Origin of the sequence: Collinsella sp. CLA-ER-H11 (assembly GCF_040092445.1) — a bacterium.
In the GTDB taxonomy this organism is placed as follows: Bacteria; Actinomycetota; Coriobacteriia; order Coriobacteriales; family Coriobacteriaceae; genus Collinsella.
This window is the reverse complement of record NZ_JBBNLN010000003.1, coordinates 1-230686: the sequence shown is the minus strand read 5'-3', so window position 1 is coordinate 230686 and position 230686 is coordinate 1. Positions and strand designations below refer to the sequence as shown.

Here is a 230686-nt window from a genome sequence, read left to right as displayed (position 1 = left end):
TATCGACGTGATGCTGGCCGGCGTCTCGGACGATGATGAGGTCCGTGCCCGCGACATTCGTGTTGATGACGAGGGCCGTCCGGTCTTTACGCTCGATTTTGGCCAGGGCGAGACGATCGATACCATGCTTGCCATCCCCGGCGTGCAGTCCGTCCCAAATGCCGTTAAGGCCGCCGCGGTTGCCTATCGCCTGGGCCTGACGCCCGAGCAGATCGATGCTGCCTTTAGGGGCCTCACGATCACCGGTCACCGCCAGGAGATCAAGCGCGCCAAGAGCGGTGCCCGCGTCATCGACGATTCCTATAACGCCAGTGCCGAATCCATGGCTGCTGGCCTCGATCTACTGTGCTCGCTTTCGTGCACGGGGTCTCGCATGGCGATCCTGGGCGAGATGGGCGAGATGGGCGATGAGGCTCCTCGCATGCATGAGCTCGTGGGCGCCTATGCCGCCGCCAAGAAGCTCGACATGCTGGCGTGCGTGGGTGGTGAGCTGGCCCAGCTTATGGCCGATGCCGCGCGCATGATGGGCATGGACGAGGACCGCATCCAGGTGTTCTCCGATTATCAGCAGGTGCTCGACCGCATGGGCGGCGCGCTTGAAAAACATGATGTTGTACTGGTCAAGGGTTCCCGCTTTGTTGAGCTCGACCGCTTTGTGGAAGGTGTGTGCTAGCCCATGTTCGGCAATCCCTCGTATCCAACGTATCAGGCTTTTTTGGGGCTTGGCATCGCCGCTGCCATTGCGCTGCTGCTCATGCCGTGGTGGATCAAGCTGCTCAAGGTCGAGGGTATCGGCCAGCAGGTTCGTGCCGACGGCCCCAAGCGTCATTTGGTTAAGCAGGGAACGCCCACCATGGGTGGCGTTGTCATTCTCGTCGCGATTTCGCTGACCTGCCTGCTGATGGGCAAGCTCACCACCGAGCTCGTGCTCGTGCTGCTCGCCACGCTGGCGACCGGCGTGCTGGGCCTGATCGACGACCTGACCTCCGTTACGCATGGGCGCTCGCTCGGTCTGACGCCTCATGCCAAGATGATCGGCCTAACCATTATCTGTGTCACCTTTACGGTACTTGCCGTTAACTGGTGCGGCGTCGCCCCCGAGATTCGTTTTCCCGGCGGCCTGACGATTGACCTTGGCGTGCTTTCGACCACCATCTGCGGCCTTTCGTTCCCGTGGTTCTACATTGTTTTTTGCTGGCTGATGATCGCCGGTCTTTCTAATGCCGTGAACCTGACCGATGGCCTTGACGGTCTTGCCGGCGGCACCTCCATGATTGCCATGCTCGCCATGGCTGCCATGGCGTTTTTGCACGGAGACGTGAACCTGTCCATCTTCTGCACCGCGTGTGCCGGTGCCTGCTTGGGCTTTCTGTGGTTCAACTGCTATCCGGCGAGCATCTTTATGGGCGATACCGGCTCGCTTGCCCTGGGCGCCGCGTTTGCCTGCACGTCCATCATGACCAACACCGAGGTCGTCTCCCTCATCATCGGCGGCCTGTTTATCGTTGAGACCCTGTCGGTCATGATTCAGGTTGTCTACTTCCACTTTACGCACAAGCGCGTCTTCCTTATGGCGCCCATCCATCATCATTTCGAAAAGAAGGGCTGGGCCGAGACCAAGGTCGTCATCCGTTTTTGGATTATCGCTGCGGCCTTTGGTGCCGTTGGCCTTGCCCTGTTCTTCCAGTTGGGATAGTGGTCTTTCATGTCTCTTGCTGATGTCTTTAGCCTGCTCGTTTTGGGTCAGGGCAAATCCGGTCTCGATGTCGCCCGCTGGGCGCTGGCACATCCCGAGCGCGTAAGTGCCGTTACCGTGTATGGCGGTGGCACCTCTGAGCCCAATGACGCCACGCGTGCGCTCGAGGCTGCTGGTGCGTCGTTTGTCTATGGGACCGAACAGGTCGAGGGCGCCTATGACGTATGCGTGACGTGCCCGGGCATCTCGGAGTTCTCGGGCTTCTTTAAGGCTGGGCGCGAGCATGCCGCCCAGATTATGGGTGAGCCCGAGTTTGCCTATCGCCTGTCGCCCGATAACTGGATTGCCATCACGGGCACCAACGGCAAGACGACCACCACGTCGCTGACTGATTTTCTGCTTAAGGCTGCCGGCGAGGCCAGCGTTGCTGTCGGCAACATCGGCGAGCCGCCGGTCAACGAGATTGACGGCCGAGCCCACAACGAGTGGTTTGTGGCTGAGCTCTCGAGCTATCAGATTGCTACGACAACCGAGCTCCACCCCCGCGTGGCGGTGCTGCTCAACATCACTCCCGACCACTTGGGCTGGCATAAGAGCCATAAGAACTATGCGCTTGCCAAGATCAAACTGTTTGACAATATGGTCGATGACGATCTGGTGGTTGTCGACGTCGAAGACGCCGGCATTCACGAGTTCGATGAGTACATCTACACGCCGGGTCGTCGCATCTGCAAGGTTGCCTTTGACGAGCCTGAGGGCGAGGATGCCGCCTTTGTGCGCGATGGCAAGATGATCGTGCGTCTGAAGGGTGTCGAGACCCCGCTCATCGCTACATCCGAGCTCAAGATCTCGGGCCATCACAATGTTATCAATGCCCTGTGCGCTGCCACGGCTGCCTTGGCAGTCGGTGCCGATGTCGATGGTGTCTGCCGCGGTCTTGCCTCGTTCCAGCCGCTCGAGCACCGCGTGGAGCCGTGTGGCGAGATTGACGGCGTGCGCTACGTCAACGATTCCAAGGCGACCAACACCGATGCGGTCGAGAAGGCACTGACGGCATTTCCCGATGCCGACGTGATCTTGCTGCTCGGCGGCCACGATAAGGGCACGCCGCTCACGGACTTCGCGCGCGTCGTTATGGACAACGTGCGCTCGGTCGTCTGCTTTGGCGATGCGCGCGAGCGCTTCACCGCCGCTATGGACGAGGCCGATGTCGATGGCGATGTGGATATCGCCCAGGCGGATGACCTGCGCGACGCCGTGGACGTTGCCCGTTCGCTTTCGAGCCGTGGTGACGTGATCTTACTTTCTCCTGCCTGCTCTTCGTTCGATGAGTTCTCGGGCTATGAGGAGCGCGGCCGCGTGTTTAAGGACTACGTGGCTCAGCTTGCCGCTACAGCGAAATCACAAATGGAATAGGGGTTGCGGTGAGAGAGGAGAGCCCCCGACAAGGTATGAGGAGGCCCGACTCGGACCGTGCTTCCTCACGTCGCACCACACCGCGTTCCAGCCGCGGCGGGCAGTCGTTTAGCGAACGCTATATTGCCGGCGTTCCCGCCCGTATCATGCGCCCCCGTTTGATATTCATGGCCTGCTTGTTTACCTTGGTATGCTTTGGCCTGCTGATGGTGTACTCGGCGTCTTCGGTCGAGGCGCTGCACGAGAATGGCTCGGCGACGTTTTTTCTGGGTCGACAGGCCGCGTTTGCCGTGGTCGGTGTTCTGGCGCTGATTGCCATCGTGCGCGTTTTGCCGGACAGCTGGTTTGGGGAGGATGTGCTCAGGATCTTCCTTATCGGCATGATAGGGCTACTGCTTCTGGTGTTCTTGGTGGGCAGCGGCAGCCGCGGCGCCACGCGCTGGCTCAACATCGCCGGTATTCAGTTCCAGCCTTCCGAGTTTTTAAAGCCATTTGCCATTGCGTATTCGGCCATCATGCTTGATCGCTTCTTTTCGCCCGGTGGCAACATCAACGAATTCCTTCGCAAGATGGGCATCTACCTGGGCATTTCGCTCTTTCTGATTTTTATCCAGCCCGATTTCGGTACTGTCCTGATCATCCTGTTGACCCTCATGTGCATGGCGTTGTTTGCGGGTCTCGACCCCAGATTTATCATCGGCGTGCTAATCTTCGGCATTCTCGTGATCGTGATTGCGCTTGTCGCAGAGCCGTACCGTATGGTGCGTATTCAGGTTGCCTTGAACCCTTGGGCCGACGAGTATGGTGACGGCTATCAGGCCACGCTTGCCATCATGGCCTTTGCCTCGGGCGGTCTGTTCGGCCGTGGCATCGGCAACTCAACCATGAAGTACTCGTATCTGCCCGAGGCACACAACGACTACATCTTGGCCATCATTGGCGAGGAAGTCGGTTTTGTCGGAACCGTGCTGTTCTTCTTGGTGTTTGCGATGCTGATCTACTCGGCGTTTCGCATTGCCGAGCAGGCGACCGATCGTCGGGGCGCGCTCATGGCGTCTGGCTCCGCGGTCATTCTCGCGGTGCAGTTTTTGATTAACGCGCTGGGCATCCTCAACGTGTTTCCCATGACGGGCAAACCGTTGCCGTTTATTAGCTACGGCGGTTCGTCGATTATTGTGTCGCTCATGCTTGCCGGGTTGATCCTGCGCGTTTCGTACGAGAGCGCCCGCCGCGATGAGTATGACCGCCGCCGTGAGAGCTTTGCCGTTATGGATGAGAGTACCGCCGGCTTGCCCCACGTGCGCGGCGAGCGATCTTCGCGTAACGGTTTTACCGTCCTGGATGGCTCTGCGACCGAGCCGGCAGCCCGCCCGCGTCAGCGAACGGTGCCGCAAGGTCGTCCTCAGCGCCCCACTCCTCGCAATGCGGGCGGCGGATATAATCGAATCGATTTGAACTCGGACCCGTCGGCGCGTCTGCGTACCGACGACCAGGGACCGCGTGTACGAAGGGACTACCATGACCGATAAAATGACCGTTGCTATTGCAGCCGGCGGCACGGCAGGACACATCAACCCCGCGCTCGCCTTGGCCGAAGAGCTGCGTGACCGTGGCCACCACGTTGTGTTCGTGGGCCAGTCGCGCAAGCTCGAGGGTCGTCTGGTCCCCGAGGCTGGGTTTGATTTTGTGCCCATTACGGTCACGGGCTTCGACCGCTCCCGTCCTTGGACGGCGCTGACCTCGCTGTGGCGTGTCAACAAGGCCAAGCGTGCGCTCGCCAGTCATTTCTCAAAGGTCGGCAAGCCCGATGCCGCCATCGGTTTTGGTGCCTATGTCGAGGTTCCACTGCTGGGGTGGTGCAAGGGCGCAGGCGTCCCGTATCTGCTGCATGAGCAGAACTCTGTTCCGGGCCTGGCCAACAAGATGATGAACTCCCACGCCGCCCGCGTGTGCATCTCGGTGCCGGCAGCGCGTTCGGTCTTTGAGCGCGAAGGTGACCCTGGCCACGTGCTCATGACCGGCAACCCCGTACGTCGCTCGGTAATCGAGGGCGATCGCGCTCGCGGCCGCAAGGCACTTGGCGTTCCCGAGGACGCTACGCTGCTGCTCGTCTTTGGCGGTTCACTTGGCGCCCAGCACCTCAACGAGCGCGTGGCTTCGCTCAAAAACGAGCTGCTTTCGCGCAAGAACCTCTATGTGTTGCATTCGACGGGTGCCGACGGCTTTGAGGAGACCGAGCGCGCTTTGGCGCTGACGCCCGAGGAGGCGAAGCGTTACCGCGTCCAGCCTTACATCGACAACATGGGCGATATGCTGGCTGCTGCCGATTTGGTGCTCTCGCGTTCGGGCGCATCGAGCGTGGCCGAGATCGCTGCACTCGCCGTGCCTTCGGTGCTCGTGCCGTACCCGCACGCCACGGCCGATCACCAAACCACCAATGCCCGTTATCTGGTCGACGCCGGGGCCGGCGTGCTCTGCGCCGATGCCGATATCGACGGTTCTGCCTTTGCCGATGAGCTGCTGCACCTGGTCGATGACGCGGCGGCGCGCGACGCCATGCGTCAGGCGGCGCGTGGTCTGGCTCAGGATAGGGCCGCCGCTCTTCTGGCGGATGCGGTAGAGGGTTTGCGTTAGTTAGACGGGATATCGTCGGTCGCCCTCGCGCTGATGCGGTTGGTGCGGTACAGTTAACGGGTTACAGGCAGTGTTTACGCAAGGAGTACACGAGCACATGGCTGATTCCCAGACTGCAACCTCCGCGCCCGAGTTTAAGAGCGCCCACTTTATCGGTATCGGCGGCGCCGGCATGAGCGGCATCGCCCTCGTTCTGCACGAGCGCGGTTATGCCGTTACCGGCTCCGACCTTAAGACGTCACGTTATATCCGCCAGCTTACCCGCGCTGGTGTGAAGGTGCATGTGGGCCATGAGGCCGCCACGATCGACGAGGTCAAGCCCGACGTGGTTGTTGTCTCTACCGCTATTCCGGAGTCCAACCCTGAACTCGTGCGCGCTCGCGAGCTTGGTATTCCCGTGTGGCCCCGTGCCAAGATGCTCTCTGCTTTGGGCCACGGCTACACCACCGTCGCTGTTGCCGGCACGCATGGCAAGACCACCACGTCTTCGATGTGCGCCACCATGCTCGACCGCATGGGCCTGGATCCGGGCTTCTTGATCGGCGGCATTGTCGAGGGCTATGACACGAACGGCAAGAACGGCTCGGGCGACTACTTTGTCGCCGAGGCCGACGAGTCCGACAGCTCCTTCCTGTTCCTGAACCCCAACGTGGTCATTGTGACCAACGTCGAGGCCGACCACCTCGATCACTACTCGGGTATCGAGGAGATCGAGGCAACTTTCGCCAAATTCATGAGCCTGGTGGGCGAGGACGGCACCGTCATCGTCTGCGGTGAGGACCCGCATCTGGTCGAGCTCGCCAAGTCGACGGGCCGTCACGTGCTTTCCTACGGCTTTGCCGAGAGCAACGACATCGTCTGCATGCACCCGGATGTCAAGGGCATCCAGAGTGACTTTATCGTTCGCTTTGAGGACGGCACTGAGCATGCTGTGGAGATCAAGAGCAATCCCGGTCGCCACAACATGCTCAACGCCACGGCGGTGCTCACCGTCGCCCATGTCCTGGGCCTTGACATCGACTCCGCCGCCAAGGCGCTCTCGAGCTTTGAGGGCGTCCGCCGTCGCTTTACCCACGTGGGCGATATCGATGGCATCACCGTGGTCGATGATTACGGCCATCACCCCACCGAGATCAAGGCGACGCTTGCTGCCGCTTCGTCGCTGGGCTACAAGCATGTCGACGTCGTGTTCCAGCCGCACCGCTATTCGCGCCTGCAGGCCCTGTGCGACGACTTTGCCGATGCATTTGCCAATGCCGATAAACTGCTGCTGATTGATGTGTTCTCGGCTGGCGAGATGCCCATTCCGGGTGTTACCTCTAAGATGCTCGCCGATACCGTGCGCGCCAAGCATCCTGGCAAGGAGGTCGTGTACTGCTCCAGCCGTCTTGAGCTCAATCAGGAGCTCGAGCAGATGGTGGGCGAGGGCGACTTGCTGCTCACTATGGGTGCCGGTGACGTTACGACCGTCGGCCCCGAGTTTATCGAGTATTTGACTGCCAAGAAAGACGCTTAAGTCTAATGGGTCTGTTTAACGCCGTCATGGCGCTCTCGGGCATGATCGACACGGATGTGATCGAGGACGAGCGCCTTGCGCGTCATACGAGCTATCGTATCGGCGGCAAGGCCGACCTCTTTGTGACGTGCCATAGCTATCATGCCCTCCGCCGCGCCGTGGCGGTGCTCGATCGCGAGCAGGTGCCGTGGGTCATCATCGGCAAGGGCTCCAATCTGCTGGTTGCCGATGGCGGTTATCGCGGCGCCGTCATTTCGCTCGGACGTGAGTTTCAGCGCACGGTTGTTGCCGATGACGGTTGTACGCTGACGGTCGGTGCGGGCGTGATGTTTGCGCGCCTGGTCAACGATGCCCTGTCGCGTAGCCTCTCGGGCCTTGAGTTTGCCGTTGGCATCCCTGGCTCGGTTGGCGGTGCGATATCTATGAATGCCGGCACACGGACCGAGTGGATTGGCTCGCTGGTTGAGGATGTCGTAACGTTTGACCCGGCATCCGGTATCAAGCATTATGCGGGGTCCGAGATCACTTGGGGCTACCGCGAATGTAGCCTTCCCCGCAATGAGATTATCCTCGAGTGCGTGCTCAAGCTTAAACCGGCGCCCAAGGCCGACATTCGCGAGCGCATGGAGCGGTACCTGACGAGGCGCAAGCGTACGCAGCCCATGGGTCGCGCATCCTGCGGGTCGGTCTTTCGCAACCCGCCCGATGCGAGTGTGGGCAAGCTTATCGAGGATTGTGGATTAAAGGGTTTTTCGATTGGCGGCGCGGAAGTTTCGCCCGTTCACGCTAATTTTATCGTTAATAACGGAACTGCCTCGGCCGATGACGTTGCCGCGGTTATCAGACATGTGCACGGAAAGGTGAGGGAGGCGTATGGCATCGAGCTCAGACCGGAAGTTAAATTCCTCGGCTTCTAGAGCATCGAAACCCACCTTCCGCCGCGCCGGAGGGCGTTCCGGCGCGCCTGCCAAACCTCAACGCAATACCGTCGCGCACTCTAAGTCTGTCGGGCATGCTCGACAGACCAGTCGTCCGGTTGTCGGCTTGCAGCTCGGTAATCGTCCGGCCGCAAAAAAGTCCTCGCGTCCCTCGGTGACGTCAAAGCCTGTTATGGGCGCCAAGCCCGCCCGTCCCATGGCAACTCCTAAGCCCTCGACGGGAACTAAAGCGCCGCGTCCAGGTCGCACGCTGGGCGCATCGAAACCGCGCTCGCTGACATCGGTGCCGGCTACCGCCAAGAAGCCTTCGGGTAAAAAAGGAGTCAACCCGTTGTCTTCACTTGGGGCGATGGTAAATAAAACATCAGACGCCGCTTCTGTCGTTGCAGGCAAAGGCAAAATCGTGGGCGGCGTTCTGGCCGCCTTGGCCGTGCTCGTCGTCGTTGCCATCGTGGTGATCAACTCTGGATTGTTTACCGCCACTGATATTCAGATTCAAGGCAGCGAGCATGTGACGAAGCACGATGCTATCCAGCTGATCGATTTGCCCGAGGGAACGTCGCTTTTTAACGTCGATCCCGACCAGATTACCGAGGACCTCAAGCAGAATCCGTGGGTCTCGGGCGTGGATGTCCAGCGTCAGTTCCCGCATACGCTCATCATTACGCCGATGGAGCGCAAGGTCATCGCAATTGCCTATATCAGTTCCGATGACCTTGCCTGGGCCATCGGGGATGATGACACCTGGATCGCCCCACTGTCGACGTCGGTCGAAGTGGACGACCAAGACAACGTCATCACGACAGGGCAGGGCTCAAATACCTTGACCGGAATCGATGCCGCGCTGGCGCTCGCTAAGCACTATGGCGCGGTGTTGTTGACTGATGTCTCGGCGGATGTCGCTCCGGTTTCCGGCCAGGCAGTGAGCTCCAAGGCCGTTAAGGCTGGCTTGGATTATGTGCGTGGTTTTTCGAGCGAGTTCTTGGGACAAGTCAAGGATATTTCCACGCCTTCGGTCGAAGCCATCTCGGCAAACCTCAATAACGGCATTGAGGTGTCGCTGGGCGATTCGAACGATATCGTCAAGAAGGAGCGCGTAGTCACCAAGCTGCTTTCGCAGGTAGAGGGCGTAACGTATATCAATGTGCGCTCTCCGGGTAACTATACATTTAGGAACGCTCCGACCTCGTAGTGCTGGTTGATGCTTTGTTGAGGGGCCATACCACGCCGTTTATCTGGTTTGTTTGGTTTTCACGGTCAATTATTTGACTGATACGTTCATAATGTGCAAACATAATACGGTTTACCTTTGCATTTACTTTCAACCTGAAGGTTAATGTGCGCAGGGGTCGACCCATGCTATGGCTATAACCTTTGTTCGGAGGACCGACATGCACGAGACAGAGATCAACAACTACCTTGCCGTCATTAAGGTGGTCGGCGTCGGCGGCGGCGGTACCAACGCGGTCAATCGAATGATCGAAGAGGGCATCCGCGGCGTCGAGTTTGTTGCCATCAACACCGATGCTCAGGCACTCGCGATCTCTGATGCCGATATCAAGGTGCACATCGGCACCGACCTTACCCGCGGCCTGGGCGCCGGCGCCAACCCCGAGGTTGGCCGCAAGGCTGCCGATGAGTCCCGCGACGACATTGCCGAGGCGCTCGCTGGCGCCGACATGGTGTTCATCACCTGCGGCGAGGGCGGTGGCACCGGTACCGGCGCTGCTCCCATCGTTGCCGATATCGCGATGAACGAGGTCGGTGCGCTGACCGTCGCCGTCGTGACCAAGCCCTTCACCTTCGAGGGCCGCAAGCGCAAGAAGAGCGCCGAGGAGGGCATTAAGACCCTCTCCGATTGCGTCGACACCATGATCGTCATCCCTAACGATAAGCTGCTCGACATCGCCGAGAAGAAGACCACCATGCTCGAGGCCTTCGCGATTGCCGATGGCGTCCTTTCCCAGGGCACCCAGGGCATCACCGACCTCATCACCGTCCCCGGTATCATCAACCTGGACTTCGCCGATGTTAAGACCATCATGAAGCAGGCCGGTACCGCCATGATGGGTATCGGTACCTCTTCTGGGGACACCCGTGCCGTCGACGCTGCCCAGCAGGCCATCTCCAGCCCGCTGCTCGAGAGCTCCATCGATGGCGCCACGCGCGTGCTGCTCTCCATCGCCGGTTCCAAGGACCTGGGCATCCAGGAGATCAGCGACGCCGCCGACGTTGTCGCCAACGCCGTCGACCCCGAGGCCAACATCATCTTCGGTACCGTTGTCGACGAGTCCCTGGGCGATCAGGTGCGTATCACCGTCATCGCTACGGGCTTCTCCGACTCCAACGTCAACCGTCAGGACGAGCTCTTTGCTGCTCAGCAGTCTCAGAGCAAGGCCGCTGCCTCCGCTGAGCCGCAGCGCACCGCTCCTGCCACGAGCCCGGCTCAGGCCGCTCCGACCCGCAACGTCGGTGGCACCGAGCTTCCTAACTTCGGCAACGATCAGTTCGAGCTTCCCGACTTCCTGAAGCGCGGTAGCTTCTAAGTCGTTCTTTGCATTGTTGTGCACAGGGGCGTGTCCGTATGGACGCGCCCTTTTTATTTCGACTTTGTAAACTAGAACCTCCAATCTCTTTACGTTCCCTTTACGATTGCCTCCAGCGCAGCAGGTATCCTTTTAGAGAAGTATGACAGCCGTATAAACGCGGGCTGTAGCGGCGATGCCGCGGTACTTGTGTTATTAGGAGGCTTTAGTATGGCAGCACGTGCGGACAAAGTTTCGCGTGTCGACCATGATGGAGTTACGTTGGTGGAGGGCGCGACATCCGATGTTCGCTTTGCCTTCACCGAGCGCGCCGGTGGCGTTTCCGAAGATGCGTACTCCTCACTCAACTTGGGCTCGCATGTTGGCGATGACCCCTTTGCTGTTCAAGAAAATCGTCGTCGTGCGCTCGAGGCTATGGGTGCCGCCGAGTGCGAGCACAACCTGCTCGTTCCCAATCAGGTCCATGGTGATCATATCGTTGCGGTGACCTCGAACGGCGCCGATGACCTTGAGGACGTTCGCCAGCAGATTGCCGAGGGCTGTGATGCCATCGTCTGCACGGCGCATAACGTGCCCGTGCTGCTCTGCTTTGCCGACTGTGTTCCCGTGGTGCTGGTGGCCCCCGGCGGATTTGCCGTGGTGCACTCCGGTTGGAAGGGCACGATTGCACGTATTTCCGCCAAGGCGTGCCAGGCGCTTTGCGATGCTGCCGGTTGCGATGCGAGCGACGTTTCCGCCTATATCGGCCCCCATATCTTGGGTGACGAATATGAGGTATCCCAGGAACTCATGGATCGCTTTGCCGCCGAGTTCTCTTGCATCGATGCGAATACCTCTCGCATGCTTGATCTTTCCGCTGCCATTCGCGAGGCGCTGGTAGATGTCGGTGTCGACGCGGATAATATCGTGGATACCCAGCTTTCGACCGTGCGTCAGAACGACCGCTTTTATTCCTACCGTAACGAGGACGGCACCTGTGGGCGCCATGCTGCGATCGGCATGATGCTATGAGAAAGATCGTATCGGTCCTGAGCGCCGCTGTGTTTACGCTTACGCTGTGCGCCTGTTCTTCGGGATCTTCTACCTCTTCCATTACCGTGGCCGGCTCCACGACCTGCCTTCCTATCGCCGAGATTGCGGCCGAGGGCTTTAAGGAGGAGACCGGCATCGACGTGCTCGTTTCCGGTTTGGGTTCTTCCGCTGGGATCGAGGCCGTCAGCGCCGGCACGGCCGATATCGCCAGCTCCTCCCGTGGACTCAATGCCGACGAACAGGATCTGGGCCTGACTCCCATCGTCATTGCCCACGACGGTATTGCGGTCATCGTGAACGACGACAACCCCGTCGATAACCTCTCGACCGAGCAGCTCCGCGATATCTACGCCGGCAAGATTACCAATTGGAAAGAGGTCGGTGGCGAGGACCTGAGGATTCAGGTCATCAACCGAGACGAGGCGTCCGGTACGCGCGAGGCCTTCCGTACCATCGTGATGGATGGCACGCCGTTCGATCGCCGCTCGGCTGTTCTTTCGGGTACGGGCCAGGTGCGCGACGTGGTATCTCGTTCGCGTGGGGCCATCGGCTACATTTCGCTGGGCTTCGTCGATAGCCTCAACGCCAAGACCTCGGTCAAGGCCGTCTCGGTCAATCATGTTGAGGCGTCCGAGAAGACGGTCGCGAGTGGCGGCTATCCCATCTCGCGCGACCTTTACTTCTTTGTGAAGGGTGCGCCTTCGCAGCAGGCGCAGGATTACATTGACTATGTGACGTCCGAAAAGATGGACAAGCAGATTCGCGAGGCGGGCTTTATTCCCGTCACCAACGACGAGAAGGGGAGTGAGTAGCATGGAAGCACAGGAAAACTCCCAGACTGAGCAGAATGTTCAGACGCCCAAGAAGCGCGAGCTGGCGCTCGTATCGCGCAGCACCTATATCAAGGAGAAGGCGCTGCAGTGGATCTTCTTTGCCTGCGCGTTCTTGGCGGTCGTTACCGTCATCCTGATTTTTGTCTTTACCACGTACTCGGCGCTGCCCGTCTTTACTGACATCGGTCTGGCGGACTTCTTTAGCTTTACGTGGGCGCCTTCCGAGGGCCACTACGGAATCTTGTCGCTGCTTGCCGGCTCGGGTCTGGTGACCGTCGGTGCGCTCGCCATGGGCGTGCCGCTAGGTGTGGGCACGGCCGTGTACCTGGTCGAGATTGCCAGCAAGCGCGTGCGCAAGCTCATCAGCCCTGCCGTCGACCTGCTGGCCGGCATCCCTTCTATCATCTACGGCTTTTTCGGCATGATCATCATCCGCCCGTTTATCGCACAACTGACCGGCGGCCTTGGTTTTGGTGCGCTGACGGCGTGGTTTGTGCTCGCCATCATGATCGTCCCTACCATCACCACGCTCACCATCGATGCTCTCAATTCCATTCCCATGGGCATCCGCGAGGCATCGTATGCCATGGGCGCCACCAAGTGGCAGACCATCTATAAGGTCGTGCTACCTGCCGCGAAGCTGGGTATCGTTGATGCCATCGTGCTGGGTATGGGCCGTGCCATCGGCGAGACCATGGCCGTGCTCATGGTCGTGGGTAACGCCCCGGTTATTCCCGACAGCATTGCGAGCCCCATCTCGACGCTCACGAGCCAGATTGCGCTCGACATGAGCTATTCCTCGGGTCTGCACCGCTCGGCGCTGTTCGGCATGGGCGTGGTCCTGTTTATCATCTCCGCCACGCTGGTGGGCATCGTCCGTCTGATTTCCAAGAAGAAGAGGGGGTAGGCTATGTCCGATTCCGTTGACACGACGGTCGATACGACCTCGTCGCGCGAGCGCATCAAGCGTGCCCTTTCCCACGGCAAGAAGGGCCGCATCAACAAGGACCTGTCCAACAAGATCATGCTTGGCGTGTTTCGTGCCGCTGCCTACATCACCACGCTGGTGCTGGTCGCTATCATCGCCTACGTGGTCATCAACGGCCTGCCACACATCTCGCTCGACTTTATCTTCGGTTGGCCCCAGGGCGTCAACGCCGAGGGCGGAATTTGGCCCACGATCGTCTCGACCGTCTACGTGACGGCGCTCGCCATGCTTATCTGCACGCCGATCGCTGTGCTGGCAGCCGTCTATCTGGCCGAGTACGCCAAGCAGGGCAAGGTCGTCGAGCTCATTCGCTACGCTGCTGACGCTTTGGCCTCGGTGCCCTCCATCGTTATGGGCCTGTTTGGCTACGCCTTGTTTGTCGAGGCCATGGGCCTGGGCCTTTCGATGGTCTCGGCCGCCCTGGCACTCGCGCTCTTGATGCTTCCCATCGTCATGCGTACCACCGAAGAGGCCATTCGCGCCGTTCCGCGCTATATCCGCTGGGGCGCATATGGCCTGGGCGCCACCAAGTGGCAGGTTGTCTCCAAGATCGTGCTTCCTTCTGCCTTTGGCCGTATTGCCACGGGCATCGTTCTCGCCATCGGCCGTGCCATTGGCGAGACCGCAGTGGTGCTCTATACCATGGGGCAGGCCATCAATCTACCTATTTCGCCGCTCGATTCCGGCCGCCCCATGACGGTTCACCTGTATCTGCTTGCCAACGACGGCATCAACATGAACGCAGCCTACGGCACCGCGCTCTTGCTGATGGTGATCATTCTGGCCTTCAACCTGTTTGCGCGCTTCCTGTCGCGCAAGCGTCGCTAGTTAAGGAGTCCCATGTCCGTTTATCAGTCCGCTCCCACGTTGGAGCAAGCGGCCATTACGGCCAAGGATTTCAACTTTTGGTACGGTGACTTTCATGCGCTGACGGGGCTTGACCTCAACATCGCCAAAAACGCCATCACCTCCTTCATTGGCCCTTCGGGCTGCGGCAAGTCGACGTTTTTGCGCTGCATCAACCGCATGAATGACCTGATCGAGGGCACGCGCGTCGAGGGCACCATGACGCTCGACGGCAACGATATCTATGCCGAGGGTGTCGACCCGGTCGATCTCCGTCGTCGCGTGGGCATGATCTTTCAGCAGCCCAACCCGTTTCCTAAATCCATCTACGAGAATGTCGCCTTTGGCCCTCGTCTGCAGGGCGTGACTAGCAAAAGTGACCTCGATGACATCGTGGAAGAATCGCTCAAGCGCGCCAACCTCTGGAAAGAGGTATCCAATCAGCTCAACAAGGATGGTTTGGCGCTCTCGGGCGGTCAGCAGCAGCGTCTGTGCATCGCGCGCGTGCTTGCGGTGCAACCCGATGTCCTTCTGATGGACGAGCCCTGCTCCGCCATCGACCCCACGTCCGTCTCTAAGGTCGAGGATCTGATGGCCGAGCTGGCGCCCGAGATGACGATCATCATCGTCACGCATTCAATGCAGCAGGCAGCTCGCATTAGCGACTACACCGCATTCTTCTTGCAGGAAGTTGCCGGCGAGCCCGCTACGCTCATCGAGTATGGTCAAACCGACGCGATCTTCACCAGCCCGGTGGACTCGCGGACGGAAGACTATATCACCGGCCGCTTTGGCTGATCGGTGCGACTAGTCCCAAGCCGATCGGATCTGGTCCGGTGCGTATTCACTGTGCGGGCGGCATGACCGCACCCAACTGATTGGAGTGAACCATGCGCAAACTGTTTTCCCGTCAGCTCATCGAGGCCCGTCACGAGATGCTGAGCATCTACGAGGCCGTCGATCTGGCCCTCCACGATGCCGTGAAGGCCTATGTGACCGACGACCGCAAGCTCGCCACCAAGACCAAGAAGCGCACGCTTTCGATTGACGCACGCTGCGCCAACCTGGAGGCCGTCTGCTACAACCTGATTGCCACGCAGTCACCGGTCGCCTCCGACTTCCGCTTGCTGCAGACGATCATCTACGTCGACTTTAACCTGCAGCGCATGACCGATAAGGTTCGCCAGATTTGCCGCGCCACGCGTCATATGATCAAGGCCGACATCTCGCTGCCCAAGGAGCTTGTCGGCACGGTCGAGGCCGAGGCTGAGGCCGTCTACCAGGTGCTGGGCTCTTCGCTTTCTGCGCTCGTCACCAACGACATGTCCATCATCTGCAACTTGGCCGTCGAGGACGAGCCAGTGCACGCCGCCTACGAGAAGTTCTTCCGCACCTTTAACCGCATGGACACGGGCGATTTTATGGACGACGACAGCAACTATGACGACCTGCGCCGCGCCATCATGGTATCGCGCTATCTCGATCGCATCGCCTCGATTTCCATCGATGCCGCCTGCCGTCTGACCTTCCTGTTGACCGGACAGCGTATGACTGCCGGTGATATCGCCTGCACTGATGAGGATGAGCTCGAGAGCATGCGCGTGCCTTCGGGCGAGGGTGTTATCATGAGGCCCGCCGTCGATGCACGCTACGTTGCCAAGGTGCCCGTTAACGAGGTCAGCGAGGGTCTTCGCTACCTGCTCGATCATCTTGAGGATGAGGACGATGGCGAGGACGACGAGGAGTAAGTAACCCCGTTCGTCGAAAGATTGTAAATACCTAAGTGAGCGCGGCCTTGCACATGCGGGGCCGCGCTCTTGCGTTAGCATGGGACTACTTGTTTGGCTGTCAGCGGAGGCGATTGGCAATGGATAACTATTTGGACTTGATGCGCGCTCGCCGCGAGCAGATTCTGGAACGTTTTTATGCGGCGCTCGATCGCGCGGGCCGTCCCCACGACGCCGCGAGCCTCATTGCCGTGTCCAAGACCGTTGGTGTCGATGAGACCGTTGCCGCCATCCAGGCGGGGTATCGCCATTTTGCCGAGAACCGCCCGCAGGAGCTGGTTCGCAAGCTCACGGGTCTGGCGGAGCATCCGGAGCTGCCCGAGGTGCGCTTCGATATGATCGGCAACCTGCAGACCAATAAGATCAATGCGGTGCTGGGCTCAGCCGAGCTGATTCACTCGGTGGGTTCGCTGCATCTGGCGCAGGCGATCTCGAGCCGTGCTGTTCGCAAGATTGAGGCAGGCGAGCTCGTCGGCCCCCAGCGTGTGCTCATTGAGGTCAATGTGAGTGGTGAGGAGTCGAAGGGAGGCTTTTCACCCGATGAGATTCGCGCCGCCGCGGGTGAGCTTGCAGAACTTGAGGGAATTTGCGTACAGGGGCTTATGACTATGGCGCCCCGGGGGAATAAGGATGTGGCACGCCGCACCTTTGCGGGGCTTCGTGAGCTGAGGGATGAGCTGGAGGCGGCGCATCCCGATTTGAACCTGCCTGAGCTTTCCTGCGGTATGAGCGAGGACTTTGAGTCTGCCCTTGAGGAGGGCTCTACGCTCGTTCGCCTGGGCAGGGTAGTATTTAGCCCGGAGTTTGCAGTAAAATAAGGCTCTGAAGTGCGCACTGATTATCGGGGCGCCTGCACTAAACCGCGAGAGGACACAACCATGGGCTTCCTTGACGAGATTAAAAATAAGATGCACCTGGGCGGCCAGCAGGGTTACGACCAGGGTTATGGCCAGGACGACGACTACGGCTACGATGACGGCTACGACGATGGCTATCAGAACAACGGCTACAGTGGTGCTTCGGGCGAGGGCTTCTACACCCAAGACGAGCCGAGCAACGGCCTGCTTGGCCAGACGCGCCGCGGTGAAGCTGAGTCGGTTGCCGTGTATACGCGCTCCGGTCAGCTGGTCGGCGATGACTCCCGCCATGCCACGACGTATAACCCGCCTTCGCGCTCGCAGGACAGTGTTGCGAGCGGTTATCGTCCTGGTGCCTATGACACGCCGTCGAGCTACGCCGAGAATACCCGCGCCCGTGCCGCCGCTGCACCCGCGCCTGCACCGAGCGATGCCTCGGCCTATGCGAGCAATATCATCAACGCCACGCCGCAGCTGCCGGCCTATGTCCTGCGCCCCGAGAGCTATGACGACGTGGAGACCGTGGTGCGCCGCGTTCGCACCAAGCAGCCTGTCGCACTGATTTTTGTGGGCGTACGCACCGAAGTTGCCAAGCGCGTCTTGGACTTCTCTTACGGCTTTGCCTGCGGTCTGGGTGCCACGGTCAAGGAGGTGGGCGACCGCGTGTTCATGGTGCTGCCCGCCGGTTGCGAGGTCAAAGATTCCGATCTCAAGAAGCTTCGTGCCGACGGCTACCTTAAGTAAAGACAAGACGAGGAGATTCCCATCAACATCTACACTATCGTCCAGCTGGTCAACACGCTGTTCAACTTCTATTCCACGCTCATTGTCGTCTACTGCTTTATGACGTGGATTCCCATGAAGCAGGGTGGTTTGCTTCAGGATATTGCCGCGGTGCTTGATAGCGTGTGCGGTCCGTGGCTCAACCTGTTCCGTCGTTTCATCCCGCCGATGGGCGGTATCGATTTTTCGCCGGTCGTTGCGATTATTGCGTTGCAGTTGGTGCAGAGGCTGGTTCTGCAGCTTCTTATAGGTATACTCGTGTAGAACTGACTTAGTAACTTACGTCGGGCGTGTAGCGCCGAGGCGATGAAAAAGGAGACTTGTTATGGCTATTACCCCTGCAGACATCCAGGCTCAGACTTTCTCTGAGGCCAAGCGTGGCTACGATCCTGCTGAGGTCGACGTCTTCTTGGAGACGCTGTCCTCCGAGGTTGACGCTATGCTCGCTAAGATCGTCGACCTTAAGGGTCGTCTGACTGCTACCGAGCAGCAGCTTGCCGATGCGCAGGCTCGGCTTGCCCAAGCTCAGGATGCCACCGCCCAGGCCGTTCCTGCCGCCCCCGTGGCTGCTCCCGCCCCTGACTTCTCCGCTCAGGAGCGCCAGATTTCCGCTGCCCTGATCGCTGCCCAGCAGACCGCTGAGACCATCGTCAACGATGCCAACGAGAACGCTGAGCGTATCCGCAACGAGGCTGACGCCAAGGCCCGCGAGGTTATCCGCCAGGCTCTGACCGAGAAGCAGGCCGAGCTCGAGGAGATCGATCGTCTCAAGGCTTCCCGTGAGGAGTTCAAGGCAGAGTATCTCAAGCTCATCCAGCACTTCATGGACGATGCCCAGAATTCCTTCCCGGCCGATCTGATGGCCTCCACGCCGGTCGGTTCTGCCGCTTCTCCTGCAGTGACTGTTCCCGCCGAGCCGCTGCCCGTCGCTGACCCGGTTGTCCCCGTGGCCGATCCCTTCGCCCCGATCGACAACTTTGCTGCCGACGACCTGGACTAACATTCGGCCTACAATTTAGTGCCTAGAAAGGACCCGCAGCTTGCGGGTCCTTTTTTATGACTGTGCAGGGGCGCGCAACATAAAAAACCGAGCCCTGCACATTGTGGCGCAGAACTCGGCGAATGGGTGAGCGGTAAAAGGTAGGTTTTAGGGCATGTGCCAAAAAACTACTTGAGGAGGAAGTTGGGGAGGGGAATGGTACGGGCCTCGCGATGCTCGGGGTCGGCGATGTGGTCGGCAGGATAGCCACAGACAAGCATGTGATAGGGATAAACGCCCTTGGGCAGATTGAACTGCTCCTGTGCCACCTCTGGCTTAAAATGGCATACCCAGCACGTTCCCAGGCCCTGCTCGGTGGCCTCCATCATCATCTGATCGCAAACGATGGATGTATCGATTTCGCTGGAATTCATCTGATCATACGGGCGCACCCAAGCATCATCGGTAACGCTGCAAATAAGGAAGATAAGCGGAGCGCCAAAGATAGACCCATCACGAGCAAACCGAGGCTGACAAGCAGCAGCCTTCTCCAGAAGCTCAGGCGTATCCAACACCATCACACGGGTTGGATGGTTATTACAAGCAGAAGGAGCAATACGCCCAGCCTCAACAATGGCATCCACCACAGCTTGCTCAACAGAACGATCCTCAAACTCACGACAAGAATACCGACCCCGAGCCAGATCCAAATACCCCATAACCAAACCCTCCAAAGTCAGCGAATCAATCCAAAGTAAAACAAAGGGTACCCAAAGCACCACCCAGCCAAACGTTTAAGGCGGTCCCAAAGTTCCCAATCGGACTCAAAGGCCCTGCCAACAAAAGCCTCATCGCTTTCAAAGTATCAGCCAAAGTTCCCAATGGTGGTACGTAAGGCGAAGGGCCGGCCACGGTTTACTTTCGAACGACTCTGCAAAGCAGCCGGAGTGAGAAAGCAAACCGTGGCCGGCCCTTCGCCGCCGGGACACGTACCCCCAATTAACTGTTCTTCATGACAATCGAATCCACGACATCGGCCACATTCTCACAGCAGTCGGCGCAGTACTCCAGGAAGGCGTACACGTCACGCCAGGCGATGACCTCGAGCGGGTCCTTGCCGTTAACGTGCAGGTTGCGCATGGCGTTGATATAGAGCTCGTCGGCTTCGGACTCGATGGTGTTGATCTGGATGACGAGTTCGCGCAGGGTCTTGGACTTGCGGTAGTTGGGCAGCTCGACCATCAGGTCTTTCATGGCGCGGCAGGCGTCAGTCACCTTGTGAGCGATGACGATGGCGTCGGGATGGATGCTCTGGATGTTGGTGAAGTAGACGCGCTGCACGACGCCCTCGATACGGTCGAGCACGGTGTCGAGTGAGCAGCTCATCAGGTCCAGGTCCTCGCGCTCAAGCGGAGTGATAAAGGCCGTGAGCAGGGCGTCTTCAAGCTCATGGTGCTTCTTGTCGGCCGCATGCTCGATTGAGTGCATCTTGTCGAGCATATCGTGAATCTTCGCGGGATCGAAGTTCTCGAAAATCTTGGTGAGCAGCTCGGCAGCCTGAACGGCGAGGTCGGCGCAGGCAACGTAGTTGTCAAAATAGAACGAATCGGGTTTCTTTGCCATGAGTGGGTCCTTTCGAGGCGAAGACGGGTGTGCGAAGTATTACGGTCCGGATGGACGCTCGGTTTGACTAGATGAACATCATGAACAGCTTGGCCATGACAAAGCTGATGAGTCCGCAGGCGGGGAAGGTGAAGAACCAGGTGAACATCATGTCCTTGACCACGCCGAAGTTGATGGCCGAAAGGCGCTTGACGGCGCCGACGCCCATGATGGCGCAGGTCTTGATGTGGGTGGAGGACACCGGGATACCGGTAAGGGTGGCAAGCAGCAGATTCGCGGCGCCTGCGAGGTCGGCGGAGAAGCCCTGATACTTCTCAAGCTTGACCATGCTCTGGCCGACGGACTTGATGATGCGCTCGCCACCCACGCTGGTGCCGACGCCCATGGTGGCCGAGCACAGCAGCATAATCCAGATGGGGATGCCGGCATCGCCGACGCTCGTCTGACCGTTGGCGAAGGCCACGCCTAAAAAGAGCACGCCGATGAACTTCTGTCCATCCTGCGCGCCATGCATAAAGCTCATGGCCGCGGCACTCGCGATCTGAGCGTATTTAAAGAAGACATTGGCACGTCGCCTGTTGGCGGCGGCGAAAAGAATCGAGACGAGCTTGCACAGAACCCAGCCCATGACAAAGCCCAGGCCGATGGAGAGCGCCAGGCCGTAGATGACCTTCATCCACTCGTGGACGTTGACGCTGCTCGCGCCGCCGAGGGCGATAGCGGCACCGGTCAGGCCGGCGATAAGGCTGTGGCTTTGCGAGGTGGGGATGCCAAAACGCGACGCTGTGGCGCCGTAGACGACGATGGAGAACAGGGCCGCGCACAGGCAGGCGAGCGCCATGGTGCTGTTTCCGCCAAAGTCGACGATATGCGAGATGGTATTGGCGACGCTCGCATTAAAGTGCGTCATGATGAGCACACCGAGGAAGTTGAATGCGGCGCTCATGAGAATGGCGGCGCGGGCGGGCATGCAACGCGTAGTGACGCAGGTCGCGATGGCGTTGGGCGCGTCGGTCCATCCATTGACGAAGATGGCGCCGAGCGCGAGGATCACGGTGACGGCAAGGACTGGGTTCGACACAATTTGGCCGAGGAAAGTTGAGAACGTTACGTCCATATATGGGCTTTCTCGAAGTTTGCAGACACGTTACAAAAACATGATAAATCGTATCACCTCCTGCGGGTTTCTTTGCCGAGTTCTGATGGGAGAAGTAATTTTTTGGCACTAAAATTGAATATTAGCCCTGTTGACCGTGGGTGTTCTTTTTGCTATCACGCCATGCGGACACGCGCGTTCGCTCCGACATTCCAAAACCACAGTCTGTTCGCTTTACAATATGCAAACATGCGTTCGATAATGGGAAGTATGGAATATCGACAGACAGATGGCAAAACTCGGCGCGTGCACAAGCAGTATGTGGACGTCGTGGCTCGCATCCTCGCGGGCGGACAAGTCGTGCCGGTTACCGTCTGCTGGGTCGACGGTCGCTGCTTTACGATTGACGAGATCGTCTCGTCCACTGGTTTTGGCCTGACGGTCCACGGCGTTCGTACGGCAACCTATAAGGTGCGTTTTGGCGGGCACGCGACCGAGTTGTATCTGGAGGACCAGGCGTGCGGACGGCCGGACGGCTCGCAGGCCCACGTGATGCGTTGGTGGGTCTGGGCGTTTGATCGTACGCTTGAGGGCGAGCGCCGTAGGTAAGGACGCACGGCGTTCGGGTACAATGGCAGGAATCTTGTCATCTGCTGCGCCGTCTTTCACGGCGCTTTGTGAAAGGACGAAGTATGAACGATATCCAGGGCTATCAGAACGGCCCCATCGAGACCGGTGCAAGCCGTGCCAAGGAGATGTCGCCGCGCGCGTACAACCTTGTCATGTCTGCCCTGATTTTCTTGGGCTTTTGCGCCATGGGCGCCGGCGCCTACTTTACGAGCACCATGTCGTTTGCGCGCATGATGATGAGCGGCGCAGCCTTGCCGCTGGTCTTTGGCTCGTTTATTTTGACCATCGTCGGCATGGTCATGATGTCGGCCGCCGCCAGCAAGCAGTCCGTGGGCCTGTCCCTTGTGGGCTACGTAATCTTTGCGAGTACCTTTGGCCTGACCGCGTCGTTTGGCCTTGCCAACTACGACCTGCCCACCATCAACACCGCTTTTATCGCCACGGCCGCCATCACCTTTGTCTTTGGCGCGCTGGGCGTGACCTTCCCCAAGTTTTTCCAGCGCGTATATGGCATCGGTTTTGGCATTCTGCTCGCCACTGTTCTGGTTGAGATCGTGCTGATGTTCATGGGCGTCTCGCAGTCCATCACCGACCTGATCGTGATCGTGGTGTTCGCCGGCTTTATTGGCTACGACACCTATGTTGCCACGACGGTGCCGCCTACGCTGCCCAACGCCGTGCTCATGGCGTCCAATCTGTTCGTTGACATTATCAACGTGTTCCTGCGCATCCTGAACATCCTTGGCCGTCGCGACTAGTGGCGAATTGCGGCGGTGCTTGCCGTGCGGGCAAATCGATGCGAAAGGCGGTCCTTCGGGGCCGTCTTTTTTGTACGCGGCGGGGTATCATGGATGGGAAAAGCCGATAGCGGCAGCGACAGGAAAGGTGGCCACGTATGGCAGACGTCGACAACAGGAACCGTAACCGCAGGTCCAACCGAGCGGGTCAGCCCAATCCCAAGCGCGAGGCCCGTGCCAAGGCCGCCGAGCGTCACGTGTCAACTGTGTCCGAAGCGTGCGCCAAGGATATCGAGCGTTCGCTTGCCGGTGTTCGCGAGTTTGACGGTATGCCTGCCGGCTTTGTCGCGGCGATGAAGGCCAAGGTTCAGACTGCTGTGGCCGCTGAAGAACAGGTTGCCGAGGACGTCGAGGGCGCGGAGGCTGCCGAGACCGAGGCGGCACCCGAGAGCGAGGCAGCGCCCGAGACCGAGGCAGCTCCTGAGCCCGTCGAGGAGCCTGCCGAGGAAATCGCCGAAGCTGAGTCCGCGCCTGCTGAGGAGCCTGCTGCGTCCCTGCCTGAGGTCACCGTGCTCGATGCCTCCGCCACGCAGGCCATCTTGGACAACGGTCGTGGCTATGCGCAGTTCTGCGACATGGCCGTGCTCGCCTTTGCCTCGTTCACCAATCCGGGCGGTGGCTATATTCAGGGTTATCTGGGCCAGGAGGCCACGCTGTGCGCCGATTCGTATCTGTACAACGTTCTCGATAAGCAGCGCAAATGGTACGGCGAGAACCGTCGCCGCAACATCAACTGCGAGCTTTACCGAAACCGTGCGCTGGTGGTGCCTGCGGTGCGCTTCGACCGCAACCACGTGCATGCATACGCCGACGTGATCGTGGCCGCCGCGCCCAACGTTAAGCGCGCCCGCCAGGAGTATCGCGTGAGCGACGATGCTCTGCTGGATGCCCTGCGCGACCGCATTCGCTTTGTGCTTGCCATCTGCGACGAGCTAGGTCGCGAGAAGCTCGTGCTGGGCGCTTGGGGCTGCGACAACAACGGCTTTGACGCAGAGGCCGTGGCCGAGCTCTTACGCAAGGAGCTCGCGTCGGGCGACTTTAAGGTCAAGCAAGTCTTCTTTGCCGTGCCTTCTACGCGCTGGGATGAGGATTTTGCCAAGTTCGAGCACGTGCTGGCAAACTTCCCCGAGCGCAACGAGGAGTCCTATGCCCAGGTTGCCGCTCGCGCTGCGGCAGCTCGCGCCGCCGAGCAGACCCAGGCTGCTACCGAGGATGATGAGGACGAGGACGATTGGCGCAAGTACCTGTAATCGGTACGTGCTGACGGATATGTCGAGCCGGCGGGAGAGGCTGCTCCCGCCGGCTTTTTACTAAAAGGAGGGGCTTACGATGAAAAACGTTCTATGCTTTGGCGACAGCAACACCTATGGTTACGATCCGGCGGGCATGCGCGACGGCACCGCGGTGCGCTATGCGCAGGATGTGCGCTGGTGCGGCGTGGCCCAACGTGACTTAGGCGAGGGCTGGCATGTAATTGAAGAAGGCCTCAACGGCCGCACGACGGTACGCGACGACATGTGCCATCTGGACACCAATCTTAACGGCATCCGCGCACTTCCGATGCTGCTCGAGGCCCATAAGCCGCTGGACGCCATTGTGATCATGCTGGGCACCAACGACTGTAAGACGGTCTTTAACGTGACAGCTTCCGATATCGCCCGTGGCGCCATAGCGCTGATTCGCGCCGTCCGCGCGTTTCCGTGGACCGACGCTGCGCCTTGTCCGCGCATTCTGCTGATGGCGCCTATCAAGATTAAGCCGCAGATCGCCGACGTATATATGACCGATTTTGACGAGCATTCCGTAGAAGCCTCGGAACATTTTGGTGAGTACTACGCGCATGTGGCTGAGCAGTTTGGCTGCGACTTTTTGAATGCCGCCGACTTTGCCGAGCCGGGCGATATCGACTATCTGCATATGATGCCCGAAAGCCATGAGAGCCTGGGTCACGCCGTGGCAGCCAAGCTCCAAGAGATGCTCGGAGAGTAGCGCGACCCCAAACCACCGCAAAGGGGGCGGGCGCCTTTGCGGTGGCTTGGGCTGCGAATCTTAATACTGCCACATGTGGTTGACAGGGCCGGAGCCTTTGCCCATGTTCAGGCCGGCGGCTAGAGCGCCTGTCAGGTATGCCTTGCCGGCGTTGACGGCGTCGGCAAGATCCATGCCCTGGGCCAGCGCGCAGGCGATGGCGGACGAGAGCGTGCAGCCGGTGCCGTGCGTGTTGTCGGTCTCAATACGCTTGTGGCGGAACCACGTGGTGAGCGGATCGCCTAGGTGGTTGCCCTCATCATCGAGTGGTGCGGGTTCGGCCAGTACATCGTTGGCCTCGTTGACAAGATGCCCGCCCTTAACGAGGGATGCGCAACCAAAGCGGCGGGTAAGGAGCATGGCAGCATTTTGCTGCGTGCGCTCGGAATCGACCTCGTAATCGAGCAGCGCCATGGCCTCGGGAATATTGGGCGTGATAACCGTCGCTAGCGGGAACAGGCGGCGGGTGAGCGCCTCGGCGGCATCTTCGGCAATCAGCCGTGCGCCCGAGGTGGCTACCATGACGGGGTCGACGACCACGTTTGTTGCGTTCCAGGCGCTCAAGCGGTCGGCGATGACTTCGATAATCTCGACAGAAGAAACCATGCCGATCTTGACGGCGCTCGGGCGGATATCGTCAAAAACGGCGTCAATTTGCGCGGCTACGATATCTGGCGAGATATCCTGTACGGCGGTGACACCCAGAGTGTTTTGCGCTGTGATGGCGGTGATGGCCGTCTGGGCATACAGACGGTGCGCCGTGATGGTCTTGATGTCGGCCTGAATGCCGGCGCCGCCGCTGGAATCGGATCCCGCGATGGACAGGACGGCAGGTACCTTACTACGATCCATGTTCGCTCCCTTGTTCGGTCGGAATCAAATGGGTCTTTAAGCCAGCATTATAAAGATGCCCGGGCCGGCGATATGCCGAACCCGGGCGCGAGATGTAATTTTTACGCAAATGTAAGCAAATGTTCACACGTCAACAATTGGCGGGCGCCGACTCGATGATAAAAGGCGATTGCGGCGAAGAGACTAGTCCTCCATACCGAGGTCGATCGTCGTGCCCTCAAACACTTTGTTGACGGTGCGGACGGCGCACATCTTGCCACACATGGTGCAAGTACCCTCGGTGGCGGCGGGGGATTCCTCGTAGCGCTTCTTACCGGTGACCGGGTCGAGAGCGCACTTCCACATGGCGTCCCAGTCGAGCTTGCGGCGTGCCTGGCCCATCTTGTCGTCCATGTCGCGGGCGTGCGGCACCTTCTTGGCGATGTCGGCGGCGTGTGCGGCAATCTTGGTGGCCATGAGGCCGTCGAGCACATCCTGGGCGTTAGGCAGGCATAGGTGCTCGGCCGGCGTCACGTAGCACAGGAAGTCGGCGCCGGAGCTGGCGGAGATAGCGCCGCCGATGGCTGCGGTGATGTGGTCGTAGCCCACGCCGATATCGGTCACCAGCGGCCCGAGCACATAGAACGGGGCGTTGTGGCACAGGCGCTTCTGCAGTTTCATGTTGGCGGCGATCTCGTCGAGCGCCATGTGACCCGGGCCCTCGACCATGACCTGGACGCCGGCGGCCCAGGCGCGCTTGCACAACTTGCCGAGCTCAATCATCTCGGCGGTCTCGGTGGCGTCGTTGGAGTCGTAGAGGCAGCCCGGGCGGCAGGAGTCGCCGAGCGAAATCGTCACGTCGTACTCATGGCAGATTTCGAGCAGCTCGTCGTAGAACTCATAGAAGGGGTTCTCGTTGCCGGTGACCTCCATCCAGCCAAACAGCAGCGAGCCGCCGCGGCTCACGATGTTCATGAGACGGCCGGTCTCCTTAAAGGTCTTGGTGACCGACTTGTTAATGCCGCAGTGGATGGTCATAAAGTCCACGCCGTCCTCGGCGTGCGCGCGCACGACTTCGAACAGGTCGTCCTTGGTGAGCTTGACCAGCGGCTTTTCCATGTAGCCGATGGCGTCGTACATGGGGACGGTGCCTACCATGAGCGGCGTCTCGTCGATGAGCTGCTGGCGGAACTGGCGCGTCTTGCCCGAGTTGGAGAGGTCCATGATGGCGTCGGCGCCAAAGTCCTCAGCGATCTTGACCTTCTTCCATTCCTCGGCGGCATCGGCCTTGTCGCCCGAGATGCCCAGGTTGACGTTGACCTTGGTGGACAGGCCCTCGCCGACGCCAAAGGCGCGCATGCCCTTTTTGATGTGCACGATGTTGGCGGGAATGGCGATGCGGCCGTCTGCCACGCGCTCACGGATGTACTCGGGGTCGCGATGCTCGCGCTCGGCGACCTCCTTCATCTGCGGTGTGATCTGTCCGGCGCGGGCAAAGTCGATTTGCGTGACGAGCTTGGGCTCTGTCTGTGTGCTCATTGGCACGGCTCCCTTCGTTGGCATTACCCATATCAGGTTTGCGGGTCAGGGCGGGCGCGCCCAGTCTCAGCCTGCCGTCTTGTCCTGCAAGCTCCCCGTTATGTCATGGGCTCAAGTATAGCCTGAATGGGTACGATTGGCCTAACAAGCGTGCCCGTGGGGAGGCGTACATGGAAGACAAGCATCTATATCGAGAGACACAATGGGACGTATCGGCCGAGGAGGGCCGTGCACACCATGGGTTGGTCGCGATTGGCTTTGCGGTGCTTGCCGTGCTGGTGATTGCCTTTTGTATTTGGACGTTTGGCGGTCGCGGCGGCGCCGCCTGGGAGTTTGAGGCCGACGAGGGCCTGCCGATTATGACGGTGAGGAGTACTGGCGGTAATGCCAATACGCTCGCCGTTCCGGGCGATTATTGGTACCCGTGCGATGAGTTTGTGCAGTTGCAGCTGAGTGGTGGGTCTATTCCTGGTGAGGAAATCGAACGCGTGACGTATGATGCGACGTTCAAAACGTTGACGGTGAAGCTCAAAGATCAAGGGGATGTGCCCACGACGATGGATATCGCGCTGACGGAATGGCGCCTGGAGCCCCCGTCGGGTGTTGCGGTGTCCGAGGTCGAGCACGTCAAGATTGTCTATCAGGACGGTTCGACAAACGGGATTGCAAAGGCCGACGGTCTAGCTGAATAGGTGTCGAGCCTAGCAGCCAATTCATAAAAGTTGCGGTGGAATAGTTCCTGATTGTGCGAAAAAGGCTCAAATAGGAATTATTCCACCGCAAGTTATATAGAGAAGGCTGAGCGGGTCAGTGTTGGGTGCCGGCTCTAGAGCATCTGTTCGTTGATGAACACGAGGGTGCCTAGGTATGAGAGCTCGGGGACGTGGCGATAGCCGATGTTGAATGCGGTAAGTTCGCTTGCATCCTCGAGCTTGTTTTCTGCCATCCACCGCACCATGGAGCCGCGCGCCTTTTTGCTGGCGGTCGACCGTTGGATGGGCTTCCCGTTGCGGATACCCTCGCCAAAGAGGCACGTGACGGCTGTGGCGTCGCCCGCGAGGTGGGGCAGAACGGCTTTGGCATACTCTACGCTGGCGAGGTTGACGATCGTGGTGTTTGAACCTGCCGGGGCGATAACCCGCGCGAGCTTGTCGCTCCAAAACGCGTAGAGGTCTCGGGCATCGTCAACGGCGAGCTTCGCACCCATCTCCAGCCGATACGGTTCGACGGCATGAAAGGGGCGTACGCATCCGTAAAGGCCCGAGAGGATCCACAGATGGTCTTGCAGCCATGCGAGCTGCGCGGCATCCATCACCTCGGGTGCCATGCTCTGGTATTGAATGCCGTGATAGGACATGACGGCGGGGGAGGTATTGCGGGCGATATCGGGATTGTCGAGGTCGCCGTTTTCCAAGATGGGCTCGAACTCATGCAGGGTGTTGAGGCAAGGCCCCAGCAGTTTGTCACTCACGTTCCATAGCGCCTGCAGGCCGCCGCTGCCTTCATTTCGCTCAATATCTAGCAACGCGCGATGCAGTCGAGCCGTCTCGCGCGCAAAGGGCGGAATGCCCAGGACTTCAAAAGCATCTTGGGCCGAGCGCATCTGCTTGGCGGGCGAAATGATGACCTGCAGCATGGACTCTCCTCTGTCAAAAAGGAAGTTGCGGTGGAATACGGTCTGTTTTGGCCGTTTATAGGCCAGTTTAGTCCGTATTTCACCGCAAGTTATGAAGGGCTGGTTAGGCACGCTCGAGGAAGGCCTTGTAGCCGCGGTAGGCCTCGTAGATGTCGGCCTTGTTGGCGACCTCCCACAGGGCGTGCATGGACAGGACGGCAACACCGGAGTCGATGACATTCATGCCGTACTTGGCCATGATGTAGGCGATGGTGCCGCCGCCGCCTGCGTTGACGCGACCGAGCTCACAGGTCTGGAAGTCCACGCCGGCCTCGTCCATGATGTCGCGGACGAGGGCCACGTACTCGGCATCGGCGTCGTTGGAACCGCCCTTGCCGCGGCTGCCCGTGTACTTGTTAAAGCACAGGCCGCGACCCATAAAGGCCGCGTTCTTGGTCTCGAACTTGCCGGCATAGCCCGGGTCGAAGCCGGCGGACACGTCAGAGGAGAGCATACGGCTGCGGGCGAGCGCGCGGCGCAGGGCCAGCGGGCTATTCTCGCCGGCGAGCGTCATGATCTCGGCGACAGTGTTCTCGAAGAAGCGGCTCGTCATGCCGGTGGCGCCTACGGAGCCAATCTCCTCTTTGTCGACGATGAGCGTAATGCTCGTGCGCTCGACATTGGCCACATTGATCTGGGCGAGCATGGAGGGGTAAGCGCAGACGCGGTCGTCGTGGCCATAGCCCAAAATCATGGAGCGGTCGAGGCCCATGTCGCGGGCGGGGCCGGCGGGCACGACCTCGATCTCGGCGGAGAGGAAGTCCTCCTCCTCGACGTCGTACTGCTCCTTGAGGATGTCCAGGAACATCTGCTTGACGGGCTCCTTGGGGGCGTCCTTGTCGTCCTCATCGAACTTGACGGGACGGCCGCCCACGATTACGTCGAGGATCTCGGCGTCGACGGCGTCCTTGGCGGGCTTGGACATCTGCTCGCTCGAGAGGTGGATCAGCAGGTCGGAGATGGTAAAGACCGGATCGTCCGCCTTGTCGCCGATGTTGATGTCGACGGTGGTGCCGTCCTTTTTGCAGATGACGCCAACGAGTGCAAGCGGGGAGGCCACCCAGTGGTAGCTCTTGACGCCGCCGTAGTAGTGCGTGTCGAGGTAGGCCATGTCGCCGGCCTCGAAGGCGGGATTCTGCTTAAGGTCCAGGCGCGGCGAGTCCACGTGGGCGCCCAGGATGTTAAAGCCCTGCTCGAGCGGGGCGGTGCCCAGGTTGACGAGCATAAGGTCCTTGCCGTGGTTGGCGGCGTACACCTTGTCGCCTGCCTTGAGCTCGCGGCCCTCGGCGATCACGGTCTCCAAGTCGACGTATCCCGCCTCCTCGGCCATCTTGATGCCGGTCTTGACGCACAGGCGCTCGGTCTTGTTCTCGCTCAAAAACTGCTTATAGCCGCGGCAAAGCTCCTCGAGCTCCTCGACTTGCTGTGGCGTGTACTTTTTCCATGCGCAGGGACGCTCCATGACGCAGGCTCCTTTCGGATCGATCGTGCTGGTTGATGTACCGTGAGCCATCGTATCACGCGCGGGCTCGCGGTGGCGGGGGAGCTTGATGTGCGGTGGCCGCGGGGCGGGGAGCGTGTAAACTGGAGTAAGCAAACCGTGCCCAGCCCAAAGCGAGGTATTTAATATGTCTGACAAGCGCCGCACTTTTGCCGTTATCGACGGCAACTCGCTCATGCACCGCGCCTTCCACGCCGTGCCGCCGACCATGAACGCGCCGGACGGTCGCCCCACCAACGCGATCTTTGGCTTTCTGAACATGTTTCTTAAGATGATCGATGCCTTTAACCCCGACGGTGTGGTCGTGGCGTTTGACAAGGGCAAACCGCGCGTGCGCATGGAGATGCTGCCGCAGTATAAGGCGCAACGCCCGCCCATGGACCCCGATCTGCATGCGCAGTTCCCTATGATTAAGGAGCTGCTCACCGCGCTCAACGTGCCGATTCTGCAGTCTGAGGGCTGGGAAGGCGACGATATCCTGGGAACCATGGCGCGCCTGGGTGAGGAGGCCGGCTGCGACATGCTACTGGTGACCGGCGACCGCGACATGTATCAACTCGTGACCGAGCACGTCAACGTGGTCTCGACCCGCAAGGGCCTGTCCGACGTGGCGATCATGACGCCCGAGAGCGTGGACGACCTGTATCACGGCATTACGCCGGCGCTCGTGCCCGATTTTTACGGTCTAAAGGGCGATACGTCGGACAACATTCCCGGCGTACCGGGCATCGGCCCCAAAAAGGCGAGCGCGCTCATCGCACAGTACGGCAGCTTGGACGAGGTCATCGCGCATGCCGACGAGGTCAAGGGCAAGATGGGCGAGAACCTGCGTGCGCACATCGACGATGCGCTGCTGAGCCGCAAGGTCGCAACCATTCGCACCGATGCGCCCGTCGAGCTCGACTTTGACGAAACGTCCTTCCCGGCGTTTTCTGCCGACGAAGTGTCCGCGGCGCTGGGCACACTTGGTATCACCGCCATGCAGAACCGTTTCTTGGCGCTGATCGGCGGCGAGGGCGGGGCTGCTGCTGCCTCCAGTGTGTTTGAGATACCTGCTATGGTTCGCGCAGTCGCCGGCGATGCCGACGCGCTTGGTGCCGTTGCGGCTGAGGTCTCCCGCGCGATTGATGCCGGCGAGTGGGTCGCCGCCGTGGTGGACGACGACAAGGAAGAGGGCGCGCTCTTTGGTCTGACGCGCACGCTGTGGTTGGCGACGTCCAAGGGCCTGTTCGCGCTCGAGGAGGGCGACAGCGCCTCCACTGCCGTAGTCGATGGCTTCAACTTCGCTCACGGTGTGATCGCCGGCGTGCTTGCGCGCCTGTTTATGGAGGGCCGCGTGGCGAGCCCGGATACGAAGGCGCTGCTGCACGAGCTTTCGCCCATCGATTCTTCTGAGCCCGAGCTCATGGATCCGCTGGCAGTCGATTCCACGTGCATCTTCGACACCGTGGTCGCCGCTTACCTGTTGGATTCCGACCGCTCCGAGTTTGACGAGGCATATCTGGCCGATACGTATCTGCAGATGGCGCTGCCTGCGGCGCGCGGCGCAGAGGGTGCTGGTGAGGACGCTCCGGCGCCTGCCGCCCGTACTGCGGCTCTGACGCTGGCGCTCGTGACACCGTTGCGCGAGTGCATGGCCCGTGAGAATGCCGCCAACGTGTTCGACGGCATCGAGATGCCGCTCGTGCCGGTGCTTGCCAAGATGGAGCGCGCGGGCATGCTCGTAGACCCCGACTGTCTGCACAGTCTGTCCGAGGGTCTGGCGACCCAGATTACCGAGGTCGAGCGAAGCATTCGCGATCTGGCGGGTGATGAGACCTTTAATATTGGCAGTCCCATGCAGTTGTCGCATGTGCTCTTTGATGTGATGGGGCTTCCGACCAAGGGCCTCAAGAAGACTAAGCGCGGATATTATTCGACCAACGCCAAGGTGCTGAGTGACCTTGCCCGCGACCACGAGATCGTGCGCCTGATTTTGGACTGGCGTGAGAAGTCCAAGATCAAGTCCACCTATCTGGACACGCTGGGCCCGCTACGCCGTGGTGACGGTCGCGTGCACACTACGTACAACCAGACCATCACGGCAACGGGGCGTCTGTCCTCGAGCGACCCGAACCTGCAAAACATCCCGACGCGCTCGGAGCTGGGTCGTACCGTCAAGACGGCGTTTTCGGCAGGCGAGGGAAGCGTCTTTTTGGCGGTGGACTACTCGCAGATCGAGCTGCGTCTGCTGGCGCATCTCTCGGGTGACGAGCATCTGGTGCGCGCCTTCAACGAAGGCGAGGACTTCCATGCCGAGACGGCCGCGCGCGTATTTGGCGTGCCAGTGTCCGAGGTGACACCCGACCTGCGCAGTCGCGCCAAGGCCGTGAACTTTGGCATCGTGTACGGCCAGCAGGCCTACGGTCTGTCGCAGTCGCTGCATATCTCGATGGCCGAGGCGCGCGATATGATCGATCGCTACTACGAGGCCTACCCGGGCGTGCGCACGTTCCTCGACAACGTGGTGGCGCGCGCCAAGCAGACGGGCTACGCCGAGACCATGTACGGCCGCCGTCGTCATATTCCGGAGCTCAAGGCCAAAAACCCGCAACTCCGCGGCTTTGGCGAGCGCACGGCCATGAACCATCCCATGCAGGGAACCGCCGCTGACATCATCAAGATCGCCATGGCCCGCGTAAGCCGTCGCCTGGAAGAAGAAGGCTTTGCCGCCCACATGATCCTGCAAGTGCACGACGAACTGGACTTTGAGTGCCCCATCGACGAAGTCGAGCGCCTAACCACCATGGTCCGCGACGTCATGGAACACGTCGTAGACCTCCGCGTCCCCCTAATCGCCGAAGCCAGCACCGGCATAACCTGGGCCGACGCTAAATAGGGAAGCAACCACAGTTCCAAAGTAACCAAAAACAGAAGGACGCCCCTTATCAACAAGGAGCGTCCTTCGTTCAATTAAATTCAGTCAAAGTACCTAGGCGTCAAGACGTCACCCAGACGGCGAGCAAGTCACCCAAGGACCTGGCCGGGCGAGGCGGGTAAGTTTTTCGTAGATTCCGCACGAGCCGGAAAGCACTTAATGTGCTTTCCGAGCGAGCCCAGGACCTGACCGAGCGAAAAACTTACCCGCCTCGCCCGGCCAGGTCCGACGAGCCACGTTAACGAGCCGCCAAGATGGCGTCGATGAGCGTCAGTACGCCCCCGTCGTTGTTGCTCGGAATGCGCCACTTGGCGTGCACGTTCATGTGCTCTTCGGCATTGTCCACGATAAAGCTGTGACCGACGCGCTCCAGCATGGGGATGTCGTTGTACGTATCGCCCACGGCGGCAGCATCGGCAATATCGATGCCCAGGTGCTCGCACAGGTGCGCGACGCCGGCGCCCTTGTCGACGCCCAGGTTCATAAAGTCGATCCACTCGCGCCCGGCGTTGGTGACATAGAGTTTGTCCGAGAACTCGGGGCTATAGGTCTCGCGGAAAGCGGGCTCGGCGTCGTAGCCGGGGAAGAAGACCGAAATCTTGTTGGACTCGAAATCAATGCCCTCAAAGCTGTCGACGTAGTTGATTGTGTTGTAGTAGACGCTGATCTCGTCGTGGTATTGATGGTCGCGGGCAAGCACGTAGAACTCGTCGAAGCAGCAAAGGACGGGGACAGCGCGCGGATCCTCCGAGGCACGGCTCAAGACCTGCTGATACAGCTCCACGTCAATAGTGCTCTTATAGATATAGCTGCCGCGATAGATCACGCACGCTCCGTTGTCGGGACAAAAGGCGAGGCGGTTCTTGACGCCCTCGAACATCTCCTCGAGCTTGGGGGCGGGACGTCCGCTGGCGGGGCAGAATACGATGTCGGCGTCGGCGAGCTTGTCCAGGCGCTCATCAAGACCCTGGGGCAGCACGCGCTCGTCGGTCAGCAGCGTCTTGTCCATGTCGACGGCGAGAATCTTAATGTTTCCGATATTGGCGTCCGATTCGTAAGTTTGCATAAAAGCGAGCCTTTCGTTTCGAGATTGTTTCAGACGTTATAACCATCAATTCGTAGTCGGGCGTATTTTCGCAGGAACGGAGCGTATTTGCACCACGCTTCACAAAGTAATGAAAAAACTTTTCAGAAATTTGAATTTGTCGCTTGTGCTGCGGGCACTTTAGCGTAATATAGCGACCATCGAAAACGGAGACGGAAAAACAACCGCTTACCGAGGAAAAGGTACCGTTTACGATATTAGAATTGCGCCCGGCGATAGGTGAAAGGAGAGGCAGATGCAGTTCGTAACGATCATCACCACTGCAGACAATGCCATCCGACGCCAGCGCGCAATTTCCCGACGACGATAACAATCGTCTCTGTCCGCATGGGGCGAATTGCCTCAACAGAGTCATTTTGAGGTCGTTGGGTTTTAGCACGACATTGCTGCATGTTTCTAGGGCATGTATGTGCTGATTTTTGCTATTTAAACTGATATTGCACGGTATATGACCTTGAAATGACTTGCAACTGACCGATGTTCTAACTAGCTACCAAGGGCGAAAGGAAACAGCCATGAGCAAGGAAAAAGTCGTTCTCGCATATTCCGGTGGTCTTGATACATCCGTATGTGTCAAGTGGCTCCAGGACGAGAAGAATCTCGATGTCGTTTGCGTCTGCGGCAACGTGGGCCAGGAAGAGACCGGACTGGATGCCAAGAAGCAGAAGGCGCTCGACCTGGGCGTTCTCGATTGCCAGGTACTCGACCTGCGCGACGAGTTCTCCGATGAGTTCCTGACTAAGGCCATCGCCGCAAACTCCATGTACGAGAACAAGTATCCGCTGCTCTCCGCCCTGTCTCGCCCGCTGCTTGCCAAGAAGCTTGTTGAGGTCGCCCACGAGTTTGGCGCGACCTACGTCGCCCACGGCTGCACCGGCAAGGGTAACGACCAGGTCCGTTTTGAGGCCGCCGTCAAGGCCCTCGACCCCGAGCTCAAGGTTATCGCCCCGGTGCGCGAGTGGGATCTGAAGTGCCGTCCCGACGAGGTCGCCTATGCCCACGCTCACAACGTGCCGGTTCCCGAGGGTGCCAACGACAACCCCTACTCCATCGACGACAACCTGTGGGGTCGTGCCATTGAGTGCGGTCACCTGGAGGATCCCTGGAACGAGCCGCTCGACGACGCTTGGGTTATGACCAAGAACCCCGAGGACACGCCTGACACCCCGACCTATACCGAGATCGAGTTTGAGGCCGGCAAGCCTGTCGCCGTCGACGGCAAGAAGATGAAGCTCTCCGAGATCGTCATCGCCCTCAACAAGATTTCGGGCGACAACGGCTTTGGCCGTCTTGACCTGGTCGAGGATCGTCTGGTGGGCCTCAAGAGCCGCGAGTGCTATGAGGTTCCCGGCGCCCTGACGCTCATCACCGCCCACAAGGCGCTCGAGGACATCTGCGTCGAGGGCGACCTGCTCAAGACCAAGATCAAGCTCGAGCAGGATTGGGCCACCGCCGTGTACAACGGCCAGTGGTACAGCCCGCTCAAGAACGCGCTCGACGCCTTTATGGCCGATACCCAGAAGTTCGTGACCGGCACTGTCCGTCTGAAGTTCTTTAAGGGCAACTGCCATGTCGTCGGCCGCAAGAGTCCCTTCAGCCTCTACGACTACGGCCTGGCTACCTACGACCGCGACACCACGTTTGACGAGAAGGCCAGCGCCGGCTTTATCGAGATCGATACGCTGTCGCTCAAGACGTGGGCAAAGGTCCAGGGCCCCAGCTCTGCTGCCGCCCAGGCCTAGCGCCTCCTTCCCTTGGTATCCGCGCGGCCCATCCGCGTGATACATAACGGGCGCACGGGGTCCCTACCTTTCGTTATGCTTGCTGACACTTCTTAACATCGGTGGCCCCTACGTTCCGCCCGCATATATGATGCCGCGACTGTGGCTGAGTCCGAGCCCCGCCGGGGTTGTCCGGCGGGGCTCCTTCTATCAATTTGGCGGCTCTGCGCCTATATATGAGGAGTATCCATTATGTTCAATGCTATCGCGCATGCTTTACTTGCCCTCGCGCCCGAGTTCGATGCTGCAAGGGTCGAGGACGTCCCTATGAGCCTGAAGGCCTGGATCGATGGTTCGCAGGGCAACATCCGGAGGGAGACGTTGGGCGCCAAGTGCATGGCGCGTCACTTCTTTGCAAATTAGCTACATGGCACCGCACACGGTGGGGAATGTGTAAAACTAGCGGTTGAAAAATCGCTTTAGCGACATGGCGCATTGCTTTGGGCGCTTGTTTTGGTATTTGATGAAAGGGGACGGTTCCATGGCTCTTTGGGGCGGTCGTTTTGAGGCGGGCGTGGCCGAGGTCACGCAGGAGTTTGGTGCGTCGCTGCCGGTCGACAAGCATCTCTATAAGCAGGATATCGCCGGTTCTAAGGCACATGCCAAGATGCTGGCGGCCCAGGGCATCATCAGTGCCGAGGACGAGCAGGCGATTGCCGAGGGTCTGACCGGAATCGAACAGGATATCGATGCCGGCAACTTTACCTTCGATATCAACGATGAGGACATTCATATGTCCATTGAGAGCGAGTTGACGCGCCGCATCGGCGAGGCTGGCAAGCGCTTGCATACCGGACGTTCGCGCAACGACCAGGTGGCGACCGATACGCGACTGGGCGTTAAGGCGCTGGCCAAGGAGCTCATGGAGGCCAATCTTGAGCTGCGCCATGTGCTGGTGGATGCGGCCAAGAAGTACGACAAGGTAATTCTGCCGGGCTACACGCACATGCAGCATGCTCAGCCCGTGCTGCTGTCGCATCATCTGCTGGCGTATTCCTGGATGTTCGCGCGCGACTTTACACGCCTGAAGGCCGCCTTTGATGCCGCCGACAACTGCCCGCTGGGCGCTGCCGCGCTTGCCGGTACGAGCTATCCGCTCGATCGTCAGATGACGGCTGCCGAACTTGGCTTTGCGGGTGTGATTCCCAACTCGCTCGATGCGGTTTCCGACCGTGATTTTCTGCTCGATCTGCATTACGCCGGATCCGTCATGGCGATGCACCTGTCGCGTCTTTCCGAGGAGATCGTACTGTGGTCGAGCTCCGAATTTGGCTTTATCACGCTTTCCGACTCGTACTCCACTGGCTCGTCCATCATGCCGCAGAAGAAGAATCCCGACTTTGCCGAGCTTATCCGCGGCAAGAGCGGCCGTGTGTATGGCAACCTGGTGCAGCTGCTCGTGACCATGAAGGGCCTGCCGCTTGCTTATAACAAGGACTTGCAGGAGGACAAGGAGGGCGCGCTCGATACCGCCCATACGCTCATGCAGTGCCTGTCGGTTATGGCCGGTATGATTTCGACTTGGACCGTCAACGAGGATGCCATGGCGCGCGAGTGCGGCGTGGGTCACCTTGCTGCCACCGATGTTGCCGATTACCTGGCTAAGCGTGGTCTGCCGTTCCGCGAGGCACATGCCGTGGTGGGCCATCTGGTCCTGATGTGCGAGAAGCGCGGCTGCAATCTTGAGGACCTGCCGTTTGAGGTGTTCCAGGAGGCAAGCACGCTCTTTGAGCGCGACATTACCGAGGCGCTCGACATCCCGTCGATTGTCGCTGCGCGCACGACCGAGGGCGGTACCGCCCCTGCCGCCGTTGCCGTGCAGCTGCAGCGTGCCGTGGCACAGCTCGTGGCCGACGAAGGCGTGTTTGGATCGCTGACCAAGGTCGTCGAGATGGGCCACGGGGCAAAGTAGGGATTTGACTGAAGCGGCTTTGGCCATTTATCGATAAATCGTTTTTGCTTTTACGGGTATCTGCTGATGCGGACGCCCGTATTTTGTTGCTATGGGGGAGGGGCTTGTCGAGAACTTCTGTAGGACCTTTGGGCAGGTTGTGAAGGGGGTACGTTCGCGGGCGGCAACCGACCGCCTGCTCTGTTCGCTGCGGTTGATGGGCGGTCGGATGGTACTCTAATCGGGCTTCGAAACAGAAGTGACACATATGGAACGCTTCAATAAATTGCAACGTTTCAATAAACAGCTTTTTGTTTAACTGCAGCTAAAACTCTGTTACGATGCAGTCCAGGCGGGTGCCGGAATGGGACTTGGGCACGCGCGAACCTACTTGAAAGGCTACCTTATGGCTATCGAGAAGACCTTCATCATGATTAAGCCCGACGCCGTGCGCGACCGCAAGATCGGCGAGATTGTTGCTCGCATTGAGCGCAGCGGCCTTGTCATCGAGCGCATGGAGATGACCACGCTCGAGCGCGCTACCGTCGAGGAGCACTACGCCCATCTGGCCGACAAGCCCTTCTTTGGCGGTCTCTGTGACTTTATGACGAGCGGTCCGGTCGTCAAGATGGTCGTTTCCGGTCTCTCCGCTGTTGCTAAGATGCGCACCCTCATGGGCGCTACTAATCCGCTTGACGCTGCTCCCGGCACAATTCGCGGCGATTTCGCTGTCGATGTCAACGCCAACGTGATCCACGGCTCCGACTGCTTGGAGAACGCCGAGATTGAGATCAAGCGCTTCTTTGGCTAAACCAGCTTTGACACCTTAAAGCTGTTAGCGTGTGGCTTGGGCGCCGCGGAACTCCATCCGCGGCGCTCTTTTATACCAAAACCTGTGAAGGGGCCCGCTCGGATATGAGTTCCGAGCGGGCCCCTGCTGTTAGCTTGTGGCACTGAGTAGTTTAGGCCTCGTCGACGACCTTGAGGCCGCGCGTGTGGTCGATCTCGTTGAGGAGGTTAACGCGACGCTCGTGACGACCGCCCTCAAACTCGGCGTCGAGCCACTCGTCGACAATCATCTTAGCGAGCTCGGAGCCCACGACGCGGGCGCCAAAGGCGAGCACGTTGGTGTTGTTGTGCATACGGGAGAGCTTGGCGCTGAAGGGCTCGGAGCACACGACGGCGCGCACGCCCTCGACCTTGTTAGCAGCCAGGCTAATCCCGACGCCGGTGCCGCAGATCAGGATGCCCAGGTCGACGTCGCCGTTGGCAACGGCCTTACCCACCTTGTAGCCGGCGATGGGGTAGTCAAAGCTCTCGGAGGTGTCGGTGCCAAAGTTCACGACCTCGCAGCCGCGCTCCTTCAGGTGCTCGGAGATGATGTTCTTGAGCTCGACGGCGGCGTGGTCGTTACCGATACCGATCTTCATGGATGGTTCCTCTCTGGTCTGTGCGGCGCAAATGCTAAAGGTGTTTACCGCGTTCGACTGCATGATAGCGCGACTTTTGCGTAAACGCTCGGGCGTTTTTTGGTCAAACGCTTTAGCATGCAACAAGACCGGCTTCTCATGAATGAATGCTGTCAGTTTGTGCTTGAGCGCCGTCCGCCGGAACCATGGTTGCGGTTTTTGATGCATTGTTATCAAATAAAGGAGCTAACTTTTTTGAGAGTCCAGCCCGTTATGCAAGCAGGAGATACCTATGCCTACCGATTCCATCCGTGATGCCGCGTTTTGCGATGTTCTGAACCGCGAACTTGTCTGTGCACTCGGCTGCACCGAGCCCATTGCCGTTGCCTATGCAGCGGCGCTGGCGAGCCAGACGCTCGGTTGCGAACCCGATCATATGGATGTTGCCTGCTCGGGCAACATCATCAAGAACGTTAAGAGCGTGACCGTGCCCAACTCGGGCGGTATGCACGGTATTGAAGCCGCGGCCGTGCTGGGTGCCGTGGGCGGCGACGCCAAGAGCGCGCTCGAGGTGCTCGAGAGCGTTGACGATAAAGACCGTGCGCGCGTGGCTGAGCTCCTCGCTGACGCCGGCTACTGCGATGTGTCGCTTGTCGAGGGTGTGCCCAACCTCTACATCAAGGTGACTGCCACGGCCGGGGGCCATACCGCGGTCGTCGAGATTACCGACCACCACACCAATGTCACGTGCCATACGCTCGACGGTATTCCGGTGTGCGGCAAGTCGGCGGGGGAGTGTGCCGCCTGCGCCGAGCGCGTCGTGGCCGAGCGGGCGGCGGATAAGGCCGATGCCCCTATGAGCATTGAGTCCATCATCGACTTTATCGAGGACGGTGACATTGAGGACGCCCGCGCTGCCGTTGAGCGTCAGATTGAGCTGAATGGCGCAATCAGTGCCGAGGGCCTTGCGCACGCTTGGGGCGCCGAGGTGGGTCGTACGCTGCTGGGTGCTCGTGCCGATGACGTCGCCTGCCGTGCCCGTGCCCGTGCGGCCGCCGGGTCCGACGCCCGCATGAACGGCTGCGCGCTGCCGGTCGCCATTGTGTGCGGCTCGGGCAATCAGGGCATTACCTGCGCATTGCCCGTCATGGAGTATGTCGAGTACCTGCGTTGCGACCACGAGCGCCTGGTGCGCGCCGTGATGCTGTCCGATCTTATCGCCGTGCATATCAAGAGCTATATTGGTGCGCTCTCGGCGTTTTGCGGTGCTATTTGCGCCGCGTGCGGCGCCGGCGCTGCGATTACCTGGCTGTGCGGTGGCACGCGCGAGCAGATTGGCGCGACGGTCTCGAATACGCTCGGTAACGTGGGCGGCATCGTGTGCGATGGCGCCAAGGCGAGTTGCGCGGCTAAGATTTCCGCTGCCGTTGATGCTGCGATTCTGGGCCACGATATGGCCATGCAGGGCCGTGGCTTCCGCGCCGGCGAGGGTCTCATTCAGGATACCGTCGAGCAGACGATTGCCAGCATGGGCTACGTGGGCCGCGTGGGCATGAAGGACACCGACATCGAGATCCTCAACATCATGATCGGTAAAACCCAAGTCTGCTAGATATTAAGTTGCGGTGAGATAGTTCCTAAAATTACCCGGATGAGGGGCAAACAGGAACTATCTCACCGCAACTGCGCTAGATGTTCTGGCGCCTACGATAGTTCGTCGGCTATTTGGTGCTCGTAGAAGGCCTCGATTACGGCGTTAAAGTCGCGGGCGAAGTCTTCCATGGTTCCGCGCCAGGTGGCTCGGCTGGGCTTGCCCTGGCCCACAAAGGCGGTTTGGATGCCGCAATCGGGGGACGGGAAGTCGCGTTTGGGATCGTTGCCAACCATAAGGACCTCGTGCGGCTCGAGCCCCATCACCTGAAGCTGCTCTAGATAGTAGGTGGCATCGGGCTTGCAGCGGGTGGTGTTTCCCATGTGCGTGACGAGCTCAAAGGGAGCGTCGGCCAGGTCGCCCCAACCCATGCGGCACTCGATGGCCCCCTGGGGAAAGCTGGGGTTGGTAAAGAGCGCGCAACGCAGTCCAGCGTCCTGTACGGCCTGGAGCGCGGCGTGCGCGCCCGGCATAGCGTGGGCGTTAATGACCTCGTCGTTCTTGTACGGAAGAATTTCGCGGTCATAGTAGGTAAACGCCTCGTAGATGAGGGGATCGGAGAGGCAGATCCCGCATCGGCGCTCGACCTCTTCTTGGTAAAACTCAAGATTGGTGCGGTTGTCCGTGCCGCTGCGGCGATTGGCGTTGAGGTCGACCAGGATGGTGCCGAGGCGCGCCATCGTGCCACCGCGGCTGCGGCGCCCGATATCCGCGAGCATCGAAGAGACATCCTTAAAATAGCGAAGGATGAACGCGTTGAGGTTGATGCTAAGAAGCGTTTCGTCCATATCGAAAACGACTGCTTTGAGCACGCGGGCACCTTTCTCGAAAAATCGATCTAGAATCGTTGGCTCCGGATACTTTACCCCAAAGCCGAATGCCTGGCTGGTTATCGTCAAGTTGCGGAGACGTGTGTTCATAAGATTACGAAAAAGTCTCCACACGAGTAAAAAATCGCAGTTCACGCTTGAAATCGAACTCATTTCCCCGTAACCTATACGAACGTGATTGCATAAGCGTCACATTAGTATCTGTCGGCTCCCGAGTGTTCCTAAACGTTGTGTGCTTGTCGCACCCTTCTGTAGGTCCTAGCAATCGGGGCCCCGTAGTTCGAAAGGGGTCCACCTTTGAGTGAGATTCAGAACTCGTCCATTTTCTCTCTTGACGATGTCAACGAGGAGGAGATGAACAACCTCATCGACGGTACGATTACCGACTTTGATGAGGGCGATCTCGTTAACGGCACTGTCGTTAAGATCGAGCATGACGAGGTGCTCGTTGACATCGGATTCAAGTCCGAGGGCGTTATCCCGGTCCGCGAGCTGTCCATCCGCAAGGACGCTAACCCTGCAGACATCGTTGCACTCGGTGATCCCATCGAGGCTCTGGTTCTCCAGAAGGAGGACAAGGACGGTCGTCTGGTCCTGTCCAAGAAGCGTGCCGAGTACGAGCGTGCTTGGAACCGCATCGAGGAGAAGTTCAACTCCGGCGAGAACGTCGAGGGCGAGGTTATCGAGGTTGTCAAGGGCGGCCTGATCCTCGACATCGGCCTGCGTGGCTTCCTGCCTGCTTCCCTCGTCGACCTCCGTCGCGTCAAGGACCTCACCTCCTACATGGGCACCCGCATCGAGGCCCGCGTTATCGAGATGGACCGCAACCGCAACAACGTCGTCCTCTCCCGTCGCGTCGTGCTCGAGGAGTCCCGTAAGGCCGAGCGCTCCGAGATCCTGTCCAAGCTCAAGTCTGGCATGCGTCTCCAGGGCACCGTTTCCTCCATCGTCGACTTCGGCGCCTTCGTCGACCTCGGCGGCATCGACGGCCTCATCCACATCTCCGAGCTCTCCTGGAACCACGTCAACCATCCTTCCGAGGTTGTCAAGGTCGGCCAGGAGGTCGAGGTCGAGGTTCTCGACGTCGATCTCAACCGCGAGCGCATCTCCCTGGGTCTCAAGCAGACCACCGAGGATCCGTGGCGCGCACTGGTCAAGAAGTACCCCGTCGGCGCTATCGTCGAGGGCACTGTGACCAAGCTTGTCCCGTTCGGCGCTTTCGTCGACCTGGGCGAGGGCATCGAGGGCCTGGTGCACATCTCCGAGATGGCCAACAAGCACGTCGACCAGCCTTCTCAGGTCACCCACGTGGGCGACAAGGTTCAGGTCAAGGTCATGGAGATCGACCTCGACCGTCGTCGCATCTCCCTGTCCATGAAGTCTGCTGCTGAGACTCTGGGCGTCGAGATCGAGGTTACCCCGCTTCCTTCCGAGAAGAAGGACGAGGAGACCGACGCCGAGTAAATCGGTTTGACGATCACTTGTTTTAAGGGATCCGTCCGCAATGGACGGGTCCCTTTTTGCATTTGCTGCTGAGGCGCGCGATGCTATCCGTGCGCAATGCTGCCCGGGTTGTCTGTTTGCTATTGGGTTGTCGGTGCATGAAAAATGCCGACATCCCGCCTCGGGGAGGAGGCGGGAACACACCGAGTAGACGGAGGGGTGCGGAGCGCGGTCGCGTCTCGACTGACGACGTTGCCCATCGACAGGACCATTGTAACGCATGGCGGTTCTTGGTTTATCGTGTCGAGAGTTTGCGTTGTGCCATTGCCTGCGGCAACGGTGTGTTACACTCTTGCACTGCTGAGTGGGCCAGACGGTCGCGCGATGTGCTGCTTGCAGTACGCGTGAGGAAAGTCCGGGCTCCAGAGGGCGGGATGCCGGCTAACGGCCGGGCGGAGTGATCCGACGGAAAGCGCCGCAGAAAAGAAGACTCCCACCTGCGCCGCAAGGCGTAAAGGGAAAAGCTGAAACGGTGGTGTAAGAGACCACCAGCGTCGTGGCAACACGGCGGCTTGGCAAGCCCCATCCGGAGCAAGCGCGAATAGGAACGCTATGGGCCGGCCCGGTCCGCGTTCGGGTAGCGTGCGTGGAGCTGCACGGTAACGTGCAGACAAGATAAATGACCGTTCACGACAGAACCCGGCTTACAAGCCCACTCAGCTTTCTTGTTGACGCTGCGAACCCGTCAGCGCGGCAATCTGCCTTTCAAGCCTTCGGGCATGACCATAAGGTCAATGCCCTCGTCTTTCAAGGCACCTTGCTCGCGCTGACGGGTTCTCGCTTTCGTTGACGGAATCATCGGCGGTTCCGTTCTTGGCATCTCGCTGTTTTTGCCTGATCATCGGTGTCGCCGTTCTATTTACCGGGGTTATCGATACGGCCTTTGCCGTATTATTGAGGCTGTTTGTTGCTGCGCTTTATTTTGTTGAGGGGCTTTGTTGGACAGCTATTTTACTCTGCAATCGAATATTGAGGCTACGGGCGAGTTCGTTGACCGCAAGAGCCGGTTTATTGCCCAGCTGGTCCATATTGAGTCCGAGGATGAGGCGAATGCCTTTATCGAGATGGTTCGCAAGCGTCATTACGACGCTCGACACAATGTTCCCGCGTGGATTTTAGTCGATGGACGCGAGCGTCAGAGCGATGATGGTGAGCCGAGCCGCACGAGCGGTATGCCGACGCTCGAGGTGTTGCGCGGCGCAGAGCTCAAAAATGTTTGCTGCGTGGTGACGCGCTATTTTGGTGGCACGCTGTTGGGACCTGGTGGCTTGGTGCGCGCCTATACTGCGGCGACGCAGGCGGCGGTGGCAGCTGCTCGGGAGGCCGGGCAGATTGTCGAGATGACGAGTGTCGTGCCTGTTGACGTGCATGTGGCCTATCCGCAGTATGAGCAGGTGCTTCGTTTGGCGCAGGATTCGGGTGCCAAGGTTTCGGATACCGATTACGCGGATGCCGTGACACTTCACCTGGTATTCAAAGCGGGGGAGCAGGAGCAATTTTGCGCCAAGATGCGCGAGCTTATGGCGGGGCGCGAAGAGATCGAGGTCGGCGCTCCCAAATTTGCCGAGTTCTAACGGCGACGGCCGGCGTTCTTTTGGATGGATCCCAAACGCGCCGGCCGTCGTTTTATGTTGCTGCCGTTTACTCGGCGAGCTGCTTTAGCACATCGCAGGCGATCTCGACGGCATCGTCGATGCAGCCGGGGCAGCTGCGGAGCGGACCTTTATCCGATCCGATGCCCTTGAGCGTGCCGCAGACGGTCGTCGTGTTCTTCTCGCCAAATCGCTTGGCAATCTCGCGCGACAGCTTGTAGGTCTGGCCTTTGGTCTTGGGGTTCTCCATGCCGTCGCTCATTACAAAGCCCATGATGGCAACAGCGCCCGAGATGGCGCCGCAGGTCTCGGTCATGCCACCCATGCCGGCGCCAAAGCCCTCGGTGAGGGTAAAGGCGGTCTGGGGGTCGAGCCCGACGGCAGGTGCGAGCGTGCAGGCAACGGCCTGGGCGCAGTTAAAGCCGCGGGCGTGGTATTCGGCAGCCTGAGCCTGGCAGGCGGCGGTGTCGAGCTGGGTGGTATCGATCTGCTTCATCGTTGTCTCCTTGGTCACGGTGTACCCGCCTATGGTACCCGTGACGGGGCATGTAATCATCGAGAGCTTCATGTATGCCTCATTTTTATCTATCGAGCAAATGCCCAAGGCTTGAGATAAATACCCCTGATGAATTTGTCCCTTAACCTACCTTGGGGATGGGTTGAGAGGGGTGCAGGGTAGCGGTATCGTGAACCGAATAAAACTAAAACCCAGGCAAGGGAGCTAGATATGAGCGAGCAGACTATCGGTACTACATGTGTTCAGGGCGGCTATCACCCGGGAGATGCGGAGCCGCGCCAGGTGCCCATCTACCAGTCCACCACGTGGAAGTACGACACGTCGGAGCACATGGGCAAGCTGTTTGACCTGGAGGAGTCTGGCTACTTCTACAGCCGTCTGCAGAACCCCACGTGCGATTTGGTTGCCGCCAAGATCTGCGAGATGGAGGGCGGCACCGCAGCGATGCTCACGAGTTCGGGCATGGCTGCGAACTTCCTCGCGATCTTTAACATTGCCGGTGCCGGCGATCACGTGGTCGCAAGCTCTGCCATTTACGGCGGTACGTATAACCTGCTCGCCCACACCATGGGCCGCATGGGCGTGACCTGCACGTTCGTTGCCCCCGACTGCACCGATGAGGAGCTGGAGGCAGCCTTTGAGCCCAATACCAAGCTTGTCTTTGGCGAGACGATCGCCAACCCCGCCCTTGCCGTGCTCGATATTGAGCGCTTTGCTAAGGCCGCACATGACCACGGCGTGCCGCTGATGGTCGACAACACCTTCCCGACGCCCGTGATGTGTCGTCCCTTTGAGTGGGGCGCCGACATCGTCACGCACTCCACGACCAAGTACATGGATGGACATGCTGCCTACCTGGGTGGCGTAATCGTCGATCACGGCCAGTTTGACTGGATGGCCCATGCGGACAAGTTCCCGGGTCTCACCACGCCTGACGAGAGCTATCACGGCGTGACCTATGCCGAGAAGTTTGGTCGCGAGGGCGCCTTTATTACCAAGGCCACCGCGCAGCTTATGCGCGACCTTGGCCCCATGCAGAACCCGCAGGCGGCGTTCTTCCTGAACAGCTCGCTCGAGAGCCTGCACGTGCGCATGCCGCGCCATTGTGAGAACGGTCTGGCGGTCGCCAAGTTCCTGCAGAGCCATCCCAAGGTGCGCTTCGTGAGCTATCCGGGCCTGGAGGGCGACAAGTACTATGACATCGCTCAGAAGTACATGCCCGACGGTACCTGCGGCGTTGTGAGCTTTGGCTTTAACGGTGGTCGCGCGGCGGCCGAGACCTTTATGAAGAGCCTCAAGCTCGCCCAGATCGCCACGCACGTGGCCGACGCCCGCACTTGCTGCCTGCATCCCGCTAATGCCACGCATCGCCAGATGAACGATGAAGAGCTCATCGCCTGTGGCATTTCCGCCGACATGGTGCGCCTGTCGTGCGGCCTCGAGGACACGGCCGATCTGATTGCCGACCTTGAGCAGGCGCTCGAGCAGTGCTAGGCTAGCGTTCGCACAAGGCGCCGATGCTGGCAGAAAGCTTCGGTGGCCTTTCGTTCCGATTCCGTAGGCGGGACTCCAATTGCGACTGTTTACAGGCGATTGGGGCCCCGTTTTTGCGTCGCGCCACTCGAAAGGATGGATATGGAGAAAACTGCAGAGCAGCTGCGCCGCGAGCATATTGCCCTAGAGGGCGACACCCATGGCAAGAACAAATGGGCGATTCTATTTACCGTGCTCATCATGACGTTTATGGTGTGTTTGGATTCGACCGTCGTGACCGTGGCGCTGCCCGTGATGCAAAAGGAGCTGGGCGTGGGCCTCGATCGCATTCAGCTGGTGAGCTCGGTGTACCTGCTTGCGACATGCGTGGCTATGTTGCCGTTTGGCCGTCTGGGTGACGTGCGCGGCAAGGTGAATGTGTTCCAGCTGGGTGTCATCGTCTTTTCGGTCGGTTCGCTGCTGTGCGGCCTTTCGGCCTCGCTCGAGGTTCTTATCCTGGCACGCATTGTTCAGGGCGTCGGTTGCGCGGCGGCCATGGCTAACAACATGGGTATCATCACCGAGTCGTTTCCGGCGCGCGAACGAGGCCGTGCTATGGGTATTCTCGCGACCTTTGTGGCCCTCGGCATGATGTGTGGCCCCGTGCTCGGCGGCATGCTGGTGGCAAGCTTTCCTTGGGAGAGCATCTTCCTCATCAACCTGCCCATTGGCGTCATCTCGTTTATCGTGGGGCTCTACACGCTGCCGCATGTAAAGCCGGAGGCCGGCGAGCGCCCCATGTCGCTGGCGGAGGCCGCGCGTCGCTGCTTTGCAAATTCGGCCTTCACCATCAACCTTGCCTGCATGCTCATCGTGTTCGTTGGCATTGGCGCATCCGAGTTTATTCTGCCGTTCTATTTTCAGGACGCCCACGGCTTTGGTTCCGACATTTCCGGATTACTCTTTTTGGCGCTGCCGATGGTGAATGCCTTTATCGGCCCGCTTTCGGGAACGGTTTCGGACCGTGTTGGCTGCGAGGGTCCTACGGCGGTTGGCCTGGGCGTGTACGTGTTCGGTCTTTTTGCGGTAAGCACGCTCGACGAGCACTCTTCTATCCCCGTGATCGTGTGCTGCGTCGCGTTTATGTCGTGCGGTACGTCGATTTTCCAGAGCCCCAACAACTCGTTGTATATGGGCTCGGCCCCGCGCGAAGCACTCGGCTTTGCGGGCAGCTTGGGCAGTTTGGCGCGCTATGCCGGCATGGCACTCGGCATTACGGTGGCGTCGAATACCCTGTATGGGCAGATGAGCGTGGCGATGGGCGAGGCCGTGACCAGTTTTGTTGCAGGCCGTCCGGATGTATTCCTATTCGGCTTTCGCTCGGTGTTCTACGTGCTTATGGTTGTGGCCGCCGTGGGCTTTGCGCTTGCCATGGTGCGTTTGGTGAAGGTGCGCGCCCGCCATTAGCGTGTTGGGAGGCTGCCTGCCACGATTCGCGCCGTCCCAAAAAGACTGGTTTGTGGTGCGATGCGGCTTGTGGGGCGGGCGGGGGTCGGTCCGTGGTAGACTATCGAACAACGTTTATTAATCGCGCGGTATCGTTGCCGCGAGAAGGGGTTGCGCCATGCAGGAGCTTGAGGATCGTATTCGCCATGACGGCATCGTAAAGGCCGGTAACGTCCTTAAGGTTGATGCCTTCCTCAACCACCAGTGCGACGTTGAGCTGTTCGACCACATGGGCGCCGAATGGGCCCGTCTGTTCGAGGGTGTCGAGATCAACAAGATCCTGACGATTGAGGCTTCGGGCATTGGCATGGCCTGCATCGCAGCTCAGCATTTTGGCGGCGTGCCGGTGGTCTTTGCCAAGAAGGCGCAGTCCATCAACCTCGATGGCGAGCAGTATGCCACGACCATCTACTCCTTTACCAAGCAGAAGGAGTACCCGGTCATCGTTGGCAAGCGCTTCCTGTCCGAGGGCGACAAGGTCCTGATCATCGACGACTTCTTGGCCAACGGGTGCGCGCTCGAGGGTCTTATCAAGATCTGCGAGGCTGCGGGTGCCGAGGTGTCCGGAATTGGTATTGCGGTGGAGAAGGGCTTCCAGGGCGGCGGCGATAAGCTCCGTAAACGCGGCTTCCGCGTTGAGAGCCTGGCCCGTATCGCCGATATGGACTGCGAGAACGGCGAGATCACCTTCGCCTAAGCGCGCAACACAAGCGATTGGTATGCGATGTGACAAAGGGACTGTCCCTTTGTCACATTTTTTGTATGAGGGGAGGTGCTGATATGGATGAGAACAAGATGGGATGGCGTGGGTATGCGCGCTATGCCGAGATGTCGGTCGAGGAGCTGGCGCGCGATTGCGAGGTACAGGTGTTTCGCGCGACGGGTCCGGGCGGGCAGGGCGTGAACACGACGGACTCTGCGGTGCGCATGAAACATGGGCCCACGGGGATTGTCGTGACGGCGCGTGAGAGCCGCAGCCAGTTTCAGAATCGCGCGAGCTGCCTGCGTAAGCTGCGCGCTGAGCTTGAGCGTCGCGGGCGTCCACCGCGTCGACGCGTAAAGACCAAGGTGCCTCAGCGCTCTCGCCAGCGCAGGCTTAATGACAAGCACTTCAACGCCATTAAAAAGGCCAACCGTCGCAAACCGGGCAGCGACGAATAGCCTCCTCATAAGTTGCGGTGAAATAGGGACTGTTTTGCGGCTTTAGATGCATAAACAGTCCCTATTTCACCGCAACTTAGGTGGGGTTAGTGGGTGGGGTGCCAGACGTGGAGGGCGCCGGCGAGGATGTCGACCTCGATGCGCGAGGCGACGATGGGCTCGCCGTCGGCCTGGATGGGATAGTCGGGCTCCTCAAAGGTGAGCTCGACATGGCGGCAGCGGCGCATGCGAACCGGTGGCAGCTTGGTATGGTGGCCATCTTTGGCCGAAAGGAACACGGGAAGCGCGACCGCGCGCGGAACGGGGCCGCAGGCGTAGCAGACGTCGAATATACCGTCACAGGGGTCGGCGTCGGGGCAGATGCGATAGCCCGAGCCGTAGGTAGGACCCAGCTGAATCGCCATGATGATCGCCCTCACGCGCTCGGCGGGCGCTCCGTCAAAGCTGACTGTCATGGGGTAGTTGCGATAGCGTAGGCCAAACTGCTCAAGTCCCGAGAGGGTGTAGAGCGGAGCGCCCGTCAAGCCGGTCTTTTTGCGCAGCTCGGTGGTGCCAAGGCCGATGGCGGCATCGATGCCGACCGAAAGCGTCTGGTCGTAGTACTCAACGGTAGCCTCGCCGCTGCCGTTCGCAGGGCTCCACGAGCGAATGCGCCCGATGTCCTGACTCTGCAGCTCGCAGGTGAGCAGCGCGCCAAAATCCTTGCCGGAGAAATCTTCGATATCGAGCGTTTGGGCAAAATCGTTGCCGGAGCCTACGGGCAGGACGGCAAGCGCCGGTCGAACTGCCTTTTCTTGCGCCATCAAGCCATTGACGACCTCGTGGATCACGCCATCGCCGCCGAGTGCGATAACGGTGCGATAGCCCGTTGCCTGGGCGGCCAGTTCCTTGGCGTGTCCCATGCGCTCGGTTAGCACAAGGTCAAACTGGGATGCGCGCGCGGTCATATCCAAAAAGCGTTGCAGGCGCTCGGCAACTTCGTGCGCGGCGCCCGACTGGGCGGCTGGGTTGGCGATGATGAGCGTGCGACCAAAATCAGTTGCGTGCATGGGGCGACTCCCGGCGTGTGACATGACAGTGCGGTCGCGCTCAGGTCGAATTGCCCCCGGTTGTGGCTGCACGGCGATTTTTACATCTACTCTATCAGGTCGTTGTGGCGCTCGATAGCATCCGCTACCGTACCGCCCTCATCCACAATAAGCGAACGGCGCTTGGGTGAGATGATGCGCTGGGCGGGGTACACGCCGCGGTGCCCGCCGGTTAGGTAGCTGATAAAGGCCACGATGACAAAGAACCCGGCGGCCGTGCCGTGGAACAGGTCGATGGCCATCATGCAGGTGGTGATGGGTACGTTGAGGCCGGCGCAGAACACGCCGAGCATGCCGAGAGCCGCCAGAAAACTGGGGTCGAGCCCGGTAAGGCAACCGATCCAGCCACCGAGTGCCGCACCGATGCCAAACAGGGGTGTGACCTCGCCGCCTTGGAAGCCAGCGCCCAGGGTAAGCGCTGTGACGACCAACTTGATGGCTGCGTCCGCCAGGGTGGTGTTGCCCGCAAATCCGGCGCCGGAAAGCCACGTGGAAAGGCCGGCGTAGTCCCAGGCGTCGAGGAGGGCATAGGCGGCCAAAACCACGAGTGCGCCTATAAGTGCGCGAACGAGGTAATTGGTGATAAAGCGACCGTACAGGCTCTTGACGGTTCGAACCGACCACGCAAAGAGGCGTGCCGTCAGACCGAAGATGATGGCGCTGATAACAACGATGACGACCGTTGTAGGCGTCATAGCGGGAACGCTGGCGATGACATTCACTTCGTACTCGGTACCCAGGGCGAGTGATGTAAAGTAGCCGGTAAACGACGCGACCAGGCAATAGATGCCCGCGGTGTAGTCGATCTTGCCGATAAAGCACATCTCCATGCCAAAGAAAGCTCCGGCAAGGGGCGAGCCGAATACGGCGCCAAAGGCCGACGAGATTCCGGCGAGCATGAGGTCGTGGTGGTCATGCTTTTTGAGGTGGGCGAGGCTCGAGATGTTGCTGGCGATGGTGCCGCCAATCTGCACCGCAGCTCCCTCGCGACCGGCCGATCCGCCCGTTAGGTGCGTGAGCGTGGAGCAGACGAAGGTGAGGACGGCCATGCGCATATGGATGAGGCGGGTGCCCAGAGCGGAGTCGATGACCAGGTTGTTACCGCGTTTGGCGGCAAGACCGTGGTTTTTGTACACCCATGCGGTGGCAACGCCCACAACGGGAAGAAGCGCGTAAATCCACGCATGGTGCTCGCGATAGTCGGTCGCGATATTCAACGAGGCCAAAAACGCCCAAGCGGCAACGCCCATGGCGAGCGAGACGATGACGACGAGTACGAGCAACTTGGCGCTCGCGAGTAGGTTGCGGGCGTTGCGGCGCGTGTCGGCAGCCAAGAGATGCTCGGAGCGGGTAAGTTGATGTCTGCCTGCCGTGATGACGTCGTTCAGGGAGAAAAAGCCGCCGTCGTCGAGCGGCTGGGGATGGTCTTGCGCCTCGTTTGCGCTTTCGGGTTTGTCGTTATGAGTCATACGTTCCTCTTTTAGGTTGCAACGCAAGCATTATAAAACGCGGTAAACGCGACGAGCCGGTGGGTTGGTTTCCATTCCGTTTCGCGGCCTGCAACCGACAGGTGTATTTGCGGGTACAGGCCAAGTCGCGGTCGCGCGTCGGGGGATTATACTGAGACAAGCATAAAGAATCGGCGTCCCTGTTGTGCGCCGTGGCATTAAGAGGTGCATATGGCAGAGAAACTCATTCCGCTGGAGGACGCGCAGTCGATTGTCCTGTCGCACGTTGCTCCGACCGATCTCGTCGAGATTCCCGTGTGGCAGGCCGCCGGTCTTCCCTTGGCCGAGGACGCGGTGGCCGATATCGACATCTCGCCGCTTGCCAACAGCGCTATGGACGGATATGCCGTGCGCTCGGCGGACTTGGCGCAGGCATCTGGCGAGGCGCCGGTGACGCTCGACGTTATCGGACACGAGGCCGCGGGCCATGTGTTTGAAGGCGCTATCGGCGCGGGCGAGGCAGTCCGCATCATGACGGGCGCGCCGGTGCCCGAAGGTGCCGATGCCGTGGTGAAATACGAGATCGTCGAGGTGCTCGACGGCGATGGCAACGAGGGCTCGCACGTTCGCTTTTCGGCGCCGGCCAAGGTGGGGGAGAACGTTCGCTCTGCTGCCGAGGAGGCCCATGCCGGCGATGTTGTGATGCGCGCCGGCGAGGTCGTGGCTCCGGCGGGCGCGGGTCTGCTGGCAAGCGCCGGATACGCGAGCGTGAAGGTGCACGCCGCCCCACGTGTGGGCATTATCTCGCTGGGGACGGAGCTGGTCGCGCCGGGTGAGCTGCCGGCGCGCGGGCAGATTCGCGATTCCAACTCCTCGGCTCTGATGGCTGAGGCACTCGATGCCGGGGCAGATCCGGTGTTCTTTGGCATCGCTCTCGATGATGAGCAAGCGATCGCCGAGCTGGTGCATCGTGCCGTGCAGGAGTGCGACTTTGTCATTACGAGCGGTGGCGCCTCGGCGGGCGATTACGATTTCGTGACGGCGCTCGTCCGGCGCGAGGGCGAGGTACTGTTTGACCGCATCTCGATGCGTCCGGGCAAGGCCATCACGTTTGGCTTGCTCGGGGGTAAGCCCTACCTGGGGCTTTCGGGCAATCCGGCCGCGGCGTATGTGGGCTTTGAGATGCTTGCCCGTCCGGCGATTCGCAAGATGCGCGGTTTTGCCGAGGTTGCGCGTCCCGTGCAGCAGGCGACGCTCACGCACGGCGTGAAAAAGCGACAGCATCGCCGCTTCTTCGATCGCGCCACGGTTTTGCGCGACCCCGAGACCGGTGAGCTGTTGGTGACCGAGGCTAAGACACAGAATTCGGCGCTGCTTGGAACTATGCAGCGTGCGAACTGCCTGTTGCGTATTGACGAAGGACCGTGCGAGCTCAAGGCGGGAGATGCCGTGGGCGTTGTTCGCGTCGACCTGCCCGAGGGCGCCGTGTTGTAGGAGGAATGCTATGGAGCTGAAGATATCGATCGTGACGTGCTCGGATACGCGCGATCTTGCCCAGGACGAGGCTGGAGCCGCACTCGAGGAACTTATCGAGGCACAGGGCTGGACGGTCGCCTCACATGTGGTCGTGCGCGACGACGTCAGCGAGATCGGTGATGCCATTGTGGAAGCCGCCGATGAGTGTCACGCCAATGTCGTGCTCACCTGCGGCGGCACGGGGCTTTCGATGCGCGATGTGACGCCCGAGGCGACGCGTTCCGTCTGCGACCGCGATGTGCCGGGTATTGCCGAGGCAATCCGTGCGTACTCCATGACCAAGACGCGCCGCGCTATGCTCTCGCGCGCCGTGTGCATGCAACGTGGGCATACGCTTGTCATCAACTTTCCGGGATCCACGAAAGCTGCCCGCGAAAGTTGGGAGGCCGTGAGCGATCAGCTGGAGCATGCGGCTCAGATGACAGCGGGCGGCGGACACACCAAATAAACGCACTACCTGCGGCGGAGCGACCTTACGGGCTGCTCCGCCTTTTTTATGCAGCGACAGTGCGGCCATCTCGGGGTTATCGGTGAAAGAAGCTTATTAGACGAGAAATTATTATCACAAACATTATTCGCGCAGAAGTATAATCTAGTAACAGAATAAAGCCTGCGGCGGGGTGCCCGGGCGTCGCGTTCGAAAGGGTTGAACATGTTCGATATGGTTTCTCGCCGCGGTTTCGTCTCGCTTTCTGCTGCCGCTGCCGCCGGCCTTGGCCTTGCCGGCTGCTCGGGCAACAAGACGTTCGAGCCGGCCGGATCCGATGCCGGTTCTGCTAAGGCATCTTCCAAGAAGGTTGTCGAGCTGCAGGTCTTTGCTGCCAACTCGCTCGAGAAGGCTCTGCCCGAGGTTCAGGAGCTCTACACCGACCAGACCGGTACCACGTTTGCCGACACGCAGTTTAAGGCGTCCGGCGACCTTGTCGAGCAGATGCGCGCCGGTGCCGCCGTCGACGTGCTCATCACGGCCTCCAAGGGCACCATGGACGACGCCGAAGCCGCCGAGCTCGTCGATGCCGACACGCGTGAGGACATGTTCGTCAACGACCTCGTGATCATCCGCGCCGAGGGCTCTGACACCAAGGTCGAGGCCATCGCCGACGTCGCGAACCTGGACGGCAAGATCGCCATTGGCGACGCCAAGACCGTTCCTGCCGGCAAGTACGCCAACCAGGCGCTGGCTTCTGTGGGCCTCTATACCGGCACCGAGGGCGACGACGGCGAGTACGCGCTCGAGCTCGCCGACAAGGTAGCACTGGCCGACAAGGTCGGCACCGCTGCTTCTTACGTCTCTACAGGCGACTGCGTGGCCGGTTTTGTCTACAGCTCCGATATCTTCCGCTACGACGGCATCGAGGAGGCCTTCGTGTGTCCCGAGGATTCGCACAAGCCCATCGTGTACCCGGGTGCCGTTGCCGAGAGCTCCGAGCACGCCGACGAAGCCAAGGCGTTCATCGACTTCTGTCTGACCAACAAGAAAGCTCAGAAGATTTGGGCTAAGTACGGCTTTGAGCTTTCCGAGTAGTGCGGCTTGGCGCGATAATTCCATCGTTTTGTGTTTCACTCCGTCTTTGTATTCTCTTGGAGCTTTTCGTGCTTAATAGATTCCGCATGCTTGTCGCCTGTGCTTTGACCTTCGCGCTTTGCTGGGTGCCAGGATTTGCGTTTGCTGGAGACGCTGAGGACGGGGCCCAGGTTGCTGCGACCGCTCATGGGCTTTCCTATGGGATCGAGGGTTTTGAGCGGTTGGCCAAGGGGACCGCTCGTGCCATGGAGGGCCAGCCTGAGGGCTACCGGTTTCCCGTTGACGAGGACGTGGACCTTGTAGTGGCGCCTGCTGTCGATCGCGTTGTGGTGTGGATATCGCCCAAGGCGGTCGAGAAGTATGGATTGGATCTGCAGGACAACGAGTGCGTATCGGGTCTCAAGGCCCTCGTCTATGAGCTCGACAGCGCAAACTGCATGGGAGGTGCGCAGCTAGGGAACGTTGATCTTCCTTGGTATGTCACGGCGGAAACAACGTTTGATGCCGGTGGGTATACCTATGGCTTTGACGAGCGCGGTGCGGATGGGGACCGCTATGTGGTGATTGCATCAGCCTCGGGTGATGCCAAGGGCGGTGCGCGTTGGCTTGATAGCGCTCAAATGGTAGAAGCGTCGTCTGTCGTGCTGCGGGATGAGCAGAGGCCCTTGACCTCCCTGGCTTCCTTTTTGGGCGACATCGACTATCGCCCGTTTTGGGTGTCCATTAAAACGAGCGGTCTTGCCCTGCTGATTTCCTTTGCGCTGGGCCTGTTCGCCGCGTGGAAGACCATGGGTACCTCGAGTCGCATCAAGGGCCTGCTCGATTCGGTCTTTACGATTCCTATGGTGCTGCCGCCAACGGTTTGCGGCTTTCTGCTCCTCATGCTGTTTGGCCGCTCGACCGGGGTGGGCCAGTGGCTCATCGCGCACGGCGTCTCGATCATCTTTACGTGGCCCGCGGCGGTGATATCTGCCGTGGTGGTGTCGTTCCCGCTCGTCTATCGTACGGCGCTCGGCGCCTTCGAGAGCCTCGACACGCAGATGCTCGATGCCGCGCGAACCCTGGGCTGGTCCGAGCGTCGAATCTTTACCAAGCTTATGATGCCGCTCGGCTGGCCCTCGATTGCCGCCGGCACGGTGCTCGCCTTTGCCCGCGCCATGGGCGAGTTTGGCTGCACCCTGTTCTTTGCGGGCAACTATGCCGGCATTACCCAGACCATCCCCATCGCCATCTACTTTGAGTGGATGGGCGGCAACACGTCGGTGGCTCTCTTTTGGGTTGTCGTCGTGATCGCCTTTAGCTTCTTGGTCATCCTGTTTATCAACATGTACACGGCGCACTCGCAAAAGTATCGCGAGCGGGGCCTTTCCCGCGCGGAGCGCAAGCAGGCCAAAGATCTCGCCGGACAGGGCGATTCGCTCGACCCAGTCGGCGGCGATGCGCTGCGCATCGATCGCGAGGCGTTGGCCGAGCTTATGCGCGATGACACGGTCGCAAAGGGAGGTCGATAGGCCATGTCGCTCGTTCTGGATATAAAAAAGCACTATCCCGGGTTTATGCTCGACATGCAGCTTGAGGCCGGCGAGGAGCGCGTGGCGTTGCTCGGTGCCTCGGGTTGCGGCAAGAGCTGCACACTTCGCTGCATTGCCGGTGTGGAGACGCCCGACGAGGGCAAGATCGTCGTCAACGGCGTGACCTTTTTTGACTCGGCGGCGGGCATCAACCTGTCGCCACAGGCGCGCAAATGCGCCCTGCTGTTCCAAAACTATCAGCTGCTTCCTAACATGACGGTGGCCGATAACGTATGCGCCGGTGTAAAGGGTGCGGGCGACGCCGTCGCACGCAAAAAGCTCGCCGAGCGCTATCTGAGCATTTTCGGTCTAGCCGATTTTGCCGACCGCTACCCCGCGCGCCTTTCGGGCGGGCAGCAGCAACGCGTGGCGCTTGCCCGTATGGTGGCGGCGCATCCGGGCATCTTTATGTTCGACGAGCCCATGAGCGCGCTCGATTCCTATCTTAAGAGCGCACTCGAGCAGAACATGCTCGACCTGTTCGACGTCTGTAACCGCACCGTGCTCTACGTGAGCCACGACATCGACGAGGCGTGCCGCCTGTGCCAGCGCATCTGCGTGATGCACGACGGGCATGTTGAGGAGATCGGCTCTGTCGAGGACGTGGTCCGCCGTCCGCAGACGCTGGCGGCACTGCGCCTGACGGGCTGCAAGAACACAAGCCGGGCGCGCAAGATCGGCGACGAAGAAGTTGAGGCCCTCGATTGGGGCATGACCTTTAACGTGGGTCGTGAGGTGCCCGACGACGTGGCGTACCTGGGCATTCGCGCAAGCTACTTCCATGTTGACAATCGCGCGGAGCGGGGTCGCAACAGCTATGATTTGCACGTGGCCCGAGTGAGCGATTCGCGCTTTGAGCGCCTGGTGCTGTTGGATGTGCTGCGTGCCGATGCGCCGACGCGCCTGCAGTGGAAGGTCAACAAAGTGGGCATGCCTGTTGACGAGCTGCCGCAAGCAGGCGAGACGCTTCGCATGCATTTTGATGCCAGCAGGATCCATTTGGTTTGTCGATAGCGCCGGGTAATGCCGTCGGGGCATATAAGCCTCGGCGGCTTTGTTTTTGCCGTTCGCCGAATGAGGAATGACAAACTCTTATCAACCAAGATAATTATTTATTAAACGACGACACACGGCGCTGTCGTACGAATGTCAACGGTGTTCGCATGGTCGATGACCGTTGATATAGTTGACCTCAACTTGTAAAGGAGGGTGCGCATATGCCGCAGACGACATACATTTGCCGCGTTGCCGCGCGTGCCCTGTATATGGCTCGGAGCCGCATATGAGCAGGTATGTTCACGGCTCCGGGAGAGACGACGCACAATTAAATAATCGACCGCAAAGCAGGTTCCCTAAAATTCCGGGTTTGAGCACGGCCGGGCAATTGCCGTCCGTCGTGCATCGATACCGCTGCTATCCGTTTTTGGTTCGAGAGGGGAACCGTTATGGCTGAAGAATTTGATTTCCATCCGATGTGGGAGAGCCTCGGCATGAATCTTGCCGACCACGACATGCTGCTGGGTGCCGTGGGCCAGATGTACGGCGATATGTTCCTGACGCAGAACAATCGCCCCAAGTCCACGTCCTACCTGGATTTTGTCGCCACCAACATCCACAGTGGCCGCATTAAGGAGATGCTTGACAAGAAGGCGGCCGGCGAGGCCACCAAGATCGTCGGCTCGTTCTGCGTGTACGTGCCCGAGGAGATCGTGCTTGCCTGTGACGGCATTCCCGTAGGTCTGTGCTCGGGTGCCGATTGGGCAACCGATAAGGTCGAGGAGCACCTGCCGCGCAACACCTGTCCGCTTATCAAGAGCTTTGCCGGCTTTAAGCTGGGCGAGGTCTGCCCCTACATTGAGTCGAGTGACCTGGTGGTAGGCGAGAACACCTGCGACGGTAAGAAGAAAGCCTACGAGTTCTTTGCCACGCAAAAGAACATGTACGTCATGGATATTCCCAACGTGCACGACGAGTCGACGCTCGTGACCTGGAAGGCCGAGGTCAAGAAGCTCGCCGCCAAGATCGAGGACGAGTGCGGCGTCAAGATTACGCCCGAGCGTCTGAAGGCTGCCATCCACGCCGTCAATGAGAAGCGCCGCGCCCTGCAGCGCCTCGCTGCCACGCGCGCTGCCGACCCTGCGCCCATCAGCGGTCTCGACAGCCTGCTGACCGTTCAGGCCGCCTTTATGGACGACACACCGCGTCTGACCGGAGCCATCAACGATATGGCGGCTGAGTGCGAGCAGCGTGTCGAGGCCGGCGAGGGCGTGGCGCCCAAGGGGACCAAGCGCATCCTGTACACCGGCACGCCCATGGCCGTGCCCAATTGGAAGCTGTTCAACCTTATCGAGAAGGCCGGCGGCGTTGTGGTAGGCGAGGAGTCCTGCACGGGCTCGCGCTACTACAAGGACCTGGTCGATGAGTCCGGCGAGACGGTCGACGAGATGCTCGACGCCATTGCTGAGCGCTACTTTAAGATCAACTGCGCCGTCTTTACCCCCAACGACCAGCGTATGAAGGACATTGTCCAGATGGCCAAGGACCTGCATGCCGACGGCATCGTCGACGTGGCTCTGCAGTTCTGCACGCTCTACGAGATGGAGTCGTTTGCCGTGGAGAAGGCCGCCGAGGAAGCCGGCATTCCGTTTATGCACATCACGACCGACTACGCCGGCGAGGATGCGGGCCAACTGCAGACGCGCATTGAAGCTTTCTTGGAAACCATTTAGGGGTATCTGTCCCGGCGGCTTCCCCAGGCACCCGATCTTGCCGTTCAAACCATCGTTTGCGTACCAAAGTACGCGGCGCTTCTCTTTCACGGCAACCTCGGGCACCTGGGAAAGCCGTTTCCTTGGTTGGTTAAAAGGTTTGTTAAGGAGTTATATGTCGGAATATATTGAGCAGCCGTTGCCGTCCACGTTTGAGGAGTTCAACGAGCAGCGCAAGGCGTCGTTTATTCGCGTCAAGGATTACAAGCAGGCAGGCAATCGCCTGGTCGGCTTTTTGTGCAGCTATACGCCGCTCGAGATTATCGATGCCGCGGGGGCCGCAAGTGTCGCTCTGTGCGGTACGTCCGATGAGGTGATTCCCGAGGCCGAGAAGGTGCTGCCGGCAAATCTGTGTCCGCTCATCAAATCGACGTACGGTTTTGCCTACTCGCAAAAGTGTCCGTTTACGTACTTTAGCGACATGATTATCGGCGAGACCACCTGCGACGGCAAAAAGAAGATGTACGAACTGCTCAACGAGCTCAAGCGCACGCACATCCTGCATCTTCCGCAGGGTCGCGATCGCGCCTACGAGCGTGAAGGCTGGTACGAGGAGTGCCGCCTGCTCAAGGAGGAGCTCGAGGGCTTCTACGGCATCACGATTACCGACGATGACCTGCGCGCTGCTGTCCGTCGTCGCAATCGCCTGCGTGCCGCCCAGCTCGAGATGTTCGCCCTGCAGGCCAACCAGCCGGCGGCCATGAGCGGCGTCGACCTGATGAGCACCATGTTTGCCGGTACGTTCAGCTTTGATATCGAGGCCTATACGCAGCAGCTGGAGCAAAAGGTTGTCAAGCTGCGCGAGGCCTACGACGCGGGTGAGCGCCCGGTCGCGGCAGATGCCAAGCGCATTCTGATTACTGGCTGCCCGGTGGGCGGCGTGATCAACAAGATCGGCCGTACTATTGAGTCCAACGGCGGTGTGGTTGTGTGCATGGACGACTGCTCGGGCGAGCGCACGGCGGCCATGATGATCGACCCGGAGGCTCCCGACATCCTGCGCTCCATCGCCGACCGCTACCTGGACATCAACTGCTCGGTCATGACGCCCAACGACGGTCGTATGGAAAACACGCTGGCTATGTGCGAGAAGTATCATGTCGATGGCGTGGTAGAGAGCGTGCTACAGGCTTGCCACACCTTCAACGTTGAGAGCGCGCGCATGCAGGAGGCCGTCGAGGGTGCGGGTATTCCGTATATGAAGATCGAGACCGACTACAGCAACGGTGACATGGGCCAGATCGAGACGCGCATCGCTGCCTTTATCGAAACCCTGTAGGTGACGGTATGTGACAAAGGGACTGTCCCTTTGTTACATGTGAGGGAGGATGCCAAGGCGCCTGAACGCGCCGCTACCTTTGACGTTTAGATTGGGAGAGAGCCATGATAGGGATCGGGATCGATATCGGGTCTACGGCGGCTAAGGCTGCTGTGGTCGACGGGGAGGGTTCGGTGGCGTGGACGTGCGTGCAGCCAACCGGGTTCTCCTCGGTCGATGCGGCCGAGCGGCTGCGCGAGGCACTGGCAGCGGCCGGCTATGACGTGGCTGCCGACGACGTGCGCGTGGTCGCGACCGGCTACGGCCGTGTCGCGGTGCCCTATGCGCACAAGGTCGTGACCGAGATTACCTGCCACGGCACCGGTGCCGTGCGCCTGTTTGGCGATCACGGCACGGTGATTGACGTGGGCGGCCAGGACACCAAGGTCATCCAGCTTAAAGGCGGCCGCGTGGCCAAATTTGCCATGAACGACAAGTGCGCTGCCGGCACGGGGCGCTTTTTGGAGATCATGGCCGACCGCCTGGGCATTTCCCAGCAGCAGATGGCAGACCTCGTCCGCACCGGCGAGCCTACCAAGATTTCCAGCATGTGCACCGTGTTTGCCGAAAGCGAGGTTATCAGCCTGATCGGTCGTGGCGAGCCGCGCGAGAACATTGCGCGTGGCGTGATCGACAGCGTGGTCTCGCGCGTGGCGACCATGGCCGGGCAGGCCGCGGGCGCCCCGTACTACCTGACCGGTGGCCTGTGCGAGAACGCCTTCGTGGTGGAGCGGTTGGGCGAGCTACTGGGGTCGCCGGTGACCACCTCGCCCCAGGCTCGCTTTGCCGGAGCCATCGGCGCGGCGATTCGCGCACAGGCGCTCAATTAATGCATCCGCCGTAGGCTCGCATTCATGCGTATACTGGGAGGAAATGATTGACCGATGAGAGGAGGTATCGATGGCCGACGATCAGATTAAGCTCACGTCCATGACGGCCGCGAGCGGTTGAGCCGCTAAGTTGGCCCCCGGAGCCCTCGCCCAGGTCCTGGGCGATTTACCCAATGTGCATAACGACAACTTGCTCGTGGGGTTCGATACCTCCGACGATGCGAGCGTCTTCCGCGTAGGGGAGAACCTGGGACTCATGCAGTCCATCGACTTCTTCCCACCGATGGTCGACGACCCGTTTCTGTTTGGCCAGATCGCCGCGGCCAACTCGCTGTCGGACATCTACGCCATGGGCGGGCGGCCGAGCCATGCCATGAACTTGCTGTGCATCCCGAGCTGCCTGGGCGTTGAGGTTGCCGGTCAGATTCTGGCGGGCGGCGCCGACAAGTGCGTCGAGGCCGGCTGCTCCATCGCGGGCGGTCACACCATCAACGACGACGAGCCCAAGTACGGCCTGTCCGTGAGCGGTTTTGTCGCGCTTGACCGTATGCTCGCCAACAGCGGCGCGCGCGTGGGCGATGTTCTGCTGCTGACCAAGGCCATCGGCTCGGGCATTATCACCACGGCCATTAAGGGCGAGCTCATCGAGCAGGACGAGGCCGCAGCCATGTTTGACTCGATGCGAACCCTCAACGAGGCACCGATTCGTCTGGCCGAGGGACTTGAGCTTCACGGCTGCACCGACATTACGGGCTTTGGTCTGATCGGGCACGCGTGCGAGATGGCCGAGGGCTCGGGCGTGCAGGTTGAGCTTGCATCGGGGGCGGTGCCGCTCTTTGACCAGGTGCTCGACATGGCGCGTCTGGGCATTATCCCCGCGGGCTCCTACCGCAACCAGGACTTCTTTGGCCCGCGCGTGGCGGCCGACGAGGACCTGGAGCCGGGCATGCTGGATGCGCTGTACGATCCGCAGACCTCGGGCGGTTTGCTTATTGCGGCGCCCGCGGCGGATGTGGATGAGCTTGCGCGTCGTCTGCATGCCGAGGGGCGCGTTGCCGCCGTCGTCGGTCGCGTTTGCGAGGCGGAGCCGGGCGGTCCTGCCGTCCGCGTTGTCCGTTAACGGTTTGTTTATTCAACTATCTATCGTTCTTGATTGATTCATTCGAAAGGAATTTACTATGTCTACCAAAATTGAAGTCAATGCCATGGGCGATGCCTGCCCGCTGCCCGTCGTCAAGACGCTTAAGGCACTCAAACAGCTTGACGGCGAGGGCGCCGTGGTGACCTCGGTCGACAACGAGACCGCCGTCAAGAACATCTCCAAGATGGCGCAGGAGAAGGGCTGCACGGCCTCGGTCGAGAAGATCTCGGACGCCGAGTGGCACGTGACCGTCGCGACTTCTGGCGCCGTTGCCGTGGCCGATCCCGAGCAGGATGGCGCTGCCTTCTGTGGTGCCAGCGCCAGCAAGGGCAAACTCGTCATTTCCGTCTACACCGATTGTATGGGCCGTGGCGACGACGAGCTGGGCCACAAGCTCATGAAGGCCTTCATCTTTGCCGTGACGCAGCAGGAGGAGCTGCCCGCGACCATGCTGTTCTACAACGGCGGCGCCAAGCTCACCGTCGAGGGCTCTCCGGTGCTCGATGATCTGAAGGGCCTGGCCGAGCAGGGTGTCGAGATTCTCACCTGCGGTACCTGCCTCGACCACTATGGCATTAAAGACCAGCTTGCGGTGGGCGAGGTCACCAACATGTACGTGATCGTGGAGAAGATGGAGCAGGCCGTGCGCGTCGTGCGCCCGTAGCATATTGGTTGGAGTTGTCATGAGGGAGAAGCGCCCGGCGCTTGTCATCACGTTTCCCACCACGGCGGCCGCCATGGGCTGCGAGTCCCTATGCATCGAGCGCGGCCTTCCTGGGCGAACGATTCCCGTGCCCGGGGAGGTCGCTGCCGGCTGCGGTCTGGCGTGGAAGGCGTTGCCTGCCGATGAGGAGCTGCTGCGCGGCGAACTCGCCGCGGCGGGCGTTCCCACCGAGGGCTATACCGTGATCGATATGTGGGAGGTCGTGCGATGATCTATCTGGATAACGCGGCGACGACCATGCACAAGCCGCAGGCGGTCATCGATGCCGTGACGCAGGCGATGTGCTCGCTCGGCAATGCCGGGCGCGGTGCCACGTCGGGTGCGCTTGACGCCGCGCGTACCATCCACGGCTGCCGCGCCAAGCTTGCGCGCCTTTTTGGTTGCCCGAGGGCGGACCATGTGTGTTTTACGCCCAACTCCACCGCGGCGCTCAACACCGCTATCAATGGCGTGGTGCGCCCCGGCGACCGCGTGGTCACGACGGTGCTTGAGCACAACTCCGTGCTGCGTCCGCTCAATCGCTTGGCGACGGAGCAGGGTGTGACGGTTGAGCATGCGGGCTGCGACGCGAACGGCGCGCTCGACTACGACGAGCTCGAGCGGTTGGTCACGCCCGGTACGCGTGCCGTGGTGGTGACGCACGCTTCCAATGTGACCGGCAACGCGGTCGACGTTTCGCGTGTGGCTGCCATCGCCCATGCGGCCGGTGCGCTGGTGATCGTCGATGCCTCTCAGTCTGCCGGTACGGCGCATATCGATATGCAAACCATGGGGCTCGACATTGTGTGCTTTACCGGCCACAAGGGGTTCATGGGTCCGCAGGGGACCGGCGGCCTGGCCGTGGCGGAGGGCGTCGATGTGGCTCCGTGGGCCATGGGCGGCACGGGCGTGCACAGCTTCGATGCTCTGCAGCCGCTTGGGTGGCCCACGCGCCTTGAGGCGGGCACGCTCAACGGCCACGGCATCGCGGGACTTTCCGCAGGTCTCGACTTTATCGAGGCGCAAGGCGGAGTCGAGGCGATCGCGGCGCATGAGCGAGCACTGGCGGATCGCTTTCTCGCTGGCGTGCGCGAAATCCCGGAGATCAAGCTCTACGGCGCCTTTGACCAGCCGTCGCGCTCGGCGATCGTCTCACTCAACGTGGGTGATATCGACTCTGCTGAGATCTCGGACGCGCTCATGCAAGGGTGGGGGATTGCGACGCGCCCCGGCGCCCATTGCGCTCCGCTCATGCACCGCGCACTCGAGACCGAGCGCCAGGGTATCGTTCGCTTCTCGTTTGGGTATTTCAACACGGACGAGGAAGTCGATACCGCGATTGACGCTTTGCGCGATTTAGCCTGCTAGAGCGTATATACTTGCGGGACGGGTGTTTTTGCCCGTCCCGTTTTTGTTTCGACCCGAAAGGTGTGCATATGGCCTCATCCGCTCCGCGCGGTTTGCGCTCCGACCATGTCGTTACCGTCGGCATTGCGCTGTTCTCGATGCTCTTTGGCGCCGGCAACCTCATTATTCCGCCGCTGCTGGCACTGCAGGCAGGTTCTGCCACGCCGGTCGCCATGCTCGGCTTTCTGATTGCCGCCATCGGCCTGCCCGTCATGGGTTTTATCGCCGTGGCACTTGCCGGAACGGCGCGCGAGCTTGCCGGCCGCGTGCACCCCAAGTTTGGTGAGTTCTTTGTCGCGGCGGTGTATCTGGCCATCGGCCCGTGCCTGGCCATTCCGCGCACGAGCTCCACGGCCTTCGAGATGCTGGTGCCGCTGCTGCCCGAGGGTGTTTCACTCGGCACGGCGCGCCTGGTGTTTGCCGTTGGCTTCTTTGTCGTCGCGTTTGCGCTCACGCTGCGTCCGGGCGTCATCACGCGCGTGCTCGGTCGCATTACGGGCCCCGCGCTCATTGCGCTCATCGTGCTGGTCGTGGGTGCCGCCGTGATCTCGCCGCTGGGACCGGCTGCCGCGCCTCAGGCTCCCTACGATGCCGGTGCTGCTGTGCAGGGCTTTCTGACCGGCTACCAGACCATGGACCTGCTCGCGTCGCTCGCCTTTGGAATTATCATCGCCGAGACCATCCACGAGCTGGGCGTTACCGATGACAAGCGCGTGGCCTTCGAGATTTCGCGCTCCGGCGTGATCGCCGGCGCGCTCATGGCCATCATCTACTGCGGCCTGGCGCTTGCCGGCACGCAGCTCAGCACCGTGATGTCCGATGCCACCAATGGCGCCGCCATCCTTGCCCGCTCTGCCTCCATGCACTTTGGCCTTGTCGGCACGGTCGTGGTCTTTGCGATCTTTTTCCTCGCCTGCATGAACGTGTGCATCGGCCTCATCAGCTGCTGCTCGCGTTACTTCTGCGAGACGTATGTGGTCGAAGGGGGAGCGGAGGCCTCCGAGGAGGCTATGCGTCGTCCCTTTGCGGTTCTTGCCTTTGTGTTCGCAGCGTTTTCGTGCGTGCTCTCCAACGTGGGCCTCGACGTGATCCTTATGTTCTCGGTGCCCATGCTCAATGCCTTGTACCCCGTCGCCATTGTGCTGGTTCTTATGGGCCTGGTGCACGGTTTTTGCGACGCGCATCCGCAGGTGTGGGTTTGGGTCGGCGGCGTTGTCGCGGTGCAGAGCGTGATCACCTCGGTTCGTGACGCGTTCTTTGCGAGCGCGTGGCTGCCGTTCGACGCGCTGCCGCTGGCGGACATTGGGGCCGCGTGGGCGCCGGTCGCCGTGGTGGCGTTTGTGATAGGCCTGCTCCATCGTCGTTTTGTTGCACATTCGAGGAGCTAAGGCATCAATGCTTGCACAGGCGGGGAGTCTCCCCTATAATTTCCTTCGCTTTGGGACACGCAAGGTTTAGACCTTAGCTGCTCAACACCTTCGGGACGTGGCGCAGTTTGGTAGCGCGCCTGCTTTGGGAGCAGGATGTCGCAGGTTCAAATCCTGTCGTCCCGACCATATCTTGCGGGCGTAGTTCAATGGTAGAACCCCAGCCTTCCAAGCTGATGACGCGGGTTCGATTCCCGTCGCCCGCTCCATAAGATAGATGAATGGCTCTGATTCCTTTTGGGACCAGAGCCATTTTCATATACATGCCGGGACCCCACATCCCCTCCTAAGTTGCGGTGAAATACGGACTGTTTTTCGGCTTTTATGGCCCATGTAGTCCGTATTTCACCGCAACTATTTGTAAGGTTGGATTTTGATGCCGTTGGGAGGATCGTAGCGACCGTCTACCGAGAGTGGAAATATTTTTTGAAGCTCTGACCTGCGACGTCAAGCTTTTGGTCAGCTTTTGGCAAGGCCTGCGGACGGAAGCATGCGATAGCGTAATGGTATTCTCTCCGCCGTGATGGTTATGGGGTTGGCCATGCTCGATAAAGGCAAACATTTTCCGCAGTCCTATGCAAGGATGCTATTCTCGGCCGTTGGAATTTATCAAGATGGACAGCTGCTTATAACAATTGATCCTTGGGATGAACGCCGTGCGCGCGAGCTTATGCAGGAAGAGCTCATGCTTCGTCTTTACAACCATGTATATGCGGATCCGGTCTATTGGAATAATCTTGGGGTTGAAGATCGTATCTTTCAGCTGGCATCCGCTATTGCGGTCGTTGAACCGGATGCTGTGTTTTGCGGAGCGACAGCAGCGCTGCTCTACGGCATCGGCTCGGCGTATACGCTTCTGGATAAAGTGCAAGTACTGCTGCCACGGTCTACAAGGCGTGATAAGTATGAGTTCGTTGAATACAAGCGCTGGCGGGCGGGCGAAGTGTGGCGGCTAGGTCTGTTTACACTGACGGATCCGTGTCGAGCGGTTGTTGATATCGCTCGAACGAGCGCCTTTCGCTATGCGCTGGGCTATGTCGATGGCTTGGCCCGTGAGTACGATGTCGAACGCGAAGAGCTGCGAGCATATGCCCAGGCAAATTGCCGAGGGTTGCATGGCATCGCGCGTGCTTTTGACGTTTTTGAGTATATGGACGGCAGGTCAGACAATGGCGGCGAGTCTGAGGCGAGAGCAGCGATGATTCTCGCTGGGGTTGCCGCGCCCGAGCTTCAAGTTGAGATAACGCGACCGGGAAACGCTGGCTATTATCTAGCAGATTATGGCTGGCAGATGCCAGACGGCTCATGGACGCTGGCAGAGCTGCATGGGCTAGGCAAGTTTGAAGACGAGGCTCAAAATGATCCAGAGCGGGCGGCGGCAAAAATGTATCGAGCGGCCCTCATGCGCGACGCGAACCTTCGCTCCATGGGCCACAACGTCATTCATTTCAAACTCTCGGACACCTACGACGTAGAATCGTTCGGTGCCATGATTCGCGGCTACGGCATTCCGACAACAAAACCCTACGCCGAATCCCGATAGCGAAATCGTTCGCGGTCCACCTTCAATAAGTTGCGGTGAAATGCGGACTGTTGAGGCCTTTAAAGGCATAAAACAGTCCGTATTTCACCGCAACTTAGGTGGGGATGGGGTTAGCTGCGGGGGCGGTGGCGGAGCTTGTCGATGGTGGAGTCGGTGCTTCGGCTGCGGGCTTCGGCGGCGCGGTCGCGGGCGTCGGCGGTGGTTTGGCGCTTGCGGCGGTAATCGATCATGCCTTGGATGATGGGCTTGCCAAAGCTCACGACGTCGTCGTTATAGATGGCGGTTCGGGCTGCGAGGAGGCAGTCGGTAAAGTCCATATGGATCTTGCCAAAGAGCTTGACGGCAAGGGCGACAACGGTGGGCTCGTCGACCATGACGTCATCGAGCAGCCTTTTCATGGCCGCAGCAATCTCAACGCGGGGGACCTTATAGACGTCGCGCAGCGTGACCACGACGCGCGTGATGATTTCGGGATAGACACGAGCGGTACGCGTGGCGATGACCTTGGCGGCGCGCGGTGACAGGACTTCGTCGTCGTCAAGCAGGTAGCGTAGGATGACGGTCTCGTCGATGATGGTGCTACTCATGGATATCTACTTCCTCGGGACCCAAAATCGAATCGTCGCTTTCTGTGGCAAGGTATTCAATCCAGGCATTGCGCTCCTCGGAGCGGCGATTGGGGTCACCGTATGCTTTGAGCGATCCATAGGCGGCGGTGCCGTCCTTTGAGCGCACGGCGACCGGCTGAAAGGGGAGCTTGCGCATCAAAATGCTCTGCGCGACAAATAGACGGACGGCCTCGGCGAGCGATGTGTCCATGGCGTCGTAGAGATGTTCGGCATGCTGCTTGTCTTCCTCGCGAATGCGCACCTGCAGGATGGCTCGTTTTTGAGTCGATGACATCACTGGCCCCCTTAATGAGCGTGCAATATAGTCGGTCAAATGCGGCATGTGCCGATACTTGAGCATCTTATAACGATTACTTTATTTCGCTCAAGTAAATAACCATTAACTTGAATACAAGCGTAGTACATCTAAAATGAGAGCGCGTAAAAATCTCTGAGGCGTACGCATGTAATACACTCACCTTTATAGATTCTAGAGAATAATTCCAACCTGCCAAAACCCCTGCAATACACCCGTATTGCAGGGCCTATGCTCAAGTTTGCCCCCCTGCAACTGCGTATATTTAACCTGTATATCGTTGGAGGAATTCTATCGAAGTGCCTGTTTCGCCGCATGCACTCGATACGCCGATGCCGGACCACGGGCGGTCCGGGGCAACGTCGGCAGGGTTCTCCGGCATGGGATTCAGGAGGGAGTGAACAACATGGGCAATAAACGAGTCGTGGCTGATTCTTCACGCTGCATTGGGTGCCAAACCTGTATGGCGGCGTGCATCGAGGCACACGATATTCCCGGCAACATCGCCGCACCTCGCTTGCGCGTAACGCGCACCTACGAGATTTCCGCGCCGGTGGCATGTCACCACTGCGAGGACGCTCCGTGCGCCAAGGCCTGCCCCACGGGTGCCTTGTTCTTTGATCCAAAGAACCATCGCATCGGCGTCAACGAGGACAACTGCATCGGCTGCAAGAGCTGCGTCATGGCATGCCCCTTTGGCGCCGTGAGCGTGGCGACCACGCAGGTTCCGGTCTTGATGGGCGACGTTCGCGTGGGTTCGCAGACCAAGAGCTTCGTGCTCAAGTGCGACCTGTGCGTGGACCGTCCCGGCGGTCCGGCGTGTGCCGAGGCGTGCCCGACCAAGGGCCTCACCCTGGTAGACGATGAGCGCCTGGCGGAACTGACTGCCGAGCGTGCCCGCGCCACCATCGAAAACGAGGCGTAGGCGGGCGGCCATACAAGCCCAACGATTGTCAAATAAGTACCGATTAATCGGTAGCAGAGAAAGGAAGGAGGGTGTCATGGAGAAGCATAAAGTGATCTGCCCGTATTGCGGCGCCGGTTGCCAGTTTAACCTCTTGGTCCAAAACGGCCAGGTCGTGGGTACCGAACCGCTCAACGGCATCACCAATCAGGGCGAGCTGTGCCTTAAGGGCATGAGCGGCTACGACTTCATCAACGACACCAAGATCTTGACTCCTCGCGTACTGCACCCGATGATCCGCCGCACTAAGGGCGCGGATCTTGAGCGCGTAAGCTGGGACGAGGCACTGGATTTCACCGCATCTAAGATGCAGGCCATAATTGACGAATATGGTCCTAACGCTGTCATGACCACCGGCTCTTCGCGAGGCGGCGGCAATGAGGCGAACTACGTCATGCAGAAGTTTACGCGTGCGTGCATCGGCACCCACAGCGTGGACAACTGCGCCCGTACTTGACACGGCCCTACTGTCCTCGGTCTGATGGACACGGTTGGTTCAGGTTGCATGTCATGCTCCATCCCCGGTATGGAGGATGCGGGCTGCATTTTCCTCTTCGGCTATAACCCTGCCGATTCGCACCCCATCGTCGCAAGGCGTATCGTGCGAGCCAAAGAAAAGGGTTGCAAGATCATCGTCGCCGATCCGCGCCATATCGAAACCGCGCGTATCGCCGATCTCTACCTTCCGATCAAGAATGGTTGCAACGTCGCGTTCCTCAACGCCTTTGCCAACTGCTTGGTCAACGATGGCCTCTACGACAAGGAATTCGTCGCCGAGCACACGAACGGCTTTGACGAGTGGTGGGAGACCATCAAGAACTACACTCCCGAATCTGTACAGGACATCACGGGTGTCGAGCCCGCGTTGATCCACCAAGCTGCCGAGATGTACGCCACGGCGAAGCCCTCTGCCATCATTGGCTGGGGCATGGGCGTATGCCAGCAGAAGCAGAACCTGAAGACGGTGCACACCATCGCCTCCATCGCCTGCGTTGCCGGCCAGATCGGCAAACCCAATTCCGGTCTCGCGCCCGTGCGTGGCCAGAATAACGTCCAGGGCTCCTGTGATATGGGCATGCTGCCCAACCTGTACCCTGGCTACCAGAAGGTCACCGACCCGGCAGTGCGTGCCAAGTTTGCCAAGGCTTGGGGCGTGCCCGAGGAAAAGCTCCCGCTCGAGGAGGGCTACAAGCTCACCGACCTGGGCCACCTGGTCGACGAGGGCAAGGTGCACTGCTTCTACAACTACGGCGAGGACCCGGTGCAGACCGAGCCCGATTCGGCCGGAATGCGCAAGACGCTCTCCGAGCTGGATCTGTTCATTTGCCAGGACATCTTTATGACGCAGACGACCATGCTCGCCGACGTCATCCTACCTGCCACCTCTTGGGGCGAGCACGAGGGTGTCTTTACCGCATCCGACCGTAGCTTCCAGCACTTTGACGCGGCCGTTCCGCCCAAGGGCGAGTGCCGTCACGACTGGGAGATCTTCGCGGATCTGTCTACGCGCATGGGTTACCCCATGCACTACGACAACACCGAGCAGATCTGGAACGAGTGCATTAGCCTGTGCCCCAACTTTGTGGGCGCGACCTACGAGAAGATGGCTCCCGAGGGCGGCTACGCCCAGTGGCCCGTCAAGAGCACCGATGTGAACGACCACGGTACGCCCGACATGTTCGCTGGTGGCAAGTTCACCACCAAGGACGGCCGCGCCAACCTGATGGCACACGATTGGGAGGCGCCCTCCGAGCTTCCCGACGATGAGTACCCGCTCATCCTGTGCACCGTCCGCGAGGTCGGCCACTACAGCTGTCGCTCGATGACCGGCAACTGCAAGACGCTGGCGCTGCTTGCCGACGAGCCCGGCTTTGTTCGCATGAATCCCGCGGACGCCCAGGCGCGCGGTATCAAGAACGGCGACATCGTCTCGATCCACAGCCGCCGCGGCCAGGTATACAGCCGCGCCGACATAAGCGATCGCATCAACAAGGGCACGGTCTACATGACCTACCAGTGGTGGATCGGCAAGTGCAACGAGCTGACCATGCACAAGGTCGACCCGGTCTCGCATACGCCCGAGGACAAGTTCTCCGCCTGCCAGGTCGACGCTATCGCCGACCAGGTCTGGGCAGAGGGCGAGGTGGAGCGTCAGTACACCGAGCTCAAGCAGGCTCTGGTGGACGCCGCCGCTCCCCAGGACGTTGAGCCCGGCGCCGCCAAGTTCGACGACGAGACGCACGTGAATCAAATCGTGTAGTCCCGTTCTCGTTGGCTTTTTGGGCCGGGCGTCCCGTACGTTCGGGAGCCCGGCCCGTTATTTTGAAAGGAAGTGGGGATGAACCGCTTCATCGACATCAACCCGGAGAGGTGCATCGGCTGCGGAACATGCCAGTCCGCCTGTGCCGACGCCCACCGGATGCAGGGTCTTCAGGATACGCCGCGCCTGGCGCTCGTGAAGACCGGCGGTATTTCGGCCGCCCTTGCCTGCCACCATTGCGAGGGTGCCCCCTGCGCCGAGGTCTGCCCGGTGAATGCCATCGAGCACGATGGCGATCGCATCCACGTCAAGGAGCAGGAGTGCATCGGGTGCAGGCTGTGCGCCATCGCGTGCCCCTTCGGAGCCATCCATCCCGATGGCACGTCTATCGCCGGTGTCGCAGGCATGTGCGACCCGACGCCTTCGTATCCTAAGTCCCTGAGCAGCCTGCTTACGTGGGCTCCTGGCCAGTACACCTGCGCTGTCAAGTGCGACCTGTGCGCCTTCGATCCGGACGGCCCGCATTGTGTGGCGGCGTGCCCCACCAAGGCGCTGACCGTCATGGGCGGCGCGGCCGATCGCGAGCTCGACGAGGCCAAGCGCCTGCGCTCGATCGAAAACGGTCCGGTCGTCGACGTTACCGCTGTGGCCCAGGGCCTGTCCGAGAAAGCAGAAGGGAGCGTAAACAATGGATAGCATGACGCTGTTTGTCGCATCGCTTGCCGTCTCGTGCATCGGTGCGCTCGCCTCGGTTCTGCTGATCAAAGCCGATAACGCCGCCAAGACCGCCGGCTGCCTTATCGGCGCCGTCGCCGCGGTGCTTTCGTTTGTGGCCGGTATCCAGGCCGTGCTGGGCGATGTCACGTCGGTCGACACCATCGTGTTCTTCCCGTTTGCCCATTTCCAGCTGCTGCTCAATCAGCTGTCCGGCCTGTTCGTGGCGCTCATCTCGGTGCTCGCGTTTGCCGGTTCGATCTACGGTCTCAACTACTTTGATGAGTACCCGGGCAAAAAGGGCCGCGCCGGCTTCTTCTTTAACACCTTTGTGGCGTCCATGATGCTCGTCATCACCGCCGACAACGTGTTTTGGTTCCTGGTTGCCTTTGAGCTCATGTCGCTGACATCGTACTTCCTGGTCGTGATCGAGGAGAACGAGAATTCCATCCATGGCGGTTGGCTCTACTTTGTGATTGCGCATGTGGGCTTTGTGCTCATCATGGCGAGCTTCCTCACCATGACCAACTTCGCCGGTGGCTCGTTTGCCTTTGCGGATTTCCGCGCTACGCAGTTTAGCCCCGCGGTCGCATCCGTGTGCTTTGTGCTCGCCTTCTTTGGCTTTGGTGCCAAGGCCGGTATCATCCCGCTGCACGGCTGGCTGCCCAAGGCGCATCCCGAGGCGCCGTCCAACGTGTCGGCCCTCATGTCCGGCGGCATGATCAAGATCGGTATCTTCGGCATTCTCAAGGTTGGTCTCGACCTGCTCTCCGCCTCGGGCGTTCAGGTCTGGTGGGGCCTTATGGTCATGGTCTTCGGTGCGATCTCGTCGGTTCTCGGCGTGGCCTTCGCCCTGCAGGAGCATGACATCAAGCGCCTGCTGGCCTATCACTCCGTCGAGAACATCGGCATCATTCTGCTCGGCGTCGGCGCCTCCATGGCCGCCATGGCGCTCAACTCGGTCGGCATCGCCGTCCTGGCTCTGATGGCCGCCCTCTACCACACGTTTAACCACGCGATGTTTAAGGGCGAGCTGTTCTTGGGCGCCGGTGCGCTGCTGTACTCCACGGGTACGCGCAATATGGAGAAGATGGGCGGCCTGTTCCGTCGTATGCCGGCAACGGCCATCTGCTTCCTCGTTGGCGCGCTTGCCATTTCGGCCATCCCGCCCTTCAACGGCTTTGTGTCCGAGTGGTTTACCTACCAGTCGTTGTTTAACGCCGCCATGCAGGGCGACAAGGCCGTCATGATCGTGGCCGTGTTCGCTGCCGTCGCACTTGCCATTACCGGCGCGCTGGCTGTCACGTGCTTCGTCAAGGCCTATGGCGTCTCCTTTGCCTCCGCGCCCCGCTCCGAGGCCGCGGCTAATGCCAAGGAGGTTCCCGCCCCCATGGTGTTTGCGCAGGGCCTGCTCGCGGCCATCTGCGTCGTGCTGGGCATTGGCGCTCCCGTGATCGCGCCCGTGCTGGTCGATGTCGCCGCGTCCGTGCTGCATCCGTACGGTGGCGTGTTTGCCGCCGAGGGCATGGAGCTCATGAACCAGTACTCCGGCGCTGCCACCTCCACGCCCGCGATCGCCATTGCGCTCGTGGTGCTCGTCGGCCTTGCCTGCGGTTATCGCAAGCTCAAGACCGTCGGCAAGGTGCAGAAGTCCCAGCCGTGGGCATGTGGCTATGCTCCCAACGAGCATATGCCCGTCGTGGCCACGACCTTTGCCTCCGAGGTGTCCTGGTTTATGCAGCCGCTCTACACGCTGCGTGACCGCTGCACGGCCGTCTGCTGGTCCATCGCGCACTTCTTCCAGAAGCTCACCGGTGTGGCCGAGGCTGTGGAGCCCGTACCCGACAAGGTTCTCGTCGATGCCCCGCATAAGGGTGTCGAGAAGCTCGCCGATCTCGCGACTAAGCTCGAGGGCGGCAACTACAGCATCTATATCTGCTACATCGTCGCGGCACTCGTGGTGTTCCTCGTGCTCGCCGTGCAAATGGGTTAAGGAGGGGAGAGCATGAACAACATCGTACTTGCCGTTCTGCAGGGCGTGGTCGTCATGGCCGTCGCACCGTTCTTCTCCGGTCTCGGCCGCGTGATCCGCGCCAAGATGCACAACCGTCGTGGCCCCGGCATCATGCAGGACTACCGCGACCTGGCCAAGCTCTTTGCGCGCCCCGAGTCCCAGAGCGAGGATGCGAGCTTTGCGCTGCGCATCATGCCGCCGCTGTTCTTCGCCGTCGCCTTTATGCTCGCGATGGGTCTGCCGCTCTTTACGGCACAAAGCCCCATCCCGGTCTTTGGTGACGCCATCACCATCATGTACAGCCTGGCGCTCGCCCGCTTCTTCTTCGCCCTCTGCGGTGTGGATTCGTCCAACGCCTACGCCGGTATCGGCGGCGTCCGCGAGCTGCTCATGAGCGTGCTCATCGAGCCGTCCATGCTGCTGGCGCTGTTTGCCGCCGCCCTGGTTTGCGGTTCCACCGACATCGCCACCATGGGTCAGCACATCATGACGGGCGCCATCGACGCGCCGGTCGCCGTGATCCTCGCCGGCATCGCCTTTGCGATTGCCTGCTACATGGAGCTCGGCAAGCTGCCGTTTGATCAGGCCGAGGCCGAGCAAGAGCTTCAGGAAGGCCCGCTCGCCGAGCTTTCCGGCCCGTCGCTTGCGATGGCCAAGCTCGCCATGTCTATGAAGCAGGTCCTGGTCGTCGCCTGGTTCTGCGCGATCTTCGTCCCCTGGGGCGAGCCCGCAACCGTAGGCGCAGCCGCCGTTCTGGGCGCAGTCATCTTCCTGGTGAAGTGCCTTATCGACTTTGTCGTATGCGGCGTGATCGAGAACTCCTGCTCGCGCTCGCGTTTTAAGGTTCTTGGCAATCAGACCTGGGCCGTCGTGGGCATCGCCGTTCTGGCGTTTGTCTTCGTGGTCGTCGGCGTGTAGGAGAAGGGAGAAACAATGTCATTTGCAGTCAGTCTGTCCCTTCTCGGCTTGGTCGCTATCGCGGCCCCGATGGTGGCCTCGGTGCTCGTCGCCCTGTTCCCCCGTCCGTACGCCAAGTGGTTCAGCGTTTTGGGTGCCGCCGTCTCGACGGTCTGCACCATCGCCCTCGCCGCGAATTTCGCTGGCGCCGGCATGCCCGACACGCAGGTTCCCCTGATCTCGTTTGGGCAGACCCTCGTCATGGGATTCACCTTCGATCGCATGAGCACACTGCTCGCGCCCGCCTTTGTGGGTATCGGCCTGCTTGTCGTGATCTATTCGATTCCCTATATGAGCGAGAATAACCGTGAGCATCCCGACGCACCGCGTCGTCGCTTCTACGCGTACCTCGCGACCTTCATCGGCGCCATGGCCGGCCTTGTGTACAGCTCGACCCTTTTGGGCCAGCTCGTGTTCTTTGAGATCACGGGTGCCTGCTCTTGGGGCCTCATCAGCTACTACATGTCGCCTACGGCCAAGAAGGCCGGCATGAAGGCCCTGATCATTACGCATATCGGTGCGCTCGGCCTGTATCTGGGCGCCGCCATCGTGTTTGCCCACACCGGCACCTTCGCCATCACCGCGATTGCCGGCCTCGACGCCAAGCTCAAGGCTATCGTCCTTTTGCTTGTGCTGTTTGCGGCCTGGGCCAAGTCCGCACAGGTTCCCATGTACATGTGGCTGCCTTCGGCCATGGAGGCGCCGACGCCTGTTTCGGCCTACCTGCATGGCGCCTCGATGGTCAAGGTCGGCGTGTGCGTGTTCGCGCGTGCACTCGTCTCTGCCGGCGAGATTCCCGAGATCGTGGGCTGGGTTGCCATTATCGACGCCATGGTCACCATGCTCTTTGGTTTCCTTATGTACCTGCCGCAAAAGGACATGAAGCGTCTGCTGGCCTTCTCCACGATCGCCCAGCTCTCCTACGTGTTCTTTGGTCTGGGCCTTTCGGTCTTTGGCAGCCAGCTGGCCTTTGACGGTGCCGTGTGCCACATCTTTAACCACGCTTTCGCCAAGACGCTGTTCTTCCTGATCGCTGGTTCGTTCTCCTTTACGCTCGGTACGCGTATGCTGCCCAAGCTTCGCGGCATCGTAAAGAAGTACCCGATCTCGGGCGTGGGCTTTGGTGTCGCCGCGCTCGCCATTGCCGGCGTGCCGCCCATGAACACGTTCTTCTCGAAGTTCCAGATCATCGCCGGCGGCTTTTCTGTGGGTGCCGGCAACGTCGCGATTCTGGTGCTCGTGTGCATCATGGTCGCCGAGACCGTCGCCACCTTTGCCTGGTTCCTCAAGTGGATGGGCTATTGCCTGCCCGGCGAGCCGAGCGAAGAGGTCGCTGCGGGTGCCCCGCTTCCCCGCGCGATGGCGTTCGTGTTCATCGTGCTCATCATCATGGTCATCGTCAGCGGCCCGCTTTCGGCCAGCTGGATCGGTTAGGAGGTAGAACGACATGGGTTATTCGATCGTCAACATCCTTGGCGGCCTTCTGATCGTCACGTCCACCATGGTGGTCGTCTCCAAAAACATCAAACATGCCATCAACTGGTATGCGGTGCAGTCGCTGGTGCTCGTGGGACTGCTCGCTACGCTCGGTGCCACTACCGGTGCGCAGGAGCTGCTTATGTGGGCCGGATCTGCCTTTATCACCAAGGTCGTCCTGGTCCCTTATATCCTCAACCGTGCGTACAAGAAGATGGGTGAGCCGAGCGACGCATCGCTCAAGGCCGGCCTTAAGCCCGCGTGGGCCATTTGCATCATCGCCGTGGAGGTCGCGATTTGCTTTGCCGTCGTGACGCAGATCAGCCTGCCCACGGCCGAGGTCGCAACGCCTGCGCTCGCTATTAGCTTCGCTCACTTCTTTGTGGGCCTCACCTGCATCATCTCGCAGCGCAACATCATGAAGCAGATCTTTGGATACTGCCTTATGGAAAACGGCAGCCATGTGACGCTTGCGCTTTTGGCCCCCACTGCTCCCGAGATCATCGAGATCGGTATCGCCACCGACGCCATCTTTGCCGTCATCATCATGTCCATCGTCGTGCGTCGCATTTGGGACGACTCCCACTCGCTCGATGCGCGCGACCTGTCCGAGCTGAGGGGGTAGTCCATGGAAACGTTGATTCTCGCCCTGCTCGCGACTCCTTTGGTGTTCTCGCTGGTCATGGCGTTTTTGCCCAAGAACACGTCCTATAACGTATTTGCCGGTCTCAACCTGGTCTCCGTCGCAGCCGTACTGGTGCTGTCGATTATGACGGCCGGTGACGTCCTTATGAGCGGCGACACCGCGAGCGCTCTTGGCCTGTGGTTCCACCTCGATTCGCTGGGCGCCATCTTTGTGCTGCTCATCGGCTTTATCGGTTTTCTTACGGGGCTGTTCTCGCTGCCCTATGTAAAGGCCGATATCGAGGAGGGCTCCATGCCCGCCGAGCGCGCCAAGCAGTATTTTGCGCTGTTTAGCCTGTTTGTGTTCACCATGCTGCTCGCGTGCCTGTCCAACAACATGATCCTCACGTGGGCCGCCGTGGAGGCAACCACGCTTTCCACCGTGTTCCTCGTGGGTATCTACAAGAACAAGACGGCCCTCGAGGCTTCTTGGAAGTATGCGATGGTCTGCACCGCCGGCGTGGCCTTTGGCCTGTTCGGTACGCTGCTGATCTACGCCAACGCCGCCGACGTGATTCCCAACGCCCACGAGGCCGCATTCCTGTCGTGCGTGCTGCCGTATGCCGACCAGTTCGACCCGACGCTCATGCGCCTCGCCTTTGCGTTTATCGTGATCGGCTTTGGCACCAAGGCCGGCCTGTTCCCCATGCACACTTGGCTGCCCGATGCCCACTCCCAGGCCCCGAGCCCCGTCTCGGCCCTGCTCTCGGGCGTGCTGCTTAAGTGCGCCATGCTTGTGATCATGCGCTTCTATGGCTTTACTATCCAGGCCGTGGGTGCCGAGTATCCGCAACTTTTGCTGCTGATCGTCGGCACGCTGTCCATTTTGGTGGCGGCACTTTCGATGTTTCGCCAGGACGACCTCAAGCGCCGCTTTGCGTACTCGTCTGTGGAGAACGTGGGCGTTATCGCCCTGTGCCTGGGTATCGGTGGCCCGCTGGGTATCGCCGCGGCGCTGCTGCACTGCGTGTTCCACGGCTTTACCAAGACGCTTGCCTTCTGCGTGTCCGGCAACATCCAGCACGCCTTTGGCACGCGTAGCCTGGCCAAGATCCAGGGCGTCGTCGAGGTTGCCCCCGCAACCGCCGCGCTCGCCGTCCTGGCGCTGCTCGGCCTTGGTGCCTTCCCACCCTTTGGCATGTTTATCTCCGAGTTCCTGACTTTTGTCGCCGGTGTTACCGCCGGTCCCATGTGGCTGGTCGTCGTGGTCGCCCTCGGTCTTACCGTGGCCATCTCCGCGCTCACCCGTATCGCACTCAAGTCGGTATTCGGCCATGCGCCCCAGGGCATGGGCAAGCATGAGGCCCCGGCGCTCATGCTTATCCCCGAAATCATCCTGGCTGTCATGATCTTGTGGTTTGGCATCGCCACCCCGCTGCCCCTCGTGCACGGTGTGGAGACCGCGACCGGCATCGTGCTCGAGCAGAGCACCGAGGAACTTCACGCGACGCCGATGTACCGCGCTGTGTTCGGTACCGAGACCGCTCAGAGCGAGGTGGAGTAACGAATGATTGAAACTGAGAACAAGGTGTATGCCCGCCGCTGCGAGAGCCATGTCGAGGCCCTGCGCCGCGCCGTTTCGGGCTGCATCGAGAAGGTCGAGTGGCAGTGCGAGGACCAGCTGACGATCACCGTCAAGCAGGACAAGCTGCCCGAGGCCGTCCACTACCTGTATTACGAGCGCTACGGCTGGATTCCCGTGATCATCGGCAACGATGAGCGCAGCCTGTGCGGCCGTTACGCCGTATACTACGTCATCTCCATGGAGGGGGAGGATCCCGGCTGGGTGACCGTGCGCACCGAGGTCGATCCCGCCAAGATGACGTTCCCGTCCGTGACGCCGTTCGTCCCCGCCTGCGTGTGGGGCGAGCGCGAGCTGCGCGATATGTTCGGCCTGATTCCCGAGGGTCTGCCCGACCGCCGTCGCCTGGTGCTTCCCGACGATTGGCCCAGCGGGCTGTACCCGTTGCGCAAGGATTCGATGGATTACCGTTTCCGCCCCGCCCCCGCGAGCGACATGGAAAACTACGAATTCTTGGCCGACACCAAGGGCAAGGAGACCACGCTCGTCCCCATGGGACCGTTGCACATCACCTCCGACGAGCCCGGCCACTTCCGCCTGTTCGTTGAGGGCGAGACGATCGTCGATGCTGACTACCGTCTGTTCTACGTGCACCGCGGCATGGAGAAGGTCGCCGAGACGCGCCTGAACTATGACGCCGTGACGTTCCTCGCCGACCGCATCTGCGGCATCTGCGGCTGCGCCCACTCGGTGGCCTATGCCGAGGCCGTCGAGCGCGCCCAGGGCATTCATGTCCCGCCGCGCGCCCAGTACATCCGCGCCATCATGCTCGAGGTCGAGCGTCTGCACTCACACCTGCTCAATATTGGCCTCGCATCGCACTACACCGGCTTCGACTCCGGCTTCCAGCAGTTCTTCCGCGTCCGCGAGAAGTCCATGGACCTGGCCGAGAAGCTCTCCGGTCACCGCAAGACCTACGGCCTCAACGTGATCGGCGGCGTGCGTCGCGACATTTTGGCCGAGCAGAAGCTCTCCACGCTCACGACCATCCACCAGCTGCGCTCCGAGGTTCAGGAGCTCGTCGACGTCTTGCTCTCCACGCCCAACTTCATTGAGCGTACGAGTGGCATCGGCATCTTGGATCGCAAGATCGCACGCGACTTCTCGCCGGTCGGCCCGCTCATGCGTGGCTCGGGCTATGCCCGCGACGTGCGCTTCGACCATCCCTTCGACGGCTACGCCGATCCGGACGTTCAAAAGATGCACGCCGCCACGGCTGACACCTGCGATGCCTTCGGCCGTACCGCCGTTCGCATCCAGGAGGTCTACGATTCGATCGATATGATCGAGACCATGCTCGAGAACTGCCCGTCGGGCCCCATCCTCACCACGGATTGGGAGTACACCCCGCACAAGTACGCCATCGGTGCCACCGAGGCGCCGCGCGGCGAGGACGTGCACTGGGCCATGCTCGGCAATAACCAGAAGTGCTACCGCTGGCGCGCCAAGGCCGCCACGTACAGTAACTGGCCGGTCCTGCGCTACATGTTCCGCGGCAACACCGTGGGCGATGCGGCGCTGATCGTTGGCTCGCTCGACCCGTGCTATTCCTGCACCGACCGCGTGACGGTGACCGATGTCGCCGCCAAGCGCGACCACGTGCTCGACAAGGAGCAGTTCGAGAACGTCTGGCGCGACAAGTCGCCGCTCGCGGGCGAGGGCACCATGGCCGCTCCGCTCGATGAGGAGGCGCTCTAATATGCTGAAGCTTTGGAAGGTTAACGCCAAGGCCGGCGACGCGACGGTCAAGTACCCGTTTGCGCCGTTCCCCACCAACAAGGACATGCGCGGCAAGCCCGAGCACAATGCCGAGCTCTGCATCGCCTGCGGTGCCTGCGGCGTGGCGTGCCCGGCCGATGCCATTCGCATGGACACCGACCTTGCGGCCGATACCATTACCTGGTCAATCGACTACGGCCGCTGCATCTTTTGCGGCCGCTGCGAGGAAGCCTGCCCCATGGAGGCCATCAAGCTCACCGAGGAGTTTGAGCTGGCCGTCATGAGCAAGGACGACCTCACCAGCAAGAGCGTCTATGCGCTCGAGCACTGCTCGCGTTGCGGCAAGCCGTTTGCCCCGCACAAGGAGATCGACTATGCCAAGCGCCTGCTGCAAAAGGCCGGCGGCATGGAGGCCGAGCAGGCCGCCCGCACCGTCGGTATGTGCCAGGAGTGCAAGCGCGAGCTCGACGCCCTGCGCGCCGCATCGGCCGTAAAGACCGGCAACGCACACGGCATGGCTGCCAACGAGACGCTTGCGTCCGGCGAGCCCCAGGGCCCCGGCATGGAGTATCTGGGCGGCCACGGCGTGAACCCGGAGTATATCGACCGCGAGCTTAACCCCGATGCGCCCGAGATTCCCGCCGGTCCGGCGCCGGTCGAGGGCATCATCATGGATTTTGAAACGAAGGAGGAGTAACCATGGCCGAACCCACGCTTTTGCCCGAGCGGCTTCAGTACCGCCCGACCAAGATCGAGCTCGACGAGAGCATCGAGAAGGCCAAGGCGACCCTTCTTAAGAAGATCAAGCGCTCGGTGTACGTCTACCGTGTCGACTGCGGCGGCTGCAACGGCTGCGAGATCGAGATCTTCGGTTCCATCACGCCCGTCTTTGACGTCGAGCGCTTTGGCATCAAGGTCGTGCCCTCGCCCCGTCACGCCGATGTGCTGCTGTACACCGGCGCCGTGACGCGTGCCATGCGCATGCCGGCCCTGCGCGCGTTTGAGGCCGCACCCGATCCCAAGATCGTGGTGTCCTATGGCGCGTGCGGCTGCACCGGCGGCATCTTCTACGACAACTACTGCGTCTGGGGCGGCACGGATAAGATTCTGCCGGTCGATGTCTACATCCCCGGCTGCCCGCCCAGCCCCGCGCAGACCGTCTACGGCTTTGCCATGGCACTTGGCCTGCTGGACCAAAAGCTCCATGCCGAGACTACGGTGGAGGCTGCCGGCGAGCAGGCCGATATCCTGCACCCCGGCGTGCCGTACAAGCTGCGCGTTGCCATCGAGCGCGAGGCTCGCGCCATGAGCGGCTACCGTTACGGCCGCGACCTGGCCAACGAGTTTATGGATACGCTCGAGGACGCGCCCAAGGGTGATATCCGAGGTGCCATGGCGCTGCTCATCGACAAGCAGGACGATCCGCGCCGCGTTGAGGTCTACTCGGCGCTGCAGGATCTGGTGCTGGCCGGAGGTCACTAGATGGAGCTCACGGACCGCTCTGGTTACTTTGCGGGCCCCGGTATGCTCGGCGGCTCCTTTGGCGATGCCTCGCGCGCAAGCGACGAGGCCGCCGAGGGCGTCGCCGACCCCTGCCTGGGCCATGCGCCCGACCAGGTGGTCTTCTATGAGCTCACGCGTAAGTTTGTGGAGACCGGGGAAGACGTTCCCCAGGAGGCCTGCGACGTGCTGTACTACACGCTCGCCGTGGGCCACCACACCGGCGTGCTCGATTGCTTTGAGCCGCGCCTGTCGGTGCCGGTGGATGTCTTCTATTCGCTCGTCGACGCGCTGCCGGAGGGGGAGGCCAAGACCAAGTTCGAGGCCATCCGCTCCTTTGGCGAGTGCCAGCTTGACAAGGCGGCGGTGCCGTCGCTGCTCGAGGCCTGCGACACGCTGCTCGACGAGCGCGGTTTTCGCGGCTCGGCCAAGGCCGGCATCTCGGTGTTCGACGACGACTTTGGCCTGCATGCCCAGCAGGTCGCGTTTCTGATGAAGTTCCGCGATCTGGTTGAGCGCGTGCGCGATGTGTCGGGCGTGTATCTGACGGGAAGGTTGCAGTAATGGGTCGCGTTGTGGATGGTCGTGTGAACGGCGCCCCATTTGCGGGTATCGTGCTCACGGCGGGAAGCGTGCTGCGCGCCGACGATGCCGCCGGCCCCGTGCTCTCCAAAAAGATGGAGGACACGCCTATCGCCGGTTGGTACACCATCGACGGCGGTCAGACGCCCGAGGATGACATCATCGAGGTCAAGCGCGAGCGTCCGCCGCGTTTGGTTTTGGTCGATGCCGCCGACATGGCGCTGCCCGTCGGCGCCATCCGCTTGCTCGATAAGACCGACGTCGCGCGCAAATCGATGTTCACCACGCATTCGCTTCCTTTGTCGATTCTGATCGAAGAGATTGAGCAATCGTGTGATGATATCGTCTTCGTCGGGATTCAGCCGGGCGACACGGAGTTCTACAACCCCATGTCCCCGGAAGTCTTTGAGGCCGTCGACGCCGTGTACGACGCCGTGGCCGCCAACGACTTTTCCCACTTTGTCCGCTTGGGGCAAGAGCAATAGGAGCGCTTGTTCCTGCTGATTAGGAAAGAAGTGATTGACATGGCAGATTCCAAGGTGGAGTACCCCTCTCCCGATTGCCTGGCGCCCGCCGCGATCGAGGCCAAGACCGAGGCCGCCGGCGTGACCAAGGCTAACCTGCCGGTCGCTAAGGCCTTTCTGTTGGCAATGTTCGCCGGCGCGTTTATCGCCTTCGGCGGCCTGTTCTTTACCGTGTTCTTGAGCGACAGCACGCTGGGCTGGGGCGCTCAGCGCGTCGTGGGCGGTCTGTGCTTTTGCCTGGGCCTGGTGCTCGTGCTGGTGTGCGGCGCCGAGCTGTTTACCGGCAATTCGCTTATGGTCTGCGCACTCAAGAGCAAAAAGATCACCCTGGTTCAGATGCTTAAGGCCTGGGTCGTCGTGTGGGTCGGTAACTTTGTCGGTGCCCTGTTCATCGTCTTTTTGGTGTACATGGCCGGCATTTACAAGCTCAACGGCGAGGCGGTCGCCAATTCCATGGTGAGCGTCGCCGCTGGCAAGGTGACGGTCGACTGGGTGACGATCTTCTTCCGCGGCATCCTGTGCAACATCTTTGTGTGCCTGGCCGTGTGGATCGGTACCGCCGGCAAGACCGTGGTCGATAAGGTTGTGGGCATTCTGCTGCCCATCGCCGCCTTTGTGGCCTGCGGTTTTGAGCACTGCGTCGCCAACATGTACTTTTTGCCCATGGGTGCCGTGATGCACGCTTGCGGCTATGGCGTCGACGTCGCCGGCGCCGATGCGCTCAACGCTGCGGGCATTGCGTTTAACCTGTCCGCCGCCACGCTGGGCAACATCGTGGGCGGCGCGGTTCTGGTCGCGCTCGGCTACTGGTTTATCTACGCCAAGAAGTCCGAGGCGTAATAAGCTGGAATGACGTACGGGCCTCCCGAGGGGCGTTTGCCTTTTGGGAGGCTCTTCGTGTCTTGCTGCGGTAGATGCAGCGGGCTTTGCGTCGCGGCAGCTGGTGGCAGGGCTGTGGTGCGGCGGGGCATGAACCCCTGAGCTGGAAGGAATAATCGAGATGGCATCGAGAGCTATGCATGACGGTCGCTCCGTGGTGACGACATGCGGGGGATGCTATGCCGATTGCGCCTTTGCGGCACGCGTTGAGGACGGTCGCGTGGTGGCCGAGTTGCCGGTGCCGGGACATCCGTGCGCGGCGCGTGCCCTGTGCGCCCGCGGGCGCCATCGCCTGGCAATGCCGTTTGACGAGCGCGACCGGATTTTGCACCCCATGCGACGCCGCCGGGATGGCTCGGGGTTTGATGCGATTACCTGGGACGAGGCGTTTGCTCAGATTGCCGAGCGCCTTTTGGGGATTGTTGACGGGCATGGTCCGCGCGCGCTGGGCATGACGCTCGGCGTTCCCTCGTTCGACCGCTACTGGGCGTATCGCTTTATGCATGCGTTGGGCTCGCCCAACGTGTACGGTGCCGATGGCGCCTGCGAGGTAAGCCGACTTACCGGTTGGGAGCACAGCCTGGGCTATAGCCCCGCCTCCGACCTGGCACATACCGACTGCATCATGTACCTGGGGCGTTCCATCGTCGATTCATCGACGATGGGGGCCGTCGATGCGCTCAACGATGCGCGCCGGCGCGGGGCGAAGATTATCGTGGTCGACCCCCGGCGCAGCGGCTCCGCCGCGCTTGCCGACCGCTGGCTGCGCGTGCGCCCGGGCTGCGATTTGGCACTACTGCTGGGCATCGCCCACGTGCTGATTGCCGAGGACTTGTACGACCACGAGTTCGTTGCCCGCTATACCACGGGTTTTGACGAGCTGGCGCAGGCGGCCCGTCCTTGGACGCCCGAGTGGGCCGAGTCGATGTGCGACGTGCCGGCCGCAGAGATTGTCGCCACGGCGCGCGATCTCGCTGCCGCCGCGCCTGCCGCTGTGGTGGATGCGGGCTTTCATGGTGGCATCGGCATCGCGTATGCCAATAGCACCCAGACCGCGCGCGCTATCTGCTTGGTCGATGTGCTGCTGGGCTGCATCGGGCATGCGGGCGGCGCGCTCAATCCGCCCACGCCGCTTGTGTTGGGCGACCTCGATCCCGCGCGCTTTGCGACGCCGCCGGTGCCGCGTGGGACCAAGCTGGGGTCCCAGCGCTATCCGCTCGTCGATCCCGAGCGCGGCCTGTGCACGACCATCGGTCAGTCGATTCTTGCCGGCGATTTGCGTGGACTCATCGTCTATGCCAGTAACCCTGGTGCGGGCTATGGCAATGCTGGGGCGTGGCTATCGATTCTGGAACAGCTTGACCTGCTCGTGACCGTTGATATTCGATGGTCCGAGACGGCGCGTGTGTCAGATTTCGTGCTGCCCGATGTGACGTATCTGGAGGCCGACCGCGGCGTGGGTACGGTCGTGGGCGCCAACGATGCGCGTGTGTTCTACCGCAACGCCGTGCTGCCTGTGCAGCATGACGACACACGTCCCGGTCGGGAGATTTTTGCCGGTCTGGCGCAGGCGTGTGGTGTGGGCGAGTACTTCCAGTTTGCGTCTGACGATCTGGCGGCTGCCCAGGTGGCGCCGTTTGGGATCGATCTGGACGAGCTCAAGGAGCGCGGCTGGGCCGATACGGGTGTTGCGCTGCCGTCGCGTACGGGCGAGCCGGCGATCCCCTTGGATGGCGGCAAAATTGCGCTGGCAAGTGACGTATGGGAGCGTGCCGGCCTGGGACGCGTGCCAGGCTGGATCGCGCCGATGGTGGAACCCAGCCCGGGGATGTTTCGCCTCATTAGCGGTAACCGGCCCTTTGAGTCGCATACCTCGCGCAGACTCGCGGCGGCCGGTGCCGCCGAGGTGGGGTCGGACTTGGACGCCGTGCAGATGAACGCCGATGTCGCCGCTCGCATGGGTATCGTCGATGGCGAGGTCGTCGAGCTGGTGAGCGACATGGGCCGTGACCGCGTGCGCGTGGAGACGACGCCCTATCTGCATCCGGCGTGCATCTTCACCTCGGCCGCCCCCGGCGGGCGTTCGTCTGGCGCCGATACCGGTGGCGCTCAGGCCTTGGGCGTAGGCCCGCTCGACCATACGCCGTTGCGTTGGGACCCGTTGACGGGCGCCGCGCTCACTCAGGAAAACGCCGTTCGCGTGGAAAAGATCACGGAGCGCGAGGATAATAACGAGTAATTGACTCAGCTGATGCATTCGACTGATCCACGTTTCTTTTGAAAGGCCGTACATGAGCGATAGCCAGAACATGTCCGATGAGGTACGCGCCCGCCTGCGCGCCATTCCTTCCGTCAACGAGCTGCTTGCCGAGTGGCCGGTAGTGAAGGCGGCGGGGGAGACCTGCGACGCGGTGGTGCATGCCGCCGTGACGGCCGAGCTCGACGAGGAGCGCGCAGCCATTCGCGCCGGTGCTGCCCCGCGCTCTAAGCGCGACCTTGCCTCGGCCATCGAGTGGCGTGCGCACCGCTCCGCGTTGCCGAGCCTGCGCCCTGCCGTCAACGCCACGGGTGTGGTTATCCATACCAACCTGGGTCGAGCCCCGCTCGCGGAGTCAGCCGCCAAGGCGGTGGCCGAGGTCGCGCGCGGCTACAGCACGCTTGAGTACAGCGTGGACACCTGCTCTCGCGGGTCGCGCAAGGAACATGCCGCGCAGCTGATCCGCTCACTCACCGGTGCCGAGGACGCGCTCGTGGTCAACAACAATGCCGCCGCGGTGCTGCTGGTGCTTGCCACCCATGCCGCGGGTAAAGAGGTCATCGTCAGCCGCGGCGAGCTTGTCGAGATTGGCGGCAGCTTCCGCATCCCCGATGTCATGGCGGCTTCGGGCGCCAAACTCGTCGAGGTCGGCGCCACCAACCGCACACACCTGGCAGATTATGAGCAAGCCATTACGCCCGATACGGCCATGATCCTCAAGGTCCATCCTTCCAACTATCGCATCGAGGGCTTTCACGAGGAAGTGGGCTCTCGGGAGCTTGCCGCCCTGGCCCACAAGCATGGTCTGCTGTTCTACGAGGACCAAGGTTCGGGCGCGCTTTTGCCCGATGACATTCTGGTGCGCGGGGGTGAGGAGCCCACGCCGGCTTCGGTCGCGGCAGGGCTCGATCTGGTGTCGTGCTCGGGCGATAAGCTGCTCGGTGCCGCGCAGGCAGGCATTATCATGGGCCGTCGCGATCTGGTCCAGGCTTGCGGGTCGCATCCGCTTATGCGTGCCCTGCGCCCGGGCAAGCTCGCGCTGGCGGCGCTCGAGGCCACACTGCGCATTTACATGGACGGGGCGGATGTTGCCCATCGCGAGGTGCCGGTTCTCAACATGCTCACGCTTCCGCAGGCTCATCTGGAGCGTCGCGCACGCAAGCTGCGCGAGCTGATGGTGGCGGGCCTCGATAAGGCTGGCTGCCCGTGTGCCGTGCAGGTGGAAATCGTCGAGGAGTCGTCGACTCCCGGCGGCGGCTCGCTTCCTACCGTCGAGCTGCCTACCATGTGCGTTGCCGTGCGCCTCGTCGATGAGCGTCTTTCCGTTGACGCACTCAAGCGCTCGCTCGTCCAAGATTTCGACACGCCGGTCGTCACACGCGCCTCGCACGATCGCGTCCTGTTTGACATGCGTACACTCGTGGGCGACCGCGATATCGAGACGGCGGCATCGACGCTCGTCGCGTGCGTTGAGAAGGCGATTGCTCGATGAGTGAGGTTCAGGCGCTGGTGGAGTGTCCCGTTATCGTTGGCACGGCGGGTCACGTTGACCATGGTAAGTCGGCATTGATCGAGGCACTGACCGGCAAGAATCCCGATCGTCTGGAGGTTGAGCGCCGTCGCGGTATGACCGTGGAGCTGGGCTTTGGCGAGTTGGCGCTGCCGAGTGGCAAGATCGTCGGCCTGGTCGACGTGCCGGGCCACGCGCATTACCTGCGCGCCATGGTGCAGGGCGCCACGGGCATCGACGTTGCCGTGCTGGTGGTCTCTGCCGTCGAGGGCGTGATGCCGCAGACGCGCGAGCACGTGCACGTGCTGGAGCTGCTGGGCGTTACGCATATGGTGGTCGCGCTGACGATGTGCGACCTTGCCGATGCCGAGATGACCGAGCTTGCCGAGCTCGATGTCGATGACTTTTTGTCGGGTACCGTGTTTGCGGACGCGCCGATCGTGCCTGTGTCGTCCAAGACAGGCGAGGGGATCGAAAGGCTGCTCGCCGTGCTCGACGAGCAGGTTGCCGCTTGCTGGGATGCCTGCCGTGCCCGTGCCGAGCTCACTGATGCCGCGCCGCGTCTGCCGATTGACCGCTGCTTTACGATCAAGGGCGTCGGCACTGTCGTGACGGGAACGTTGCACGATGCGCCGGTTGCGGTGGGCGACGAGTTGATGGCTTTGCCGTCGCGTACGGTCTGTCGCGTGCGTGGGATCCAGGTGCATGGCGATACGCCGCGCGCGCTGCCTGGTCAGCGTGTGGCGCTCAACCTGGTTGGTGACGGTGTCGCGGCGCTTGACCGTGGCGAGATGCTGGGCGTGGCGGACCGCTTTGGCCAGACGTTGCGCTTTATGATGACGTTCACCTACCTGGGCCGCGAGGGCACCAAGCCGCGCGTGCTCGAGTCGGGCGCGCGTGTGCATGTGATGGCCGGCACGGCCGAGGTCATCGGCCGCATCATGCTTTTGGAGGGCGAGGCCCCCATGGCGGTGGGCGAGACCCGTACCGTGCAGGTGCGCCTGGAGGAGCCGCTGCCGCTGTGTGCCGGAGACCATGCCGTGGTGCTGTCGTATTCGCCCGTTATGCTCATCGGCGGCGGGCGCGTGCTGCTTTCGCGCTGCCGTCGCTCGCGCGAGCTTTCGACGGGGGAGCGCACGCTGCTTGCAGCGCTTGAGGCCGGCGATGCCGTCGCTGGTGTTGAGGCGTGGTTGGCGCTGCAGACGTTGCCGGTCGTGGCTGCCGACGTTGCCGCGGCGCTAGACCTTGTTTCCGGTGGGGCCGATGCCGCGCTGAACGAGTTGGTGGCGCGAGGTGCTGTGCGCGAGCTTGCGGGCTCGGGCTGTAGGCTGTATGTGAATGCTGCCGTGTTCGATGCCGCCATGGACGTGCTGGCGGCGACCCTGTCAGCCATGCATGCGGCGTCTCCCAAGGAGACGGGCTTTACGCCCGGCGCCGTTGCCCATGCTGCGTGGCCTGCCGCTGATGATGGCGTTGCCGCGGCTCTGATTGCCGAGGGCTGCTCGCGTGGTGTGTGTGCCTCGGAGGGCGCCGAGGTATTCGATCCGCATTCGGCCGCCGCGGCGGCACGCGTGGCTCGCGAAGCCTGCGAACGTATCGTTGCTTTGCTGGACGAAGCCGGCCTCGATGCGCCGACGTTGCCCGAGGCGGGCGAGCAACTGCAGCTCGATCGCGACACCATGACGCGTGCCCTGCGCGAGCTTTCGCTCAATCGCTCGATCGTTAAGGTTGAGCGCGACGTTGCCCTGTCTGCCGCCGCCGAGGCCCATGCGCGCGAGCTCGTCGCCGCCGCCATCGCCGATGCCGGTGGCGCAGCCACCACGAGCGTGCTGCGTGAGGCTCTGGGCGTGTCGCGCAAACGTGCCATCAGCATCTTGGAGCACCTGGATGCCGTACGCTTTACGGTGCTCGACAAGGATGCCGGCGGCCTGCGCTCCCTGCGCTAGATTGGCTGCTCGGTTTGGTAAAATACCGCCGCACTTGGGAACGGATGGGCTCCGGTGGGCTCCGCGGTCCTCAAAACCGTTGCGAGGCGTGCAAAACGTCTTGGATGTGTTCGATTCACATACGTTCCCGCCATACGCTACCAGCGCTTTTGTGCTCGCGGTCTTGCTGCGTGCCGCAAAGGCGCTGTTTTGTTTTTGCACGGGTTTGCCGTGCCGCCCGCTTTATCGGCGACGGTATTTGGCTTCGTGTGCCGGGTTTTGAGCATACCGATGGGGGTGGTTTGCCGTATGACTACCGTAAGACGGGCCGATCTTTCTTGTGTCGTCCAGGCGGGCGGGTTGTCGTCGCGCATGGGTTGCGATAAGGCGCGCATGGCGTTTTGCGGTGAGCCGCTCATCGAGCGCGTGCTGGGTCGGCTGGCGCCAGTTGCCGGCGAGTTGGTCGTGACGACGTCGCGTCCCAGCGAGCTTGCCTATCTTGAGGAGCGCGCGTTTGGCGGCCTGGTGCCGCGTGTGGTGGCGGACCTTGAAGGCTCGGCGGGCGCAATGCGCGGCATCGCGAGCTCGTTGGCAGCGGCTCGGCTGCCTCTCGTGGCGATAGTTGCCTGCGATATGCCGTTTGTCTCGCCGGAACTCATTGGCGCGCTTGCCAATCGTGTTGAGGCCGAGGCACTCGACGTGTGCGTGCCGTGCGAGGAGCGGGGGATTGAGCCGCTTTGTGCCGTCTGGCGCCGTGCCGCATGTGCGCCGGTTGCCCAAGAGCTGCTCTCCTGCGACCGACAGCGCATTCGCTGCCTGATCAATCGCGTTCAGGCCGGTTATATGGATGAGCCGCAGATCGTTAAGGCCGCGGGGTCGACGCTCTGCTTCGAGAACGTCAATACGCCCGAGGAGTTTGCGGCGGCCGAGTTACTCGCCTAGAGGATTGGAGTTGCGATGTCTCACGATATTTGTCCCGACACGGGGGAACCTTGTACTTGCGACGGGTCCGAACCCTGTACCTGCGGTTGCGGTGGCTGTGGACATACCGCGGAAGAGGAAGCGGCCGCCGCGGCGTATCGTGAGGCACACCGTGAAGGCCCGACCGGTGATGCCCTCGATCGCGAACGCAAAATCATCGTTTCGTTCGACAGCACCTTCGATGTGATGGAATGCGAACAGCTGTGTCTTGCCGCCGGCGTGCCTGGGCGCATCATGCCGCTGCCCGGCTCCATCACCGCCGGCTGCGGGCTGTGCTGGGCCATGCCGTTCTCGGGCGATGCCCTCGCCGCCTTCCGCGCCGCCACCGAGGGCCGCGTAACCCCCGCCGACTACCACCAGCTCGTCCTCTAATCGCCAACACCACCACAAAGGTGCCTGTCCCCAATGTGGTGGTTTGGAACACGTGGACGAAACAGCTTCGAAACACGCGATTTGTACGTCGAGTGCTCAAAAACGCTTCTACCTGCATCGTAATCAAAACGAAACATCCGCCCGTCGGCTTATGCGAAACTTTGCTGCAACAGTGCGATATTATCCATACTCGATAAAGCTCGCGGCGCATGGGGCGCCTCGAACGACACTTTTCTTTTCCATCAATTGGAGGAAGCATGAGCTACACGCAGAAAGTTCTCGACGAGCTCAAGGCCCGCTATCCCGAGCAGCCTGAGTTCATCCAGGCCGCGACCGAGATCCTCGGCACCATCCAGCCGGCGCTCGACGCCCATCCCGAGTACGAGGAGGCCGCTCTGCTTGAGCGCCTCGTCGAGCCCGAGCGCATCGTTATGTTCCGTGTCCCCTGGGTCGACGACCAGGGTAAGGTCCAGGTCAACCGCGGCTACCGCGTCGAGTTCAACTCTGCCATTGGACCCTACAAGGGCGGCCTGCGCTTTAACCCGACGGTCACCCTGGGCATGCTTAAGTTCCTGGGCCTGGAGCAGATCCTCAAGAACAGCCTGACCACCCTTCCCATGGGCGGCGGCAAGGGCGGCTCCGACTTTGACCCCAAGGGCAAGTCCAACAACGAGATCATGCACTTCTGCCAGTCCTTCATGACCGAACTCTATCGCCACATTGGCCCCAACACCGACGTTCCCGCCGGCGACCTGGGCGTTGGCGGCCGCGAGGTTGCCTACCTGTTCGGTCAGTACAAGCGCCTGACCAACGAGTGGACCGGCGTCCTTACCGGCAAGGGCCTCTCCTTTGGCGGTTCGCTCGCCCGTACCGAGGCCACCGGCTACGGCTTGGTCTACTTTGTGGACGAGTACCTCAAGAGCCGCGGCGACTCCTTCGAGGGCAAGAACGTCGTCGTTCACGGCTCCGGTAACGTCGCCATCTACGCGGTCCAGAAGGTCGCCCAGCTCGGCGGCAAGGTACTGGCCTGCTCCGACACCCACGGCTGGGTCGAGGATCCCGACGGCATCGACTACACCGTGCTCGAGCATGTCTACAACAAGAAGCGCTCCGGCCACGACAAGGGCGTTACGCTCGCTATGTACGTCGACGAGAAGCCCAATGCCACGTGGCACGAGGGCGACGGCCGCGGCGTGTGGCAGCTTCCCTGCGATATCGCGCTGCCCTGCGCTCGCGAGAACACGCTGCTGCTCGAGGACGCCCAGGCACTCGTCGCCAACGGCTGCAAGGTGGTCGGCGAGGGCGCGAACATGCCCACGACCATCGAGGCCACGACCTACTTCCAGGAGCACGGCGTCGCCTTTATGCCCGGTAAGGCTGCCAACGCCGGCGGCGTGCTCGTGTCCGGCTTGGAGATGAGCCAGAACGCCGAGCACCTGTCCTGGACCTTCGAGGAGGTCGACGGCAAGCTCGAGCAGCTCATGCGCGGCATGTTCCACAACGTGGACGACACCGCCAAGGAGTACGGCGAGGAGGGCAACTTCGTCATGGGCGCCAACATCGCCGGCTTCCTGAAGGTCGCTGACGCCATGCTCGCCCAGGGCGTCTGCTAAATCTTCGCTCGACATAGCATGTGATGAGGCTCCCAGCTATCTGGCTGGGAGCCTTTTCTATCCCGGAGGACTCCTCATAACTTGCGGTGATATACGGACTGTTTTGCGTTCCAGAACGGTTAATCAGTCCGTATATCACCGCAAGTTATGGATGGGTGGGTGGATTTTGTCCTAAAACGGTGTGCGGCCCCTCGTTTGGTACACTTAAAAGTACTGGACAAGTGAAGAGATGGGGGAGAACGTGCTCAAGTTCGGTACCTACGTCCGTGTTGGAAACGCGGCCGAAGCCTATGAGCTCTTGCAGAAGAACCGCAACAACAAGATTGTGGGCGGTGGCATCTGGATGCGCCTGGGTTCGCGTCGCGTGGCGACGGCGATTGACCTTTCGGCCTGTGGACTCGATCAGATCGAGGAGACCGAGACCGAGTTTCGTATCGGTGCCATGTGCACCCTGCGCCAGCTCGAGCGCCATGCCGAGCTCAACGCGCTTGTCAACAATGTCTTTGAGTTTGCCGTCCACGATATCGTGGGCGTCCAGCTTCGCAACACCGCCACGGTGGGCGGTAGCATTTACGGCCGCTTTGGCTTCTCGGACGTTCTCTCCGCCTTTCTCGCGCTCGACTCCTATGTTGAGCTGACGGGTGCCGGCCGCGTGCCGCTCGCCGAGTTCGTGGACATGGGCTACGTGCGTGACGTGATCGAGCACGTCGTGGTCGTTAAGCACGATTACCGCGCGAGCTATGAGGCTGTGCGCAAGGCCGCGACCGACTTCCCCTCCTTAAACGTCACCGCCGCCTGGTGGGATAACACCTGGCATGTCACCGTGGGCGCCCGTCCGCTGCGCGCGACCTTGCTGCAGGGCGAGGCGTGTGGCCTTACCGGCGAGCGGCCTTCCGAGGACGGGCTGCGCGCCCTGGCCGCTTCCGTACGCACGCTGAGCTACGGCACCAACCTGTGGGGCTCGGCCGCCTACCGCCGCCGCATCTCGGCCCCGCTTGCCGTGCAGGCCGTGCGCCGCGCCGCCGGCATCGAGCTTTCGGCCGCGCTTGCCCGCGAGCTCGAGACCGTGCAGATCCCCAAGTTTGCCACGGACGAGTATTCCTGCCGCCGCGTGCCCGGCGTCGATTCTAGCGAGGTGCGCTAATGGCTGCCAAACTCATCGATCTTTCCTTTACGCTCAACGGCCGTAAGGTCAAGGTCCAGATTGCCCCCGACACCATGCTCTTTGCGCTTTTGCGCGAGCAGGGCTGCGCGTCGGTGCGCTGTGTCTGCGAAACCACCAACTGCGGCCTGTGCACGGTGTGGCTCGACGGCGACCCGGTGCTGAGCTGCTCGGTTCCCGCCGCTCGCGTCGAGGGCCACACCATCACCACGCTCGAGGGCCTCAAAGCCGAGTCTGAGGCGCTGGCCCGTGCGATGGCTGCCGAAGGCGCCGAGCAGTGCGGTTTTTGCGCCCCCGGCCTTATCATGAACGTGCTGGCGCTTGCCCGCGCCGCCAAGGAGGACCCGAGTCTCGTCGCCACGCGCGAGGAACTCTCGCGCCAGCTTGCCGGCAACCTCTGCCGCTGCAGCGGTTACGAGAGCCAGCTGCGCGCCATCGTGCGCTTCCTCAACGAGTCCGGCGTGCAGGTGGGCTTCGAGATGCCCGAGCTGCCGGTCAACGACACCAGCTGCGACGGCGTTTCCTACAAGCAGATCACCCACAAGCAGCCCAAGAAGGACTCGAAGGCGCTGCTCGAGGGCCGTCCCGTCTACACGGGCGACATGGTGCCCGCCGGCGCGCTCATCGTCAAACTCAAGCGCAGCCCCTATGCCCGCGCCAAGATCCGCTCCATTGATACGTCGCGCGCCCTGAAGGTGCCCGGCGTGGTGGGTGTCTACACCTACGAGGACGTGCCCAAGCGCCGCTTTACCATCGCCGGCCAGAGCTATCCGCAGCCGAGTCCCTACGACCGCCTGATTCTCGAGAACCTCGTCCGTTACCAAAACGAGGAGGTGGCGATCGTCGCCGCCGAGACTGAGGAGGCTGCCGACAAGGCGCTCAAACTCATTAAGGTCGACTATGAGGTGCTTGAGCCGCTGCTCGACTTTACCAAGGCACTCGATAACGACATCGTGCTTCACCCCGAGGGCGACGTGACCTTTATGTTCCCGCAGGGCGGCGACGTGCCCCGCAACCTGGTGTGCAGCGGTACCAGCGATTTTGGCAACCTCGACGAGGCATTCGCCCAGAGTGACATCGTCTTTGAGCGCACCTACACCAGCCAGGCCACGCAGACCGCGCCCATGGAAACCTTCCGCGCCTTCGCGACGATCGACGCGTTCGGGCGTATCTCGGTGACCACCTCCACGCAGGTGCCCTTCCACGTGCGCCGCATGGTCGCGCAGTCGCTCGATATCCCGCAGTCGCAGGTGCAGGTCATTAAGCCGCGCATCGGTGGCGGCTTTGGCTCTAAGCAGACGGGCTGCTGCGAGATCTTCGTTGCGTTTGTGACGCAGAAGACCGGCCGTCCGAGCTACTGCTGCTACACCCGCGAGGAGACCATCACTGCGGGCAACTCGCGCCACCAGATGCAGATGACCGTTAAGCTGGGCGCCATGAACGACGGCACCATCACGGCCATCGACCTGCATACGCTGTCCAACGCCGGCGCGTATGGCGAGCATGCCACCACGACGATCGGCCTTTCGGGCCACAAGAGCCTGCCGATTTACAACCATGTGAAGGCGAGCCGCTTTAGCTGGGACGCCGTCTACACCAACACCAACCGCGGCGGCGCGTATCGCGGCTACGGTGCCACCCAGGGCCAGTTTGCCGTGGAGAGCGCCGTCAACGAGCTCGCCGACATGCTGCACATGGACCCCGCCGACCTGCGCCTTAAGAACATCGTGCGCGAGGGCGAGGTCATGCCGCAGTACTACAACGAAAAGCTCAACGCCTGCGCGCTCGACCGCTGCCTGTTGCGCGCGATGGACATGATCGGTTGGCGCGACAAGCCGCTGGCCGTTGACCTGGGCGACCGCGTGCGCGCCCTGGGCTGCGCGCTCACTATGCAGGGCTCGGGCATCTCCAACGTGGATATCGCCGGCATCGACATGCGCCTGGAAGAGGACGGCTTCATTACCATCGGCACCGGCGCCACCGATAACGGCATGGGCGTCGACACGATTCTGGCGCAGATTGCCGCCGAGGAGCTGGGCGTGGAGAGCTCGCTGATCGTGGTGCGCGGCGTGGACACAGATGTGTCGCCGTTCGATGCCGGTTCGTACGCGAGTTCGGGGACGTACGTAACGGGCCTGGCAGCCAAGAACGCTGCGGCCGAGCTGCGCGAGAAGATCTGCGTCAAGGCCGCCCAGATGTGGGACGTGGACGCCGCCGACGTGGTCTTTGATGGTCAGTACGTGCGCCTGTCCGATGAGCGTGCCGCGCGCGAGCAGAACCGCTACCTCACGCTGCGTGACTTTGCCAACCTGTGCGTCAAGAACATCGCGGGCGGCGACGCGCTCACCTCGCATGCCTCTGCCTGCCTGCCCGTTTCGCCTCCGCCGTTTATGGCCGGTATTGCCGAGGTCGAGGTCGACAAGGCCACCGGCAAGGTGACCGTGGTGGACTATGCGGCGGCTGTGGACTGCGGCACCGTGATCAATGAGGCGCTCGCGCGCGTCCAGGCCGAGGGCGGCATTGCCCAGGGTATAGGCCATGCGCTCTACGAGATAGTCGAGCACGACGACCGCGGTCGCCTGCGTACCGGCAACTTTATGAGCTACAAGCTGCCCACGCGCCTGGATATCGGCAGCATTCGCGTGGCCTTTGAGCCGAGTTACGAGCCGACGGGTCCGTTTGGCGCCAAGTCGATCGGCGAGGTCGTCATCAACACGCCGCTCGCCGCCGTTGCCTCGGCCGTGGCGCACGCCACCGGCCACCAGGTTCGCTCGCTGCCGATCACGCCCGAGAAGGCCCTGCTGGGGGAGTAGGCGAGGAGGCGCTGTACCCGCTCATTGCCTAGCCCGGGGAAACTGCAGCCCACTTTTCAACTGAATTGTGGGCTGCAGTTTCCGTTTGAGGGCCTTGGCGGAAAGTGCATCCCGGAATAGGGGCTCAAAACGGGTTGCAGTTTCCGGTTGATGGCTATAGCGGAAATTGCATCCCATTCCGAGGCCCCAAACCGGGACACGCTTTCCGGCGCATGGCCAGCATCGCCAGGCTGCCGAGTTCTACCGAAGTTGCGGTGGAATAGGGACTGTTTTGGAGGACTGGAGCCCCAAACAGTCCCTATTCCACCGCAACTTCGATGGGGCGGCGGGGGATCCGATGCGTACTCGTGGTGAGGTCGTGAGCTTGTAAAAGGTGTGCGTGCGCTTGCCGTTCGTATCTGCTATCATTCCTAGTCTGTGCGCTCATGCGGGCGTGGCGGAATTGGTAGACGCGCCAGATTTAGGTTCTGGTGGGATTCCCGTGAAGGTTCGAGTCCTTTCGCCCGCACCAACGCACCCGCGTCGGCTTATGCCCTCGCGACGCTTGTTGCATAAAGGTACCAGCACCTCAGATAAGCTGGGCAGTATGAGGAGGAACGTGTTGAACATCACCGCTTCTGACGTCAAGGACGCCAAGCTCACCGCTACGGTCACCATCCCGGCCGCCGACGTCGACGCCGCGATCAAGAAGGCCTACAAGGACACCGCCAAGAAGTACCGCTTCCCGGGCTTCCGCGCCGGTAAGGCTCCCCGTCCGGTCATCGACTCCGCTCTTGGCGCCGAGGCTACCCTCGCTCAGGCCACCAATGACCTGATCGCCGCCAACGAGTCCGCCGTCCTCAACGAGCTGGACATCGTCCCCACCAAGAACGGTGACTACAAGGACCTCGACCTCGCCAAGGATCACGAGGACTACACCTACACCGTCGAGTTCTCCCTGCGTCCCGCCGCTGAGCTCTCCTCCTTCGACGCCGTCGAGATCGAGATGCCCCCTGCGGAGGTCACCGAGTCCGAGATCAACAACCAGGTCGAGATGCTCCTCAACTACCGTGCCACCTTCGAGGACGTCGAGGGTCGCGCCGTCGAGGCCGAGGACTACGTCACCGTCGACCTCAAGGCCGTCGAGAACGCCGACAACTTCGCCGCCGAGGGCCGCATGCTCATCGCCGGTAGCGACAGCAACCCCGCTGAGTTCAACGACGCTCTGATCGGTGCCAACGTTGACGACGTCAAGACCGTCACCTGGACCGACGAGGTCGAGGAGGGCGAGGAGGCCGAGACTCACACCGTCGAGGTCACCGTCAAGGGCATCAAGGTCCGCAACACCCCCGAGCTCACCGACGAGCTCGTCAAGTCCGACTTTGGCTTCGACAGCATCGACGCCATGCGCGACGCCATCAAGATCGAGATCGAGCAGGACAAGGCTTCCCGCCTCCCGGCCGAGAAGGAGAACCGTTGCGTCTCCGCTCTCGCCGAGCGCCTGCAGCTCGACGAGATGGACGCCGACTACGAGCAGTCCGTCTTTGAGGAGCTTGGCCAGAACTTCCTGTCCAACCTCGCTGCCCGCGGCATGACGCTGGACACCTGGCTGCCCGCTTCCGGCCTGACCATGGAGCAGTTCATCGGCGACCTGCACAAGCAGGCCAACGACGTTGCCCGTGAGTCCCTGGCTCTCGACGCTCTCGCTCGTGAGCTCAAGATTGAGGTCACCGAGGACGACATCAACGCTGAGTTCGAGAAGGCCGGCGTCAAGGACGTCGAGGCTTCCAAGGCCGAGTTCATCGCCGATGGCCGCATGCCTGCCGTCCGCGAGTCCATCCGTCGCTCCAAGGCCGTCGACCACCTGGTCGAGAACGCCAAGGTGACCGAGGTCGACGAGACCGCCAAGGACGCCGAGTAATTCTCGCCACCTTTTCTGCGAGCGCATGGATGCGCCCGTGATGGGGTAAAGTTGTAAGCCGGTTATCCGGTTGCTTCGTACGGTGCCAGCCAATGCATAGCATGCGGGCACCGTACGTTTATCTAGAACCACTATTGGTCCGCAAGAGAGAAATGGAGATGCGTATGATCGGTAAGTTCGATTCCGCCCTCGTGCCATACGTTATCGAGCAGACGCCGCGCGGCGAGCGCAGCTACGATATCTATTCGCGCCTGCTCAACGACCGCATCATCTTCTTGGGCGAGGAGATCAACTCCGTCAGCGCCAACCTGGTCGTTGCCCAGCTGCTGCATCTTGAGAGCCAGGATGCCGAGAAGGATATCTCGCTCTACATCAATTCGCCCGGTGGCGAGGTCTACTCCGGCCTGGCGATTCTGGACACCATGAACTTCATTAAGCCGCAGGTCTCCACCATTTGTGTCGGTATGGCCGCGTCTATGGCCGCCGTGCTGCTTTCGGCCGGCGCCAAGGGCAAGCGCTTCTGCCTGCCGCACTCCAAGGTCATGATTCACCAGCCCAGCGGCGGTGCTCAGGGCCAGCAGACCGAGATCGAGATCGTGGCCGAGGAGATCAAGAAGACCCGTCGCGAGCTCAACCAGATCCTGTCCGATGCCTCGGGCCAGCCGATCGAGAAGGTCCAGGCCGATACCGAGCGCGACAACTACCTGACCGCTGCCGAGGCCCTCGACTACGGCCTGATCGACCGTATCGTCACCTCGCGCGATCTTGCCGCGAAGGACGCCTAGGATGGCAGGTAACATGCAGGACAACTTTGACGAGAACGGCAACCCGATCCGCTGCTCCTTCTGTGGAAAAGAGCAGGGACAGGTCCGTCGTCTCGTAAAGGGCCCGACCAACATCTTTATCTGTGACGAGTGCGTCGCCGCCTGTTCCGAGATTCTTGAGGAGTCGCTGGCTTCGGACTTTATGGACGCAGCCCGCAACGGTAAGCTGCCGGGCTTCCTCAACGATCACGGCCAGGCTGCGTCCCAGCCTGCCGTGGATCCCGAGGCCGAGGGCTTTGAGCTCGAGGACGACGCCCGCCAGGTCATTACGCATGTGCCGACGCCGCACGAGATCTATGACGAGCTTTCGGCCTATGTCATGGGCCAGGAGGACGCCAAGCGCGCCATGTCGGTTGCCGTGTACAACCACTATCGCCGCGTGATCGAGGGCGGCGCCGCGCTTTCGGCCTTTGACGACGGTTTGGACTCGCAGCTTGACGATGATATGGACGAGGTGGAGCTCGCCAAGTCCAACATCTTGCTGCTCGGTCCCACCGGTACCGGTAAGACCCTGCTCGCCCAGACGCTCGCGCGCATCCTCGAGGTGCCGTTTGCCATCGCCGACGCCACGGCGCTCACCGAGGCCGGTTACGTGGGCGAGGACGTGGAGAACATCCTGCTAAAGCTCATCAATGCCGCCGATGGCGACATTGAGCGCGCGCAGGTTGGCATTATCTACGTGGACGAGATCGACAAGATTGCCCGCAAGGCCGAGAACCTCTCCATTACCCGCGATGTTTCGGGCGAAGGCGTTCAGCAGGCGCTGCTTAAGATTCTTGAGGGCACGGTGGCAAGCGTTCCGCCCACCGGCGGCCGCAAGCATCCCCAGCAGGAGCTGCTGCAGATCGACACGACCAACATCCTGTTCATCTGCGGTGGTGCCTTTGTGGGTCTGGACAAGATCATCGCCGATCGCGTGGGCAACAAGGGCGTGGGCTTTAACTCCGAGATCGCCGGCCCCACCTCGGTCGACGAGAACGACCTGCTGCGTCAGGTGCTCCCGCAGGACCTCAACGCCTTTGGCATGATCCCCGAGTTTGTGGGACGTACACCCGTCGTCACTCAGACGCAGGCGCTCGACGAGGACGACCTGGTGTCGATCCTGACTGAGCCCAAAAACGCCGTGGTGCGTCAGTACCGCAAGATGTTCCAGCTCGAGGACGTTGAGCTTGAGTTTGAGGACGCCGCCCTGCACGAGATCGCCCGCATGGCGCTTGCCCGCAAGACCGGCGCCCGCGGTCTGCGCTCCATCTGCGAGGACGTGCTGCAGCAGACGATGTTCGACCTGCCCAGCGAGGAGGGCGTCACCAAGGTCATCGTGACCGAAGCCTCCGTAAAGGGCGAAGAGCAGCCCCAACGCATCTACGGGTAAACCAGCCTAAAACGTGTTTGCAAATAGCCTCCGACCATCCGCGGTCGGAGGCTATTTTATATATACGCAATAACCCCAACTACCTGTGTTATTCTGTGTGTTTGTTTAAAGTCTCAGCAAAGTCCATTCAGACTGAAGTAATCGATACCTAAGGGGAGGAATGTAGGCCCGATTTTCGTAGATTCCGCACGAGCCGAAGACCACTTAATGTGGTCTTCGTGCGAGCCAGGACTTGACCGAGCGAAAATCGGGCCTACATTCCTCCCCGATGGGCAAGGGAGAGATATATGGAAGAAATGCCCAAGAACTACGATCCGTCGACCAACGAGCCGGCGATCCTGCAGAAGTGGCTCGACGGCGGCTACTACAAGCGCCGTGAGGGCGTGGGCGACTGCACCGTCACCATTCCGCCTCCCAACGTGACCGGCAAGCTCCACATGGGTCACGCCACCGACGACTCCATCCAGGACGCCATCGTCCGTATGGCCCGCATGCGCGGCAAGTCCACGCGCTGGGTGCTCGGCACCGACCACGCCGGTATCGCCACGCAGACCAAGGTCGACAAGAAGCTCAAGAGCGAGGGCATCAGCCGCCTGGAGATCGGTCGCGATAAGTTTGTCGACGCCTGCTGGGACTGGACCCACGAGTACGGCGGCATCATCGTCGAGCAGATCAAGCGCATGGGTTGCTCCGTCGACTTCGACAACGAGCGCTTCACCATGGACGAGGATTACGCACAGGCCGTGCGTAAGGTCTTCTGCGATTGGTACCACGACGGCCTGATCTACCGTGGCAAGCGTATCGTTAACTGGTGCCCCAACTGCACCACCGCCATCTCGGACGACGAGGCCGAGTATAAGGACGAGAAGGGCCACCTGTGGCACCTGCGCTACCCGCTGACCGAGCCGGTCAACGGCCAGGATTACATCGTCGTCGCCACCACTCGCCCCGAGACCATGCTCGGCGACACGGGCGTCGCTGTCTCCCCGAAGGACCCCGAGAAGGCCGCCTTCGTGGGCAAGACCGTCAAGCTTCCCATCGTCGACCGCGAGATCCCCATCTTTGAGGATTGGCATGTCGACGCCAACTTTGGCTCTGGCTTCGTCAAGGTCACCCCGGCCCACGACCCCAACGACTACGCCATGGGTCAGGCCCACGACCTGCCGCAGATCAACATCTTCGACGAGCACGCGGTGGTCGTCGAGGGCTACGGCGAGTTCACCGGCATGAACCGCGACGAGTGCCGCGAGGCCGTCATCAAGTGGTTCGACGAGCACGGCCTGCTCGACCACGTCGAGGAGCACGACCACTCCGTCATGCACTGCTACCGTTGCGACGCCGCGCTTGAGCCGTGGCTGTCCGAGCAGTGGTTTGTGGCCGTCGATAAGCTCAAGGGGCCGGCGCTTGACGCCGTCAAATCCGGCAAGGTCACCTTCCACCCCTCGCGCTGGACGCAGACCTACACCACCTGGATGGAGAACCTCAAGGATTGGTGCATCAGCCGCCAGCTGTGGTGGGGCCACCGCATTCCCGTGTTCTACTGCGAGGACTGCGGCTGGGAGGACGCCCTTACCGAGGACACCGACGTGTGCCCCAAGTGCGGCGGCCATCACGTGCATCAGGACGAGAACGTGCTGGACACTTGGTTCAGCTCGCAGCTGTGGACCTTCGCCACGCAGGGCTGGCCGCAAAAGCCGGAGCTGCTCGAGGGGCATCACCCCACGACGGCGCTCGTCACCGCGCGCGACATCATCGCGCTGTGGGTCGCCCGCATGGTTATGAGCTCGTTGTACTTCCTGGACGAGGTGCCGTTTAAGGACGTCGTCATCTACCCGACGATTCTGGCCAAGGACGGCAGCCGTATGTCCAAGTCCAAGGGCAACGGCGTTGACCCCATGGACCTCATTGGCATGTACGGCGCCGACGCCATGCGCTTCAACCTGCTGACGCTGTGCACCAACAACCAGGACGTCAAGTTCGACGCGAACATCGACAAGAAGACCAAGAAGCTCATCGACAGCCCGCGTACCGACCAGGCCAAGTCGTTTGTGACCAAGATCTGGAATGCCAGCCGCTTCCTGCTCATGAACATGGAGGGCTACACGCCCGGCGAGCCCGTCGTGGAGACGCCGGCCGACGCCTGGATGTTCAGCCGCCTGGCCAAGGCCGTGAAGATGGTCACCGAGGGTATTGAGAACTACACTTTTGGCGATATGGCCCGCGGCGTGCAGCAGTTCTTCTGGAACGAGGTCTGCGACTGGTACGTCGAGGTCACCAAGGCCCGCCTGAAGGGCGAGGGCCGTCTGCAGGCGCAGCGCAACCTGATCTTTGTGCTCGACACCTCCATTCGCCTTATGCACCCGCTCATGCCGTTTGTTACCGAGGAGATCTGGGACAACATGCCGGCGAGTGTGCTCGATCTGGACGCCGAGGGCAACGTGAACCGCGCCGAGGCGCTCATGATCGCCAAGTGGCCCGAGCCCGCCGACTACGCCAAGTACGTTGACGAGCCCGCCGAGCGCGCGTTTGAGCTGTGCCGTACCGTTGTTTCCGCCGCCCGCGCCACGCGTTCGCGTTATCGCTTGAGCCCCAAGGCTGAGCTCGACGTGGTCGTGCGCGCCGGTGCCGAGGACATTGAGAAGCTCGAGAGCCTGCGCTCGACCATCGAGCCGCTGGCGAACACCGCCTCGCTGGTCATGGGTACCGACGTCGAGAAGCCGGCCGCGAGCATCGCCGTGGTCGATAGCGGCGTCGAGGTCTTTGTGGTGCTCGAGGGCAAGGTTGACCTTTCGGCCGAGAAGGCGCGCCTGGAGAAGGAGATTGCCGCGGCGCAGAAGGAGCTCGCCGGCTGCGAGAAGACGCTCGCCAACGAGGGCTTTGTGGCCAAGGCCGCGCCCGCGGTGGTCCAGAAGAAGAGGGACCGTGCAGCTGAGCTCAAGGAGATCCTGGCGGCGCTGACTGCTCAGGTTGCTGACTTCTCGTAGACGGTACTGGGGGACGCGGTTTGGGGCTTTGCTCGCTACTGCGGACAGTCCTGCTCGCACGAAGGCCACATTAAGTGGCCTTCGGCTCGTGCGGAACTTGTATCGAGCAAAGCCCCAAACCGCTCCCATAGCGGTTACGGGGGCGTCCGCTGCCTGGTAGGGCCACTTGGTTGCGGCCTTGAGGTCGCTGCAAAGCGGTGTTTGGCTGATATTTTGAATGGGAGGGGCTCGCTGTTGATTCGGGCCTCTTTTTATGTTGAGGGGACTTTGGGTTATGGCTAAGCGTTCTGGGTCGTATGTCGTTCCTTTCTCGTTTGAGCTGCTTTCGTTTGATGAGGCTGTGGGGCTGGCTGCTGATACGGGGCGGATTTCTGGGGATGCTGGTCCTCTGCTTGAGACGGTTGTCGATATGCTCGATGAGTTGGGGCGTCCGGACGAGTACTTTGATTGCATTCAGGTCGCCGGTACCAATGGCAAGACTTCGACTACGCGTTTTTCGGCTGCCATTCTTCGTGGTGAGGGGTTAAAAACCGCACTGTATACGTCTCCGCAGCTGGTGCGCTATCCCGAGCGCATGGAGGTTGACGGGCGCGTTGTGAGCGACGAGGCCTTTGCCCGTGGCGTTTCGGCGGCTGTCGAGGCGGGGCGTCGCGTGAATGCCCGTCGTGTGGCGGCGGGGGAGCGTGACTATACCATCACGCCGTTTGACCTGCTGACGGCTGCTGCGCTTGTGGTATTTGCCGAGGCCGCGGTAGATGTCGCCGTGCTCGAGGTTGGTATGGGCGGGCGTTGGGACGCCACGAGTGCGACCGATCCCGTCGCCGTTGCCATTACGGGCATCGGGCTCGATCACACACGTATTTTGGGAGACACGCTCGAGGCCATTGCGGGGGAGAAGGCCGCGGTTATCAAACCCGGGCGCTTGGTTGTTTTGGGCGTGGGCACACACGAGGCGAGCGTTCAGCGCGTGATGGATGCCCGTTGCCGCGAGTGCGGCATTGTGCCGCTCGTGGTGAGTCATGCCACGACTAAGGTGCCGGCGCATGTGGGCGACACGGTTGAGTTTAGCTGCACCACGCCACGTGCGATCTATACGTCGAGCATGGTTAAGCCTGCGTATCAGCCGCAGAATGCTGCGTGCGCGATTATGCTGTGCGAGAGCTATCTGGGTCACGAGCTCGATCATGACAAGCTCGATGCGTCACTTATGGGCTGTCCCACACCGGGTCGTTTTGACGTGCTGGGGACCGATCCCCTCAAGCTGATCGATGCCTGTCATAATCCCCAGAGCTGCGAGAACTTTGTGAGCGCGCTGGATGAGATCGACCCGTGCGTGGAGAATCGCCCCACGCTGCTGTGCGCTGCGCTGGCCGACAAGGACGTGGCAGGCATCGTCGACGTGTTGATCCCGGCTTTCCCGCGCGTGGTTGTGACCCAGACCGATTCCGATCGCGCCCTGCCGGCGGAGGAGCTCGCCGCCCTTGTGGACGCCGATAAACTCGCGGGCGTGTACGCGAGCGTGCCCGAGGCCCTCGCGGCCCTCGATGCCGCAGACGAGCCTTTCGTTGCCGCCGGCACCATCACCCTAGCCGGCGAAGTAGCCGGCCTGCTGCGTTAACCCATCCCCTCATCAGTTGCGGTGAAATACGGACTGTTTAACAAGCCAGAAGCCTCAAACAGTCCGTATATCACCGCAACTCAAAAGCAGTCAATTTGGGATGGGGCTTTTTGGCTGCCCTGTGCCCCGAGTTGACTCGCTTGCCACGAAATGAGCCTATCGACTACGTTTTACTGACTACCCTCGACCACACGGAACATCGCGAAATTATAACCGCAGGTACACGGCTTGCGGATTTTGCGAAAAGCCGGTTATGGTCGACCTGTACGGGTTAAACGTAGTAGATAGGCCGTTTTTGTGGCGCGGTGTTGGTGGGATGTGACAAAGGGGCTGTCCCTTTGTCACATTGGCTAGTCTAGGCGGACCGGATCGTGGGGGTAGGCGTTGAGAATCTCGACGCCGTTCTCGGTCACCAGGGCAAGGTCCTCGATGCGGACACCGGTGCGGCCGGGGAGGTAGATGCCCGGTTCGATGGAGAACGTCATGCCCGGTTCAACGACCTGCTCGTTGACGAGCGAGACGTCGCCTGGCTCGTGGTCCTGCAGGCCGATCGAGTGGCCCAGGCGATGCGTGAAGTACTTGCCGTAGCCAGCGTCCTCAATCACGTCGCGCGCGGCGCGGTCCAGGTCACACATGCGCACACCCGGTGCGATGAGCGCCTCGGCGGCCTCGTTGGCGCGGCGCACGATGTCGTAGATGTGTGCCGTCTCCTCGTCCGGCTCGCCCCAAAAGAACGTGCGCGTCATGTCCGAGCAGTAGTTGCAGCGGCGTCCGCCAATGTCGAACAGCACCACGTCGCCGCGTTTGAGCACGGTGTCGTCGGGCTCGTGATGCGGGTCGCCGGCGTTGGCGCCAAAGCTCACGATGGGCGGGAAGCTAAAGCCCTCGCAGCCGTGCTTGCGATACAGACCGAGCATCCGGTCGGCAATTTCGCGCTCCGTCACGCCCTCGTGAACGAGTTTGATGGCGTCGGCCATCACGTCGTCGTTAGCGGCCGAGGACGCGCGCATCAGCTCCTGCTCGGCTTCGTCCTTGTGGGTGCGTGCGGCGGTGACGGCAAAGTCGCCCAGGAAAAACTCGCTGGCGGCGTGGCGCTCCATGAGCGGCATCAAAAAGCCGGAGCGCATGACGGTATCGATGCCGAGCGGCTTGGTCGGATCGATCTCACTCGCGATGGCGTCGGCCACGACGTCGGTATCGGTGTGGTAGGCGACGCGGGCATTGTCGTACTCGGGCAGCTGATGCAGTGCGTTGACCAGGATCACTGGCTCGGCATTGCGCGCGAGCAGCACACCGCAAAAACGCTCGAACATATCGGCATAAAAGCCGGTCAGGTAATAGATCGACCATGGGTCGTTTACGAGCAGCTGTGCGCCGGGGTGCTGAGCCTCGAGCGCATCGAGCACGCGCGCCACACGCTGGTCATCGACATGTGCCATGAAACATCCTTTCGCTGGGCTGCCACCATGGTATCCCCAATGCCGGGGTAGTCAATTTGGGACGGGGCTATTTTAGCTACGTCCAACATGCGGAATGATTTTTCTGGGACGGGGATTAAATAATCATTGGGTGCCGAATGATTATTTAATCCCCGTCCCAGAAAAATCATTTGAGCGAACGTTCGGGCTAAAGTAGTCAAAAGAGGCCCGTCACAAATGGGCTGGGTTCAAAAGTATGGCGGATTACGGGGCTGGACCTGTATTACTTGACCATGGGAAAAATCATGAAATTAAAACCGCAGGTAGACGGCTTATAAAAAATAGATAAATGCCGGTATGGATGGGGGTCTCCGAATCAGCCCCGTAATCCGGCATAGTTTTGAAATGGCACTAAAGTAGGCACAAGCTAAATGCCGATTCCAAGGATAGTTGCGGTGGAATAGTTCCTGGATGCCGGGGTTTTGGCGGAAATCAGGAACTATTTCACCGCAATTGAGGAGGGGCGGGGTGGATGGCGGGGTAGCTAAAAGAGCCCCGTCCCAAATTAGCTAGACTAGGTCGATGTCCATGCTGGCGATAAGGTTGATGTTGGTGTCTGGGAGGTTCTCTAGCACGACGTCGCCCATGCGGATGGGGGCCTCGACGATCACGCCGCGGATGAGGTCCATGGCTTGGGCGTGGAGTTCTAGCGGGATGGCTTCGGATGTGCGCACGGGGAGCAGGGCTTCGTCGCCGCCGGAGACGGCCACGGTCGTCGTGAGCACGCGCATGGGGCAGGTGAGCTCCTGGTGTGCGAACTTATCGCCGCGCGGGCAGTTGTTACCGGTTACGGAGCGCACTTCCACCACGGCGCCATTGGCGTCGCGCTCTACCTCTATGGTCAGGAGGCACTCGGATGGGCAGGTCGTGCAGTTGAACTGCAGCGTTTCGATCACGTTATCGCTCATAGTCTATGCCTCCTCGACGGGATCGACGGAAAGGACAATCTCGCTGGCACCCAGATCGAGCGCTTGTTTGATGACCTTTGCCGGCAGTGGGAAGCTTTCCATAACGCTCGGCTTAAACGCGCGGACCTTGCCGGCGAACAGCTCCTCGCCGTTGGCCAAGATCCTCACGCAGGCGGCATCGACTGGCCGGCGCACGCGGAAGTTGAGCTTGGTGAGCGCCACAGCCGTAATGCGTCCCGGCAGCGCGTAGCCCGCGATGCCGGCAGGGGAGACGGTGAGCTCGCAGCTCGGAACGGTGCCCGCGTCGGTCCCCAGAGCGTACGCCGCTGCAGTTGCGCCAGCCCTCTCGGACTCGGTCGTTACGTTGTCGGCAAGGTCGTGTACGTGCAGCACGTTGCCGCAGGCAAAGATGCCCGGCACGCCTGTCTGCAGGCTCTGGTCCACTACGGCGCCGCGCGTGCGTGGGTCAAGCTCTACGCCCGCGACAACCGAAAGCTCATTCTCGGGAATCAGGCCCACCGAAAGCAGCAGCGTGTCGCACGGAACGATGCGCTCCGTCCCGGCAATGGGCGCCAGATGCTCGTCGACCTGACTCACCTCGACGGCCTCCACGCGGTCGTGCCCGATTACGCGTGTGACGGTGGTGGACAAGTGCAGCGGAATTCCAAAGTCGTCCAGGCAGTTCTTGACATTGCGGCGCAGGCCGTTGGCGTACGGCATGAGCTCGTACACGCCCTCGACCGAAATCCCCTCGAGCGTGCAGCGACGTGCCATGATCAGCCCGATGTCGCCCGAGCCCAAGATGACGGCGCGCGAGCCGGGCTTGAGGTTCTCGATATTGATGTATCGCTGCGCCAGGCCTGCCGTAAACACGCCGGCGGGTCGGCTGCCGGGAATCTTGATCTCGCTGCGGGTGCGTTCGCGGCAACCCATGGCAAGGACGATCGCGCGTCCGGTGAGCTGCCGCATGCCGGCGGTGCTCATGAGCGTGACGGTGTGGACCGAGGTGTCTCCCGTAGGCTCGCCTGAATCAATCCCGATCACCATGCTGTTCAGGAACAGCGCAATGTCGGTTGCGTGCACCTGGTCGATAAAGCGCTGCGCGTACTCGGGACCGGTGAGCTCCTGTTTAAAGTGCGACAGGCCAAAGCCAGGGTGGATGCACTGGCGGAGGATTCCGCCCAGGTGCTGCTCGCGCTCCACGATGGCCACGCGCGCTCCGGCCTTATGAGCGGCCAGCGCGGCCGCCATGCCGGCAGGCCCGCCGCCGATAACGACCACGTCGAAGGCTTGCGTTTGTACGGCTTCTACAACGCCGCAATCAATCGCGCTCGATTTGAATTCCGCCATCCTAGCGCACCCCCTTCAGCAGTCCCTCGACCAACCAAGATCCGGCATCCTCCAACAGCACCTCGCTGGGGTCGCAGCCCAGCTCGCGCGCCAGGATCGCAACCACGCGGCTCTGGCAAAAACCGCTCTGGCACCGACCCATGCCGGCACGGCAGCGGCGCTTGACGCCTTCGACCGAAACCGCGCCCGGGCGGCGTCGGATCGCGGCCACGATCTCTGCCTCGGGCACCGTCTCGCAGCGGCAGACAATCTGCCCCCACGCGGGGTCGGACTCAATGAGCTCCTCCTTGCGCGCGAGCGGCGCGCGGTCAAAGTCGTCCGGCGCGCGGCGAATCGGGTTCCAGTCGGTCCGTTCGTGCAAAACCACACCCGCTTCGCGCATCACGTGCTCCATGCGCTCGGCAATGGCCGGGGCGCTCGCCACGCCCGGCGACTGAATACCTGCCGCCTGGAACAGCCCCGGCACCACGGCTGACTGCCCAATAAAAAAGTCGTTCGTACCCTGAATGACCGGACGACCGCCGGCAAATGCGCGCACCATGCGGCGCGTGTCCAGGTCGGGCACCAGCTTGCGCGCGCCGGTCAGCAGCGCGTTCACATCGCTTGCATAGGTCTGCGTGTCGCCCGGCTCACGCACGGCAGCCGTGGCGGTGATCACGGTGTTGCCATGCACGGTGCCCGTCACGATAACGCCCTTCGACACCGGCGTCGGCACGGGGTAGAGCGGCATGAGCGTGCGTGGCTCCTTGTCCAGCACCACGATGTTGCCCTGACGCCAGACCATCTGGAACTCCTCGGCGCCCGCCATATGCGAGATGTCGGCGGCGCCGTTGCCTGCGGCGTTGATCAGGTAGCGGCAGCGCACATCGCCGGCAGGCGTCACCAGCGTAAAGCGCGCAGCACCGTCGGTAGCCTCGCCGCCAGCAACCTCAATCGCTTCCACCGGCGCGGACCGCATAAACGTCACCCCGTTGGCCACGGCGTTCTCCAGCGCGGCGATGGCAACCTCAAACGGGTCGACAAAGCCGGTCGAGGGGCACCACAACGCGCACGTCGCATCGGCGCTGGCGCGCGGCTCAAGTTCATGGATGCGGTCGGGTCCGACGATCGACAGCTCGGGCACGCCGTTGGCAAGGCCATTGCTACGCAGCTGCTCCAGTTGCGCACGGTCCTCGTCGTTAAAGCCCAACACCATCGACCCGGTGCGGCAGAACAGAAAGCTCAGTTCCTGTGCCCACGTACCGTACAACTCGCAGCCACGGGCATTGACCAGTGCCTTTACGGTTCCCGGTGCCGGATCGTAGCCGGCGTGCACCAGGCCGCCGTTGGCCTTCGACGCGCCCAGCGCGATATCGTTAGCCGCCTCGACCACGCAAATGGAAAGGTCAAATCGCGCGAGCTGCCGCGCGATGGCGCATCCGGTGATGCCCGCGCCGACAATTGCGATATCAAACGTTTCTGTCACAGTGCCTCCCAGACGAGTTGACAGGCCGTCAATAAGACTATCCTACGGTCCGCACACCCCCAGTGCGGCGGCAATGCGGCGAACAGCCCCGCAACACCCGCCAACGGCAGGCGAGGGGAGACCCGGCAATATCGACAACCTCGTCTGCCGACAACTACGGCAACCGTTCGTCTCGATCTGTAACAGTTAGACGAGGATTTGGGTCCCAGTTGTTACAGATTGAGACATTTGCCATGCGGGTCCTCCGTTTGTCTTGATCTGTAACATCTAGCCCCGGATTCCGCTCTCACCTGTTACAGATTGAGATGTTTGTGTCCGCGCTAGCCCCGCCCCTAGCCGTGGTCCCATATAAACAAACCCCGTGGTAAACTTGACCGGACTGTTAATAATCCGAAAGGTACCCGTAATGTCCAAGTACATCTCCGAGCTCATGTCGCCGCAGCTTATGGGCGTCGTCTATGCCTTCGTTGGCTTTATCATCGCCCTGTATGTGCTGTCGGTCGTCTATGTGTTCATCGACGCTCGCCGCCGCGGCGCCAGCGCCTACGTGGCATGGGGCATCATCGCCCTCATCCCGTTTGTCGGCCTCATTGCCTACCTGGTCCTGCGCCCGCACTCCTACGCGTCCGATCGCGAGGAGCAGGAGCTGGACATGGCCCTGCGCGAGCGCCAACTTGCCCAGTACGGCACCTGCCCGCAGTGCGGCGCGCCCATCGAGAAGGACTTCGTTGTCTGCCCGGTGTGCGATACCCAGGTTCGCAACGTATGCCCCAGCTGCCATCGCCCGCTCGATGCGCACTGGAAGGTCTGCCCCTACTGCCGAACTCGCATCCAGTAACGCATCCATCGCCGGGCCGGCTGCAAGCAACGGGCGTGCTGCAAGCCACGCGCGCCCCGCAGCCCCGACCCCCACACGATGAAGCATGCGTAGAAAATCGCCCGCCGTGCCATTAAGGTGCGGCGGGCGCTTGTATACCAAGGCAACCTGCCTATAATGATGCAAGTCAAAAACGCCGAGCGCATCGCACGCACTTGCATCAGGCATCCGAGAGGAGAAAACATACCCATGAAGGCACTCTACAATGACGGTTCGGTGGCCGAGCTCCCGCAGGACGAGGTCACGCACGTCATCCGCCACTCCGCCGCGCACATCATGGCGCAGGCCATCAAGCGCCTGTACCCCCAGGCCGACTTTGCCTACGGCCCCGCGACCGACAATGGCTTCTACTACGACGTCGACCTGCCCGAGGGCGTCAAGATCAGCGAGGACGACTTCCCCGCGATCGAGGCCGAGATGAAGAAGATCGTCAAGGAGAACCTCAAGTTCTCCGTGTACGAGAAGCCCCGCGCCGAGGCCATCGCCCTTATGGAGGAGCGCGGCGAGAAGTACAAGGTCGAGCACATCGGCGACCTTGACGACGACGCCCGCATCACCTTCTACCAGCAGGGCGACTACATCGACATGTGCGTCGGTCCCCACATCTGCTACACCAAGGCTCTGAAGGCCTTTAAGCTCACCGGCGTCTCGGGCGCCTACTGGAAGGGCGACAAGGACAACAAGATGCTCACCCGCATCAACGGCGTCGCCTTTGCCACCAAGGAAGAGCTCGACGAGCACATGCACATGCTGGAGGAGGCCAAGAAGCGCGACCACCGCAAGATCGGCCGCGAGATGGACCTCTTTATGATGCGTGACGAGGCCCCCGGCTTCCCCTTCTTCCTGCCCAACGGCGTGATCCTTAAGAACACACTGCTGGACTACTGGCGCGAGATTCACCACAAGGCCGGCTACGTGGAGATTTCCACGCCGCTCATCATGAACAAGCAGCTGTGGAAGACCTCGGGCCACTGGGACCACTACAAGGACAACATGTACTCCACCGTCATCGACGACGAAGAGTACTGCATTAAGCCCATGAACTGCCCGGGCGGCGTGCTGGTGTACGCCTCCAAGCCGCACTCCTATCGCGAGCTGCCCATTCGCGCCGGCGAGATTGGCCTGGTGCACCGCCACGAGCTGCGCGGCGCCCTGCACGGCCTGTTCCGCGTGCGCTGCTTTAGCCAGGACGACGCCCACCTGTTTGTGCGCCCCGACCAGCTGACCGACGAGATCGTGGGCGTGGTCAACCTCATCGACTCCGTGTACCAGAAGTTTGGCTTTAAGTATCACGTTGAGCTTTCCACCCGCCCCGAGGACTCCATGGGTTCGGACGAGGATTGGGCTCGCGCCGAGGAGGGCCTGCGCACCGCTCTGGAGCAGCTGGGCATGGACTACGAGGTCAACGAGGGCGACGGCGCCTTCTACGGCCCCAAGATTGACTTCCACCTGGAGGACTCGCTCGGCCGTACCTGGCAGTGCGGTACCGTCCAGCTCGACTTCCAGATGCCGCTCAACTTTGATCTGGAGTACGTGGACGCCGACGGCACCAAGAAGCGCCCCATCATGCTGCATCGCGTGTGCTTTGGCTCCATCGAACGCTTCATCGGTATTCTGATTGAGCACTTTGCGGGCAAGTTCCCCACCTGGCTGGCTCCCGTACAGGTCAAGGCGCTTCCCGTCTCTGAGAAGAGCCGCGACTACGCCCACGAGGTGTGCGCCAAGCTGGAGGAGGCCGGCATTCGCGTGGTTTGCGACGACCGCGACGAGAAGATCGGCTACAAGATCCGCGAGGCACGCAGCATCGACCGCGTGCCCTACATGCTCATCCTGGGCGAGAAGGAGGTCGAGGCCGGCAACATCTCCGTCCGCGATCGCTCCAACGAGACCGTTCAGATGAGCCTCGACGAGTTTGTTGCGAAGGTGACCGAGGAGATCAAGACTCGCGCCTAAGGCAAGCTTCACAACAATTAACAAAGGCGACCGTCCGCATAGGGCGGTCGCCTTTTTCATGCCGAAATAAGAAAAGCCGCTGGTTGAGCGGCTTTTTTTGTTGCACAAAAAGGTACAGGTTTTTATAGAGGGGTATGGAGATGTACCTACTAGCAGTACATTTTGCGTAATCTGGGCAAACGCTGATTAATTGCTCGTATAATGTCGTCTGTCGAAAGATACAAAAACCTGTACTTTTGCGACTGCGCCTAGCTGCGAGCGAGAAGCCTGTTCTAAACGCCCCTGCATTTGCGTGCATCGCAAAGCTAAAAGAGGGGGCGAGAACATGGAACAGACGGCACGGCGCCAAGAGCAGCTGCCAGGCGCATTTAACGGCGTCACCACCAACAGCCAGCATGGCCGCGTCCGCTGGTATCTGGTCCACACCCCCCAGGGAAAAGAGCGCGAGACCTGCGAAAAGGTCCGCTGCATTATCCCGCACGAGCTGATGCAGGACGCTTTTGTGATGCAAAAGGAGTTCTGGTTTAAGCGGGACGGCGCCTGGTCGCTTCAAACCAAACCCATGTACAAGGAATATTTCTTTGTCGCCACGCACGATGCTGCCGCGCTCGATAGGGCTTTGGCTCAGTTGAGCTTTGGCTGTCGAATCGCCGGCAGTAGGGAGCGGGCGTATATGCCCATGCCGGACGATGCGCAGGACTGGTACCGCAGTGTGCTGGACGACGACGGCGTGGTGCGCAACAGCGTTGCGCGCATAGAAGACGGCGTGTTGCACATAGATCAGGGTCCCTTGGTGGGGCAAGAGGCTCGCGTTAAGAAGATCGACCGTCATAAGCGCTGGTGCCTGGTAGACGTGGGCGAAGGTAACTCCGCATTTAGGGAGCTGCTACCGCTCGACGTTCCCAGCAAAACGTAAGGGAGACGTTGCACCAGCTATTCGTTCGCATTTTTGAATTTACCGATTGGGGGATCCCTGGGGAACGGGGACGTAAGTTTGACTGTGGCTGCTAAAGAAGTAACAGAGAGCAATGCGCCCGCGGGGGCGGCGCTGATTGCTCAGGCCATGGATCGACGTGAGGGCGCCGGTCGCTACAAGGCCATGCAATCCATCATGGACTGGGATCGCTCGCGCCTGGCCTACCGCGTCGTGAAACGCACCTTCGACATTGTGTTCAGCGGCTGCGTGCTGGCCGTCATCGCCGTACCCAGCCTGGTTCTGGCCGCTGCCATCCGCCTGGAGAGCGAGGGCAACCCGTTCTACAGCCAGATTCGCGTGGGCCAGACCTGCCACGACGGCACCCTGTTAACCTTCCGCATGTGGAAGTTCCGATCCATGTACAAGGACGCCGATGAGCGCCTCGCCGAGCTCAAGGAGCAAAACGAGATCGCCGGTGCCATGTTCAAGATGAGGGACGACCCGCGCGTAACGAAAATCGGCAAGTTCATCCGCAAGCACTCCATCGACGAGTTCCCGCAGTTCCTCAACGTGTTCCTGGGGCAGATGTCCGTCGTGGGCCCGCGCCCGCCGCTGCCGAATGAGGTTGCGGAGTACACCGACTACGACCTGCAGCGCCTGGCAGTGAAGCCTGGCATCACCGGCTGGTGGCAGGTGACCGACCGCAACGATACCGACTTTGACGGGATGGTCCGCCGTGATTTGGAGTACATCGCCAAGCGCGGCCTCATCACGGACTTGAAGATTGTTCTCCTCACGGTCGTTGAGGTCTTTACCGGTGGAGGTGCTTGCTAAATGACTGAACCGGTTAGGGTTGCTCAGGTTGTTGGCAAGATGGTTGGCGGCGGCGTCGAAGCTGTCGTTATGAATTACTATCGTCACATCGATCGCAGTAAAGTGCAGTTTGACTTTCTTGTTGATTCCGATTCGACGCTTGTTCCCCGTGACGAGATCGAATCGCTCGGTGGCAGGGTCTTTGAGATACCGCCCTATCAGCATATAGCTGAATACCAGCGAGAGCTTCAGCGTCTCTTTAAGCAAGAGGGCTGGAAGATTGTCCACAGTCACATCAACGCGCTTTCGGTCTTTCCTCTTCGTGCTGCGAAGAAGGCGGGTGTTTCTGTGCGGATTGCCCATAGTCACTCTACGAGCGGTAAGGGGGAGTATGCCAAGAATGCCCTGAAGGCCGTGCTGAAAACGCAATCGAATCGATATCCAACACACCGATTTGCATGTAGTCAATTTGCCGGTGAATGGCTTTTCGGTAAAGCTGCGCACTTCGAGGTCGTATACAACGCAATCGATTTGGATCGCTTTCGCTTCAATGCGGAGGCTCGTGCGCAAGCGCGAGCCGACCTGGGCCTCGTCGGCAACCAGTTTGCCATTGGACATGTGGGGCGCTTTACTGCCCAGAAGAACCATGCGTTTTTGATTGACGTTTTTGCTGAGGTCGCAAAGCGCCGCGACGATGCTGTCCTGCTGCTTGTCGGTACCGGCGAAGCCGGGGCCTCCGTAAAGGCCTTGGTGGACGAACGCGGTCTTACTGATCGCGTTAAGTTTCTGGGGCAGAGAAGCGATGTCAATCGCTTGTACCAGGCGTTTGATGCGTTCGTTCTGCCAAGCCTTTACGAAGGCCTGTGCCTCGTCGGCGTCGAGGCACAGGTGTCTGGCTTACCGTGCCTGCTGAGTGATGCGATTACGCGCGAAGTGGACGTAACGGGGGAATGCAAATTCTTGCCGATTGATAGTCCTGCCGTGTGGGCCGATGAAATCGATTCACTCTTGCCGTACTCGTATGAGGGTCGATTGTCTATCTCAAGTGGGCAATTCGCCGATTACAACATTGAGTTGCAAGGCGAGCGACTGACTTATAAATATCTAGATCTCTACTCAAGGAATTAGATGGCAAACAGTAACTTGGTATCGGTGATTGTGCCGGTATATAACGTTAAGCCTTATCTGCGGGAGTGCTTTGATAGCATTTGCCGTCAAAGCTATCGTAACATCGAGATTATTCTTGTCGATGACGGCTCGACTGATGGTTCTGGCGAGCTTTGTGATGTTCTTGCTGCAAGCGACGACCGTACCACCGTTTTGCATAAGGAAAATGGCGGTCTTTCCGACGCTCGTAATGCAGGGCTGCGTATTGCTCAGGGCGACTGGATTTCCTTCGTTGATAGCGACGACTACATTTCTCCTGTTTTTATCGAGGTTCTTTTTAACGCCTGCCGCGATACGGGATGTCAGATATCTGCTGTTCCATTTGGCAAGCCGTTCAATGATGGTGATGCTTGCCCTTTGGTGGAGTCTCTTGACCCCGTGGCGCCTGCGAAGGCACTGCCTTCGCCCGATGTCCAGCGTCTGATGTTATATCAGACGCTGGACACCGGTGCCCAGTGGCGCCTTTACGCAAAGGCGCCACTGGGCATTGACCCGTTCCCTAAGGGGCTGTATTACGAGGATCTCGCTAGCGTCTATAAGATTATTCACAAGGTTGATTCCGTTGCCGTTGTCGATTGCCGTGAGTTGTATGCATATCGCATGAGAAGTAACAGCATTATCAGGCAAGAATATCGACACATTAAAGGCGAGTCTGCATTGATAATTGCCGATCGGCTCTACCAGGATATTTGTAATTGGTATCCGGACCTAAGTAAAGCCGCCGCTTCGCGCTGCTTTTCTGTTTGTAGGATGGTTTACGCACAGATTCCGATGGCTGGGGTCTCTGAAAGCGACCTTAAAGACCGCGATGACCTTTGGAATAACTTATCTACATTTCGTTTGCCTGTTCTGAAGGATTTCGAAGCTAGAAAAAGAGAACGCTTGGCAGCATTTTTTGCCTGCTGCGGAAGAAGAATTTTTTCCGTATTTTGTTCTGCCTGTCGCTTATCTGGATTAATGCAATAACTAACTTGAAAGTAGCTTAAACAATGTTAGTTCTATCATTAATGACGTTATATTTTCTTTTGCTGCTTGCAATCTCTCAAGAGCTATCAAAAAGTGATTGGATGAATCCAGCATCAATTTGTAACGCCTCTTTCTTTATTTGCTCACTCGCTGAATTGTATAACTGCCTTGTCTTCGGTACTGAAGTCTCCCTCCATGGAGGATTACTTATTTGCTTCTTTGTTACCGTCTTTGATGTCGCATCGCTATTTTTCTTGCTTTATTTTAGACAGATGAAAGTGCAGCGAAGCAAACTTAATGCTAGTGTTGAATCGACGACTCTTGTAAGGATTCAAGTTCCGACATCTCTTGTTCTATTGGTTGTTGTCCTTGGGGTCGTTACTGCCGTTTTGTTTTTGAAAGATGTTCGATCAGCTGTTTCGGGTCCTGTTGCTGGGGACTGGAATTCTTTAATGAATTCTTACCGAACTGCATCTGCTTATAGCGGCGATGATCCTTCAGTCGGGCTTTCGTCTTTATCCAATTTATGCTTTAAATTGCTTACCATTTTTTCGTTTGTATATCTAATTATTGGTTTTAACAATATTATTTGCGATGGATTTAGCATCAAAGATGCTCTCATGCTTCTCCCCGCTGCGTTTTATGCAATTTGTCAATTATTGAATGGCGTAAGGCTAGGTGCCATTGTTTTTGTCTGTTCATGCGTTTGCTGCATATGGATTTTACTATCGATTAACAGTGGGTGGACGATAAGAATAACCCTTGGGAAGTTTATCAAAATTGTATTCGCTCTTGTTTTTGCCTGTTTCTTATTTTGGGTTGCCTCTTGGTTTGTTGGACGAGAAGTTACTCTTGGACCATTGGATTATATTTGCAGCTACATTGGCTATTCATTTGTTTTATTTGATAAATTTCTTCAAAATCCTGGTGTTGCAAGCAAGTACTTTGGCTCGGAGACTTTCGTAGCACTATATTCTTCTTTTGGACGAAATTTTGGCTTTACTAATTTAGTTTCATCCGGTAACCATGAGTTTCGTTCTTGGGGTTCAATCGATCTCGGTAATGTATACACGGTATTTCGATTGTGGTATCACGATTTCGGTTTTGGCGGTACTGCGCTATTTAGCCTCTTAACTGGTCTTTTTTATTCAAACCTCTATGAGCATGCTCGCATGCTTCATGGTGGGTCCCCGCTGTCTATTTCGATGATTTCGTATACCTATCTTTCTTCGGGCATATTCTCCATGCCGCTTGTTGGAAAGCTCACCTCATCTCTCTTTACTCCAACGACTTGGTTTTTAGCCATCTCGTCTCTGTTCCTAAGTGAGTGGATAAAAAGATATCAGAAACGACAACCCCCTATGAATTAGTCCATTATCTAGAAAAGGTATCAGAATGAAAAAAGTTTCAATTATTACTCGTCATAACGTTCTCAACTACGGGTCTGTCCTCCAGGCTTATGCTACGCAAGAAGTTGTTAAAAACTTGGGGTACGATCCTGTTGTTGTTGACTATCGGAGATGCGCTGAGACCCTTGATTCTCTTGTGAAGCGTTATTCAGAAGGTAGGTCTCTGCCTCATCGCATCTATAGGAACACGGTTTGGCGTTTGCTGTACAGTGCAGGTGAGAAGCGTTTTAAGAGCATGAGAGAGCAGTATCTGACTCTTTCTCCGCATTGTGATGAAACAAGTATCGACGCCTTGCTGCCTAACACAGATATCTATTTGACTGGCAGCGATCAGGTCTGGAACGAACTTGGCGATGGCTCTCTAGATCCGGTATTCTTTTGGGACGGGCTTTCTAAGGTCGAGGGAAAGAAGGTCGTATCCTACGCCGCTAGTTTTGGACGTGGTGGCGTTGTAAAGGGGTATGAGTCGCAAATTGGTAACTGGCTCAAGCGCTACGATGCCATTTCCGTCCGCGAGGATTCAGGTAAGGATATCGTTGAGAGCTACGGTCTCAAAGCTGAGCAGGTTTTGGATCCGACCCTGCTTCTCAATCGCTCCGAGTGGAACAAGATTGCCAGTAAAAAGGCTCCCGTTGAAAAGCCCTACGCCCTCGTCTATAACCTCCATCCTGATTCAGATATGCTGCAGTACGTTAAAGATAAGACCGCTGGCTCCAATCTTGAGATTGTAAGTGTTTGCCCTACGTTTAGGAGAAGGGTAGGAAAACAGGTCGTTCTTCCGCCCCTGGAGGATTTCCTTGCGCTGTTTAGGGATGCATCTTGCGTATACACGGATTCATTCCACGGCACTGCTTTTTGTATCAATCTCGGCACCCCATTTGTTGAGATCTTTCCAAAGGCTAATGCCGCGCGAAATAAATCTGTTCTTAGACTCTTTGGCCTAGAGAATAGGGCCTGGGACACGTTCCAAGGCAATGCTTGGGACGACGATATCGATTGGCAGCATGTTGGCGAGGTTCTTGATGGGGAGCGCAACCGCAGCCTCTCCTGGCTTGATCGCGCGTTGAAGGAATAGATGAATGCAAAGTATCTGCGAAGACAAAATGTGTGCGGGCTGCATGGCATGTGTCGATGCCTGTCCTAAAGATGCAATCGCTGTTCTTGAAAGGCTCGAGTACTATACCCCCAGTATCGATCAAAGCAAATGCATTGATTGCGGTAGGTGCACAGCTGTATGTCAACAATGCAATCCGCCTCAAGGCTCTAAACCTAGTAAATGGTTGCAAGGATGGGATTCTAACTCGGAGAGCAGGGGAACCTCCTCATCGGGCGGCTTGGCAGCCGCGATTATCCGAGGGTTTATTTCTGCCGAAGGAGTAGTTTGCTCTTGCTGTTTCCGGGACGGTCAGTTTGGGTTTGAGTTTTCTAGCTCGATTGCGGATGCCGTTAAATATAAAGGATCTAAGTACGTTAAAAGCAATCCAATTGGCTCTTACGCTCGTATAAAAAAATTGCTGGTTGAGGGTAAAGAAGTCTTATTTGTAGGATTGCCTTGCCAGGTGGCCTCTCTTAAAAACTTTGTCGGCAACAAGCTTCTTTCGAATTTATATACGGTTGATTTGATTTGCCACGGTACTCCTTCGCCTGCGATTCTCCGTCAATTCCTGAGTGAGAATGGGATTGACATGAATCAGCTTGAGTCGATTGAGTTTCGTTCTAAAGGCAGCTTTCAGCTAAGGGAGAACGAGCGAACGATTGATTTGCCCGGTGTTTTGGATGGGTATACAGTAGCTTTCTTGGCGGGGCTGGACTATACGGAAAACTGTTATCACTGCAGGTATGCAAGCATTGAAAGAGTTTCTGATGTTACATTAGGCGATTCCTGGGGGACGAATCTTACCGAAGAAATGCGTCGGGGTGTCTCCCTGGTTTTAATCCAGAATCAAAAAGGACAGCGACTGATAGACCTTGCTGGTGCTGAGTTAATGACGGTTGATATCGAGACCGCCATTAAGAATAACGGTCAGTTGAGGAGTCCCTCCGAGAAGCCATCTGCGCGAGCGCGATTCTTCGAGGACCTTTCATGCGGTAGATCAATTACCGATGCGGTAAGAAGGTCTTTGCCCAAAAGGTATTTCAAACAATCGCTTAAACGTTTGCTAATTCGCATTGGTTTGCTCAAGCGCGGGGGGGGGTACGGAATTAAGGTCTCATTAGCACCTGATTCCAACCCCTTGCATTACATTAAAGGAAGCATTCAATGAAGATTCTTCTAATTGGTGAGGTCACAGGCAATACTGGACCTTCAAATGTACACAAGTCATTAGTGGAATATTGGCCTTCTTGCGATTCGATACGGCCGCTATATTCAAAAAGTAAAATCTCCAAGTTATATGAGGCTATTTCTGAGGGTCTTAAGAGCGATGTGATTGTCTCTTGCGGCGCTGGTTGGACGGATATCATTGCGCATCGGGTGCTTTCTGCCTTTGGTAAACCTGTCATTTGCTTTAATCATGGGTACGTCCCTTTTGAGAATGAGATCAACGGTCTCGGATATAGCGATAGAACTGTCAAGGCAATCATTAAGCATTTGCGTACTGCGGATTTGATCGTTGCGAATTCTTTCCTCCAGGAGAACTTTGTTAAGAAACAGCTGCCTGAATGCTCCGATAAGGTTAAGCACGTTTGCCTTGGGGTCAAAAGGTTTAAACAATGCGGCTTCGAAGGCCAACGTGAAAATATCGTTGCTGTTAGCGGGGGCACCCGTCCAATTAAGGCCAACGAAATAGTCGCGAAGGCCGTCTCGATTCTCAGAGATCGTGGTGTCGATTGCTCTTTAAGGGTGTACGGGCGACGGTACTCCGATAACTCTTCCTTAGATAATCTCATGACCTCGGCTGACGGTGAATATAGGGGCCAAGTTGCCTCCGATCAGTTTGTGAACGAGCTTCGAGAGTGCTCGGTATTCGTTATGAATTCTAGGCATGAGCCCTTTGGTCTCTCTGCCCTTGATGCGATTGAGGCCGGATGTTCGCTCCTTCTTTCGACTAACTGCGGAATTGCCGAAGTGATGTCGATTCAGGGATCCGATGTCGTGAAAAACTGCGAGGACCCGATCGAGGTTGCCGATAAGATCGAGGGATTGCTTCGAGCTCCTAACTCCAAGCGGCTGTTTGATTCCATCGATTTTGATGAATGTAGCTGGACCAAAACGGCCGAGACGCTACGAAATTACTGTGCGGAGGTATTAGGGTAAATGGCCGAAAGCAAGAAAGTGACCGTCTCCAAAAGAGATGTGATTTGGAATTATGTCGGCACGATCGCGTCTATGGGCAGTAACTTTTTGCTCTTGCCGCTACTCCTATCTTTTTTATCGAGTGCTCAAATCGGTCTCTGGTACGTGTTCGTAGCCATTTCGGGTTTTGCGCAGCTGCTTGAATTCGGTTTTACTTCTACCTTGTCCCGCAACATTCTTTATTGCCTGAGCGGGGCAAAGAAACTGACCAAACAAGGCTGCGACTATTCTTCTGTTGATGGAGAAGTTGACTGGCACTTGATGCGCGTCGTTCTTGATACGTCTAAAACGATATACGCTGTCTTGGGTCTCATCGCGTTATTTGTTGCGGCAACGTTGGGAACTTTTTACGTTTCTTATGTCACCGATTCTTTTTTAATTGAGGGTTCGTTGCCTGCATGGATTGTGTTTGTCGTTTCCATTTTCACTAACTTGTATTTTCTTTACTGTCTCACGTTTCTCCGTGGGCTTGGAGACGTTGCCGGTGAGAACAGGGCTAAAACGCTTGCCAGGATTGGGCAGCTTGCTATTACGGCGGTCCTTCTGTTTTGTGGCTTGAGCCTTCTCGCTGCCGCACTCGGCTTCTTGGCCTACAGCACTTTGCTGAGGTTATTTGCGATTAGGACATTTCGGAGCCATCATGACGTCGAAGAGGGGATTAAATCCGATGCCGCAGCTGTTGCTAAGGACGAAATGCTTGACGTTCTAAAGACGGTTTCGTTTGTGGCGTGGCGTGATGGTGTCGTATCTCTAGCCTGGTATGGCGCCACGCAGGCAACATCGCTGCTTTGCTCGGCTTTCCTAGGGCTTGAACAAACTGGTACGTATTCCGTCATGTTGCAGTTCGCGACGGCGATCCACCAGATTTCAAGCGCCTATTTACGTTCATGCTTTCCCACCTTCCAGTCTGCCTATGTCAGGGATGACAAGCAGACTCAGAAGGCGGTGGTCGAACGCGGAATTTCCTGCTATGTATGCATGTATATTGTCGCTACAGTTCTTGTAACGGCATGCCTGCCGATACTCACGCTTTTCAAGCATGATTTCATTTGCGATCCAGTTTTGTTCCTGGGTATTGCCCTCTATTACTTCCTGCTTAATCAGCACTCTCTGTTTTGCAACATTATTGTTAGCATGAACGAGATTCCGTACTTCAAAGCGTATTTGGTATCAACTGCTGCTGGAATCTGCGTAAGTTGCGTTTTATGTGGCGCCTTTAGCTGGGGAGCTTGGGGTCTTGTAGTTGGCCAGGCAATTCCACAGCTCTGCTACAACAATTGGCATTGGCCACAATATGTTTTAAAACGTACCGGGCTTGGATATGTGCAGGCTATACACAGCGGTCTTGATTGGTGGAAAAATAGAATGGTTGGGCAAAGAGCCTAATTGAAGCATGTGCCTTTGCATGGTGACACGTAATTTCTTTCGCAAACTGACATCCGCATGGCGAACACGGCCCGCGCCCCGTCATATGATTTCTAGCGGCTAAACAACAAATCATTGACGAAGGGATACGGGTCGTGTCTGCGAACATCGTATAAGTCGACGAGGAGTCGCTGCGCAAGGACATATAGAATCTGGTGAGAAAGACCGTCGAGGAGACGCCCAGCGCGCTGGTAGACGAAAATGTGTCTGATTTTGTCGGGGCCGGCCGGTTAGGTGCTGGGGCTTTGAAAGCCCCAGCACCTTTTGCTTTATGGAACGGCCATGACTATGTGACGTTGCCGCTTGTACTCTTTGCCGTGGGCAAACAAAGGTTATCGACAATATGATTTAGACATGCTGCTAAAGTTTTGTAACGCCACCTGAAGACCACCGTTGCGCTGGCATCCAATCAAGTGATTCTGATGTAAGAAATGCCCTGTCAAAACCAGCATCTGAATTGGAAACTGGCATAAAAGCGAGTGATTTTCTTCTTGCATGTATCTTTACTGTCACATGGCTCCAGAAGATTCGAGTAGGGGTGGTCCTATGTCATGTTTCTTGGGGCGTTGCGGAAGCACCTTGCGATAAGCTGTTTCGCCATGGGGCCGTCGGAGCGCTTCGACTATTTCGTTAGCGTCTTTTCCGAGGGCTCCCTGCGGCTTTTCTCCGATTTTCTTGATTCGGATATCTCGATGATGGCCATTCACTCCGCTAAAGGGCTCGAGTGGGATATTGTTTTCATTCCGGGCGATACGCGTTCCGATTGGCCTGGAGCGATTTGCTCTCGGTGCGAAAGTGCTGGTATGTGCTCGCGTTCTCCGCGTGGATGCCGGATTGTGGATGTGAAGAAAAAGCCAGACGGGCTTATTGAGGAAATGGACCTGCTGTACGTCGGTGTCACTCGCGCCCGCAAAGCGGTATATGTCTCTGCTTCGATGCAGCGCAGGACAAATTACGGGAACTATCAGGTTGCCTGCCCCTCTTGTTTTCGTCTCTTCCGGGCATTGAACCCGTAAGCTGGACGGCCATGGACGGGGAGGGGTGATTTGTGGCGGTATGGAGCGTGTTCGCTATTGGAGCGAGGTCTGGCCCCGGCTCTCGCTGTGGTTTCATGGAGTGTGCCCAAGCTGTTCTTTGACTAGAACGGGTTGGGCACTGGCGTCTTGGTGGGATGCGGTGTTTGTTAAATTGGGCACTGTTGAATATTGCGAAACGGTTGCGCGGCATTGCCGATCATTTGGCACCGTGGGTTTAGTAAACTGCTATAAAAGCAGTTTGAAGTGGGGTTCTCATGATCCGAGTTCGAAAGTTGAAGTTATCGAATCATCCGGTATTAGGTAATCTGGAGTTGGACTTTACCGACTCCTCAAATAAAGCCGTTGATACTGTCATCATCGCTGGAAATAACGGCATTGGTAAAAGCAGCTTAGTCGAGCTGCTCTATCAAATCATGGCACATAAGTATCACGATATGCCATGTTATGTTGATTCGATCGAAGTAGACTTTGACTCCAAAATACGAACATACGAGTTTTATGCCAAGGATATTAAGGGGCACGACTATCTCTATGTCAAAGATGGCTTAGGCCTCGATAATTGGGTGGGTTCGGATGAATTTGCCGAGATTTTTCCCACTTCCGCTATCTTTTCTGATGTCGATATTAATTTTAAGTCTGATCAAATAACTAGTGTAACAAGTCGTAATATTGATGAATCTGTTGAGAGTATTCGCTCGTCAAGTGATCTGCCCACTGAAATTAATCAACTTATTATTGATATTCAGGCTCTTGATGATGCTGATGTCGCTAGGGTTGCTAGGAACAATATGGAAACTGGGCTCTCGCGACTTCAAGTCCCTCAAAGGATGCCTAGGTTCACCAAAGCTTTTGATCTGATGTTTGACGACTTGAATTACGACCGTGTTGATAATCGCAACGGCCATAAAGAAATTCTCTTTAAAAAGAATGGCCATGACGTCCGTGTTGATCAACTGAGTTCTGGTGAAAAGCAGATTGTCTATCGTGGGTGCTTTATGCTGAAGGACTCGCATGCGCTCAGAGGTTCGTTTGTATTTATTGACGAGCCTGAAATTAGCCTTCATCCTTCATGGCAGGAGAAGATTCTTCACTTTTATAAATCGTTGTTTCAGGACGAAGACGGGAACCAAACTTCTCAAATCTTTTGCGTAACCCACTCGCCCTTTATTATTCATGATGAAAAAAGATACAACGACAAAGTAATTGTATTGGCCAGGAATGGATCTGGCGATGTGGTCGCACAGGCTAATCCAGAGTTTTACGGTCCTGGTACGGTTCAAGCGGTGAAGGATGCTTTTTCGGTTTCTTGGTTTGCGAACGAAGCCCCCACTGTTTATCTAGAGGGGCCTACCGATGAGCAGTATTTCAATAAAGCACTTTCTTTTGCCCATATTAATAACCACTTGCGATTTAAATGGATAGGAAAGAAGAGCTCTGATGGATCATGTGAATTCACGGGCGCACCATCGCTTAATAAAGCAGCCGCTTATTTGGATGCAAATCCTCCTTCGGTCTTCACTGCTTTCCTGTTCGATTGCGATCAAAAGATTAATGAGTGTTTAAGCAACAATGTGTTGCGAACGAAAATGAAAACTTACGACTCCAGAAAGCATTTTAAGAAGGGAATCGAAAATGCCCTAGTGCTGGATGACGATTTCGATACGTCGGTTTTTTATCAGGAAAAGCAAACCTTTGGAGATTATGGCGATAAAAAGGTGATCTCCGAATTTCAAAAGCAAGCTTTTTGTGACCATATTTGCTCTCTGCCAGAAGGGGAGCTCAAACCTATTTTGACGCATCTAATTGATGCCATTGAGCGTATTGATAAGCAAATCACGATTGCTAAAGAGCAGAAATAACTACAGACATTACATCGCGCACCGAACGCTTAATGTAATTCCCGTATGCACTGCATTAGCGATGAATTTAGGGTACTATACCGACAGTGATACAGTCGTCGTGGACTCTAAGTGAGGCGATGACAAAGAAGGGTCGTTGTTCGGAGGCTTCCGGCAACGGCCCTTTGATTTTAGGAGCTTGCTTTGGCAAAAGAACTTTAGACTTTTGCTCAACTAATTGAACTCCTAGAGGGCCGTGGGGTGGCGACTGATGCTTCTACGACAGATTGCCTGAGGCGTGAGAGTTATTATGCGGTCGTAAACGGCTACAAAGCTCCGTGAAAAACAGCAGCCTGCTTGTTAAGGCCAAAGTTTTGTAAGGGGGTTCCTTCCCAAGGGGGGGCATCCCCTATGTTTATGGCATCTCGACTTGGGGGTCTCCGCTGAAAGACGCGCCCGTAGACAAGCTAAGGATATCAACTAGAATAAAGTCAATTGCGGTGGAAGCCTTCGGGCGACACCTTAAGAGGGTTGATGCGTCGGCCCTCTTTTTTGTTTGCATGTAAGATTCGGCCTGTCAAAACTTACATCCCAGCTGGAAAAAGGCGAAATTGCGGGTGTTTTTCTGCCGGCATGTAACTTTACTGATGCGTTGTTGCTCAGCCTTAATTCGCTACGGTTTGTCGGTAAAGGATTGACTGGGACTGGGCTTTTCCTTACAGTTCCAACCGTGATGAGGCCTTGCGACGGTACGTCCGGCTTGGTCCGTGGAAACCGCCTAAAGGCGGTTTTTGCGTTTAAGGGTTGTTTTCCAGCGGCTTTCGTAGCGGGTATTCATGGTTCGCATGGACTCTGCTCACATGACTTTTCCCGTAGTGGCGTAATTGATGCAGGTCTCCTATCTCTTGCCGTAATATAATTACGGCAAGAGATAGGAGACTCTCATGCTTAAGCGTTTTACTGTTGATGGCTATAGGAATTTTTCGGCTCCGGTTTCATTTAATTTTGCAGCTTCTCGTGATTACCAGTTTGCAGAAAATAACGTTAAAAACGGAACCGTGAAAACCGCACTTTTGATCGGCAGAAATGCGTCTGGTAAATCAAATTTCGGTTCAGCTTTATTTGACATTACGTTCGGCTTTCCAGAGGCATTCGATTATTCTGACCAGGATGATCGTCTGTTTTTGAATGCTGATTGCGGGCGAGGTACGGCACAGTTCACCTATGTCTTTGAATTTGACGGTCGCGAAATCAATTACTGCTATGAGAAGACTTCTCCGACTACCTGGCTTCACGAGACCCTATCGATTGATGGGGAACGAATTTTCGATTTCAATAACGCACGCGGCGTTTTCGAAGAGAACCACCTTGAACGAATCGGTGCTGCTGACATTAATTTTGAATTCTTCGACGCTTCGTTGAGCCTTCTTTCTTATATAACGAGCAGTCTTCCAACTAATGTTTTAGGTGTCTTGGCTGAATTACGCCGATTTGTCTCGCACATGAGGCTGATTCGCATGGACAGCTTTCGATTAAAAGGGGTTGAAACAAAAAAGGTAATCGACAAAATCATACGCGAGAACAAAGTTGCGGAATTTGAATCATTTATTCGCAATTTTGGAGTCGATGAGTCCCTGATCGTTATTAAAGAGTCCGACGGCTCGCCTGTTCTATATTTCAATCATCCCATGCGATGCGTCCCGTTTGTCGAGGCATGTTCTAGCGGTACAAGAACCCTGGTTATGTTGTTCTCTGAGCTTGAGCTAAACGACTCGGCCAGTTTTTTGTTCATAGATGAGTTTGACGCTTTTTGCCACTTTGAGATGGCTGAGAGCCTTTTGAAGTTCTTTGGTTCCAAGGCCTCTTGTCAGATTTTGTGCTCCACCCACAACACTTCGCTTGTTAAGAATGGCGTAATGAGGCCCGACTGCGTTTATCAAATTTCTGCAAAAGAGGGTATTCGAACCTTGGCCGATTCCACCGATCGTGAGTTGAGGCTCGGCAACAATATCGAGAAGCTCCTCCGAGCCGGAGAGTTTGAGTAGCCATGAACGGTGCGTCTGAAAAGAACGTCCTGCTCATTGTTGAAGGCGCTAAACGCGAGCCTCAGCTGATGGGGCGTTTATTTGAATCTTTTAGCCTCGCGGATGATCATCAAATTGTTCCCGTCGAGATCAATGTTCATGACTTTCTTGATAAGCTCTTTCAAGAATACGGTTGCGATTTCGAGTCCATTGATCTTAAGCCCTTTGTCGCTGAGCTTCTTTCGGATAAAGATGATGCGGCTCAGCTTCTCGAATCCAGTTTTACAGACACCTTGCTCATATTTGACTTAGATCCTCAGGACAATCGGCTCGATTTTAAACGGCTTGAGCTAATGCAAGACTATTACTGCGATAGCACTGATATGGGTCAGCTATATCTGAGCTATCCATCGGTTGAAGCATATCGTGATTTTGATCCCTTGAAGTGTCTCTCTCTGGATGACGCCCTTGTTCCTTCAGATGTGATTTTTGGCAAGCGATCTTACAAGGACTGGGTTGCCAGGAGGGGAGATTCGCTTGCGGATATTGGGCGTATTGATGGTTTTACATTTGCCTGCATTATTGCCGTCCATGCCCTGAGGTCGCTTTGGTTAACTAATGAGCAGATGATGCCAATTGCAAACGAGTCTCTGGCTGACTTAGCTGCGACCGTGGCGGGCATCAATCATTCTGAACTTCTGCTCAATGAGATCGAACGTCTGAACAATGATTCATTTTGCGCATGCTGCACCTGCCTTTTCTTTATTGCGAATTGGCCTAAGCGACTTAACGACGTTATGAACAAGGCGATTAAGAGGGGTTTGGGTATTCGTTTGTTCTAAAGAGTCCCCTTCGCCACTTATCTCCGGAAGTGCGGGGAAAAATCGAAACTTGCCGAGCACACACCGATTTTTGCCAACAAAACCGCAGGTCGCGGATGCCCAAAACTGGGGTCTGGTCGACAGGTCTCGGTTTTTCACCGCACTTCCGGATTGGGCGCTCATTTAGCACTCTCGATGTCCCCACATCCTCTAAAAAAGTTCTTAAAACAGCCTTAAAGGCGTTCTAGCTCGCGTTGACAGCGTAAAATACGCATGTTTGACTAGGACAAAAGTGTATTTTAGGGGAGGAATGCGCCATGGAAGTGCTAGTTGTTGGCAACACCGCATATGTTGACGATGACTTTTGCGCCAAGGCGTTCCCCGGGGACCACGTTAAGGTCGTCGCTGCCGCGGAAGCGCGCCACGATGAGTCGTCGCCTCATGCTTCGTGGAAAGACCTCCTCCAGCACTTGGAGCAGGCCTACGAGTTCGACCGCGTAGTCTACCTGTCTAATTTCCTTACCCCGCATACCGATACCGTGGGCGATATCGAGCTGCTGCGCTCGGTCTTTCGTTCGTGCATGAGTCGCCGGGTCCAGCTGCTGTTTGTAGCGGGGCCCGCGAGTGCCGAGGGTGCCTCCGGCGCCGTGGGGCGAACGGGCAAGGGAATTATCGCCCGCGCGGCCAACGACCTCTGCCGCTACTACGCTGTGCGCGAAGGCGTTCAGGCAAAGATTCTGCGCGCGCCCTTCCTGTACACTGCCTCCGCCGCGCTGGATGATCCGTTTTTTGTGCCGCTGTTCGATTCTTGCTTAACCGGATCGGTCGCTTTGCAGGGCGCGCAGGATGCGTCGTTTCCCCTGCTGTGTGCCGAGGAGCTTGCGGTGCTGGTACGCCGTATCTTCGATAGCTGGGATGGTAACTTTGAGACGCTCGACGTAGCCGATACCTTCCATCACACGGCGGGTGAAGTGGGCGAGGCCCTTAAGGCGCTGTTCCCAGGGCTCTCAGTTGCCTATGGCGATTCCGCCGGCTACACCCTGCCCGCCAGCGACGTCGCTCGCGTACGCTATGGCTGGTTTCAGCGCTACGACTTGCTGCGTGATCTTTCGACCATTCAAGCGCGTTGGGATGCTGGCCGCGCAAAGAAGGTCAACCCCTTGCGCGCCGCCATCGGCCGCATCTTAATGCGCACGCTGCCTATTAAATGCCTAGAGACGGCAGCCGCCTGGGTCCTGTTCGAGGTGCTGGAGCATCTTTTCTCCCAATCGGCCCAGCTCAACGTGCTCGATTATCGCCTGCTCTATGTGGTGCTGATTGGCACGCTGTATGGCTTGGACTTTGGCCTGGTTGCGGCGCTGCTGGCGTCGGTGGGTTTGGCAGCCAGCTACTTTACTCAGTACGGCTATACCTTCCAGGGTCTGTTCTACGAGCCGTCCAACTGGCTGCCGTTTATTGCGTACTTTGTGGTGGGTGCCGTGTGCGGCTATGTGCAGCTGCGCAACAGCGAAGCCATTAGGGCGGAGCGCGATCAAAACGAGCTCGTGCGCAACCGCAATACGTTCCTTACGCAGCTCTACCACGACGCGATCGAGGACAAGCGCGCGTACAGGCGCCAGATCGTGGGTCGCCACGACAGCTTTGGCAAGATCTTTGCCGTGACGCAGGAGCTCGATGTGCTCAACCCTCGCGACATCTATCGCAAGTGCTGCGAGCTTCTGGGTGAGATCCTCGAGAACGATTCGGTGGCGATCTACCATGTTTCGGGCGGGGCATTTGCACGCCTGGTGGCAGCAAGTCCCGCGATTGCCGAAGATGCCGCACGCTCGCTCACGCTTGAGCAGCTTGCACCTCTTTTGGGCGACGGGGGCCGTTCGAACCTGTGGGTGAACCGCGAGCTGACGCCGGGGCTTCCCATGTTTGGATACACGATCGAGCGCGACGGGGAACCCGCCGTGCTGATCTTTGTGCGTCGTGCGGCCGAAAACCAAATGACCCTCTATTATCAAAACCTGTTCCGCATCTTGTGCGGGCTGGTTGAAAGCGCGCTGGGCCGTGCCTTTGACTACGAGGCGGTGGCGCAGGATAAACGCTGCGTTGACGGCACTTGCGTGCTCAAGCAGGCTGCCTTTGGCCAAGAGCTCGCGGCGGAGCAGGCGCTGGCAGATAGCAAGATGGGGAGTTTTTTGCTCCTGCGCGTGGTACCGGGCATGGAGCCTGTCGGCGAGCTGGTGGCCGCAATTGGGTCGGCAATCCGCGAGAGCGACGCGGCGGGCTTGGTCGACGGCAACGTGCTCTACCTGCTTATGCGCCAGGCAAAGGCGTGCGATCTGCCCATTATCCGCGAGCGTCTGAGCGCAAAGCAGATTGCGGTGGAGCCCGTCGACGGCGAGGACATCGTGGAGCTGCTGCAGCACATCTCTTACATCGGTGACGGTGAGGGGGGTGCCGCTTGATCTCGCTTGTCGTTGCTGCCGTCTTGCTGCTGATTCATGCGCTGGTTTGCCTGATGCTGTGGACGCTCATGAAGCTGGGCCTGCTGCCGGTGCGCGGGCACATGCTGGCTGTGATAGTGCTGGTGCCGCTGTGGGGCCCGTTGCTGGTGGTTCTGCTATCGGTCCGCGGCGCGATGTTTGGCGAGGGGCTGAAAGAGTCTGCGCTGGAGTCGCTGCGCTTCAACGACGACCTGTATCGTAGTATGCCGGTACCGAGTGGTGAGGACGATGCAGGCGTAGTGCCGCTCGAGGAGGCGCTCATCGTCAATGACCCGGCATATCGGCGCCGCCTAATGCTCTCCATGCTCACCGAGGAGCCCGACGCGTACCTGGCGCAGCTGCAGGCGGCTAAGCTTAACGACGACGTTGAGGTGGCGCACTATGCCGCGACAGCGGTGGCGCAGATCTCCAAGGAGTCCGACCTTAAACTGCAGCAGCTGGAGCGCGCCTTTAAGACGGACCCGAGCGCGCAAAACCTCATCGAATACTGTGATTTTCTTGGTGAATACTTGGGCTCGGGCTTGGCCGAGGGGCGCGTGGCTCAGATTCAGCGCCAACAGTACGCGCGCTTGCTTGCGCGTCGCTGCGAGCGCGAGGACGCCCTTGAGCTGCGCATTCGATACGCGACGGCGCTGGCCGATGTCGGACAGATCGACGAGGCGCAGGCCGTGACCGACCAGCTGGTGCTCGACGTGCCCGACGAGCAGGAGGTTTGGATGCTTTGCCTGCGCCTGGCCGTGATGCGCCGCGACGGTGACGAAGTCCACCGTGTGATCGATGCGATTGACAAGCAACATGTGTATTTAAGCGCCGACAACCGCGAACAGTTGGCGTTTTGGCGCGACGGGGAGGAGGCCAGATGAGCGTGGTGCAACATATCCGCGACCGTGCAGGCCGCTTTCGTTGGATGGGGCTGCTCGTAGTGTGGGCTGTTTTTATCGTCATGGCCGCCGTGCTGCTGGTGGAGCGTGCCGGCGTGCAGTACAGTGCGGGCCAGCATAAGCTGGGGATGCTTGCCGCCAACGATGCGGTGCCGGCCTCCTCGGCAATCTTTGGCCAAAAGCCCACGTGCCTGGTCATTACCGATTCCGATCAAGCTGGCGTCGAGGACGTAAAGGAGCAGTTCGACCAGATCCTGCTCGACATGAAGATCGCGCACCGCGACGTTGACCTTGCCCTGGATGGCGCGGATGCCATTCCCTCGCTGACCTCCTTCGATCGCGTGATTTTGCTCATGCCGTCGCTCGATGGGCTCGGTACGCACCTGAGCGACATTATGAGTTGGGTGAGTGCCGGCGGTTCGCTTATGCTCGCCATGCCGCCGGATAACTCGAGCTATCTGCAAGTGATTGCCTCCAAGCTTGGCATTGAATCGGCCGGATATGACTATGTAAAAGCCGAAAGCATTGTGCCGAGCGAGGACTTTATGCTGGGCGGGGGAGAGCGCTACGAGCTCTCGGACCCCTTTGATTCGTCGCTTTCGGTATCGCTGCGCGAGACGGCTCGTGTGTGGGCTATGACCGGCGATGCGGGCGCCCCGCTCATTTGGTCGAATGACTGCGGTAGCGGGCGCACCGTGGTATGCAATATCGGTATCTATGACAAGGTCATGCGTGGCTTTTACGCCGCGGCGATCAGTCTGCTGGGTGATACCACGGCCTATCCGGTCATCAACAGCGCCGTGTTCTATTTGGACGACTTTCCTAGCCCCGTGCCCTCGGGCGATGGTACTTATATCAAGCGTGACTACGGCCTTTCCATTGCGGATTTTTACACCAAGGTCTGGTGGCCCGATCTGCAAAAGCTCGCGCAAAAATATGGCATTCGCTATACCGGCGTGATGATCGAAAACTACGAGGACGCGGTCAACCAGACCGAGCCCGCGCGTCAGGCCGATACCACGCAGTTTCGATATTTTGGCGGCATGCTGCTGCAGATGGGCGGCGAGCTGGGCTTTCACGGCTACAACCATCAGCCGCTTGCGCTCTGGGACACCGACTATGGTACGTTGTACGTCTACAAGACCTGGAAGAACAAAGAGACGCTCGTCGCTTCGCTCAACGAACTTATCGCGTTTCAGGACGAGGTCCTGCCCAATGCTCATGGCTCGGTTTACGTGCCGCCGTCGAATATCCTTTCGGCCCGCGCGCGCAAGCTTATCGGTACCGATGTTCCGCGCATTAAGACCATTGCCAGTACGTATTTTGAGGATGGCACCGACCTGCCGTACGTGCAGGAGTTTGGCGTGGCGAGCGATGGCATTGTGGAGCAGCCACGTATTGTTTCGGGCGGCATGGTCGACGATTCCTATATGCGCCTGGCCGCCGTGTCCGAGCTCAACATGCACTACGTGAGCACGCACTTTATGCACCCGGACGACCTTTTGGACCCCGATCGCGGAGCCAAGGAGGGCTGGGAGGTCTACAAGGGCGGCCTGACCGACTACCTGGACTGGCTTACCAAATCCGCGCCCGACCTGCGGCACCAGACGGCGTCGGAGTGCTCCGGTGCCATCCAGCGTTTTTCGTCCGTGACGGTGAGTGTGGATGCCAGCGCGGATGCCTGGACGCTCAGCCTGGGCAATTTCCACGACGAGGCGTGGCTCATGTTCCGCGCCAATAATGGCGAGCCGGGTGCGGTGACGGGTGGCGAACTGACGCACCTTACGGGCAATCTGTATCTGCTCAAGGCAAATGATAAGACCGTGACGATCGAGCGCAAGGAGGGTGACGATAAATGAGAATCTGCTTGGTACTCGAGGGTTGCTACCCCTATGTGCACGGCGGCGTATCTACCTGGATGCATGGCTACATTACGGCCATGCCCGAGCACGAGTTTGTGCTGTGGGTGATCGGCGCGCATGCTGCCGACCGTGGCAAGTTTGTCTACGAGCTGCCCGGCAACGTGGTCGAGGTGCACGAGTTGTTCTTGGACGATGCCCTGCGGCTTTCGGGCGAGCAACATGAAGCCAGTTTTAACGACCGTGAGCGCGAGGCGCTACGCCGTCTGGTGTCGCTCTCCAATCCGGACTGGGACGTGTTATTCGATATCTTCCACCGCCGTCGCGTGCATCCGCTCTCGTTTTTGCAGAGCCGAACGTTTATGGATATCTTTCGCGACGTGTGCCTGGCCGAGTACCCTTACACGCCCTTTGCCGATGCATTCCACACCATGCGCTCCATGTTGCTGCCCGTGCTCTACCTGTTGGGCAGCGAGGTGCCGGTGGCCGATGTGTACCATGCCATCTCGACCGGCTACGGTGGCCTGCTCGCCTGCTTGGGCTCAAGCGTTCACCATGCGCCGGTGCTGCTGACCGAGCATGGCATCTATACCCGCGAGCGCGAGGAAGAGATCATTCGCGCCGATTGGGTGGTGCCGTCGTTTAAGGACCGCTGGATTCGCTTTTTCTACCTGCTTTCGGAGGAGATCTACCGCCGCGCCTTCCGCGTGACGAGTTTGTTCCATAACGCCCGCAAGACGCAGATTGATATGGGCTGCGATGCGGACAAATGCCTGGTCATCCCCAACGGCATCCAGTTCGATCGCTTTAAGGATATTCCCTTAAAGCCAGATGACGGCTGGGTGGACATTGGCGCGGTGGTGCGCCTGGCGCCCATCAAGGACGTCAAGACTATGATTTATGCCTTCTTTGAGCCGCACGAGCGCCTGCCCAAGGTGCGCCTGCACATCATGGGCGGCGTGGACGACGAGGAGTACGGCGCCGAGTGCCATGCGCTCGTCGACACCCTGGGCGTGCGCGACCTGATCTTTACCGGCCGCGTCAACGTGGTCGAGTACATGGAAAAGCTCGACTTTACCATTTTAACGAGCATCTCCGAAGGTCAGCCGCTCAGCGTGCTGGAGTCGCTTGCAGCGCGCCGTCCCTGCGTGACGACCGAGGTGGGCTGCTGTCGCGAGCTTCTCGAAGGCGCCCCGGGCGACGACTTTGGCGTGGCGGGTTTTGTGACGCCGCCTATGTATCGCAAGGGCTTGGCCGATGCCATGGAACGCATGTGCACAAGCCGCGCTCGTCGCATTGAGATGGGGGAACGCGGCCAGCGTCGCGTTGCCACGTACTTTTTGCACGAGCAGATGCTCGCCAACTATCGCACGCTGTATGACGAGACGGCGCGTGCGTTTAACCTGCCCAGAGAGGGGGAGTAGCCGGTGGCCGGAATCGGTTTTGAGCTTAAGCGCCTGTTTAGGCGCAAGGGTCTGTTTGCCACGATGCGCGCCTATGGCTACGCCGGCATTGTGTGTACGGGCCCCATGCTGCTGGGCGTGCTACTCCAGGTGGGCATCTTGGTGCTGTGCGGTCTGTGGGGCGTGGGCCGAGCCAACCAGGACCTGCTGGTGTGCATGGTGACCTATACGCTGCTGGCGTCGCTTACACTCACGAGCTTTTTCTCCATGCCGGTCACGCGCTTTTTGGCGGACATGCTTTTTGCCGAGCGCGAGGATGAGATCCTGCCTTCGTTTTGGGGGTCTAATGCCATCATGCTCGTTGCGGGCACCGTGCTCTACGGCGTCTTTTTGCTGTTCTCGGGCGCCACGCTGCTGCAGGGGCTGCTGTGCCTGTGGCTGTTCAACATTATGATCGTCAACTGGAACGGCATGAGTTACCTCACGGCCATCAAGGATTACCGCGGTATCCTATGCAGCTTTGCGGCTGCCATTGGCGTGGCGTGCCTGTGCGCCCTGGCCGCGCTGGCGCTGGGGCTGCCGCCGGTCGAGGGCCTGTTGGCGTCAATTGCTCTGGGCTACGGCGTCATGCTCGCCTGGGACGTGGTGCTGCTGTACCGGTATTTTCCGCAGAGCGACCGCAGCCCCTGGCTCTATTTACGGTGGCTTGATCAGTTTATGCCGTTGGCGCTCACGGGCTTGTTTACCAACCTAGGCCTCTTTGCGCACTTGGTGATAATTTGGGCCGGTCCCATTGGCGTGCAGGTCAAGGGCTTGTTTTATGGTGCGCCCTACCACGATGTGCCGGCGCTCATCGCGTTTTTGACGATCCTGGTCACGTCCGTCAACTTTGTGGTCTCGGTCGAGGTCAACTTTTATCCGCGCTACCGCGACTACTACAGCCTGTTCAACGACGGTGGCGTGGTGGGTGACATTGTGGTTGCCGAGGAGGAAATGCTTGCCACGCTCAACCGAGAACTGCGCTTTTGTGCGCTCAAGCAACTGTTTGTGACGGCGGCGGTCATTTCGCTCGAGACCACGGTGCTCTCGGCCCTGCCACTGGGCTTCAACAACCTGATGCACGGGTATTTCCGCACGCTGTGCGTGGGCTATGGCCTGTATGCCGTGGGCAACACGATTCTGCTGATCTTGCTGTACTTTACCGACTACAAGGGCGCCGTGCTTGCTTCTGGGCTGTTCGCGGGCGTGGCGGGGCTGGCGACCATCGTCTCGCTGTTCTTTCCGCAGCAGTTTTATGGCTTTGGCTTTTTGCTCGGCGCGGCGGTGTTTTTTGTTGTGGCGCTCATGCGGCTCGATACTTATACCGCCAACTTGCCGTATCGTATCCTGAGTCAGCAGCCCATTGTGGCGACCGACAAGACGGGTCGCTTTACGGAGCTGGGCTGCTTGCTCGACCGTGCCGAACAGCGTTACGAGGAACTGCGTCTAGAGGGCGAGCCGCATGGCGTGTTTGAGCGCACGGTGGCCCGTGTGTATCGCAACCATTGGGGAGGTTCTGATGACCGATAGAATGATGTCCCGCCGTCGCCTGTTTGAGGCGGCTGCCGGTGCGCTGTTGCTTTCGGGCTGCTCGGTGCAGGAAGACTCCTCGACCAAAAAGGTCAAAAAGCAGGACAAGATTAAAAAGGCCGAGTCCTCGGACGGTACCAAGCACCTGCGCGATAAGGACGAGCTGTACGAGGTCTACGACGACTCGGGCATTGTAACCATGTACCTGACGGTCTCGCGCGGCAACAGCTCCGAGAACACCGACCACAGCTGGGCCGAGATCAATACGTACTCGGTGTATGACTACGCCGACATGGGCGTGACGCGCTATCAGGTAATGGGGCTTTTGCAGGCGGGCGACGAAGACGGCCCGGTGGCCGGCGAGGTTGGCTATGGCGAGGAAGCGCCCAATGCTACCGTGCAGGTGCGCGGTCAGACATCGAGCATGAACTCGCAAAAGAATTACAAGGTGGAGCTCAAAAAGGGCAAGGGTACCTGGCGCCAACAGCGCGCGATTGCGCTCAACAAGCACATGGGCGAGGGTATGCGTTTTCGCAACAAGATGGCTTACGACCTTATCCGCGGGATTCCCCAGATGATGGGCCTTCGCACGCAGTTTGTGCATCTGTGGGTGTGCGACCAGACCGAAAAGTCCAACGATACCTTTGAGGACTACGGCCTGTTTACGCAGGTGGAGCAGCTCAACAAGACGGCGCTTAAGGCACATGGCCTGGATAAGAGCGGGCACCTGTACAAGGTGAACAGCTTTGATTTCCATCGCTACGAGGACACCATTAAGCTTGCCGACGATCCCGACTACAACCAGGCAAACTTTGAGGGCATGCTCGAGATTAAGGGCGATTCGGACCACACCAAGCTCATCGAGATGCTCGATGCGCTCAATGATGAATAGCAAAAGATCGATGATGTGCTCGATACCTACTTTGATACCGAGAATCTGGTCTATTGGCTGGCGTTTCAGATCCTGACGGGCAACTGCGATACGCAGAACCGTAACTGCTATCTGTACAGCCCTCTCAACTCAAATACCTGGTACTTTTTGGATTGGGATAACGACGGCATGCTGCGTAAGCTTGAGCTTTCTCTTACCGGGTTTTCGGACTACGCGAGCTGGGAGCGCGGCGCAAGCAACTACTGGGGCAACGTGCTGTTTAACCGCGCATTGCGCAGCAAGTTGTTCCGCAGCGAACTCGACCGTGCCGTCAAGGACTTGCGTTCGTATTTGACCGAGACTCGTCTGACCAAGATGATCAAGCACTACCGCGAGGTGACTGAATCCCTGGTCTTTGCTTCGCCCGATATCGACAATCTGCCTGTCACCAAGGACCAATACGAGCAGATCGCCGCGGCGATTCCCTCCGAGATCGAGGAGAACTACAAGAGCTTTCGCGAGAGTTTTAAAAAGCCCATGCCGTTCTACATCGGCGTGCCGCAGATCGATAACGGTAAGCTGCGTATTAATTGGGATGCGTCCTACGACTTTGAGGCGCGCGACATTCGCTACACCGTAGAGCTTGCGCGCGACTATGCCATAAGCGACGTGGTCTTTAAGGCCGAGGACGTGCTGCTTCCCGAGGTGACCTGCGATGCGCCCGATACCGGCCAGTATTTTGTTCGCGTGCGTGCCGCCAACTCCGACGGCCATACGCAAGATGCGTTTGACTACTATGTGACCGACGACGGCAAGCACTACGGCATGAAGTGTTTTTACGTGCAAGACGGCGGTAAGGTCGTGGAGGACACGTATGAGGAGGGCTAGCGCGCTGCTTGAGCGCTGGGCGGCCCCGCCTGTGCGTGCCACGCAGGAGCGTTGCCGCCACGAGCTCAAATATCTCATTAACGAGGGCGAGCACGCTGCGCTTGCCTGTCGCATGGCGTCGGTGTTTAAGCTGGACAAGCATGCACGGGCGGGTGGTTACACCATTCGCAGCCTGTATTTTGACGACTACTGCAACTCGGCCTACGAGGAAAAAGACGCCGGTATTCTCATGCGCAAAAAGTATCGCGTGCGCATCTATAACGGCAGCGACAAGGTGATTAAGCTCGAGCGCAAAAAGAAGTACGGTAGCTGGATTTACAAGGAGGACGCGCCGCTCACACGTGGCGAGTTTGAGCAGATTCTGGCCGGAGACTACGACTTTTTGCTGAGGAGCCCCTATCCGCTCTGTCGCGAGTTCTACATTGAGTGCATCTGCAACGTGATGCGCCCGAGGACCATCGTGGACTACGAGCGCGAGCCGTGGGTGATGGATGAGGGCACTGTGCGCATTACGTTTGACATGAACGTGCGTGCCGCGGTGGGAAGCTTCGATATCTTTGACGCGACGCTGCCCGCGCTGCCGGTCCTGGAGCCCGGCAAGCTAGTGATGGAGGTCAAGTTTACGGAGTTTTGCCCGCAGCTGGTGCGCGATATGGTGCCGCCGGGCGCAGCCGAGCTTACGGCGGTCTCCAAGTACTGCCTGTGCTACGACAAGACCGCCTACCTTCGCGGATTTAACTACTGGGAATCGGATTTTGGGAACCGAGGGGATATTTAGACCATGAGCACCAGGGACTTTTTTAAGAACTCCGTTTTGGAGGCGTTTGGCCAGGTCGACCCTGCCAAGATTGGCCTTTCGCTGCTCGTGGCGCTCGCCATGGGCATCCTGATCTATTACGTGTACAAGCGCTTTTTTACCGGCGTGGTGTATTCGCGCAGCTTTGCCGTGACGCTTGTGGGCATGTGCGTGCTCACCTGCATGGTCACGCTCGCGATCTCGACCAACGTGGTCATCTCGCTCGGTATGGTCGGTGCTCTGTCAATCGTCCGCTATCGTACGGCGGTTAAGGACCCGCTCGACCTGCTGTATCTTTTTTGGGCCATTACCACAGGCATTACGGCAGGCGCCGGCATGTACGCGCTCGTGGGGCTTACGGCAGTGGTGATTGTGGTGATGATTGCCGGCTTTGCGAGCCACCAGGACAAGGCACGCGTGTACATGATGGTCATCCACTACACGGGCCAGACCACCGGCGACGATATAGTGCGTGCATTTGGCCGCACCAAGTTCACCGTCAAGTCCAAGACCATGCGCGGCGACAAGGTCGAAATGGCCGCCGAGGTCTTCTCGGACGGTGTAGATATGCCCTATGCCGACGCCATCCGCGCGCTCGACGGCGTGGAGGACCTGACGCTCATCCAGTACAACGGCGAATACCACGGCTAGAACCCTAGCGAGCAAATTGCACAAAGAGGGGCGCTCCTGGTCGAGCATACGTCAGCGAGCGGGCATCTGCCGTGGCGAGGTGCCGCGAAAGAGGAGCGACGCGTACTTCATGTACGCGAGCGACGGTTTGAGCGGCAGATCGCCCGGCAGATGCCCGCGTAGCGTCGAGTAGTCCGGCGTTCGTCAGAACGCCGGAACGAACAGGTATCATTGTGTAAGCGATTTCAATGACAGGGGTGCTCGTGGTAAAGATGAAAGATGTGGCCGAGCTGGCCGGCGTTTCGAGCGCCGCCGTCTCGCGCTATCTCAACGGTGGATATATCTCGGCAGACAAGGCCGAGCGCATTAAGCAGGCGATTGAGCTGACCGGATACGTGCGGTCCAGCCAGGCTCGCGCGCTGCGCACCGGCTCCACAAAGCTCATCGGCGTCATCGTGCCTAAGATTAACTCGGAATCCGTGAGCCGCATTACCGCCGGCATTGGCCAGGTGCTCGGTCGCCGTGGCTACCAGATGCTGCTTGCCAATACCGACAACGCGGCCGATCGCGAGCTCGAATACCTTGATCTATTCCAAAATCATCCGGTTGATGGCATTGTGCTGGTGGCAACCATGGTCACCGACGAACACCGTGCGGCCATTGCGTCTTGCCGCGTGCCCATTGTGCTGATCGGCCAACATGTCGAGGGCGCGGCGTGTGTCTATCACGACGATTACGAGGCCGCCTTTGAGCTGGGCCATGCGCTTGCGGGTCGCGTGGACGGCAAGATTGCCTATATTGGAGTTACCGAAGAGGACCGCGCTGCTGGTTATGACCGCCGTCGCGGTTTTGAGGCCGGCCTGCGCGCCGCGGGTAACCCGCTCGATGCCGCCTTGATTCGCCGCGGGTCCTTTACCCTCGATTCCGGCTATAGCGCTGCGCGTGAACTGCTCTCTGTCGCTCCCGATGTTTCGTTTATCGCCTGCGCGACCGACACCATGGCGGCGGGCGCGCTGCGTGCCATCGATGAGGTTCGCGGCATGGGCGAGGGCATACACCGCGTGAGCGGTTTTGGCGACAACGCGTTTTTGCGCGCGCTGACGGGCGGCATTCCCACCGTGCATTATGGGTATCTGACCAGTGGCGTCGAGGCCACCAGCATGCTGCTCGACACGCTCGATGGCGTGGAGGGGGAGCGCGGTCTCAAGACGCTCAAGCTCGGCCATCAGCTTATGAATGTCTAGGCTCTGGGCACGTCTGCTTGTCTCTGAGGCCCCTGTATTTGCCGTAAAACTACCATTCGCCGGCTTTTTCCTACCGTTCACCCTACTATGAAAACGATTACAGTTATATGAAACTGAAAACGATTACAGTGTAAGTGTCAAAGATGGCCGGGTGCACCTGCGCCCGCTGGAGGAAAGGGAAGTCATGGACTACCGCAAATCAGCCCAAGAGGTGCTCGACAACATCGGTGGCGCCGGCAACGTTGTTTCGGCCGCACACTGCGCCACGCGTCTGCGCCTGGTGATTGCCGATAACGCCAAGGTTGACAAGGAGGCCCTCGAGAATATCGACGGCGCCAAGGGCGTCTTTGAGGCCCAGGGCCAGCTCCAGATTATTTTTGGCACTGGCACCGTCAATAAGGTCTACGACGAGTTCATTGCGCTCAGCGGCGTCGAGGCTGCCACCAAGGCCGAGGTCAAGGAGGCCGCGGCGCAGCAGCAGAACATCTTTATGCGCGCCATTAAGGTGCTCGGCGATGTCTTTGTCCCCATCATCCCCGCCATCGTGGCTTCGGGCCTGCTGCTGGGCATTATGAGCGCCCTCAACTTTATGGCCTCCAACGGCTTTATCGCGCTCGACACCAATAACTTTATTTATAAGATTGCCGACCTGGTCTCGGGAACGTCCTTTGGCATCCTGCAGATCCTGATTGGCTACTCCGCCGCTAAGGCCTTTGGCGCCAACCCGTATCTGGGCGCCGTTGTCGGTGGTGCGTTCATCAACTCTTCGCTGCAGAGCGCCTACACGGTTGCCTCCGAGGGCGTGCAGACCATGGTCACCGTCATTCCCGGTGTGTACAGCTTTGAGTGGGTCGGCTATCAGGGCCACGTTATCCCCATCGTCATCGCCTGCGCCATCCTCGCCTTCTTGGAGAAGCGCCTCCACAAGATCGTTCCCGAGATGTTCGACCTCTTTGTGACCCCGCTCGTCTCGGTGTTCGTGACCGTGCTCGTGACCCTCGTTGCCGTCGGCCCCATCTTTGTCTGGGCTGAGAATGCCATCCTCGGCCTGATCCAGGCCCTGCTGGCCCTGCCCTTCGGCATCGGTTCCTTTATCGTCGGCCTGTTCTATGCCCCCACGGTCGTTACCGGTATCCACCAGATGTACACCGCCATCGACCTGGGCCAGCTCGCCCAGTACGGCGTGACCTACTGGCTGCCCATCGCTAGCGCTGCCAATATCGCCCAGGGTGGTGCCGCGCTCGCCGTTGCCTTTAAGACCCGCGATGCCAAGATCAAGGGCCTGGCGCTTCCTTCGGCCCTGTCCGCCTTCATGGGTATTACCGAGCCTGCCATCTTCGGTGTGAACCTGCGCTTCTTTAAGCCCTTCATCGCCGGCTGCATCGGCGGCGGTTGCGGTGCCCTGGTCTGCGCGCTCACTTCGCTGGCTGCCTCCGGCACGGGCGTTACCGGTATCTTCGGTATCCTGCTGTGCCTGGCCCAGCCCGTGCAGTACGCGATCATGTTTGCGGTCGCCGCGTTGGTTTCCTTTGCCGTCTCGTTTGTCCTGTACAAGGACGAGCCCAAGGCTTCCGAGCAGGCGTAGGATTTGCGTAAACAAAAAGCCCGCAGGCTCCATCCTGTGGGCGTTTTGTTTATCTGGAACCCTTGATTTGAGCGTTCGTAGATTTAATTCGATTGGATACCGACATGTCTAACGCACTTCAGCGCGATCTTGCCAAGCTCGTTGCCAATATGGATGCAGCGGCCGCCGAGCGTGGCCACGGGCCCTATGCTCAGCATTTTCATATTATGCCGCCCACGGGCTGGCTCAACGACCCCAACGGGCTTTGCCAGGCCGATTGCGTGTTTCACGCATACTTCCAGTATGCTCCGTTTGACGTGAACGGCGGCGTCAAGATGTGGGGACATGCCACGAGCCGCGACCTTATGAACTGGGAGTATGTTGGCGCGCCGCTGCTTCCCGATGAGCCGTTCGACTGCCATGGTGTGTACTCGGGCTCGGCATTGGTCGAGGACGGTCGCATTCGCGTGCTCTATACCGGTAACGTTAAGCTCCCCGATGCGGACGGCGTTTATGACTATGTCAACACCGGCCGTCGCGCCGATACCGTGTATGTCGAGAGCGCCGATGGACAGACGTTTAGCCAAAAGTGCGTGGTGCTGGCGTCGGAGGAGTATCCCGAGGATCTGACGTGCCATGTGCGCGATCCCAAAGTGTGGCGCGATGAGGCCGGTCGCTATCACATGGTGCTGGGCGCGCGTCGTCGCGTTGACGGGCCGCACGTCGAGAGCCGTTTTTGTGCGATGCATGGCGAGGGTGCCGGTCGCGATGCGGGCGAGATTCTAGTGTATGGTTCGGTGGACATGCTGAACTGGGAGCTCGAGAGCCGTGTGTCTACGCCCGAGCGCTTTGGCTTTATGTGGGAGTGCCCGGGGTATCTGGAGCTTGAGACGGATGGCGGTGTACCGGCGAAGTGGCTGTCCTTCTCTCCCCAGGGGCTCGAGGGCGGTCGTTGGGACCGCGGCAACGTATACGCTGCTGGCTACATGCCCGTTACGGGTGACATTACGGGTGGCAAGGACGCTTATGATCTGGGCGAGTTCCGCCTGTGGGACGCCGGTTTTGACTTCTATGCGCCGCAGGAGTTTACGTCCGGAGATGGTCGCCACATTCTGATCGGCTGGATGGGCATGCCCGATGAGCCGACCTATGGCAACGCACCCACCGTGGCGTGCGGCTGGCAGCACTGCATGACGGTGCCGCGTGAGCTTACAGCCGGTGCTGGCGGCGTGGTGCTGCAGCAGCCGGCGCGCGAGATCGAGCGCCATTATGCCTCGGTGCGTGTGGGGGCGGGCTCGTTTGAGGTTGCCGACGATACCTGCTTTGACGTTGTTGTTGACGGTGTCGACGGCGCGTTTGCCGCGACCGTTGATGGCGAGCTGAAGCTTGCGTTTGTGCCCGCCGAGGGCGAGCTGCCCGCGCGCTTTGAGATGCGATTTGCCGATGAGGGTCGCGCTTCCGCCGGTTGCGGTCGTACCGTGCGCTGGGAGCCCGTCGACGAGGTTCGTAACGTGCGCATTGTCGGTGATGCTTCTTCGGTCGAGGTGTTTGTGAATGATGGCGCGCTCGTGTTTTCGACACGCATCTATCCCAAGGCCTATGGCGTGACCGTTGACGCTCCGGGTGCGAACGTGGCCTACCACGCGCTCAACATCTAGGCGATTCGTCGCATATCGGCGCTATACTTCAGCCGTTGCCCACGATGCGGGAAACATCCGCATCGTGGGCTTTTGTTTTGAAGGGACGGTGCCACGTGGACGTGCAACAGCTAGAAGAGGCCTGGGCTTTGAGGGCCGGCGCGCGTGAGGCGCGTCTTGTCGCTGCCCGGCATGTGCCGGCAGCGCTGTCGCTGCTGGGAATCGTGCGTCCCGGTGACCGCCTGGTGGCCTTTGCGGATGACTTTACCGAAGCGTTTGCGAGCGGCTTTGATGCCTGCGATGTGGCTATGGTGGATGAGCCGTCGGCCGCAGCGTTTGCCGCCGCGTCCGAGGGCTTTGCCGGCTCGTTTGATGCCGAGGGGCCGCACCTGTGGTGGTTTGTCAACTCCATCGGCGGGTTTGGTCTGCGTGTGCCCGGTCTTCGTGCTCTGGGACGCGCGGCTCGCGAGGCACGTGCGCTGCTCGTCGTTGACAACACGGTGGCTTCCATCTTTGGCTGCGATCCTTTGCGCTTGGGTGCCGTACTGTCTCTCGAGGCGCTCGACCGTGTGTGCGCCGGTGAGGCTCCACGCAAGCTCGTAGCCGCCTCCGTGGCGCGCTCGCAGCTCAAGCGCCATCGTGTGGATGCCGCTGCCGAGTGCGCGCATGCGCTGCTCGAGGGGTGCGGATTGGCCGAGCTTGACTTGTCCTCCGATGAGGCCGAGGTTCTAGAGCGCGGGCTCGACACGCTCGACACCCGCATGCAGGCACACTTCGATCGCGCCCGTGCGCTGGCTGAATATTTGGCCGCGAACGAGATGGTGAGCAACGTGCGCTATCCTGGGCTGACTTCGCATCCTGACCACGCGGTTGCAACGGGAATCCTCGAGCACGGTTTTGGCCCGGCAGTTGAGTTTGATCTTATCGAACGTAGTGCGGATGATCTGTTCGTTACTTTGCCGGGGGAGTTTCGCACATCGCCCGCCGGCGGCGCAACGACGCGCCTTTCGGCCCCACGTGGCAAGCAGGGGAGTACCATCCGCCTCTTCGCTGGTACCGACGACCCCCTGACAGTAGCCGCAACCCTAGATGCCGCCCTCCGCAAGTAGCTAATTTGGGACGGGGCTTTTTTAGCTACCCAATGTCAATTTTTGGCTATGAGTCATGAATGCTCTGGATGGGTAGCTAAAAAAGCCCCGTCCCAAATTAGCTACTCTGGTTGATGGTGGCTATGAGGGCGTCGGCTTTGGAGGCGATGACGTCGTTGATCTCGCCCTGCAACGTCTCGTAGACTTCGATGGCTCGCTCGCCGGCGGGGGTGAGCGTGGATCCGCGGGCTCCGTCGCGCTCGATGAGCTTGCAGCCCAGCTGTCCTTCAGCCTCATTCACGATGCGCCAGGCCTTGGAATACGCCATGCCCATGCTCTTGGCGGCGCGGTTGAGCGAGTGCTCGCGGGCAATACCCTGCAGCAGCAAGACGCAGCCGTGACCAAACACGCCCGGCAGATCCTTGTCGCACGCTTGAATGACCAGCTTTGCCGTCGTCTTGTACTTCATACGCTCTACGTCTCCCCGCTAAAGTGTTTGCTGGGCAAACGCAAAGCCTGCGTCAAGCCCTCGTGTGCTCTTCTTAAATCATGCATTGTAGCAGCCAAAGTGCGTTAAGATACTTCCCCAGTATTGGGCGCCCAAGGTTGGGCTGGGTCCTACGAGGCCTGCAGCCGACCGGTCGCATGGAAAAAGGAGAAACATGGCTACGTTCTTTCCCGGTGAGTCCCACACGTTTTCGGAGTATCTGCTGGTCCCTGGCTACTCGTCCTCGCAGTGCATCCCCAACAACGTCTCTCTTAAGACGCCGCTGACCCGCTTCAAGCGCGGTGAGAAGCCGGCAATCACCCTGAACATCCCCATGGTTTCCGCCATCATGCAGTCCGTCTCGGGCGTCGACATGGGTGTCGCGCTCGCTACCGAGGGTGGCCTGTCCTTCATCTACGGTTCCCAGAGCGCCGAGTCCGAGGCCGCTATGGTCAAGGCCGTCAAGGATCACAAGGCCGGCTTCGTTCAGTCCGATTCCACGCTGACCCCCGACATGACCATGGAGCAGGTCATCGAGCTCAAGGAGAAGACCGGTCACTCCACCATGCCGGTCACCGACGACGGCACTCCCAAGGGTAAGCTCCTGGGTATCGTCACCAGCCGTGACTATCGCCCCAGCCGCGATGACCACCAGACGAAGGTCTCCGAGTTCATGACCCCGCGTGAGCAGCTCATCGTGGGCGACAAGAACATCAGCCTCAAGGTTGCCAACGACGTCATCTGGGACAACAAGCTCAACGCCCTGCCCATCGTCGACGACAACGATCACCTCATGGGCATCGTTTTCCGTAAGGACTACGACAGCCACAAGACCAACCCCAACGAGCTGCTCGACGGCGACAAGCGCTACATGGTCGGCGCTGGTATCAACACCCGCGACTATGCCGAGCGCGTGCCGCTGCTCATCGAGGCCGGCGCCGATGTCCTGTGCATCGACTCTTCCGAGGGCTTCAGCGAGTGGCAGAAGCGCACCATCGAGTGGATCCGCGCCAACTACGGCGAGGACGTCAAGGTCGGTGCCGGTAACGTCGTCGACGCCGAGGGCTTCCGCTTTTTGGCCGACTGCGGTGCCGACTTCATCAAGGTCGGTATCGGCGGCGGCTCCATCTGCATCACCCGCGAGACCAAGGGCATCGGCCGTGGCCAGGCTACTGCGCTGATCGACGTCTGCCGTGCTCGCGACGAGTACTACGAGGAGACCGGCGTCTACGTGCCCGTGTGCTCCGACGGCGGCATCGTCTACGATTACCACATGACGCTCGCCCTTGCCATGGGCGCCGACTTTATGATGCTGGGCCGCTACTTCGCCCGCTTCGATGAGAGCCCGACCGAGCGCGTCAACGTCAACGGTCAGTACATGAAGGAGTACTGGGGCGAGGGTTCTGCGCGTGCCCGCAACTGGCAGCGCTACGACCTGGGCGGCGCCGCGAAGCTCAGCTTCGTCGAGGGCGTCGACTCCTACGTCCCGTACGCCGGTTCCCTCAAGGACGGCGTGGGCGGCACGCTTTACAAGGTCAAGTCCACGATGTGCAACTGCGGTGCCCTCTCGATTCCCGAGCTCCAGGAAAAGGCACGCCTGACCCTGGTCAGCTCCACCTCCATCGTCGAAGGCGGCGCCCACGATGTTGTGGTCAAGGATTCGCAGCAGAGCGTCAGCTACCGCTAAGCGGCTTTCCCAAGCACCACACCTTGCCGTTCAAACCGTCGCTCGCGTACCTAAGTACGCGACGCTCCTCTTTCACGGCAATCTGCGGCACTTGGAAAACCCGACCATGCTTGGGCGGATAACAAATAGCGGTTGATTCACAACCACGTTATTTAGATAAAGCGAGATGCCTGCAAGTCGCAGGCATCTCGCTTGTCGTATTTGCTATTATCAGTCAAGTTAACCTTAGGGTCGGTCGGCTTGGCTTTGTTCGCTACAAGTTCCGCACGCAAAGAAGAGCACTTAATGTGCTCTTCGTCTTGCGCAGGACTGTCCGCAGTAGCGAATAAAGCCAAGCCGACCGACCCCAGCTAAGATTAAAGGAGCTGATATGTGCGATTGCACAGATCATAAGGACGAGATCCCTGCTTACGACGCGCAGGCCATTGAGTCCAAGTGGATGAAGGCCTGGGAGGACTCTAACCTCTTTGCCGTCGACACCGACGACAGTAAGCCCAAGAAGTACGTGCTCGAGATGTTCCCGTATCCGTCGGGCGACCTGCACATGGGCCACGCGCGCAACTACACCATCGGCGATGCCATGGCCCGTCAGGCCCGCATGCGCGGCTTTGACGTGCTGCACCCCATCGGCTTCGATGCCTTTGGCCTGCCCGCCGAGAACGCCGCCATCAAGCACAACACGCAGGCTGCCGCCTGGACGTATAAGAACATGGACCAGGCGCTTTCCACGATGAAGCGCATGGGCTTCTCCTACGATCTGGATCGCATGGTCAAGACCTGCAGCCCCGATTATTACCGCTGGGGCCAGTGGATCTTTGAGAAGATGTGGGAAAAGGGCCTGGTCTACCGCAAGAAGAACCCGGTCAACTGGTGCCCCACCTGCAAGACCGTTCTGGCCAACGAACAGGTCACCGAGGGTAAGTGCTGGCGCTGCGGCACCGAGCCCGAGAAGCGCGACCTGGAGCAGTGGTACTTCAAGATTACCGAGTACTCCCAGGAGCTGCTCGACGACCTGGAGAAGCTCCCCGGCTGGCCCGAGCGCGTCAAGCAGATGCAGGCCAACTGGATCGGCCGCTCCGAGGGCGCCGAGGTCGACTTTACCCTGTGCGACCAGGATGGCGAGCCCATCGAGGGCGACGAGGGTAAGATCACTGTTTTCACCACGCGAGCCGACACGCTCTTCGGTGTCTCCTTCTTTGTCCTGGCTCCCGAGTACGCCCGTCTGCACGAGCTCGTCGAGGGCACGGAGTACGAGGAGGCCGTGACCAAGATCGTCGAGGACTCCAAGCATATCTCTGCCGTCGAGCGTGCCCAGGGCACCCTCGAGAAGCACGGTGCCTTTACCGGCCGCTACGTGGTAAACCCCGTCAACGGCGAGAAGGTCCCCGTGTGGGTTGCCGATTATGTCGTTGCCGACTACGGCACCGGCGCCGTCATGGCTGTTCCCTGCGGTGACCAGCGCGACTTTGAGTTTGCCCGCAAGTACGACCTGCCGATCGTGCCGATCATCCTGGACGATGACGACCGCGCTGCCGTCGAGGCCAGCGGTGAGACCATCGATACCTTCCATGCCGAGACCGTCGACTGGGATTGCGCCCACGCTGCCGAGGGCACGCTTGTCCAGTCCGGCAAATACACCGGCATGCGCGGCGGCAAGCACTCCGAGGGCGAGGCTGCCATCGTGGCCGACCTCGAGGCCATGGGCTGCGGTCGTCGCAAGGTCGAGTTCCGTCTGCGCGACTGGCTCATCAGCCGTCAGCGCTACTGGGGCAACCCCATCCCGGCCATCCACTGCGAGCACTGCGGCATCGTGCCCGTGCCCGAGGACCAGCTGCCGGTGACGCTGCCCGAGAATCTGGACCTGGGCGCCGGCGAGACCCTCGCCGAGTGCAAGGAGTTCTACGAGACCACCTGCCCGGTCTGCGGTCGCCCGGCCAAGCGTGAGACCGATACCATGGACACCTTTACCTGCTCCAGCTGGTATTACCTGCGCTATACCGATCCGCACAACACCGAGCTGCCCTTCTCCCGCGAGGCGGCCGACCGTTGGATGCCCGTCGATAACTACATCGGCGGCATCGAGCACGCCATTTTGCACCTGCTCTACAGTCGCTTCTTTACCAAGGCACTGCGCGACCTGGGCCTGCTGAGCGTTGACGAGCCCTTCACCAACCTGCTGTGCCAGGGTATGGTCAAGGACGAGAACGGCGACACCATGTCCAAGTCCAAGGGCAACGTCGTGCCCCCGAGCTCGGTCATCGAGCCCTACGGCGCCGACACCATGCGTCTGGCGATCCTGTTTATCGCCCCGCCCGAGAAGGACTTCGACTGGGATCCCAAGGCCGTCGAGGGCGCCAACCGCTTCATTAAGCGCGCCTGGCGTATCGTGTGGCAGCTCGTCCAGTCTGGCGACGTCAACGTTGCCTTTGACAAGTCCGCGCTCGATGAGACCGCGATGAAGCTCTATCGCGAGCGTCACCGCACCATCGCCAAGTGCACCGAGGACTTCGACCGCGGCCAGTTCAACACCGCGATCTCGGCCGTCATGGAGCTCGTCAACGCGGCGAGCGCCTACCTCAACGCTACCGAGGGTACCGCCCGCGACAAGGCGCTGTGCTACGGCGTGGCTAAGGATATCGTGAGCGTCCTTGCCCCCATCTGCCCGTTCTGGGCCGACGAGCTGTGGCACGAGGCACTCGGCTGCGAGGGCAATGCCTACACTGCTGCCTGGCCCGAGTTTGACCTGGCCGAGTCCATCGAGGACACGGTGCAGATCGTCGTACAGGTGCTCGGCAAGGTCCGTGGCCGCATCGACGTCGCCCGCGATGCCTCCAACGAGGAGATGCAGGCTGCCGCCGAGGAGGCCGTTGCCAAGTGGCTCGAGGGCAAGACGGTCGTCAAGGCCATCTGCGTGCCTGGCAAGCTGGTTAACCTGGTGGTCAAGTAAGCGCTGCGCGCATAGCTGACATGAAAAGGCGAGGGACGATTCCGCAGGAGTCGCCCCTCTTTTTGGTTATGGATACTTGCGACACACCCAATTATCCATTTCTTGTGGAGAACCTGTGCTCACGCTGACCTGCGGGTTTGTGTTGTGGTTGCACGTTTGTGCAGGTATTGGTATAGTTTGCTTGCAAATGAAGTTGTAATTGAAAGAAGTGGGGTTTCGGCCCCGCTTCTTTTTTGTATGGATGGAGGTGCCGCAATGGTCAAGACCAAGACCGAGCAGGCGATCATCGACGCGCTCGAGGCCGTTGCTCCCCAGCACGATGTCGACATCGTCGACGTTGAGCTCGTGGGTGCCACCAAGGCCCCCTGTGTGCGTGTGCGTATCGAGGGTGCCGAGGGTCAGAGCCTGTCGCTCAATGACGTCACGGCCAACACCAAATGGGTCGGCGATGTGATTGAGGAGCTCGACCCCATCTCTTCGAGCTATACGCTCGAGGTTTCGAGCCCGGGTATGGCGCGCCCGCTGCGCCGCCCGCGTGACTTTGCCCGCTTTGTGGGCGAGAACTGCGAGCTCACCTCCACCGCCACCGAGGGCCGTCGCAAGTACGCCGGCAAGATTGCCGCCGCCACCGAGACGAACGTGACCCTCGAGCTCGAGGACGGCGAGTCCGTTACCCTCGATTTCTCTGATGTTAAAAAGTGCAAGTTGAAGCCCACCTATGACTTCAAGCCCGCGAAGGAAGGAAAGTAAGATGGCAGCATCCGACATGATGTCCGCCCTGATGGAGCTTTGCCAGGAGAAGCACATCGACCAGCTCTACCTGATCGACCGCCTGGAGCAGTCGCTCGCCAAGAGCTATGCCGAGATCCTGCATCTTGAGTGGGGCGCCAAGGTGACCATCGACCGCACCACCGGCAAGATCTACGTCTACCGTCTGGAGCCGATCGACGATTCCATGGACGAGGAGGGCAACTTCACCGAGTTCGAGGAGATCGACGTCACTCCCAAGAACACGAGCCGCATCGCCGCCCAGCACGCCAAGGCCGAGATCAACGCCATCGTGCGCAACTCCGCCCGCGAGCAGATCTACGAGGAGTTCTCCGGCCGCATCGGTGACCTCATCAGCGGTACCGTACTGCAGTCCACACCCGACTTCACGATCGTCAAGATTCGCGAGGGTGTCGAGGCCGAGCTGCCGCACTTCGACCAGCGCCGTTACGAGAACGAGCGCAACGAGCGTCCGATGGGCGAGCGCTACCTGCACAACCAGCACATCAAGGCCGTGATCATCGACGTTCGCGACCCCAACTCCAACCTGCAGCCGGTTCGTGGCGAGCACAGCCGTCCGCCGATTGTCATCTCCCGTACCCACCCCGAGCTCATGCGTCGTCTGTTTGAGCAGGAGGTGCCCGAGATCTATGAGGGCACCGTCCAGATCAAGTCGATCGCCCGCGAGCCCGGCCAGCGCTCCAAGGTCGCCGTTCACTCGCTCGACGATCGCCTGGATCCGGTTGGCGCCTGCGTCGGTCCCAAGGGCAGCCGTGTTCGCGCCGTCGTGGGCGAGCTCCGTGGCGAGCGCGTCGACGTCATCCTGTGGGATGCCGATCCGGCCGTCTACGTCGCAAACGCCCTGTCGCCCGCCAAGGTCACCCGCGTCCTCATCGACGAGGAGAAGGCCTACGCCGGCGTCATCGTGCCCGACGACCAGCTGTCCCTCGCCATCGGCAAGGAGGGCCAGAATGCCCGCCTCGCCGCGCGCCTGACCGGCTGGCACATCGACATTAAGTCCGAGACCCTTGCCGCCGACATCCTCAAGAACGTTCCCGTTCACGAGGAGCCTGCCGCCGACCTGATCGGTGACGAGGAGGACGAGGACGTCCGTCGCTGCGAGTTCGTGTCCGAGGACGGCATCCAGTGCCGCAACCAGGCCCGTCCTGGCTCCCGTTTCTGCGGTGTCCACGACACCGACGCCTTCGATGATGCGGAGGACCTGATCTAGCGCGCGGTCGCGCCGGGCAGGTCCCGGCGCATACCCCACGCTCGTTCAGTCTCTAGGCACCCAAGGTGCCAGAAAGGGTAGGTGAAGTCATATGGCAAAAGTCCGTGTGTCCACCCTGGCCAAAGAGTTCGGCATGACCTCCAAGGAACTGATGGGTCATCTCGCCGAAATGAAGATTCCCGCTAAGTCTGCTTCCTCCGCTTTGGAGGACGCTTACGTCGCCATGGTCCGCAAGCAGCTCGCCTCGGTGATCGAGGCCCGCGCCCAGGAAGTCGAAGCCGCCAAGCAGGCCGAGGAGCAGGCCGCTGCCGCCGAGGAGGCAGCACGCGCTGCCGAGGCCGAACGCGAGCGCATCGCCGCCGAGAAGGCACGCGAGGAGGAGCGCCGCCAGTTCGCCGCCGCCCAGGCTGCCGAGGAGGCCGCCCGCGCCGAGGCCGAGGCCAAGAAGAAGGCCGAGCAGGAGCGCCTTGCCCGCGAGAAGGAGGAGGCTGCCCGCGAGGCCCAGCGCCGCGCCGTTCCCGCATCCGACTCCGGTTCGCGCTTCCGTTCGCTGCTCGACCAGATCGCCGCACAGGAGACCGTGCTCAAGGAGAAGAAGGACGCCGAGGAGAAGGCCAAGGCCGAGCGCGCTGCCGAGCGCGGCAACCGTCGTGGCGGTAACAACGACCGTCGCGGTGGCCGTCGAGGCGACCGCAACGCCTCCGACAACAACTCCGAGCGCAACGCCTCCGAAAGCCGTCCTCACAGCCATCGCACCAATGCCAGCAACAACGTCGCTGCCGGCATGGACTTCCCCAACCCCGACAAGCAGGGCAAGGGCAAGAAGCGCAAGGGCGGTCACAACAACGAAGAGGACCACTACAGCCGCATGGCTCGCGAGGCCGAGGAGTACAGCCGCGAGAAGGTGCTCGAGGAGGCTCGAGCCGCCGTCGAGGAGGCCTCTCGCGAGTCCACTGGTCGCCGCAAAAAGCGCAAGGAGAAGCGCGAGCGCGAGGCCGCAAAGGCTCAGGAAGAGCGCAAGATTGAGGAGGCGCTGGCCCAGGGCGTGAACCCCGAGGAGCTCGACGCCATCAAGGTTTCCCAGGGCGTTACCGTCCAGGAGCTCGCCGAGGCGCTCGACGTTCCGGCCAACGACATCATCAAGCGCCTGTTCCTGCTGGGCACGCCGCTTACCATGACGCAGTCCATGTCCGACGACCTCGTCGAGCTCGTTGCCGACGACCTGGGTCGCCAGATCAAGATCATCACCCCCGAGGAGGAGAACACCTTCTCGTTCTATGACGATCCCGCCGACCTTAAGCCGCGCGCCCCGGTCGTCACCGTCATGGGCCACGTCGACCACGGCAAGACGAGCCTCCTCGACGCCATCCGTCACACCGGCGTCGCTGCCGGCGAGGCGGGCGGCATTACCCAGGCCATCGGCGCTTCGCAGGTCATGATCAACGACCGCAAGATCACCTTCATCGATACCCCCGGTCACGCGACCTTTACGGCCATGCGTGCCCGCGGCGCCAAGGTGACCGATATCGTCATCCTGATCGTGGCTGCCGACGACGGCGTCATGCCGCAGACCATCGAGTCGATCAACCACGCCAAGGCCGCCGGCGTTCCCATCGTCGTCGCCGTCAACAAGATCGATAAGCCGGGCGCCAACCCCGACCGCGTGCGTCAGGAGCTCACCGAGTACGGCATCATCCCCGAGGAGTGGGGCGGACAGAACATGTTCGTCAACATCTCGGCCAAGCAGAAGATCGGTATCGACGACCTGCTCGAGACCGTGCTGCTCCAGGCCGACGTGCTCGAGCTCAAGGCCAACCCCGATACCTTCGCTTCGGGCAACGTCCTCGAGGCTAAGCTCGACAAGGGCCGCGGCTCGGTCGCTACCGTGCTCGTGACTCGCGGTACCCTGCACGTGGGCGACACGCTGGTCGCCGGCCTCACCTATGGCCGCGTCCGCGCCATGCTCGACCCCAAGGGCAACGCCGTCACCGAGGCCGGTCCCTCCGACGCCGTCGAGATTCTGGGCCTGCAGTCCGTCCCCAACGCCGGCGATGAGTTCCGTGTGTTCGAGGACGAGCGCGAGGCTCGCGCCCTTGCCGACGAGCGTTCGCTCAAGGCCCGTATCGAGGAGCAGAGCCGCGTGAAGCACGTGACGCTCGAGAACCTCTTCGAGACCATCGCCGACGCCGAGGTCAAGGAGCTCAACCTGATCATCAAGGCCGACGTCCAGGGCTCCATCGAGGCTCTTCAGGATTCGCTCGACAAGATGGACCAGTCCGAGGTGCGCATCAACACGATTCACTCCGCGGTCGGCGCCATCAACGAGACCGACGTGGTCCTGGCCGACGCCTCCAACGCCATCATCATCGGCTTTGGCGTTCGTCCCGACGGCAAGGCCCGTTCCGCCGCCGAGCGCGAGGGCGTCGAGATCCGTTGCTACGACGTCATCTACAAGTGCCTCGAGGACCTCGACGCTGCCCGTATCGGCATGCTCAAGCCCACCGAGGTCGAGGTCTCCACGGGTTCCGCGACGGTCCTGGACACCTTCAAGGTGCCCAAAGTCGGCATCGCCGCCGGTGTCCGCGTCGAAGAGGGCGAGATCGCCGCGACCGATTCCGTACGCCTGGTGCGCGACGGCATCGTGGTCTTCAACGGTAAAATCGCCTCGATGCGTCACTACAAGGACGAGGCCAAGAGCCTCAAGAGCGGCTCCGAGGGCGGTATTGGCCTGGAGAACTTCCAGGACATCAAGCCTGGCGACACCATTGAGGGCTACCGCATCGACCAGGTTGCCCGTACCGAGTAGGGGGTAGCGCTATGAAGCAAACGCAGGCAACCCGCCGTCTGGGCGAGCAGCTTCGCGAGAAGCTCGGTTATATCCTGCTCTTTGAGGTTTCCGATCCGCGTCTCGACCTGGTCACCTTGACCGCGGTCGAGGTCGCGGTGGACCGTTCGTTCGCGCGCGTGTACGTGTCATGCGACGCGAGCCGCTACGACGAGGTCATGGAGGCGCTCGCCAGCGCCAAGGGCCGCATCCGTAGCCTGTTGGCCCGCTCGCTCGATTGGCGCGTCACGCCCGAGCTCGATTTTCGCATCGATCGCTCAACCGATGAGGCCGAGCGCATCACGCGTGCGCTGGAAAACGTTCCCGCCACGCTTGCGATCGAAAAGGACGAGGACGGCTATCCAATAGCGGATGCCGCCCAGGAGGCAGCTTTAGATGAGTAATTCCGCCGACCTCGCATCGTGCGAGTCTGCAGATATCCAGCGACGCATCCTCGAGCTCATCGAGGGTGCGTCCTCCATTGCGATTTCGGGACATACGTCTCCCGATGGTGACGCCCTGGGCTCCGTGCTGGGTCTGGGCTTATCGCTTATGAAGTTTTTCCCCAACAAGGACATTGCCCTGCTGCTGGCAGACGATGACCCGGTTCCGCGCATCTACCGCTTTATGGAGGGCGCCGACCGTTTGGTGCCGGCATCTGCGTATACCGGCAATCCGGATCTGTTCATCTCGGTGGACGTGCCGGTCGTCGAGCGTCTGAACAACTCCGCCGAGGTGCTCCGCCGCTCGTCGCATGTGGTGTGCTTCGATCACCATCCGGCGCGCGAGGAATTTGCCGAGCTGAGCCTGAGGTGCGTCGGCGCCGCGGCCTGCGCCATGATCATCGACCGCTTTTTGGACAATTGCGGCATTGTAGCTCGCAACGGTGTCGCGACCTGCCTGCTGTGCGGCCTGGTGACCGATACCGGTCGTTTTCAGTATCAAAACGCCGATGCTGCTGCGTTCCATGCCGCCTCGCGCCTGGTCGCGCACGGTGCCGATCCGGCGCGCGTCGCGCTCGAGGTCTACCAGAGCATGCGCGTAGAGTTCTTGCATCTTAAATCCATCGTTATGGGTCGTATCAAGACCGTGGCGCACGGTCGCGTGGCATATAGTTATGCGTACCAGAGCGACCTCGAGGCCTGCGGCGTCACTTCGGATGAGTGCGACGGTCTGGTCGATGTGGTGCGTTCGGTGATGGGCGTTGAGGTCTGCCTGTTCCTGAAGGGCATCGAGGGCGATACCAAGGTGCGCGGTAACCTGCGCTCCAAGGGCGACCTCGATGTGTCCGAGATCGCTGCCAACTTTGGCGGTGGCGGGCATCATGCCGCCGCCGGCTTTTCCAACAACGGAACGATTCGCGAGACGCTCGCCGTGGCACTTCCCATGCTGGCCGAGCTGGTGGGGGAGGATCCCGCTTCGGTGACCGTCGAGCTCTAACTTTTTGGATGGTACATGGCTCGTCGTACGCCTTCTCAATTGAATATGCTGCTCGCCGTCGATAAGCCGGTGGGCTGTACGTCCCACGACGTGGTATCGCAGTGCCGACGCGCCCTCCATGAGCGACGCGTCGGCCATGCCGGTACGCTCGACCCCATGGCCTCGGGTGTCATGGTGGTGGGCGTGGGCCAGGCGACCCGTCTGCTGGGCATGCTGACCCTCGATACCAAAAGTTATGTTGCCGACATTTCGTTTGGTGTCGAGACCAATACCGATGACGCGGAGGGCGAGGCCGTCCGCACGGTGCCCGTTGCCCCCGAGCTGCGCGATCTCGCTTACGCCCGTGAGCAGCTGGCCGCTATGCTTGGCCCGCAGATGCAGGTGCCGCCATCGTTTTCGGCCATCTCGGTCAATGGCGTTCGCGCCTATAAGAGTGCTCGCGAGGGCAATGCGGTAAACTTGCCTCCGCGCCCCATCGAGGTCTATGCCGCCGACCTGATCGCCGTGAGCGGCGAGGGCGATACGTGCGTCTGGACCGTGGCGTTTTCGGTAAGCAAGGGCACCTACATTCGCGCGCTCGCTCGCGATCTGGGTCGCGCCTGCGATAGTGCTGCGCATATTTCCGCGCTGCGTCGTACGGCATCCGGCGTGGTTTCCATTGGCGCCTGCCACGCGGTAGAGGAGCTCTCTGCCGAGTCCGGTGCTGGCTTCGCTCTGGATCCTATCGCCGCCCTTGGTGCCACGCGTGTCGATTTGCCGGGTAATCTTGCAGACGATCTGCTTTGTGGTCGCCGCATTCCCGTTGAACGCGCGCTTGCGGACTTCGATACGGCGAAGGCGCCGTTCGCGCTCGTGCTCGATGGGGGATTGAAGGCGCTTGCTCGTATCGAGGGCGGCCGCTTTGTGATGGAGCACGTCTTTCCGCAGGCGATCGGCGGTGTTCGATGATGCTGACGCCCCACGAGCTCGCGCGTATCTTTTTCGCGGGTGAGTTGGATGAGGCCCGTATCGTTTCTGCCGATGCTTTTGATGGGTGCGAGTTCTTGGGTGCCGCGTCGATCGCTATTGGCGTGTTTGATGGTGTGCATCGTGGGCACCAAGAGCTGATTGAAGCGGTTATTCGCGATGCACATGATCACGGCAGCAAAGCGGTCGTGGTCACCTTCGATCCTGATCCGGACGTCGTGGTGAGTCCGTCGCCCGCCCAAAAATTGATGACGACGGCCGACCGCCTGCACGCCCTGGCTCAAACCGGGGTCGATGCGGTGGTGGCCGTTCCCTTTACGCCCGCCGTGGCGGCACTCGACCATGTCGGGTTTCTGGCGCTGTTGTCGCGCGTTGTCGATATTCGCTCCATTCGTGTAGGCAGCGACTTTAGGCTCGGCCGCGGCGGCGCTTCGGGCGTTGCCGAGATGCGCGCCTGGGGCACTGAGCGTGGGGTTGACGTTTACGGTCACGACTTGCTCTGCGTTAACGGGCAGACCATCTGCGCCACGCGCATCCGCCATGAGCTGGGTCAGGGTCATGTGGAGTTGGCTGCCGAGCTTCTCGGCCGTCCCTATATGCTGCGCGGCGTTGTGGCGGCTGGCCGTCACGAGGGCTCCGATATGGGCTTTCCCACTGCAAACATCCAGGTGCCCGACGGCATCCAAGTGCCTGCCGATGGCGTCTATGAGGGTCTGGTGTTGGTCGACGATACCGTATGGCCTGCTGCCGTCAACGTGGGGCTGCCGCCGACGTATGCCGACGATGCCGCCTCGGCGCATCTCGAGGCCAACTTGATCGGCTATGCGGGCGACCTGTATGGAGCCTCCGTGTCGCTGGCGTTTACGCGCTGGCTGCGTCCGTCTCGCGTGTTCGATTCCCTAGACGAGTTGATCGAGACTGTCGAGGGTAATATCGACGATATCCGTCATAACTTGGGTGAGCAGGGGGTGAGCATCCGTGATTAGCGATGAAGAAAAAGATCAGGTACGCGCGGCGTCGGACCTGGTTGCCATCGTGCAGGAAACGGTTGAGCTCAATCCTCGCGGCCATGAGTTTTGGGGCTGCTGCCCGTTTCATGGCGAAAAGACCCCCTCGTTTCACATTATCCCTGCTACGCAGGTGTGGCACTGCTTTGGTTGCGGCGAGGGCGGCGACGTCTTTACCTATATCATGAAGCGCGAGAACCTGAGTTTTCCCGAGTCGATCCGCTATTTGGCTGATCGTGCGGGCATTGAACTGCACGATACCGGTGCGCAACGCGATCGCGGCACCAAGCGTGCTCGCATCTATGACCTGTGCGCCGAGACGGCTCAGTTCTACCACACCATGCTTATGCGCGGTAAGGACAGCCGTCCGCGCGAGTACTTTGCCAGTCGTGGCATGGGCGGAGATGTCTGTCGCCGCTACTGCCTGGGCTTTGCGCCGGGTCGCAATGCGCTGGTGTCGCATCTGTCGCAGGCGGGCTTTACCCCGCAGGAGATGATCGATGCCAACGTGGCCGTGAGCCGTGGGCGCGGGCAGCTCGCGGACCGTTTTTACGACCGCGTGATGTTTCCCATCTTTGATGAGCAGGGTCACAATATTGCCTTTGGCGGGCGCATCATGGGCGATGGTCAGCCCAAGTACCTCAACACGGCCGAGACGAGTGTGTTTCATAAAAAGCGAAACCTCTATGGCTTTAACTGGGCCAAGGAGTTTATCGTCGCGCAGGATACCGCCATCGTGGTGGAGGGCTATACCGACTGCATCGCCTGCTGGGAGGCAGGGATCAAAAACGTCGTCGCCACGCTGGGCACAGCACTCACGGAGCATCATGTAAAGACGCTTACCCGTTTTGCCAAGCGCATTGTATATATGTTCGATGGCGACGCCGCCGGTCAAAAGGCTGCCCGACGCGCGATTCAGTTTATCGAGCAGGATTCGATGGACCTGCGCTGCGTGGTGCTTCCCGACGGCAACGACCCCATGGAGTTCATTACCGCGCATGGTGGCGAGGCACTGCAGGCGCGCATCGATGCCGCCGAGCCCCTCATGGACTTTGTGTACCGCTCGCTACAGGAGTCGAGCGACATAACCACGCCGGGCGGTCGTGCCAAAGCGCTCGAGGACGCGCTGACGCTCATCTACCCGCTGCGTGACAGTTATATGATCGACACGTACTTTATCCAGATTGCCGATCTGCTGGGTTTGGACTTGGAGACGGTGCGCGCGAGTTCGGGCCGTGTGTTTCGCGATGTCGCCAAGCGAGAGGATGCCGAGCGCCGGCGTGAGCAGAGCTACGAGCGTCAACGCGCGCAAGCTGAGCGTTCGGGCGGTTCGCAGGGACGAAGCTCGGACGGCGGTGCGGCTGGTGCGCGCAGTGCCGGTCGCGGTGCCTGGGCCGCGGGCGCGACGCCACCGGTGTCCGCACCGGTCGAGGAGGACCCGTACGACTACGTTCCGCTTGATGCCTATGGGGCGACACCGGTGGAGGCCGACGAGGATCTGCCGCCAATCGATGTGCCGGCGGGGATGGAAAGCGCTGCGCCCGTTGCCGATAGCTCAAGCGCGGCGGCAGCTCCGTCGATGCCGATTGTTTTGACCGATCTGGAGCGGAAATCCCTGGCGGGGGAGCGCGAGCTGCTGACGATGCTCACGAGCTACCCCGATCTGTTCCGCACGTATGCCGATCGCATTTGTTCTATCGAGTGGGTCGATCCGCGTCACGAGTCTATTGCGTGGGCCGTGCTGGCAACGCCGCAGGGAACCGATCCTGCGGCATGCATGGATGCGGCGCGCGCGGTGTGTCCCGAGGCGGCTTCGCTTGTCAGCGCTGGGCGCATCTCGGCGACGAGTAAGCACCCGACCGAGACGAACATCGTCTTTATGCTCGATACGCTCGAGCTCTACACCATCAAGCGTCGCATGCGAGCCGCGCAGGCTAAGTTGCGTCAGGACCGTTCTCTCGACGATGAGGCCCGTCGCGTGCTGACGATGCAGGCGGTGCAAGATTCACAGCGCCAGCGCGAGCTTCAAAAGTCGATCGGTGGCGTGGCCGACCCGTTCCGTTTGATCGGTTTGGAGACCTCAGGCGCCGATCAGGCCTAGATGTTGTGGTCAACCAGCGTATTCTCGCCTATATCCTGTCTTTATTTTGGGTATAGACGTCAATGTGTGTGCTAAAGTATTGAGTCCTGTGGACTACGAAGGGAGAATCTGTGCCAAAAAAGACTGAGAGCACGGGTACTGGGCTGGAATCCTACGTTGCAAAGCTCATGGGCAACGGCTCAAACAGGACTTCGGTAACCGAGGACGAGATTCAGGTCGCCCTGAAGGATATCGATGTTTCTGATGAGCAGCTCAACGCGGTGTATTCCGCGCTGCGCAACAGCGGCATCCAGATTATCTCCGCGAGCGGAAACGACGACGCCCCGATGGGCGTCGACGATGACGATAACGATACCGACGATTTCGACGATGACGAGCACGATTCCGGCTCGCTTGACGATCACGAACTTAAGATGGCCCGCCAGGCCGATGCCGAGATGGGCTCTTCCAAGAGCAAGAAGAAGCGTACCGTGCGCACGTCTCGTTCGCGTTCGCGCGTGCGCGGCATCGATGCCTCCACGGTGATGCTGACCGGCGACCCGGTTCGTATGTACCTCAAGGAGATCGGTAAGGTCGACCTGCTGACCGCATCTGAAGAGGTCGATCTGGCCATGAAGATCGAGGCCGGCCTCGAGGCTACCGAGAAGCTCGAGGCTGCCGATGCGGGCGAGATTGAACTCACGCGCGCCGAGATGCGTCGTCTTACGCGTATTGAGAACGTTGGTCTTGAGGCCAAGCAGGCGCTCATCAGCGCCAACCTGCGTCTGGTCGTCTCCATCGCCAAGCGCTATGTCGGCCGTGGCATGCTGTTCCTGGATCTGATCCAGGAGGGCAACCTCGGTCTGATCCGCGCCGTCGAGAAGTTCGACTACCAGAAGGGCTTTAAGTTCTCCACGTACGCCACGTGGTGGATCCGTCAGGCCATTACGCGCGCTATTGCCGACCAGGCCCGTACTATCCGTATTCCCGTGCACATGGTCGAGACCATCAACAAGCTCGTCCGTGTGCAGCGCCAGCTCCTCCAGGATCTGGGTCGCGACCCGACCCCCGAGGAGATCGGTGCCGAGATGGACATGAGCGCCGACCGTGTCCGCGAGATCCAGAAGATTTCGCAGGAGCCCGTGTCGCTCGAGACCCCCATCGGCGAGGAAGAGGATTCCCAGCTGGGCGACTTCATCGAGGACTCCCAGGCTATCGTCCCGCCCGATGCCGCCAGCTTCTCCATGTTGCAGGAGCAGCTCACCCAGGTGCTCGATTCGCTTGCCGATCGCGAGCGCAAGGTTATCGAGCTGCGCTTTGGCCTTGTCGACGGACATCCCCGCACGCTCGAGGAAGTCGGTCGCGAGTTTGGCGTCACGCGCGAGCGTATCCGCCAGATCGAGTCCAAGACCCTGGCCAAGCTCCGCCACCCGAGCCGCAGCAGCAAGCTCAAGGACTACATCGAAAGCTAGTCAAGCAAGAAGCGCCCTCAAGCACATCCGCTTGAGGGCGCTTTTATGTAGTCATTGGGGACGTTCTTAAACGACTAGTCGTTGGGGACGTTCTTGAATGACTAGTCGTTTAAGAACGTCCCCAATGACTAGGTCGGAAAATTTCTTAAAAAAGTTCTTGCCCTTCGTCCAATCGTCCGTATAATAAACTTCGTTGCTTGAGAGCACGCACCTATTCCTCGGTAGCTCAATGGTAGAGCACGCGGCTGTTAACCGCGCTGTTGTAGGTTCGAGTCCTACCCGGGGAGCCAGAATTTCTCAGCCCATTTCGCTGGGCTTTTAAATTCCTCGGTAGCTCAATGGTAGAGCACGCGGCTGTTAACCGCGCTGTTGTAGGTTCGAGTCCTACCCGGGGAGCCAGGTTTTAAGACCCGTCGCTTATGCGGCGGGTTTTTTCATGCCGCGGTCGCATGTGGCGAACGTTGCCGTATCAACATTTCGTGTCGAGGATGTAATCCCGAGGCCCGCCACCTCAACATGCCGCGGTCGTTGTAGAATATTGCAATGATTGCTCCCACGACATGGTGCCGCGAGCACCAAGAAAAGGAGATTCTTGTGTCTGAGACCATTAACGGCAGCCTGAGCGTCTCGAACGACGTTATTGCCGATATTGCCGGTTATGCCGCGATGACGTGCTATGGCGTTGTCGGTATGGCTGAGCAGCTCCAGGGCGCCGAGAGCGTGCGCCTGCTTGCCGGTCAGCGCCTCCGCAAGGGCGTGCTTGTCTCCGCCGACGAGAACGGCCTTACGGTCGATCTTCACGTCGTGCTCGAGAACGGCGTCAACATGAAGTCCGTCTGCCACAATCTTTCGAGCTCCGTTGCCTTCACTCTGCAGGAGATCGCCCAGATCGATCCCGCCAGCCTTAAGATCGGCATTCACATCGACGCGCTCAAGAGCCGTCTGAACTAGCATCCGAAAACGGAGATTCTAACACCCATGATTGCAAAGACCATTCGCACCTGTTTTCCGATCGCTGCGGCTGCCGTTTCCGACAAGGCCGAGGAGATCAACAAGCTCAACGTCTTCCCCGTACCCGATGGCGATACCGGCACCAACATGTCGCTCACGCTCGCCTCGGTGACCAAGGAGCTTTCCGCTCTTCCTGCCGACGCCGACATGGAAGCCATCGCCGGCGCCATCACCCACGGCTCCCTCATGGGCGCCCGCGGTAACTCCGGCGTCATCACATCGCAGATTCTGCGTGGCGTGGCCGAGGGCCTTGTCTCTGCCGACGAGCCCATTACGTCCGCCGACATTGCCTTCGCCTTCCGTCGCGCCGTCAAGGTCGCCTTCCAGGCTGTCCGTAAGCCCATCGAGGGCACAATCCTCACGGTCCTGCGCGATGTCTCGACCAAGGCCGATGAGTGCGAGAAGAAGAAGTTCTCGGCTGAGGATGCGCTCGATGCCATCGTCGTTGAGGCGTACCAGTCCGTCGCCCGCACACCCGACCTGTTGCCCGTTCTGAAGGAGAACGGCGTGGTCGACTCCGGCGCCTTTGGCTTTGCCATCTTCCTGGAGAACTTTGTTGCCGCTGCGCTCGGCCGCAGCACCGTTGTCGAGGATTTCTCCGCCACGTTTGACTCCGCCGGCTCTGCCCGCGATGCGGCCCTCGGTCGCGTTGAGATCGAGGCCAACGATGACTGGGAGGGCTCGGAGTTCCGCTACTGCAACGAGTTCCTCTTTAAGGCCGATGCCCCGTTTGACGAGGACGAGTGCCTTAAGTTCCTAGGCTCCATGGGCGACTGTGAGCTGCTCGTGGGCGCCTATCCCGACTACAAGATCCATGTGCACTCCAACACCCCCAACCTGGTGCTCGAGCACATGCTGCAGCTCGGTCAGATCTATGAGGTCTTTATCCACAACATGGAGATGGAGGCCCACGACCGTACCGCTAAGATCCACGAGGATCAGGAAAAGGCCGCCGAGCCCGCCAAGGCGCTGGGCTTTGTCGCCGTTGCCGCCGGTTCCGGCGAGGCCGACATCCTCAAGTCCCTTGGCGTCGACGTGGTCGTCTCCGGTGGCCAGACTATGAATCCCTCGACCGCCGACCTGCTGGGCGCGGTGGACCAGGTCAACGCGACCTCGGTCATCATCTTGCCCAACAACGGCAACATCCGCATGGCCGCTGAGGCTGCTGCCTCAGCCTGCACCGACAAGAAGGTCGCCGTCGTTCCCACTAAGACCGTCCCGCAGGCCTTCTCCGCGCTGTTCGCAGTCCTGCCCGATTCCGAGCTCGAGGACGCCGTTGCCGCCATGGTCGACGCCATCAGCGAGGTCCGCGATGGCGAGGTCACCCGCGCCGTGCGCGACTCCAGTGCCTCTGACGGTTCCCCGATTCACTCCGGTGACGTCATGGGTATCATCGCCGGCTCCATCGACGTGGTCGGCTCCGACGTGAAGCAGGTCACGCTCGACTGCATCAACCGCATGCAGGAGGAAGAGGAGGGCGACGCGCTGACGATTCTGGCCGGCGAGGAGCTGTCCGATGAGGCCTTCCAGGAGATCGTCGACGCCATCGAGGAAGCTCAGCCCGACTTGGAGATTGACGCCCATCGTGGCGAGCAGCCGCTCTATCCCGTGATCTTCTCGATCGAGTAGGCATCTGCCCATGTCCGAGCTCTGCTCCGTGCCGCGCGTCTCGGAGCGCTTTGCCCAGAGCAATGCGCTCGACGAGGATATCGCGCGACTCAAATATGTTTCGGGTAAACGTGAGGAGGCCCTTCGCCGTCTGGGAATTAGGACGGTGGGGGACCTCCTTCTCCATATTCCTCATCGATACCTCGACTTTACCCGTTCGTGGTCCATCGAGATGGCGCCCATCGGTACCGTGTGCACCATCATCGCCACGGTCGACCGCATCGTCCAAAAGCAGCCGCGTCCGCGCATGCAGGTGACCGAGGTATCGCTGGTGGACGAGACGGGCGTGTTGCAGGTCGCCTTTTTCCGCCAGCCCTGGATTGCCCAGCAGCTTAAACAGGGCGACCGCCTGGCCGTGATGGGCAAGGTCGAGTTTGCCTACGGTTTTAAGCAGATGGCCTCGCCGCACTTTGAAAAGCTCGATGACGGGCGTGCTGCGGGCACCATCCTGCCGGTCCATTACGTGAGCGATGGCGTGAGCCAGGCGTGGATGCGCCGCATCGTAAGCGGCGCGCTCGAGGTCGTCGGCAATCCGTTCGATCCGATTCCCGCGCCGCTGCGCGCAAAGCGGAAGCTCATGAGCAATGCCCGCGCGTTGCGTTCGATCCACTTTCCATCGAGTATGGCAGAGCGCGATATCGCGCGCGCACGGCTTGCCTACGAGGAGTGCCTCTACCTGCAGCTGGCGCTGCGCCTGCGCAACGTCGGCGGCCTGGTCGATGTGGTTCCCTATGCCCACACCGCGGGCGAGCACCTGGCCGCGCTTAAGCAAGCCCTGCCGTTTTCGCTGAGCGACGAGCAGGAGACCGCGTTCCAAGATATCCTGCGCGATATGTGCGATGGTGGGCGCGTGATGAACCGCCTGCTGCTGGGCGATGTCGGTACCGGTAAGACCGCCGTTGCCGCCTGCGCTCTGGCTGTGGCTGCCGATAGCGGTACGCAGGCCTGCGTTATGGCGCCCACGGGCGTGTTGGCGCGCCAATATGCCGATAAGACCGGCCCTCTGCTCTCGCAGGCGGGCATGTCCTGGGCGCTTCTGACGGGTGCCACGCCGGCCTCAGAGCGCGAGCAGATCCATGCCCAGCTTGAATCGGGCGAGCTCGACGTCCTCTTTGGAACCCACGCGGTGCTTTCGGATAACGTTGCGTTCAATCATCTGTCGCTTGTCGTCATCGACGAGCAGCACCGGTTTGGCGTTGGCCAACGCAACGCCCTACGCGCGAAGGGCCCCGGTGCGGACCTGCTCGTTATGACGGCGACACCGATCCCGCGTACGCTGGCGCTTTCGGTCTACGGCGATCTGGACACGAGTATCATCCGCCATCGGCCCGTCCCTGGCGCTGGCGTGACGACACGCGTGCTCACCGAGTCGAGCCGCGACCTCGCCTATGGCGCCATCCGCGAGGCGCATGAAAAGGGTCAGCAGGCCTACGTGATTTGCCCGCTCGTGGAGCCGAGTGACTCGGCCGATGAGCTTGAAGACGTGCCCGGTATCGCCCGCGACGACGAGGGCCGCGTGACCGTGCCTGTGCCGCTGCACGATACGGCGACCGAGCTCGATCGCCTGCGTCTGGCGTTGCCGGGTCTTGCCATCGAGCGCCTTCACGGCCGTATGCCAGCGGGGGAGAAGGATCGCGTGATCGACGCCTTCAAGCGTGGCGAGATTGACGTGCTCGTCTCGACTACGGTGGTCGAGGTGGGCGTCGACGTGCCCAACGCCACCGTCATGGTCATCGAGAACGGTGAGCGGTTTGGCTTGGCGGCGCTGCATCAGCTACGCGGTCGCGTGGGCCGCGGCAGCGTGTCGGGCACGTGCCTGGTCATGACGCACTCCAAGGGCAACGGCGGCGCCTCGGCGGCGCAAGACCGTCTCCAGTCGCTCGAAAAGACTTCGGACGGCTTTACGCTCGCCCAGATGGACCTGCGTCTGCGCCACGAGGGCGAAATCCTGGGGTACCGTCAGCACGGTGGCGTGACCTTGCGCTTTGTGGACCTGGATGCCGATGAGGACCTTATCGAATGGGCCCATTTGGACGCGGTCGAGCTCTTGCGGTATGCTTGCAACCTTGACTCTGTGGCGACGCGTCCCTTGCGCGAGGCGGTCGCCATGCGTTATCGACATATCTTTAAGGAGGTCAGCGGAGGATGAGAATCATCGGCGGCGAATGGCGCGGTCGTAAGATCGAGGAGCCCCGTGGTCGCGATGTCACCCGCCCCACGACTGATCGCGTGCGCGAGTCGTGCGCATCTATGGTCATGTCGGCATTCGATTTCGATTTGGACGAGGTTCGTGTGCTGGACGCCTTTGGCGGCTCCGGTGCCTTAGGGTTAGAGATGCTCTCTCGTGGGGCCCGCTCGCTCACGACGTTTGAGATCGATCGCAACGCCGCGCGGCTCATTACCAAGAATATCGAGTCGCTCTGCCGTGACCGTGCGCGTTGGCGTGTGGTCACGGGCGACATGCTGGCAAGTGCCTCGCGCGGTCGTGTACCGGGCGGCCCCTTTGATTTGGTCCTGCTCGACCCGCCCTATGCTTTTGGTGCCGAGCCGGTCGAGGAAATGCTGCAGAACCTGGCTCAGCAGGGTCTGCTTGCGCCTGGCGCTTATGCCCTGTTTGAGCATGCCTCCGCCGATGCGGGCGCGCATCCGGCAGGCTTTGAGACTGTACGTGAGAAGCGCTACGGCATTACCTCGGTCGACCTGCTTCGTTGGGTCGGCGATGACGACGGTGAGGACGATAGTGCCGTCACCGATGCCGATAACAACGATGCCACGACGTTTCAGGAGGACGCCCATGAATGACACCATCAACCGCGTGATCGTCCCGGGCACCTTCGATCCCATCACGTTTGGCCATATCGATGTGATCCGCCGCGCCCGCCGCATCTTTCCCAGTGTGATCGTCGCTGTTGCAGAGTCGCAGGGTAAAAACGGTGTGGGCACCACGTTTATGCTCGATGAGCGCGTGGCGCTGGTCCGCGAGGCGCTCGGTAATATCGACGGCGTCGAAGTCCTGCCCTTTACCGGCCTCTTGGTCGACTTCGCTCGTGAGCAGGGGGCGGGGGCCGTGGTCAAGGGCCTGCGCGCCATGACCGACTTTGAGTATGAGCTGCAGCAGGCCGACCTCAATTATCGCTTGGATAGCGAGCTGGAGTCCATCTTTGTCATGAGTGCTCCGCAGTACGGTTACATCTCGAGCTCGGTCGTTCGCCAGATCGCCTCGCTCGGCAGCGATGTATCGACGTTTGTGCCGCCCAACGTGGTCGAAGCGCTCAGACATCGCTTTTCGTGACGTTTTTTATTGCCTGGTGGCATGTGGTAAACTAGCACGATGATATGTTACCTATGAAAGGAGACCGGATGCCGGGCGAGAATTTTCCTGGCGATAGGATCGTCAGCTTGGTCGATGAGCTCGAAGGGCTGATCGAGGAAGCCAAGCCGCCTTTCGGCAAGAACGCTCAGTTCAAGGTCATCGACGCCGACGTGTTCTTTAATATCCTCGACGAGATCCGCATGAGCTATCCCGAGGAGTGGCAGAAGTCCCGCCGTATCCTTAAGGAGCGCGAGGAGCTTATGGCTTCCGCCGCCGCTCAGGCTGATTCCATCATCGCCGACGCTCAGCAGCAGGCCCTCACCATTGCCGGTGAGCAGGAGATCGTCCGCCTTGCGCAGCAGCAGGCCGACGACATCCGCGATCGTGCCCAGCAGTACGAGCGCGAGACGCGTTATGCTGCCGAGGACTACGCGGAGCAGGTCTTTACGCACCTGGAGGAGAACCTCAAGAGCCTGACTGGCACCGTTACCCGTTGCCGTCAGCAGCTCAACGAGGGTGCCGCCCAACAGAATGGTCAGTGGTAATGGCTGAGTTTCCGAGCGTTACCGTCGATCTTTCCGAGCAGCTCGAGTTTCCTGGAGATTCGTATCCGCTGACCGGTAAGGTCGATGTCGCCACCTACACGGTGGGCGAGAAGGATTACCAGCTTCAGGACGGCATCGACTACGACGTTGTCTTTACCAATGCCGGTACCGGTGTCTTGCTCACGGGCATGGTCCGCGCGCGCGCCACCGGCGAGTGCGACCGTTGCCTGGAGCCCGCTTCGTTTGATATTGCCGGTGAGATCGAGGAGTTCTACCTCTTTGATGAGCCCGAGGATCCCGAGGCCTACGAGGACGGCTATGAGCTCCTGGGTGAGGACCGCATCGTCGATCTGGGCGAGCCCATCAATGACGCGGTCGTTATGGACACGCCGTTTGTGGTGCTTTGCAAGCCCGATTGTCGCGGTCTGTGCCCCACTTGCGGTTGCAATCTTAACGTCGAGCAATGCGATTGCGCCGCCCAGGCAGAGGCAGAATGGGCCGCTGCCACGGAAAATCCATTTGCAGCATTGAAGAATCTCAAGCTTGATGAGTAAAACTGTGGTAGTATCGCTACTTGCGCGTAATCGCCACACTGGATAGTTCATAAGGAAGGTCACTATGCCCGTACCTAAACAAAAGCAGGGTCGTATCCGCACTCACACCCGTCGTTCCGCCAACATGAAGATCTCGGCTGCGGCTCAGTCCACGTGCCCCCGTTGCGGCGCTGTCAAGCTTCCGCACCACGTGTGCCCCAGCTGCGGTTTCTACAAGGACCGCGAGGTTATCGTTACCGAGTAACGGTATACTCTGGATGCGATGCCGTTCCAAATGGAACCACAATGGCCGGCTCAATGAGTCGGCCATTTTTGTATAAGGAGCATGTATATGAGTAACGTTCGCGTTTGTGTAGACGTTGTGGGCGGAGACGAGAAACCTCAGGTTGTTCTCGATGGTATCGAGGCTGCGCTTGCTGCCGATCCCGATATCGAGGTCTTGGCAGCTGGCCCCGCCGAAATCGTCAATCCCTTTGCAGCTTCCCATGCACGTGTTGAGGCCCTTGAGGCACCTGACGTTATCGCCATGGATGACGATCCCATTCGCGCCGTGATGACCAAGCGTAAGTCGTCGATCGTGCTTTCTTGCCGCGCCATTAAGAAGGGTAACGCGGATGCGTTCTTCTCCGCCGGCTCGACCGGTGCCATGACCGCCGCTGCCACCGCCTACGTGACGCCGTTTAGGTATCAGCCCGAAGGCAAGAAGCAGCCGGTGCGCCCCTGTCTGACCAATGCGCTGCCCAATCGCGCCGGCGGTCTGACGGTGCTGTGCGACATGGGTGCCAACCCCGATGTCGAGGTTGACGATATGGTGCGCTTTGCGCAGATGGGCAGCGCCTATGCCCGCGTCGTCCTGGGCATCGAGCATCCCCGCGTGGGCCTGCTTGCCAACGGCACCGAGGACGAGAAGGGTTCCAACTTTACCAAGGCCTGTTTCCCTGCTATGAAGGCCGCCGTTCCCGGGTTTGTTGGTAACTGCGAGGGCACCGATCTTACGTCGGGCAATTTTGACGTCGTGGTTGCCGACGGCATGTCGGGCAACATCGCGCTCAAGGCCACTGAGGGCGCTGCCAAGTTTTTGCTGCAGGAACTCAAGGGTGTCTTTATGTCTTCGCTTGGCACCAAGATCGCCGCGCTGCTCATTAAAAAGCAGATGCGCGAGATTAAGGCCAAGCTCTCTGGCGACGCCAAGGGCGGCGCGATTCTTTTGGGCCTGCGCGGCGTGGTCCTGATCGGCCATGGCGCCACCTCGGTCGAGGCTGTCAAAAACGGTACGCTCGCGGCGGCCGAAGCCGTGCGCGCCGGGCTGGTCGAGAATGTCGCCAACTCTATGGACGGTATCGTTTTATAAGAGCGAGTTAGAGCGCTGTTATGTGCTTCGCGGCGCACGTCGTGGGGTAGAATCAGAACCGTGTCTTGGTACCGCCCGGGCGGTACCATTCTTTTGGTATTCATGCACTATGAGAGGAAGCGCTATGGACCGCTCCGAAATCTTCGACAAGATCGCCGAGGTCGCTGCTGACGTTCTGGGCGTCGATGTTGCCGAAATTAGCGAGGAGACCACCTTTGACGACCTCGATGCCAACTCGCTCGAGCGCCTGCAGCTGGTTACGGCTATCGAGGACGAGTTCAACCTCGAGATCGATGACGAGACCCTGCTCTCGCTCAACTCTGTCGCCGACGCCGTCGACGCTATCGAAGCTGCCAAGGAGGCCTAAGTCTTGGCTTTATCCGAACGACTTACGCGCGCCCAGGAAATCCTGGGCCACGAGTTCAACAATAAGGTGCTGCTGCGCGTGGCGCTTACGCATCCCTCGGCAGTCGAGGGCCAGCCGGTTTCTGCCAGCTATGAGCGCCTTGAGTTCTTGGGCGATTCCATTTTGGGCGCTGTGGTCGCACGCTCCCTGTTTGAGTCCTATCCGGAGTTTGACGAGGGCAAGCTCACGCGCTTGAAGGTGTCGCTTGTCTCGGGCGCTACGCTGTCCGAAGTTTCTCACGAGCTGGGCATCGACGACATCATCATCTTTGGTGCCTCCGAGACCGGTACCGGTGCGCGCGGCCTGCATTCGGCCCTCGAGAACGTCTATGAGTCGCTCGTGGGCGCGTTGTACCTGGATGCCGGCTGGGATGCGGCGGCGGAGTTCATTCACCGTACGCTTAAGCCGCATTTGGCTTCCGAGCGTGCCGAGCATCCTGCGAATCCCAAGTCGTTTTTGCAGGAGTGCGTGCAAGCCGACGGTCACGAGCCCCCGGCGTATAAGCTCGTTGGCTCCGAGGGCCCGGCGCATGCGCCCACCTTTACCGCCGTGGTGTTGATCGATGGTATTCGTCAGGGTCGCGGCTCCGGCTCCTCAAAGAAAGAAGCCGAGGGAGCCGCTGCTCTCGAGGCGCTTGACCGCATGGGCTACACCACCAACGGCGTGATTCTCAACAAGAAGCCTGTTTAAGCGAGGAACCGTGTATCTCAAGTCCCTCACGCTCAAAGGGTTCAAGTCGTTTGCCGACCGCGCCCATATGACGTTTGAGCCGGGCCTGACCGTCATCGTCGGTCCCAACGGCTCGGGAAAATCGAACATCTCTGACTCGATTCTGTGGGTCCTGGGCGAGCAGAGCGCCAAGCAGCTGCGCGGCCAGGCCATGGAGGATGTCATCTTCTCGGGCTCGTCAGCGCGCAAGCCGGTGGGTGTCGCCGAGGTCACGCTGGTGCTCGATAACTCGGACCATATGCTGCCCGTCGACTTTGACGAGGTCGCCATCACCCGTCGCATGTATCGCTCGGGCGAAAGCGAGTACCTCATCAACTCGAGTCCGTGCCGCCTGATGGACATTCAGGACATCCTGCACGATTCGGGCCTGGGCAAGGATACGCATTCCATCATCAGCCAGGGCAAGCTCGACGCCATTTTGCAGAGCCGCCCCGAGGAGCGCCGCGCCCTCATCGAGGAGGCCGCCGGCATCTCCAAGCACAAGCGCCGCAAGGAGCGTGCGCTCAAAAAGATTAAGTCAATGGACGAGCACCTGACGCGTGCCCGCGACATCAATAAGGAAATCGCCCGCCAGCTGCGACCGCTGGAGCGTCAGGTCGATCGCGCGCGCAAGTACAAAGAGCTGTCCTCGCGCGCGAACGAGCTTACGCAGATGCTGGCCGTTGACGAGCTGCGTTCGCTGCAGTCGCAGTGGAACGACCTGGAGAGCCGCTCCAAGGAAGGTGCCGCCGAGCTTGAGCTTGCGCAGTACCGCTTGGGCGAAAAGGAGCGCGAGCTCGAGAAGCTTCAGGTCATGCTCGAGGAAAAGGGCCTGTTTGTGGGCGACCTAGGCGAGCAGCGCCGTCATATGCAAGATGTGGTCGGCCGCATTAACTCCGACATGCGCCTGCTCGAGGAAAAGGGCCACAACATGGTGTCGCGCCTGTCTGACATGCGCGGGCAGATTTCGAGCTCCGAGCATCAGCGTCGTCGCGTGGTCGAGGAGCTCGAGGACGCGCGTGCGCAGCTTGAGGAAGTGACCGGTGCGCACATGCAGGCCCAGGAGGACGTTGACGCCGCTGGTCCTGCTGCCGCTGAGCTCCACGAGCGGCGCGTGGCGCTCGACAATCAGATTTTGCAGCTTACGCGTGAGCAACGCGATGTGCAGCGCGTGGCCGACAACGCCGCGCTCGAGCTCGCCAAGGTGAAGGACTCGCTGAGCAACGCTGAGGTCGAGGACAACATGTATGTCTCGCGCCTGGAGCAGATTGACGAGCAGCTCGAGGAGGTCACGGCCTCGCTCGAGAGCCGTCGCAACCGCGCAGAGGAGCTTGAGGGTGCTCTTGAGGAAGCGCGCCAGGCCCAGGTCGATGCGCGTGAGGCCACCGAGGTCGCCCGTGCGGCGCTGAAGGACTTGCGTGCCCGCGAGAGCGAGGCGCGTAACAAGTTATCCGAGGTGCGCTCGGAGCTTGCCAGCCAAAAGAAGCTTGATGCCCGCATGGCCGACAGCTCGCCGCTCGTGAGCCGTCTGGTGGGTGCGTTGGGCGATGATGTCTCGGGTCGTCTGGGCGACGTGTTCGAGGCCCCGCGCGAGCTTGAGGGCCTGGTGGAGCAGCTACTTGCCGGCGATATCGATGCCCTGTTGTTTGATGACGCCGCCGCGCTTGAGCGTGCCGGTCGTGCGGCTCTGGACCAAAAGAAGGCCTCGGGTGAGGCGCTGCTGGTGGCGTGCGGCGTGAGCGGCTCTGTTGCCTCCGAGGGCGCTGCCGGTTCGCGTCTGGTCGATCGCCTTTCCGTGCGTGCCGGTTATGGCCCGATTGTCGAGGCGCTGCTCGGTGGCTATTACGTGGTCGATGACTTGGCTGCCGCGCTGGCTGCGCCTGTCGTTGACGGTGTGACCTATGTGACCCCCGATGGCGCCCGCGTAAGCTGTGGCGGCCTTGTGCGCGTGGGCCTCGATGCCGGCGAGGCGTCGGGTGCCCTGGAGCGCAAGCGTCGCATTCGCGAGCTGGAGGGCCTGGAGCCCGATTTGGCTGCCGTGTTTGAGCATGTGTCGGATCAGGTCGTCGAGGCCAATGCGGCCGTTGAGGAAGCGCGTGCCGCTGAGGGCGATGCCGCCGGCGAGATCGCCCGTCTTGAGGGCGAGCGCCGCTCGTTGCTCTCCGAGATCGGCCGCTTGGAGCAAAGCGCCAACAATGCCGAGGTCGAGCGCGTGCGCATCTCCAAGCGCCGCGAGCAGGCCTCCGAAGCCGTTCGTGCTGCGCGCCCGCGCGTTGACGAGCTCACCCGTTCGCGCGACGAGGCCCGTGCGCAGGCAAGCGACCTGGGTCTCCAGATTGCCGAGGCCAACGACGAACTCGACCGCGTTCGCCGTGACGACTCCGAGGCCGCCGGAAAGCTCGCCGACGCCAAGGTGCGCCTGGCCCAGACGAGCGAGCGCCTGCGTTCGCTGAAGGGCCGCGTGCCCGACCTTGAGCATCGCCTGGAGGGCATCGACCGCCGTATCCGCGGAACACGCCAGGCCTCGCGCTCACTCGAGCTGCTGCGCCTGCGCGTCGATCCCATGCACGAGCGATATTCGGCCCTGTTGGAACGCGCGTCGGATTGGGCAGCTCGCCTGCGTGACCAGGCCTCTCTGGAGGAGGCGGACTCCGCTTCGCTCAAGAAGACCATCGAGGACGCCAAGGCAGAGGTTGCTCGCGCTAAGGAGCGGGTCGATACCGCCTCCGCCACGCAAAACGAGTTTAAGGTCGCACGCGGCAAGCTCGAGGTGCAGGTAGAGGCCGCCATTAAGGCCATTACCGCCGATGGCACCACGGTACTCGAGGAAGCGCTCATGCTTCCTGCTCCTACCGACCGCGATGCCGCCGAACGTGAGCTCAACCAGCTTGTGCGCCAGATCAACAACCTGGGTCCTGTGAACCAGGTTGCTATGGAGGAGTACGAGCAGCTCAAGCGCCGCGCCGATTACATCGAGGAGCAGCTGGCCGATCTGGAGAGCGCGCGCAAGGCGCTCACCAAGATCACGGTGGCCATTGATCGCAAGATGCGCAAGGCGTTCCTGGTGACGTTTGAGAAGGTCGATGCGAACTTCCGCGAGATCTTCGCCATGCTGTTCCCGGGCGGCCTGGCACATCTGGAGATGACCGACCCCGAGCATCCGGCCGAGACGGGCATCGAGGTCGTGGCGCAGCCGCGCGGCAAGCGCATCACCAAGATGATGCTCATGTCGGGCGGCGAGAAGAGCCTGACGGCGCTCGCTCTGCTCTTTGCCGTTTACCGCACGCGCACGGTGCCGTTCTATGTGCTGGACGAGGTCGAGGCGGCGCTCGACGACGCCAACTTGTCCAAGCTTATCGGTGCCCTTGATGTGCTACGTTCCGATACGCAGCTCTTGGTCATTTCGCATCAGCGCCGTACTATGGAGGACGCTGACGTTCTCTACGGCGTCTCGATGCAAGCTGACGGCGTCAGTCGCGTCGTCTCGCAAAAACTCGATCGCGAAACCGGAAAGGTCGTGAATGCATAATGGGATTCTTTGACGCTCTCTCGCGCGGACTTGAGCGCAGTCGTGAGGCCCTCAACGAGGTCTTTTACTTTGGCGGCGAGGTCGACGAGGATTTTTGGGAGGACCTTGAGGACACCCTCGTTATGGGTGACATGGGTGCCGAGGTCGCCATTCAGGTCTCCGATGACCTGCGCGATGCCGCGGCTAAGAAGAACCTCAAGACCGCCCCGCAACTCCGTCGCGCCCTGGCCGAGCAGCTCGAGCAGCACTTTGTGCCCATCGAGCGCGATCCGTTCTCCGATACGCCGAGCTGCGTGCTGTTTGTGGGCATTAACGGTGCCGGCAAGACCACGACGGTCGGTAAGATCGCGAGCGCCATGGCCTCCCGCGGCAAGAACGTCGTGATCGGTTCGGCCGATACCTTCCGCGCTGCCGCTATCGAGCAGCTCGATGTGTGGGGCCAGCGCGCTGGCGTCCCCGTCATCAAGCGCGACCGCGGCTCCGATCCGGCAAGCGTGTGCTATGACGTGCTCAACGAGGCCGACAAGCGCGGCAGCGACCTGGTGCTTATCGATACCGCCGGCCGTCTGCACACGAGTCCCGAGCTTATGCGCGAGCTTGCTAAGGTGGTCAACGTGACCCGTAAGCGCGCCGCCAATATGGCCGCCGGCCCCATGCCCGTCTATGTCGTGCTCGTGATTGATGCCGCCACCGGCCAAAATGGCCTCAACCAAGCGCTCGAGTTTAACGAGGCTCTGGGCCTGGACGGTATTATCATGACAAAGCTCGACGGCACGGCAAAAGGCGGTATCGCCATGGCCGTGGCCGAGAAGCTCAAGCTCCCGATCCTGCGCATCGGCGTGGGCGAGCAGGTCGATGACCTGCAGGAGTTTAATGCCAAAGATTTCTGCCGCGCCCTGGTGGGCGAGTCCAACTAAGGAGTGACTAGTGTTTGATTCTCTGAGCGATCGCCTCAACGACACATTTGACCGCCTGCGCGGCAAGGGCAAGCTGACCGAGGCCGATATCACCTCGGCCATGCGCGACATCCGCATGGCGCTGCTCGAGGCCGACGTCAACTTCAAGGTCGTTAAGGAGTTCGTTGCCAAGACCAAGGAGCGCTGCATGACCGCCGAGGTCATGGAGTCGCTGTCGCCGGCGCAAAACGTCGTCAAGATCGTGCTCGACGAGCTCACCGAGATGCTCGGTTCCACCGAGAGCAAGCTCGTCTTTAGCAACCGCATTCCCAACGTCATTATGCTCGTGGGCCTGCAGGGCTCCGGTAAGACCACGGCAGCCGTAAAGCTGGCCTACCTGCTCAAGAAGCAGGGCCGCTCGCCGCTGCTCGCCGCGTGCGACGTCTACCGTCCCGCCGCTGCCGACCAGCTTGCCACGCTCGGTGGCGAGATCGGCGTTCCGGTCTTCCGCGGTGACGGCGAGCACCCGGTCGATATCGCCAAGGGCGCCATCCAGGAGGCTGTCGACCACCTGCGCGACGTGGTCATCGTCGATACCGCCGGTCGTCTGCAGATCGACGAGCAGATGATGCAGGAGGCCGTGGACATCAAGAAGGCCGTCAAGCCCGATCAGGTGCTGATGGTCGTCGATGCCATGACCGGCCAGGATATCGTCAACGTCGTCTCGACGTTTGCCGAGCGCACCGACTTTGACGGCGTGATCATCTCCAAGCTCGACGGCGACGCCCGTGGCGGCGGCGCGCTTTCCGTGCGTCAGGTGACCGGCAAGCCCATCAAGTTCGTGAGCATGGGCGAGAAGCCCGATTCGCTGGAGCCGTTCTACCCCGACCGCATGGCCAAGCGCATCTTGGGCATGGGCGATGTTGTCGGCATCATCGAGAAGGCCCAGGAGGCGGCTGACGCCGAGCAGCTCGAGGCTGCCGAGCGCATGCTGCGCGAGGGCTTTACCATGAACGACATGCTCGACCAGATGAAGGCCGTCAAGAAGATGGGCGGCATGAAGGGCATTCTGGGTATGCTTCCCGGCGGCCAGCGCGCACTCAACCAGATGGGTGGCAACCTGGACGAGGGCATCTTCGATAAGAACGAGGCCATCATCATGTCGATGACTAAGGAGGAGCGCCTGCGTCCCTCCATCATCAACGGCCAGCGCCGCGCGCGTATCGCCAAGGGAGCCGGCGTGACGCCCACCGAGGTTAACAGCCTTATGAAGCAGTGGGGCGAGATGAATAAGATGATGGGCCGCATGCGCACGATGGCCAATCAGGCACAGGCCGGCGGCAAAAAGGGCAAAAAGGGAAAGAAGGGCAAGAGGATGCGCATGCCCAATATCCCTGGCCTGGACGCTATGGGTCTGGGCGGCATGGGCGACCTGGGTACGGGCGGTCCCAAGTCCGATATGGAGCTGCTGCGCCAGATGGAAGCGCAGATGCGTAATAAGAAATAGAGCTGTAATTCCAACTTGATATGGCAAAGGCCACTCGGAAGCTACCGGGTGGCCTTTGTTGTTGGCTTTGATTGTGGGGTTGCGTTTAGCGTCGCGCCCCGAGCTCGCGGTGCCGTGCCGTTAGCGGCAGCCGCAGCCCTCGTGGCCCTCGTGCTCGTGATGGCCGTGGCAGCCGCAGGACTCGCCATGCTCGTGGGTGTGCTCGTGGTCGTGGCCATGGCAGTCGCAGGTGGCCTCGCCGGTCTGAGCGAGCGTGCCGGCAATGAGGGCCTCGACGCAAGCGTCGCAGCTGCCCTGGGCGCCTGCGTATACCGTGATGCCGGCTTGGGCAAGCGCGTTGATAGCGCCACCGCCGATGCCGCCGCAGATGAGCGTGTCCACGCCGCCGTTGGCGAGCAGGCCCGCCAGGGCGCCGTGACCGGTGCCGCCGGTGCCCACGACCTGCTCGTTGAGCACCCTGCCGTCCTGAATGTCGTAGATCTTGAACTGCTCGCTGCGGCCAAAGTGCATAAAGATGTTGCCGTTGTCGTACGTGGTTGCCACCCTCATGGTGTCGACCTCCTTTGCTGGCCATGCGGCCGTCGTCGTGGCGATGGGGGAGTACGCGATATTGCCACCTTCGATACACAGTGCGCGCCCGTTGACCAGCGCGTTTGCCACCTTGCGATGCGCGCGACTGCTAATGGCCGCCACCGTGGCTCGTGCGACGCCCATGTGCAGGGCGACGGCCTCCTGATTGAGGCCTTCCAGGTCGCACAGGCGCAGGACCTCGAGTTCGTCGACCGTCATGTCGATGGCATCGCCGCTCGCCAGGCCATCGGGGGTAAATCTGCGATATTCGGGGATGATCCCGACGCGGCGCAATTTTTCGCGTCTTCCTGCCATGCACACTCCTTATCAGACATATGTCAACAATAGAATAGCGAACGTGCGGATTTGCGCAAGGAATTTCTGTCATATGTCAGAAAATGAGTGCTTATGTTTGGGCTGTGGGGCCGCGTGCGCCTGGGCTACAATGAATCTCGCTTGTAGGGACTGATAGGAGGGTCAATGAGCAAGGCTGATCAACAGTTTGTAACCATGTGCCGAGATATCTTGGACCATGGCACCACCACCGAGGGCCAAAAGGTCCGCCCGGTGTGGGAGGACGGCACCCCTGCCTATACTATTAAAAACTTTGGCGTTACGGCACGCTACGACCTGCGCGAGGAGTTTCCGGCGCTTACCCTGCGTCGTACGGCCCTCAAATCTGCCATGGATGAGATCCTGTGGATCTATCAGAAGAAGTCCAATAACGTGCATGACCTCAACAGCCATATTTGGGATGAGTGGGCCGACGAGACCGGTTCCATCGGCAAAGCCTACGGGTATCAGATTGGGCAGAAGAGCCATTATGCCGAGGGTGACTTCGATCAGATGGACCGTGTACTGTACGACCTCAAGCATACGCCGTACAGCCGCCGCATCATGACCAACACGTACGTGTTCAGCGATCTGTCCGAGATGCATCTGTATCCGTGCGCCTACAGCGTGACCTATAACGTCACGCAGCGTCCGCAGGACGACAAGCCAACACTCAATATGATTCTCAACCAGCGCAGTCAGGACATTTTGGCCGCGAACAATTGGAATGTGTGCCAGTACGCCATTTTGCTGATGATGGTCGCGCAGTCGGTCGATATGTTCGCTGGCGAGCTGCTGCACGTGATCGCCGATGCTCATATTTACGACCGTCATGTCGATATCGTCCGCGAGCTTATCGAGCGTCCGCAGTTTGCGGCCCCCAAGGTAACGCTCAACCCCGATGTGCATGACTTCTATTCGTTTACGACCGATGACCTGATCGTCGAGGGCTATGAGCACGGCCCGCAGGTCAAGAACATCCCCATTGCGGTGTAGGTGACGCTCATGACTTGTAAGCTATCTGCCATCGTCGCCGTGTGTGACGACTGGGGCATTGGGTGCGAGGGCGACATGGTGGTGTCCAATCGCGCCGATATGCGCCATTTTGTGGCGTGCACCAAGTGTTGCCCGGTTATTATGGGGCGCAAGACGCTGCTGAGTTTTCCTGGCGGGCGTCCGCTTAAGAACCGCCGCAACATTGTGCTCACGCGCGATGAGGATTTTGCGCCCGAGGGTGTCGACGTGGTGCATAGCATTGACGAGGCCCTGGCCGCCGTGGCTGATGAACCCGTTGCGTGGGTGATTGGCGGCGGCGAGGTGTATCGCCAGTTTTTGCCGTATTGCGTCGAGGCCGAGGTTACGCATGACCATTGCGTGCATGACGTGGATACGTACTTTCCCGATTTGGATGCCGATCCCGCGTGGGAGATTGCGCAGCGCAGCGGGGTCGCGACGATTGCCGCCGGCGAGGGTGATGAGGGTGTCGATTATGAGTTCGTGACGTATCGTCGCGTTGAGGCGTAAAACGCCTGGCGTGAACGGTATCATCGGGTTGATTGAATGCATGGGGCGGCGCATAGCGTCGCCTCGTTTGGTATAGATGTGCTGTAAAGAAGGGTGCGGGCAGGCTGCTATGACTGATGCCGTTGAGGTGCTGCGAATTGATTCGCTCGAGGATGAGCGGCTCGACGCCTACGTGCGACTGACCGAGCGCGAGCTGCGCTGCGTGCTGGAGCCGCAAAAGGGTATCTTTATCGCCGAGAGTGCCAAGGTTATCGAGCGCGCGGTGCGTGCCGGATACGAGCCGGTGAGCTTTCTTTTGGGTGAACGCTGGCTCGACCAGATGATGCCGCTGTTTGAGCGCCTGGTTGTGCGCGAGGGCGCAGGTCCGGTTCCTGTGTTCGTGGCCTCTATGGAGCTCATGGAGCAGCTGACGGGCTTTAACGTGACGCGCGGTGCGCTCGCGGCGTTCCGTCGCCCGCGGCAGATTCCGGTAGCCGAGTTCTTGGGTGGCGTCGTCGAGGCGGCGGGGGAGCGCCCGGTGCGCGTATGCGTGCTCGAGGGTATTGTCGACCATACTAATGTGGGTGCGATTTTCCGCTCGGCGGCAGCGTTGAATGTTGACGGTATTTTGGTCAGTCCTACGTGCTGCGATCCGCTGTATCGTCGCTCGGCTCGTGTGAGCATGGGCACGGTGTTTCAGGTGACGTGGACTCGTATTGGCAGCGAGGCGCGCGTATGGCCGCACGACGGCCTGGCGGCGCTGCACAATGCCGGGTTCTCCTGTGCCGCCATGGCACTGACGGACAACTCCGTTTCGCTGGACGATCCTGCGCTGCAGGAGATCGACCGACTGGCGATTTTTATGGGTACCGAGGGTGCCGGCTTGGGTGCCAAGACCATTGCGGGCTGCGACCGGGCCGTGCGCATTCCGATGGCGCATGGGGTCGATTCGCTCAACGTGGCCGCGGCGAGTGCCGTCGCCTTTTGGCAGCTGTGCCCGCATGTGAGCAATGAGTATCACTACCAGCCGGGGCTGTATCACTAGGCAGATAGTTCGCACCGGGCTCTGATTCGGGGTGTTTCGGTCGACGCCGGTCGGTGCTAAGCTGGTATTGGCTTTGGTTTTAATTTGCTGTTTTGTCGGTTGACGTGCGCTTTTGGGGAGGGCGTGTGGCTAAGAAATCTACGGCTATCGATGTAACGCAGGGTGTCATTTGGCAGCAGCTGCTTTCGCTGTGCGTTCCCATCTTCTTTAGCTCGTTTTTTCAGCAGGCCTACACGCTTATCGGTACCTATATCGTCGGCCAGTTTGGCGGCAAGCTCGCATTGGGCGGCATCCAGGCCACGATGGTGCTCACCGAGCTCTGCATTGGCTTTTGCGTTGGCGTCGGCGCCGGCTGCGCGGTCATTACCGGTCAGTATTTTGGCCAGCACGATGATGAGCGACTGAGTCGTTCGGTCCATACGGCCATGACGCTCGCGCTGGTGGGCGGTATCGTTTTCTCGATTCTTGGCATAGTGTTCGTTGAACCCATGCTGGTGCTTATGAACACACCGCATGAATTATTGGCCGAGGGCGTGGCCTATGCTCGTTGCTATTTTGCCGCTATGGTTGCGGCGCTGCTGCTCAATATGGGAACAGCACTGCTGCGCGCCGTGGGCGACACGCGCGGACCTGCTGTGATCATCGCTTCCGGCTGCCTTGTTAATGCGGTGCTGGATGTCATCTTCGTTGCCGTGCTTCATATGGAGGCTCTGGGCTGCGGCATCGCGGTGGCGCTGACCATTTGCTCCAACGCCACGATGATCGTGATTCGCATGATGCACGCACCGGGTGCGTGGCGGCTTTCGCTGTCCAAACTCGGCATTGATCCTGGCATTTGTAAGAGCATGATCTCGTGTGGTCTGCCGCTTGGCTTTCAGTCTGCTGCGTATTCGATTTCCAACGTTTTGATTCAGGTGTCGGTCAACTCGTTTGGCGCCGATGTCACCACGGCGTGGGGTCTTTCGGGCCGTTTGGATGGCATTGTCTGGATGGTTACCGAGGCGCTTGGCGTGTCGATCACCACGTTCTCGGCACAGAACTTTGGCGCGCGCAACTACGAGCGCATGCGCAAGGGCTACCATACGTCGCTCGTGCTGTCGTTTATGCTCATTGGTGGCCTGTCTGCCGTGCTGCTGGTGTTCTCGGGTCCGTTGTCGCGTCTGTTTGTCGACGATGCTTCGATTTCGGCGTACACCACGACGATTCTTCATTTCATCGCGCCGTTCTACGCGATCTTCTCGATTATCGAAAACGCGTCGGGCTCTATCCGCGGCGCCGGCGTGAGCTTGCAGCCCATGCTGCTCACGATTTTTGGCACCGTCGTGCTCAGGGTGATCTGGGTGTTTGCGATTATGCCGTTTGATCCGTCCCTTGAGCACCTGCTGCTGGTTTACCCCGTAACCTGGCTTATCACGGCTACGATGTTCACCATCTACCACCACAGCGGCAACTGGCTCGGCCGCGCCACCGCCTAATGATCCCTTGGGGACGGAGGATAACGGATCATTGCTTTCCTCCGTGATGTCGATGATCCGTTTTCCTCCGTCCCCTTCGGATCAATTAGTATTCGATGCCTTGGCGGGCTAGGAGGCCTTCGTCGAAGTAATGTTTGATGGGGCGCATTTCTGTGACCAGGTCGGCGAGGTCGGCCAGCGGCAGCAGCCCGCGGCCGGTTAGCACGAGCTCCGTGGTGGCGGGCTTTATCGCGATCAACGCTTCGACATCCCCGCGCGTCACGAAGCCGCGGCGCATGGCCTCGCCGAGTTCGTCCAGAATGAGCACGTCGACCTGCGAGATCTGTTCGCGTGCAAGTTCCATGATCTGTGCGGCGCAAGCCTCGGGCGTGTCACGGTCGGCCTGTACAATGCGCAGTCCCAGGCGCGGTGCGGCATCGTGTTCGGCGCAGTGTAGCTTCTTGGCAAACTGCAGCATGAGCACGTTAAGTCCATAGCCCGTGGCGCGCAGCGCGAGCCCCAGCGCGGCCGTCGTCTTGCCCTTGCCGTCGCCCGTATAGATTTGAACCTTGCCGACTTCCAGTGATGCCATCTCTGTCCTTTCGTGCCCGGCGTAGGTTTATCGCCGTCTGGGTTGGGTATTCTAGATAGCATTATCAACCCCAGTAGATGGAGTTCAAGCAGATGGAGATGAATGACAACAAACGTAGACGGAATATGATCCTCTACGTGCTCATCGCCTTCGTCGTCTACCTCGTGCTCTCGACCGTTCTGTTCCCCAACATCGGTCACACGCAGCAGATTACGAAGACCGATTACTCGACGTTTGTCAAAGCGCTCGATAAGAAGAGTGTCGACAAGGTCGAGTACAACACGGACGATTACACCATTTATTACACCAAGAAGGGCGAGGACGAGAACGTCGCCTACAAGACGACCGGTGTGCCGAATGACGCGGGCTTTACCGATCGCGTGCTTGAGTCCGGTGCTTCGCTGGAGTCGGTCGTTCCCGATAAAAACTCGGGTCTGATGACCTACTACCTGCTCACACTCATCCTTCCCATGGCGATTTTCTTCCTCATCGGTTGGTGGCTCAATCGTCGCATGAAGAAGGCCATGGGCGATGACGGTCCGTCGATGAACTTTGGCGGCGGTTTTGGCGGCGGCGGATTGGGCAAGTCCGGTGCTCGCGTTATCGCCTCCAAGGATGTGGGCGTGACCTTTAAGGACGTCGCTGGCCAGGAAGAGGCCAAGGAGTCCCTCAAGGAGGTTGTCGACTTTCTGGAGAAGCCGCAGCGCTACGAGGAGATCGGCGCCAAGCTGCCGCGCGGTGCTCTTCTTGTGGGCCCTCCGGGTACCGGTAAAACCCTGCTCGCCAAGGCTGTCGCCGGCGAGGCGGGCGTTCCGTTCTTTAGCATTTCGGGCTCTGAGTTCGTTGAGATGTTTGTCGGTCGCGGCGCCGCCAAGGTACGCGACCTGTTTAAGCAGGCCAAGGAAAAGGCCCCGTGCATCGTGTTTATCGACGAGATCGATACGATCGGCAAAAAGCGTGACGGCGGCGGCTTTAGCGGCAACGACGAGCGCGAGCAGACGCTCAACCAGTTGCTGACCGAGATGGACGGCTTCGACAACCACAAGGGTATCGTCGTGCTCGCTGCCACCAACCGCCCCGACAGCCTTGATCCTGCCCTGCTGCGCCCCGGTCGTTTTGATCGCCGCATCCCCGTTGAGCTCCCCGACCTGACCGGCCGCAAGAACATCCTCGAGCTGCACGCCAAGAGCGTGAAGACGCAGCCGCCGATCGACCTGACCGCGATTGCCCGCGCCACGCCCGGCGCCTCGGGCGCCGACCTGGCCAACATCATCAACGAGGGTGCCCTGCGTGCCGTCCGCGAGGGCCGCAAGCGCGCGACCCAGGATGATTTTGAGGAGTCGGTAGAGGTCGTCATCGCCGGTCAGCAGCGTAAGTCCACGGTGCTGTCCGACCACGAGAAGCAGGTCGTTTCTTACCATGAGATTGGCCATGCCATTGTTGCCGCCCGCCAGAAGGGCTCCGCGCCGGTCACCAAGATCACCATCGTGCCGCGCACGAGCGGTGCTCTGGGCTACACCATGCAGGTCGAGGAGGACGAGCGCTTCCTGACGACGCGCCAGGAGGTTCTGGACAAGCTCGCCGTCTACTGCGGTGGTCGCGCGGCCGAGGAACTCATCTTTGGCGAGATGACGACCGGCGCCGCCAACGATATCGAGCAGGCTACCAAACTCGCCCGCAACATGGTGACGCGCTTTGGTATGTCCGATGAGTTTGGCATGATGGCGCTCGGTACCGTGCAGAACGCGTACCTCAACCAGGATACGTCGCTCACCTGCGCCCCCGGTACGGCCGAGCGCGTGGACGCGATTGTCGCCAAGCTGATCGAGGATGCGCACGACCGCGCTCTGCAGATCCTGAAGGAGAACAAGTTCAAGCTCCACGAGCTGGCTCGTTATCTGTACAAGAAGGAGACGATCACGGGCGAGGAGTTCATGAATCTCCTCACGCGCGAAAATCCGCTGATGCCTAAGCAACAGTAGCGTTGCGTTCGGGACAGTAAATATCGACGCCCCATTTGAGTGCCTTGAACTGCCTCCCATTTCTTGGACACGAGAAATGGGAGGCTTTTTATGCGTGTCGACTTGAGGGTGAAGCACGACATCGAGGCCAGGAAGGCGGCGATCGGGCTCTTCGAGCGAGGCCACGGCTACAAGTCTGCGGCGAAGGCGCTGTCGGTCCCGCGCGGAACCGTGAGACAATGGCTCTGCGTATACCGGTCGTTCGGAAGCGAGGTGCTGCTATCCATGGACGGCAAGCAGGCCAGGTACACATACGAGCAGAGGGTCGCCGCAGCCTCCGCCGTGGTCGACGGCGGCATGACGAAGGCCGAGGCGATGGCGGCGTTCGGCATAATGTCGATGTCGCCGCTCAAGAGATGGTGCGCGCTCTACCGCCGGGGCGGCGCGGAGGCCCTGCGCCCGAGGCCCAAGGGCCGGCCGAGCGGTTCCAAGGCGAGGCCGCGGACCCGCGAGGAGGAGCTCGAGGAGCGCTGCCGAAGGCTCGAGACCGAGGTGGCCTACCTAAAAAAATTGCGTGCCCTGGTCGAGAGGGACGGGCTCTGACCAGGGCGAAGGTCGAGGCCGTGAGGGTCCTGCGCGAAGAGGGGCACGGGCTGGGGCGCCTGCTGGAGTGCGCCGGCATGGCCCGGTCCAGCTACTACTACGCGCTGTCGCACCCGAAGGCTCCCACCAGGCCCGAGCTCTGGGAGGCCGCCGCCGAGATATTCTCGCGCGCCGCCAACGGGTGCGGCCACAGGCAGATCGCCATGTGCCTGCGCGCCGAGCGGGGCGTGCGCATAGCCGACAAGACGGCGCTGAAGATGATGCGCGAGATGGGCATCAGCTGCGGGATCCGCCGCGAGACCGACTACCACAGGTACAACTCGTACAGGGGCAAGGTCGGAAAGACCTTCGAGAACGTCATCGGGCGCGACTTCGCCGCCGACGGGCCGTGGGAGAAGATGGGCACCGACGTCACCGAGTTCAAGCAGCCCTGGGGCAAGGCCTACTTCGCGCCGGTCTACGACTTCGGCAGCAAGGAGATCGTCGCCTGGTCGACGTCGCTGCACCCCAACATGGCTCAGCAGCACGAGCTGCTCGACCAGCTCGTGTCCAGGAAGCCCAAGGGCTCCAGGCCGGTCCTGCACTCGGACATGGGCTGGCAGTACCAGCAGGCCGGTTGGTGCAGGCGGCTGGAGGAGGCCGGCGTGGTGCAGAGCATGTCCCGGAAGGGCAACTGCATCGACAACGGCGCGACGGAGCAGGTGTTCGGCCACATCAAGGACGAGTTCTTCCGCGGAAGGACGTGGCCGGACTTCGAGTCCTTCAAGGCGGACCTCGACGACTTCGTGGTCCATTGGAACACGAGGAGGCGCCAGGTTAAACTGAAGGGACTGACCCCGGAGGAGTTCCGGAGACAGTCCCTTGCGGCGTAGTTCTTATTTAAGCCGTCCAGGTTTTGGGGTGCAGTTCACCTATCTCAAATGGGGCGTTTTGCTTGAGAGGGATGCATTTGAAGATCGTGGTGAGTGCCTGTTTGATGGGCGAGAGCTGCAAGTATAACGGGTTCGACAACTACCACCGCGCGTTGGTCGAGGCCTGCGAACGTACGGGGACCGAGGTCCTCTTGGTGTGCCCTGAGGTCTTTGGCGGCCTGCCCACACCGCGCGATCCCTCCGAGATCGTGGACGGCGAGGTCCGTACCTGCGAGGGCATCTCGGTCGATCGCGAGTTTCGCCTGGGTGCCCAACGGGCGCTCGACATGTGCGAGCAGGCGGGCGGGCCGTCCGAGATTGCTGCGTGCGTCTTGCAGGACCGCAGTCCCTCTTGCGGCGCGGGCCGCATCTACGACGGCACCTTTAGCGGTACGCTCACCGCGGGCAACGGTGTTTTTGTCGACCTGCTCCTGCGCAATGGGTACCGTGTGATCCAAGCGAGTGAATTCGATCCCAGCATGCTGGAGCAATAAAAAACCACCACAAAGGTGCCTGTCCCCTTTGTGGTGGTTTTGGGTTAGAGCTAGAGCGTGTGGCCGTAGGCGTTGGCGGCCTTGATGGCGGCGGCGAACTTTTCGTCGGTGAAAGGCTCGGGGTTTCCCTGCTTCCATTCGTTGGTGGCATGCGCGTGCTCGCATAGGGCAGGGATGTCGGCCTCGGAAAGCCCGACCTGCTCAAGCGTCACGGGCAGGCCCATCTGCTTGTTAAAGGCGGCATAGCGCTCAAGGTTCTCGGTATCGTCCGTATAGGCAAACAGCACGAGCACGCCCAGGCTCACGACCTCGCCGTGCAGATAGGTTCCCTCGCGCGGAATGCTGCACGTCGCATTGTAGAACGCGTGCGCCACGCTCGAGTTGTAGTAGTAATCGTTTTGGTTGGTCAGGTTCGAGACATAGCCCGTGTTGACCACGATGTCGAGTGCGATCTGCTTAACGGCTTCGCTCGACAGGTTCTTGCGTACGTCCTCAAGACCCTGGACGCCATAGGTAAACAGCGGCTCGGAGCAGGTGTGGGCAAGTGCCAGGCCAAGTCCGGCGGTGTGCTCCAGGTTGCCGGCGCTCGTAGCGTATTCGACCTCGGGCTGCTTGGACAGGGCATCGCCCACGCCGGCCCAGAAGTATTCTGCCGGTGCCTCGGCGATGATCTTGGGGTTGATGAAGATATGCGCCGGTCGGTTGGGGTACGAATAGCCCTCGAGCGAGCCGTCGTCGTTGTACACGACGGCAATGGCGGTTGCGGCGGAGCAGTTAGAACAGATCGTCGGGACCGTGAAGACGATCTTCTTGAGCTCGATGGCCGCCGTCTTGACCGTGTCGAGTGCTTTGCCGCCGCCGCAGGCAATGAGCACGTCGGCTTTCTGGCAGGCGGGGGAGTTTATGACCTTGGCGATATTGGCGCGTGTGCTGTTGGTACCGTAGACGCGCGTTTCCAGAATCTCGACGTCGGTATCTGCCAGCGCAGCTTCGATACCGGGAAGTGCTGCGGCCAGTGCCCGCTTGCCTCCGATGATCGCGACCTTTGTTGCTCCGTACTCGGCCAGCGCGCCGGGCAGCTCGTCAAAGCAGTCCTCGCCGACGGTGTAGTCGCTCATTCCAATCGTGCGCATAGCAACCTTCTTTCGTTCGATAGAGTGCTTTCAGGTATTTTGCTCCTAGAGAAGGGCTGTAATAGCGAGAAATTTCGAACGTATAAAACCAGTGTTGAGGGTTTTTCGCCGGCGCGGAACGTGCTAGCATACTCCGCATAAGCGTTGATGGGGACGAGTAGTCGGCCATCCGCATGCTACAGAGAGCGGGGAGCGCTGAGAACCCGTGCATGCGACCGATGAAAATCACCCCGGAGCTGCGGTCCCAACGGACGTGCCACACAGGCACGTCTTAGTAGATATCGCCGAGATGGCCGTCGATACAGGCCAGCCGAGTAACGGATGCGAGCGCGCTAGAAGCGGGCGAGGGCATCTAAGCTGGGTGGTTAAGCGAAGAGCTTTTGCGGGCGCACAGCCCGTTTTGTGGCGCTTCGTCCCAGCTTGTAGGGACGGGCGCCTTTTTGGTGCCCAACGGGCGTGTGCGCCCACGATATGAAAGGGGTACCGTGGCAAACGAGTACAAGCAGACGATGAATCTGCCCAAGACCGGTTTTCCCATGCGTGCCGGTCTTTCCAAGTCCGAGCCTAAGCGACTCAAGGACTGGCAGGACAACAAGGTCTACGAGCAGGTTCTGAAGAAGAACGAGGGTCACAAGAAGTTCGTGCTGCACGACGGCCCTCCGTACGCCAACGGTCCGATCCACATCGGCCATGCCATGAACAAGATCTCCAAGGACATGATCAATCGCTACTGGATGATGCAGGGCTATGAGGTTCCCTATGTCCCCGGTTGGGACTGCCACGGCCAGCCGATCGAGCACAAGGTCGAGGAGAAGCTCGGCACCGAGAAGTTCAACCAGACCCCCACGGCCAAGATCCGTGAGCTCTGCAACGAGTTCGCTGTCGAGAACATTGAGCTGCAGAAGGCCGGCTTCCGTCGTCTGGGCGTGCTCGGCGACTGGGACAACCCCTACCTGACGCTCTATCACCAGCACGATGCTGCCGACATCGAGGTCTTCAAGGCCATGTTCGTTAAGGGCATGATCTATCGCGGCCACAAGCCGGTTCACTGGTGCAAGCACTGCCACACCGCGCTGGCCGAGGCCGAGATCGAGTACTCCGACGAGACGAGCCCCTCCATCTTCGTTCGCTTTGAGATGACTTCTAAGCCCGCCGGCCTCGAGAACTTCGACGGCCCAGTTGACTTCATCATCTGGACGACTACGCCTTGGACCATCCCCTCCGACCAGGCCGTTTCCCTTAAGCCCGGCGCCTCCTACGTCGCCGTTGAGCACGACGGCCGTGCCGAGGTCATGCTCGAGGACCTGGCTCCCAAGTGCTGTGAGGAGTTTGGCTGGGAGTACACCCCGGTCATGGTCGACGGCAAGCCCTATGTGGTTCCCGCTGAGACCTTCCACCACATCCACTACAAGCAGCCGATCTTTGACGGTGTTGAGGGCGTGGCACTGCTGGCCGATTACGTCGGTGTCGATGACGGTACCGGTATCGTACACAACTCGCCCGGCCACGGCGTCGACGACTACTTTGCCTGCCTCAAGGAGGGCATCACCGACATCTGCATGCCGGTCGATGACGACGGCAAGTTCTACACCGGTGAGGAGTTTGGCACCGGTGGCCCCTTCAGCGGTATGGATACCGATGAGGCCAACCCGCACATCATCGAGTTCCTGCGCGAGCGCGGCACCCTGGTCCTCGAGAAGAAGATCACGCACAGCTATCCGCACTGCTGGCGCTGCAAGCACCCGGTGCTCTTCCGTGCTACCGACCAGTGGTTTGTCTCGATGGACAAGACGGGTCTGCGCGAGCAGGCTGGCAAAGAGGTTCGCGAGAACGTCAAGTGGTATCCGGCCCACGCGGCCAACCGCATCGGTGCCATGGTCGAGCAGCGTCCCGACTGGTGCATCAGCCGTCAGCGCAACTGGGGCGTGCCTATCCCGAGTTACACCTGCGCCGACTGCGGCGAGAAGGTCATGAACGACGCCACGCTCGACGCCGTCATCAAGCTCTTCCATGAGAAGGGTTCCGACGCCTGGTTTACCGACGCTCCCGAGAGCTACCTAGGCGAGGCCTGCGTCTGCCCCAAGTGCGGCGGCCATCACCTCAAGGCCGATAAGGACATCCTTGACGTGTGGTGGGACTCCGGCGTGTCCTGGAAGGCCGTCTGCGAGTATCGCCCCGAGCTTGAGTACCCGGCGGACGTGTATCTCGAGGGCTCCGACCAGCACCGCGGTTGGTTCCAGAGCTCACTGCTCACCTCGGTGGGCGCCAACGGCCATGCTCCGTACAAGGCCGTCGTCTCGCAGGGCTTCACGCTCGACGGCCAGGGTCGCAAGATGTCCAAGTCGCTCGGCAACGTCATCGACCCCAATAAGGTCTGTGACGAGATGGGCGCCGACATCATTCGCCTGTGGGTTGCCTCCGTCGACACCAGCTCCGACGTTTCCATCGACCACGAGATTCTCGCTCGTACGTCCGATGCCTACCGTCGTTTCCGCAACACGTTGCGCTTCTTGCTCTCCGAGCTCGAGGGTCAGTTTGAGCCCGAGACCGACGGCGTCGCTTTTGCCGACCTGCTGCCGCTCGACAAACTCATGGTTGCCCGCCTGACTCAGGTTCAGGCCGAGGTCGACGACGCTTACTCTTGCTACGAGTTCCCGCGCGCCTACCGTGCGCTCTACGACTTCGTGGTTACCGAGCTTTCCAATGTGTACCTCGACGCCCTGAAGGACCGTCTGTACTGCGAGAAGCCCGGCTCGCTTGAGCGCCGCAGCGCCCAGACCGTGCTCGCCGAGCTTTTCTCGATGCTCATGCGCGACCTGCAGCCGATCTTGTCCTACACCGTCGACGAGGCCATGGCCTATGCGCCCGCCGGCTGCGTCGATCACCAGAAGTACGCCGCGCTGCTCGATTGGTACAAGTCGCCCATCACGGTCGACGAGGCCAACGAGTTTGAGGGCGTGCTCGAGGCCTCGCTCGAGCTCCGTAGCGCCGTGACCAAGGCCCTTGAGGATGCCCGTTCTGCCGGCACCTTCACCAAGAGCCAGCAGGTTCGCGTCAAGGCGGTCGTTCCCGCCGAGATGTATGCGCTGCTGACCGGCGACAAGGCCGTCGACCTCGCCGAGTTCTACATCGTCTCCGATGTTGAGCTGACCCAGGGCGAGGAGCTTTCTGTTGCCATCGAGGCTGCCGAGGGCGAGTGCTGCGACCGTTGCTGGAACTATCGCACCACCGTCGGCGAGTACAACGGCCACGCTCACATCTGCAAGCGCTGCGCAGAGGCGCTGAACTAGTCGTTGGGGACGTTCTTAAATGACTAGTCAAACAAGAACGTCCCCAATGACTACCTGTGTCACATTCAAGCGGCATTCTGTTTTTCGGAATGCCGCTTTCTTTTTATGCTGGTTATTTATCTGGCGTTAGCGAATATGTCGTGCGCCCTGCGTGTGGCAATATAAGATGGTTCATTGCGTTAATCGTAATTCGATGATCTTGAGGGTAGGGGATTTCTTTGGGTCGTGGTGCGGATAAGACGCCGCCTTTGCGTTGGCGGTTGGGTGTTGCTGGCGGGGTGGCGCTCGTTGTGCTGCTTGTTGACCAGCTGACCAAGTTTGCGGTTCGTGCCGTGGGCGATTCCCTGCATATGACCGTTATCCCCGGCGTGATCGATTTTCTGTTTGTCCGCAATATCGGAGCTGCCTTTAGCATGGGTGAGGGCCATGGCATAGCGTTTGCCGTACTGGCGCTTGCGGTTATAGTCGCCATTGCCGTGTACCTGATTCGCGCGCCTCAGCTCGCTCGCCTGGAGGTCATAGGTATGGCAATGGTTGCGGGCGGTGCTATCGGCAACGCGATCGATCGCCTGGCCATGGGCTTTGTGACTGATTTTATTGCCACTACCTTTATTGATTTCCCCGTCTTTAACGTTGCGGATATCGGTATTACCGTGGGTGTCGTGCTCGCCCTCGTTGGTTACATGTTCTTAAGTCCCGCCGCTCGCGAGGTCGATGCGACGGCCGAGCTCAATGCCCGTGACGAGGCCCGCGCTAAGCGCAAGGCCCAGCAACGTGGGGAGCGTGCCCGCAAGATTCGCGAAAGGAATGAGCGCTAATGGCAGACATTCATATTCTTGTTGCCGAAGATTCCGCTGGCCAGCGTCTCGACGCCTATCTGGGCGCTAACGACGGCTGCCCCACGCGCTCTGCCTGCGCGCATCTAATCGAGGGAGGCGCCGTCGCCGTCAACGGCGAGACCTGCCTGTCTAAAAAGTACGCCGTGCGCGCTGGCGATCGCATTTCGGTCGACCTGCCCGAGCCGCACGATCCCTCCGATGTGATTCCCGAGGCCATCCCGCTCGACATTCGCTACGAAGACGACTATCTCATTGTGCTTTCCAAGCAGCGCGGTCTCGTGTGCCATCCTGCTCACGGCCACGAGAGCGGTACGCTTGCGAACGCCCTGGTCTACCACTGCGGCATCGACCATCTTGGCACCGTGCAGGGTGAGGACCGTCCCGGTATCGTGCACCGTCTGGATCGGGATACCTCGGGCCTCATGCTCGCGGCAAAAGATGACGACACCCAGCGCGCGCTCCAAAATCTCATCCGCACGCGTACGCTCGATCGTCGCTATATCACGCTTGTTCACGGCCACATTGCCATGGACGAGGGAACCATTAACACCGGTATCGCCCGCTCTACGCGCGATCGCGTCAAGATGGCGGTGTCCGACGATCCTTTTGCGCGTCAGGCCATCACGACCTTTAAGGTGCTCGAACGCTTTGATTCCACGCGCTTTGACGACGGCTATACGCTCGTGGAGTGCCACTTGTTTACGGGCCGTACGCATCAGATCCGCGTGCACATGCGTCATATCAATCACGCCTGTGTGGGCGATCCACTCTATGGTAAGTGCGATGCTCGTGCCGACCAGGGTCTGAACAGGCAGTTCCTGCATTCCTGGCGCGTGGCGTTCGATCATCCGGTAACGGGGAAACGCATTGAGTGCCGTGACGAACTGCCCTGGGATCTTGCCGCGGTTCTTGACGACTTAGCCCCGCGTTCGCTTGGCCGCACTGCCGCCGGCGACGAAATCGTCCCGCAGCTCGGTCTGCTCGAAGCCTAGCCAGTATTAGGTGGTTTCTTGAACTCGGTAAGCCTGCGGTAAGATATACGATTGTTTACGTAACGCGTTGCTGGGAGCCTGCATGCTCGCCTTTTTACAAACCAACACACCCATCGTGATCTTCAACCAGATTGTCGTCACGCTGCTCACGGTCTGCTTCCTGTACCAGGTGGTCTTCTTTGTCATTGGCGCTCTTCGTGGCGAGGTCGCGCCTCCCAAGGCCAAAAAACTCCACCGTTATGCCTTCTTTATCGCGGCGCATAACGAGGAGGCCGTGATCGCCAACCTCGTTCGCTCCATCAAGGATCAGGACTATCCGTCCGAGCTTATCGAGGTCTTTGTGGTCGCCGACGCCTGCACCGACAACACGGCACAGCTTGCGCGCGAGGCGGGCGCCATTGTCTATGAGCGCAACGACCTTGCCCGCAAGGGTAAGAGCTGGGTCATGGACTTTGGTTTCGACCGCATTCTCAACGAGTATCCCGATACCTTTGAGGGCTATTTTATCTTCGATGCCGATAACGTCATCTCCCGTGATTACGTTTCCAAGATGAACGATGCTTTTGACCAGGGCTTTCATGTGGTCACCAGCTACCGCAACTCCAAGAACTTCGGCAGCTCGTGGATCTCGGCGGCTAATGCCACGTGGTATCTGCGCGAGGCGCGCTTCCTTAACAATGCGCGTAATATCTGCAAGACTTCTTGCGCTGTATCGGGTTCGGGCTATCTCATTTCTGCCAGTGTCATCGAGGGCATGCACGGCTGGCAGTTCCACACGCTGACTGAGGACATTCAGTTCACCACGTTCTGCGCCATCCACGGCATCCGCATCGGTTATGCGCCGGCGGAGTTCTTTGACGAACAGCCCGTGACGTTTAAGGCTTCCTGGAAGCAGCGTATGCGTTGGACTAAGGGCTTCTACCAGGTATTCTTTACCTACGGTAAGCACTTGGTCAAATCGACCTTCCGCTACCATCGCTTTGCCGCCTATGACATGTTTATGACGATCGCCCCGGGTATGCTGCTATCGCTGATCTCGATGCTCGCCAATGCGACGTTCCTGATCGTGGGTGGTCTTTCGCATGGCTTTTTGGCTACCGAAGTCGAGATGCAAGCCTGCGCCGCTTCGCTCATTTTGACCTTCGCCATGATGTATCAGACGTTCTTTATCCTGGCGTTGCTCACGACCATCTTTGAGTATAAGCACATTCACTGTGCGCAAAAGTGGCGTCTGGTGACCAACCTGTTTACCTTCCCGATCTTTATGTTCAGCTATATCCCCATTACGGTGGCGGCGCTGTTCCTGAAGGTTGACTGGGTGCCGACACAGCACGCCGTAAGCGTTACCCTCGACGAGGTCATGCAAGGCGCCAAATAACCAGCATCAAAACCACTACAAAGGGGACAGGTCCCTTTGTAGTGGTTTTTGCGTTTGAGCTGCTGCCCAAGGAGGTGTTAGATGGTCTATATTCCGTTTTGGATTTGCATCTTTGCCGGCGTGGCGATTGATGCCCGTGAGCGTCGGTTTCCGAATGAGCTTGCCGGCGCGTGTGCCGTGGCGGCGTTAGCAGGCGTTTGGCTCGACAGAGGTGTTAATACGGCGCTTGACCATGCCGGTCTTGCGGTCATCGTCTACCTTGCCCTTGTGCTTACTGAGTCACTCTGGCGTCGTGTTCGCCACACCCCCGGCATCGGCATGGGGGACGCCAAGGCGCTCTTCGCGCTTTGCACGCTCGACCCTATGGGCGGCATCGTGGCATTTGCCATCGCGCTTCTGGTCCTTGCCCTCTCTTGCCTCTTCACAAAATCGCTCTCCCTGCCATTGCTGCCATTTTTGGTGCCGATATTTGCCATAATCGAGGTCGTGGGCTGCACATTGTAACCGATTGCGCATCCTTCTTAAGGAGCATGCCATGGCAACTAATCAAGAAACGGCCGTCATTAAGGCGCGCATGGACCGTATTCCCTCGGCGTTGTCGCCCGAACTTATCGAGCGCATTTCCGCCGATCGTGCTTCGGGTGCCGTCAACCCGTATCGTTGCAACGACGACCAGGTCATTCGTCGTATTGATCGCGCTGCCGACAAAGGCACGCTTATGCGTCCGGCCTTTATGCGCGATACCGAAAAGATTCTTCATCTGCCCGCATACACCCGCTATGCAGGAAAAACGCAGGTCTTTAGCTTCCGTAGCAATGACGATCTGTCGCGCCGCGGTTTGCACGTGCAACTTGTATCGCGTATCGCACGCGATATCGGTCACGCCCTGGGGCTCAACTGCGATCTGATCGAGGCGATTGGCCTGGGCCACGACTTGGGACACACGCCCTTTGGACATGCCGGCGAGCGATTCCTCAACGATATCTACCACGAGCGCACGGGTCGCTACTTTTTCCATAACGTGCAGTCGGTTCGTGTGCTCGATGCGCTGTATGGACGCAACGTGTCGCTCCAGACGCTCGATGGCGTGCTGTGCCATAACGGTGAGTACGAGCAACGCGTGTTTGAGCTCTCGGATATAGGTTCCTTTGACCAATTCGATCAGACGGTTGAGGACTGTATTGCCAAGGGATATAGCGCAATTGAACACCTGCGTCCCATGACGCTCGAAGGCTGCGTGGTCCGCATCTCGGATATCCTTGCCTACGTTGGGCGCGATCGCCAAGACGCCATTGCGGCGGGCCTACTGGCGCCCGATGCTTTTGACGATGGCCTGGGTGGGGCATACAACAGCTGGATCCTGACGCATGCCTCCATCGATATCGTTGAGCACAGCTATGGCAAGCCGCGCATCGAGATGAGCGAGGAGCTGTTTGAGGAAATTCGCCGAGCCAAGCGCGAGAACTACGTAAAGATCTATAGCAAGGGCGGCATCGAAGGCGACTCCGAAGCGGAGCTGCGCGAGGCGTTCGAAAAGCTCTACGACCGTTGCCTTCAGGATATAAACGAAGGTGACGAGTCCTCGTACATCTTTAAGCATCATATTTCTCGCATTGAGCAGCAGCTTTCCTACTACGATCGCGCCTATGTCTGGCAGGATGACAAGGATCAAGCGGTGGTGGATTACATCGCGAGCATGACGGACGGCTATTTCTGCGAGCTCACGAGCAAGTTGTTCCCGGGATTGAAGTTTCCGCACCGTACCTATATTAACGAACGGTAGTTCGTATCTTTAGGTATACTGTTGGTGAAAAACGTTTTTGATTGATGCACGGGATGGCTATGGACGACCTATTTTCTGCCTCGACGCGCGAGCGTTCCTTTAAAAATGCGCCGCTCGCGGTGCGCATGCGCCCCAATTCGCTCGACGAGTACGTGGGTCAGCAAAAGGCCGTCGGTAAGGGCTCGTGGCTGCGTGCTGCGATTGAGCATGACGTGCTGTCGAGTGTGATTCTGTATGGGCCGGCCGGTACGGGCAAAACGACGCTGGCCCACATTATCGCTAACCATACCAAGAGCGAGTTTGTCGAGGTCAGCGCCGTGACGGGTACCGTGAAGGACCTGCGTCGCGTGATTGACGAGGCCAAGACGCGCCTGAATACCTACGACCGCCGCACCATTCTTTTCATTGATGAGATTCACCGCTTCTCCAAGTCGCAGCAGGATGCCCTGCTGCATGCAGTTGAGAACCGTACCGTCATAATGATTGGCGCCACGACGGAGAATCCGTACTTCGAGGTCAACTCGGCGTTGCTCTCGCGCGGTCGCGTGGTGGAGCTTGAGCATCTTAAAGACGAGGATATAGCCACACTCATTGAGCGTGCGCTCGAGGCTCCGCAGGGTTTGAACGGCAAGTTCTCGGCCGATGAGGATACGGTTAAGACCATCTGTACGCTGGCAGCGGGTGATGCTCGCTCAGCGCTCACGACGCTCGAGCTTGCGAGTGAGATTGCCGTAACGCGTCCCGACACTGAGGGAACGCCAGCGCCGGCGGCGGGGGAGCGCTATCCCATCACTGTAGACGACGTGAAGATTGCCAACCCGCGCCGTGGCTTTTCGTACGACAAAAACGGCGACATGCACTACGACATCATCAGTGCGTTCATCAAGTCCATGCGCGGCAGCGACCCCGATGCCACGATCTATTGGCTCGCGCGCATGATTGATGCGGGGGAGGATCCCAAGTTTATCGCTCGCCGTATTATGATTCACGCTTCTGAGGATGTTGGCAACGCCGACCCGCAGGCGCTTTTGGTGGCGCATGCCGCGTTTAAGTCTGCCGAGGTCATTGGGTATCCCGAGTGCCGCATTAACCTGGCTCAGGCCGCTCTGTATGTGTGCTTGGCGCCTAAATCCAACGCGTGTGAGGCCTCGATCGATGCGGCGCTGGCCGATATCCATTCAAGTGGGCTTCGCGAGGTGCCGAGTTATCTGCGCGATCGTCATCGCCCGGGCAGCGACGAATACGGTGTGTATAAGTATCCGCATGATTATCCCGAAGGCTGGGTCGATCAGCGCTATTTGCCCGAGGGGCTGGAGCGCGGTGCGTTTTGGCAGCCTGCGGGCCGCGGCTGGGAAGAGTGGCGTGTTGAGCAAAGCGAACGCGACCGTAGCGGTAACGCGCCCAGGTAGGTCCTTGGACCTCGCATATTCCCTTTGGGTATCTTCCCCTTCTTTGGGGTACCATGAAAGTCGTCTGTATTTCGATTCTTTCGGGAGGCTTGTATGAGTCCCATTCAAATCGCCCTGCTGGTGCTTGCCATTGCCGGTGTGTGGGCTATCGTTGAGCTCGCGCTTACCTTGCGCAAGACCCGCAACGCCGTTGATTCGCTCGATAAGACCGTAAGCGTTCTCAGTAACACCATCGCCGAGGCTCAGCCTGTGGTGGCAAAGCTCGATGGCGCCGTCGATGAGCTTACGCCGGCACTTGCCCAGGTGGAGCCGCTGCTCAAGTCGAGCAAGACCGCGGTTGACGCCCTTACCTCCAATCTTGTAGAGGTCGAAGCCGTGGTTCGCGACATTTCCGAGGTCACGGGTAGCGTGGCCGAGGCAAGCAACGCTGTGTCGAGCGTGACTGATTCTGCTGCTGGCGCCGTGCAGAAGCTCTTCAATAAGGTGAAGGCTCCTGCAGCCGACGCCGATCGCAAGCTCGCCGCTGCCGCCGCCGTGGCCGAGCAGCCTACCGAGCGCGTTCTGATTGGTGAGGCTGAGGACGAGGCCGCCGATGGTGCGGATGCGGCTCAGAAGCCCGCAGCCAAGCCTGCTCAGTATTACACCTATACGCCCGCCGAGACCTCCGAGGAGTCCTGCGATGAGTAGCGAAGCAACCTGCCCTATTACGCTGACTGTTGCCGGGGATCCGCGTCTGGCACGCCTCGTGCGTATGACGGCGGCCAACGTCGGCGCGCTGTGCTCCATGTCCGTCGATCGCATCGAGGACATTCGTATGGCTGCCGAGGAGGCCTTTATCTTTGGCTGCACGGCTGTTGATTCCGATGACATCATGATCAGGTTCGATGTCGATGAGTCTCACGTTGGCATGAACTTTACCTTTGGCGATCGGGCCACCGTCGACGAGGATGACCAGGCTGCCGTGTATGCCGAGCTCATTCTGGCGAGCGTGTGCGATTCCTACGAAAAGACTGAGGCGCCCCTGACGCTTTCCCTCGACCTCAAGGCGGATATCTAATATGACCGAACGTTCCCGGAGCGGTAAGACCGCTTGGGACAAGGAGAAAACCCGCGAGCTGTTTCGTCGCTATAAAGAGACTGGTGATCCGGACGCACGCGAGCAGCTCGTCATGTCCCATATGAACCTGGTAAGGTTTCTTGCCAACAAATTTAAGAACCGCGGTGAGCCGCTCGACGACCTGATGCAGGTCGGATACCTGGGTCTACTCAAGGCAATCGACCGCTTTGATCCCGAGCGCGGACTCGAGTTCACCACGTTTGCCACGCCCACCATCCTGGGCGAGATCAAGCGTCACTTCCGCGACAAGGGCTGGAGCGTGCGCGTGCCGCGTCGTCTGCAGGAGCTTTCTGCCAAGGTCAATCAGGCTACCGATAAGCTCACCAACGAGCTACAGCGTTCGCCCAAGGTTGAGGAAATCGCCGAATACTTGGACGTGACTGTCGACGAGGTACTCGAAGCCATGGAATCGTCCTCGGCTTACACCTCGGTGCCCATCGAGGCTCCCGGCGCGTCCGATTCCGACGATGCGCCCTCGATTCTCGACCGCTATGCCGATGACGACAACGAGCTCGACTTTACCGATGACCGACTGGTAATCGAGGAAGCCATCCGCGATTTCTCGCCGCGCGAGCGCGAGGTTATCGAGCTGCGCTTCGTAAAGGGCATGACCCAGATCGAGATCGCCAAGAAGCTGGGAATCTCGCAGGTGCAGGTCTCGCGCCTGCTGCGTCGTACCCTTAAGAAGATTCAGGACAAGATCGACCCCGATGGAGTGATGGTTCGTTCATGAGTGAGCACCCCCAACAAACCGACCGCACGCTGCGCGATACCCGTATTCTGACGCTTCGCATTTGGTCCGTCGTTGGCTGTATCGTCATCGCCGCCGTCATCTTTAACCTTATGGGCATCCTGGCGCCGGTTATCGAGTTTCTAGCTGTCGGCTCCATCATCGCTTTTGTGATGTCGCCGATCACTAACTGGCTTGAGCATCACGGCGTCGGTCGTGGCATCGGTTCGCTTATCGCCCTCATTGTGGTTGTTGCCGTGCTTGTTGGTGTCGTTTGCATCCTGTCGCCTATTTTGCTCGGTCAGATTATGGAAGTCCTGAGCCGCCTGCCTGAGCAGCTTCGTGTTGCGGGCGGCGATCTCAACGAGATGGTCTCGCATTTCAAGACGCTCAACAACACGCCGCTCAAAGAGTATCTGGATGATAATCTTTCTTCGCTTGTCACTGTGGCGTCTAAGTATGTCTCACAAATCGCTGCCGAGCTTGGTCGCGGTGTATTCCCGCTTATTACCAATACGGCCTCCCAGCTGTTCGTCATCTTCCTCGGTCTGGTACTTGCCTACTGGCTTGCCTGCGATTACCCCCGTATGCACCATGAAGTCTGCACCATCATTGGTCAGGAAAAGGAGACCTCGTACCGCTTTATGGTCGCCATCCTTTCACGCTCGGTCGGCGGTTATATGCGTGGCATGGTCGTGACGTCCATCTGCGGTGGTATCCTCGCTTTTATCGGCTTTACGCTCATTGGCCATCCATATGCAGCGCTCATGGCCATATTTACCGGCATTATGCACTTGGTCCCGGTTGTCGGTCCCTGGGTGAGCGCGGCGATCGCCACGGTGCTCGGCTTTATGTTCAGCCCTATGCTGGCATTGTGGACGCTTGTCGTGACCATGGTGGCTCAAAACGTCACCGACAACGTCATTTCGCCTAAGGTCATGCAGAGCTCGGTCCAGGTGCATCCTGTCATGAGCCTGACGGCGCTCGTCATCGGTTCGGCGCTCATGGGTCCCATCGGCATGGTCATCGCCATCCCGCTGTGCGCGGCCCTCAAGGGCATCTTCGTTTACTACTTTGAGAATGAGACCGGTCGCCAGCTCGTGGCATACGACGGCGCCGTGTTTAAGGGCACGCCGTATCGCGATGTCGAGGGCAACCCGGTCGCCGCCTACGACGCGCTCGGCGACGATACGTTCATCTACGAGTCCGAGCTCATCGGCAACGAGACTGCGCCCGAGGCCAAGGCCATGCCCAAGCCCGAGCTCGATAATCCCTGGATGAAGCTCTCGGGCCTTCAGCCCGATGCTACGGGCTTTTTCAAGAATCCCTTCGCCAAAGACGACGATTCCAATATGGACGACGACACCAAAACCGGCATCGACGGCTCCATGGACGATTCGGATTCCAAATAGGCACCGCTAGCGTTTCTTGAAGTTGTAAATGACAAGAAACGCGAGCAAAGCGATTGATAAGGGGCCGGCTACATAGAAAAAGAGAACGTCAATTACGCGTAGAGTGTAACAAGCTTTATCGCCGGACATTACTGCATACAATACGTAGCCAAAGGCTGGTTGGTTTGCATACCAGCAAGAGAAGGCCAAGAGCGCTAAAAGTGCTACAACCAGAAGTGCATTCAGGACAAATCGTTTGCTTTTCATCGATCGCTCCTTCCGGGTGAATCTTATATGTAATTCTACAGCAGTCCTTTTTCAAAGGATCGCGCAGTACTACATAACGTGCACTTTCGCTGGAGGGTCGCTGTTTGGCGGCCCTCTTTTTTGCACTGGCGCGGCGGGATGGTAATATCGTTACGTTTGAACTGTTTCGATGTGAAACCGAGGAGATTCCCTCTATGAGTGCTGACTACCCGTCAATGACTACGGCCGAGATCCGCTCCAAGTTCCTCAACTTCTTTGAGGAGCGCGGTCTTAAGCTCTATCCTTCTTCGTCCCTTGTTCCCGACGACCCCTCGCTGCTGCTTGCCAACGCCGGCATGAACCAGTTTAAGGAGTACTACCAGGGCAAGAAGGCCATGAAGGAGATCGGCGCGATCTCCTGCCAGAAGTGTGTCCGCACCAACGACATCGACTGCATCGGCGAGGACGGCCGTCACCTCTCGTTCTTTGAGATGCTCGGCGACTTCTCCTTTGGCGGCGTCTCCAAGCAGCAGGCTTGCGCTTGGGCCTTCGAGCTTATCACCAAGGAGTTCAAGCTGCCGCTCGACCGCCTGTACTTCACCGTCTTTACCGAGGACGACGAGACCCACGACGTGTGGCGCTCCCTGGGCGTTGCCGAGGATCACATCTCGCGCCTTGGCGAGGACGACAACTTCTGGGCCGCTGGCCCCACCGGTCCCTGCGGTCCGTGCTCCGAGATCTACTTTGACATGGGCGAGGAGGTCGGCTGCGGTAGCCCCGACTGCAAGCCCGGCTGCGACTGTGACCGCTTCCTTGAGTTCTGGAACCTCGTGTTTACCCAGTACGACCGCCAGGAGGACGGCTCCATGCCGGAGCTGCCGCACCGCAACCTCGATACGGGCATGGGTCTGGAGCGCATGGCCGCCATCATGCAGCACAAGACCGCCAACTACGACGGCGATCTGATGCAGCACCTCATCAAGCTCGGTGAGAAGATCAGCGGCAAGACCTATGACGCCGACGATTACTCCGGCGCCAGCCGCTCGCTGCGCATCATCGCCGATCACTCCCGTGCCGTCGACTTTATGATCTCGGACGGCATCCTGCCCGGTAACGAGGGCCGCGAGTACGTCCTTCGCCGCCTGCTCCGCCGCGCCGTGTTCCACGGTCGCCTGCTGGGCATCGAGGGCGCCTTCCTGACCAAGTTCATCGACGAGGTCAACGCTCAGATGGGCGAGGCCTATCCCGAGCTGCTCAAGAACGTCGCACTCGTCAGGGGTATCGTCGCCTCTGAGGAGGAGCGCTTCTCCACGACGCTCGACAACGGCCGCGTCTACCTGGACGAGGCCCTGGCAGCGCTTGCCGATGGCGCCGTGCTCCCGGGTGATGTCGCCTTTAAGCTGCACGACACCTTTGGTTTCCCCATCGACCTGACCGTCGAGATTGCCGGCACCGCCGGCCACGACGTCGACATGGACGGCTTTACCGCTTGCATGGAGGACCAGAAGGCCCGTGCTCGCGCCAATGCTAAGGGCGACGCCTGGGGCAGCTTCAACGATGTGTGGGTCGAGCTTTCGGACAAGGTCGCTGCGACCGAGTTCGACGGCTACGACAACGACGTCATTGAGGGCGCCAAGGTTGTGGCCATCGTGCGCAACGGCGAGTCCGTCGAGTCCGCTGCGGCGGGCGAGGATGTTGAGGTTGTGCTCGACCGCACCCCGTTCTATGCCGAGATGGGCGGCCAGCAGGGCGATGCCGGCGAGCTTTCCGCCGAGGGCGTTTCGCTGACCGTTTCCGATACCAAGAACCACAACGGCCTGTATGCCCACGTTGCGCACGTCGCCGAGGGCACGCTGACCGTCGGTGCTACCGTGACCGCCGCGCTCGACGCCGAGCGCCGTGGCTTCCTGCGCCGCAACCACACCGCCACCCACCTGCTTGACGCCGCCCTTAAGCACGTCCTGGGCGAGCATGTCTCTCAGGCCGGCTCGCTGGTGACGTCCGAGCACCTGCGCTTTGACTTCACGCACTTTGAGGCCCTGTCCTCCGAGCAGCTCAAGGCTGTTGAGGACCTGGTCAACCAGCAGATTTTTGCATCTAAGCCGGTCGTGACCCGCGTCATGGGCATCGACGAGGCCAAGGCCGCCGGCGCCGTCGCCCTGTTTGGCGAGAAGTATGGCGACGTCGTCCGCGTCGTTTCCGTGGGCGCCGAGGACCAGCCGTTCTCCCGCGAGCTCTGCGGTGGTACGCATGCTGCCAACACTGCCGAGATCGGCCTATTCAAGATTATCTCCGAGTCCTCCACGGGCTCGAACGTCCGCCGTATCGAGGCCGTTACCTCTAAGGGCGCCCTCGACTACATGGCCGACCGCCTGGCACTCGTTGACGCCGCTGCCGCTGCGCTCAAGTGCCGCGTTGACGAGGTTCCCGCTCGTGTGGAGAACCTGCAGGCCGAGCTGCGCGAGACGTCTAACAAGCTCAAGAAGGCGCTGACCGGTGGCTCCTCCGACGCTATCTCCAGCGCCATCGAGGGTGCCGTCGAGCTCGACGGCTATAAGCTCGTCGTCGCTGAGCTCCAGGGCCTTGAGGCCGCCGACCTGCGCAACGTTTGGGATACCGTGCACCAGAAGGTCGCCGGTCCCGTTGCCTGTGTTGTTGCCAGCGTGACCGAGAAGGGCACCCCGGCCCTGCTCGCCGCCGGCTCCGATGACGCCGTGAAGGCCGGTTTCCACGCCGGCAACGTGATCAAGCAGATCGCGGGTCTGGTCGATGGTCGCGGTGGCGGCCGTCCCAACATGGCCCAGGCCGGTGGCAAGAACGCTGCCGGTATCGCCGATGCCCTCGCGGCCGCCAAGACCGCGCTCGGCGCCTAAGTAGTCGCTGTGGTCGCGCTCGCGCTGGACATAGGGGAGACCAGGATCGGCATCGCCGTCTCGAGCCGTGATGGCAAGATGGCGATGCCCGTCAAGGTGCTTCCGGCCGCTGAGGTTACCGGTATGGCCAAGACGTTCCGTTACCTGGTCGAGGACTATGAGCCCGACATCTTGGTAAGCGGGCGTCCCCTGACCATGGCCGGCGAGCCTGGCCCCCAGGCCGAGCGCGTTGCCGCCATAGCGCAAAAGATCGCCGACGAGCTCGATCTTCCGCTGGAGTTTGAGGACGAGCGCCTGTCCTCGCAAGAGGCCAAGCGTATCCTGCGCGAGCAGGGACTCAACGAAAAGCAGATGAGGGGCAAGATCGACATGATCGCCGCCAGCCTGTTCTTGCAGACGTGGCTCGATCGCAAAAACGAGGAGGTTTCGCATGTCTAGCGCTTTCGATCCGCGCCAGCCGAATCGTACACGACAGCCTGCGCCACGCCCTGTATCGTCCGGTCAGCGTCCGATGCAACCGACTCAGCGCGCGGCCCAACCCGCCGCACGTTCGGCGCAGCCCTCTTCTTGCCCCACTCAGCCCACTCAGCGTCCAGGCCAGCAGCCTGTTCGTCGTCCTGCTCAGCAGTCTGCTGCCCATACAGCCCAGCCCGCGGGCGGTTCCCGCTTTAAGCAGCAGGCTCCTGCCCAGCGTACGCAGGGACAGGCACCGCAATCACGCTCCCACGCACATCATGCTCATGGCTCGCACGGCGTTGCTCCGGCCACGCGCTCGAGCTATAACACGCGCGCTCGCCGTGGTGCCCAAAAGAAAAGCTCCCCGGTGCCTATGATTATCGGTGGCGTCGTCGCCGTGCTTGCGCTTGTCGCGATCGTTTTCTTTGTCGTGCCAGCTGTCAAGGGCTTTTTTGCTGGTGAGGATGCGAAAGTCACTGCTGGCCAGCAGGTTACTATCACTATTCCCGATGGTGCCTCGGGTGACAGCATCGCTTCGATTCTCTCCGAGAACCATATCGTCGAAAATCCCAAGGATTATTACGCGGCGGTCAAAAAGCTCAACGCCGACATGTCGCTCAAGCCCGGCACCTACTCGTTCACCACGCTCATGGACGCGACCGAGGTCGTTCAGCAGCTTATGGAGGGCCCCAATGCGGGCTCCGATGCACTGACTATTCCAGAGGGCCTGACGGTTGATCAGATCGCCGATCGCGTGGCCAAGGCATACGACAGTATCTCCAAGGAAGACTTCCTCAATCAGGCAAAGGCCTCCAACTATGTGAAGGACTATAGCTTCCTTGAGGGCGCTGCAAACGATTCGCTCGAGGGCTTCCTATTCCCCAAGACCTATTCGTTGGGTAAGAAACCGAGCGCCGATGATGTGATTCGCGCCATGCTCGATCAATTCAACACCGAGTACAAGTCGCTCGATTTTGCCGGCTGCGAGGCCAAAATCAAGGAGCGCTACGGCGTGGGGATGTCCGATTACGACATCATCAATCTCGCTTCCATCGTTGAGCGCGAAGGCCTCAACGCCGAGCAGCGCGCGCATGTCGCCTCGGTGTTCTACAACCGTCTTGCCGGCAAGCTCGATGGTCTGTGCTACCTCAATAGCGATGCGACCATGATGTATGTCACCGGCGGCGAGGTTACCGCCGACGACCTGCAGAGCGATAGCCCGTATAACACCTATAAGCATGAGGGGCTGCCGCCCACGCCCATCTGCTCTCCGTCACTCGAGGCGCTCAAGGCAACCCTTGAGCCCACCGACTCCGATGACCTGTATTTCTACATTACGCAGGACGAGGAGTATTTCTCTCAGACCTACGAAGAGCACCAACAGTCTTGGAATTAAACATGAGGATTTTCAGCCCCAAACGATATGTTGCTTCGGTCGACCGAATCGACCTCGATACCCTTTGGGCCGACGGCAAGCGCGCCATTTTGCTCGACCGCGATAACACCCTGGTGCCGCGTGATACCGAGCAGGTTCCCGCTGCCGTCTCGGCCTGGCTCGACGCCGCTCGTGCCAAGGGCTTTAAGCTGTGCATGGTGTCGAACAACTGGCATCGCGACCAGGTCATGAGCTCAGCACGCGAGCTGGGGCTCGAGGCCATCAGCCATGCCATGAAGCCTGCACCGTTTGCTCTCAAGGCCGGTCTTAAGCGCTTGGGCGCCACGGCCGATGAGGCTGTGCTGATCGGTGACCAGCTGTACACGGACGTGTGGAGCGGTAACTTTGCCGGCGTCGACACGATCTTGGTAAAGCCACAGGCAACTCAGGACCTGTGGTATACGCAGATCTTCCGTATCTTTGAGCGCCGGGCCCTGCGCGACCTTCCCTGCGAGGAATAGGTTTCGTCATGTCCCAGCACACCAAGCACGGCTGCGACCATATCTTCTTTATCGGGTTTTTGGGTGCGGGCAAATCGACGCTCGCACGCAACGTGGGCACGATGTTCAAGCGTCGGTTTATTGATACCGACCGCCTTGTCGTGCGCCGTTGCGGCAAATCGGTAACCGAGATTTTTGAAACCGAGGGCGAGGAGCGCTTTCGCGAGCTCGAAACCTCGGCGCTCCGTTCGCTCCAAAGCGAGCGCAGCCTGCTGGTTTCGTGCGGTGGTGGCATTGTCGAGACGCCGGTCAATATCGAGCTTATGCACCAGATGGGTACCTGCGTGTACCTCGAGGGCGATTTTGAGGATTCGATGCGCCAGATCCGCCGCTCCGACACGCGTCCCGATTTCCGCTCGCCCGAGCACGCGGCGCTGCTCTTTGAGCATCGCCGTCCGTTGTATCGTCAAGCTGCCGATCTTACCCTTGATATTCGCAACAAGTCCTTCGAGGACGTTTCCTACCTTTGTGCCGAGATGCTTTTGGAGCGTGGACTGCTATGATTCGCCGTCAACTTATCAATTTCCAAAACCGCAGTGTCGATGTCCGCGTCGGATTGGGCGCGTTCGAGGAGCTGTCGCGCATGTTTGCCTCGGCTGTGGGCAAACCCAAGCGGGCGATGGTGGTTTGGAACAGCGCCACATCCGAGCGTTTTGGCGAGGTTGTCGAGCATGCGCTGGTCGACGCCGGTTTTGCCGTGTCGCCGCTTGTCCTCGAGGTTTCGCCTGCCGGTGCTACGCTGGCCGATGCCGATACCGTTTTTGGCGCCCTGTCGGCTAACGGCATTACCTGCGACGATCTCGTTGTCGCTGTCGGCGACACGGCGACCTGCTCGGTCGTTTGCTGGTGTGCCAATCAGTGGTGCGGTCGCACCGAGTGCGCCTTGCTGCCGACGATGTTCGACGCCATGCTCACGGTCGCGACGACTATGAAGCCACTCGTCGCCTCGTCGGCGAATGCGCTTCCCGCTATCGCGTTCCGTCCCGAGCCGGGCTTGGTCGTGTGTGACCTCGAACTTGTTCGCGAAGCGGACCCCGAGGACCTCAAGCTCGGTTATGCGGTACTTGTTGGCACCATGCTTTCGAGCAGCAAGTCCCGTTGGAATCAGTTTACCGAGACCATCCCCGAGATTCTCGCTGGCGAGGAAGTCGCGCTCGTCAATGCCGTTCAGTGGTCTCAGACTGCCCGCAAGGACGTACTGATGGCCACGAACCCGAGCGCCCGCCATGCGCTCGATTTTGGCAAGACCGGGGAGCGCACCCTTCGCGCCTGCCTGGGTGATGCTGCGGCGCACGTCCCTGCATACCAGCTCCTTTCCGAGGGTATGCGCTTTGAGGCGCGCCTAGCACATGATGCCTGCGACTTCGATATCGACTACGTCTTTGAGGTCGATGACTGCCTGGAGGACTTTGGAATCGAGGAGCTTGCCTTCGATCTGGAGCCTGCCGCATATATCGAGGAGTTCCGCAGGCAGCAGTTCGCACGCTCCAATCGCACGATGCTGCCGCTGCCCGCGGCACTCGGCGCCATTCGTCTTAACGCCGTGGACGACGATGTGCTCGAGCGCCATGCACAGGCTTATTTGGCTTCTCGCAAGGAACTTCTCTAACTTTATTGACATCCATCGTCTTTCGTATCATTTTGAGGGACGGGTTTTCAATCTGTTGCGAATCGCTTGTGATTCCGCTAATCGTTTGAAGCCCGTCCCACTTTTTTGAGGACAACAAGAAAGGAATCTGCATGTCTGAGTTTGCTGCCGGTCCTGCCGGTCGTATCGAGCGTGTCCGTGCCCTGATGGCCGAGCGCGGCTACGACGCCATCGTCGTGCGCGACGAGGCCAACCTCCGTTGGCTCACGGGCGTGAAGGGCGTCTTCGACTACACCTTCGAGTTCCCGCACGCCGCGTTTATTACGGCCGATCAGTGCCTGTTCCACACCGACTCGCGCTATCTCAACAGCTTTGAGGAGAACACGCCCGCCGGCAGCCCCTGGGTCTACGACATGGACGAGGGCACCATTCCCGGCTGGGTCGCCGGCAAGATTGCGGCCAACAAGTGCCGCGTCTGCGCCGTCGAGGATGACATGCAGATTAACTTTTACCAGGGTATCCAGCGTGGTCTGGAGGACCGCTCCGTCGCCTGCATGCTGCCGCTGATGCACGACGACATCCGCAAGATGCGTGCCATCAAGGATGCCGAGGAGATCGAGCTCATGCGCCACGCGCAGTCGATCACCGATGCCGCCTTCCAGCACATGCTCGGCTTTATTAAGCCCGGTATGACCGAGAAGCAGGTCCGCAACGAGCTTGAGAACTTTATGTTCGCCAACGGCGCCGACAGCCTGGCCTTTGGCTCCATCGTGGCGAGCGGTCCCAACACCGCCAACCCGCATGCCGTCCCGAGCGACCGCGTGATCGAGAAGGGCGACTTTGTCCTGATGGACTACGGTGCGGGCTACTGCGACTACCGCTCCGACATGACGCGTACCGTCGTGATGGGCGAGCCCACCCAGGAGCAGCTTGACCTGTACGCGCTCGTGCGCCGCACGCACGAGGAATGCGTCGCCGCCATCCATCCGGGCGTCGAGGGCAACGATATCTTCAGGCTTTCCAAGAAGATCATCGGCGATGCCGGCTATGGCGATTACTACAACCATGGTCTGGGCCACGGCGTGGGCATCGACATCCACGAGCTGCCCAACTTCAACCGCAGCAAGAACATCATCGAGGTCGGCTCGGTTATCACCATGGAGCCCGGCGTGTACCTGCCCGGCGTGGGCGGCGTGCGCCTGGAGGACTACGGCGTCGTCACCGAGAACGGCTACGAGCCCTTCACCAAGACGCCGCATGACCTGCATATTATCGATTGCTAAACCATCCATTTGGGTTTTTGGAGGCGGGGCGTCCGGATCGATTCGGGCGTCCCGCGTTCTCTTTTTATGCGCACGCCGTAGGCGCCGTCTGCAAGTGTATAATTTCGCTCGTATGTAATTTGGACGCTTGTGCGTCTCGCCAATAACAAGAAAGGTCGCTATGCCTACTATCTCTACCGCCGACTTCAAGAACGGCCTCGGTCTCCGCATTAAGGACAAGGTCTACACCATCGTCGAGTTCCAGCATGTCAAGCCTGGCAAGGGCGGCGCTTTCGTGCGCTACAAGACCCGCGACATCAAGAGCGGCCGCGTCGTCGAGAACACCTGCAACGCCGGCACCAAGTTCGAGAGCGTCATGCTCACCACCCGTGAGTTCCAGTACCTCTACAACGACGGCGCCGATTACATCTTCATGGACAACGAGTCTTACGAGCAGGTTCCCGTTCCCGAGGATATGGTGGGCGAGAACGCTAAGTGGCTGCGCGAGAACGACACCTGCCAGCTTCTCTTCGCCGACGACGAGCTCATGGGCGTGACCCCGCCGATGTTCATCGAGACCACCATCGTCCAGACCGACCCGGGCTTCAAGGGCGACACCGTTCAGGGTTCCACCAAGCCGGCCACCATCGACACCGGCGCCGTCATCCAGGTCCCCATGTACCTCAACGAGGGCGAGGTCATTAAGGTTGACACCCGCGACGGCAAGTTCGTCTCCCGCGTCTAGCAACCAACTCTTCTAGGAGGACTCATGCCCCAGGAAATCAAGATTGACGGCATCGGCATTTCGCCCGATGTTCTGACCGCCATCGTCTCGCGCGCCGTCACGGATGTCGAGGGCATCGCCTCCGTGGGCGTCAAGGACCTTGCCACCAACCTTGTCTCCATGATGCTTTCGTCTAAGGCCCCGGCTTCTGAGCCGGCGGTCGAGGCCGAGGTCATCGGCGACAAGCTCGCGCTTACCGTGCGAGTCGTGGTGTTCTTTGGCTATCCGTTCAAGAAACTCGCCGAGGCTGTCCGCGCCGCCGTGGTTGCCGCCATCGACGCCCAGGTGGGCGTCGAGGTCGAGCGCGTTGACGTTTGCATCGATGGCCTCGTTTTCCCCAAGGAGTAACCTTTGAGCCTTAAGGTTTATCGCGGGCGTACGCTTGCCCGCAGTCAGGCGCTGCAGCTGCTGTTTCAGGCCGAGGCCACGGACAGCCCGCTCGAGCGCGTCCTCGAGGGCGATTTCCTGATCTCGAAGGGTCCCCTCGACCCCTATGCGCTGGAGCTGTGCCGCGGTGCCTACGAGCACATCGACCGTATCGACTGCGCCCTTCGCTCCGTCGCCAAGAACTGGGATCTTATGCGCATGCCCGGTGCCGACCGCAATCTGCTGCGCATCGCCGTCTATGAGATGCGCTTTCTCACCGACGAGGAGGTCTCGGACGCCATCGTGATCAACGAGGCAGTCGAGCTTGCCAAGGCCTATGGCACCGACCAGTCCGCGTCGTTTGTCAACGGCGTGCTGGGCAAGATCGCTCGTAGCGAGGAGCTGCCGGGCGAGGACCTCTATCAGGAGCTGCTGGCCGAGGACCGTGCCCGCGAGAAGGCCCAGGCTGCCGAGGCTGCCGCCAAGGTTGCCGCCGCTCAGGCTGCGGCCGGCGTTCTCGATGAGGACGCCGAGGTCGCCGAGGCCGAGACCGGTACCGTCGAGGAGTAGCCATGCCAGAGGGTTCCGTCCGCAACTTCGACGAGATCTCGGACCGCTTGGACCAGATTATCGCGACCGTTCGCTCCAAGGATACGTCCCTGGAGCGTTCGCTTGATCTGTTTGACGAGGCGATTGAGCTGGGCTCCCGTGCGGTCGATATGGTCGATAAGTTTGAGTTGACGCCTCGTGAGGCCGATAAGCTCGAGCAGGAATACGATGAGGATGCGGCAAACGAATCCCAGGATAGCCAGGCCGCGTCTCAGGATACGAATGGTTGATGGCATTCATGAAACGTGTGCGTCTCGATGACGAACTGATTTCACAGGGCATCTGCGCCGATCGCGCGGATGCCCTTCGCACTCTTATGGCCGGCTTGGTTTCGAGCGGCGGTGAGCGTTTGACCTCTCCGGGGCTCAAGGTGATGCCGGGCCTGCCGTTGCACGTGAAGGGTCGTATTCCCTACGTTGGGCGCGGCGGGCTCAAGCTCGAGGGCGCGCTCGATGCGTTTTGTATCGATCCCACGGGCCTTGCCTGCCTCGATGTGGGATGCTCCACGGGCGGCTTTACCGATTGCCTGCTCAAGCGCGGCGCCGCCACAGTCGTTTCGGTCGATGTGGGTCGCGCTCAGTTTGATTGGTCGCTGCGCCAAGACGATCGCGTGACGCTCCACGAGCGCACTAATGTGACGCAGTTGCCCGAGCTCGGCTACGGCGGCGCTATCGACCTGGCCGTGTGCGATGTGTCGTTTACGAGTATCTCGAATGTCATCGACGCCGTGCTAGCGTGCCTGAAGCCTTCGGGTTCGTTTTGCACGCTGGTAAAGCCGCAGTTTGAGGCGCCGGCTGCGCTGGTGGACGAGGGCGGCATCGTGACCGACCCTGCCGTTCGCCGCGATACGCTCGTGGCGGCGATTGAACTCTTTGCTGCCAAGGGCCTGTTCCCGCTCGACGTGTGCGTGTCGCCCATCCATGGCGCCAAGGGCAACGTCGAGTTTTTCCTGTACGGCACGAGGTTTGCCCCCGGCGAACGCACCGACGATGAGCTGCAATCCCAGGTATCGGTTTTGAGCGAGAAAGCTGCAACGCTATGAAAGTCTTTCTGGTTCCCAATTTCTACAAGCAAGAAGCGGTCGAGAGCGGCCTGATGCTCGAGCTTTGGCTTTCGCGCCAGGGCTACGAGGTCGCATGGGCTGCCGACCAGCGCTCCAAGATCCAGAGCGCGCCCGATGTTGACGATGCCGACCTGGTCATTACGCTCGGCGGCGACGGTACACTGCTGCGCGCCGCCCGCATCCTCAACTACCGCGAGATTCCCATTTTGGGTCTTTCCTATGGCCACCTGGGTTTTTTAACGGCGGCCAGTCCCGAGGAACGCGATATTTTGCAGGTTGTGAGCGATGCCCTGTCCGGTGAGCTCCACGTGAGCCGCCGCGCCACCATCGCCGCCGATATCGTTTCAGTTCGCGAAGACGGCACGAAGGATGTCGTGCGCACGTTTGCCCTCAACGATATGGCGCTTACGCGCGGGCCCCTGTCCGATATGGTCGAATTTGACATCACGGTGTCCGGCCATCATATCGACCGCCTGCGCGGTGACGGCGTCGTCGTTTCGACGGCGACCGGCTCCACCGGCTACGCGCTTTCCGCCGGCGGCCCCATCGTCAGCCCCGATTACACGGGTATGGTCTGTGTGCCCATCGCTCCGCATACCATTCAGGCTCGCGCCTTTTTGACCTCGCCGAGCGATGTCGTCGAGATCTTTATGTCCGATGATCGCCCGAGCGTGCCTGCGATTGCCATCGATGGACAATTTATTACCTGCGATGGCACGGTCGAGAGCGTGGCTGTGCGCCGTGGTCCCGGCGATGTGCTGCTGCTGGATTATGGTCCCGAGAGTTTCTATAACTCGGTGAGCCGCGTGTTCTACGGAGTGCGTCATGATCGATGAGCTGCAGGTTTCCAACATTGCACTCATTCGCGAGGCGACGTTGGTCCCGAGCACGGGTCTAACGGTTCTGACTGGAGAAACCGGCGCCGGTAAGACCGCGCTGCTCTCGGCACTCAAGCTCATTTTGGGCGAGCGCGCGGATTCGTCGACGGTTCGCGAGGGCGAGGCACTTGCCAGCGTCGAGGCGCGCCTGTTTGATGGCCCGCACGACACGGAGGGCTTCACCGTGCAGCGCAGCCTTTCTGCCGAGGGCCGCAGCCGTGTAAAAATTGACGGCCGCATCGCCAGCGTGCGCGAACTTTCGGAGCGCGTCGGCGTGATGATGGATCTTTGCGGTCAGCACGAGCACCAGCGCCTGCTCGACCCGGCACATCATGTTGCCATGGTCGATGCCTGGGCAGGGCGCCCGGCACTCGAGGCGCTCGAGAAGTATCGCACCTGCTTTAAGGCTTCGCGTGCCGTCGCCAAGGAGCTTCGCCGTGTGGAGGAAGCCTCACGCGCGCAGGGGAGCCGCGTTGAGGAGGCGCGCTTCGCCCTGGAGCGCATCGCCGAGGTCGACCCCAAGCCGGGTGAGTATGAGGAGCTCGAGGAGCTGTTGCCGCGCTCCGAGCATGCCGAGGTGTTGGTGGCCACGGCCAATGATGCCCATGTATCGCTTGCAGCTGAAGGGGGAGCGCTCGATGCCGTGAACAGTGCCGTGGCGGAGCTTTCCCGCATGGCTACTGTCGATCGCAAGCTGGGCGACATTGCCGATGCGCTTTCGGATGCCTGCATCTCGCTCGAGGATTGTGCTAACGAGCTGCGCGCCTATCGCGATGGAGTCGCCTTCGATCCGCGCGAGCTGGCTCGTATGCGCGAGCGTTATTCCGATCTTAAGGGCTTGCTGCGTCAGTGGGGGCCCACCATGGACGATGTCTTTGCCATGCGCGATCGCTCACAAGAACTGCTCTCCCTGGTCGATGATGGTGATGAGCAGATCAAGAAGGCGCGCGAGGCGCTTGGGAGCGCCGAACGCGAGCTTTTTGCTGCTGCCAAGGCGCTTAAACGCGCGCGGAATACGGCAGCTCCGCGTTTTTGTCACGAGGTTGGCCGTCAGATGGCGCGCCTGGAGATGGGCGGCGCCGAGCTCGTTTGGGAGTCGCGCGATCTTCCGCGTGCCGAGTGGACGCCGGCGGGCCCTTCGAGCTATGAGCTTTTGTATCGCAGCGGTGCCGGGTTGACGCCGCGCCCCCTGCGCCGCATTGCGTCGGGCGGCGAGCTGAGCCGCGTCATGCTGGCGAGCAAGGCCGTCCTCGGCAACGCAGATGGCGTGGATACGCTGGTGTTCGACGAGGTCGATGCTGGTGTCGGTGGCTCCACGGCGCGTGCACTCGCGGGCGTGCTCGCAGATCTCGCCGCTACGCATCAGGTGATTGTCGTAACCCACTTGGCGCAGGTCGCCGTCATGGCCGACAAGCATTATGTTGTCAGCAAGGAACCAGGCGATGTTCCCCAGACGCATTTGGACGAGGTAACCGGCGAAGCGCGTACCGCCGAGATCGCCCGCATGTTGAGCGGCGATCAGTCCGAGGCAAGCCTGGCGCACGCCAAACAGATGCTTGCGGAGGCGCGTGCCTAGGCCGAGCCGCCACATGTATGTCCAATCCGGCCGCCACGAAACGGGTCCATCTACTACGTTTGGCAGGGCATCGGCAACCACGCCAAGAATTGCAAAAAGAAAACCGCAGGTAGAACGCCTGCGGTTTTCTCTATTTTGGGTGTATGGTTGGCGCTTGAGGTTAAAACGTAGTAGATGGGCGGATTTCGTGGCGAGGGGCGTCTATCGGCTCCCCAATTTACCTACTCAACGACCTTATCCGGCTGGATGAGCTCCTCGTAGTAGCTGATATGCTCACGCGCGTCTTCAATCTCGGGCAGCAGGAAGTTGTAGATGACTTCGATGATCATCGTGGCACTGATCTTGGAGAACGCAAAGTCGCCTGTCGTCAGCAGCGCTTCGTGGTTGACGGTATTAAAAGTGTAGTCTGCCAGGCGCGCGAGCGGGGATTTACTGTCGCTGCTGATGACGACTACGGTTGCGCCGCAGTTGCGAGCCGCTTTTGCCATGCGATTCAGTCGGCGCGATTTGCCGGAGTTTGAGATTAGCACGATGACGTCACCCGGGCGCAACGTGAGCGCAAAGCCGATTGATGTCTCGCTGATGGTGCTCGCCATGCAGCGCAGGCCCAGCTGCGAAAACTTAAACGTCGCATCGAGCGCGACCGCGTTCGTATTGCCCACAGCTGCAAACTCAATAACCCCTGCATGCTTAAGGGCATGCACAACAGCCGCCAGCGTATCGTGGTCGATCCCGTCGATGGTAGCATTAAGCTCGCTCACCTTGGCAGCCAGTATGTTCTTGAGGCTCTGCTCCATATTGTCGAGCGAGACCTCGTCAGTCAGGCCCTCGTTACGCTGGCTTTCCAAATCCCTCGCCAACGAAAACTGAAAGCTGCGGAAGCTACCAAAGCCAAGCTTGCGGCAGAAGCGCGAAACGGTCGCCTCGGACGTGGCGGCGGCGCGCGAGAGCTGAGCGGCCGTGAGGCGTGGAGCCTCGGACTGGTGCTCCAATATATAGTCGACAATGCGCTGCTCGGATTCGCTGTATCCCTGATGGGTGCTAATGAGGGAAAGTGCGCTCTTGCTACTATCGGTCATGGATGGCTCCTGGTTGGCATGAAAATCTAATTTGATTCGCAATGCCATAGTATACGGGCATTTTCAATTACAAGATACACCTTGCCGTTTCAAGTGTTGATGGTAAACTTTCACTTACCGTTTACGGTTATGAAAGAACCTTTCACCGGAGATTTGCACCTTAGCTCTTCTCACGCGGACGGTAGGTTGGTATCTTTCAGTTGTGGAAAAACGCCCATCGAAGCGCGTGTAGGGGAGCGCCCGCGGGCGCTGTACTCAAGAAGGAGGGACACATGGCTAAGTTTGACATCATCGCCGCGACCGGTTGCCCGACCGGCATTGCGCACACCTTCATGGCGAAGGAGGCGCTGGAGAAGGCAGCTGCCGAGCGCGGTCTGACCATTAAGGTCGAGACTCATGGCCAGGTCGGTGTCGAGAACGAGCTCACCAAGAGTGAGATCGCTGGTGCCAAGGCCGTCGTCGTCGCAGCCGACAAGGATGTCCAGGCTGAGCGTTTCGCCGGCAAGCCCATGGTTTCCGTTGGTGTTTCCAAGGCCCTGTCCGTTGAGGCCGCCGGTAAGCTGATTGACCGCGCGCTCGCCGCCAAGGGCGACAGCACGGTTGCAGCCGCTGCCGATGTCGAGGACGAGGTCGAGGAGAAGGAGTCCATCGGCCACATCATCTACAAGCACCTCATGAACGGCGTCAGCCACATGCTGGTCTTCGTCGTTGCCGGTGGTGTTCTGACCGCCGTTTCGTTCCTGTGGGGCATTACGTCCTTCGATTCGACGGCGTCTGACTACAACAGCTTTGCTGCGATGCTCAAGATCATCGGCGGCATCGCCATGAACCTCATGGTTCCGGTGCTTTCCGCCTACATCGCCGAGTCCATCGGCAAGCGCCCGGCGCTCGTCCCCGGCTTTGTTGCCGGTATGATCGCCATCCAGGGCCTGCCTGTTAACGCCGAGACCGGCATGATCGACGCCGGTGGCGTCGGCGTGGGCTTCGGCTTCCTGGGCGGCATCGTCGGCGGCTTCCTCGCCGGTTATGTCATCCTGCTGCTCGAGAAGGTCTTTGCCGGTCTGCCCAAGAACCTGGACGGCCTCAAGGCTATCTTCCTGTACCCGCTGTTCTCGACGGCTATCGTCGGCCTGGTCATGCTCGGCATTTCCGGCCCCATGGCTGCCATCAACACCGCCATGATGGACTTCCTCAAGGGTCTGTCCGCCTCTGGCGCCGTTGTACTGGGTCTTGCCATTGGCTGCATGTGCGCCTTTGACATGGGCGGCCCGGTCAACAAGGCTGCTTACGTCACCGGTACCGCTATGCTCACCGAGGCTTTGGCCGCCGGTGTTGGCACCGATACCTACAACTTCGGCACCAACTTCATGGCTGCCGTCTCCGCCGCCTGCATCGTTCCGCCGCTGATCACCACCTTTGCCGTCGTTGTCGGCAAGAAGTACTTCAGCCAGGAGGATCACGACGCCGGTGTCGTCAACCTCATCCTTGGTTGCACCCACATCACCGAGGGCGCCATTCCGTTCATGACCAAGAACATCTGGCCCGTCATGCCCATCATGATGCTCGGTTCCTCTATCGCTTCGATCCTGACCATTATGTTCAACGTTCACGATCCGGCGCCTCACGGTGGCTTCTTGGTCCTGCCCGTTGTCGAGAACGGTCCGCTTTGGGTCCTCGCGATCCTCATCGGCGCTGTGGTCGGTGGCATCCTGTTCGTGGCCTTCAAGAAGTACGACTTCGAGAAGAATCAGAAGGCCGCTCCTGCAGCCAAGCCGGTTGAGGCTCCCAAGGCCGCTGCCGTCGAGGCCCCCAAGGCCGAGGCTGCCGACTTCGTTAAGGTCGAGAATGTCTTTGTTGCCGAGGACTTCGCTTCTCGTGACGAGGCTCTGAGCTTCGTTTCCAACCAGGCTGTCAAGGCCGGTATCGCCAGCGACGCCGACGCCGTGTTGAACGCCTTCCTGGCCCGCGAGGCCGAGGGCACCACGGGCATGATGGAGGGCTTCGCCATCCCGCATGCCAAGTCCGACGCCATTACCGAGGCTGCTGTTATCGTCGTCAAGGACGAGTCCGGCGTGACCGGTTGGGACACCATGGACGGCGCTCCCGTCAACGTGGCTATCGCCCTGCTCATCCCCGGTGCCCAGGCCGGCACCACGCACCTCAAGATCCTGTCCAAGGTCGCCGAGGCGCTCATGGACGAGGACTTCCGTGCCACCGTCAAGGGTTCCACCGACGCCGTCAAGATCGCCAAGACGATCAACGCCCGCTTGGTCTAATTCCACGGTACGCGAATAACATCGCCCTCTGTACATAAGGCGAGGACTCCACCAGGAGCCCCCGCCTTTTTCTATCCCTCCCATAAGTTGCGGTGAAATAGGGACTGTTTAAACGATTCAACCCCAAATTCAGTCCCTATTTCACCGCAACTTATAAAAGGGCATAGATGGGCTGCCTATCGAGTCTTTGTCGCGAATAGTTCATCAGCCAGAATTCCGTTCGCACGATATTACTTTGGATCGACCGAGTTTCCGCAGCTTGCTCGCCGGGCGGGGCGATTAAGTTTGTCGCGAGTTCCGCACGCAAAGGAAAGCACTTAATGTGCTTTCCGTCTTGCGCAGGACTGTAGAGCAGCAAACTTAATCGCCCCGCCCGGCGAGCAAGCGGACGACAAACACATCTGTCCAATAATTCGTCTGAAACACAATGAAAAACCGTTTGATGTGAGTTAATATAAACAACGTCGTGAATCTGACTCCTGCCACATGCTTGACAGGGGTTAAACACAAAAAGGAGTCAACTATGGTTTCTGAGAAGGCTACCCTCGTTAATCCTCAGGGTCTGCACATGCGTCCGGCTGGTCTGTTCGCCTCCACCATGGGCAAGTATGCCTGTGACGTGACGGTCGTTACCCCCGAGAAGGAGGTCAACGGCAAGTCCCCGATGGCCCTCATGGCTGCTGGTATCCCCTGCGGCACCGAGGTCGAGGTCAAGTGCGACGGCGCTGACGAGGCCGAGGCTCTGGCTGCTGCCATCGAGCTCATCAAGAGCGGTCTTGGCGAGTAGAACTCAAACGGGTCGCATGTTGAACAACTAAGTTCATATTTGGGGGCGCAGTGACCTGTTGTAAGGTAGCTGCGCTCTTTTGTCATGGATATGGCAAAACGCTTTATCACATGACACGGAGAGAGGAATGGGTATGTATCAGGGAGTCAACGCTTCCGAGGGCATCGGTATCGGCACCGTCATGGTTGCCGTCGATCCCGACTTGACGTTTGAGCCGCACGAGGTTGCTGATTCGGCAGCAGAGAAGGAGCGCTATCAGTCCGCTCTTTCGGTCTTCTGCGAGAAGACCCAGGCTCAGGCCGACCACATGAAGGAGACGGTGGGCGAGGCCGAGGCCGAGATCATGAGCGGACACATTGTCCTGGCTCAGGACCCGGGCATGACCGACGCCATCAACGCCGCCATTGACGGCGGTACCTGCGCCGAGCAGGCGCTCATGGACACCTCGACCATGTTCGAGAACATGTTCCTGTCTATGGACGACGAGATGTTCCGTCTGCGCGCGGCCGACATCGCCGACATCCGCACCGGTATTCTGGCCGAGCTGCTGGGCAAGGAGGTCGTCGACCTCTCCGTCCTGCCCGAGAACACTGTCGTTGTCGTGCACGACCTCACGCCGTCCATGACCGCCACGATCGATAAGGCCCACGTTGCCGGTATCGTCACCGAGACCGGTGGCCGCACGTCGCACTCCGCGATCATTGCGCGCGCCCTCGAGATCCCGGCTGTCCTTTCGGTTTCCAACAGCTGCACCGCGCTGCGCAACGGTATGACCGTTGTCGTCGACGGCGGCAAGGGTATCGTCGAGGCCGATCCCGATGAGGAGACGCTCGCTGCCTATACCGCCAAGGCCGAGGCCTTCGCTGCCGAGAAGGCAGCCCTCGAGGCCTTCCGTGGCAAGCCGTCCGTGACTGCCGATGGCATCAAGAAGATCATCGCCTGCAACATCGGTAACCCCGATGACGTGCCCAACGCGCTCGATCACGACGCCGAGGCCATCGGTCTGTTCCGCTCCGAGTTCCTGTTCATGGACTCCGCTGAGCTTCCTTCCGAGGAGGAGCAGTTCAACGCCTACCGTAAGGTCGCCAGCGCGCTCAAGGGTGCTCCGGTCATCATCCGCACGCTCGATGTGGGTGGCGACAAGGAGATTCCGTATCTGCACATGGTCAAGGAAGATAACCCCTTCATGGGCTTCCGTGCCGTGCGTTACTGCCTGGCCAATCCCGACCAGTACAAGGTCCAGCTCCGCGCTCTGCTGCGCGCTAGCGCCTTCGGTGACGTCAAGATCATGATCCCGCTCGTCACCTGCGTCGAGGAGGTCTTGGCTGTCAAGGAGCTCGTCGAGCAGTGCAAGGCCGAGCTGACCGAAGAGGGTCGCAAGTTTAACGAGAACATCGAGGTCGGCATCATGGTCGAGACGCCCGCTGCTTCGCTGCTCGCAGACCGTCTTGCCGAGGTTGCCGACTTCTTCTCCATCGGCACCAACGACCTGATCGGCTACACCATGTGCGCCGACCGTGGTAACGACACCATCTCCAACCTGTACCAGGTTTACTATCCCGCCGTGCTCCGCTCGCTCAAGAACATCATCGAGAGCGGCGTGAAGGCCGGCATCATGGTCGGTATGTGCGGCGAGGCCGCTGCCGATCCGCTGCTCGAGCCGCTGCTGATCAGCTGGGGCCTGGAGGAGTTCTCGATGAGCGCTCCGTCGATCCTGCGCGCCCGCAAGACCATCAGCCAGTGGACCAAGGCCGAGTGCGACGAGCTCGCCGAGAAGGCGCTCGCCTGCAACACCGCCGCCGAGGTCAAGGCACTGCTCGAGTCCGCAGCTCGCTAATTTGGTATCAGAGGTAACCGCGTGGTTGGAATGGGCCGGCCACGCGGCCCTCACATATACAGGGGGTACTGTAAATGTTCTACACGCTAACCGCTAACCCGGCTGTCGACATGACGGTTTCGAGCTCTCCGCTCGAGCCCGACGAGAACGTCCGCACCGGCTCGGCCAGCTACACGGCTAACGGCAAGGGCCTCGACGTGTCCTTCGCCTTTAAGAAGATGGGCGTCGACACCGTCGCGCTCGGCTTCTTCGCCGGCTTCACGGGCAAGTTCATCGTCGAGGAGGTCATGAACCTGGGTTGCCTCTGCCGCCCGGTCTGGACCGACGGTATCACGCGCATTAACACCTACGTCAACGATGGCCAGCACGAGTACGGCATCCTGAACCCGGGTGCTCCTATTACGCCGCAGCACCAGGAGGAGCTCTACAACATCCTGGATACCGCGGGCGATCTTGAGTGCCTGATCGTTTCCGGCTCCGTTCCTCCCAAAGCTACGCCCGACTTCCTGGCTCAGGTCATGGAGCACGCTCAGGCTCGTGGCGCCGACGTCGTCTTGGACCTGTCCTCCGACAAGCTCAAGGAGCTCGCTCACAAGAAGCCGCTGCTCATCAAGCCGAACCATCACGAGATGAAGGCCATCTTCGGCGTGCCGGTTGACACCGACGACGAGGTCCGCGTTGCCATGAAGATGGCTCACGACGCCGGCGTTCAGAACGTGCTGCTCACCCGTGGTAGCCGCGGCGACGCTTACTTCTCCAACGGCGAGGACATCTGGTACGCCAAGCGTGAGTTCAACATCAAGCTGGTCTCTTCCGTCTGCGCCGGCGACTGCACCCTCGCTGCGTTCCTGCACAAGTGGTACAGGGATCGCGACAACGTCGAGGAGGCCATGAAGCTCGCTATGGCCACCGGCGCCAACGTTGCCGAGTCCGTCGGCATCGGCGACTTCGGTCACGTCGACGAGTACAGCAAGCGCGTTGCTGTCCGCAAGCTCGATCGTCAGTAATCGAAACGCGACATATTCGTGCGCATGCGGCGCCCCGGTTTTGGCTGGGGCGCCTTTTTGTTCCGCCACGGGGGAGAGGTGTCCCGCCGTACTTCATCGCTTCCACACCGTTCACCGAGTTGTCCTAGCCTTTTACCGATGCGTGGAATATACTTTCATTAACACGTTGCTTCGTGAAAGGAACATTCATGATTTACACGCTCACTGCAAATCCCGCCATTGACTACAACATCGCCTGCGACGGCCTTGCTGCCAACACCGTCACGCGTACTCGCAACGCCGTCTATACGCCCAACGGCAAGGGCCTCAACGTCTCGTTTACGCTTGACCACTACGGTGTCGACACCACGATCCTGGGCTTCTTCGCTGGCTTCTCGGGCGAGTTCATCGTCAAGGGCGCCGAGGCCCTGGGCGTGCCCGTCAAGCCCGTGTGGACCGACGGCATCACGCGCGTCAACGTGTTCCTCAATGCCGGCCCCGACACCGAGTACAACATGGTCAACGCCGGTGCCGCCATCAACGAGGTCAATGAGCAGGAGATGTTTGAGCTCATCGATTCGCTCGATGACATGACCTGCCTGGTAATCAGCGGCTCGCTGCCTCCCAACACTTCCGAGGGCTTCCTGGCCGAGGTTCTGCGCCGCGTCAAGGCCAAGGGTGCCGAGTTCGTTCTCGACATTTCGAGCCATCAGCTGGCAGATCTCATTGCCATGGAGCCGCTGCTGATCAAGCCCAATGACGACGAGTTGCTCGATATCTTTGGCATTAAGGTGAGCGGTGGCGACGATGAGTCCGTCAAGGGCGCTATGGCTGAGCTTCATGCCAAGGGCGCCAAGAACGTGCTGCTGACCCTCGGCGGCGCCGGTGCGTACTTCTCCAACGGCAAGCACATCTGGTTTGCTAACCGCACCTTCGACGTCAAGCTGCTGTCGACGGTGTGTGCCGGCGATTCCTCGCTCGCTGCCTTCCTGTCCGTGTGGCATGACGCCCCCGAGCGCGTCGAGGACGCCCTGCGCCTGTCGATGGCCACCGGCGCCAACGTGGTCGAGTGCCCCGGTTTGGGCGATTTTGCCAAGGTGGACGAATATAAGAAGCACATCGAGGTTCGCCAGGTCTGCTAGCCGCATCGATACATCGTTGCCGAACACCCGCTTTGGATTACCAAGGCGGGTGTTTTTTGCGCGCTGAACATATGTGGTGTCTGCTGTCTCGTTTTATCTAATCAACGACGCGATTGCGTGTGCGCGCTTTCTCGTTTCTTGTTAGACTTCTTGAGAACCATCGATTAACGCTCACAAGTGCAGGAGGCCATAGGCATGTGCAATGTTTCGCTCAACGGTACGCAACCGTCCGATGCGTCCCTACGCGTCCTGCGCGCGCTTGAGGCGGCTGGTCTTGAGGCTTGGTACGTGGGCGGTTGGGTGCGCGACGCCCTGATGGGGTGCCCCAGCCACGATGTTGATATGTGCTGTAGCGGCCTGTGGCAGGAGTCCAAGGCGGCGCTCGAGGCCGCCGGCATCGTGGTTGTGGAGTCGGGCATTAAATTTGGCGGAATCACGGCTATTTCCGATGGCGAGCGTATCGAGGTCACCACGTACCGTCTGGATGGTTTCTATACCGATGGGCGCCATCCTCAGAGCGTCGAGCGCGCCGCCTCGCTCGAGGACGATCTGGCGCGCCGCGACTTTACCGTCAACGCCATGGCCTGGCATCCCGAGCGCGGCCTGGTTGACCGCTACGACGGCCAGGGCGACCTGGACCGCAAGCTGATTCGTGCCGTCGGTGATCCCAAGCGCCGGTTTAACGAGGACGCCCTGCGCATGCTGCGCGCGGTGCGCTTTGCCTGCCGCCTGGACTTTATGATTGAGCCCGAGACCAAGCGTGCGCTTGCCGAGTGCGCGCCGCTGCTCGATGCCGTAGCGCGCGAGCGTGTGGGTATTGAGCTCGAGGGCATTCTTTCGACCGGTCACGGGGGAGACGCCATGTTGCGCTACCCTGAGCTCATCTGCGCCGCTGTGCCCGAGTTGGCAGCGGGTCGCGGGTTTGATCAGCGAAGTGTCTATCATGCGTTTAACGTCTACGAGCATATCGCCCGTGTGCTGACGGTGGCAGGGGAGCTGGCGCTGTGCGACGGCGTCGCGCCATCGTCGAGCCTTATGTGGGCGGCGTTTTTGCACGATGTCTCCAAGCCCGAGTGCTTTACGGTCGATCACGCCGGCAGCGGACACTTCTACGGTCATCCCGAGCTCGGCGCCAAGAAAGCGCGCGTCATTATGGATCGCCTGGCACTCTCGCACGACCTGGTGCGCGACGTTTGCCTGCTCATCAAATATCACGATAAGCCGCTGCGCCCCGAGCGCTCCTGCCTGCTCAATATGATGCGCGCGCTTTCTGGCGAGGGCGTCGACACGGCCCGTCTGATTGACGAGCTCATGGACCTTAAGCGTGCTGACACGCTCGGCAAGGCCCCATCGTGCTTCTATTACGTTGAGACGATTGAGGAGATGCGCGCGATGGCGCACGAGCTGCTGAAGGCAGGGGAGCCCTATACGCTCAAGATGCTCGCCATCAACGGCGCCGACTTGATCCGTGCAGGCGTTAAACCGGGACCCGAACTAGGCCAGCTACTCAACGCCGCCCTCGACGCCGTGATCGAAGACAACATTCCCAACGATCGCGAAGCTCTTTTGGTCCATCTCAACTTGAATTAGCTACCCAGTTTACCTGCGTGTTCCATAACCTGCCGACAAAATTTGGGCAATTTGGAATTTCTTCTTGCGCTGACGTTTTTTGTCCCGTAATATATTTCCTCGCAGCACGGCAGTGCAGATGTCATGTGGCCCGTTCGTCTAGCGGTTTAGGACGCCGCCCTCTCAAGGCGGAGATCACCAGTTCGAATCTGGTACGGGCTACCACTTCTTTTCTGCTGAGGCTTATGGCCCGTTCGTCTAGCGGTTTAGGACGCCGCCCTCTCAAGGCGGAGATCACCAGTTCGAATCTGGTACGGGCTACCACGCATCTGATACCCGGTCTTCCTATGGAAGGCCGGGTTTTTTATTTTCAAACAACCGTCTGCAATTCCCGTTTGAACCAGAGCTTTGCGTTCTGCCTATGGCCCTTACGGGTACAATATCCAAGATATTTTGACTGTTAGAAGGAGTCTCATGACGGAGTCCTCTCAGCATACGTCTAAGCCCCAGGTCGAGGTTGAGGCCTCGGGCGGAGATGACAATAAGAGCGCACGCCGCGGCGCCATCTTTATCGGCGTCGTGCTGGTAGGTTATATCGTCTATCTGGTGGTAACCGGGCAGATGGGGCAGTTCTGGGCCGCTATGTCGAGCGTCCAGGCGTCATGGCTCGTTGTCGCGTGTCTTTGCATGTTCATGTACCTGTTCTTTGGCATTGTGGCCTATGCGATCGCCGTCTGGCTCGATCCCAATTCGCCCGTCGGCATCCGCGACCTGATCTCGGTCGAGGCGAGTGGCATCTTCTTTGGTAACCTGACGCCCATGATGATGGGCTCCACCCCGGCTCAAATCTATCGCCTGACCAAGGCCGGCCAAAACGTGGGCGAGGCCGGCGCCACGCAATTCACGCGTTTTATCGTGTACCAGTTTGGCCTCGTTGCCTGGGGCGCTATCCTACTGCTTGCTCGCATGCCGTTTTTTGCCGAGCGCTATGGCGACATGACGTTGCTGTGTGTCTTTAGCTTTGGTGGGCACTGCTGCATCTTGCTGGGCATCTTCGCCGTCGCGCTCATGCCTAAGACCGTCACGCGCGTCGCCCATTGCATCATCAATTGGCTTGAGCGCATTGGTGTCTCGGCCACTAAGATCGAGGGATGGCGCACGTTTGTCGATGGCGAGATCTACTCCTTCTCCGAGAAGTTCAAGCTTTCGGCCGGACATTTTTCTTCCATGCTGCTCACCGTGTTTATCACCATGCTGCAGCTCGCGTTTTTCTATCTGGTGCCGTATTTCCTGATGCTTGCTTTTGGCCACCACGAAGTCGACTTTTTCTCGGTCATGGCCGCGAGCGCCTTTGTCCAGCTGCTGAGCTCTGCGGTTCCCTTGCCCGGTGGAACTGGTGGCGCTGAGGGCGGCTTTGCGTTGTTCTTGGGTCATTTTTTTGGGTCGGCTTCGACCGCCGGCTATCTGCTGTGGCGCCTCATTACGTTTATTGCGCCGACCATTTTGGCTGCGCCCCTGCTGGGACTTAAGAGCGCCCACAACGAGAGCATCCATGCGCGCTGGGATCGTGTGATGCGCAAGCTCGGCCGCACGCCTCAGACGCCCTCTGCGCCTACTAAGCCGCACCCTACGAATGCTGTTACCGTTGATCCCAAGAAGCACGCTCAGAAGGCTTCTGGGACCGCTAAGCTGGCTCATAAAGCCTATGTGCGCCAGACAGGCGATGGTATTCGCGTATCTCCGTCGGCACTCAATAAGATGAAGCATCCCAAGTCCCAGTAGGGCAGTCGTGCGTTCTTCATGATGCGAGGCATATTTGTGCTGTATGGGGGATAATCCTCTTACGTAGATTATCTCTCATCTGTTGATGAATGCTCGTATATCGAAGGGACACGCCCATGGCAACCAGCAAACCGCGTCTTGATCGTCGCATCGTTCGCAGCCGTAATGCCATCCTTTCCGCTTTCGAGCGCCTACTCATGGAAAAGCCGCTGGCAGACATTACGGTGAGTGCCATCGCGCGCGAGGCCAATGTCGACCGCAAGACCTTTTACGTTCACTTTGGTACGGTTGACGGCCTGCTCGATGCCATTGCCGTCGATGTGGTGGAGATGATTGTCGACTCGGTCGAGAAAACGCTTGCTTCAATGGACGGAGACACCAACGAGCGCGCCCTGGGCGCGGCCGCGACCTTCTTTAAAACTGTTAACGAGGCATTATGCAACAACTTGGTGCTCAATCGTCAGCTGATCGAGAACATTCCGCTCGATGATTTTATGGCTCGTCTTCGTGCGCCGCTCGAGCACGAGATTGCCGAACGCGATCTGCTGCCCCAAGGTCTCAAGGACGAGATGTTCGACTACTATCTGGCGTTTTTGCTGTCGGGTATTATCGGTATCTATCGCACGTGGGCGCTGTCTGACGGCTCGGTTCCTATCGAGCGCGTCTCTGAGGTCGCCAACGACCTGACTCTCAACGGTCTGTCGAGTCTGGAATCTCGCTTCGAATAGCATCGATAATTCAACAACTTAAAGAAGTTGCGGTGGAATAGGGATTGTTTTGGTTATTGGAAGGCCGTTCTGGTCCCTATTTCACCGCAACTTAGTAAAACTGTTTTGATGGTAAGGCGGAGCAGCCTCGAAGATGAGCCCCGAGGCTGCTCCGCTTCATTTCTGAGCGTTTGTCATGTAGGGCAGCATTAATCGCCGTTTTTGAGTGTGCGGCCTTGTTTTTCGAACTTGTGCATGTCGCTATCGGCCATACCCTGCGACTTGTCCTCGTGACGCTTGGTGTATAGCGGATCGTCGAAGTCGTTCCAGATGCGGTCGGCGACAGGTGACCATGCCTCGGCGGCAGCCTGGGTCTTTTCGCGCAGCTGCTCGGGTGACTCCTTCTCGATGAGATCGGTGCTCATTGCGCCACTCTCGGCGACCATTTTGGGCAGCACGTCGGGATTCTCGAGCATGGGGCATGGTTTGAGGTAGTTGTCGTTGAACGGCATGTTTTCGTAGTACTTCATAAAGAGGGGAGAGCGCAGCGCGTCGAGTAAGCTCACATCGTGGATGTTGGCGTTTGAGTAGTGGATGAACACGCACGGCTCCACGTCTCCGGCGGCGTTGATGTGCAGGTAGCGGCGGCCGCCGGCGATACATCCGCCTACAAACTCGCCGTCGTTTTGGAAGTCGAGCGTAAACAGCGGCTTCTTCTCACGCATTTCGCGGATAAAGTGATACATGTGCTCGCGCTGCTCGGGCGTGGGCATGAGTTCGGAGGTTGCATTGCGGCCAACCGGCATAAAGTGGAAGTACCAGCAGAAGAGTGCTCCCTCGTCGATCATCCAGTCCATGTTCTCCTCGGTAGCAACCGTATCGGCATTGGCGCTGGTCCAACAGGTGGAGATACCAAATGGCAAGTCGCGCTCGCGCAGGAGTTTCATGGCGTGCTCGATCTTTGCGTAGGTACCCTCGCCGCGACGGGCGTCGGTGGTGTGCTCATTGCCCTCGGCGCTGATGGCGGGGACAAAATTACCTACGCGAATCATATCGTCGCAGAAGGCCTCGTCGATCAGCGTGGAGTTGGTAAAGCAGAGAAACACGCAGTCCTGATGTTTTTCGCAAATTCTGATCAGGTCGTGCTTGCGGACGAGCGGCTCGCCGCCGGTATAGATGTAGGTATGCGTACCGAGCTCTTTGCCCTGCGTAACGATAGAGTCGATGTCTTCGAACGAGAGATTCTGCTTGTAGCCGTACTCGGCGGCCCAGCAGCCCGTGCAATGCAGGTTGCAGGCGCTCGTGGGATCGAGCAGGATGGCCCACGGAACGTTGCACTGGTACTTTTCGCGGTTCTTTTCCTGCTCTGGCCAAGCAAGCAGGTTGGCGTCGACAATGAGGGTCTTAAGCAGTTTGGTTCGCATCTGGGGATTAAGGCTGAACACACGCATGATTAGGTCATACCAATTGCCGCGGCTCTTGATGACATTGGTGAATGCCTCGCGCTGTACGGGAAATACGCGATTGGGGACCAGCTTGTTCACGAGGTCCATGATTTTGTCGATGTTTTCTTGCGGGTTGTCGTCGAGATAATCGATGAGCTTGTTGAGCGCTGCACGCTCTGCTGACTGTGTAAGCGACATGGGTATATCCTTTCACGTGTGCTTACTGTGTGATAATACCCACTTGTGGATTAAACGAAGTCTAAAAATTTGTAATGTGTCTATTCAACGAATCAATTTAATTTGGGGTGAAGCGTTATACCTTACGCTCTCTAAGTTGCGGTGAAATAGGGTCAGATAGGGGGCGCGGACGATTTCTTGGCCCGTGCCTAGGCGTATCCATGGAGTGGGTATGATGAATTGGACACCTAGTTAAGAGCGAAAGGTGTTCAAGATGACCCAAAGAAGAAAGCGATACGACAGGCAGTTCAAGGTCTCGGCGGCAAAGGTGGTCCTGTCCGGGGAAATG

At 59.9% G+C, this 230686-nt stretch carries 193 protein-coding genes, 8 tRNA genes, 1 other RNA gene, 2 pseudogenes and 1 riboswitch (1 of these 205 cut by a window edge); of the genes and pseudogenes, 179 read left to right on the top strand and 25 right to left on the bottom strand.

Annotated elements, in window-relative coordinates; all coding sequences use genetic code 11:
- The 19 genes from murF to AAAX35_RS03710 form a co-directional block, all read left to right on the top strand.
- On the top strand, positions 1-673 hold the 3' portion of the coding sequence (murF, locus tag AAAX35_RS03800) for a UDP-N-acetylmuramoyl-tripeptide--D-alanyl-D-alanine ligase (protein ID WP_349116803.1). It extends 752 nt beyond the left edge of the window; 673 of the gene's 1425 nt are visible here — the last part of the coding sequence; the start codon falls outside the window, past its left edge; it ends in the stop codon at positions 671-673.
- 3 nt (positions 674-676) lie between these two features.
- Positions 677-1696: a phospho-N-acetylmuramoyl-pentapeptide-transferase gene (mraY, locus tag AAAX35_RS03795; protein ID WP_349116802.1), complete on the top strand. Its 1020-nt coding sequence runs from the start codon at positions 677-679 to the stop codon at positions 1694-1696.
- A gap of 9 nt (positions 1697-1705) precedes the next feature.
- Positions 1706-3112, top strand: a complete 1407-nt coding sequence (gene murD / locus AAAX35_RS03790; RefSeq protein WP_349116801.1) for a UDP-N-acetylmuramoyl-L-alanine--D-glutamate ligase — start codon at positions 1706-1708, stop codon at positions 3110-3112.
- Positions 3113-3147: 35 nt separating this feature from the next.
- The gene (ftsW, locus tag AAAX35_RS03785) at positions 3148-4641 is read left to right on the top strand and encodes a putative lipid II flippase FtsW (RefSeq protein ID WP_050766083.1); all 1494 of its coding nucleotides are present in this window, start codon (positions 3148-3150) and stop codon (positions 4639-4641) included.
- Positions 4631-5746, top strand: a complete 1116-nt coding sequence (gene murG / locus AAAX35_RS03780; RefSeq protein ID WP_006234259.1) for an undecaprenyldiphospho-muramoylpentapeptide beta-N-acetylglucosaminyltransferase — start codon at positions 4631-4633, stop codon at positions 5744-5746. Before ftsW ends, murG begins: the two co-directional genes overlap by 11 nt.
- A gap of 97 nt (positions 5747-5843) precedes the next feature.
- The gene (gene murC, locus AAAX35_RS03775; protein WP_349116800.1) at positions 5844-7262 is read left to right on the top strand and encodes a UDP-N-acetylmuramate--L-alanine ligase; all 1419 of its coding nucleotides are present in this window, start codon (positions 5844-5846) and stop codon (positions 7260-7262) included.
- Positions 7263-7267: 5 nt separating this feature from the next.
- A complete protein-coding gene (murB, locus tag AAAX35_RS03770; RefSeq protein ID WP_006234257.1) occupies positions 7268-8179 on the top strand; it encodes a UDP-N-acetylmuramate dehydrogenase in 912 nt (303 codons plus the stop codon).
- Positions 8180-8603: 424 nt separating this feature from the next.
- Positions 8604-9392 (top strand): FtsQ-type POTRA domain-containing protein, encoded by a 789-nt coding sequence (locus AAAX35_RS03765; protein WP_346979352.1) that lies wholly within the window; start codon positions 8604-8606, stop codon positions 9390-9392.
- Between the two features lie 199 nt (positions 9393-9591).
- Complete coding sequence (gene ftsZ / locus AAAX35_RS03760) at positions 9592-10746, top strand: cell division protein FtsZ (RefSeq protein ID WP_022094491.1); 1155 nt, start codon at positions 9592-9594, stop codon at positions 10744-10746.
- A gap of 210 nt (positions 10747-10956) precedes the next feature.
- Entirely contained in the window at positions 10957-11757 is an 801-nt protein-coding gene (locus tag AAAX35_RS03755; RefSeq protein ID WP_349116799.1) for a polyphenol oxidase family protein, read from the top strand.
- Positions 11754-12590: a phosphate ABC transporter substrate-binding protein gene (locus AAAX35_RS03750; RefSeq protein WP_346979698.1), complete on the top strand. Its 837-nt coding sequence runs from the start codon at positions 11754-11756 to the stop codon at positions 12588-12590. The genes AAAX35_RS03755 and AAAX35_RS03750 overlap by 4 nt, the downstream gene beginning before the upstream one ends.
- Position 12591: 1 nt before the next feature.
- A complete protein-coding gene (gene pstC / locus AAAX35_RS03745; protein WP_006234251.1) occupies positions 12592-13518 on the top strand; it encodes a phosphate ABC transporter permease subunit PstC in 927 nt (308 codons plus the stop codon).
- Positions 13519-13521: 3 nt separating this feature from the next.
- Positions 13522-14427, top strand: a complete 906-nt coding sequence (gene pstA, locus AAAX35_RS03740; protein WP_006234250.1) for a phosphate ABC transporter permease PstA — start codon at positions 13522-13524, stop codon at positions 14425-14427.
- Between the two features lie 12 nt (positions 14428-14439).
- Entirely contained in the window at positions 14440-15243 is an 804-nt protein-coding gene (gene pstB, locus AAAX35_RS03735) for a phosphate ABC transporter ATP-binding protein PstB (RefSeq protein ID WP_089571588.1), read from the top strand.
- Between the two features lie 92 nt (positions 15244-15335).
- Positions 15336-16193 (top strand): PhoU domain-containing protein, encoded by an 858-nt coding sequence (locus AAAX35_RS03730; RefSeq protein ID WP_006234247.1) that lies wholly within the window; start codon positions 15336-15338, stop codon positions 16191-16193.
- A 119-nt stretch (positions 16194-16312) separates the two neighbouring features.
- Entirely contained in the window at positions 16313-17050 is a 738-nt protein-coding gene (locus tag AAAX35_RS03725; protein WP_117746754.1) for a YggS family pyridoxal phosphate-dependent enzyme, read from the top strand.
- Between the two features lie 60 nt (positions 17051-17110).
- On the top strand, positions 17111-17833 hold the full coding sequence (locus AAAX35_RS03720) for a cell division protein SepF (RefSeq protein ID WP_006234245.1): 723 nt from the start codon (positions 17111-17113) through the stop codon (positions 17831-17833).
- Between the two features lie 15 nt (positions 17834-17848).
- Positions 17849-18136 (top strand): YggT family protein, encoded by a 288-nt coding sequence (locus AAAX35_RS03715; RefSeq protein ID WP_040358293.1) that lies wholly within the window; start codon positions 17849-17851, stop codon positions 18134-18136.
- Positions 18137-18197: 61 nt separating this feature from the next.
- Positions 18198-18872, top strand: coding sequence for a DivIVA domain-containing protein (locus tag AAAX35_RS03710; protein WP_349116798.1), 675 nt, complete (start codon positions 18198-18200; stop codon positions 18870-18872).
- Between the two features lie 167 nt (positions 18873-19039).
- Here AAAX35_RS03710 and AAAX35_RS03705 read toward each other — a convergent pair whose 3' ends face one another.
- The 3 genes from AAAX35_RS03705 to AAAX35_RS03695 all read right to left on the bottom strand — a co-directional run bounded on the left by AAAX35_RS03705 (position 19040) and on the right by AAAX35_RS03695 (position 21591).
- Complete coding sequence (locus AAAX35_RS03705) at positions 19040-19570, bottom strand: nitroreductase family protein (protein WP_349116797.1); 531 nt, start codon at positions 19568-19570, stop codon at positions 19040-19042.
- 280 nt (positions 19571-19850) lie between these two features.
- On the bottom strand, positions 19851-20474 hold the full coding sequence (locus AAAX35_RS03700; protein ID WP_195520535.1) for a DUF47 family protein: 624 nt from the start codon (positions 20472-20474) through the stop codon (positions 19851-19853).
- A gap of 67 nt (positions 20475-20541) precedes the next feature.
- On the bottom strand, positions 20542-21591 hold the full coding sequence (locus AAAX35_RS03695; RefSeq protein WP_349116796.1) for an inorganic phosphate transporter: 1050 nt from the start codon (positions 21589-21591) through the stop codon (positions 20542-20544).
- A gap of 249 nt (positions 21592-21840) precedes the next feature.
- Between AAAX35_RS03695 and AAAX35_RS03690 the strand changes: the two genes are divergently transcribed.
- The 4 genes from AAAX35_RS03690 to AAAX35_RS03675 all read left to right on the top strand — a co-directional run bounded on the left by AAAX35_RS03690 (position 21841) and on the right by AAAX35_RS03675 (position 24986).
- The gene (locus tag AAAX35_RS03690) at positions 21841-22179 is read left to right on the top strand and encodes a hypothetical protein (RefSeq protein WP_117758724.1); all 339 of its coding nucleotides are present in this window, start codon (positions 21841-21843) and stop codon (positions 22177-22179) included.
- An 83-nt stretch (positions 22180-22262) separates the two neighbouring features.
- Entirely contained in the window at positions 22263-22958 is a 696-nt protein-coding gene (locus AAAX35_RS03685) for a Bax inhibitor-1 family protein (RefSeq protein ID WP_117758723.1), read from the top strand.
- Between the two features lie 137 nt (positions 22959-23095).
- On the top strand, positions 23096-24247 hold the full coding sequence (locus AAAX35_RS03680) for a TIGR02452 family protein (RefSeq protein WP_349116795.1): 1152 nt from the start codon (positions 23096-23098) through the stop codon (positions 24245-24247).
- 79 nt (positions 24248-24326) lie between these two features.
- Positions 24327-24986, top strand: a complete 660-nt coding sequence (locus AAAX35_RS03675; protein ID WP_349116794.1) for an SGNH/GDSL hydrolase family protein — start codon at positions 24327-24329, stop codon at positions 24984-24986.
- A gap of 60 nt (positions 24987-25046) precedes the next feature.
- On the opposite strand, the gene thiD is transcribed toward AAAX35_RS03675, so the two are convergent.
- The gene (thiD, locus tag AAAX35_RS03670) at positions 25047-25877 is read right to left on the bottom strand and encodes a bifunctional hydroxymethylpyrimidine kinase/phosphomethylpyrimidine kinase (RefSeq protein WP_349116793.1); all 831 of its coding nucleotides are present in this window, start codon (positions 25875-25877) and stop codon (positions 25047-25049) included.
- A gap of 183 nt (positions 25878-26060) precedes the next feature.
- Complete coding sequence (gene thiC, locus AAAX35_RS03665) at positions 26061-27395, bottom strand: phosphomethylpyrimidine synthase ThiC (RefSeq protein WP_349116792.1); 1335 nt, start codon at positions 27393-27395, stop codon at positions 26061-26063.
- Positions 27387-27503, bottom strand: a riboswitch (TPP riboswitch). It overlaps the preceding gene by 9 nt.
- Positions 27504-27565: 62 nt before the next feature.
- Between thiC and AAAX35_RS03660 the strand changes: the two genes are divergently transcribed.
- The gene (locus AAAX35_RS03660) at positions 27566-28087 is read left to right on the top strand and encodes a hypothetical protein (RefSeq protein ID WP_349116791.1); all 522 of its coding nucleotides are present in this window, start codon (positions 27566-27568) and stop codon (positions 28085-28087) included.
- 134 nt (positions 28088-28221) lie between these two features.
- Here AAAX35_RS03660 and AAAX35_RS03655 read toward each other — a convergent pair whose 3' ends face one another.
- Positions 28222-29031 (bottom strand): YaaA family protein, encoded by an 810-nt coding sequence (locus AAAX35_RS03655; RefSeq protein ID WP_225093442.1) that lies wholly within the window; start codon positions 29029-29031, stop codon positions 28222-28224.
- A 103-nt stretch (positions 29032-29134) separates the two neighbouring features.
- Positions 29135-30532 carry an aminopeptidase gene (locus tag AAAX35_RS03650; RefSeq protein WP_349116790.1) on the bottom strand — a complete coding sequence of 466 codons (1398 nt, stop codon included), beginning with the start codon at positions 30530-30532 and terminating at the stop codon, positions 29135-29137.
- Between the two features lie 166 nt (positions 30533-30698).
- Between AAAX35_RS03650 and polA the strand changes: the two genes are divergently transcribed.
- Positions 30699-33449, top strand: coding sequence for a DNA polymerase I (polA, locus tag AAAX35_RS03645; RefSeq protein ID WP_349116789.1), 2751 nt, complete (start codon positions 30699-30701; stop codon positions 33447-33449).
- 277 nt (positions 33450-33726) lie between these two features.
- On the opposite strand, the gene AAAX35_RS03640 is transcribed toward polA, so the two are convergent.
- A complete protein-coding gene (locus AAAX35_RS03640) occupies positions 33727-34554 on the bottom strand; it encodes an HAD family hydrolase (RefSeq protein WP_349116788.1) in 828 nt (275 codons plus the stop codon).
- 554 nt (positions 34555-35108) lie between these two features.
- Here AAAX35_RS03640 and AAAX35_RS03635 point away from each other — a divergent pair.
- From AAAX35_RS03635 to ndk, 4 genes are all read left to right on the top strand, one after another.
- Positions 35109-36335: an argininosuccinate synthase gene (locus tag AAAX35_RS03635; protein ID WP_035138001.1), complete on the top strand. Its 1227-nt coding sequence runs from the start codon at positions 35109-35111 to the stop codon at positions 36333-36335.
- A gap of 231 nt (positions 36336-36566) precedes the next feature.
- Positions 36567-36737 carry a hypothetical protein gene (locus AAAX35_RS03630; protein WP_158550218.1) on the top strand — a complete coding sequence of 57 codons (171 nt, stop codon included), beginning with the start codon at positions 36567-36569 and terminating at the stop codon, positions 36735-36737.
- A gap of 118 nt (positions 36738-36855) precedes the next feature.
- On the top strand, positions 36856-38286 hold the full coding sequence (gene argH / locus AAAX35_RS03625; RefSeq protein WP_349116787.1) for an argininosuccinate lyase: 1431 nt from the start codon (positions 36856-36858) through the stop codon (positions 38284-38286).
- 385 nt (positions 38287-38671) lie between these two features.
- Entirely contained in the window at positions 38672-39076 is a 405-nt protein-coding gene (ndk, locus tag AAAX35_RS03620; RefSeq protein ID WP_006234152.1) for a nucleoside-diphosphate kinase, read from the top strand.
- A gap of 151 nt (positions 39077-39227) precedes the next feature.
- On the opposite strand, the gene rpiB is transcribed toward ndk, so the two are convergent.
- Positions 39228-39695 carry a ribose 5-phosphate isomerase B gene (gene rpiB, locus AAAX35_RS03615; protein ID WP_006234151.1) on the bottom strand — a complete coding sequence of 156 codons (468 nt, stop codon included), beginning with the start codon at positions 39693-39695 and terminating at the stop codon, positions 39228-39230.
- Between the two features lie 271 nt (positions 39696-39966).
- On the opposite strand from rpiB, the gene AAAX35_RS03610 reads away from it, so the two are divergent.
- Positions 39967-41286, top strand: a complete 1320-nt coding sequence (locus tag AAAX35_RS03610) for an L-serine ammonia-lyase, iron-sulfur-dependent, subunit alpha (RefSeq protein ID WP_349116786.1) — start codon at positions 39967-39969, stop codon at positions 41284-41286.
- Positions 41287-41378: 92 nt separating this feature from the next.
- Here AAAX35_RS03610 and AAAX35_RS03605 read toward each other — a convergent pair whose 3' ends face one another.
- Positions 41379-42137, bottom strand: a complete 759-nt coding sequence (locus AAAX35_RS03605) for an HAD family hydrolase (protein WP_349090766.1) — start codon at positions 42135-42137, stop codon at positions 41379-41381.
- Positions 42138-42452: 315 nt separating this feature from the next.
- Between AAAX35_RS03605 and rpsA the strand changes: the two genes are divergently transcribed.
- The 3 genes from rpsA to AAAX35_RS03590 all read left to right on the top strand — a co-directional run bounded on the left by rpsA (position 42453) and on the right by AAAX35_RS03590 (position 45232).
- Complete coding sequence (rpsA, locus tag AAAX35_RS03600) at positions 42453-43619, top strand: 30S ribosomal protein S1 (RefSeq protein ID WP_022095232.1); 1167 nt, start codon at positions 42453-42455, stop codon at positions 43617-43619.
- A 340-nt stretch (positions 43620-43959) separates the two neighbouring features.
- Positions 43960-44321: RNase P RNA component class A (gene rnpB, locus AAAX35_RS03595), an RNA gene on the top strand.
- Positions 44322-44593: 272 nt separating this feature from the next.
- The gene (locus AAAX35_RS03590) at positions 44594-45232 is read left to right on the top strand and encodes a YigZ family protein (protein ID WP_349116785.1); all 639 of its coding nucleotides are present in this window, start codon (positions 44594-44596) and stop codon (positions 45230-45232) included.
- 67 nt (positions 45233-45299) lie between these two features.
- Here AAAX35_RS03590 and AAAX35_RS03585 read toward each other — a convergent pair whose 3' ends face one another.
- Entirely contained in the window at positions 45300-45746 is a 447-nt protein-coding gene (locus tag AAAX35_RS03585) for a C-GCAxxG-C-C family protein (RefSeq protein ID WP_229055579.1), read from the bottom strand.
- Between the two features lie 231 nt (positions 45747-45977).
- Between AAAX35_RS03585 and AAAX35_RS03580 the strand changes: the two genes are divergently transcribed.
- The 4 genes and pseudogenes from AAAX35_RS03580 to AAAX35_RS03565 form a co-directional block, all read left to right on the top strand.
- Positions 45978-47261, top strand: a complete 1284-nt coding sequence (locus AAAX35_RS03580; RefSeq protein ID WP_349116784.1) for an O-acetylhomoserine aminocarboxypropyltransferase/cysteine synthase family protein — start codon at positions 45978-45980, stop codon at positions 47259-47261.
- A 141-nt stretch (positions 47262-47402) separates the two neighbouring features.
- Positions 47403-48707, top strand: a complete 1305-nt coding sequence (locus AAAX35_RS03575; RefSeq protein WP_349116783.1) for an MFS transporter — start codon at positions 47403-47405, stop codon at positions 48705-48707.
- 157 nt (positions 48708-48864) lie between these two features.
- Positions 48865-49443: a xanthine phosphoribosyltransferase gene (locus AAAX35_RS03570; RefSeq protein WP_035138016.1), complete on the top strand. Its 579-nt coding sequence runs from the start codon at positions 48865-48867 to the stop codon at positions 49441-49443.
- A 152-nt stretch (positions 49444-49595) separates the two neighbouring features.
- Positions 49596-49907: pseudogene (locus AAAX35_RS03565) on the top strand (peptide chain release factor-like protein); the annotation flags it as partial.
- 86 nt (positions 49908-49993) lie between these two features.
- Here the strand turns inward: AAAX35_RS03565 and AAAX35_RS03560 are convergent.
- Both AAAX35_RS03560 and AAAX35_RS03555 read right to left on the bottom strand, forming a co-directional pair.
- Positions 49994-50956, bottom strand: coding sequence for a diacylglycerol kinase family protein (locus AAAX35_RS03560; protein WP_349116782.1), 963 nt, complete (start codon positions 50954-50956; stop codon positions 49994-49996).
- An 86-nt stretch (positions 50957-51042) separates the two neighbouring features.
- Positions 51043-52464: a chloride channel protein gene (locus AAAX35_RS03555; RefSeq protein ID WP_349116781.1), complete on the bottom strand. Its 1422-nt coding sequence runs from the start codon at positions 52462-52464 to the stop codon at positions 51043-51045.
- A gap of 210 nt (positions 52465-52674) precedes the next feature.
- Between AAAX35_RS03555 and glp the strand changes: the two genes are divergently transcribed.
- The 16 genes from glp to AAAX35_RS03475 all read left to right on the top strand — a co-directional run bounded on the left by glp (position 52675) and on the right by AAAX35_RS03475 (position 68212).
- Positions 52675-53937, top strand: a complete 1263-nt coding sequence (gene glp / locus AAAX35_RS03550) for a gephyrin-like molybdotransferase Glp (protein ID WP_349116780.1) — start codon at positions 52675-52677, stop codon at positions 53935-53937.
- A gap of 10 nt (positions 53938-53947) precedes the next feature.
- Positions 53948-54427 carry a MogA/MoaB family molybdenum cofactor biosynthesis protein gene (locus tag AAAX35_RS03545; RefSeq protein ID WP_349116779.1) on the top strand — a complete coding sequence of 160 codons (480 nt, stop codon included), beginning with the start codon at positions 53948-53950 and terminating at the stop codon, positions 54425-54427.
- Positions 54428-54631: 204 nt separating this feature from the next.
- Positions 54632-55504 (top strand): molybdate ABC transporter substrate-binding protein, encoded by an 873-nt coding sequence (modA, locus tag AAAX35_RS03540; RefSeq protein WP_349116778.1) that lies wholly within the window; start codon positions 54632-54634, stop codon positions 55502-55504.
- Between the two features lie 68 nt (positions 55505-55572).
- On the top strand, positions 55573-57015 hold the full coding sequence (modB, locus tag AAAX35_RS03535; protein ID WP_349116777.1) for a molybdate ABC transporter permease subunit: 1443 nt from the start codon (positions 55573-55575) through the stop codon (positions 57013-57015).
- A 3-nt stretch (positions 57016-57018) separates the two neighbouring features.
- Entirely contained in the window at positions 57019-58089 is a 1071-nt protein-coding gene (locus tag AAAX35_RS03530) for an ATP-binding cassette domain-containing protein (protein WP_349116775.1), read from the top strand.
- 431 nt (positions 58090-58520) lie between these two features.
- A complete protein-coding gene (locus AAAX35_RS03525; protein ID WP_349116773.1) occupies positions 58521-59804 on the top strand; it encodes a double-cubane-cluster-containing anaerobic reductase in 1284 nt (427 codons plus the stop codon).
- Between the two features lie 154 nt (positions 59805-59958).
- The gene (locus AAAX35_RS03520) at positions 59959-61122 is read left to right on the top strand and encodes a double-cubane-cluster-containing anaerobic reductase (protein WP_349116772.1); all 1164 of its coding nucleotides are present in this window, start codon (positions 59959-59961) and stop codon (positions 61120-61122) included.
- 104 nt (positions 61123-61226) lie between these two features.
- A complete protein-coding gene (locus tag AAAX35_RS03515) occupies positions 61227-61991 on the top strand; it encodes an acyl-CoA dehydratase activase (RefSeq protein ID WP_349116771.1) in 765 nt (254 codons plus the stop codon).
- A gap of 70 nt (positions 61992-62061) precedes the next feature.
- Positions 62062-63111 (top strand): selenide, water dikinase SelD, encoded by a 1050-nt coding sequence (gene selD, locus AAAX35_RS03510; protein WP_349116770.1) that lies wholly within the window; start codon positions 62062-62064, stop codon positions 63109-63111.
- A 58-nt stretch (positions 63112-63169) separates the two neighbouring features.
- Positions 63170-63796: a sulfurtransferase-like selenium metabolism protein YedF gene (gene yedF, locus AAAX35_RS03505; protein ID WP_349116769.1), complete on the top strand. Its 627-nt coding sequence runs from the start codon at positions 63170-63172 to the stop codon at positions 63794-63796.
- 19 nt (positions 63797-63815) lie between these two features.
- Positions 63816-64067, top strand: a complete 252-nt coding sequence (locus AAAX35_RS03500; protein WP_022095212.1) for a DUF3343 domain-containing protein — start codon at positions 63816-63818, stop codon at positions 64065-64067.
- Entirely contained in the window at positions 64064-65203 is a 1140-nt protein-coding gene (locus AAAX35_RS03495) for an aminotransferase class V-fold PLP-dependent enzyme (RefSeq protein ID WP_195544615.1), read from the top strand. Before AAAX35_RS03500 ends, AAAX35_RS03495 begins: the two co-directional genes overlap by 4 nt.
- A gap of 68 nt (positions 65204-65271) precedes the next feature.
- A complete protein-coding gene (brnQ, locus tag AAAX35_RS03490) occupies positions 65272-66630 on the top strand; it encodes a branched-chain amino acid transport system II carrier protein (RefSeq protein WP_195544616.1) in 1359 nt (452 codons plus the stop codon).
- A gap of 91 nt (positions 66631-66721) precedes the next feature.
- Positions 66722-66798 (top strand) — tRNA-Pro (locus tag AAAX35_RS03485).
- Between the two features lie 6 nt (positions 66799-66804).
- Positions 66805-66878: transfer RNA gene (locus AAAX35_RS03480), tRNA-Gly, on the top strand.
- 332 nt (positions 66879-67210) lie between these two features.
- Positions 67211-68212: a hypothetical protein gene (locus tag AAAX35_RS03475; protein ID WP_349116768.1), complete on the top strand. Its 1002-nt coding sequence runs from the start codon at positions 67211-67213 to the stop codon at positions 68210-68212.
- Between the two features lie 110 nt (positions 68213-68322).
- On the opposite strand, the gene AAAX35_RS03470 is transcribed toward AAAX35_RS03475, so the two are convergent.
- Positions 68323-68799, bottom strand: a complete 477-nt coding sequence (locus AAAX35_RS03470) for a hypothetical protein (protein ID WP_349116767.1) — start codon at positions 68797-68799, stop codon at positions 68323-68325.
- The gene (locus AAAX35_RS03465) at positions 68792-69115 is read right to left on the bottom strand and encodes a type II toxin-antitoxin system RelB/DinJ family antitoxin (protein ID WP_349116766.1); all 324 of its coding nucleotides are present in this window, start codon (positions 69113-69115) and stop codon (positions 68792-68794) included. The genes AAAX35_RS03470 and AAAX35_RS03465 overlap by 8 nt, the downstream gene beginning before the upstream one ends.
- Positions 69116-69599: 484 nt before the next feature.
- On the opposite strand from AAAX35_RS03465, the gene AAAX35_RS03460 reads away from it, so the two are divergent.
- The 29 genes from AAAX35_RS03460 to AAAX35_RS03320 all read left to right on the top strand — a co-directional run bounded on the left by AAAX35_RS03460 (position 69600) and on the right by AAAX35_RS03320 (position 106322).
- Positions 69600-70061, top strand: a complete 462-nt coding sequence (locus tag AAAX35_RS03460; protein ID WP_349116765.1) for a 4Fe-4S dicluster domain-containing protein — start codon at positions 69600-69602, stop codon at positions 70059-70061.
- Between the two features lie 76 nt (positions 70062-70137).
- A complete protein-coding gene (fdhF, locus tag AAAX35_RS03455; RefSeq protein ID WP_349116764.1) occupies positions 70138-72360 on the top strand; it encodes a formate dehydrogenase subunit alpha in 2223 nt (740 codons plus the stop codon).
- A gap of 78 nt (positions 72361-72438) precedes the next feature.
- The gene (locus AAAX35_RS03450) at positions 72439-73056 is read left to right on the top strand and encodes a 4Fe-4S dicluster domain-containing protein (protein WP_022095203.1); all 618 of its coding nucleotides are present in this window, start codon (positions 72439-72441) and stop codon (positions 73054-73056) included.
- Positions 73049-75067: a hydrogenase 4 subunit B gene (gene hyfB, locus AAAX35_RS03445; RefSeq protein WP_349116763.1), complete on the top strand. Its 2019-nt coding sequence runs from the start codon at positions 73049-73051 to the stop codon at positions 75065-75067. Before AAAX35_RS03450 ends, hyfB begins: the two co-directional genes overlap by 8 nt.
- Positions 75068-75079: 12 nt before the next feature.
- On the top strand, positions 75080-76006 hold the full coding sequence (locus AAAX35_RS03440) for an NADH-quinone oxidoreductase subunit H (RefSeq protein WP_349116762.1): 927 nt from the start codon (positions 75080-75082) through the stop codon (positions 76004-76006).
- A gap of 15 nt (positions 76007-76021) precedes the next feature.
- Positions 76022-77479, top strand: a complete 1458-nt coding sequence (locus tag AAAX35_RS03435; RefSeq protein WP_138340038.1) for a hydrogenase 4 subunit D — start codon at positions 76022-76024, stop codon at positions 77477-77479.
- Between the two features lie 13 nt (positions 77480-77492).
- Entirely contained in the window at positions 77493-78146 is a 654-nt protein-coding gene (hyfE, locus tag AAAX35_RS03430) for a hydrogenase 4 membrane subunit (protein WP_022095199.1), read from the top strand.
- 3 nt (positions 78147-78149) lie between these two features.
- Positions 78150-79709 carry a hydrogenase 4 subunit F gene (locus AAAX35_RS03425; RefSeq protein ID WP_055286169.1) on the top strand — a complete coding sequence of 520 codons (1560 nt, stop codon included), beginning with the start codon at positions 78150-78152 and terminating at the stop codon, positions 79707-79709.
- 3 nt (positions 79710-79712) lie between these two features.
- On the top strand, positions 79713-81485 hold the full coding sequence (locus tag AAAX35_RS03420; protein ID WP_349116761.1) for a hydrogenase large subunit: 1773 nt from the start codon (positions 79713-79715) through the stop codon (positions 81483-81485).
- Between the two features lies 1 nt (position 81486).
- Positions 81487-82203 carry a formate hydrogenlyase complex iron-sulfur subunit gene (locus tag AAAX35_RS03415; RefSeq protein WP_349073719.1) on the top strand — a complete coding sequence of 239 codons (717 nt, stop codon included), beginning with the start codon at positions 81487-81489 and terminating at the stop codon, positions 82201-82203.
- 2 nt (positions 82204-82205) lie between these two features.
- Positions 82206-82988, top strand: a complete 783-nt coding sequence (locus AAAX35_RS03410; protein WP_215693723.1) for an NADH-quinone oxidoreductase subunit B family protein — start codon at positions 82206-82208, stop codon at positions 82986-82988.
- Positions 82989-83570 carry a formate hydrogenlyase maturation HycH family protein gene (locus AAAX35_RS03405; protein WP_349116760.1) on the top strand — a complete coding sequence of 194 codons (582 nt, stop codon included), beginning with the start codon at positions 82989-82991 and terminating at the stop codon, positions 83568-83570.
- On the top strand, positions 83570-84073 hold the full coding sequence (gene hycI / locus AAAX35_RS03400; protein ID WP_215693726.1) for a hydrogenase maturation peptidase HycI: 504 nt from the start codon (positions 83570-83572) through the stop codon (positions 84071-84073). The genes AAAX35_RS03405 and hycI overlap by 1 nt, the downstream gene beginning before the upstream one ends.
- Positions 84074-84112: 39 nt before the next feature.
- The gene (locus AAAX35_RS03395) at positions 84113-84952 is read left to right on the top strand and encodes a formate/nitrite transporter family protein (RefSeq protein ID WP_349116759.1); all 840 of its coding nucleotides are present in this window, start codon (positions 84113-84115) and stop codon (positions 84950-84952) included.
- Positions 84953-85112: 160 nt separating this feature from the next.
- Entirely contained in the window at positions 85113-87230 is a 2118-nt protein-coding gene (locus AAAX35_RS03390; RefSeq protein WP_349116758.1) for a molybdopterin-dependent oxidoreductase, read from the top strand.
- A gap of 52 nt (positions 87231-87282) precedes the next feature.
- On the top strand, positions 87283-88740 hold the full coding sequence (gene selA / locus AAAX35_RS03385; protein WP_199412357.1) for an L-seryl-tRNA(Sec) selenium transferase: 1458 nt from the start codon (positions 87283-87285) through the stop codon (positions 88738-88740).
- Positions 88737-90704: a selenocysteine-specific translation elongation factor gene (selB, locus tag AAAX35_RS03380; RefSeq protein ID WP_349116757.1), complete on the top strand. Its 1968-nt coding sequence runs from the start codon at positions 88737-88739 to the stop codon at positions 90702-90704. The genes selA and selB overlap by 4 nt, the downstream gene beginning before the upstream one ends.
- 36 nt (positions 90705-90740) lie before the next feature.
- Positions 90741-90837: transfer RNA gene (locus AAAX35_RS03375), tRNA-Sec, on the top strand.
- A 155-nt stretch (positions 90838-90992) separates the two neighbouring features.
- Positions 90993-91625: a molybdenum cofactor guanylyltransferase gene (locus AAAX35_RS03370; RefSeq protein WP_271737865.1), complete on the top strand. Its 633-nt coding sequence runs from the start codon at positions 90993-90995 to the stop codon at positions 91623-91625.
- Positions 91626-91640: 15 nt separating this feature from the next.
- Entirely contained in the window at positions 91641-92036 is a 396-nt protein-coding gene (locus AAAX35_RS03365; protein WP_117847589.1) for a DUF3343 domain-containing protein, read from the top strand.
- Between the two features lie 257 nt (positions 92037-92293).
- A complete protein-coding gene (gene gdhA, locus AAAX35_RS03360) occupies positions 92294-93649 on the top strand; it encodes an NADP-specific glutamate dehydrogenase (protein WP_117847591.1) in 1356 nt (451 codons plus the stop codon).
- Between the two features lie 229 nt (positions 93650-93878).
- Positions 93879-94793, top strand: a complete 915-nt coding sequence (locus tag AAAX35_RS03355; RefSeq protein ID WP_349116756.1) for an FAD binding domain-containing protein — start codon at positions 93879-93881, stop codon at positions 94791-94793.
- Positions 94793-97624, top strand: coding sequence for a molybdopterin cofactor-binding domain-containing protein (locus tag AAAX35_RS03350; RefSeq protein ID WP_349116754.1), 2832 nt, complete (start codon positions 94793-94795; stop codon positions 97622-97624). Before AAAX35_RS03355 ends, AAAX35_RS03350 begins: the two co-directional genes overlap by 1 nt.
- 427 nt (positions 97625-98051) lie before the next feature.
- A tRNA-Leu gene (locus AAAX35_RS03345) sits at positions 98052-98135 on the top strand.
- An 87-nt stretch (positions 98136-98222) separates the two neighbouring features.
- On the top strand, positions 98223-99524 hold the full coding sequence (gene tig, locus AAAX35_RS03340; protein ID WP_349116753.1) for a trigger factor: 1302 nt from the start codon (positions 98223-98225) through the stop codon (positions 99522-99524).
- Between the two features lie 164 nt (positions 99525-99688).
- Positions 99689-100309: an ATP-dependent Clp protease proteolytic subunit gene (locus AAAX35_RS03335; protein ID WP_349116810.1), complete on the top strand. Its 621-nt coding sequence runs from the start codon at positions 99689-99691 to the stop codon at positions 100307-100309.
- Between the two features lies 1 nt (position 100310).
- Positions 100311-101720: an ATP-dependent Clp protease ATP-binding subunit ClpX gene (gene clpX, locus AAAX35_RS03330; RefSeq protein WP_195246088.1), complete on the top strand. Its 1410-nt coding sequence runs from the start codon at positions 100311-100313 to the stop codon at positions 101718-101720.
- Between the two features lie 287 nt (positions 101721-102007).
- Positions 102008-104704 (top strand): valine--tRNA ligase, encoded by a 2697-nt coding sequence (locus AAAX35_RS03325; RefSeq protein ID WP_349116752.1) that lies wholly within the window; start codon positions 102008-102010, stop codon positions 104702-104704.
- A 274-nt stretch (positions 104705-104978) separates the two neighbouring features.
- A complete protein-coding gene (locus AAAX35_RS03320) occupies positions 104979-106322 on the top strand; it encodes a Mur ligase family protein (RefSeq protein WP_349116751.1) in 1344 nt (447 codons plus the stop codon).
- 350 nt (positions 106323-106672) lie between these two features.
- Here the strand turns inward: AAAX35_RS03320 and AAAX35_RS03315 are convergent, their stop codons facing one another.
- The 4 genes from AAAX35_RS03315 to AAAX35_RS03300 all read right to left on the bottom strand — a co-directional run bounded on the left by AAAX35_RS03315 (position 106673) and on the right by AAAX35_RS03300 (position 111523).
- A complete protein-coding gene (locus tag AAAX35_RS03315) occupies positions 106673-107761 on the bottom strand; it encodes an aminopeptidase P family protein (protein ID WP_349116750.1) in 1089 nt (362 codons plus the stop codon).
- Between the two features lie 548 nt (positions 107762-108309).
- Complete coding sequence (locus tag AAAX35_RS03310; protein WP_217107821.1) at positions 108310-108708, bottom strand: DUF1667 domain-containing protein; 399 nt, start codon at positions 108706-108708, stop codon at positions 108310-108312.
- A gap of 3 nt (positions 108709-108711) precedes the next feature.
- Positions 108712-110058: an FAD-dependent oxidoreductase gene (locus tag AAAX35_RS03305; protein WP_349116749.1), complete on the bottom strand. Its 1347-nt coding sequence runs from the start codon at positions 110056-110058 to the stop codon at positions 108712-108714.
- Between the two features lies 1 nt (position 110059).
- A complete protein-coding gene (locus AAAX35_RS03300; protein WP_349116748.1) occupies positions 110060-111523 on the bottom strand; it encodes an NAD(P)/FAD-dependent oxidoreductase in 1464 nt (487 codons plus the stop codon).
- Positions 111524-111929: 406 nt separating this feature from the next.
- Here AAAX35_RS03300 and AAAX35_RS03295 point away from each other — a divergent pair, with 406 nt between their 5' ends.
- The 27 genes and pseudogenes from AAAX35_RS03295 (at position 111930) to AAAX35_RS03165 (ending at position 147010) form a co-directional block, all read left to right on the top strand.
- Positions 111930-112361, top strand: a complete 432-nt coding sequence (locus tag AAAX35_RS03295; RefSeq protein ID WP_055251579.1) for a zinc ribbon domain-containing protein — start codon at positions 111930-111932, stop codon at positions 112359-112361.
- Between the two features lie 228 nt (positions 112362-112589).
- Positions 112590-114353: a threonine--tRNA ligase gene (thrS, locus tag AAAX35_RS03290; RefSeq protein ID WP_349116747.1), complete on the top strand. Its 1764-nt coding sequence runs from the start codon at positions 112590-112592 to the stop codon at positions 114351-114353.
- 325 nt (positions 114354-114678) lie between these two features.
- On the top strand, positions 114679-115269 hold the full coding sequence (locus tag AAAX35_RS03285) for a hypothetical protein (protein WP_349116746.1): 591 nt from the start codon (positions 114679-114681) through the stop codon (positions 115267-115269).
- A gap of 84 nt (positions 115270-115353) precedes the next feature.
- Positions 115354-116103: a sugar transferase gene (locus AAAX35_RS03280; protein WP_349116745.1), complete on the top strand. Its 750-nt coding sequence runs from the start codon at positions 115354-115356 to the stop codon at positions 116101-116103.
- Positions 116104-117210, top strand: coding sequence for a glycosyltransferase family 1 protein (locus AAAX35_RS03275; RefSeq protein ID WP_349116744.1), 1107 nt, complete (start codon positions 116104-116106; stop codon positions 117208-117210).
- Positions 117211-118215: a glycosyltransferase family 2 protein gene (locus AAAX35_RS03270; protein ID WP_349116743.1), complete on the top strand. Its 1005-nt coding sequence runs from the start codon at positions 117211-117213 to the stop codon at positions 118213-118215.
- Between the two features lie 23 nt (positions 118216-118238).
- Entirely contained in the window at positions 118239-119585 is a 1347-nt protein-coding gene (locus AAAX35_RS03265; protein WP_349116742.1) for an O-antigen polymerase, read from the top strand.
- 25 nt (positions 119586-119610) lie between these two features.
- A complete protein-coding gene (locus AAAX35_RS03260) occupies positions 119611-120699 on the top strand; it encodes a polysaccharide pyruvyl transferase family protein (RefSeq protein ID WP_195520810.1) in 1089 nt (362 codons plus the stop codon).
- A 4-nt stretch (positions 120700-120703) separates the two neighbouring features.
- A complete protein-coding gene (locus AAAX35_RS03255; RefSeq protein ID WP_215693779.1) occupies positions 120704-121888 on the top strand; it encodes a Coenzyme F420 hydrogenase/dehydrogenase, beta subunit C-terminal domain in 1185 nt (394 codons plus the stop codon).
- Positions 121885-122880, top strand: coding sequence for a glycosyltransferase (locus tag AAAX35_RS03250; RefSeq protein ID WP_349116741.1), 996 nt, complete (start codon positions 121885-121887; stop codon positions 122878-122880). The genes AAAX35_RS03255 and AAAX35_RS03250 overlap by 4 nt, the downstream gene beginning before the upstream one ends.
- Positions 122881-124305, top strand: a complete 1425-nt coding sequence (gene wzx, locus AAAX35_RS03245) for an O-unit flippase-like protein (protein ID WP_195520813.1) — start codon at positions 122881-122883, stop codon at positions 124303-124305.
- A 590-nt stretch (positions 124306-124895) separates the two neighbouring features.
- On the top strand, positions 124896-125360 hold the full coding sequence (locus AAAX35_RS03240; protein WP_349116740.1) for a 3'-5' exonuclease: 465 nt from the start codon (positions 124896-124898) through the stop codon (positions 125358-125360).
- Positions 125361-125635: 275 nt separating this feature from the next.
- Positions 125636-127240, top strand: a complete 1605-nt coding sequence (locus tag AAAX35_RS03235) for an ATP-binding protein (protein WP_349116738.1) — start codon at positions 125636-125638, stop codon at positions 127238-127240.
- A gap of 923 nt (positions 127241-128163) precedes the next feature.
- Positions 128164-129264: an AAA family ATPase gene (locus AAAX35_RS03230; RefSeq protein WP_349116737.1), complete on the top strand. Its 1101-nt coding sequence runs from the start codon at positions 128164-128166 to the stop codon at positions 129262-129264.
- A 2-nt stretch (positions 129265-129266) separates the two neighbouring features.
- A complete protein-coding gene (locus tag AAAX35_RS03225) occupies positions 129267-130085 on the top strand; it encodes a hypothetical protein (protein ID WP_349116736.1) in 819 nt (272 codons plus the stop codon).
- A gap of 296 nt (positions 130086-130381) precedes the next feature.
- A complete protein-coding gene (locus AAAX35_RS03220; RefSeq protein WP_349116735.1) occupies positions 130382-132520 on the top strand; it encodes a DUF4118 domain-containing protein in 2139 nt (712 codons plus the stop codon).
- Positions 132517-133422 (top strand): tetratricopeptide repeat protein, encoded by a 906-nt coding sequence (locus AAAX35_RS03215; RefSeq protein WP_349116734.1) that lies wholly within the window; start codon positions 132517-132519, stop codon positions 133420-133422. Before AAAX35_RS03220 ends, AAAX35_RS03215 begins: the two co-directional genes overlap by 4 nt.
- Entirely contained in the window at positions 133419-135299 is a 1881-nt protein-coding gene (locus tag AAAX35_RS03210) for a DUF2194 domain-containing protein (RefSeq protein WP_349116733.1), read from the top strand. The genes AAAX35_RS03215 and AAAX35_RS03210 overlap by 4 nt, the downstream gene beginning before the upstream one ends.
- Positions 135296-136723, top strand: coding sequence for a GT4 family glycosyltransferase PelF (gene pelF / locus AAAX35_RS03205; protein ID WP_349116732.1), 1428 nt, complete (start codon positions 135296-135298; stop codon positions 136721-136723). Before AAAX35_RS03210 ends, pelF begins: the two co-directional genes overlap by 4 nt.
- Before the next feature lie 3 nt (positions 136724-136726).
- Positions 136727-138271 (top strand): exopolysaccharide Pel transporter PelG, encoded by a 1545-nt coding sequence (gene pelG, locus AAAX35_RS03200; RefSeq protein WP_349116731.1) that lies wholly within the window; start codon positions 136727-136729, stop codon positions 138269-138271.
- Positions 138204-140030, top strand: a pseudogene (locus AAAX35_RS03195) (CotH kinase family protein). The gene pelG and the pseudogene AAAX35_RS03195 overlap by 68 nt, the downstream one beginning before the upstream one ends.
- Complete coding sequence (locus tag AAAX35_RS03190; protein WP_349116730.1) at positions 140017-140808, top strand: polyphosphate polymerase domain-containing protein; 792 nt, start codon at positions 140017-140019, stop codon at positions 140806-140808. Before AAAX35_RS03195 ends, AAAX35_RS03190 begins: the two are co-directional and overlap by 14 nt.
- A 3-nt stretch (positions 140809-140811) precedes the next feature.
- On the top strand, positions 140812-141477 hold the full coding sequence (locus AAAX35_RS03185) for a DUF4956 domain-containing protein (RefSeq protein ID WP_349116729.1): 666 nt from the start codon (positions 140812-140814) through the stop codon (positions 141475-141477).
- A 251-nt stretch (positions 141478-141728) separates the two neighbouring features.
- Positions 141729-142700 (top strand): LacI family DNA-binding transcriptional regulator, encoded by a 972-nt coding sequence (locus AAAX35_RS03180; RefSeq protein ID WP_349116809.1) that lies wholly within the window; start codon positions 141729-141731, stop codon positions 142698-142700.
- Positions 142701-142884: 184 nt separating this feature from the next.
- Positions 142885-144285, top strand: coding sequence for a PTS transporter subunit EIIC (locus AAAX35_RS03175; protein ID WP_349116728.1), 1401 nt, complete (start codon positions 142885-142887; stop codon positions 144283-144285).
- 104 nt (positions 144286-144389) lie between these two features.
- Entirely contained in the window at positions 144390-145922 is a 1533-nt protein-coding gene (locus tag AAAX35_RS03170; RefSeq protein ID WP_349116727.1) for a glycoside hydrolase family 32 protein, read from the top strand.
- A gap of 95 nt (positions 145923-146017) precedes the next feature.
- Positions 146018-147010, top strand: a complete 993-nt coding sequence (locus tag AAAX35_RS03165; protein WP_349116726.1) for a PLP-dependent transferase — start codon at positions 146018-146020, stop codon at positions 147008-147010.
- A gap of 97 nt (positions 147011-147107) precedes the next feature.
- On the opposite strand, the gene AAAX35_RS03160 is transcribed toward AAAX35_RS03165, so the two are convergent.
- Entirely contained in the window at positions 147108-147458 is a 351-nt protein-coding gene (locus AAAX35_RS03160) for a LysR family transcriptional regulator (RefSeq protein ID WP_349116724.1), read from the bottom strand.
- A gap of 193 nt (positions 147459-147651) precedes the next feature.
- Here AAAX35_RS03160 and AAAX35_RS03155 point away from each other — a divergent pair, with 193 nt between their 5' ends.
- The 27 genes from AAAX35_RS03155 (at position 147652) to ffh (ending at position 179386) form a co-directional block, all read left to right on the top strand.
- Positions 147652-149163: an IMP dehydrogenase gene (locus tag AAAX35_RS03155; protein ID WP_055251158.1), complete on the top strand. Its 1512-nt coding sequence runs from the start codon at positions 147652-147654 to the stop codon at positions 149161-149163.
- A 370-nt stretch (positions 149164-149533) separates the two neighbouring features.
- Entirely contained in the window at positions 149534-152110 is a 2577-nt protein-coding gene (gene leuS, locus AAAX35_RS03150; protein ID WP_349116723.1) for a leucine--tRNA ligase, read from the top strand.
- Between the two features lie 255 nt (positions 152111-152365).
- Positions 152366-152860 carry a ribosome maturation factor RimP gene (gene rimP / locus AAAX35_RS03145; RefSeq protein ID WP_022094168.1) on the top strand — a complete coding sequence of 165 codons (495 nt, stop codon included), beginning with the start codon at positions 152366-152368 and terminating at the stop codon, positions 152858-152860.
- Position 152861: 1 nt separating this feature from the next.
- Positions 152862-154109, top strand: coding sequence for a transcription termination factor NusA (gene nusA, locus AAAX35_RS03140; protein WP_022094169.1), 1248 nt, complete (start codon positions 152862-152864; stop codon positions 154107-154109).
- A gap of 91 nt (positions 154110-154200) precedes the next feature.
- Positions 154201-156915, top strand: coding sequence for a translation initiation factor IF-2 (infB, locus tag AAAX35_RS03135; RefSeq protein WP_349116722.1), 2715 nt, complete (start codon positions 154201-154203; stop codon positions 156913-156915).
- Between the two features lie 11 nt (positions 156916-156926).
- The gene (rbfA, locus tag AAAX35_RS03130) at positions 156927-157337 is read left to right on the top strand and encodes a 30S ribosome-binding factor RbfA (protein WP_117647311.1); all 411 of its coding nucleotides are present in this window, start codon (positions 156927-156929) and stop codon (positions 157335-157337) included.
- The gene (locus AAAX35_RS03125) at positions 157330-158373 is read left to right on the top strand and encodes a DHH family phosphoesterase (RefSeq protein WP_161145269.1); all 1044 of its coding nucleotides are present in this window, start codon (positions 157330-157332) and stop codon (positions 158371-158373) included. Before rbfA ends, AAAX35_RS03125 begins: the two co-directional genes overlap by 8 nt.
- A 15-nt stretch (positions 158374-158388) precedes the next feature.
- On the top strand, positions 158389-159321 hold the full coding sequence (gene truB, locus AAAX35_RS03120) for a tRNA pseudouridine(55) synthase TruB (RefSeq protein WP_349116721.1): 933 nt from the start codon (positions 158389-158391) through the stop codon (positions 159319-159321).
- Complete coding sequence (ribF, locus tag AAAX35_RS03115) at positions 159318-160325, top strand: riboflavin biosynthesis protein RibF (protein WP_349116720.1); 1008 nt, start codon at positions 159318-159320, stop codon at positions 160323-160325. Before truB ends, ribF begins: the two co-directional genes overlap by 4 nt.
- Positions 160318-162447: a DNA primase gene (gene dnaG, locus AAAX35_RS03110; protein ID WP_349116719.1), complete on the top strand. Its 2130-nt coding sequence runs from the start codon at positions 160318-160320 to the stop codon at positions 162445-162447. The genes ribF and dnaG overlap by 8 nt, the downstream gene beginning before the upstream one ends.
- Positions 162448-162557: 110 nt before the next feature.
- Complete coding sequence (rpoD, locus tag AAAX35_RS03105) at positions 162558-163898, top strand: RNA polymerase sigma factor RpoD (RefSeq protein ID WP_349116718.1); 1341 nt, start codon at positions 162558-162560, stop codon at positions 163896-163898.
- Positions 163899-164113: 215 nt separating this feature from the next.
- Positions 164114-164188, top strand: a tRNA-Asn gene (locus AAAX35_RS03100).
- Between the two features lie 34 nt (positions 164189-164222).
- Positions 164223-164297, top strand: a tRNA-Asn gene (locus AAAX35_RS03095).
- A 195-nt stretch (positions 164298-164492) separates the two neighbouring features.
- On the top strand, positions 164493-164849 hold the full coding sequence (locus tag AAAX35_RS03090) for an Asp23/Gls24 family envelope stress response protein (protein WP_022093773.1): 357 nt from the start codon (positions 164493-164495) through the stop codon (positions 164847-164849).
- Between the two features lie 27 nt (positions 164850-164876).
- A complete protein-coding gene (locus AAAX35_RS03085; RefSeq protein WP_349116717.1) occupies positions 164877-166538 on the top strand; it encodes a DAK2 domain-containing protein in 1662 nt (553 codons plus the stop codon).
- Between the two features lie 10 nt (positions 166539-166548).
- Positions 166549-168726, top strand: coding sequence for an ATP-dependent DNA helicase RecG (gene recG / locus AAAX35_RS03080; RefSeq protein WP_349116716.1), 2178 nt, complete (start codon positions 166549-166551; stop codon positions 168724-168726).
- A complete protein-coding gene (gene rsmD, locus AAAX35_RS03075) occupies positions 168723-169379 on the top strand; it encodes a 16S rRNA (guanine(966)-N(2))-methyltransferase RsmD (RefSeq protein WP_349116715.1) in 657 nt (218 codons plus the stop codon). Before recG ends, rsmD begins: the two co-directional genes overlap by 4 nt.
- Positions 169372-169869, top strand: a complete 498-nt coding sequence (gene coaD, locus AAAX35_RS03070) for a pantetheine-phosphate adenylyltransferase (protein WP_349116714.1) — start codon at positions 169372-169374, stop codon at positions 169867-169869. The genes rsmD and coaD overlap by 8 nt, the downstream gene beginning before the upstream one ends.
- A 68-nt stretch (positions 169870-169937) precedes the next feature.
- Positions 169938-170435, top strand: a complete 498-nt coding sequence (locus AAAX35_RS03065) for an ATPase (protein WP_040358176.1) — start codon at positions 169938-169940, stop codon at positions 170433-170435.
- Positions 170435-170989: a DUF177 domain-containing protein gene (locus AAAX35_RS03060; protein ID WP_349116713.1), complete on the top strand. Its 555-nt coding sequence runs from the start codon at positions 170435-170437 to the stop codon at positions 170987-170989. Before AAAX35_RS03065 ends, AAAX35_RS03060 begins: the two co-directional genes overlap by 1 nt.
- A gap of 64 nt (positions 170990-171053) precedes the next feature.
- Positions 171054-171233: a 50S ribosomal protein L32 gene (gene rpmF / locus AAAX35_RS03055; protein ID WP_022094017.1), complete on the top strand. Its 180-nt coding sequence runs from the start codon at positions 171054-171056 to the stop codon at positions 171231-171233.
- An 87-nt stretch (positions 171234-171320) separates the two neighbouring features.
- The gene (gene plsX, locus AAAX35_RS03050) at positions 171321-172340 is read left to right on the top strand and encodes a phosphate acyltransferase PlsX (RefSeq protein WP_349116712.1); all 1020 of its coding nucleotides are present in this window, start codon (positions 171321-171323) and stop codon (positions 172338-172340) included.
- 124 nt (positions 172341-172464) lie between these two features.
- Positions 172465-172707, top strand: a complete 243-nt coding sequence (locus AAAX35_RS03045; RefSeq protein ID WP_055286398.1) for an acyl carrier protein — start codon at positions 172465-172467, stop codon at positions 172705-172707.
- Between the two features lie 3 nt (positions 172708-172710).
- Positions 172711-173436 (top strand): ribonuclease III, encoded by a 726-nt coding sequence (gene rnc, locus AAAX35_RS03040; protein WP_349116710.1) that lies wholly within the window; start codon positions 172711-172713, stop codon positions 173434-173436.
- A 10-nt stretch (positions 173437-173446) separates the two neighbouring features.
- Positions 173447-176983: a chromosome segregation protein SMC gene (gene smc, locus AAAX35_RS03035; RefSeq protein WP_349116709.1), complete on the top strand. Its 3537-nt coding sequence runs from the start codon at positions 173447-173449 to the stop codon at positions 176981-176983.
- Positions 176983-177900 carry a signal recognition particle-docking protein FtsY gene (ftsY, locus tag AAAX35_RS03030; protein WP_349116708.1) on the top strand — a complete coding sequence of 306 codons (918 nt, stop codon included), beginning with the start codon at positions 176983-176985 and terminating at the stop codon, positions 177898-177900. The genes smc and ftsY overlap by 1 nt, the downstream gene beginning before the upstream one ends.
- A gap of 10 nt (positions 177901-177910) precedes the next feature.
- Entirely contained in the window at positions 177911-179386 is a 1476-nt protein-coding gene (gene ffh / locus AAAX35_RS03025) for a signal recognition particle protein (RefSeq protein WP_349116707.1), read from the top strand.
- 120 nt (positions 179387-179506) lie between these two features.
- On the opposite strand, the gene AAAX35_RS03020 is transcribed toward ffh, so the two are convergent.
- Positions 179507-180271 carry a NifB/NifX family molybdenum-iron cluster-binding protein gene (locus AAAX35_RS03020; RefSeq protein WP_349116706.1) on the bottom strand — a complete coding sequence of 255 codons (765 nt, stop codon included), beginning with the start codon at positions 180269-180271 and terminating at the stop codon, positions 179507-179509.
- A 165-nt stretch (positions 180272-180436) separates the two neighbouring features.
- Between AAAX35_RS03020 and thyA the strand changes: the two genes are divergently transcribed.
- The 4 genes from thyA to AAAX35_RS03000 all read left to right on the top strand — a co-directional run bounded on the left by thyA (position 180437) and on the right by AAAX35_RS03000 (position 184312).
- The gene (thyA, locus tag AAAX35_RS03015; RefSeq protein WP_349116705.1) at positions 180437-181285 is read left to right on the top strand and encodes a thymidylate synthase; all 849 of its coding nucleotides are present in this window, start codon (positions 180437-180439) and stop codon (positions 181283-181285) included.
- A 9-nt stretch (positions 181286-181294) separates the two neighbouring features.
- Positions 181295-181813, top strand: a complete 519-nt coding sequence (locus AAAX35_RS03010) for a dihydrofolate reductase (RefSeq protein WP_349116704.1) — start codon at positions 181295-181297, stop codon at positions 181811-181813.
- A 109-nt stretch (positions 181814-181922) separates the two neighbouring features.
- Complete coding sequence (locus AAAX35_RS03005; protein WP_349116703.1) at positions 181923-182837, top strand: RNA methyltransferase; 915 nt, start codon at positions 181923-181925, stop codon at positions 182835-182837.
- Between the two features lie 125 nt (positions 182838-182962).
- The gene (locus AAAX35_RS03000; RefSeq protein ID WP_161115832.1) at positions 182963-184312 is read left to right on the top strand and encodes an MATE family efflux transporter; all 1350 of its coding nucleotides are present in this window, start codon (positions 182963-182965) and stop codon (positions 184310-184312) included.
- A gap of 85 nt (positions 184313-184397) precedes the next feature.
- Here the strand turns inward: AAAX35_RS03000 and AAAX35_RS02995 are convergent, their stop codons facing one another.
- A complete protein-coding gene (locus AAAX35_RS02995; protein WP_349116702.1) occupies positions 184398-184883 on the bottom strand; it encodes a cob(I)yrinic acid a,c-diamide adenosyltransferase in 486 nt (161 codons plus the stop codon).
- 92 nt (positions 184884-184975) lie between these two features.
- Here AAAX35_RS02995 and ftsH point away from each other — a divergent pair, with 92 nt between their 5' ends.
- The 4 genes from ftsH (at position 184976) to AAAX35_RS02975 (ending at position 188852) form a co-directional block, all read left to right on the top strand.
- Positions 184976-186865, top strand: coding sequence for an ATP-dependent zinc metalloprotease FtsH (gene ftsH / locus AAAX35_RS02990; RefSeq protein WP_349116701.1), 1890 nt, complete (start codon positions 184976-184978; stop codon positions 186863-186865).
- Between the two features lie 90 nt (positions 186866-186955).
- On the top strand, positions 186956-187447 hold the full coding sequence (locus AAAX35_RS02985; protein ID WP_349116700.1) for a helix-turn-helix domain-containing protein: 492 nt from the start codon (positions 186956-186958) through the stop codon (positions 187445-187447).
- Between the two features lie 20 nt (positions 187448-187467).
- Positions 187468-188319 (top strand): IS3 family transposase, encoded by an 852-nt coding sequence (locus AAAX35_RS02980; RefSeq protein ID WP_349116699.1) that lies wholly within the window; start codon positions 187468-187470, stop codon positions 188317-188319.
- An 86-nt stretch (positions 188320-188405) separates the two neighbouring features.
- Complete coding sequence (locus AAAX35_RS02975) at positions 188406-188852, top strand: DUF523 domain-containing protein (protein WP_349116808.1); 447 nt, start codon at positions 188406-188408, stop codon at positions 188850-188852.
- Positions 188853-188902: 50 nt separating this feature from the next.
- Here the strand turns inward: AAAX35_RS02975 and AAAX35_RS02970 are convergent, their stop codons facing one another.
- Positions 188903-189985 (bottom strand): iron-containing alcohol dehydrogenase family protein, encoded by a 1083-nt coding sequence (locus AAAX35_RS02970; RefSeq protein ID WP_349116698.1) that lies wholly within the window; start codon positions 189983-189985, stop codon positions 188903-188905.
- A 485-nt stretch (positions 189986-190470) separates the two neighbouring features.
- Between AAAX35_RS02970 and ileS the strand changes: the two genes are divergently transcribed.
- From ileS to AAAX35_RS02845, 25 genes are all read left to right on the top strand, one after another.
- Complete coding sequence (ileS, locus tag AAAX35_RS02965; RefSeq protein WP_349116697.1) at positions 190471-193275, top strand: isoleucine--tRNA ligase; 2805 nt, start codon at positions 190471-190473, stop codon at positions 193273-193275.
- A 290-nt stretch (positions 193276-193565) separates the two neighbouring features.
- Positions 193566-194093 (top strand): signal peptidase II, encoded by a 528-nt coding sequence (lspA, locus tag AAAX35_RS02960; protein WP_349116696.1) that lies wholly within the window; start codon positions 193566-193568, stop codon positions 194091-194093.
- Positions 194093-195106 carry an RluA family pseudouridine synthase gene (locus AAAX35_RS02955; protein WP_349116695.1) on the top strand — a complete coding sequence of 338 codons (1014 nt, stop codon included), beginning with the start codon at positions 194093-194095 and terminating at the stop codon, positions 195104-195106. Before lspA ends, AAAX35_RS02955 begins: the two co-directional genes overlap by 1 nt.
- 82 nt (positions 195107-195188) lie before the next feature.
- Positions 195189-196484 carry a glycosyltransferase family 2 protein gene (locus AAAX35_RS02950; protein WP_329737977.1) on the top strand — a complete coding sequence of 432 codons (1296 nt, stop codon included), beginning with the start codon at positions 195189-195191 and terminating at the stop codon, positions 196482-196484.
- A gap of 81 nt (positions 196485-196565) precedes the next feature.
- Entirely contained in the window at positions 196566-196988 is a 423-nt protein-coding gene (locus AAAX35_RS02945; RefSeq protein WP_349116694.1) for a prepilin peptidase, read from the top strand.
- Positions 196989-197019: 31 nt separating this feature from the next.
- Positions 197020-198267 carry an HD domain-containing protein gene (locus AAAX35_RS02940; RefSeq protein WP_349116693.1) on the top strand — a complete coding sequence of 416 codons (1248 nt, stop codon included), beginning with the start codon at positions 197020-197022 and terminating at the stop codon, positions 198265-198267.
- A 59-nt stretch (positions 198268-198326) separates the two neighbouring features.
- The gene (locus AAAX35_RS02935) at positions 198327-199676 is read left to right on the top strand and encodes a replication-associated recombination protein A (RefSeq protein ID WP_349116692.1); all 1350 of its coding nucleotides are present in this window, start codon (positions 198327-198329) and stop codon (positions 199674-199676) included.
- Between the two features lie 93 nt (positions 199677-199769).
- Complete coding sequence (locus AAAX35_RS02930) at positions 199770-200363, top strand: hypothetical protein (RefSeq protein WP_349116691.1); 594 nt, start codon at positions 199770-199772, stop codon at positions 200361-200363.
- Positions 200356-200733 (top strand): ATP-binding protein, encoded by a 378-nt coding sequence (locus tag AAAX35_RS02925; RefSeq protein WP_349116690.1) that lies wholly within the window; start codon positions 200356-200358, stop codon positions 200731-200733. Before AAAX35_RS02930 ends, AAAX35_RS02925 begins: the two co-directional genes overlap by 8 nt.
- Position 200734: 1 nt before the next feature.
- Entirely contained in the window at positions 200735-201526 is a 792-nt protein-coding gene (locus tag AAAX35_RS02920) for an RNA polymerase sigma factor SigF (protein ID WP_117564127.1), read from the top strand.
- Entirely contained in the window at positions 201523-202935 is a 1413-nt protein-coding gene (locus AAAX35_RS02915; RefSeq protein WP_349116689.1) for an AI-2E family transporter, read from the top strand. The genes AAAX35_RS02920 and AAAX35_RS02915 overlap by 4 nt, the downstream gene beginning before the upstream one ends.
- 440 nt (positions 202936-203375) lie before the next feature.
- Positions 203376-206033, top strand: coding sequence for an alanine--tRNA ligase (alaS, locus tag AAAX35_RS02910; RefSeq protein ID WP_349116688.1), 2658 nt, complete (start codon positions 203376-203378; stop codon positions 206031-206033).
- A gap of 9 nt (positions 206034-206042) precedes the next feature.
- Positions 206043-206471: a Holliday junction resolvase RuvX gene (gene ruvX / locus AAAX35_RS02905; protein WP_118237444.1), complete on the top strand. Its 429-nt coding sequence runs from the start codon at positions 206043-206045 to the stop codon at positions 206469-206471.
- Positions 206472-206544: 73 nt separating this feature from the next.
- Positions 206545-207885 (top strand): endolytic transglycosylase MltG, encoded by a 1341-nt coding sequence (gene mltG, locus AAAX35_RS02900; protein ID WP_349116687.1) that lies wholly within the window; start codon positions 206545-206547, stop codon positions 207883-207885.
- A gap of 2 nt (positions 207886-207887) precedes the next feature.
- Positions 207888-208385: a YqeG family HAD IIIA-type phosphatase gene (locus tag AAAX35_RS02895; protein ID WP_117646451.1), complete on the top strand. Its 498-nt coding sequence runs from the start codon at positions 207888-207890 to the stop codon at positions 208383-208385.
- Between the two features lie 8 nt (positions 208386-208393).
- Positions 208394-208927, top strand: coding sequence for a shikimate kinase (locus AAAX35_RS02890; RefSeq protein ID WP_349116686.1), 534 nt, complete (start codon positions 208394-208396; stop codon positions 208925-208927).
- Positions 208924-210033 carry a hypothetical protein gene (locus tag AAAX35_RS02885; RefSeq protein ID WP_349116685.1) on the top strand — a complete coding sequence of 370 codons (1110 nt, stop codon included), beginning with the start codon at positions 208924-208926 and terminating at the stop codon, positions 210031-210033. Before AAAX35_RS02890 ends, AAAX35_RS02885 begins: the two co-directional genes overlap by 4 nt.
- Before the next feature lie 131 nt (positions 210034-210164).
- Positions 210165-211295 carry a Xaa-Pro peptidase family protein gene (locus AAAX35_RS02880; protein WP_349116684.1) on the top strand — a complete coding sequence of 377 codons (1131 nt, stop codon included), beginning with the start codon at positions 210165-210167 and terminating at the stop codon, positions 211293-211295.
- Positions 211296-211455: 160 nt separating this feature from the next.
- Positions 211456-212019 carry an elongation factor P gene (gene efp, locus AAAX35_RS02875; protein WP_117583455.1) on the top strand — a complete coding sequence of 188 codons (564 nt, stop codon included), beginning with the start codon at positions 211456-211458 and terminating at the stop codon, positions 212017-212019.
- Between the two features lie 24 nt (positions 212020-212043).
- Positions 212044-212406, top strand: coding sequence for an Asp23/Gls24 family envelope stress response protein (locus tag AAAX35_RS02870; protein WP_117583456.1), 363 nt, complete (start codon positions 212044-212046; stop codon positions 212404-212406).
- Positions 212407-212409: 3 nt separating this feature from the next.
- Positions 212410-212994 (top strand): transcription antitermination factor NusB, encoded by a 585-nt coding sequence (gene nusB, locus AAAX35_RS02865; protein ID WP_349116683.1) that lies wholly within the window; start codon positions 212410-212412, stop codon positions 212992-212994.
- Positions 212995-212996: 2 nt separating this feature from the next.
- A complete protein-coding gene (locus AAAX35_RS02860; protein WP_349116682.1) occupies positions 212997-213263 on the top strand; it encodes an exodeoxyribonuclease VII small subunit in 267 nt (88 codons plus the stop codon).
- An 8-nt stretch (positions 213264-213271) separates the two neighbouring features.
- Complete coding sequence (locus tag AAAX35_RS02855; protein WP_349116681.1) at positions 213272-214075, top strand: TlyA family RNA methyltransferase; 804 nt, start codon at positions 213272-213274, stop codon at positions 214073-214075.
- Positions 214072-214932: an NAD(+)/NADH kinase gene (locus AAAX35_RS02850; RefSeq protein WP_349116680.1), complete on the top strand. Its 861-nt coding sequence runs from the start codon at positions 214072-214074 to the stop codon at positions 214930-214932. The genes AAAX35_RS02855 and AAAX35_RS02850 overlap by 4 nt, the downstream gene beginning before the upstream one ends.
- Entirely contained in the window at positions 214922-216550 is a 1629-nt protein-coding gene (locus tag AAAX35_RS02845) for a DNA repair protein RecN (protein ID WP_349116679.1), read from the top strand. The genes AAAX35_RS02850 and AAAX35_RS02845 overlap by 11 nt, the downstream gene beginning before the upstream one ends.
- Before the next feature lie 221 nt (positions 216551-216771).
- Here AAAX35_RS02845 and AAAX35_RS02840 read toward each other — a convergent pair whose 3' ends face one another.
- Positions 216772-217629, bottom strand: a complete 858-nt coding sequence (locus tag AAAX35_RS02840) for a MurR/RpiR family transcriptional regulator (protein WP_226790721.1) — start codon at positions 217627-217629, stop codon at positions 216772-216774.
- A 272-nt stretch (positions 217630-217901) separates the two neighbouring features.
- On the opposite strand from AAAX35_RS02840, the gene AAAX35_RS02835 reads away from it, so the two are divergent.
- The 10 genes from AAAX35_RS02835 to AAAX35_RS02790 all read left to right on the top strand — a co-directional run bounded on the left by AAAX35_RS02835 (position 217902) and on the right by AAAX35_RS02790 (position 228736).
- Positions 217902-219905 (top strand): fructose-specific PTS transporter subunit EIIC, encoded by a 2004-nt coding sequence (locus AAAX35_RS02835; protein WP_349116678.1) that lies wholly within the window; start codon positions 217902-217904, stop codon positions 219903-219905.
- Positions 219906-220428: 523 nt separating this feature from the next.
- Entirely contained in the window at positions 220429-220692 is a 264-nt protein-coding gene (locus AAAX35_RS02830; protein ID WP_022094575.1) for an HPr family phosphocarrier protein, read from the top strand.
- Between the two features lie 133 nt (positions 220693-220825).
- Positions 220826-222529 (top strand): phosphoenolpyruvate--protein phosphotransferase, encoded by a 1704-nt coding sequence (gene ptsP / locus AAAX35_RS02825; RefSeq protein ID WP_035138206.1) that lies wholly within the window; start codon positions 220826-220828, stop codon positions 222527-222529.
- A 74-nt stretch (positions 222530-222603) separates the two neighbouring features.
- Positions 222604-223536: a 1-phosphofructokinase family hexose kinase gene (locus tag AAAX35_RS02820; protein ID WP_006233969.1), complete on the top strand. Its 933-nt coding sequence runs from the start codon at positions 222604-222606 to the stop codon at positions 223534-223536.
- A 188-nt stretch (positions 223537-223724) separates the two neighbouring features.
- Positions 223725-224657, top strand: coding sequence for a 1-phosphofructokinase (locus tag AAAX35_RS02815; protein WP_349116677.1), 933 nt, complete (start codon positions 223725-223727; stop codon positions 224655-224657).
- A gap of 195 nt (positions 224658-224852) precedes the next feature.
- Positions 224853-226247 (top strand): HD domain-containing protein, encoded by a 1395-nt coding sequence (locus AAAX35_RS02810; RefSeq protein ID WP_349116676.1) that lies wholly within the window; start codon positions 224853-224855, stop codon positions 226245-226247.
- 127 nt (positions 226248-226374) lie between these two features.
- Positions 226375-226451 (top strand) — tRNA-Glu (locus AAAX35_RS02805).
- Between the two features lie 22 nt (positions 226452-226473).
- Positions 226474-226550, top strand: a tRNA-Glu gene (locus AAAX35_RS02800).
- A gap of 150 nt (positions 226551-226700) precedes the next feature.
- Positions 226701-228008 (top strand): lysylphosphatidylglycerol synthase transmembrane domain-containing protein, encoded by a 1308-nt coding sequence (locus AAAX35_RS02795; RefSeq protein WP_349116675.1) that lies wholly within the window; start codon positions 226701-226703, stop codon positions 228006-228008.
- Positions 228009-228124: 116 nt separating this feature from the next.
- Entirely contained in the window at positions 228125-228736 is a 612-nt protein-coding gene (locus tag AAAX35_RS02790; protein WP_117746330.1) for a TetR/AcrR family transcriptional regulator, read from the top strand.
- A 188-nt stretch (positions 228737-228924) separates the two neighbouring features.
- Here AAAX35_RS02790 and AAAX35_RS02785 read toward each other — a convergent pair whose 3' ends face one another.
- Positions 228925-230358: a radical SAM protein gene (locus tag AAAX35_RS02785; RefSeq protein WP_349116674.1), complete on the bottom strand. Its 1434-nt coding sequence runs from the start codon at positions 230356-230358 to the stop codon at positions 228925-228927.
- Between the last annotated feature and the right edge of the window lie 328 nt (positions 230359-230686).

Bases quoted from the DNA above. Each gene is read 5' to 3' on its own strand.
- rimP (WP_022094168.1), top strand. From the start codon at position 152,366: ATGGTCAAGACCAAGACCGAGCAGGCGATCATCGACGCGCTCGAGGCC.
- AAAX35_RS02795 (WP_349116675.1), top strand. From the start codon at position 226,701: ATGACGGAGTCCTCTCAGCATACGTCTAAGCCCCAGGTCGAGGTTGAG.
- AAAX35_RS03305 (WP_349116749.1), bottom strand. From the start codon at position 110,058: ATGGCGGAATTCAAATCGAGCGCGATTGATTGCGGCGTTGTAGAAGCC.
- AAAX35_RS03155 (WP_055251158.1), top strand. From the start codon at position 147,652: ATGGCTACGTTCTTTCCCGGTGAGTCCCACACGTTTTCGGAGTATCTG.
- AAAX35_RS03415 (WP_349073719.1), top strand. From the start codon at position 81,487: ATGCTGAAGCTTTGGAAGGTTAACGCCAAGGCCGGCGACGCGACGGTC.
- AAAX35_RS03410 (WP_215693723.1), top strand. From the start codon at position 82,206: ATGGCCGAACCCACGCTTTTGCCCGAGCGGCTTCAGTACCGCCCGACC.
- AAAX35_RS03420 (WP_349116761.1), top strand. From the start codon at position 79,713: ATGATTGAAACTGAGAACAAGGTGTATGCCCGCCGCTGCGAGAGCCAT.
- AAAX35_RS03210 (WP_349116733.1), top strand. From the start codon at position 133,419: ATGAGCGTGGTGCAACATATCCGCGACCGTGCAGGCCGCTTTCGTTGG.
- wzx (WP_195520813.1), top strand. From the start codon at position 122,881: ATGGCCGAAAGCAAGAAAGTGACCGTCTCCAAAAGAGATGTGATTTGG.
- rsmD (WP_349116715.1), top strand. From the start codon at position 168,723: ATGAGAATCATCGGCGGCGAATGGCGCGGTCGTAAGATCGAGGAGCCC.
- AAAX35_RS03725 (WP_117746754.1), top strand. From the start codon at position 16,313: ATGGATAACTATTTGGACTTGATGCGCGCTCGCCGCGAGCAGATTCTG.
- AAAX35_RS02880 (WP_349116684.1), top strand. From the start codon at position 210,165: ATGTCTGAGTTTGCTGCCGGTCCTGCCGGTCGTATCGAGCGTGTCCGT.
- clpX (WP_195246088.1), top strand. From the start codon at position 100,311: ATGGCAGGTAACATGCAGGACAACTTTGACGAGAACGGCAACCCGATC.
- AAAX35_RS02955 (WP_349116695.1), top strand. From the start codon at position 194,093: ATGGCAGACATTCATATTCTTGTTGCCGAAGATTCCGCTGGCCAGCGT.
- AAAX35_RS03585 (WP_229055579.1), bottom strand. From the start codon at position 45,746: ATGAAGCAGATCGATACCACCCAGCTCGACACCGCCGCCTGCCAGGCT.
- AAAX35_RS03170 (WP_349116727.1), top strand. From the start codon at position 144,390: ATGTCTAACGCACTTCAGCGCGATCTTGCCAAGCTCGTTGCCAATATG.
- AAAX35_RS03085 (WP_349116717.1), top strand. From the start codon at position 164,877: ATGATTGCAAAGACCATTCGCACCTGTTTTCCGATCGCTGCGGCTGCC.
- AAAX35_RS03325 (WP_349116752.1), top strand. From the start codon at position 102,008: ATGGAAGAAATGCCCAAGAACTACGATCCGTCGACCAACGAGCCGGCG.
- AAAX35_RS03320 (WP_349116751.1), top strand. From the start codon at position 104,979: ATGGCTAAGCGTTCTGGGTCGTATGTCGTTCCTTTCTCGTTTGAGCTG.
- AAAX35_RS02890 (WP_349116686.1), top strand. From the start codon at position 208,394: ATGTCCCAGCACACCAAGCACGGCTGCGACCATATCTTCTTTATCGGG.
- AAAX35_RS02950 (WP_329737977.1), top strand. From the start codon at position 195,189: ATGCTCGCCTTTTTACAAACCAACACACCCATCGTGATCTTCAACCAG.
- ftsH (WP_349116701.1), top strand. From the start codon at position 184,976: ATGGAGATGAATGACAACAAACGTAGACGGAATATGATCCTCTACGTG.
- AAAX35_RS03255 (WP_215693779.1), top strand. From the start codon at position 120,704: ATGCAAAGTATCTGCGAAGACAAAATGTGTGCGGGCTGCATGGCATGT.
- thiC (WP_349116792.1), bottom strand. From the start codon at position 27,395: ATGAGCACACAGACAGAGCCCAAGCTCGTCACGCAAATCGACTTTGCC.
- AAAX35_RS03450 (WP_022095203.1), top strand. From the start codon at position 72,439: ATGAACCGCTTCATCGACATCAACCCGGAGAGGTGCATCGGCTGCGGA.
- AAAX35_RS02810 (WP_349116676.1), top strand. From the start codon at position 224,853: ATGTGCAATGTTTCGCTCAACGGTACGCAACCGTCCGATGCGTCCCTA.
- AAAX35_RS03240 (WP_349116740.1), top strand. From the start codon at position 124,896: ATGTTTCTTGGGGCGTTGCGGAAGCACCTTGCGATAAGCTGTTTCGCC.
- thrS (WP_349116747.1), top strand. From the start codon at position 112,590: ATGAAGGCACTCTACAATGACGGTTCGGTGGCCGAGCTCCCGCAGGAC.
- AAAX35_RS03710 (WP_349116798.1), top strand. From the start codon at position 18,198: ATGGCTATTACCCCTGCAGACATCCAGGCTCAGACTTTCTCTGAGGCC.
- ftsW (WP_050766083.1), top strand. From the start codon at position 3,148: ATGAGGAGGCCCGACTCGGACCGTGCTTCCTCACGTCGCACCACACCG.
- infB (WP_349116722.1), top strand. From the start codon at position 154,201: ATGGCAAAAGTCCGTGTGTCCACCCTGGCCAAAGAGTTCGGCATGACC.
- AAAX35_RS03235 (WP_349116738.1), top strand. From the start codon at position 125,636: ATGATCCGAGTTCGAAAGTTGAAGTTATCGAATCATCCGGTATTAGGT.
- AAAX35_RS03465 (WP_349116766.1), bottom strand. From the start codon at position 69,115: ATGTCATCGACTCAAAAACGAGCCATCCTGCAGGTGCGCATTCGCGAG.
- AAAX35_RS03355 (WP_349116756.1), top strand. From the start codon at position 93,879: ATGGGGGAGAACGTGCTCAAGTTCGGTACCTACGTCCGTGTTGGAAAC.
- AAAX35_RS02985 (WP_349116700.1), top strand. From the start codon at position 186,956: ATGCGTGTCGACTTGAGGGTGAAGCACGACATCGAGGCCAGGAAGGCG.
- mraY (WP_349116802.1), top strand. From the start codon at position 677: ATGTTCGGCAATCCCTCGTATCCAACGTATCAGGCTTTTTTGGGGCTT.
- AAAX35_RS03525 (WP_349116773.1), top strand. From the start codon at position 58,521: ATGGCTGAAGAATTTGATTTCCATCCGATGTGGGAGAGCCTCGGCATG.
- alaS (WP_349116688.1), top strand. From the start codon at position 203,376: ATGAGTGCTGACTACCCGTCAATGACTACGGCCGAGATCCGCTCCAAG.
- AAAX35_RS03275 (WP_349116744.1), top strand. From the start codon at position 116,104: ATGACTGAACCGGTTAGGGTTGCTCAGGTTGTTGGCAAGATGGTTGGC.
- recG (WP_349116716.1), top strand. From the start codon at position 166,549: ATGTCCGAGCTCTGCTCCGTGCCGCGCGTCTCGGAGCGCTTTGCCCAG.
- AAAX35_RS03530 (WP_349116775.1), top strand. From the start codon at position 57,019: ATGTCGCTCGTTCTGGATATAAAAAAGCACTATCCCGGGTTTATGCTC.
- leuS (WP_349116723.1), top strand. From the start codon at position 149,534: ATGTGCGATTGCACAGATCATAAGGACGAGATCCCTGCTTACGACGCG.
- AAAX35_RS03435 (WP_138340038.1), top strand. From the start codon at position 76,022: ATGTCATTTGCAGTCAGTCTGTCCCTTCTCGGCTTGGTCGCTATCGCG.
- AAAX35_RS03425 (WP_055286169.1), top strand. From the start codon at position 78,150: ATGGAAACGTTGATTCTCGCCCTGCTCGCGACTCCTTTGGTGTTCTCG.
- AAAX35_RS02885 (WP_349116685.1), top strand. From the start codon at position 208,924: ATGATTCGCCGTCAACTTATCAATTTCCAAAACCGCAGTGTCGATGTC.
- AAAX35_RS03020 (WP_349116706.1), bottom strand. From the start codon at position 180,271: ATGGCAGGAAGACGCGAAAAATTGCGCCGCGTCGGGATCATCCCCGAA.
- AAAX35_RS03560 (WP_349116782.1), bottom strand. From the start codon at position 50,956: ATGCACGCAACTGATTTTGGTCGCACGCTCATCATCGCCAACCCAGCC.
- AAAX35_RS02845 (WP_349116679.1), top strand. From the start codon at position 214,922: ATGATCGATGAGCTGCAGGTTTCCAACATTGCACTCATTCGCGAGGCG.
- argH (WP_349116787.1), top strand. From the start codon at position 36,856: ATGGCTCTTTGGGGCGGTCGTTTTGAGGCGGGCGTGGCCGAGGTCACG.
- AAAX35_RS02945 (WP_349116694.1), top strand. From the start codon at position 196,566: ATGGTCTATATTCCGTTTTGGATTTGCATCTTTGCCGGCGTGGCGATT.
- AAAX35_RS03755 (WP_349116799.1), top strand. From the start codon at position 10,957: ATGGCAGCACGTGCGGACAAAGTTTCGCGTGTCGACCATGATGGAGTT.
- AAAX35_RS03500 (WP_022095212.1), top strand. From the start codon at position 63,816: ATGAGGGAGAAGCGCCCGGCGCTTGTCATCACGTTTCCCACCACGGCG.
- thyA (WP_349116705.1), top strand. From the start codon at position 180,437: ATGAGCAAGGCTGATCAACAGTTTGTAACCATGTGCCGAGATATCTTG.
- AAAX35_RS03250 (WP_349116741.1), top strand. From the start codon at position 121,885: ATGAAGATTCTTCTAATTGGTGAGGTCACAGGCAATACTGGACCTTCA.
- AAAX35_RS02915 (WP_349116689.1), top strand. From the start codon at position 201,523: ATGAGTGAGCACCCCCAACAAACCGACCGCACGCTGCGCGATACCCGT.
- AAAX35_RS03630 (WP_158550218.1), top strand. From the start codon at position 36,567: ATGTTCAATGCTATCGCGCATGCTTTACTTGCCCTCGCGCCCGAGTTC.
- AAAX35_RS02830 (WP_022094575.1), top strand. From the start codon at position 220,429: ATGGTTTCTGAGAAGGCTACCCTCGTTAATCCTCAGGGTCTGCACATG.
- AAAX35_RS02970 (WP_349116698.1), bottom strand. From the start codon at position 189,985: ATGCGCACGATTGGAATGAGCGACTACACCGTCGGCGAGGACTGCTTT.
- AAAX35_RS03680 (WP_349116795.1), top strand. From the start codon at position 23,096: ATGGCAGACGTCGACAACAGGAACCGTAACCGCAGGTCCAACCGAGCG.
- nusA (WP_022094169.1), top strand. From the start codon at position 152,862: ATGGCAGCATCCGACATGATGTCCGCCCTGATGGAGCTTTGCCAGGAG.
- AAAX35_RS03655 (WP_225093442.1), bottom strand. From the start codon at position 29,031: ATGCTGCAGGTCATCATTTCGCCCGCCAAGCAGATGCGCTCGGCCCAA.
- murB (WP_006234257.1), top strand. From the start codon at position 7,268: ATGGGTCTGTTTAACGCCGTCATGGCGCTCTCGGGCATGATCGACACG.
- ndk (WP_006234152.1), top strand. From the start codon at position 38,672: ATGGCTATCGAGAAGACCTTCATCATGATTAAGCCCGACGCCGTGCGC.
- AAAX35_RS02790 (WP_117746330.1), top strand. From the start codon at position 228,125: ATGGCAACCAGCAAACCGCGTCTTGATCGTCGCATCGTTCGCAGCCGT.
- AAAX35_RS02940 (WP_349116693.1), top strand. From the start codon at position 197,020: ATGGCAACTAATCAAGAAACGGCCGTCATTAAGGCGCGCATGGACCGT.
- AAAX35_RS02860 (WP_349116682.1), top strand. From the start codon at position 212,997: ATGCCAGAGGGTTCCGTCCGCAACTTCGACGAGATCTCGGACCGCTTG.
- ribF (WP_349116720.1), top strand. From the start codon at position 159,318: ATGATGCTGACGCCCCACGAGCTCGCGCGTATCTTTTTCGCGGGTGAG.
- AAAX35_RS03650 (WP_349116790.1), bottom strand. From the start codon at position 30,532: ATGGAGCGTCCCTGCGCATGGAAAAAGTACACGCCACAGCAAGTCGAG.
- hycI (WP_215693726.1), top strand. From the start codon at position 83,570: ATGGGTCGCGTTGTGGATGGTCGTGTGAACGGCGCCCCATTTGCGGGT.
- coaD (WP_349116714.1), top strand. From the start codon at position 169,372: ATGAATGACACCATCAACCGCGTGATCGTCCCGGGCACCTTCGATCCC.
- ftsZ (WP_022094491.1), top strand. From the start codon at position 9,592: ATGCACGAGACAGAGATCAACAACTACCTTGCCGTCATTAAGGTGGTC.
- pstB (WP_089571588.1), top strand. From the start codon at position 14,440: ATGTCCGTTTATCAGTCCGCTCCCACGTTGGAGCAAGCGGCCATTACG.
- plsX (WP_349116712.1), top strand. From the start codon at position 171,321: ATGAGTAACGTTCGCGTTTGTGTAGACGTTGTGGGCGGAGACGAGAAA.
- AAAX35_RS03750 (WP_346979698.1), top strand. From the start codon at position 11,754: ATGAGAAAGATCGTATCGGTCCTGAGCGCCGCTGTGTTTACGCTTACG.
- AAAX35_RS03315 (WP_349116750.1), bottom strand. From the start codon at position 107,761: ATGGCACATGTCGATGACCAGCGTGTGGCGCGCGTGCTCGATGCGCTC.
- AAAX35_RS02870 (WP_117583456.1), top strand. From the start codon at position 212,044: ATGCCCCAGGAAATCAAGATTGACGGCATCGGCATTTCGCCCGATGTT.
- AAAX35_RS03190 (WP_349116730.1), top strand. From the start codon at position 140,017: ATGAGGAGGGCTAGCGCGCTGCTTGAGCGCTGGGCGGCCCCGCCTGTG.
- ftsY (WP_349116708.1), top strand. From the start codon at position 176,983: ATGGGATTCTTTGACGCTCTCTCGCGCGGACTTGAGCGCAGTCGTGAG.
- AAAX35_RS02935 (WP_349116692.1), top strand. From the start codon at position 198,327: ATGGACGACCTATTTTCTGCCTCGACGCGCGAGCGTTCCTTTAAAAAT.
- AAAX35_RS03720 (WP_006234245.1), top strand. From the start codon at position 17,111: ATGGGCTTCCTTGACGAGATTAAAAATAAGATGCACCTGGGCGGCCAG.
- AAAX35_RS03570 (WP_035138016.1), top strand. From the start codon at position 48,865: ATGCAGGAGCTTGAGGATCGTATTCGCCATGACGGCATCGTAAAGGCC.
- rpiB (WP_006234151.1), bottom strand. From the start codon at position 39,695: ATGAAGATCGGTATCGGTAACGACCACGCCGCCGTCGAGCTCAAGAAC.
- AAAX35_RS02925 (WP_349116690.1), top strand. From the start codon at position 200,356: ATGAGTAGCGAAGCAACCTGCCCTATTACGCTGACTGTTGCCGGGGAT.
- AAAX35_RS02840 (WP_226790721.1), bottom strand. From the start codon at position 217,629: ATGACCGATAGTAGCAAGAGCGCACTTTCCCTCATTAGCACCCATCAG.
- pstA (WP_006234250.1), top strand. From the start codon at position 13,522: ATGTCCGATTCCGTTGACACGACGGTCGATACGACCTCGTCGCGCGAG.
- AAAX35_RS03705 (WP_349116797.1), bottom strand. From the start codon at position 19,570: ATGGGGTATTTGGATCTGGCTCGGGGTCGGTATTCTTGTCGTGAGTTT.
- yedF (WP_349116769.1), top strand. From the start codon at position 63,170: ATGTCTACCAAAATTGAAGTCAATGCCATGGGCGATGCCTGCCCGCTG.
- AAAX35_RS03180 (WP_349116809.1), top strand. From the start codon at position 141,729: ATGAAAGATGTGGCCGAGCTGGCCGGCGTTTCGAGCGCCGCCGTCTCG.
- polA (WP_349116789.1), top strand. From the start codon at position 30,699: ATGTCTGACAAGCGCCGCACTTTTGCCGTTATCGACGGCAACTCGCTC.
- AAAX35_RS03460 (WP_349116765.1), top strand. From the start codon at position 69,600: ATGGCGGCGTGCATCGAGGCACACGATATTCCCGGCAACATCGCCGCA.
- AAAX35_RS03265 (WP_349116742.1), top strand. From the start codon at position 118,239: ATGTTAGTTCTATCATTAATGACGTTATATTTTCTTTTGCTGCTTGCA.
- murD (WP_349116801.1), top strand. From the start codon at position 1,706: ATGTCTCTTGCTGATGTCTTTAGCCTGCTCGTTTTGGGTCAGGGCAAA.
- AAAX35_RS03045 (WP_055286398.1), top strand. From the start codon at position 172,465: ATGGACCGCTCCGAAATCTTCGACAAGATCGCCGAGGTCGCTGCTGAC.
- AAAX35_RS03225 (WP_349116736.1), top strand. From the start codon at position 129,267: ATGAACGGTGCGTCTGAAAAGAACGTCCTGCTCATTGTTGAAGGCGCT.
- AAAX35_RS03520 (WP_349116772.1), top strand. From the start codon at position 59,959: ATGTCGGAATATATTGAGCAGCCGTTGCCGTCCACGTTTGAGGAGTTC.
- AAAX35_RS03695 (WP_349116796.1), bottom strand. From the start codon at position 21,591: ATGGACGTAACGTTCTCAACTTTCCTCGGCCAAATTGTGTCGAACCCA.
- glp (WP_349116780.1), top strand. From the start codon at position 52,675: ATGGCAGAGAAACTCATTCCGCTGGAGGACGCGCAGTCGATTGTCCTG.
- AAAX35_RS03470 (WP_349116767.1), bottom strand. From the start codon at position 68,799: ATGAGTAGCACCATCATCGACGAGACCGTCATCCTACGCTACCTGCTT.
- AAAX35_RS03690 (WP_117758724.1), top strand. From the start codon at position 21,841: ATGGAATATCGACAGACAGATGGCAAAACTCGGCGCGTGCACAAGCAG.
- AAAX35_RS03005 (WP_349116703.1), top strand. From the start codon at position 181,923: ATGACTGATGCCGTTGAGGTGCTGCGAATTGATTCGCTCGAGGATGAG.
- AAAX35_RS03700 (WP_195520535.1), bottom strand. From the start codon at position 20,474: ATGGCAAAGAAACCCGATTCGTTCTATTTTGACAACTACGTTGCCTGC.
- AAAX35_RS03065 (WP_040358176.1), top strand. From the start codon at position 169,938: ATGCCGGGCGAGAATTTTCCTGGCGATAGGATCGTCAGCTTGGTCGAT.
- AAAX35_RS03495 (WP_195544615.1), top strand. From the start codon at position 64,064: ATGATCTATCTGGATAACGCGGCGACGACCATGCACAAGCCGCAGGCG.
- AAAX35_RS03310 (WP_217107821.1), bottom strand. From the start codon at position 108,708: ATGAGCGATAACGTGATCGAAACGCTGCAGTTCAACTGCACGACCTGC.
- gdhA (WP_117847591.1), top strand. From the start codon at position 92,294: ATGAGCTACACGCAGAAAGTTCTCGACGAGCTCAAGGCCCGCTATCCC.
- AAAX35_RS02920 (WP_117564127.1), top strand. From the start codon at position 200,735: ATGACCGAACGTTCCCGGAGCGGTAAGACCGCTTGGGACAAGGAGAAA.
- rbfA (WP_117647311.1), top strand. From the start codon at position 156,927: ATGAAGCAAACGCAGGCAACCCGCCGTCTGGGCGAGCAGCTTCGCGAG.
- AAAX35_RS03350 (WP_349116754.1), top strand. From the start codon at position 94,793: ATGGCTGCCAAACTCATCGATCTTTCCTTTACGCTCAACGGCCGTAAG.
- AAAX35_RS03515 (WP_349116771.1), top strand. From the start codon at position 61,227: ATGATAGGGATCGGGATCGATATCGGGTCTACGGCGGCTAAGGCTGCT.
- AAAX35_RS03370 (WP_271737865.1), top strand. From the start codon at position 90,993: ATGACTACCGTAAGACGGGCCGATCTTTCTTGTGTCGTCCAGGCGGGC.
- AAAX35_RS02820 (WP_006233969.1), top strand. From the start codon at position 222,604: ATGTTCTACACGCTAACCGCTAACCCGGCTGTCGACATGACGGTTTCG.
- mltG (WP_349116687.1), top strand. From the start codon at position 206,545: ATGCAACCGACTCAGCGCGCGGCCCAACCCGCCGCACGTTCGGCGCAG.
- AAAX35_RS03575 (WP_349116783.1), top strand. From the start codon at position 47,403: ATGGAGAAAACTGCAGAGCAGCTGCGCCGCGAGCATATTGCCCTAGAG.
- AAAX35_RS03270 (WP_349116743.1), top strand. From the start codon at position 117,211: ATGGCAAACAGTAACTTGGTATCGGTGATTGTGCCGGTATATAACGTT.
- AAAX35_RS02895 (WP_117646451.1), top strand. From the start codon at position 207,888: ATGAGGATTTTCAGCCCCAAACGATATGTTGCTTCGGTCGACCGAATC.
- AAAX35_RS03685 (WP_117758723.1), top strand. From the start codon at position 22,263: ATGAACGATATCCAGGGCTATCAGAACGGCCCCATCGAGACCGGTGCA.
- rpmF (WP_022094017.1), top strand. From the start codon at position 171,054: ATGCCCGTACCTAAACAAAAGCAGGGTCGTATCCGCACTCACACCCGT.
- efp (WP_117583455.1), top strand. From the start codon at position 211,456: ATGCCTACTATCTCTACCGCCGACTTCAAGAACGGCCTCGGTCTCCGC.
- AAAX35_RS03175 (WP_349116728.1), top strand. From the start codon at position 142,885: ATGGACTACCGCAAATCAGCCCAAGAGGTGCTCGACAACATCGGTGGC.
- modA (WP_349116778.1), top strand. From the start codon at position 54,632: ATGTTCGATATGGTTTCTCGCCGCGGTTTCGTCTCGCTTTCTGCTGCC.
- AAAX35_RS03125 (WP_161145269.1), top strand. From the start codon at position 157,330: ATGAGTAATTCCGCCGACCTCGCATCGTGCGAGTCTGCAGATATCCAG.
- AAAX35_RS02785 (WP_349116674.1), bottom strand. From the start codon at position 230,358: ATGTCGCTTACACAGTCAGCAGAGCGTGCAGCGCTCAACAAGCTCATC.
- AAAX35_RS03365 (WP_117847589.1), top strand. From the start codon at position 91,641: ATGTCTCACGATATTTGTCCCGACACGGGGGAACCTTGTACTTGCGAC.
- AAAX35_RS02930 (WP_349116691.1), top strand. From the start codon at position 199,770: ATGAGTCCCATTCAAATCGCCCTGCTGGTGCTTGCCATTGCCGGTGTG.
- AAAX35_RS03640 (WP_349116788.1), bottom strand. From the start codon at position 34,554: ATGCAAACTTACGAATCGGACGCCAATATCGGAAACATTAAGATTCTC.
- AAAX35_RS03395 (WP_349116759.1), top strand. From the start codon at position 84,113: ATGGCAGATTCCAAGGTGGAGTACCCCTCTCCCGATTGCCTGGCGCCC.
- thiD (WP_349116793.1), bottom strand. From the start codon at position 25,877: ATGGATCGTAGTAAGGTACCTGCCGTCCTGTCCATCGCGGGATCCGAT.
- AAAX35_RS02850 (WP_349116680.1), top strand. From the start codon at position 214,072: ATGAAAGTCTTTCTGGTTCCCAATTTCTACAAGCAAGAAGCGGTCGAG.
- hyfE (WP_022095199.1), top strand. From the start codon at position 77,493: ATGGGTTATTCGATCGTCAACATCCTTGGCGGCCTTCTGATCGTCACG.
- AAAX35_RS03220 (WP_349116735.1), top strand. From the start codon at position 130,382: ATGGAAGTGCTAGTTGTTGGCAACACCGCATATGTTGACGATGACTTT.
- AAAX35_RS03230 (WP_349116737.1), top strand. From the start codon at position 128,164: ATGCTTAAGCGTTTTACTGTTGATGGCTATAGGAATTTTTCGGCTCCG.
- pstC (WP_006234251.1), top strand. From the start codon at position 12,592: ATGGAAGCACAGGAAAACTCCCAGACTGAGCAGAATGTTCAGACGCCC.
- murG (WP_006234259.1), top strand. From the start codon at position 4,631: ATGACCGATAAAATGACCGTTGCTATTGCAGCCGGCGGCACGGCAGGA.
- AAAX35_RS03440 (WP_349116762.1), top strand. From the start codon at position 75,080: ATGAACAACATCGTACTTGCCGTTCTGCAGGGCGTGGTCGTCATGGCC.
- AAAX35_RS03475 (WP_349116768.1), top strand. From the start codon at position 67,211: ATGCTCGATAAAGGCAAACATTTTCCGCAGTCCTATGCAAGGATGCTA.
- AAAX35_RS03730 (WP_006234247.1), top strand. From the start codon at position 15,336: ATGCGCAAACTGTTTTCCCGTCAGCTCATCGAGGCCCGTCACGAGATG.
- AAAX35_RS03660 (WP_349116791.1), top strand. From the start codon at position 27,566: ATGGAAGACAAGCATCTATATCGAGAGACACAATGGGACGTATCGGCC.
- AAAX35_RS03260 (WP_195520810.1), top strand. From the start codon at position 119,611: ATGAAAAAAGTTTCAATTATTACTCGTCATAACGTTCTCAACTACGGG.
- AAAX35_RS03295 (WP_055251579.1), top strand. From the start codon at position 111,930: ATGTCCAAGTACATCTCCGAGCTCATGTCGCCGCAGCTTATGGGCGTC.
- AAAX35_RS02815 (WP_349116677.1), top strand. From the start codon at position 223,725: ATGATTTACACGCTCACTGCAAATCCCGCCATTGACTACAACATCGCC.
- selB (WP_349116757.1), top strand. From the start codon at position 88,737: ATGAGTGAGGTTCAGGCGCTGGTGGAGTGTCCCGTTATCGTTGGCACG.
- AAAX35_RS02855 (WP_349116681.1), top strand. From the start codon at position 213,272: ATGAAACGTGTGCGTCTCGATGACGAACTGATTTCACAGGGCATCTGC.
- AAAX35_RS03010 (WP_349116704.1), top strand. From the start codon at position 181,295: ATGACTTGTAAGCTATCTGCCATCGTCGCCGTGTGTGACGACTGGGGC.
- AAAX35_RS03285 (WP_349116746.1), top strand. From the start codon at position 114,679: ATGGAACAGACGGCACGGCGCCAAGAGCAGCTGCCAGGCGCATTTAAC.
- AAAX35_RS03390 (WP_349116758.1), top strand. From the start codon at position 85,113: ATGGCATCGAGAGCTATGCATGACGGTCGCTCCGTGGTGACGACATGC.
- AAAX35_RS02835 (WP_349116678.1), top strand. From the start codon at position 217,902: ATGGCTAAGTTTGACATCATCGCCGCGACCGGTTGCCCGACCGGCATT.
- pelF (WP_349116732.1), top strand. From the start codon at position 135,296: ATGAGAATCTGCTTGGTACTCGAGGGTTGCTACCCCTATGTGCACGGC.
- AAAX35_RS03580 (WP_349116784.1), top strand. From the start codon at position 45,978: ATGAGCGAGCAGACTATCGGTACTACATGTGTTCAGGGCGGCTATCAC.
- hyfB (WP_349116763.1), top strand. From the start codon at position 73,049: ATGGATAGCATGACGCTGTTTGTCGCATCGCTTGCCGTCTCGTGCATC.
- AAAX35_RS03675 (WP_349116794.1), top strand. From the start codon at position 24,327: ATGAAAAACGTTCTATGCTTTGGCGACAGCAACACCTATGGTTACGAT.
- AAAX35_RS03185 (WP_349116729.1), top strand. From the start codon at position 140,812: ATGAGCACCAGGGACTTTTTTAAGAACTCCGTTTTGGAGGCGTTTGGC.
- ptsP (WP_035138206.1), top strand. From the start codon at position 220,826: ATGTATCAGGGAGTCAACGCTTCCGAGGGCATCGGTATCGGCACCGTC.
- AAAX35_RS03405 (WP_349116760.1), top strand. From the start codon at position 82,989: ATGGAGCTCACGGACCGCTCTGGTTACTTTGCGGGCCCCGGTATGCTC.
- truB (WP_349116721.1), top strand. From the start codon at position 158,389: ATGGCTCGTCGTACGCCTTCTCAATTGAATATGCTGCTCGCCGTCGAT.
- brnQ (WP_195544616.1), top strand. From the start codon at position 65,272: ATGGCCTCATCCGCTCCGCGCGGTTTGCGCTCCGACCATGTCGTTACC.
- AAAX35_RS03335 (WP_349116810.1), top strand. From the start codon at position 99,689: ATGATCGGTAAGTTCGATTCCGCCCTCGTGCCATACGTTATCGAGCAG.
- AAAX35_RS03160 (WP_349116724.1), bottom strand. From the start codon at position 147,458: ATGAAGTACAAGACGACGGCAAAGCTGGTCATTCAAGCGTGCGACAAG.
- murC (WP_349116800.1), top strand. From the start codon at position 5,844: ATGGCTGATTCCCAGACTGCAACCTCCGCGCCCGAGTTTAAGAGCGCC.
- AAAX35_RS03545 (WP_349116779.1), top strand. From the start codon at position 53,948: ATGGAGCTGAAGATATCGATCGTGACGTGCTCGGATACGCGCGATCTT.
- AAAX35_RS03610 (WP_349116786.1), top strand. From the start codon at position 39,967: ATGCCTACCGATTCCATCCGTGATGCCGCGTTTTGCGATGTTCTGAAC.
- AAAX35_RS02995 (WP_349116702.1), bottom strand. From the start codon at position 184,883: ATGGCATCACTGGAAGTCGGCAAGGTTCAAATCTATACGGGCGACGGC.
- AAAX35_RS03060 (WP_349116713.1), top strand. From the start codon at position 170,435: ATGGCTGAGTTTCCGAGCGTTACCGTCGATCTTTCCGAGCAGCTCGAG.
- AAAX35_RS03555 (WP_349116781.1), bottom strand. From the start codon at position 52,464: ATGACTCATAACGACAAACCCGAAAGCGCAAACGAGGCGCAAGACCAT.
- AAAX35_RS03635 (WP_035138001.1), top strand. From the start codon at position 35,109: ATGAGCAAGGAAAAAGTCGTTCTCGCATATTCCGGTGGTCTTGATACA.
- selA (WP_199412357.1), top strand. From the start codon at position 87,283: ATGAGCGATAGCCAGAACATGTCCGATGAGGTACGCGCCCGCCTGCGC.